This window comes from Burkholderia sp. SRS-25, assembly GCF_004343765.1.
Taxonomy (GTDB): domain Bacteria; phylum Pseudomonadota; class Gammaproteobacteria; order Burkholderiales; family Burkholderiaceae; genus Burkholderia; species Burkholderia contaminans.
Genome location: NZ_PTXM01000009.1, coordinates 114,337 through 339,884 on the forward strand (window position 1 = coordinate 114,337; position 225,548 = coordinate 339,884).

Annotated in this window: 207 protein-coding genes (1 of these 207 running past the window's edge); 125 read left to right on the top strand and 82 right to left on the bottom strand. The window is 67.9% G+C overall.

Annotation, left to right across the window (positions count from 1 at the left end; translation table 11 throughout):
* Positions 1–193 carry the 5' end (the start) of a PIG-L family deacetylase gene (locus C5O79_RS14055; RefSeq protein WP_122478536.1) on the bottom strand. Its footprint begins 518 nt before the window's first position, so the window shows 193 of its 711 coding nt (coding positions 1–193); the start codon lies at positions 191–193; its stop codon lies beyond the left edge, outside the window.
* Between the two features lie 113 nt (positions 194–306).
* Here C5O79_RS14055 and C5O79_RS14060 point away from each other — a divergent pair, with 113 nt between their 5' ends.
* Positions 307–2,622 carry a PAS domain-containing protein gene (locus C5O79_RS14060; protein WP_122478538.1) on the top strand — a complete coding sequence of 772 codons (2,316 nt, stop codon included), beginning with the start codon at positions 307–309 and terminating at the stop codon, positions 2,620–2,622.
* 31 nt (positions 2,623–2,653) lie between these two features.
* Here the strand turns inward: C5O79_RS14060 and C5O79_RS14065 are convergent, their stop codons facing one another.
* Together C5O79_RS14065 and C5O79_RS14070 are read right to left on the bottom strand one after the other, a co-directional pair.
* Positions 2,654–3,700: a UDP-glucuronic acid decarboxylase family protein gene (locus C5O79_RS14065; protein ID WP_122479070.1), complete on the bottom strand. Its 1,047-nt coding sequence runs from the start codon at positions 3,698–3,700 to the stop codon at positions 2,654–2,656.
* Positions 3,700–5,019 carry a glycosyltransferase family 1 protein gene (locus tag C5O79_RS14070; RefSeq protein WP_046546449.1) on the bottom strand — a complete coding sequence of 440 codons (1,320 nt, stop codon included), beginning with the start codon at positions 5,017–5,019 and terminating at the stop codon, positions 3,700–3,702. The genes C5O79_RS14065 and C5O79_RS14070 overlap by 1 nt, the downstream gene beginning before the upstream one ends.
* 242 nt (positions 5,020–5,261) lie before the next feature.
* Here C5O79_RS14070 and C5O79_RS14075 point away from each other — a divergent pair, with 242 nt between their 5' ends.
* The 7 genes from C5O79_RS14075 (at position 5,262) to C5O79_RS14105 (ending at position 9,951) form a co-directional block, all read left to right on the top strand.
* Positions 5,262–5,663 (top strand): BON domain-containing protein, encoded by a 402-nt coding sequence (locus tag C5O79_RS14075; RefSeq protein ID WP_122478541.1) that lies wholly within the window; start codon positions 5,262–5,264, stop codon positions 5,661–5,663.
* 30 nt (positions 5,664–5,693) lie between these two features.
* The gene (locus C5O79_RS14080) at positions 5,694–6,722 is read left to right on the top strand and encodes an SDR family oxidoreductase (RefSeq protein ID WP_046546450.1); all 1,029 of its coding nucleotides are present in this window, start codon (positions 5,694–5,696) and stop codon (positions 6,720–6,722) included.
* A 26-nt stretch (positions 6,723–6,748) separates the two neighbouring features.
* Positions 6,749–7,048, top strand: a complete 300-nt coding sequence (locus C5O79_RS14085) for a DUF2795 domain-containing protein (RefSeq protein WP_046546451.1) — start codon at positions 6,749–6,751, stop codon at positions 7,046–7,048.
* A gap of 64 nt (positions 7,049–7,112) precedes the next feature.
* The gene (locus C5O79_RS14090) at positions 7,113–7,682 is read left to right on the top strand and encodes a hypothetical protein (protein WP_122478542.1); all 570 of its coding nucleotides are present in this window, start codon (positions 7,113–7,115) and stop codon (positions 7,680–7,682) included.
* 105 nt (positions 7,683–7,787) lie between these two features.
* Positions 7,788–8,645, top strand: coding sequence for an SDR family oxidoreductase (locus C5O79_RS14095; RefSeq protein WP_046546453.1), 858 nt, complete (start codon positions 7,788–7,790; stop codon positions 8,643–8,645).
* A 34-nt stretch (positions 8,646–8,679) separates the two neighbouring features.
* Entirely contained in the window at positions 8,680–9,285 is a 606-nt protein-coding gene (locus C5O79_RS14100; protein ID WP_046546454.1) for a DUF4142 domain-containing protein, read from the top strand.
* A 57-nt stretch (positions 9,286–9,342) separates the two neighbouring features.
* Positions 9,343–9,951, top strand: a complete 609-nt coding sequence (locus C5O79_RS14105; protein ID WP_046546455.1) for a DUF892 family protein — start codon at positions 9,343–9,345, stop codon at positions 9,949–9,951.
* A gap of 71 nt (positions 9,952–10,022) precedes the next feature.
* Here C5O79_RS14105 and C5O79_RS14110 read toward each other — a convergent pair whose 3' ends face one another.
* A complete protein-coding gene (locus C5O79_RS14110; protein WP_122478544.1) occupies positions 10,023–11,303 on the bottom strand; it encodes a divalent metal cation transporter in 1,281 nt (426 codons plus the stop codon).
* Positions 11,300–11,953: a UdgX family uracil-DNA binding protein gene (locus C5O79_RS14115; RefSeq protein ID WP_122478546.1), complete on the bottom strand. Its 654-nt coding sequence runs from the start codon at positions 11,951–11,953 to the stop codon at positions 11,300–11,302. The genes C5O79_RS14110 and C5O79_RS14115 overlap by 4 nt, the downstream gene beginning before the upstream one ends.
* 194 nt (positions 11,954–12,147) lie before the next feature.
* Here C5O79_RS14115 and C5O79_RS14120 point away from each other — a divergent pair, with 194 nt between their 5' ends.
* Positions 12,148–12,624, top strand: a complete 477-nt coding sequence (locus C5O79_RS14120; RefSeq protein ID WP_122478548.1) for a response regulator — start codon at positions 12,148–12,150, stop codon at positions 12,622–12,624.
* A 142-nt stretch (positions 12,625–12,766) separates the two neighbouring features.
* On the opposite strand, the gene C5O79_RS14125 is transcribed toward C5O79_RS14120, so the two are convergent.
* The 3 genes from C5O79_RS14125 to C5O79_RS14135 all read right to left on the bottom strand — a co-directional run bounded on the left by C5O79_RS14125 (position 12,767) and on the right by C5O79_RS14135 (position 14,106).
* Positions 12,767–13,249, bottom strand: coding sequence for a PRC-barrel domain-containing protein (locus C5O79_RS14125; RefSeq protein WP_046546459.1), 483 nt, complete (start codon positions 13,247–13,249; stop codon positions 12,767–12,769).
* A gap of 91 nt (positions 13,250–13,340) precedes the next feature.
* On the bottom strand, positions 13,341–13,772 hold the full coding sequence (locus C5O79_RS14130) for a CBS domain-containing protein (protein ID WP_039371315.1): 432 nt from the start codon (positions 13,770–13,772) through the stop codon (positions 13,341–13,343).
* A 79-nt stretch (positions 13,773–13,851) separates the two neighbouring features.
* Complete coding sequence (locus C5O79_RS14135; protein WP_039371313.1) at positions 13,852–14,106, bottom strand: hypothetical protein; 255 nt, start codon at positions 14,104–14,106, stop codon at positions 13,852–13,854.
* Positions 14,107–14,274: 168 nt separating this feature from the next.
* Between C5O79_RS14135 and C5O79_RS14140 the strand changes: the two genes are divergently transcribed.
* The 15 genes from C5O79_RS14140 to C5O79_RS14210 all read left to right on the top strand — a co-directional run bounded on the left by C5O79_RS14140 (position 14,275) and on the right by C5O79_RS14210 (position 25,454).
* Positions 14,275–14,580 carry a hypothetical protein gene (locus tag C5O79_RS14140; protein ID WP_122478550.1) on the top strand — a complete coding sequence of 102 codons (306 nt, stop codon included), beginning with the start codon at positions 14,275–14,277 and terminating at the stop codon, positions 14,578–14,580.
* A gap of 184 nt (positions 14,581–14,764) precedes the next feature.
* Entirely contained in the window at positions 14,765–14,992 is a 228-nt protein-coding gene (locus C5O79_RS14145; protein ID WP_122478552.1) for a hypothetical protein, read from the top strand.
* Positions 14,989–15,300 carry a hypothetical protein gene (locus tag C5O79_RS14150; RefSeq protein WP_039371305.1) on the top strand — a complete coding sequence of 104 codons (312 nt, stop codon included), beginning with the start codon at positions 14,989–14,991 and terminating at the stop codon, positions 15,298–15,300. Before C5O79_RS14145 ends, C5O79_RS14150 begins: the two co-directional genes overlap by 4 nt.
* 25 nt (positions 15,301–15,325) lie before the next feature.
* Entirely contained in the window at positions 15,326–15,631 is a 306-nt protein-coding gene (locus tag C5O79_RS14155) for a hypothetical protein (RefSeq protein WP_122478554.1), read from the top strand.
* 132 nt (positions 15,632–15,763) lie between these two features.
* A complete protein-coding gene (locus tag C5O79_RS14160; RefSeq protein WP_276321117.1) occupies positions 15,764–15,934 on the top strand; it encodes a DUF892 family protein in 171 nt (56 codons plus the stop codon).
* 397 nt (positions 15,935–16,331) lie between these two features.
* Complete coding sequence (locus C5O79_RS14165) at positions 16,332–16,520, top strand: DUF3008 family protein (protein WP_039371381.1); 189 nt, start codon at positions 16,332–16,334, stop codon at positions 16,518–16,520.
* A gap of 46 nt (positions 16,521–16,566) precedes the next feature.
* The gene (locus tag C5O79_RS14170; RefSeq protein ID WP_006767422.1) at positions 16,567–16,728 is read left to right on the top strand and encodes a DUF1328 family protein; all 162 of its coding nucleotides are present in this window, start codon (positions 16,567–16,569) and stop codon (positions 16,726–16,728) included.
* Entirely contained in the window at positions 16,725–17,111 is a 387-nt protein-coding gene (locus tag C5O79_RS14175) for a DUF3022 domain-containing protein (RefSeq protein ID WP_122478556.1), read from the top strand. Before C5O79_RS14170 ends, C5O79_RS14175 begins: the two co-directional genes overlap by 4 nt.
* Positions 17,112–17,241: 130 nt before the next feature.
* Positions 17,242–19,347, top strand: coding sequence for a catalase HPII (gene katE / locus C5O79_RS14180; protein WP_131931412.1), 2,106 nt, complete (start codon positions 17,242–17,244; stop codon positions 19,345–19,347).
* Between the two features lie 12 nt (positions 19,348–19,359).
* Positions 19,360–19,863 (top strand): YetF domain-containing protein, encoded by a 504-nt coding sequence (locus tag C5O79_RS14185; RefSeq protein WP_046546463.1) that lies wholly within the window; start codon positions 19,360–19,362, stop codon positions 19,861–19,863.
* A gap of 39 nt (positions 19,864–19,902) precedes the next feature.
* A complete protein-coding gene (locus C5O79_RS14190; RefSeq protein ID WP_122478560.1) occupies positions 19,903–20,907 on the top strand; it encodes a Ku protein in 1,005 nt (334 codons plus the stop codon).
* Between the two features lie 24 nt (positions 20,908–20,931).
* Positions 20,932–23,679 (top strand): DNA ligase D, encoded by a 2,748-nt coding sequence (gene ligD / locus C5O79_RS14195; RefSeq protein ID WP_122478562.1) that lies wholly within the window; start codon positions 20,932–20,934, stop codon positions 23,677–23,679.
* Positions 23,680–23,842: 163 nt separating this feature from the next.
* The gene (locus tag C5O79_RS14200) at positions 23,843–24,259 is read left to right on the top strand and encodes a hypothetical protein (RefSeq protein ID WP_122479072.1); all 417 of its coding nucleotides are present in this window, start codon (positions 23,843–23,845) and stop codon (positions 24,257–24,259) included.
* A 70-nt stretch (positions 24,260–24,329) separates the two neighbouring features.
* Entirely contained in the window at positions 24,330–24,704 is a 375-nt protein-coding gene (locus tag C5O79_RS14205; protein WP_122479075.1) for a DUF3022 domain-containing protein, read from the top strand.
* 201 nt (positions 24,705–24,905) lie between these two features.
* Positions 24,906–25,454: a type 1 glutamine amidotransferase domain-containing protein gene (locus C5O79_RS14210; RefSeq protein WP_122479077.1), complete on the top strand. Its 549-nt coding sequence runs from the start codon at positions 24,906–24,908 to the stop codon at positions 25,452–25,454.
* A 135-nt stretch (positions 25,455–25,589) separates the two neighbouring features.
* Here C5O79_RS14210 and C5O79_RS14215 read toward each other — a convergent pair whose 3' ends face one another.
* A complete protein-coding gene (locus tag C5O79_RS14215) occupies positions 25,590–26,840 on the bottom strand; it encodes a phosphatidylserine decarboxylase family protein (RefSeq protein ID WP_122478564.1) in 1,251 nt (416 codons plus the stop codon).
* A gap of 375 nt (positions 26,841–27,215) precedes the next feature.
* Between C5O79_RS14215 and C5O79_RS14220 the strand changes: the two genes are divergently transcribed.
* Positions 27,216–27,791, top strand: coding sequence for a YbhB/YbcL family Raf kinase inhibitor-like protein (locus C5O79_RS14220; RefSeq protein WP_122478566.1), 576 nt, complete (start codon positions 27,216–27,218; stop codon positions 27,789–27,791).
* A gap of 278 nt (positions 27,792–28,069) precedes the next feature.
* On the opposite strand, the gene C5O79_RS14225 is transcribed toward C5O79_RS14220, so the two are convergent.
* Complete coding sequence (locus C5O79_RS14225; RefSeq protein WP_131931414.1) at positions 28,070–28,837, bottom strand: hypothetical protein; 768 nt, start codon at positions 28,835–28,837, stop codon at positions 28,070–28,072.
* A gap of 577 nt (positions 28,838–29,414) precedes the next feature.
* Here C5O79_RS14225 and C5O79_RS14230 point away from each other — a divergent pair.
* The 3 genes from C5O79_RS14230 to C5O79_RS14240 all read left to right on the top strand — a co-directional run bounded on the left by C5O79_RS14230 (position 29,415) and on the right by C5O79_RS14240 (position 31,557).
* Positions 29,415–29,786 carry a hypothetical protein gene (locus C5O79_RS14230; protein WP_131931416.1) on the top strand — a complete coding sequence of 124 codons (372 nt, stop codon included), beginning with the start codon at positions 29,415–29,417 and terminating at the stop codon, positions 29,784–29,786.
* Positions 29,786–30,733, top strand: coding sequence for a hypothetical protein (locus tag C5O79_RS14235; protein ID WP_236862400.1), 948 nt, complete (start codon positions 29,786–29,788; stop codon positions 30,731–30,733). Before C5O79_RS14230 ends, C5O79_RS14235 begins: the two co-directional genes overlap by 1 nt.
* Before the next feature lie 221 nt (positions 30,734–30,954).
* A complete protein-coding gene (locus C5O79_RS14240) occupies positions 30,955–31,557 on the top strand; it encodes a TetR/AcrR family transcriptional regulator (RefSeq protein ID WP_046546469.1) in 603 nt (200 codons plus the stop codon).
* 202 nt (positions 31,558–31,759) lie between these two features.
* On the opposite strand, the gene C5O79_RS14245 is transcribed toward C5O79_RS14240, so the two are convergent.
* On the bottom strand, positions 31,760–32,362 hold the full coding sequence (locus C5O79_RS14245) for a LysE family transporter (RefSeq protein ID WP_047852957.1): 603 nt from the start codon (positions 32,360–32,362) through the stop codon (positions 31,760–31,762).
* A 594-nt stretch (positions 32,363–32,956) separates the two neighbouring features.
* On the opposite strand from C5O79_RS14245, the gene C5O79_RS14250 reads away from it, so the two are divergent.
* The 4 genes from C5O79_RS14250 to C5O79_RS14265 all read left to right on the top strand — a co-directional run bounded on the left by C5O79_RS14250 (position 32,957) and on the right by C5O79_RS14265 (position 38,566).
* A complete protein-coding gene (locus tag C5O79_RS14250; protein WP_046546471.1) occupies positions 32,957–34,570 on the top strand; it encodes a tryptophan halogenase family protein in 1,614 nt (537 codons plus the stop codon).
* A complete protein-coding gene (locus C5O79_RS14255; RefSeq protein ID WP_047852956.1) occupies positions 34,570–35,655 on the top strand; it encodes a monodechloroaminopyrrolnitrin synthase PrnB family protein in 1,086 nt (361 codons plus the stop codon). Before C5O79_RS14250 ends, C5O79_RS14255 begins: the two co-directional genes overlap by 1 nt.
* A 65-nt stretch (positions 35,656–35,720) precedes the next feature.
* Positions 35,721–37,421 carry a tryptophan 7-halogenase gene (locus tag C5O79_RS14260; protein ID WP_046546473.1) on the top strand — a complete coding sequence of 567 codons (1,701 nt, stop codon included), beginning with the start codon at positions 35,721–35,723 and terminating at the stop codon, positions 37,419–37,421.
* Between the two features lie 23 nt (positions 37,422–37,444).
* Positions 37,445–38,566, top strand: a complete 1,122-nt coding sequence (locus C5O79_RS14265; RefSeq protein ID WP_047852955.1) for a Rieske 2Fe-2S domain-containing protein — start codon at positions 37,445–37,447, stop codon at positions 38,564–38,566.
* Positions 38,567–38,607: 41 nt separating this feature from the next.
* On the opposite strand, the gene C5O79_RS14270 is transcribed toward C5O79_RS14265, so the two are convergent.
* The 3 genes from C5O79_RS14270 to C5O79_RS14280 form a co-directional block, all read right to left on the bottom strand.
* Positions 38,608–40,623, bottom strand: a complete 2,016-nt coding sequence (locus C5O79_RS14270; RefSeq protein WP_122478572.1) for a glycoside hydrolase family 3 N-terminal domain-containing protein — start codon at positions 40,621–40,623, stop codon at positions 38,608–38,610.
* 212 nt (positions 40,624–40,835) lie between these two features.
* Positions 40,836–41,924: an aldose epimerase family protein gene (locus C5O79_RS14275; protein ID WP_122478574.1), complete on the bottom strand. Its 1,089-nt coding sequence runs from the start codon at positions 41,922–41,924 to the stop codon at positions 40,836–40,838.
* Between the two features lie 27 nt (positions 41,925–41,951).
* Entirely contained in the window at positions 41,952–43,145 is a 1,194-nt protein-coding gene (locus C5O79_RS14280) for a DNA-binding transcriptional regulator (protein WP_039371235.1), read from the bottom strand.
* Positions 43,146–43,411: 266 nt separating this feature from the next.
* On the opposite strand from C5O79_RS14280, the gene xylA reads away from it, so the two are divergent.
* The 7 genes from xylA to C5O79_RS14320 all read left to right on the top strand — a co-directional run bounded on the left by xylA (position 43,412) and on the right by C5O79_RS14320 (position 51,615).
* Positions 43,412–44,734, top strand: coding sequence for a xylose isomerase (gene xylA / locus C5O79_RS14290; RefSeq protein WP_047852953.1), 1,323 nt, complete (start codon positions 43,412–43,414; stop codon positions 44,732–44,734).
* A gap of 4 nt (positions 44,735–44,738) precedes the next feature.
* Complete coding sequence (xylB, locus tag C5O79_RS14295) at positions 44,739–46,217, top strand: xylulokinase (protein ID WP_122478576.1); 1,479 nt, start codon at positions 44,739–44,741, stop codon at positions 46,215–46,217.
* Between the two features lie 88 nt (positions 46,218–46,305).
* On the top strand, positions 46,306–47,334 hold the full coding sequence (gene xylF, locus C5O79_RS14300; protein ID WP_046546478.1) for a D-xylose ABC transporter substrate-binding protein: 1,029 nt from the start codon (positions 46,306–46,308) through the stop codon (positions 47,332–47,334).
* A gap of 66 nt (positions 47,335–47,400) precedes the next feature.
* Positions 47,401–48,960 (top strand): D-xylose ABC transporter ATP-binding protein, encoded by a 1,560-nt coding sequence (gene xylG / locus C5O79_RS14305; protein WP_122478578.1) that lies wholly within the window; start codon positions 47,401–47,403, stop codon positions 48,958–48,960.
* The gene (locus tag C5O79_RS14310; protein WP_122478580.1) at positions 48,957–50,168 is read left to right on the top strand and encodes a sugar ABC transporter permease; all 1,212 of its coding nucleotides are present in this window, start codon (positions 48,957–48,959) and stop codon (positions 50,166–50,168) included. The genes xylG and C5O79_RS14310 overlap by 4 nt, the downstream gene beginning before the upstream one ends.
* 47 nt (positions 50,169–50,215) lie before the next feature.
* Complete coding sequence (locus C5O79_RS14315) at positions 50,216–50,533, top strand: hypothetical protein (protein ID WP_122479081.1); 318 nt, start codon at positions 50,216–50,218, stop codon at positions 50,531–50,533.
* Positions 50,534–50,586: 53 nt separating this feature from the next.
* Positions 50,587–51,615 (top strand): porin, encoded by a 1,029-nt coding sequence (locus C5O79_RS14320; RefSeq protein WP_122478582.1) that lies wholly within the window; start codon positions 50,587–50,589, stop codon positions 51,613–51,615.
* 16 nt (positions 51,616–51,631) lie between these two features.
* Here the strand turns inward: C5O79_RS14320 and C5O79_RS14325 are convergent, their stop codons facing one another.
* Entirely contained in the window at positions 51,632–52,588 is a 957-nt protein-coding gene (locus C5O79_RS14325; protein WP_131931418.1) for a mannuronate-specific alginate lyase, read from the bottom strand.
* Between the two features lie 195 nt (positions 52,589–52,783).
* Here C5O79_RS14325 and C5O79_RS14330 point away from each other — a divergent pair, with 195 nt between their 5' ends.
* The 6 genes from C5O79_RS14330 (at position 52,784) to C5O79_RS14355 (ending at position 59,743) form a co-directional block, all read left to right on the top strand.
* Positions 52,784–54,274 carry a HAMP domain-containing sensor histidine kinase gene (locus C5O79_RS14330; RefSeq protein ID WP_122478586.1) on the top strand — a complete coding sequence of 497 codons (1,491 nt, stop codon included), beginning with the start codon at positions 52,784–52,786 and terminating at the stop codon, positions 54,272–54,274.
* The gene (locus C5O79_RS14335; protein WP_122478589.1) at positions 54,256–55,632 is read left to right on the top strand and encodes a sigma-54 dependent transcriptional regulator; all 1,377 of its coding nucleotides are present in this window, start codon (positions 54,256–54,258) and stop codon (positions 55,630–55,632) included. The genes C5O79_RS14330 and C5O79_RS14335 overlap by 19 nt, the downstream gene beginning before the upstream one ends.
* A 408-nt stretch (positions 55,633–56,040) precedes the next feature.
* Positions 56,041–56,580 carry a hypothetical protein gene (locus tag C5O79_RS14340; RefSeq protein ID WP_226148357.1) on the top strand — a complete coding sequence of 180 codons (540 nt, stop codon included), beginning with the start codon at positions 56,041–56,043 and terminating at the stop codon, positions 56,578–56,580.
* 42 nt (positions 56,581–56,622) lie between these two features.
* Positions 56,623–57,171 carry a hypothetical protein gene (locus tag C5O79_RS14345; protein WP_122478593.1) on the top strand — a complete coding sequence of 183 codons (549 nt, stop codon included), beginning with the start codon at positions 56,623–56,625 and terminating at the stop codon, positions 57,169–57,171.
* Positions 57,172–57,192: 21 nt separating this feature from the next.
* Entirely contained in the window at positions 57,193–58,452 is a 1,260-nt protein-coding gene (locus C5O79_RS14350; RefSeq protein ID WP_122478595.1) for an MFS transporter, read from the top strand.
* Between the two features lie 37 nt (positions 58,453–58,489).
* Positions 58,490–59,743: an arsenic transporter gene (locus C5O79_RS14355; RefSeq protein ID WP_122478597.1), complete on the top strand. Its 1,254-nt coding sequence runs from the start codon at positions 58,490–58,492 to the stop codon at positions 59,741–59,743.
* A gap of 36 nt (positions 59,744–59,779) precedes the next feature.
* Here C5O79_RS14355 and C5O79_RS14360 read toward each other — a convergent pair whose 3' ends face one another.
* Positions 59,780–61,885 (bottom strand): TonB-dependent receptor, encoded by a 2,106-nt coding sequence (locus tag C5O79_RS14360; protein ID WP_122479083.1) that lies wholly within the window; start codon positions 61,883–61,885, stop codon positions 59,780–59,782.
* Positions 61,886–62,277: 392 nt separating this feature from the next.
* On the opposite strand from C5O79_RS14360, the gene C5O79_RS14365 reads away from it, so the two are divergent.
* The 9 genes from C5O79_RS14365 (at position 62,278) to C5O79_RS14405 (ending at position 71,381) form a co-directional block, all read left to right on the top strand.
* Positions 62,278–63,858, top strand: coding sequence for an acetolactate synthase large subunit (locus C5O79_RS14365; RefSeq protein WP_039356014.1), 1,581 nt, complete (start codon positions 62,278–62,280; stop codon positions 63,856–63,858).
* 49 nt (positions 63,859–63,907) lie between these two features.
* Positions 63,908–64,720 (top strand): SDR family oxidoreductase, encoded by an 813-nt coding sequence (locus C5O79_RS14370; protein WP_039356016.1) that lies wholly within the window; start codon positions 63,908–63,910, stop codon positions 64,718–64,720.
* A gap of 15 nt (positions 64,721–64,735) precedes the next feature.
* A complete protein-coding gene (locus tag C5O79_RS14375; RefSeq protein ID WP_122478599.1) occupies positions 64,736–65,773 on the top strand; it encodes a sialidase family protein in 1,038 nt (345 codons plus the stop codon).
* Positions 65,774–65,785: 12 nt separating this feature from the next.
* On the top strand, positions 65,786–66,301 hold the full coding sequence (locus C5O79_RS14380; protein WP_039356023.1) for a VOC family protein: 516 nt from the start codon (positions 65,786–65,788) through the stop codon (positions 66,299–66,301).
* Between the two features lie 48 nt (positions 66,302–66,349).
* Positions 66,350–66,955, top strand: coding sequence for an amino acid synthesis family protein (locus C5O79_RS14385; protein WP_039356026.1), 606 nt, complete (start codon positions 66,350–66,352; stop codon positions 66,953–66,955).
* 27 nt (positions 66,956–66,982) lie between these two features.
* Positions 66,983–67,894, top strand: coding sequence for an alpha/beta hydrolase (locus C5O79_RS14390; RefSeq protein ID WP_174242179.1), 912 nt, complete (start codon positions 66,983–66,985; stop codon positions 67,892–67,894).
* Complete coding sequence (locus C5O79_RS14395) at positions 67,891–69,522, top strand: bifunctional 3-(3-hydroxy-phenyl)propionate/3-hydroxycinnamic acid hydroxylase (RefSeq protein WP_122478603.1); 1,632 nt, start codon at positions 67,891–67,893, stop codon at positions 69,520–69,522. The genes C5O79_RS14390 and C5O79_RS14395 overlap by 4 nt, the downstream gene beginning before the upstream one ends.
* Positions 69,512–69,844, top strand: coding sequence for an NIPSNAP family protein (locus C5O79_RS14400; RefSeq protein WP_122478605.1), 333 nt, complete (start codon positions 69,512–69,514; stop codon positions 69,842–69,844). Before C5O79_RS14395 ends, C5O79_RS14400 begins: the two co-directional genes overlap by 11 nt.
* A 79-nt stretch (positions 69,845–69,923) precedes the next feature.
* The gene (locus C5O79_RS14405) at positions 69,924–71,381 is read left to right on the top strand and encodes an NAD-dependent succinate-semialdehyde dehydrogenase (RefSeq protein WP_174242181.1); all 1,458 of its coding nucleotides are present in this window, start codon (positions 69,924–69,926) and stop codon (positions 71,379–71,381) included.
* 42 nt (positions 71,382–71,423) lie between these two features.
* Here C5O79_RS14405 and C5O79_RS14410 read toward each other — a convergent pair whose 3' ends face one another.
* Positions 71,424–72,152 carry an IclR family transcriptional regulator gene (locus tag C5O79_RS14410; RefSeq protein ID WP_039356037.1) on the bottom strand — a complete coding sequence of 243 codons (729 nt, stop codon included), beginning with the start codon at positions 72,150–72,152 and terminating at the stop codon, positions 71,424–71,426.
* A 313-nt stretch (positions 72,153–72,465) separates the two neighbouring features.
* On the opposite strand from C5O79_RS14410, the gene C5O79_RS14415 reads away from it, so the two are divergent.
* Complete coding sequence (locus tag C5O79_RS14415; RefSeq protein ID WP_122479085.1) at positions 72,466–73,521, top strand: porin; 1,056 nt, start codon at positions 72,466–72,468, stop codon at positions 73,519–73,521.
* Positions 73,522–73,584: 63 nt separating this feature from the next.
* Here C5O79_RS14415 and C5O79_RS14420 read toward each other — a convergent pair whose 3' ends face one another.
* The 6 genes from C5O79_RS14420 to C5O79_RS14445 form a co-directional block, all read right to left on the bottom strand.
* Entirely contained in the window at positions 73,585–74,733 is a 1,149-nt protein-coding gene (locus C5O79_RS14420) for a porin (protein ID WP_122478611.1), read from the bottom strand.
* Positions 74,734–74,928: 195 nt separating this feature from the next.
* Positions 74,929–75,492, bottom strand: coding sequence for a cytochrome b/b6 domain-containing protein (locus C5O79_RS14425; RefSeq protein ID WP_039356042.1), 564 nt, complete (start codon positions 75,490–75,492; stop codon positions 74,929–74,931).
* A 151-nt stretch (positions 75,493–75,643) separates the two neighbouring features.
* Positions 75,644–77,008, bottom strand: coding sequence for an aspartate aminotransferase family protein (locus C5O79_RS14430; RefSeq protein ID WP_122478613.1), 1,365 nt, complete (start codon positions 77,006–77,008; stop codon positions 75,644–75,646).
* Positions 77,009–77,070: 62 nt separating this feature from the next.
* On the bottom strand, positions 77,071–78,516 hold the full coding sequence (locus C5O79_RS14435; protein ID WP_039356047.1) for an aldehyde dehydrogenase family protein: 1,446 nt from the start codon (positions 78,514–78,516) through the stop codon (positions 77,071–77,073).
* 267 nt (positions 78,517–78,783) lie between these two features.
* A complete protein-coding gene (locus C5O79_RS14440; protein ID WP_039356050.1) occupies positions 78,784–80,223 on the bottom strand; it encodes an APC family permease in 1,440 nt (479 codons plus the stop codon).
* A 290-nt stretch (positions 80,224–80,513) separates the two neighbouring features.
* Positions 80,514–81,458, bottom strand: a complete 945-nt coding sequence (locus C5O79_RS14445; protein WP_122479087.1) for a helix-turn-helix domain-containing protein — start codon at positions 81,456–81,458, stop codon at positions 80,514–80,516.
* 579 nt (positions 81,459–82,037) lie between these two features.
* Between C5O79_RS14445 and C5O79_RS14450 the strand changes: the two genes are divergently transcribed.
* Positions 82,038–83,366 (top strand): MFS transporter, encoded by a 1,329-nt coding sequence (locus C5O79_RS14450; protein WP_122478616.1) that lies wholly within the window; start codon positions 82,038–82,040, stop codon positions 83,364–83,366.
* A gap of 24 nt (positions 83,367–83,390) precedes the next feature.
* Here the strand turns inward: C5O79_RS14450 and C5O79_RS14455 are convergent, their stop codons facing one another.
* Positions 83,391–84,092, bottom strand: coding sequence for a FadR/GntR family transcriptional regulator (locus C5O79_RS14455; RefSeq protein WP_034209092.1), 702 nt, complete (start codon positions 84,090–84,092; stop codon positions 83,391–83,393).
* A gap of 233 nt (positions 84,093–84,325) precedes the next feature.
* Between C5O79_RS14455 and C5O79_RS14460 the strand changes: the two genes are divergently transcribed.
* From C5O79_RS14460 to C5O79_RS14500, 9 genes are all read left to right on the top strand, one after another.
* A complete protein-coding gene (locus C5O79_RS14460) occupies positions 84,326–85,870 on the top strand; it encodes a sugar ABC transporter ATP-binding protein (RefSeq protein WP_122478619.1) in 1,545 nt (514 codons plus the stop codon).
* Positions 85,863–86,894: an ABC transporter permease gene (locus C5O79_RS14465; protein ID WP_046546495.1), complete on the top strand. Its 1,032-nt coding sequence runs from the start codon at positions 85,863–85,865 to the stop codon at positions 86,892–86,894. The genes C5O79_RS14460 and C5O79_RS14465 overlap by 8 nt, the downstream gene beginning before the upstream one ends.
* Positions 86,895–86,936: 42 nt before the next feature.
* Positions 86,937–87,884 carry an ABC transporter substrate-binding protein gene (locus tag C5O79_RS14470; protein ID WP_122478622.1) on the top strand — a complete coding sequence of 316 codons (948 nt, stop codon included), beginning with the start codon at positions 86,937–86,939 and terminating at the stop codon, positions 87,882–87,884.
* Between the two features lie 36 nt (positions 87,885–87,920).
* The gene (locus C5O79_RS14475) at positions 87,921–88,937 is read left to right on the top strand and encodes an aldo/keto reductase (protein ID WP_122478624.1); all 1,017 of its coding nucleotides are present in this window, start codon (positions 87,921–87,923) and stop codon (positions 88,935–88,937) included.
* Positions 88,934–89,809: an amidohydrolase family protein gene (locus C5O79_RS14480; protein WP_122478627.1), complete on the top strand. Its 876-nt coding sequence runs from the start codon at positions 88,934–88,936 to the stop codon at positions 89,807–89,809. The genes C5O79_RS14475 and C5O79_RS14480 overlap by 4 nt, the downstream gene beginning before the upstream one ends.
* Before the next feature lie 22 nt (positions 89,810–89,831).
* The gene (locus C5O79_RS14485) at positions 89,832–90,842 is read left to right on the top strand and encodes a zinc-binding alcohol dehydrogenase family protein (RefSeq protein ID WP_122478629.1); all 1,011 of its coding nucleotides are present in this window, start codon (positions 89,832–89,834) and stop codon (positions 90,840–90,842) included.
* Between the two features lie 31 nt (positions 90,843–90,873).
* On the top strand, positions 90,874–92,055 hold the full coding sequence (locus C5O79_RS14490; RefSeq protein WP_122478632.1) for a mannitol dehydrogenase family protein: 1,182 nt from the start codon (positions 90,874–90,876) through the stop codon (positions 92,053–92,055).
* On the top strand, positions 92,052–93,575 hold the full coding sequence (locus C5O79_RS14495; protein WP_122478635.1) for an altronate dehydratase family protein: 1,524 nt from the start codon (positions 92,052–92,054) through the stop codon (positions 93,573–93,575). The genes C5O79_RS14490 and C5O79_RS14495 overlap by 4 nt, the downstream gene beginning before the upstream one ends.
* A 67-nt stretch (positions 93,576–93,642) precedes the next feature.
* Positions 93,643–93,909, top strand: a complete 267-nt coding sequence (locus C5O79_RS14500; protein ID WP_240687910.1) for a hypothetical protein — start codon at positions 93,643–93,645, stop codon at positions 93,907–93,909.
* A gap of 56 nt (positions 93,910–93,965) precedes the next feature.
* Here C5O79_RS14500 and C5O79_RS14505 read toward each other — a convergent pair whose 3' ends face one another.
* The 3 genes from C5O79_RS14505 to C5O79_RS14515 form a co-directional block, all read right to left on the bottom strand.
* The gene (locus C5O79_RS14505) at positions 93,966–95,927 is read right to left on the bottom strand and encodes a phosphatase PAP2 family protein (RefSeq protein ID WP_124472593.1); all 1,962 of its coding nucleotides are present in this window, start codon (positions 95,925–95,927) and stop codon (positions 93,966–93,968) included.
* A 191-nt stretch (positions 95,928–96,118) separates the two neighbouring features.
* Positions 96,119–97,705 (bottom strand): methyl-accepting chemotaxis protein, encoded by a 1,587-nt coding sequence (locus tag C5O79_RS14510; RefSeq protein WP_046546502.1) that lies wholly within the window; start codon positions 97,703–97,705, stop codon positions 96,119–96,121.
* A 138-nt stretch (positions 97,706–97,843) separates the two neighbouring features.
* A complete protein-coding gene (locus tag C5O79_RS14515) occupies positions 97,844–99,364 on the bottom strand; it encodes a sensor domain-containing diguanylate cyclase (protein ID WP_131931420.1) in 1,521 nt (506 codons plus the stop codon).
* A 359-nt stretch (positions 99,365–99,723) separates the two neighbouring features.
* Between C5O79_RS14515 and C5O79_RS14520 the strand changes: the two genes are divergently transcribed.
* Together C5O79_RS14520 and C5O79_RS14525 are read left to right on the top strand one after the other, a co-directional pair.
* Positions 99,724–101,019: an MFS transporter gene (locus C5O79_RS14520; RefSeq protein ID WP_039356098.1), complete on the top strand. Its 1,296-nt coding sequence runs from the start codon at positions 99,724–99,726 to the stop codon at positions 101,017–101,019.
* Positions 101,020–101,080: 61 nt separating this feature from the next.
* Complete coding sequence (locus tag C5O79_RS14525; protein ID WP_039356100.1) at positions 101,081–101,863, top strand: substrate-binding domain-containing protein; 783 nt, start codon at positions 101,081–101,083, stop codon at positions 101,861–101,863.
* A 24-nt stretch (positions 101,864–101,887) separates the two neighbouring features.
* On the opposite strand, the gene dctA is transcribed toward C5O79_RS14525, so the two are convergent.
* The 5 genes from dctA to C5O79_RS14550 all read right to left on the bottom strand — a co-directional run bounded on the left by dctA (position 101,888) and on the right by C5O79_RS14550 (position 108,590).
* Complete coding sequence (gene dctA / locus C5O79_RS14530) at positions 101,888–103,228, bottom strand: C4-dicarboxylate transporter DctA (protein WP_046546504.1); 1,341 nt, start codon at positions 103,226–103,228, stop codon at positions 101,888–101,890.
* Positions 103,229–103,262: 34 nt separating this feature from the next.
* On the bottom strand, positions 103,263–104,186 hold the full coding sequence (locus C5O79_RS14535; RefSeq protein WP_046547301.1) for a LysR family transcriptional regulator: 924 nt from the start codon (positions 104,184–104,186) through the stop codon (positions 103,263–103,265).
* A 172-nt stretch (positions 104,187–104,358) separates the two neighbouring features.
* Positions 104,359–105,540: a fumarylacetoacetate hydrolase family protein gene (locus C5O79_RS14540; protein ID WP_122478647.1), complete on the bottom strand. Its 1,182-nt coding sequence runs from the start codon at positions 105,538–105,540 to the stop codon at positions 104,359–104,361.
* Positions 105,541–105,573: 33 nt separating this feature from the next.
* Positions 105,574–107,355, bottom strand: a complete 1,782-nt coding sequence (locus C5O79_RS14545; RefSeq protein WP_046546506.1) for an IlvD/Edd family dehydratase — start codon at positions 107,353–107,355, stop codon at positions 105,574–105,576.
* A 197-nt stretch (positions 107,356–107,552) separates the two neighbouring features.
* Positions 107,553–108,590, bottom strand: coding sequence for a LacI family DNA-binding transcriptional regulator (locus C5O79_RS14550; protein ID WP_174242182.1), 1,038 nt, complete (start codon positions 108,588–108,590; stop codon positions 107,553–107,555).
* A 298-nt stretch (positions 108,591–108,888) separates the two neighbouring features.
* On the opposite strand from C5O79_RS14550, the gene C5O79_RS14555 reads away from it, so the two are divergent.
* Positions 108,889–110,235: an MFS transporter gene (locus tag C5O79_RS14555; protein WP_122478652.1), complete on the top strand. Its 1,347-nt coding sequence runs from the start codon at positions 108,889–108,891 to the stop codon at positions 110,233–110,235.
* Between the two features lie 204 nt (positions 110,236–110,439).
* Here the strand turns inward: C5O79_RS14555 and C5O79_RS14560 are convergent, their stop codons facing one another.
* Complete coding sequence (locus tag C5O79_RS14560) at positions 110,440–111,606, bottom strand: pyridoxal phosphate-dependent aminotransferase (protein WP_122478655.1); 1,167 nt, start codon at positions 111,604–111,606, stop codon at positions 110,440–110,442.
* A gap of 53 nt (positions 111,607–111,659) precedes the next feature.
* Here C5O79_RS14560 and C5O79_RS14565 point away from each other — a divergent pair, with 53 nt between their 5' ends.
* Both C5O79_RS14565 and C5O79_RS14570 read left to right on the top strand, forming a co-directional pair.
* Positions 111,660–112,310, top strand: a complete 651-nt coding sequence (locus tag C5O79_RS14565; RefSeq protein ID WP_226148369.1) for a GntR family transcriptional regulator — start codon at positions 111,660–111,662, stop codon at positions 112,308–112,310.
* Positions 112,311–112,516: 206 nt separating this feature from the next.
* Positions 112,517–112,858, top strand: coding sequence for a hypothetical protein (locus C5O79_RS14570; protein WP_124615767.1), 342 nt, complete (start codon positions 112,517–112,519; stop codon positions 112,856–112,858).
* 138 nt (positions 112,859–112,996) lie between these two features.
* Here C5O79_RS14570 and C5O79_RS14575 read toward each other — a convergent pair whose 3' ends face one another.
* Positions 112,997–114,616, bottom strand: coding sequence for a methyl-accepting chemotaxis protein (locus C5O79_RS14575; protein ID WP_122479089.1), 1,620 nt, complete (start codon positions 114,614–114,616; stop codon positions 112,997–112,999).
* A 588-nt stretch (positions 114,617–115,204) separates the two neighbouring features.
* Here C5O79_RS14575 and C5O79_RS14580 point away from each other — a divergent pair.
* The 3 genes from C5O79_RS14580 (at position 115,205) to C5O79_RS14590 (ending at position 118,481) form a co-directional block, all read left to right on the top strand.
* The gene (locus C5O79_RS14580) at positions 115,205–116,203 is read left to right on the top strand and encodes a LysR family transcriptional regulator (RefSeq protein ID WP_046546513.1); all 999 of its coding nucleotides are present in this window, start codon (positions 115,205–115,207) and stop codon (positions 116,201–116,203) included.
* Positions 116,204–116,350: 147 nt separating this feature from the next.
* Positions 116,351–117,154, top strand: coding sequence for a hypothetical protein (locus C5O79_RS14585; protein WP_122478659.1), 804 nt, complete (start codon positions 116,351–116,353; stop codon positions 117,152–117,154).
* Positions 117,155–118,130: 976 nt separating this feature from the next.
* Positions 118,131–118,481 (top strand): VOC family protein, encoded by a 351-nt coding sequence (locus C5O79_RS14590; protein ID WP_122478661.1) that lies wholly within the window; start codon positions 118,131–118,133, stop codon positions 118,479–118,481.
* 264 nt (positions 118,482–118,745) lie between these two features.
* Here the strand turns inward: C5O79_RS14590 and C5O79_RS14595 are convergent, their stop codons facing one another.
* Positions 118,746–119,321 carry a DUF308 domain-containing protein gene (locus C5O79_RS14595; protein WP_122479091.1) on the bottom strand — a complete coding sequence of 192 codons (576 nt, stop codon included), beginning with the start codon at positions 119,319–119,321 and terminating at the stop codon, positions 118,746–118,748.
* A 283-nt stretch (positions 119,322–119,604) separates the two neighbouring features.
* Between C5O79_RS14595 and C5O79_RS14600 the strand changes: the two genes are divergently transcribed.
* Positions 119,605–121,080, top strand: a complete 1,476-nt coding sequence (locus C5O79_RS14600; protein ID WP_124648638.1) for an HD domain-containing phosphohydrolase — start codon at positions 119,605–119,607, stop codon at positions 121,078–121,080.
* 238 nt (positions 121,081–121,318) lie between these two features.
* On the opposite strand, the gene C5O79_RS14605 is transcribed toward C5O79_RS14600, so the two are convergent.
* The 8 genes from C5O79_RS14605 to C5O79_RS14640 form a co-directional block, all read right to left on the bottom strand.
* Positions 121,319–121,627, bottom strand: a complete 309-nt coding sequence (locus C5O79_RS14605; protein ID WP_131931422.1) for an EthD family reductase — start codon at positions 121,625–121,627, stop codon at positions 121,319–121,321.
* Between the two features lie 60 nt (positions 121,628–121,687).
* Positions 121,688–123,169, bottom strand: a complete 1,482-nt coding sequence (locus tag C5O79_RS14610) for an MFS transporter (protein WP_124472586.1) — start codon at positions 123,167–123,169, stop codon at positions 121,688–121,690.
* A gap of 50 nt (positions 123,170–123,219) precedes the next feature.
* Positions 123,220–123,816: a TetR family transcriptional regulator gene (locus C5O79_RS14615; protein WP_124493394.1), complete on the bottom strand. Its 597-nt coding sequence runs from the start codon at positions 123,814–123,816 to the stop codon at positions 123,220–123,222.
* Positions 123,817–123,948: 132 nt separating this feature from the next.
* Complete coding sequence (locus C5O79_RS14620) at positions 123,949–125,421, bottom strand: NAD-dependent succinate-semialdehyde dehydrogenase (RefSeq protein ID WP_046546519.1); 1,473 nt, start codon at positions 125,419–125,421, stop codon at positions 123,949–123,951.
* A gap of 109 nt (positions 125,422–125,530) precedes the next feature.
* Positions 125,531–126,022, bottom strand: coding sequence for a winged helix-turn-helix transcriptional regulator (locus tag C5O79_RS14625; RefSeq protein WP_006749694.1), 492 nt, complete (start codon positions 126,020–126,022; stop codon positions 125,531–125,533).
* Between the two features lie 91 nt (positions 126,023–126,113).
* Positions 126,114–127,514 carry an aspartate aminotransferase family protein gene (locus tag C5O79_RS14630; RefSeq protein WP_122478672.1) on the bottom strand — a complete coding sequence of 467 codons (1,401 nt, stop codon included), beginning with the start codon at positions 127,512–127,514 and terminating at the stop codon, positions 126,114–126,116.
* 160 nt (positions 127,515–127,674) lie between these two features.
* A complete protein-coding gene (locus C5O79_RS14635; protein WP_105815628.1) occupies positions 127,675–128,601 on the bottom strand; it encodes a glyoxylate/hydroxypyruvate reductase A in 927 nt (308 codons plus the stop codon).
* A gap of 11 nt (positions 128,602–128,612) precedes the next feature.
* Positions 128,613–129,473, bottom strand: coding sequence for a GNAT family N-acetyltransferase (locus C5O79_RS14640; protein WP_046546522.1), 861 nt, complete (start codon positions 129,471–129,473; stop codon positions 128,613–128,615).
* A 466-nt stretch (positions 129,474–129,939) separates the two neighbouring features.
* On the opposite strand from C5O79_RS14640, the gene C5O79_RS14645 reads away from it, so the two are divergent.
* The 14 genes from C5O79_RS14645 (at position 129,940) to C5O79_RS14715 (ending at position 147,740) form a co-directional block, all read left to right on the top strand.
* A complete protein-coding gene (locus C5O79_RS14645; protein WP_122478679.1) occupies positions 129,940–130,608 on the top strand; it encodes a haloacid dehalogenase type II in 669 nt (222 codons plus the stop codon).
* Positions 130,609–130,805: 197 nt separating this feature from the next.
* On the top strand, positions 130,806–132,344 hold the full coding sequence (locus tag C5O79_RS14650) for a methyl-accepting chemotaxis protein (RefSeq protein WP_131931424.1): 1,539 nt from the start codon (positions 130,806–130,808) through the stop codon (positions 132,342–132,344).
* 705 nt (positions 132,345–133,049) lie between these two features.
* On the top strand, positions 133,050–134,633 hold the full coding sequence (locus tag C5O79_RS14660) for an ABC transporter substrate-binding protein (RefSeq protein WP_046546525.1): 1,584 nt from the start codon (positions 133,050–133,052) through the stop codon (positions 134,631–134,633).
* Positions 134,634–134,712: 79 nt separating this feature from the next.
* The gene (locus tag C5O79_RS14665; RefSeq protein WP_039356237.1) at positions 134,713–135,666 is read left to right on the top strand and encodes an ABC transporter permease; all 954 of its coding nucleotides are present in this window, start codon (positions 134,713–134,715) and stop codon (positions 135,664–135,666) included.
* Between the two features lie 30 nt (positions 135,667–135,696).
* A complete protein-coding gene (locus C5O79_RS14670; RefSeq protein WP_047852911.1) occupies positions 135,697–136,653 on the top strand; it encodes an ABC transporter permease in 957 nt (318 codons plus the stop codon).
* Positions 136,653–138,518, top strand: a complete 1,866-nt coding sequence (locus tag C5O79_RS14675; protein ID WP_047852910.1) for an ABC transporter ATP-binding protein — start codon at positions 136,653–136,655, stop codon at positions 138,516–138,518. Before C5O79_RS14670 ends, C5O79_RS14675 begins: the two co-directional genes overlap by 1 nt.
* Positions 138,519–138,657: 139 nt before the next feature.
* Positions 138,658–139,992 (top strand): FAD-binding oxidoreductase, encoded by a 1,335-nt coding sequence (locus C5O79_RS14680; RefSeq protein ID WP_122478685.1) that lies wholly within the window; start codon positions 138,658–138,660, stop codon positions 139,990–139,992.
* Between the two features lie 23 nt (positions 139,993–140,015).
* Positions 140,016–140,465 (top strand): AraC family transcriptional regulator, encoded by a 450-nt coding sequence (locus tag C5O79_RS14685; RefSeq protein WP_046546528.1) that lies wholly within the window; start codon positions 140,016–140,018, stop codon positions 140,463–140,465.
* Positions 140,466–140,585: 120 nt separating this feature from the next.
* Positions 140,586–141,320 carry a cupin domain-containing protein gene (locus C5O79_RS14690; RefSeq protein ID WP_047852909.1) on the top strand — a complete coding sequence of 245 codons (735 nt, stop codon included), beginning with the start codon at positions 140,586–140,588 and terminating at the stop codon, positions 141,318–141,320.
* Positions 141,321–141,322: 2 nt separating this feature from the next.
* On the top strand, positions 141,323–142,648 hold the full coding sequence (locus C5O79_RS14695) for an FAD-binding oxidoreductase (RefSeq protein ID WP_046546530.1): 1,326 nt from the start codon (positions 141,323–141,325) through the stop codon (positions 142,646–142,648).
* Between the two features lie 133 nt (positions 142,649–142,781).
* Positions 142,782–144,059 (top strand): FAD-binding oxidoreductase, encoded by a 1,278-nt coding sequence (locus C5O79_RS14700; protein WP_122478687.1) that lies wholly within the window; start codon positions 142,782–142,784, stop codon positions 144,057–144,059.
* Positions 144,056–145,513 carry an aldehyde dehydrogenase family protein gene (locus C5O79_RS14705; protein WP_122478689.1) on the top strand — a complete coding sequence of 486 codons (1,458 nt, stop codon included), beginning with the start codon at positions 144,056–144,058 and terminating at the stop codon, positions 145,511–145,513. The genes C5O79_RS14700 and C5O79_RS14705 overlap by 4 nt, the downstream gene beginning before the upstream one ends.
* A gap of 73 nt (positions 145,514–145,586) precedes the next feature.
* Positions 145,587–146,774 carry a M20 aminoacylase family protein gene (locus C5O79_RS14710; protein ID WP_046547303.1) on the top strand — a complete coding sequence of 396 codons (1,188 nt, stop codon included), beginning with the start codon at positions 145,587–145,589 and terminating at the stop codon, positions 146,772–146,774.
* Between the two features lie 81 nt (positions 146,775–146,855).
* The gene (locus tag C5O79_RS14715) at positions 146,856–147,740 is read left to right on the top strand and encodes a GNAT family N-acetyltransferase (RefSeq protein WP_122478692.1); all 885 of its coding nucleotides are present in this window, start codon (positions 146,856–146,858) and stop codon (positions 147,738–147,740) included.
* 299 nt (positions 147,741–148,039) lie between these two features.
* Here the strand turns inward: C5O79_RS14715 and C5O79_RS14720 are convergent, their stop codons facing one another.
* From C5O79_RS14720 to C5O79_RS14740, 5 genes are all read right to left on the bottom strand, one after another.
* Positions 148,040–148,444: a cupin domain-containing protein gene (locus tag C5O79_RS14720; protein WP_046546534.1), complete on the bottom strand. Its 405-nt coding sequence runs from the start codon at positions 148,442–148,444 to the stop codon at positions 148,040–148,042.
* Between the two features lie 4 nt (positions 148,445–148,448).
* Positions 148,449–148,928 (bottom strand): carboxymuconolactone decarboxylase family protein, encoded by a 480-nt coding sequence (locus C5O79_RS14725; protein WP_122478694.1) that lies wholly within the window; start codon positions 148,926–148,928, stop codon positions 148,449–148,451.
* A gap of 207 nt (positions 148,929–149,135) precedes the next feature.
* On the bottom strand, positions 149,136–150,137 hold the full coding sequence (locus C5O79_RS14730) for a bestrophin family ion channel (protein WP_046546536.1): 1,002 nt from the start codon (positions 150,135–150,137) through the stop codon (positions 149,136–149,138).
* A 76-nt stretch (positions 150,138–150,213) separates the two neighbouring features.
* Positions 150,214–150,714 (bottom strand): Ohr family peroxiredoxin, encoded by a 501-nt coding sequence (locus tag C5O79_RS14735; protein ID WP_046546537.1) that lies wholly within the window; start codon positions 150,712–150,714, stop codon positions 150,214–150,216.
* Positions 150,715–151,014: 300 nt separating this feature from the next.
* Entirely contained in the window at positions 151,015–152,556 is a 1,542-nt protein-coding gene (locus tag C5O79_RS14740; protein ID WP_122478696.1) for a PLP-dependent aminotransferase family protein, read from the bottom strand.
* A gap of 213 nt (positions 152,557–152,769) precedes the next feature.
* Here C5O79_RS14740 and C5O79_RS14745 point away from each other — a divergent pair, with 213 nt between their 5' ends.
* From C5O79_RS14745 to C5O79_RS14765, 5 genes are all read left to right on the top strand, one after another.
* Complete coding sequence (locus C5O79_RS14745) at positions 152,770–153,513, top strand: SDR family oxidoreductase (RefSeq protein ID WP_046546539.1); 744 nt, start codon at positions 152,770–152,772, stop codon at positions 153,511–153,513.
* Between the two features lie 80 nt (positions 153,514–153,593).
* Complete coding sequence (locus tag C5O79_RS14750; RefSeq protein ID WP_046546540.1) at positions 153,594–154,631, top strand: LysR family transcriptional regulator; 1,038 nt, start codon at positions 153,594–153,596, stop codon at positions 154,629–154,631.
* Between the two features lie 478 nt (positions 154,632–155,109).
* Positions 155,110–155,820: a lytic polysaccharide monooxygenase gene (locus tag C5O79_RS14755; RefSeq protein ID WP_226235208.1), complete on the top strand. Its 711-nt coding sequence runs from the start codon at positions 155,110–155,112 to the stop codon at positions 155,818–155,820.
* A gap of 582 nt (positions 155,821–156,402) precedes the next feature.
* On the top strand, positions 156,403–157,470 hold the full coding sequence (locus C5O79_RS14760) for a glycosyl hydrolase (RefSeq protein ID WP_236862402.1): 1,068 nt from the start codon (positions 156,403–156,405) through the stop codon (positions 157,468–157,470).
* A gap of 346 nt (positions 157,471–157,816) precedes the next feature.
* The gene (locus C5O79_RS14765) at positions 157,817–158,698 is read left to right on the top strand and encodes an endo alpha-1,4 polygalactosaminidase (protein WP_163009084.1); all 882 of its coding nucleotides are present in this window, start codon (positions 157,817–157,819) and stop codon (positions 158,696–158,698) included.
* 278 nt (positions 158,699–158,976) lie between these two features.
* On the opposite strand, the gene C5O79_RS38120 is transcribed toward C5O79_RS14765, so the two are convergent.
* Positions 158,977–159,258 (bottom strand): DUF4148 domain-containing protein, encoded by a 282-nt coding sequence (locus C5O79_RS38120; protein WP_163009085.1) that lies wholly within the window; start codon positions 159,256–159,258, stop codon positions 158,977–158,979.
* A gap of 250 nt (positions 159,259–159,508) precedes the next feature.
* On the opposite strand from C5O79_RS38120, the gene ppsA reads away from it, so the two are divergent.
* Positions 159,509–161,920, top strand: coding sequence for a phosphoenolpyruvate synthase (gene ppsA, locus C5O79_RS14775; protein WP_122478709.1), 2,412 nt, complete (start codon positions 159,509–159,511; stop codon positions 161,918–161,920).
* A 79-nt stretch (positions 161,921–161,999) separates the two neighbouring features.
* On the opposite strand, the gene phaZ is transcribed toward ppsA, so the two are convergent.
* The 3 genes from phaZ to C5O79_RS14790 all read right to left on the bottom strand — a co-directional run bounded on the left by phaZ (position 162,000) and on the right by C5O79_RS14790 (position 164,229).
* The gene (phaZ, locus tag C5O79_RS14780; RefSeq protein ID WP_122478712.1) at positions 162,000–163,214 is read right to left on the bottom strand and encodes a polyhydroxyalkanoate depolymerase; all 1,215 of its coding nucleotides are present in this window, start codon (positions 163,212–163,214) and stop codon (positions 162,000–162,002) included.
* 127 nt (positions 163,215–163,341) lie between these two features.
* Positions 163,342–163,770, bottom strand: a complete 429-nt coding sequence (locus C5O79_RS14785) for a hypothetical protein (RefSeq protein WP_047852899.1) — start codon at positions 163,768–163,770, stop codon at positions 163,342–163,344.
* A 243-nt stretch (positions 163,771–164,013) separates the two neighbouring features.
* Positions 164,014–164,229: a hypothetical protein gene (locus C5O79_RS14790; protein WP_046546545.1), complete on the bottom strand. Its 216-nt coding sequence runs from the start codon at positions 164,227–164,229 to the stop codon at positions 164,014–164,016.
* Positions 164,230–164,543: 314 nt separating this feature from the next.
* Here C5O79_RS14790 and C5O79_RS14795 point away from each other — a divergent pair, with 314 nt between their 5' ends.
* The 8 genes from C5O79_RS14795 to C5O79_RS14835 all read left to right on the top strand — a co-directional run bounded on the left by C5O79_RS14795 (position 164,544) and on the right by C5O79_RS14835 (position 172,066).
* Positions 164,544–165,068, top strand: coding sequence for a hypothetical protein (locus C5O79_RS14795; protein ID WP_236862403.1), 525 nt, complete (start codon positions 164,544–164,546; stop codon positions 165,066–165,068).
* Between the two features lie 226 nt (positions 165,069–165,294).
* The gene (locus C5O79_RS14800; protein WP_046546546.1) at positions 165,295–165,744 is read left to right on the top strand and encodes a CBS domain-containing protein; all 450 of its coding nucleotides are present in this window, start codon (positions 165,295–165,297) and stop codon (positions 165,742–165,744) included.
* A gap of 207 nt (positions 165,745–165,951) precedes the next feature.
* Positions 165,952–167,334, top strand: a complete 1,383-nt coding sequence (locus tag C5O79_RS14805) for a nicotinate phosphoribosyltransferase (protein WP_122479094.1) — start codon at positions 165,952–165,954, stop codon at positions 167,332–167,334.
* Between the two features lie 123 nt (positions 167,335–167,457).
* Entirely contained in the window at positions 167,458–169,191 is a 1,734-nt protein-coding gene (locus tag C5O79_RS14810) for an ABC transporter permease subunit (protein WP_122478721.1), read from the top strand.
* A gap of 119 nt (positions 169,192–169,310) precedes the next feature.
* Positions 169,311–170,570 (top strand): nitrate/sulfonate/bicarbonate ABC transporter ATP-binding protein, encoded by a 1,260-nt coding sequence (locus tag C5O79_RS14815; protein ID WP_046547309.1) that lies wholly within the window; start codon positions 169,311–169,313, stop codon positions 170,568–170,570.
* A gap of 150 nt (positions 170,571–170,720) precedes the next feature.
* Entirely contained in the window at positions 170,721–170,954 is a 234-nt protein-coding gene (locus C5O79_RS14820) for a hypothetical protein (RefSeq protein ID WP_122478724.1), read from the top strand.
* Positions 170,955–170,956: 2 nt separating this feature from the next.
* Positions 170,957–171,427, top strand: coding sequence for a hypothetical protein (locus tag C5O79_RS14825; protein ID WP_046546549.1), 471 nt, complete (start codon positions 170,957–170,959; stop codon positions 171,425–171,427).
* 189 nt (positions 171,428–171,616) lie between these two features.
* Positions 171,617–172,066 (top strand): CBS domain-containing protein, encoded by a 450-nt coding sequence (locus C5O79_RS14835; RefSeq protein ID WP_046547310.1) that lies wholly within the window; start codon positions 171,617–171,619, stop codon positions 172,064–172,066.
* 77 nt (positions 172,067–172,143) lie between these two features.
* Here the strand turns inward: C5O79_RS14835 and C5O79_RS14840 are convergent, their stop codons facing one another.
* Both C5O79_RS14840 and C5O79_RS14845 read right to left on the bottom strand, forming a co-directional pair.
* Entirely contained in the window at positions 172,144–173,748 is a 1,605-nt protein-coding gene (locus tag C5O79_RS14840) for a bifunctional aminoglycoside phosphotransferase/ATP-binding protein (RefSeq protein WP_122479096.1), read from the bottom strand.
* A 232-nt stretch (positions 173,749–173,980) separates the two neighbouring features.
* Positions 173,981–174,598 (bottom strand): VTT domain-containing protein, encoded by a 618-nt coding sequence (locus C5O79_RS14845; RefSeq protein ID WP_122478727.1) that lies wholly within the window; start codon positions 174,596–174,598, stop codon positions 173,981–173,983.
* Positions 174,599–174,826: 228 nt separating this feature from the next.
* Between C5O79_RS14845 and C5O79_RS14850 the strand changes: the two genes are divergently transcribed.
* The gene (locus C5O79_RS14850) at positions 174,827–177,118 is read left to right on the top strand and encodes a heavy metal translocating P-type ATPase (protein ID WP_122479099.1); all 2,292 of its coding nucleotides are present in this window, start codon (positions 174,827–174,829) and stop codon (positions 177,116–177,118) included.
* Positions 177,119–177,139: 21 nt separating this feature from the next.
* Here the strand turns inward: C5O79_RS14850 and C5O79_RS14855 are convergent, their stop codons facing one another.
* Positions 177,140–178,090: a universal stress protein gene (locus C5O79_RS14855; protein ID WP_122479102.1), complete on the bottom strand. Its 951-nt coding sequence runs from the start codon at positions 178,088–178,090 to the stop codon at positions 177,140–177,142.
* 349 nt (positions 178,091–178,439) lie between these two features.
* Between C5O79_RS14855 and C5O79_RS14860 the strand changes: the two genes are divergently transcribed.
* The 4 genes from C5O79_RS14860 to C5O79_RS14875 all read left to right on the top strand — a co-directional run bounded on the left by C5O79_RS14860 (position 178,440) and on the right by C5O79_RS14875 (position 180,483).
* On the top strand, positions 178,440–178,913 hold the full coding sequence (locus tag C5O79_RS14860) for a hypothetical protein (RefSeq protein ID WP_046546552.1): 474 nt from the start codon (positions 178,440–178,442) through the stop codon (positions 178,911–178,913).
* A 143-nt stretch (positions 178,914–179,056) separates the two neighbouring features.
* Positions 179,057–179,527 (top strand): universal stress protein, encoded by a 471-nt coding sequence (locus C5O79_RS14865; protein WP_047852893.1) that lies wholly within the window; start codon positions 179,057–179,059, stop codon positions 179,525–179,527.
* 65 nt (positions 179,528–179,592) lie between these two features.
* Complete coding sequence (locus C5O79_RS14870) at positions 179,593–179,868, top strand: DUF1488 domain-containing protein (protein ID WP_046546554.1); 276 nt, start codon at positions 179,593–179,595, stop codon at positions 179,866–179,868.
* Between the two features lie 180 nt (positions 179,869–180,048).
* Entirely contained in the window at positions 180,049–180,483 is a 435-nt protein-coding gene (locus C5O79_RS14875; protein WP_046546555.1) for an Hsp20/alpha crystallin family protein, read from the top strand.
* 105 nt (positions 180,484–180,588) lie between these two features.
* Here the strand turns inward: C5O79_RS14875 and C5O79_RS14880 are convergent, their stop codons facing one another.
* Positions 180,589–181,254, bottom strand: a complete 666-nt coding sequence (locus C5O79_RS14880) for a nitroreductase family protein (RefSeq protein ID WP_046546556.1) — start codon at positions 181,252–181,254, stop codon at positions 180,589–180,591.
* 230 nt (positions 181,255–181,484) lie between these two features.
* On the opposite strand from C5O79_RS14880, the gene C5O79_RS14885 reads away from it, so the two are divergent.
* Together C5O79_RS14885 and C5O79_RS14890 are read left to right on the top strand one after the other, a co-directional pair.
* On the top strand, positions 181,485–182,135 hold the full coding sequence (locus C5O79_RS14885) for a BON domain-containing protein (RefSeq protein ID WP_039353456.1): 651 nt from the start codon (positions 181,485–181,487) through the stop codon (positions 182,133–182,135).
* Positions 182,136–182,185: 50 nt separating this feature from the next.
* A complete protein-coding gene (locus C5O79_RS14890; protein WP_047852891.1) occupies positions 182,186–182,425 on the top strand; it encodes a hypothetical protein in 240 nt (79 codons plus the stop codon).
* A 98-nt stretch (positions 182,426–182,523) separates the two neighbouring features.
* On the opposite strand, the gene C5O79_RS14895 is transcribed toward C5O79_RS14890, so the two are convergent.
* The 5 genes from C5O79_RS14895 to C5O79_RS14915 form a co-directional block, all read right to left on the bottom strand.
* Entirely contained in the window at positions 182,524–184,290 is a 1,767-nt protein-coding gene (locus C5O79_RS14895; RefSeq protein ID WP_122478729.1) for a SulP family inorganic anion transporter, read from the bottom strand.
* Positions 184,291–184,490: 200 nt separating this feature from the next.
* Positions 184,491–184,715, bottom strand: a complete 225-nt coding sequence (locus C5O79_RS14900) for a hypothetical protein (RefSeq protein ID WP_046546559.1) — start codon at positions 184,713–184,715, stop codon at positions 184,491–184,493.
* Between the two features lie 139 nt (positions 184,716–184,854).
* Positions 184,855–185,808: a TIGR00730 family Rossman fold protein gene (locus tag C5O79_RS14905; RefSeq protein WP_174242184.1), complete on the bottom strand. Its 954-nt coding sequence runs from the start codon at positions 185,806–185,808 to the stop codon at positions 184,855–184,857.
* Positions 185,809–185,904: 96 nt separating this feature from the next.
* Entirely contained in the window at positions 185,905–186,240 is a 336-nt protein-coding gene (locus C5O79_RS14910; protein ID WP_122478733.1) for a c-type cytochrome, read from the bottom strand.
* 52 nt (positions 186,241–186,292) lie between these two features.
* Positions 186,293–187,294: a nitroreductase family protein gene (locus C5O79_RS14915; protein WP_104012777.1), complete on the bottom strand. Its 1,002-nt coding sequence runs from the start codon at positions 187,292–187,294 to the stop codon at positions 186,293–186,295.
* 175 nt (positions 187,295–187,469) lie between these two features.
* Between C5O79_RS14915 and C5O79_RS14920 the strand changes: the two genes are divergently transcribed.
* On the top strand, positions 187,470–188,459 hold the full coding sequence (locus C5O79_RS14920) for a zinc-dependent alcohol dehydrogenase family protein (RefSeq protein WP_122478735.1): 990 nt from the start codon (positions 187,470–187,472) through the stop codon (positions 188,457–188,459).
* Between the two features lie 25 nt (positions 188,460–188,484).
* Here C5O79_RS14920 and fnr read toward each other — a convergent pair whose 3' ends face one another.
* From fnr to C5O79_RS14935, 3 genes are all read right to left on the bottom strand, one after another.
* Positions 188,485–189,258: a fumarate/nitrate reduction transcriptional regulator Fnr gene (gene fnr, locus C5O79_RS14925; RefSeq protein ID WP_122478737.1), complete on the bottom strand. Its 774-nt coding sequence runs from the start codon at positions 189,256–189,258 to the stop codon at positions 188,485–188,487.
* 336 nt (positions 189,259–189,594) lie between these two features.
* The gene (locus C5O79_RS14930; protein ID WP_046546564.1) at positions 189,595–190,242 is read right to left on the bottom strand and encodes a response regulator transcription factor; all 648 of its coding nucleotides are present in this window, start codon (positions 190,240–190,242) and stop codon (positions 189,595–189,597) included.
* Positions 190,239–192,233: a PAS domain S-box protein gene (locus C5O79_RS14935; RefSeq protein WP_122478739.1), complete on the bottom strand. Its 1,995-nt coding sequence runs from the start codon at positions 192,231–192,233 to the stop codon at positions 190,239–190,241. Before C5O79_RS14935 ends, C5O79_RS14930 begins: the two co-directional genes overlap by 4 nt.
* 248 nt (positions 192,234–192,481) lie before the next feature.
* Here C5O79_RS14935 and C5O79_RS14940 point away from each other — a divergent pair, with 248 nt between their 5' ends.
* On the top strand, positions 192,482–192,952 hold the full coding sequence (locus tag C5O79_RS14940; RefSeq protein WP_047852883.1) for a universal stress protein: 471 nt from the start codon (positions 192,482–192,484) through the stop codon (positions 192,950–192,952).
* Between the two features lie 48 nt (positions 192,953–193,000).
* Here the strand turns inward: C5O79_RS14940 and C5O79_RS14945 are convergent, their stop codons facing one another.
* The 4 genes from C5O79_RS14945 to C5O79_RS14960 all read right to left on the bottom strand — a co-directional run bounded on the left by C5O79_RS14945 (position 193,001) and on the right by C5O79_RS14960 (position 196,451).
* On the bottom strand, positions 193,001–193,834 hold the full coding sequence (locus tag C5O79_RS14945; RefSeq protein WP_122478741.1) for a universal stress protein: 834 nt from the start codon (positions 193,832–193,834) through the stop codon (positions 193,001–193,003).
* On the bottom strand, positions 193,831–194,334 hold the full coding sequence (locus tag C5O79_RS14950) for a universal stress protein (RefSeq protein ID WP_122478744.1): 504 nt from the start codon (positions 194,332–194,334) through the stop codon (positions 193,831–193,833). The genes C5O79_RS14945 and C5O79_RS14950 overlap by 4 nt, the downstream gene beginning before the upstream one ends.
* A gap of 69 nt (positions 194,335–194,403) precedes the next feature.
* Positions 194,404–195,603 (bottom strand): acetate/propionate family kinase, encoded by a 1,200-nt coding sequence (locus C5O79_RS14955; RefSeq protein ID WP_122478746.1) that lies wholly within the window; start codon positions 195,601–195,603, stop codon positions 194,404–194,406.
* Positions 195,604–195,611: 8 nt separating this feature from the next.
* On the bottom strand, positions 195,612–196,451 hold the full coding sequence (locus tag C5O79_RS14960) for a universal stress protein (protein WP_104012781.1): 840 nt from the start codon (positions 196,449–196,451) through the stop codon (positions 195,612–195,614).
* A gap of 153 nt (positions 196,452–196,604) precedes the next feature.
* On the opposite strand from C5O79_RS14960, the gene C5O79_RS14965 reads away from it, so the two are divergent.
* The 5 genes from C5O79_RS14965 to C5O79_RS14985 are packed head-to-tail and all read left to right on the top strand — an operon-like array spanning position 196,605 to position 201,765.
* Positions 196,605–197,141, top strand: a complete 537-nt coding sequence (locus tag C5O79_RS14965; RefSeq protein WP_122478747.1) for a hypothetical protein — start codon at positions 196,605–196,607, stop codon at positions 197,139–197,141.
* A complete protein-coding gene (locus C5O79_RS14970) occupies positions 197,131–197,877 on the top strand; it encodes a beta-ketoacyl-ACP reductase (protein ID WP_046546572.1) in 747 nt (248 codons plus the stop codon). Before C5O79_RS14965 ends, C5O79_RS14970 begins: the two co-directional genes overlap by 11 nt.
* A complete protein-coding gene (locus C5O79_RS14975) occupies positions 197,874–199,694 on the top strand; it encodes an alpha/beta fold hydrolase (RefSeq protein WP_122478748.1) in 1,821 nt (606 codons plus the stop codon). Before C5O79_RS14970 ends, C5O79_RS14975 begins: the two co-directional genes overlap by 4 nt.
* Positions 199,691–200,683, top strand: a complete 993-nt coding sequence (locus C5O79_RS14980) for a bifunctional enoyl-CoA hydratase/phosphate acetyltransferase (protein ID WP_047852878.1) — start codon at positions 199,691–199,693, stop codon at positions 200,681–200,683. Before C5O79_RS14975 ends, C5O79_RS14980 begins: the two co-directional genes overlap by 4 nt.
* 41 nt (positions 200,684–200,724) lie before the next feature.
* A complete protein-coding gene (locus tag C5O79_RS14985; RefSeq protein WP_046546575.1) occupies positions 200,725–201,765 on the top strand; it encodes a zinc-dependent alcohol dehydrogenase family protein in 1,041 nt (346 codons plus the stop codon).
* Positions 201,766–201,826: 61 nt separating this feature from the next.
* On the opposite strand, the gene C5O79_RS14990 is transcribed toward C5O79_RS14985, so the two are convergent.
* Complete coding sequence (locus C5O79_RS14990; RefSeq protein ID WP_122478749.1) at positions 201,827–203,230, bottom strand: MBL fold metallo-hydrolase; 1,404 nt, start codon at positions 203,228–203,230, stop codon at positions 201,827–201,829.
* 304 nt (positions 203,231–203,534) lie between these two features.
* Between C5O79_RS14990 and C5O79_RS14995 the strand changes: the two genes are divergently transcribed.
* Positions 203,535–203,990, top strand: coding sequence for a hypothetical protein (locus C5O79_RS14995; RefSeq protein ID WP_046546577.1), 456 nt, complete (start codon positions 203,535–203,537; stop codon positions 203,988–203,990).
* Between the two features lie 26 nt (positions 203,991–204,016).
* Here the strand turns inward: C5O79_RS14995 and C5O79_RS15000 are convergent, their stop codons facing one another.
* The 10 genes from C5O79_RS15000 to C5O79_RS15045 all read right to left on the bottom strand — a co-directional run bounded on the left by C5O79_RS15000 (position 204,017) and on the right by C5O79_RS15045 (position 215,702).
* Positions 204,017–205,402, bottom strand: a complete 1,386-nt coding sequence (locus C5O79_RS15000) for an efflux transporter outer membrane subunit (protein WP_236862432.1) — start codon at positions 205,400–205,402, stop codon at positions 204,017–204,019.
* Positions 205,403–205,469: 67 nt separating this feature from the next.
* Complete coding sequence (locus C5O79_RS15005) at positions 205,470–206,555, bottom strand: biotin/lipoyl-binding protein (protein ID WP_047852873.1); 1,086 nt, start codon at positions 206,553–206,555, stop codon at positions 205,470–205,472.
* Complete coding sequence (locus C5O79_RS15010) at positions 206,552–207,256, bottom strand: ABC transporter ATP-binding protein (protein ID WP_174242195.1); 705 nt, start codon at positions 207,254–207,256, stop codon at positions 206,552–206,554. The genes C5O79_RS15005 and C5O79_RS15010 overlap by 4 nt, the downstream gene beginning before the upstream one ends.
* The gene (locus tag C5O79_RS15015; protein WP_046546581.1) at positions 207,253–208,389 is read right to left on the bottom strand and encodes an ABC transporter permease; all 1,137 of its coding nucleotides are present in this window, start codon (positions 208,387–208,389) and stop codon (positions 207,253–207,255) included. Before C5O79_RS15015 ends, C5O79_RS15010 begins: the two co-directional genes overlap by 4 nt.
* A 28-nt stretch (positions 208,390–208,417) precedes the next feature.
* Complete coding sequence (locus tag C5O79_RS15020) at positions 208,418–208,606, bottom strand: DUF2964 family protein (RefSeq protein WP_047852870.1); 189 nt, start codon at positions 208,604–208,606, stop codon at positions 208,418–208,420.
* Positions 208,607–208,770: 164 nt separating this feature from the next.
* Positions 208,771–209,895 carry an ABC transporter permease gene (locus C5O79_RS15025; RefSeq protein WP_122478752.1) on the bottom strand — a complete coding sequence of 375 codons (1,125 nt, stop codon included), beginning with the start codon at positions 209,893–209,895 and terminating at the stop codon, positions 208,771–208,773.
* Between the two features lie 2 nt (positions 209,896–209,897).
* The gene (rbbA, locus tag C5O79_RS15030) at positions 209,898–212,732 is read right to left on the bottom strand and encodes a ribosome-associated ATPase/putative transporter RbbA (protein WP_122478755.1); all 2,835 of its coding nucleotides are present in this window, start codon (positions 212,730–212,732) and stop codon (positions 209,898–209,900) included.
* Positions 212,729–213,802 (bottom strand): HlyD family efflux transporter periplasmic adaptor subunit, encoded by a 1,074-nt coding sequence (locus tag C5O79_RS15035; protein WP_122478757.1) that lies wholly within the window; start codon positions 213,800–213,802, stop codon positions 212,729–212,731. The genes rbbA and C5O79_RS15035 overlap by 4 nt, the downstream gene beginning before the upstream one ends.
* Positions 213,799–215,307, bottom strand: a complete 1,509-nt coding sequence (locus C5O79_RS15040) for an efflux transporter outer membrane subunit (RefSeq protein ID WP_122478759.1) — start codon at positions 215,305–215,307, stop codon at positions 213,799–213,801. Before C5O79_RS15040 ends, C5O79_RS15035 begins: the two co-directional genes overlap by 4 nt.
* Before the next feature lie 206 nt (positions 215,308–215,513).
* Positions 215,514–215,702, bottom strand: coding sequence for a DUF2964 family protein (locus C5O79_RS15045; RefSeq protein ID WP_046547313.1), 189 nt, complete (start codon positions 215,700–215,702; stop codon positions 215,514–215,516).
* A gap of 288 nt (positions 215,703–215,990) precedes the next feature.
* On the opposite strand from C5O79_RS15045, the gene C5O79_RS15050 reads away from it, so the two are divergent.
* The 3 genes from C5O79_RS15050 to ftsH are packed head-to-tail and all read left to right on the top strand — an operon-like array spanning position 215,991 to position 219,133.
* Positions 215,991–216,638, top strand: a complete 648-nt coding sequence (locus C5O79_RS15050; RefSeq protein ID WP_122479104.1) for a BON domain-containing protein — start codon at positions 215,991–215,993, stop codon at positions 216,636–216,638.
* Between the two features lie 38 nt (positions 216,639–216,676).
* Positions 216,677–217,186 (top strand): BCAM0308 family protein, encoded by a 510-nt coding sequence (locus C5O79_RS15055; protein ID WP_122478761.1) that lies wholly within the window; start codon positions 216,677–216,679, stop codon positions 217,184–217,186.
* Between the two features lie 33 nt (positions 217,187–217,219).
* Complete coding sequence (ftsH, locus tag C5O79_RS15060) at positions 217,220–219,133, top strand: ATP-dependent zinc metalloprotease FtsH (protein ID WP_122478763.1); 1,914 nt, start codon at positions 217,220–217,222, stop codon at positions 219,131–219,133.
* Positions 219,134–219,163: 30 nt separating this feature from the next.
* Here ftsH and C5O79_RS15065 read toward each other — a convergent pair whose 3' ends face one another.
* On the bottom strand, positions 219,164–220,957 hold the full coding sequence (locus tag C5O79_RS15065; RefSeq protein ID WP_122478765.1) for an adenosylcobalamin-dependent ribonucleoside-diphosphate reductase: 1,794 nt from the start codon (positions 220,955–220,957) through the stop codon (positions 219,164–219,166).
* Positions 220,958–221,208: 251 nt separating this feature from the next.
* On the opposite strand from C5O79_RS15065, the gene C5O79_RS15070 reads away from it, so the two are divergent.
* From C5O79_RS15070 to C5O79_RS38930, 3 genes are all read left to right on the top strand, one after another.
* On the top strand, positions 221,209–222,171 hold the full coding sequence (locus C5O79_RS15070) for a 1-phosphofructokinase family hexose kinase (RefSeq protein ID WP_131931426.1): 963 nt from the start codon (positions 221,209–221,211) through the stop codon (positions 222,169–222,171).
* Entirely contained in the window at positions 222,168–222,959 is a 792-nt protein-coding gene (locus C5O79_RS15075) for a polysaccharide deacetylase family protein (protein ID WP_047852862.1), read from the top strand. Before C5O79_RS15070 ends, C5O79_RS15075 begins: the two co-directional genes overlap by 4 nt.
* Before the next feature lie 164 nt (positions 222,960–223,123).
* The gene (locus C5O79_RS38930) at positions 223,124–223,324 is read left to right on the top strand and encodes a hypothetical protein (RefSeq protein ID WP_039353373.1); all 201 of its coding nucleotides are present in this window, start codon (positions 223,124–223,126) and stop codon (positions 223,322–223,324) included.
* On the opposite strand, the gene C5O79_RS15085 is transcribed toward C5O79_RS38930, so the two are convergent.
* Both C5O79_RS15085 and C5O79_RS38125 read right to left on the bottom strand, forming a co-directional pair.
* Positions 223,321–223,833, bottom strand: coding sequence for a lecithin retinol acyltransferase family protein (locus tag C5O79_RS15085; protein WP_122478769.1), 513 nt, complete (start codon positions 223,831–223,833; stop codon positions 223,321–223,323). The genes C5O79_RS38930 and C5O79_RS15085 overlap by 4 nt on opposite strands.
* Positions 223,834–224,058: 225 nt before the next feature.
* A complete protein-coding gene (locus C5O79_RS38125) occupies positions 224,059–224,199 on the bottom strand; it encodes a hypothetical protein (RefSeq protein WP_163009086.1) in 141 nt (46 codons plus the stop codon).
* Between the two features lie 84 nt (positions 224,200–224,283).
* Here C5O79_RS38125 and C5O79_RS15090 point away from each other — a divergent pair, with 84 nt between their 5' ends.
* Complete coding sequence (locus C5O79_RS15090; RefSeq protein ID WP_046547314.1) at positions 224,284–224,760, top strand: hypothetical protein; 477 nt, start codon at positions 224,284–224,286, stop codon at positions 224,758–224,760.
* Between the two features lie 228 nt (positions 224,761–224,988).
* A partial coding sequence (locus C5O79_RS15095) for a putative glycoside hydrolase (RefSeq protein WP_276321116.1) occupies positions 224,989–225,548 on the top strand: 560 nt, incomplete at its 3' end.

A 225,548-nucleotide genomic window follows, 5' to 3' on the forward strand; every position in this document is an offset into this window, starting at 1 on the left:
GCATGGCTTCGTCGGCGCGATCGAAGCCCGCGCGCCGATCCCACGGCGGTGCCGGCGTATCGCGCGGGGGAATGCCGGCGAACACGGTGACGACGATCGAACCGGGTGCTGCCGCGAGCAGGCGCCCGCAACTGAAGACGCCGTCGTCCAGATGCGGCGAGATAACGAGCCAGCGTGTCGGCGCATGCGTCATGAGGTGATCTCCGTGGGTGGGTGGCCAGCCGGGCGGCGTCACGGGCGAGCAGGCATCGTGCCCGGCCGTCGTTTGCCGAACGCGCCCGGACGCTCGACGCAGGAGCGTGCCCGATGATTGAAATGGCCCGACCGCGCGCCGGCAATTACGTCATGGCCACGATGCTGGTCGCGATCGCGACCGTGCTGCAGGCGCTCGCGATCCGTTTCGGCGGCGTGAACCTGCCGTTCGTGCTGTTCTACCCGTTGCTCGCGGCCGCGGCCTGGGCGACGTCGTTCCTGTTCGGCATCGTGTCGACCGTGGCCAGCGGCATCCTCGTGTGGACGTTGTTCCTGTCCGATCCGGCGGCCTATACGGCGCCGCTCTCGGGCCGGCTCGTCCAGCTCGGCACGTTCGTGCTGGTCGGCGTGCTGGTGTGCGCGCTCGCGGCGATGCTGCGCCATACGCGGATCACGAACGATCATGCGCGCCGGCGCGAGGCGGCCGCGCGGCAGCGGCTCGAAGCCGTGTTGCAGGCACTGCCGCACGGTGTGATCGCGGCCGACGCGAACGGGCGGCTCACCTACCTCAACGCGGCCGCGGCCGAGCTCGTCGGCTGCCGGCCGGAAGACGCGACGGGGCGGCCCGCGCGCGACGTGCTGCGGATCGTCGACCACGAGGGCCGCCGCGTGCCGACGACCCCGCTCGAACGCGCGCTCGGCGGCGCCCATGCGACGTCCGACCGGCACTGGCTGCAGGCGGGGGAGGGCGGCGATCCGGTACCGGTCGTCGAAGCGGCGTCGCCGCTCGGCGACGTGCACGGCAACATCGACGGCGCGGTGATGATCGTGCGCGACGCCAGCGCGGACCGCGCGCGGGTCGATGCGTCGCGGCTTCAGCAGGCGGTCGTCGACGCATCGCCCGACGCGATCGTCGGCGTCGACGGCGAGGGCCGTATCATCAGCTGGAACCCGGCCGCGCAGCGGATTTTCGGCTACGACGAAGACGACGCACGCGGCCGTTCGCTCGAGACCCTGGTCGCGATGCGCTGGCTGCGGCGCAACCCGTTCGCCGAATCGCTCGATAGCCTGGTCGACGCGGTCGGGCCGTTCGAACTGCTGTGCGTCCGGCGCGACGGCCGGCGGTTTCGCGCGACCGTGTCGGCGCGCCGGTTGCGCGGCGACGTGCGCGCGACGCTGTCGCTGTCCCTGACGCTGCACGAGACCGGTGCGCGGCGCCGGCATGATCTGCGCGCGAAGCGGTCGCTGCAGGGTGCGTGCGATGCGCGCGACCAGGCCGACACGTCGAACCGGTTGAAGGACGAGTTGCTGGCCACGGTGTCGCACGAACTGCGCACGCCGCTGAACGTGATCTACGGTTGGGTCGAGGTGCTGCGCAATTCGGTCGACCACGCGCTGCAGCGTCAGGCGATCGATGCGATCGACCGCAGCGCGCGCTCGCTCACGCGGATGGTCGGCGACATTCTCGACGCGTCGTCGCTCGCGACCGGCAAGCTGCGGCTCGACGCGGCGCCGGTCGACATCGCGCGGCTGTTCTCCGACTCGGTCGGCACGTTCCAGACGGCCGCGTCGTCGGCCGGCGTCATGCTCGAATTCGCTTGCGGGTCCAGCACGTTCGTCGTGTCCGGCGACGCCGAACGGTTGCGGCAGATGCTGTCGAACCTCGTGTCGAACGCGCTCAAGTTCACGCCGGGCGGCGGCAGCGTGCACGTCGGGCTCGCGCGCAACGACACGCACGCGGTGTTGACCGTGGCCGATACGGGGCAGGGGGTCGCGCCCGAGTTCGTGCCGTACGTTTTCGACATGTTCCGTCGCGCGGACGAATCGCCCGCGTCGTCGCGACGCGGGCTCGGCCTGGGGCTGTCGATCGTGCGGCATATCGCGGAGCTGCACGGCGGCACCGTGACGGCCGAAAGCGCGGGCCGCAATCTCGGCTCGACGTTCACGGTGCGGTTGCCGGCCGACTGGCAACCGGCCGGCGCGATGGCGTGGGGGTTCGCGCAGGCAGGCGATCGTCCCGCGTCACTCGGGCTCGCCATGCAGCGGATCCTGATCGTCGACGACGATGCGACGACGCGCGCGAGCCTGACGGCCGCGCTGACGACGTTCGGCGCGGCCGTCACGGTCGCGTCGTCGGGCCGCGAAGCGCTCGCGATGGCCGCCGCCCTGCAGCCTACCGTCGTGCTGTCCGATCTGGCGATGCCGGACGGAGACGGCTTCTGGTTGCTCGATGCGCTCCGGCACGGCGCCGGCGACGGCCACGGCAACGGCGACACGCGGAACCTGCGCGTGCTCGCCGTCACCGCGCACGCGGGGCTGGCGGACGAGCGCCGAGCCCTCGAGGCCGGCTTCGACGGCTATCTCTGCAAGCCGGTCGACGTGCGCGAACTGGCGCACAAGATCATGCACGTGACGAAGCGCGACGACTGACGGACGTCGCGCGCCGAATGCGCCGGCGTCGTCACTGCGCCGGTGCCGGGCGGCGCGGCATATCGACCTGCGCGAGCAGGTGCGACGCGATCTGCGTGCTGCGAACGAGATCGCCGGGCAGATGAAGCGCGGCCTGCCGATGAATGAAGTACCGCACGGTACGCGCGAGCCCGGTGGCGAGCGGCGTGGTCGCGCGCCAGTCGAGGCGCCGCTGCGCGGCATCGAGGTTCGGCCGCCGCTGGCGCGGATCGTCGGACGGCAGCGGCCGGAACTCGATGGCGACCGTCGCGCCGACGATCCGCACGACTTCGCGCGCGATGTCGAGCATCGCGATTTCGGCGTCGCTGCCGAGATTGACCGGCTCGCTCGCGTCGCCCGGCTCGTCCATCAGCCGGATCAGCGCGTCGACCATGTCGTCCACGTAACAGAACGAGCGCGTCTGCCTGCCGTCGCCGTAGACGGTCAACGGCGCGTCGGCAAGTGCCTGCGTGATGAAGTTCGACACGACGCGGCCGTCGGCCGGATGCATGCGCGGGCCGTACGTGTTGAAGATGCGCGCGATCCGCACGTCGACGCCGTACTGGCGGTGATAGTCCATGAACAGCGTTTCCGCGCAGCGCTTGCCTTCGTCGTAGCAGGCGCGCACGCCGACCGGGTTCACGCGGCCGCAGTATTGCTCGTGTTGCGGATGGACGTCGGGGTCGCCGTACACCTCGCTCGTGGACGCCTGCAGGATGCGCGCCTTCACGCGCTTGGCGAGACCGAGCAGGTTGATCGCGCCGTGCACGCTCGTCTTGGTCGTCTGGACCGGGTCGCGCTGGTAGTGGACGGGCGACGCGGGGCACGCGAGGTTGTAGATCTCGTCGACTTCGACGTAGAGCGGAAACGTCACGTCGTGCCGCATCAGCTCGAAGGTCGGCGCGTCGAGCAGGTGCGCGATGTTGTCCTTCGCGCCCGTGTAGAAATTGTCGACGCACAGCACGTCGTGGCCGTCCGACACGAGGCGTTCGCACAGATGCGAGCCGAGGAAGCCGGCGCCGCCGGCGACGAGCACGCGTTTGCGATCATGGCCCTTCATCATGCGTTCTCCTTGCGATGGGCGAGCGCGCCTTGTGTGATCGAGACGGGCGTGCGGTGACCGGTGCCGGCCGACGCGCCGGCGCGTCGTGGGCGGGCGACGTCGCGATAGATGTCGACGAGCCGGTCGGCCACGCCTTTCCATGTGTAGAAACGATGCGCGCGCAGGTAGCCGGCGCGTCCCAGCGCCGCGCAGAGCTCGGGCTGCGCGCGCAGCTGGACGAGCCGCGCGGCCAGCGCGGCGGGATCGCGCGGGGGGACGAGATAGCCGGTCGTGCCATCGTCCACCGTCGTGCGGATGCCGCCGACGTTGCTGCCGATCACCGGCGTCGCGCAGGCCATGGCCTCGACCGGTGTGATGCCGAACGGCTCGTACCACGGGGTCGTGACGAACACGTCGGCCGCGCTGTAGTACAGGTGCAGCGTGTCGCGGTCGCGCCGGCCGACGAAGGTCACGCGATTGGCGATCCCGAGGTCGTGCGCCAGCCCGGCGAGGCGGGCGAGTTCCGGGTCGCGGGCCGGGTCGGGCGTGGCCTGGCTGCCGCCGACGATATAAAGGTGGGTCGGCCGTCGCGGGTCGCGCGGCATGCGGGCCAGCGCGTCGATCACCGTGTCGATGCCTTTGCGCGGCACGAGGCGGCCGAGCTGCAGCACGACGAACGCATCCTGCGGCCAGCCGAGCTGCGCGCGCGCGTCGATGCGCGGCGTCGGCCTGAGTTCCCGCACGTCGAAACCGCACGGCACGATCTCGATGCGCGCGGCGTCGGCGCGATAGTGCGTCGTCAGGTCGAGCGCATCCTGCGGGCATTCGGCGATCACGCGGTCCGAGCGGCGCGCGAGCGTGTCCTCGATCGCGAAGCGCGCATCGGGGAAGCCGTCGGCGTCGCCCTGATGGAGCCGGCGCACGCGGCCGAGTGCATGAAAGGTCGTGACGAGCGGGATGCCGAGCTGCCGCTTCACGCGCAATGCCGCGTCGCCCGACATGAAGAAATTCGCGTGCATCACGTCGACCGGGTCGGCTTCGCGTCGCATGCGCGCGACCATGCCGTCCGCAAACGCGACCATGTACGGCAGCAGCCGCTCCTTGGGCACGTCGGTCGGTGGTCCGGCCGGTACGTGGATCACGCGCATGCGCGTGCCGATCGGCACGACTTCCGGCAGGTGCGGATTGTCGCAGCGCGTATAGACGTCGACGTCGAGGCCGCGCTCGGCCAGTTGCTTCGCGACGTTCGCGACATAGATGTTCTGCCCGCCGGCATCGACGCCGCCGATCACCCCCAGCGGCGATGCATGCTCACTGATCAACGCGATTCTTTGCATGGTGTTGCTCCCGGTATCGGGGCCGCGTGGATGGGCCACCGTTGCCTGTGGATCGGCAAGCGTCATACCCGGTGCGTTGCCCGCGGAACCCCCCGTCGGGATACCGAAAAAATTACAACGGGTTGGATGAAAGGGCGTCTGATCGGGAGAACCCGCGACGGCGCCGCACCGGCGGCGCGGCACGCGACTTGCGCTGTCCCGTTCACCTGCCGGCAATCCCGGCTCGACGAAAGGAGGTCACGATGAAGGCATTTCCACTGCAAGCCCGTTCCCGGAGGTTCCGTCGTCGCAACGCGATGCGCGCCGGCATGGCGATCGCGATCGCCGCCACCACGGCGTGCGCGGTGATCGCGCCGAACGCGTTCGCCGCCGGCGACGACAGTGCCGCGTCGACGTCGTCGTCGTCGCATTCGACGACCGGCACGAAGATCCGCGACGCGACGATCACGACCAAGGCGAAGGCCGAGCTGGTCGGGACGAACGGCCTGTCGTCCGGCGACATCCACGTGAAGACGCGGCGCGGCATCGTGACGCTCACCGGCAGCGTGCCCGAGGAGGCGCAACGCACGCAGGCCGTCAGCGTCGTGAAGCAGGTCGACGGCGTACAGGACGTGCGCGATCAGTTGACGATCCGGGCCAAGTGACCGCGGCCGCGCCGCACAAGGAGTCCAGCCATGAACTGCATGCTCAAACCGGTCGGCGAGCAGACGATCGTGATCACCGGCGCGACGAGCGGAATCGGTCTCGTCACCGCGCGCAAGGCCGCGCGCCGCGGCGCGAAGCTGGTGCTGTTCGCGCGGAATGAAGCCGCGCTCAATACGTTGTGCGAGGAGCTTCGCCAGCATGGCGATCTCGCGGTGGCGGTCGCGGGCGACGTCGGCAATCTCGAGGATCTGCAGCGCGCGGCCGCGAAGGCGGTCGAGACCTACGGCGGTTTCGACACGTGGATCAACAATGCGGGTGTATCGATCTTCGGCCCCGCTTCCGCGGTGCCGCTCGACGACCAGCGCAAGCTGTTCGACACCAACTACTGGGGCGTCGTGCACGGCTCGCTCGTGGCGGCTGACCACTTCCGGCGCAAGAACGACTTTCACGGCGGCGCGATCATCAACATGGGCAGCGAGGCGTCCGACGCGCCGGTGCCGTTGCAGAGCGCGTATGCGGCGTCGAAACATGCGGTGAAGGGCTTTACGGATTCGCTGCGGCTCGAGATGGAGGGTGACCATCTGCCGGTGTCCGTGACGTTGATCAAGCCGGCCGCGATCGACACGATGTTCGTGATGCACGCGAAAAACTACATGAACGTCGAGGCGAAGCTGCCGCCGCCGATCTACGACCCGGAACTGGTGGCCGACGCGATCCTGTTCGCGGCCGCGCATCCGCGCCGCACGCTGTTCGTGGGCGGCGCGGCGAAGTTCACGTCGGCGAGCGCGTATCACGCGCCGCGCCTGTTCGATCGCATCGCGTCGCGGCTGTTCTGGCGCAGCCAGCGCACGGATCGTCCCGCCCGCCCGCGCGACGACAACGCGCTGTACGAGCCGCGCCATGCACTGCACGAGCGCGAAGGCATGGACGGGCCCGTGCTGCGCGGTTGCGCCTACAACACGGTGGTTCAGCGGCCGAAGGTGGCGGGGGCGGTCGCCCTCGGCGCGGCGGCGCTGGTAGTCGCCGCGCTGGCGCGTGCGCGCCGCGCGTCGACGTGATTTCGTTCATCTCCAAGGAGACTTTCATGACATCCCGACAACATACGGGCCACGAGTACAGCCACTCTCGCGCGCACGAAGGCGAGCGCGTGCAGCAGGACCATGACAAGGGTGGCCACCAGGGCGGCCACGGCAAGGCGCCGAGCCCGATCGACGTGCAGAAGGCCCTGAAGGGCATGGACTATCCGGCCAGCAAGTCGGCGGTCATCGAGTGCGCGGAACGCTCGCATGCGGACCCCGGCGTGATCGACATGCTTCGCCGCATTCCCGATCGCGAATACGGCACGCCGGCCTCGGTGTCGAAGGAACTCGGACGGCTGATGTGAGCGCCGCCCCGTCGCGCCGCGTGCGGTTGCACGCGGCGCCACCACCGTCACGAGGAGCACGACCATGGCGATGATCGTCGCAGGCCGCTTCACGACGTTCGACGAAGCGGAAGGTGGGGCGCGTCACCTGTACGAGCGCGCGTTCGGTTCGGACGACGTATCGATCTTCTTCCTGAATCCGGGCGGACAGCATGCGCGCTTTCCGATCGGCGGCGACGTCTATGCCGATACGGCGGCGAAGCCGGGCGGGCGCGGCGCGATGATCGGCGCGATCCGCGGGGTGGTGATCGGCATCGTCGTGGGGCTGCTCGTCTATGCGATCGGCGTGCGCTACTGGTTCGTTCCGGCCGCCGCCGCGCTGGCCGGCGCGTATCTCGGCGCATTCGGCGGCGCGCTGGGCCGCATGCGCGGCGAGCCGGCCGAGGGCAAGGGCACGCTCGCGCGGAGCGAAACCGGCGTGATCCTCGCGGTGCGCGTGGCGCCCGACACCGCGACTACCGCGGAAGACGTGCTGCGCGCGACCGGGGCGTCGTCGATCGAGCGGGTCGAGGGCGACTGGCAGGACGGCGAGTGGCGTGACTTCGATCCGGTACGCCGGCCCGGCGAGCCCGCATCGGGCACCAGTCAACACTGAATTTTTTACGCCCGGTCGCAGCGTTGCACGCGCGATGACGGCGCCGCCGTGCGCGGCACGCCGCTTGCGAGCGATCGATGACACCGTTCAGGGAGGAACGAACCCATGACTACTGCACAGACACCGCCGCCTCAGAAGCAGGACCACCAGCCGGGCACCGAGCGCGACATGCATCCGCAGCCGCGCGACGAGGCGGCCGACTACGTCGGCAGCGGCAAGCTCGCCGGCAAGGTCGCGCTCGTGACGGGCGGCGACAGCGGGATCGGCCGCGCGGTCGCAATCGGCTTCGCGAAGGAAGGGGCGGACGTCGCGATCGTCTACCTGAACGAGTCGGACGACGCCGCGCATACGAAGCAGTTGATCGAGCAGGCCGGCCGGCGTTGCGAGGCGATCAGGTGCGACGTCGGCGATCGCCGGCAGGCGCACGACGCGGTGGCGCGCACGGTCGAGCGGCTCGGGCGGCTCGACGTGCTCGTGAACAACGCGGGCGAACAGCATCCGCGCCCGGGCATCGAGGACGTGACCGAGGAACAGCTCGAACGCACGTTCCGCACGAACGTGTACGGGATGTTCTTCTGCACGCAGGCCGCGCTGCCGCACATGAAGCACGGCGGACGCATCGTCAACACCGCGTCGGTGACCGCGTATCACGGCAATCCGAAACTGCCCGACTACTCGGCGACCAAGGGCGCGATCGTCGCATTCACGCGGTCGCTGTCGGCGGAGCTGGCCGAACGCGACATCCGCGTCAACGCGGTCGCGCCCGGACCGATCTGGACGCCGCTGATTCCGTCGACGTTCACCGCCGAGCAGGTCGCGAAGTTCGGCGCGAACGTGCCGCTCAAGCGGCCGGGGCAGCCGGACGAACTGATCGGCTGCTACGTGCTGCTCGCGTCGGAAGGCGCGAGCTACATGACCGGGCAGACGCTGCACCCGAACGGTGGCTCGATCGTCGGCGGCTGACGGCCGTCTCTCGCCAAATGCAAGGAGGAAGCCCATGAAACGACCCAACTGGACGATCGCGGTGTTCGCCGCGGCCGTGCTCGCCGCCGGCGGGTTCGCCCGCGCGCAGATGCCGAGCGAGCCGCCCGCATCGAATTCGCATGTGCCGGGCGGCGTGATCAACCCGTCGTCGGGCGCGGGCGACGCGATGATCGCGAAAGCGCCGCAAGGCGGCGACGCGGAATTCGTCGACAAGGCCGCCATCGCCGGCAAGGCCGAAGTGCAGGCGAGCCAGCTCGCGCTGAGGCAGGCGCAGTCGCCGGATGTGCGCGCATTCGCGCAGCGCATGGTGGCCGATCACGGCAAGGCGAACGCGCGCTTGAACGAGATCGCCGCGCGCCAGGGCATGAAGCCGCAGGTCGAACAGATCCAGGATCCCGACGTCGACGCGCTGCGCGGCAAGCACGGCCGTGATTTCGACGTCGCGTACGTCGCGGCGGTCGGCCCGGAGGCGCACCGCAAGGCCGTCGCGCTGTTCGAAGGCGAGGCGCGCAACGGGCGGGACCCGCAATTGCGTGAGTTCGCGAGCACCACGCTGCCGACGCTGCGGCATCACCTGAGCATGGCGCAGGCGCTCGAACGCAAGGTGGGCACGCACTGACGCGTGCCCGTTCAACCCCGGGCCGCGCGTGCGGCCCGTCTTTTTGGAGAGTCAGTCATGGCCCATCGGCAACCGAAGCATGAAGGCATCCGCGAATTGCTCTGCCAGGCATACGAAACCGAGCTTGGCGGCGCGAAGATCTACGAAGCCGCGCTGCAATGCGCGACCGACGAGGATCTGCACAAGGAATGGGAGAAGTACCATCGCGAGACGCTGCATCACCAGGAGGTGCTGCGCAAGGTGTTCGAGACGTTCGGCATGGACCCCGACACGCAGACACCCGGCCGCAGCGCGGTGGCGGCCATCGGGAAGGCGCTCGTGCATACGATCGAGCAAGCTCAGAAGCAGGCCGAGCCGGCTGCCGCGCAGGTCGTCGCGGCCGAATGCGTGGTGCTCGCCGAGACCAAGGATCACCTGAACTGGGAGCTGATCGGCTATGCGGCAGACCAGTTGTCGGGCGACGCCGCGAAGACGCTGAAGGACGCGCACGACGAGGTCGAGGCCGACGAGGATCATCACCTGTATCACACCCGCGGCTGGGCGCGCGAGATGTGGATCGCGTCGATGGGCTTCAAGGCCGTGCTGCCGCCGCCGGAAGAAGTGAAGAAGGTCGAATCGGCGGCCGACGCGGCGCGCGCCGAACGTTCGCGCGGCAAGATGATGTGATCGCGGCGGGCCGGGCATGGCCGCGACTCGGTCGGCCCGGCTCCGCGAAAGTCGCACGCGCGATCAGCGGTTCAGGTCAGCAGGTCGACGACCATCGTCACGACCGACGCCGCCATCAGCGCGACCGCCAGCCACCCGAACGCTTTCGACACGATGCCGCTGCCGGGTTGTCCGGCCGCCTCGCGCCGGTGCGACAGCAGCATCACGAGTACGAGCATCGGTACCGCCGCGATACCGTTGAGCACCGCGCTCCAGTACAGCGCCTTGATCGGATCGATGGGGCTCACGCAGATCGCGATGCCGACGATCACGCACAGCGCCAGCACCGCATAGAACGCGGGCGCACGCCGCACCGGCTCGTTCAGCCCTTCGCGGAACCGCCACGCTTCCGCGCAGCCGTATGCGGCGCTGCCCGCGAACGCGGGAATCGCAAGCAGCCCGCAGCCGACGATGCCGAACGCGAACACGAGAAACGCCGCTTCGCCGGCAATCGGCCGCAGCGCTTCCGCAGCTTGCGCGGTGGTGCCGATGTCGTGCCGGCCGTGCGAAAAGAACACGGCGGCGCCAATCACCATGATGCAGAACGACACCGCGTTCGTGACGAGCATGCCGACCCACGTGTCGAACGTGATGCGCCGCTCGGTCTCGCGGCGCGTGTCGTGTTGCGTGGATGCCGTTTCCTCCACTTCGAGCGCGGCCTGCCACACGAACAGGTACGGGCTCAGCGTCGTGCCGAGCACGGCCACCGTGGTCGTCGCATACGCATGCGTGAATTCGATCTGCGGCAGCACGATCGCATGCATCACGCCCCGCCAGTCGATCTGCACGAAGCCGAGTTCGAGCACATAGGCGATCAGGCCGAGCGTCATCCATTTGAGCCAGCGCGCATAGCGCTCGTACGACAGCGTCATCTGCAGCGCGAGCGACGCGAGCCCGTAGAACGGGGCATACCAGTAACTGCGCCCGCCGGCGACGAGCGCGGTCGCGTCGCCCATCGCCGCGAGATCGGCGCCGACGTTGACGACGTTGACGATCGCGACCATCACGATCAGCGTCTTGGCGAGCCGGTCGGAGAAGTGCTCGCGAATGGCGGCGACGAGGCCCGCTCGGTTGCGGCGCCCGATGAACGCCGACGCGAGCTGCACGGCGACCATCATCGGCAGCGTGACGACGATCATCCACAGCATGTTGAAGCCGAACTGGCTGCCGGCCTGCGCGTAGACCGCGATGTTGCTCGGATCGGCATCGGACGCCCCCGCGAGCAGGCCGGGGCCGAGCCGCCGGTACCACGGTGTCGCGGTGCGCGGCGCGCCGCCCGCGGCCGGCTGCGGGTCGTCGCCCGGTACGCTCATCGGTTGTCTTCCCGTGCGCCGTGCCGGCTGTCGCGATCGCGGTCGGGTTCGCCGGCCAGGCGCGCCGCGGTGCGCAACGCGTCGACGAGTGTCCGGTACGCGTGCTCGCGCGAATCGGCGCCGCGCGTGCGCAGCACGTACGACGGGTGATAGGTGGCGACGACGAGCCGGCCTTCCGCCGTGCGAATCGGGGCGCGCGCGGCCTCCAGCGTCGCATCGTTGTCTTGCAGCAGCGCACGCAACGCGGTGCCGCCGAGCGCGACGACGACGCGCGGCCGTACCGCGTCGAGCTCGCGCTCGAGCCAGTAGCGGCACGCGGCCACCTCGCGTTGCGCGGGCGTCTTGTGCAGCCGCCGCTTGCCGCGCGGCTCCCATTTGAAATGCTTGACCGCGTTCGTCAGGTAGCACTGCGCGCGCTCGATCCCGGCTTCATCGAGCGCGCGGTCCAGCATGCGTCCGGCCGCGCCGACGAACGGCAATCCCTTGCGGTCCTCCTGGTCGCCCGGCTGCTCGCCGACCAGCATGATCGTTGCATCGACGGAGCCGGCGCCGGGCACCGGCTGGGTCGCATGCTCCCACAACGCACAGCGGCGGCACGCGTCGAGTGTTGCCGGTGCGTCGTCTGCAGCGGGCGGCGTCCGGCGCGTCATGTGACGACGCCCGTGCGGCCCGGGGAGCCGCGTGTCGCCCACGCAAGCGGGGCGGAACGGAAACGAAAGCGCAGCGTCACGCACATGAATGACTCCGGTACGACGATTCGACCTGTGCAGCAACCGCCGTTCCGCATCGGCCGAGACGGGCGCGTGGTTTGCGTGGAGGCGGGGCCAACGACAGGAGAAACGCGATGCTTCACGATCACGGCGACGATCCGGCCGCGGACGACGTGCTGCTATGGCGCGCACCCGACAGCGTGCCGGTGCGCTCGCATCGCGTGCTGATCGTCGACGACTATCGCGACGCGGCCGATGCGCTGCGGCTGCTGCTCGAGGCGCGCGGCTTCGAATGCCGCATTGCCGTCGATCCGTTCGCCGTCTGCGCGATCGCGCGCGACTGGCAGCCGTTCGCGGTCGTGCTCGATATCGCGATGCCGGGCCTCGACGGGTTGCAGCTTGCGTCGCGGCTGCGCGGTGATCCGCACACCGGCGACATGCTGCTGGTCGCGTGCAGCGGGTTCGCGTCGCGACGCGATTGCGAGGCGGCGAAGCAAGCCGGGTTCGACGCGCACTGCGCGAAGCCGCTGACGCCGCACCGGCTGCTCGGCTATCTGGATGCGGCGAGCGGCCGCGCGCACCCGGACGGGGGGGTTACACGGCGCTTGTAAAAAAGCCGGCGGGGCGCGGGGGCGTACACATCAACCACAGGGGCGCGTGGCGCCGTCGCGACGCCCGGCAAGAAAAACGCCCCGCGCGGGCGGGGCGTTCGACGCGGCTGCGCCGGCGAACCGGCGCCGCGTGGCGGCGCGATCAGTGACGGTCGCGTGCGCGCGGGTCGTTGAGGTCCTCGGTCGGGTCGGTCAGCCCGAGTTCGTCGCCGGCGCTCCAGTACGGCGTGCTGCCGTAGAACTCGTGCAGCGGCGCGGCCCATTGCGGATCGGCCATCGCCGGCCAGTGGTCCTTGTCGAACCCCGGTGCGTTGCGGATCCGCTCGGACGACACCGACAGCAGGAAGCATTTGCGCTCGGTGTCGAGCGTGAGCGCGCTCCACGGGATCGCGTGCAGCTTGTCGCCGATGCCGAGGATGCCGCCGCTCGACAGTACCGCGTAGGCGACGCGGCCGGAGCGCACGTCGAGCATGATGTCCTTGATCTTGCCGACGTCGTCGCCGTCGGTCGTATAGACCTTGTCGCCTTCGAGCGTATCGGCCGCCATCACGTCGGGGCCAGGGCCGGCCGCCGTTGCGGCGCCCTTGCCGATGATGCGGGTCTGACCTTGATCGGAAGTCTGCATGGTTTCCTCCAGGCTGCATGAGGCGCGACGGTGCCCGGGGCGGGCCCTGCGGGTCGCGCGGGGTGGTCGGGACGGGGCGGCGAGCGCTCCGTCACGTCTGCTTGGGTTGCGACACGCCTTCGAGCGTGTTCGCGAGATCGTCCCGCTCGGGGCCGGCCATGCGTGTCGCGATGTCCGCGAGCGACAGCATGCCCACCAGCCGCTTGTCGTGATCGACGACCGGCAGGCGGCGCAGTTGCGCGTCCGCCATGTAGTGCTGGATCTCGTCCAGCGAATCGTCGTCGAAACACCATTCGATCGGGCCCGACGCGACTTCGTGGATGCGCGTCTCCGGCGGCTTGCCGGCTGAAATCGCGCGCACCGCGAGGTCGCGGTCCGTCACCATCCCGATCAGGCGGTTGTTGTCGCACACGGGCAGGGCGCCGACGTCGTAGCGCTCCATCAGTTGCGCGGCATGACGGATCGAGTCGGTCGGTGCGATGTGCACGACGTCCTGCGACATGATTTCGTTGACGCGATGCATGAATTTCTCCTCTCGAGTTCGGTAGTGCAATGGATCGAAACGGGCGGGACGGAACCAGCAAGCCGCATGCCGCAGCCGCTCATGCGTCGCCGCGTTCGCGCTTGTCCTGCCACGGCCCGTCGTCGTGCGTGCCGGGCGGCGTGTCCGGCTCGATGCGCGTGACGCCGCCGGTCGCGGGCGGGTCGCTCGCGGGAAACGTGTCCTCGAGCTGCTTGTCGATATGGCGTTCCGAATGATGCGTACGCGCGCGGTCGCGGTGCTTGAGCGGCGGCGACGGATCGGGTTGCCGTTCGTGTGCCGGCGCGTCGTGGCCGGTCCGGGTCGAATCCTTCATCGCGAGCCTCCGTGTCGATGCCGATGGCGTGTCCCTGCCGCAACGGCCGTGCCCGGTACGCGCCGGGTTCGCGCCGGACTTCGCCGGCACGCGACTTGCCACGAGGACGATGACCGCGGCGCGTGGTACGGAAGGTGCCAGCCCCGCACACTTCGAGCGGGAGGCACGATGACGATTCCGAAACGACGACCTGGCGTGCGCTACGAGGTCAATGTATGCGGCGGCGGATTCGATTCGCTGAAGCACCATTTCAACGAATGGAAGCATGAACCGCTGATCTACCGGCCCGAGCGCCGGATGTTCGAAGGCAAGGCCGACGTGCGGCCGCTCGGCGTCGAGACGTTCGGATCGACCGAGCCGGCGCGGTTCGCGCTGCAGCTTGCGTGCGAGCCGTCCGACCCGTATGCGCTCGCCGCGCAGGTGCGCGATGACGGCCGCGAGCTATGGCTCGTGATGGCCGCTTACGACGCGTAGCCGCGCCGTTGCAAGTTTTGCAGCGAACGGTGTAGCGAAGGCACGGCTGGCCGTTCGCGCCGCCCGTGTGCGCGTCGCGGTGGACCCTCGGACGACGTGAAGGACGGCATGCCGCTTGCGCGCCCTGCGCAGGCGAAGGTCGCGCCCGCCACCGACCCGCGGACCCCGCCATGAAGGAGCGCCGATGACACCTGACCCAGCGCAGTGGTTGCAGCGGCCCGAACCGCCGCTACCCGACATCGGGGCGGATCCGGAACCGCCCGATCCCGACGACGTGCCCCCCGACCTGCCCGAGCCGTACCGGCAACCCGAGGGCGACCCACCGGGGCATGCCCCGCCGGAGCGCGAGCCGCCCGTGCATACGCCGCCGATAGGCGCGGTATCGCGAACGCGCAACGAGGCACTGCCATGAGCATCCGCGTGAAACCCGGCGTGTTGCGCGACATCGCCGAAACGCTCGGCCGCCATTTCGAGGCGCGCGCGATGCCGTTCCATATCGAGGAAGCGCCGGTCGGCGCGTTGCATATCGGCTTTCGCGTCGACGGCCATCCGGCGTCGCTGACCGTGGCGTTCGACGCCGACGCGTTCGCCGCGCTCGAGCAGGCCGGCATCGAATCGCAGCGCCGCGCGCTCACGCGCGTGGCGGTGGAATTCGACGCAATGATGGCGCGTCGCACCCCGACCGCCTACGCGGGCGATTTCCATTTCAACCGGCTATGAGACGCCGGTCACAGGGAGGATTTCGATGAACCCGATCCAGACGATACGCATGGGCATCGTTGCGTGCGCCGCCGCGTGCGCGCTGGGCGCATGCACGCAACCGGCTAACGGCCCCTACGGCGCCCACGAGCCGCCATCCGACAGCCGTGGCGCACAGTCGACCACGACGATGCCCGACGCGCATGCGCGTGACGCCACGCGGCCGTCGCCGGGCGCCATGATGCCGCAGGGCGCGGCCGGCGGCGAAGCGGCCGACGGGCCGTCGACCGGCTCGAACGGTGCGCAGGGCGACCGGCCGCTGCCGGGCACGCCGCCGCTGATGCAGTACTGACCCGGCGCCGGGACGTCACCCACGGCGTGCGCGCGGGATCGCGTGCGCCGTGCGTTGCGGCGTACGGCATGCCGCCCGCGATGCGGCCCGAGGAAAGCGATGGCGAATCCACTCGAACACCTGGAGGACTGACTGCGCAATGCATATGCGATGGAGCGGCAGGCGCAGACGTTGCTCGCCGCGCAACTGAAGCGGCTCGATCAACATCCGCAGTTGCAGGACCGGCTGCGGCACCATCTGCCCGCACTGAAGACCGCCTTCCTCGATCGTTCGGCCGTCGATCGCATCGATGCGAAGCGATGACCGGTCACGATCCGACATGCTCCCAGGCTTACGGAAATGCGTGTCCAAAACTTTCCGCCGCCTTGTAAATAAGCGGCTCCCGCCTGCGGCGACACGCGGGGCACCCCCAGCCGACGCGCTTCGACGAGCTGGCACGCTCGATGCATGACGGATGCAGGCGGTCAACCGTGAATCGAACCGCCTGACGGCTTTCGAGGCCGGGTTCGCCGGGCGCCTCGCAGCCGCGGCATCGTTCTTGCGCGTTGCACCGTGACGAAGGATCGCCGGGCGATGACGATGCCGCCGGCCGGCACCTGCGGTGCCGCGACGTGGCCGGGGGCCGGGCGATTCAACCGCGTTCAACCGCGTGCGCGCCACCGCTTGCCGCGATGCGCGCACCCACGAGAGGAGCACGACCATGCCAGCAAAATCGCAGGCCCAGCAACGCGCCGCCGGGGCCGCCCTGTCGGCCAAGCGCGGCGAGACGAAAATGAAGGACCTCAAACCGCCTTCGAAGTCGATGGCCAAATCGATGAGCGAGAAGGAGCTCGAGAAAATGGCCTCCACGCCGGCCCACGGCAAACCGAAACACAAGCACGACGCCTGATCGACGCCGACGCGCGTCGGCGACCGCTGTCATCCAGGAGGGTTCCATGCTTCGATACGCCATCATCTTCTTCATCATCGCGATCATCGCGGCCGTGTTCGGGTTCGGCGGCATCGCAGCCGGCGCGGCGGAGATCGCGAAGATCCTGTTCTACATCTTCGTGGTGATCTTCCTGGTCACGCTGCTGCTGGGCGTCGTCCGACGATGAGCGTCACGCCCGACCGGTCGCAGCGCATCGCGGAATTCGAGCACGCGCTCGCGAACGGTTTCCCGTCGGAATCGACCGTCGTCGTGCATGCGGACGACGCGTCCGGGCGGCTGACGATCCAGGTGTCCTGGGTGCGTGTGCCGGCCGACGCAAGCGCGCGCGACTGGCGTTGCGCGGTCGACCTGCGGTTCGAGCCGGACGTCGTCACGCGCTATGCATCGCTCGACGCGGCCGACCGGCTGCGCGTGCGCACCCGTCTGTGCGACAGCGCGCGGCGCGCGGTGGACGCGCGCAAGCCGCGCGTCGAGGATGCGGCGATCGAGTGCAACGTGGCGCTCGACGTGACGTGCGCCGAACTCGACGCAGCGTTGCGCGGGCCCTGACGCCACCGCCGGCCGGCGGGTGCGGTCGCGCCCGGCCGCGCTGGTTTTCCTGCTGTCCAGCCCGTGCGCGCCGCGGCAATGCGGCGCGTGCGTGGCGGATACCCCTTCGAATGCCACCAGGACCTGATCGATGACCCATTCCCCCTCATCCGGCAAGACGCCGCCCGCCCAGCCGCAGGACAGCGCGAAATCGCGCCAGCTCGACGAGCACCGTTCGCGGCCCGACCACGAGGCACTGCGCACCAACCAGGGCGTGCGGATCGCCGACAACCAGAACACGTTGCGTGGCGGCACGCGCGGCCCGTCGCTGCTCGAAGACTTCATCATGCGCGAGAAGATCACGCATTTCGATCACGAGCGCATTCCGGAGCGCGTGGTGCACGCGCGCGGCTCGGCCGCGCACGGCGTGTTCCGCGTGTACGAGCCGATGGCCGACTACACGAAGGCCGCGTTCCTGCAGGATCCGGCCGCCGAAACGCCGGTGTACGTGCGCTTCTCGACGGTTCAGGGTCCGCGCGGCTCGTCCGACACCGTGCGCGACGTGCGGGGCTTCGCGGTGAAGTTCTATACCGAAGAGGGCAACTACGACCTCGTCGGCAACAACATGCCGGTGTTCTTCATCCAGGATGCGATCAAGTTTCCCGATTTCGTGCACGCGGTGAAGCCCGAGGCGCCGAACGAGATGCCGACCGGCGCGTCCGCGCACGACACGTTCTGGGATTTCGTGTCGCTGGTGCCGGAAACCACCCACACGGTGCTGTGGCTGATGTCCGACCGCGCGCTGCCCGCGAGCTTCCGTGCGATGGACGGCTTCGGCGTGCACACGTTCCGCTTCGTGAACGCCGCCGGCGCCGTGCGCTTCGTGAAGTTCCACTGGCGGCCCGTGAGCGGCGCGTATTCGCTGCTGTGGGACGAGGCGCAGCGGATTGCCGGCCATGACCCGGACTTCAACCGGCGCGACCTGTGGATGGCGATCGAGCGCGGCGACTATCCGGAGTTCGAACTCGGCGTGCAGATGATCGATCCGGCCGATGCCGGCAAGTTCGACTTCGACCTGCTCGACGCAACCAAGCTGGTGCCGGAAGAACTCGTGCCGGTGCGGCCCATCGGCCGGATGACGTTGAACCGCAATCCCGACAACTTCTTCGCGGAAACCGAGCAGGTCGCGTTTCATCCGGGGCACGTGGTGCCCGGCATCGACTTCACGAACGATCCGCTGCTGCAGGGGCGCCTGTTCTCGTACACCGACACGCAATTGAGCCGGCTCGGCGGCCCGAACTTCCATGAGATCCCGATCAACCGGCCGGTGTGCCCGTTCGCGAACAACCAGCGAGATGCGATGCACCGGCAGACGATCAATGTCGGGCAGGCGTCGTACGAACCGAATTCGACGAGCGGCGGCTGGCCGCGCGAGACGCCGCCCGCGCCGGCCGGCGGCGGCTTCGAGACCGTGCACGAGCCGCTCGAAGGCGACAAGGTGCGCGTGCGCAGCGAATCGTTCGCCGATCATTTCTCGCAGCCCGCGCTGTTCTACCAGAGCATGACGGAGATCGAGCAGCGGCATATCCGCGACGCATACTGCTTCGAGCTCGGCAAGGTGACGCAGCCGCACATTCGCGAGCGGGTGGTCAACGACACGATCGCCCGCTTCGACGCGGGGCTGGCCGCGCAGGTGGCCGAACGGCTCGGGCTGCCCGCGCCGCACGGAGGCGCGACGCCGGCGGTCGCGCAACGTTCGCCCGCGCTGAGCCTGATCGGCCGCTCGAAGCCGGGCATCCGGTCGCGCAAGATCGCGCTGATCGCGACCGCCGGGACGAGCGAGGCGCTCGTCCAGCAGGTGCGCGATGCGCTGCAGGCCGCGCACGCGGTGCCGACGATCGTCGCGCCGACGCTGGCGCCGATCGGCAGCATCGTGCCGCAGGCGACGCTGGCTGGCATGCCGTCGGTGATGTTCGACGCGGTGTTCGTGTGCGGCGGCGACGGCGACGGCCGCGATCTCGCGCACAGCGCCGACGCGCGGCATTTCGTGCGCGAAGCGTTCAAGCACCTGAAGCCGATCGCGGCCGTCGGATCGGGGCGGCAATTGCTGAGCGCCGCGCACCTGCCGGATCCGGCCGAAGGCGTGTGCGTCGGGGAGGCGGTCGATCTCGACGCAGTCCTGAACGACTTGTCCGACCACCTCGGCCGGCATCGCGTCTGGGCGCGCGAGCAGCAGGCCGCCGAGTTGCCGGCCTAGCACCGCGCGACCATGGACGTCGTCGTCGCGCTGTTCGGACAGGGCCGGATGCTCGGCCCCGGGCAGATGGTGCTGCGAGCGATCGTCGTGTTCGTGGTCGCGCTGGTGCTGATCCGCATCGCCGGGCGGCGCGCGTTCGGCCAGCGTTCGCCGTTCGACTACGTGGTCGGCATCCTGCTCGGCGCGATCCTGAGCCGCGCGGTGGTCGGTGCGTCGCCGTTCGTCGCGACGGTGGCCGCGTCGCTCGCCATCGCGCTGCTGCATCGCGTGATCGGCTGGGCCTGCGTGCGTTCGCGCCGCCTCGAGCGGCTGCTGGTCGGCGCGGAGCGCGAGGTGTATCGCAACGGCCGCTTCGACGACGCGCAGATGCGCGCGGCGCTGATCACGCCGACGGACATACGCGAAAGCGTGCGTCAGGCGCTCGGCGCGGACGACCTGTCGGACGTCGACGCGGCGATCCTGGAGCGCAACGGCCACGTCAGCATCGTGCGGCGCAGCCGTTGCCGAAAGCCGTGACGGCTGCGGGCGGCGACGAATGCCGCAAGGAGGACATCGATGACACGCATGATCTGGAAAGGCGCGATCAGCTTCGGGCTCGTTCACGTGCCCGTGCAGCTGTTCCCGGCCACGCGCACCGTGAAGCCGTCGTTCCGGCTGCTCGACAAGCGCTCGATGGACCCGGTCGGCTATCGGCAGATCAACAAGCGCACCGGCAAGGAAGTCACGCGCGAGGACATCGTGCGCGGCTACGAGTACGAGAAGGAGCGCTATGTCGTGCTGACCGACGACGAGATCCGCGCGGCGAACCCCGAGTCGACGCAGACCGTCGACATCGTCACGTTCGTCGACGAGGACGCCGTGTCGTTCCTGTACCTCGACACGCCGTACTACCTCGTGCCGGACCGCAAGGGCGAGAAGGTCTATGCGCTGCTGCGCGACGCGCTGAAAGACAGCGGCAAGATCGGCATCGCGCACGTCGTGATGCGCGACCGCCAGCATCTCGGCGCGCTGATTCCGGTCGGGCCGCTGCTCGCGCTCGATACGCTGCGCTGGCAGGAGGAACTGCGGCCGCTCGACGAACTGTCGGTGCCGGCCGTCGACGCGAAGCGCGCGGGCGTCAGTGCGCGCGAACTCGCGATGGCGAAGAAGCTGATCGACGACATGTCGGGTTCCTGGACACCCGACGAGTATCACGACACGTTTCGCGACGACATCCTCGAGCTGGTCGAGCGCAAGGTGCGCGCGGGCCGCGTCGAGGAAATCGAGGACCGGCCCGCGCAGACGGCGCGCACGGCGACCAACGTGGTCGATCTCACCGAGCTGCTCAAGCGCAGCCTGAAGGGCGGCGGTGCGCGTGCGGCACGCACGGACGACGACGAGGAGGCCCGCGCGCCTTCGCATGCGACGGGCGCGCGGCGCAAGCCGGCGGCGAAGCCATCCGCGAAACGCACGGCGAAGACGCCGGCGAATGTATCGGCGAAGCGCGCGGCCGCGAAGCACGGCGCGACCGGCACGCACGCGGCGAAGAAGGCCGCCGTGCGCCGCAAGCACGCCGCGTGACGGCGCGGCAAGGAGGGTGACGCGATGGCCGGCAAGCTCGAACCCTATCGCCGCAAGCGCCGCTTCGATGCGACGCCGGAACCCGCGGGGGCGCCCGGGCGGCGGCGCGCGCATGCGGATGCCGATGCGAGCGAGCACGACGTGCACAAGGCCCGACCCTCCACGCGCACGGCCCGGCCGCTGCGCTTCGTGATCCAGGAGCATCACGCGCGGCGGCTGCACTACGACTTCCGTCTTGAACTCGACGGCACGCTGAAGTCATGGGCGGTGCCGAAAGGGCCGAGCGTCGATCCGTCGGTGAAACGGCTGGCCGTGCACGTCGAGGATCATCCGATCGAATATGCGTCGTTCGAAGGCGAGATCCCGGCCGGCCATTACGGCGCGGGCTCCGTCACCGTGTGGGACGAGGGCACGTGGACGCCCGACGGCGGCATTGGCCGGGCGCGCGACGGCTACCGCGCGGGCAAGCTGACGTTCCGGCTCGACGGCACGAAGCTGCACGGCGGCTGGGCGCTGGTGCGCAGCGGGCGGCAGCAGGGGCGCCAGGAGCAATGGCTGCTGATCAAGGAACGCGACGACGACGCGCGCGATGCGGCCAGCTTCGATGTCGTCGCACAGCAGCCGGGTAGCGTGCATGACGGCCGGACACACGCGTCGCGCTCGGCGCCTGCCCACCCGCCGCATGACGGCGGGGCGCGCACGACGGCGACCGATCCGTCGCAGGTGGAAGGCGCGGTACGCGCTGCATTTCCCGATCGCGTGACGCCGCAACTCGCAACGCTCGTCGATGCACCGCCCGCTCACGACGATTGGCGCTACGAAGTGAAATTCGATGGTTACCGAATCCTTGCGCGGATTGCAGGTCGCGGTGCGCGGCGGCATGTCACGCTGATGACGCGCGAAGGTCGCGACTGGACGCCGAAACTGCGTGTGCAGCGCGACGCGCTCGCGGCGCTCGACGTCGACAACGCGTGGCTCGACGGCGAGGCCGTCGTCCTGGGCGAGCATGGGCTGCCCGATTTCCAGGCGCTGCAGAACGCGCTCGGCGCGGGCCGTTCGGACGCGGTGACGCTGTTCGTGTTCGACCTGCCGTTTCTCGACGGATACGACCTGCGCGATGCGTCGCTCGCCGCGCGGCGCGCGCTGCTCGAACCGTTGCTTGCCGGCAGCGATCCCGCGCGGCTGCGCTACTCGCCCGATCTCGGCGACGACGTCGCGTCGCTGATCGCGAGCGCGTGCGACACCGGGCTCGAAGGGTTGATCGGCAAGCGCGCGGATTCACGCTACCGCGGCGGCCGCTCGTCCGCGTGGATCAAGCTGAAATGCCGGCGGCGCCAGGAGTTCGTGATCGGCGGCTATACCGAGCCGTCGGGCAGCCGGCACGGCTTCGGCGCGCTGCTGCTCGGCGTGTACGAACCGGCCGCGGACGGCAAGCGGCCCAGGCGGTCTCATGTCGCCGCGCCGTTGCGCTATGTCGGCCGCGTTGGCACCGGGTTCGATACGCGTTTGCTCGACCGGCTCGCGGCGACGCTGCGCCAGCACGAACGCGGCACGGCGCCGTTCGATCCGCCGCCGCACGAACGGTCCCGCACGCGCGTCCACTGGGTCGAGCCGACGCTCGTCGCCGAATGCGAATTCGCGGAATGGACGAGCGACGGCATCGTGCGGCAGGCGGCGTTCATCGCGCTGCGCGAAGACAAGCCGGCGCGGCAGATCGTCCGCGAAGTGCCACGGCCAACCGAAACGGAGGTGACGATGAACGAATCCCGCGCGGCGCACGACGCATCCCCGCCTGCCCCGCATACCGATACGGCGCACGGTCGCACGCGCGGCGCGCGATCGTCCGCGTCTTCCGGCGACACTCCGGGTGCGGCCGCCGCCGATCGTGTCGGCCGCGTGCGCATCACGCATCCCGATCGGGTGCTCGATCCGCAAAGCGGCACGCGCAAGATCGACCTCGCGCACTACTGGCAATGGGTCGCGCCGTGGCTGCTGCCGGACCTGAAGGGCCGGCCCGTGTCGCTCGTGCGCGCACCGGGCGACATCGCCGGCGAACTGTTCTTCCAGAAGCATGCCGAGCGCCGCGAGATCCCGTTCGTCACGCAGCACGAAGGGCTCGATCCCGGCCACGGGCCGCTGCTGTCGATCGACAGCGTCGATGCGCTGCTCGGCGCCGCGCAGATGGGCACGATCGAGCTGCACACGTGGAACGCGCACGCGTCGAACATCGAGCGGCCGGACCGCATCGTGTTCGACCTCGATCCCGATCCGGCGCTGCCGTGGCGCGCGATGATCGACGCCGCGCAGCTCGTGCGCGGGCTGCTCGACGAGCTGGGGCTCGTCTCGTTCTGCAAGACGAGCGGCGGCAAGGGGCTGCACGTCGTCGTGCCGCTCACGCGGCATGCGGGCTGGGACGACGTGAAGAATTTCTCGCGTGCGGTGGCGCAGCACGTCGCGGGCGCGCTGCCCGACCGTTTCACGGCGACGATGGGGCCGCGCCATCGGCGCGGCAAGATCTTCGTCGACTACCTGCGCAACGGCCGCGGCGCGAGCACGATCGCCGCGTATTCGGTGCGCGCGCGGCCCGGCATGGGCGTATCGGTGCCGCTCGACTGGGACGAGGTGCCCGACACGACGAGCGGTGCGCAATGGACGATCGACACGCTGCACGAACGCCTCGATGCGTTGAAACGTGATCCGTGGGAAGGCTATGCGCACGCGCGGCAGCGCATCACCGCGTCGATGCGCGCCCGGCTGGGTGCTGAAACGTGAATGCGTCAGCGCGGAAGCTGCAGACGGCGGCGCCGCGGAAATCCCGCGTGCGATCACGGATGCCGACACGATAGCCGGCACGCATGCCGGTGGCGGCATGGCCCTTGCTGAAAGGAAGGGGCAGGAATTTCCGTCACGTGGTCTCTATCAGGGAGAAAACTTCATGAAATCCGCATCCGAATCGAAGTGTGTCGCGCCGCGCGTGCTGGCGTGCGCGACTGTCGCGATCATCGCGGCCGCGCCTGCCGCCTGGGCGCAGAACTCGCAGCGCCCGGACGAGGGCACCGGCGCGCCGAATCCGTCGATGGACATGTCCACGCCGGGCACCAACGGCAACACGGCCGCGCCGCCGCCGCCCGCGCGCATGCAGCAGCACGGTGCGACACGAGGCACGCGTTCGCACAGCGGATCGGCCGGCCATGTGAAGCCGGGCGGCGGCCCCAACGGCGCGGGCGCTGGCGGCAGCGGCGCCGGCAACGGCAATGGCACCGGCGCCGGCAACGGCAGCTCGCCCGGGTCGACGGGCACGGGTGGCGGCGGCGCCGGCGGGGCGGGCAGCGCGGGTTCCAGCGGTTATTGACGGCGCGATGCCGACGAGGGCGGCGAGGTTTCCCCGGGACGGGCACGCCGCCACGACACAGGAGGACGTCATGCAATCCAATTCCCGGAACAGGCTGGAGAACGACGAGATCGACGAGATCGACGGCGACGCGATCGAGGTGGACGATCTCGATACGACGGTCCATGTCGACGTCGCGACGGGCAGGATCAAGTTCCATTCGACCTGGGCGCTGGCACCCGATGCGCCGCCCGCATACGCGGGGCATGCGGTCGAACTTGCGCTCGACAGCGACACGATGGAGCGCTATGCGGCGCTCGACGACGGCACGCGGATGCGCGTGCATGCGATCTTGCACGACACGGTGCAGGCGATGCTCGACCGTCTGCCCGACACGGATGAGCGCCTCACGCTCACGATCGAAGTGACCGACGCGATGCTGGATGCGGCGAGCCACCTGCAGTAGCCGTGTCGGCAGGGCCGCCTGACGGCTCGCCTGCGGCGCTCGCCGCCCGGACGGCATCGGGCCTTGCATGCAGGAAATCCGCGTGCCCGGCGCGCGAAGCCGTTGCCGGACGGCGGGTGCGCCGCGTGGGCGGAAACGGCACGCCGCTTGCTGCAAGACCGGCGCGGCACGACGTGTGCCGCATCACTGACGGAGGGCTTCATGAGCGGAAGGCTGGTTCATTGCAAGGTGGCGATTCTCGCGGTCGACGGCTTCGAGGAAGCCGAACTCGTCGAACCGCAGCGTGCGCTTGCGGCCGAAGGCGCACAGGTCGACGTGATTTCGCAGAAGCCCGGCGAAATCCAGGGCTTCAGACACGTCGACAAGGGCAAGCGCGTGAAGGTCGACCGCACGTTCGACGATGCGCGCGAAGGCGATTACGACGCGGTCGTGCTGCCAGGCGGCGTCGTGAACGGCGATGCGATCCGGATGGTGCCGGCCGCGCGCGAGTTCGTGACCGCGGCCGTCGGCGCCGGCAAGCCGATCGCGGCGATTTGCCATGGTGGCTGGCTGCTCGTGTCCTCCGGCCTCGTGGAAGGCCGCACGATGACGAGCTGGCCGAGCCTTCAGGACGACATCCGTCATGCGGGCGGCAAGTGGGTCGATCAGGAGGTCGTACGCGACGGCCCGTTCATCACCAGCCGCAAGCCGGAGGACCTGCCCGCCTTCAACGGCGCGCTGATCGATTCGCTGGCGCCACAGCGGGCGTGAGCCACGCCGGGCGACGCCATCCGTCGTGTCGCCCCGACCGGTATTCCACCGACGTTCTGCGGCATTACAAATCGTTGAAAACATTGCACCGACAGCCGGCGTGCGTCGAGCATGCGAGCCCGACGCACGTGCGACTCACCGCGCGATCGCGACCGGTGAATTGACGTTCACGACGGCGGTGTCGTGGTCGAACGGCGGCGCAGGCACGAACCGGTCGATCACGCCGGCTTCGAACAGCAGGCAGCAGGTCGAGCCGCCGAACTGGAAGTAACCGATCTCGTCGCCCTTGTCGACGCGCTGGCCCGGCACGACGTCGATCACGCAGGACGATACGTCGCCCATGCCGACGAACACGGCGGCAACGGTGCCGATGCCGGGATCGTCGCAGGCAATCGCGACCACGGCGCGCGTGGCGACCGCCGTCATGTACCCCTGGGAGTCGTTCAGTCCGGCCGGGTCGGGGCCTTCCGCCTCGACGACGGAGTAGTAGGTGCCGTGCACGCGGTACGCATGCGTGACGACGCCGCGCACCGGTGCGTGCCAGCGATGATAGTTGTATGCGCTCAGATACGCCTGGTACAGGTCGCCGCCGACGAAGCGCTCGGCGAGCGACAGCCGGGCCGGCGTGAAGATGTCGCGCAGCGAATACGGTTGCGCCTTGATCCAGAACCGGTCGCGCAGCTTCACGTTCGATTCGACGTGGTACGGCGCGGCCTCGCACGCGCTGACGATCACGTGCGGATCGTCGGGCGCCGCGACGGGGCGCTCGCCGTCGAGAAAGCGTCGCGTGAAGAAGTCGTTCCACGAAGTGAAGCCGCCGTGCGGCTGGTCGTCGCGATACTGGAACTGCGACAGCCCGATGCGCTTGCGCGCCGCGTCGCAGAACCAGCCGTCGGGCGCCGACGTGTCGAGATGCGTGCGCGAATGCGGGCCGCCAAGGAAGCCGCACCACACGTTCAGCACGTTCTGCAGATGCGCGTTGACGGTGGCGTCGCGAAACAGCGCATGGCCCGACGGCATGCACATCGGCCAGTCGAGAAACGCATTGATCGGGCACACGATCAGGCTCGCGTCGCTGAATGGCGGCGTGTAGGTCATCAGGTGATCCAGGACGGTCATCAGCTCGCCGATCGACGCATAGCCGAGCCGGCGGCCCGATTCGACCGCTTCGTCGATCGCGCGGACCAGGCTCATGCGCAGCACCGCATGGTCGTCGAACAGCCGCGCGAGTTCCTGCACGGCCGGCGTACGCAGCCGGTCGCCGGCCTGTGCGCGGGCCTCCGCCGCGACTTTTTCGCGGAACGCGGCCATGTGCGCTTCTTCGCGGGCCATCCATTCGCCGAGCCGATGGCGCTGGGGCGGCGGCGGGTTGAGGTCGTTCGGCATCGTTGTCTCCGGGGCGATTGTCGTGAATCGATGCAAGGAGCAATCCGCCTGCCCGGTGGGGGCATCGATCTTGCGTATCGAGTGCGGGCCCATGGCGTGCCGCAAGCGTGACGAGCCGAACCGGCAACCGTTCGCGGATTGTTCTGTTTCACGCAACATGCTTATGTTGTCTGCCGACCTACTGCCGAATTCACGATGACCCTAGGATGTGTCGCACAGGCTGTCGCACAGGCATGAGGGTGGGCACATCATTGGTGCGACTCATGTTTGAAGCGCAAACCTGGAATCCGCGTCGACGATCGTTGCATGCACTGCATCTCGAGTGTCAATCTGGTCGTACGAAACATCACTCCGAACCTGGCTTGGGATCGCGCCATGAGATTTGATACTTTTCTGCGATCGGGTATCTGCGCCACGGTACTTTTCGCAATCGTGCCCGCAGTTGCTTTTGCTGATCCGCTTACGGTAACGGTCGACGATCTCGACCATGATGGTCAGTTTTCGAATGCTCAGGTGTACAACGGATTTGGATGCCGCGGCGACAACGTCTCGCCTCGCGTCTCGTGGGCACATGTTCCGCCTGGAACCAGAAGCATCGTCGTCACCATGTACGATCCTGATGCCCCGACCGGGGGGCTCGGCTGGACGCATTGGGAAGTCGTCAATATCCCGCCTTCGGAAACGTCGATCCGGAAAGGTGCATCGGGAGATGCGCGACGCATGCCGGTGGGCGCGCTCGAGACGCTGACCGATTTTGGCGAGTCCAGGTACGGTGGGCCATGCCCGCCGCAAGGGGAGTCTCATCGATATGTCGTGACGGTATCCGCATTGTCCATTGCGCGTGTCGACTTGAAATCAACGTCGAGTCCGGCGGTCGTCGCCTATCAGATGCATGGAAACATCCTTGAGCAGGCACGATATGTCGCGACCTACCACCGATCGTCGAATTGACTGTGTGCGCCGGTGGCGGGTGATGATTGCTAAACCTTCTTGCAGTCGATTGCATGTGCGGAAGCTGCGGTGAAGAGCAGGGCCACACTGGCGACATGCTGGAGCGTGGGTCTCGTGCTCGTTTCCGTACCGGTTCGGTTGTTCGTGGCCTGGGTGAGGCGCGCTTCCAGTCTTGGCGGTCATGGCGATGATCGGGGCATGCGCAACGCATGCCGGGCGAATAGTCCCGACCGGCATGCACGGCTCGTGCGAATGCCCTGACGCCCGCGTGCTCCTGCTCAAGCGGCGGCGCCCTTGCACTTCATGCTCGCGATACGTTGGTCCGGCCGGGTGCGGTAGAACACGAAGTTCGTCGTGCCCGGGCCCTGATTGCCGCCCTCTTCATCGACGTAGGTTTCCGCAAACACCGGCACGGCGGCATTGGCGATGGCGACCTGGAAGAACACGTTGTTTTGCGTGTTCGGCGCGGTGGTGCCGTAGTCGAGCGCGCATCGGCCGGCGATGCGCCTGACCGTGGAGCGGCTGCCGAGCTGGCGCAGCAGAATATCCTGCGTGTCGTCGCTCGGGTAGAACTTCCGCAGTGCGATCGACAGGACGGCGGTCGCATTGCCGTTGAGCACGACGCCGACGTGGCCTTCGTTGTCCGTCTTGACGCCGGCGTCCTCGCCGACCTTGCCGTCCGGCACATCCACGTCGCCGAAGCCTGCGAGCAGCGTGCTGCCGCTACGGGTATGCGTGGCCTCGGGGGAATGGCTGTCCGGATTGCGGAGCGGCTTTGCGTCGCTCCATTGCATGCCGGGCAGGTTGTCGAACGCCGGCCAGGTTGCCGGCTTCGTGCCGCCGAATACGCCCAGCAGCGTTTGCAGCGGCGATGCAGGGGCCGTTTCCGGCACATGGGCAGCCGGCAACGACACCGCGGATGCGGGGTCCGCCATCGGGCTGGCGGGCGGCATGGCGCGCTTGCACGCGCCTAGGCCGATCAGCAGGACGCCGGCGGATAGCGCACACCAGACGGCGGGCGGGGGGCGCATGGGCAGGCGTTGCATGAGGTGCTCCTGGTTGGCGCGGCGGCCTGGGTGAGGCAGCCGACGACGGGCGATCAGCGGCGCTTGGCGTCGTCATCCGTGACGGGATCTCCTTCGACTCGGACGCCACGCGTGGCGCGGATGCATGCGTTTGTGCGGCGGCCGGCATGATGAGTGCAAGGCCAGACACCAGGCCGGCGCCATACAGGCCCTTCGACGCGAACGATGCGGCGAGAAGCGGCAGAAAGGCGGCACGCGGCATGGCAGGAGATCCGGAGAGATCGGTGGAAGCGGGCTTCAAGGTACTGCGCACATGTATCTGCCTGTCGCCGGCATTGCGGGCGCGCATCGACCGCCGAGCAGCACTTTTGTGAAACGTGTTCATTTCCCAAATATCAGGATCGGAAAATATATCGAGAAGTAGAAACACGGCGGCCGTCGTGCGTGCGCCGATTGCATCGGTCTTGCTGATCGCGATTCTAGTCAAAGTAGATCGACTAGTATACATTCATCATATCGTTGTTCTGGCGTCTTCAAGGTGTGGACCGGATGCCGAGCGGTGCAGGGCGCCGAGCAGGGTTTGGGCAGGAATTTCACCATGACGCCGACAGCCGGTATCGACGAGATCGCCCGTAGCCTGGACGGTTTGATTCCGCCCTGGTTGCCCGCCTACGACATGCGGGCCCATGCAACCAAGGTGGATTCGGAATGCGGATATAGCGCCGAAATGATGGTCGCCCTCGAGATCAATACGAGAATGTTCGAGGAAGTCATTGCGTTCGTGCATTTGTGCGGCGCGTTTGCTTCGATGCATCCATCCACTGCGCGGCAGTACGAGTGCGTGCGCAACGACGGGGCCGAAATCGACGATGTGCTTGCACGCAATGCGACCGGCGCATGCCCTACGTACACGGGGTTGCTGACGTCGTTCGTCGATCGGGGCATCCTCGTGCGATGTGTGCCCGGTTGATGTTCAGCCCCAATAGCGGCTTTGTGCCGCTTTCCTTTCGACTGCGAAGCATCGCATTCGCAGTCGCGATCAGCACCCAGCTCAAGATGACCACGCCTTCCGGACGCCCTGCCATGCAGACAAAAGCCATCAAGAAAGCCACTGATTTGTTCGCCTGGGTCAACCGGGCGACTGCCGGCAGGTCACGTCAACGCCCGGCGGCTGTTTGCGCGACAGTCGGGTTATTGCTCGTCGCCAGCGTGTTTTCGGGGTGTGCGCCGCTATCGGCGTCCGCGCCGGCCGATCCTCAACAACAGGCTGTCGTAGAGCAGCGGAATGCGAATGCGTTGTATAGCCGGAAGGTATTGGCATACAAGCCGATGTTCGAGAATCCTGGCGGCTATGGTCGAGCGCAGATACTGGACGCATACGAGGCGGTCCTCCAGCAGTACTCCGTCGCTGCCATCGTGTATGCCCGCATCATCTATCCCGAGGCTCGACAGGCGCTTCCGCCTTCGCTGCAGCCATTGCCGGCGCCGTCGGGGCCGGTCACGGTGGCGGTCGTCAATCGCGACTACGAACACGTGCTCGGAATGAGCGCTGCGTTGTGGGAGATGGATATGGCGGCGAACTTTGGCCGGCCGTCGAAATTGCCGATACCGAAATACACCGGCCCGGTGCTCGTCATGCCGCCTTTGCCGCCGCTTCCGCCGCTGCAGGACGTTCGCGATCCCAAGTTCGCCCGGCTCGTGACCATGACGAAGAAAGTGGACGATGCGCAGAAGGCGGATCTGGCACGAGAGCACGCCGCGATCGAGCAACAGTATGCCGAGCAGGCCGCGTGGAGGGCTCGACACCCGTCGGGGCAGTATGACCACATCGATCCGCGGACCGGGCTGCCGTATGCGCCCCCGCCACAGGAGACGCAGCGATGGTGCATGATGGGCGGCGGCCGGGTGCCTTGCTGAAACCGCTTCGCGCGGCGGTCATTGCGGCATCCGTTCCCCACGTGGGGCCATCTGCTTCAAAACCCGTACTCGCCTGCCCGCGTGACGCTGTTCGCCGACGGCGATCGGTTGCGCATCCTGGTCAACCGGTATCCGGCAGGGGGCAAACGTGCCCGACAGGCTGAAAGGAGCGGTGCTGGCGGCGGTGCTAAGATGCCGCCCTGTAGTCAGGAGATGCATGAATGCGCGCGAGCAAACGCCAGCAGGTGGTCGACAAGGCAGGTGAGTTGTTTTCCCTCCATGGTTTTCATCCGGTCGGCATCGACCGGATCATCGCCGAAGCGGACGTTGCCCGCATGACGCTCTACCATCACTTCGCGAGCAAGGACGACCTGATCAAGGCCGTGCTGGAACAGCGCTACACCTTCATCATGGAGAGCATCGCCGCGAAGCTCGGCCCCATGCCTCACGCCGCTGCGCGCCTGAAGGGAATTTTCGACTGGTATGGCACCTGGTTCAGCAGCCCGGAGTTCGCGGGCTGCCTGTTCGAGCGTGCGCTGGCCGAGTTCGGCGCGACCTGCCCCAAGGTGACCGACGTGGCGGTGCGCTATCGGGATGACTTGCTGGCCCTCATGGAGCAGTTGCTCGCCGAGATCGTTCCGCGTCGCCGGGCGAGTCAGCTGGCAGGCGTGTACGTGATGTTGCTGAGCGGGGCGACCGCGGATGCACGCGCGATCGGGGATCCGCGCGCTGCCGCAAGGGCGTGGCAGGCGGCGGAGATGCTGCTGAACGAGTCCAAGGTCGCAGCGGAAAGCATGCGCAAAGCCCGTAGCCGTCGTGCCTGATCCGTTGTGGGCCTCCGTTTAGCCTTGGCGCAACGCCGGCCGTAGCGAGGACGAACGCGGGGCAACGCTGTCAGGCATTCGACGAACGCGCTGCAAGGTGATCCCGGCATCCATGCCGATGGGTGCCACGAGAACGCACCGCGATTTTTGCCGTTCGTTTTGACGAAGGCAATGCAACGCGGAAAGGCGCACCGCGACCGCCTCATCGATTGAGCACGGAACTGGCCAGCGTTGCTGCGAACGTCAGCAACACGAGCGAGGAGCACCGCAACACGATGGAGGCCAGTCGGCCCTCCGTACGATTCATGACCAGCAACCGCCCCGACCGGGACCACAGCAGTCCGATCGGTATCAGGGTGATCAGAAATACCCCTGTCGACGTCAGGAAAATCTCGAGCGACCTGAACGCTGCCTCCGGGAAAATTGCGCTTGAAAACAGCAAGGCCTTGGGATTCATCAAGGTCGCGAGGAAAAGCCCTCGGAACCCCAGCGGCGGCGCGTCGGTAGTGTCAAAGTCGGCGCCTTTGAACCACATCTTCACCGCGAGGTAGAAGATGAACGTGGCGCTGATCAACTTGACGACACTGACGATCCACGGATATTGCGTCGCCAGCGACCAGAGAAAAAATCCCCATACGGTGATGGCGATCACATAGCCTGATGCCTCCGCCGCAACCAGCCTGCACGCACCACGCAGATTCAGCTTGAGCCCGGCGGACAGCAGCAGCGTGTTTGTCGGCCCGGGTACCAGCAGCACGATTGCGGCGTAGAACGACATTTTCAGCATGGGGCTCAATGTCAACATGGGTGAACCTCGTTTTTCCAACGATTGGTTTGGTGCGGATCATCATAAGTCGCGGAAAGTGCCACTGACAACTCTTGTTCTTCGCGTTTGAGATAGTGAAAATCGCGCGAGCGATTGCTTCATCCGCTTATCACGATATTCGAGTCTTTGGCATGAATTATCCGGTTCCAAATTAAAATCCGGGAATCTGAAATTGTCATTGCAATTGATCCGGAAATTTCAAGGTTCCAGGTCGAAGTTGCCGAAATGAATTTATTGGTATTTTAACGGGGTAATTTTTGCGGGGTCGTATTCGGTAATGTGACGTCGGCCACAGGTGCGTCTGGCGGGGCGCCGAAAAACAGGGATAATTCAATGGTCATGCATTAACCATCAAATTGCTGACAAATATTGTTTTCAATATGAAATGATTTCTTGTCGACGCACATCGTATTCAGTATCTGAACCGCAAGATGAAATCCCGGGTAAAACAAATAAAAATCCTGTCAAACATGCCAGTTTGATTTAATTAATCGACGGCATATTCTAAACGCGGATCAATTGAGCACCCTCGCAGAAGTCCATTCGGGTTTCAAATCCTATGGGAAGCGCGTCATGAGCCATCCGATCAAGAATATCGTCATCGTGGGCGGCGGCACCGCGGGCTGGATGTCCGCCTCGTACCTCGTCCGGGCACTCCAGCAGCAGGCAAACATCACGCTCATCGAGTCCGAGGCGATCCCGCGGATCGGCGTGGGCGAGGCGACCATCCCGAATTTGCAGAAGGTGTTCTTCGATTTCCTCGGGATACCGGAGCGGGAGTGGATGCCCCAGGTGAACGGCGCGTTCAAGTCCGCCATCAAGTTCGTGAACTGGAGGAAGTCGCCCGACCGCTCGCGCGACGACCACTTCTACCATCTGTTCGGCAGCGTGCCGAACTGCGACGGCGTGCCGCTGACCCATTACTGGCTGCGCAAGCGCGAGCAGGGCTTCCAGCAGCCGATGGAGTACGCGTGCTACCCGCAGCCCGAGGCGCTCGACGCCAGGCTGGCACCGTGCCTGCTCGACGGCACCCGCCAGATGCCCCACGCATGGCACTTCGACGCGCACCTGGTGGCCGATTTCCTGAAGCGCTGGGCCGTCGGGCGCGGGGTGACACGCGTGGTCGACGAGGTCGTGGAGGTTCACCTGAACGAGCGCGGCGACATCGCCAGCCTGTCCACCAAGGAAGGGCGGACGCTCGAGGCGGACCTGTTCATCGACTGCTCCGGCATGCGGGGGCTCTTGATCAACCAGGCCCTGAAAGAGCCCTTCATCGACATGTCCGACTACCTGCTGTGCGACAGCGCGGTCGCCAGCGCGGTGCCCAACGACGACGCGCGCGTGGGGATCGAGCCGTATACCTCCGCGATCGCGATGAACTCGGGGTGGACCTGGAAGATTCCGATGCTGGGCCGGTTCGGCAGCGGCTACGTGTTCTCGAGCAAGTTCACGTCGCGCGACCAGGCCACCGCCGACTTCCTCAACCTCTGGGGCCTGTCGGACAAGCAGCCGCTCAACCAGATCAAGTTCCGGGTCGGGCGCAACGGCCGGGCGTGGGTCAACAACTGCGTCGCGATCGGGTTGTCGTCGTGCTTTCTGGAGCCGCTGGAATCGACGGGGATCTACTTCATCTACGCGGCGCTTTACCAGCTCGTGAAGCACTTCCCCGACACCGGGTTCGATCCGCGGTTGAGAGACGCGTTCAATGCCGAGATCGTCTACATGTTCGACGACTGCCGGGATTTCGTCCAGGCGCACTATTTCACCGCGTCGCGCGACGACACACCGTTCTGGCTCGCGAACCGGCACGACCTGCGGCTCTCTGACGCCATCAAGGACAAGGTCGAACGCTACAAGGCGGGGCTGCCGTTGACCACCACGTCGTTCGACGACGCCACGTACTACGAAACGTTCGACTACGAATTCAAGAACTTCTGGTTGAACGGCAACTACTACTGCATCTTTGCCGGCCTGGGGCTGCTGCCCGACCGGTCGCTGCCGCTCCTGCGGCACCGGCCGGCGTCGGTCGACAAGGCCGAGGCGATGTTCGCCCGCATCCGGCGCGAGGCCGAGCGTCTGCGCGCGAGCCTGCCGACGAACTATGACTACCTGCGGTCGCTGCGTGACGGCGAGGCAGGGCGGGCTCGCAGCCGGCCCGGGCCGGTCGCGGCGCCGGAGACGCTGTAGTGGAGCGCGCCCTGGGCCGGGCACGTGCATTCGCGGCCACGCACGCCGCGGTGGCGGCCTGCGATCCGCTGCGCGCGCGGGCGCTCGTGCTGCAGCTGCCGGCCCTGAATCGCAAGAACGACGTGCCCGGCATCGTCGGCCTGCTGCGCGAGTTTCTCCCGACGCGCGGCGTGCCGTCCGGCTGGGGCTTCGTCGAAGCCGCCGCCGCGATGCGGGACATCGGGTTCTTCCTCGGGTCGCTGAAGCGGCATGGACACGAGCCCGTGGACGCAGTGCCCGGGCTCGAGCCGGTGCTGCTCGACCTCGCGCGTGTGACCGACCTGCCGCCGCGCGAGACGCTCCTGCATGTGACGGTCTGGAACCCCGCGACGGCCGACGCGCAGCGGAGCTACACCGGGCTCGGCGACGAAGCGCACCTGCTCGAGAGCGTGCGCATCTCGATGGCGTCCCTCGAGGCGGCCATCGCGCTGACCGTCGAGCTATACGACGTGCCGCTGCGCTCGCGCGCGTTCGAGGAAGGGTGCGTCGAGCTGGCGGCCCATCTGCAGAAAATGGTCGAATCGATCGTCTACGCGTACCGCTTCATCTCGCCGCAAGTCTTCTACGACGAGCTTCGCCCGTTCTACGAACCGATTCGGGTCGGCGGCCGGAGCTACCTCGGCCCCGGCGCCGTGGAAATGCCCCTCTTCGTGCTGGAGCACGTGTTGTGGGGTTCGCAATCGGACCACCCGGCTTATCTGGAATTCAAGGAGACGTACCTGCCCTATGTGCTTCCCGCGTTCAGGGCGATCTACGCCCGGTTCGCCGGAAGGCAGGCGCTCGTCGACCGCGTGCTCGGCGAGGCGCAAGCGGCCCGCGAGCGGGGCGAGCCCGTCGGAGCGGGGCTGGCGGCCCTCGAGCGGATCTTCGAGATCCTGCTGCACTTCCGAGCGCCTCACCTCAAATTGGCGGAGCGCACGTACGCAGCCGGGCAAACCGGCCCCACGATCGGCAGCGGCGGGTACGCGCCCAGCATGCTCGGCGATCTGCTCACGCTCACGCGCGACGCACGGTCCCGCCTCCACGCCGCGCTCGCCGAGACCTGATACCTGACGCCTGACGCCTGACGCGCTTGGCCATGTGTTCCATCTCACCAGGAGAGCTTGCCCCCATGACTCAGAAGAGCACTGCAAACGAGCGCGATAACCACCACTTCGACGTGATCATCCTCGGCTCGGGCATGTCCGGCACCCAGATGGGGGCCATCCTGGCCAAACAAAAGTTTCGTGTCCTGATCATCGAGGAGTCGTCGCACCCACGGTTCACGATCGGCGAATCGTCGATCCCCGAGACGTCCCTGATGAACCGCATCATCGCCGATCGCTACGGCATTCCGGAGCTGGACCACATCACGTCGTTCTATGCGACGCAGCGTTACGTCGCGTCGAGCACGGGCATCAAGCGCAACTTCGGCTTCGTGTTCCACAAGCCGGGCGAGGAGCACGACCCGAAGGAGTTCACGCAGTGCGTCATTCCGGAGCTGCCGTGGGGGCCCGAGAGCCATTATTACCGGCAGGACGTCGATGCCTACCTGCTGCAGGCGGCCATCAAATACGGCTGTACGGTGCGCCAGAGGACGAGCGTGACCGACTATCACGCTGACAAGGACGGTGTCGCGGTGGCCACCGCCCAGGGCGAACGGTTCACGGGCCGGTACATGATCGACTGCGGGGGGCCCCGCGCGCCGCTCGCGACCAAGTTCAACCTCCGCGAAGAACCGTGCCGCTTCAAGACGCACTCGCGCAGCCTCTACACGCACATGCTCGGGGTCAAGCCGTTCGACGACATCTTCAAGGTCAAGGGGCAGCGCTGGCGCTGGCACGAAGGGACCTTGCACCACATGTTCGAGGGCGGCTGGCTCTGGGTGATTCCGTTCAACAACCACGCGCGGTCGACCAACAACCTGGTGAGCGTCGGCCTGCAGCTCGACCCGCGTGTCTACCCGAAAACGGATATCCCCGCGCAGCAGGAGTTCGACGAATTCCTCGCGCGGTTCCCGAGCATCGGCGCGCAGTTTCGCGATGCCGTGCCGGTGCGCGACTGGGTCAAGACCGATCGCCTGCAGTTCTCGTCGCGCGCGTGCGTCGGCGACCGCTACTGCCTGATGCTGCACGCGAACGGGTTCATCGACCCGCTCTTCTCCCGCGGGCTCGAGAACACCGCGGTGACCATTCACGCGCTCGCGGCGCGTCTCATCAAGGCGCTGCGCGACGACGATTTTTCTCCCGAGCGCTTCGAGTACATCGAGCGTCTGCAGCAGAAGCTGCTGGATCACAACGACGACTTCGTCAGCTGCTGTTACACGGCGTTCTCGGACTTCCGGCTGTGGGACGCGTTCCACCGGTTGTGGGCGGTCGGCACGATCCTCGGGCAGTTCCGGCTCGTGCAGGCCCACGCGAGGTTCCGCGCCTCGCGCAACGAGCGTGACCTCGATCACCTCGACGACAACGCGCCGTATCTCGGCTTCCTGTGCGCGGACATGGAGGGGTACTACCAGTTGTTCAACGACGCCAAGGCCGAGGTCGAAGCCGTGAGCGCCGGGCGAAAGACGGCCGGCGAGGCCGCCGCGCGGATTCATGTCCTCATCAACGAGCGGGAGTTCGCGAAGCCGATGTTCGGCTTCGGGTACTGCATCACCGGGGCCAAACCGCAGCTCAACAACTCGAAGTACAGCCTGCTGCCGGCGATGAAGCTGCTGCACTGGACGCAGACCAGCGCGCCGGCAGAGGTGAAGAAGTACTTCGACTACAACCCGATGTTCGCGCTGCTCAGGGCGTACGTCACCACCCGCATCGGCCTGGCGCTGAAGTAGTCGGCCGACACTGCCACGAGAACATGGACGACGTTCAATTTCAATTGCAACAAGCGGATGCCCGGGAGCAACCGTCGGGGGCGTACGACGCGACCACGCGCGTGGCCGCGAGCTGGTACGTCGCGATGCGCTCGGACGACCTCAAGGACAAGCCGCTGGAACTGACGCTCTTCGGGCGGCCGTGCGTGGCGTGGCGCGGCGCGATGGGGCGGGCCGTGGTGATGGACCGCCACTGCTCGCACCTCGGCGCGAACCTGGCCGACGGGCAGGTCAAGGACGGGTGCATCCAGTGCCCGTTTCACCACTGGCGGTACGACGAGCAGGGCCAGTGCGTACACATTCCCGGCCACAGCGAGGCGGTGCACCGGCTGGAGCCCGTGCCGCGCGGCGCGCGCCAGCCGACGCTGGTCACCACCGAGCGGTACGGCTACGTGTGGGTCTGGTACGGCTCGCCGCAGCCGCTGCACCCGTTGCCCGACATCGCCGCGGCCGACGTCGACAACGGCGACTTCATGCACCTGCACTTCGCGTTCGAGACGACGACGGCGGTCTTGCGGATCGTCGAGAACTTCTACGACGCGCAGCACGCGCACCCGGTCCACGCGCTGCCGATCTCGGCGTTCGAGCTCAAGCTCTGCGACGACTGGCGCCCGTGGCCGGAGGTCGAGCCGCTGGCCCGGGCGGGCGCGTGGTTCGGTGCCGGGATCGACTTCACCGTGAACCGGTACTTCGGGCCACTCGGCATGCTGTCGCGCGCGCTCGGCCTGAGCATGTCGCAGATGAACCTGCACTTCGACGGCTACCCCGGCGGGTGCGTGATGACCGTCGCGCTGGACGGAGACGCCAAATACAAGCTGCTCCAGTGTGTGACGCCGGTGAGCGACGGCAGGAACGTCATGCACATGCTCATCTCGATCAGGAAGGCGGGCGGCCCCGTGCGCCGCGCGATCGACTACGTGCTGTTCGGACTGCAGACCAGGCAGGCGGCGGGATACGACGTCAAGATCTGGAACGGGATGAAGCCGGACGGCGGCGGCGCGTACAGCAAGTACGACAAGCTCGTGCTCAAGTACCGCGCGTTCTACCGGGGCTGGGTCGACCGCGTCGCGTCGAGCGAGCGGCAAGGCGTGAGCCGGAGGTCCTAGCCGACGCCGGCCCCGGTCAGCGGGCCGGCATCGGCAACGCATCAATACGAGAGACCGAATCCGAACGGATACAACGGATGCGCGGTATCGTGCGGCACGTCTTCCCGCTGCGCCGCGACCTCCGCCATCGACGACGGCAGCTCGAACGGCAGCTTCCCTTGCGGTTGGCCTTTCCCGGTCAGCAAGTCGAACAGCGCGGCATCGGTCACGCCGAAATTCGCGAGGATCGCGGTGGCCTTGTCCTGCACGTTGGTCAGGATCGCGGGACGATCCATGTACACCGAGACGATCGACTTCGGCGCAAGCGCGGCCTGCTTGATGGCCTCGTAGTCGGCACTGCCGTCGACGAACGCGAGACTGCCCTCATGCTGCATCGAGCCGAACATGTAGTTCGGGTGCAGCGTCTGATAGGGCGTGCTCACGCGGAGAATCGCCACGTCCGCGGCTTGCGGGGTATCGACGACCTGATAACCGTATTGCCGCGCGACGGCGGGATCGATGCCGTACAGCCAGACCTTCTTGCCCGACGCCGTCATCGGCAGCAGCTTGCCGTTGTTCTGCAGCAGCACCATCGAGCGGCGCTGCGCATCGAGTGCCTGGGCCTGGAAGTCGGCGTTTCCGACGATCTTGCCGGCCGCGTCCGCATCGACATACGGATGGTCGAACAGGCCTTGCTGGAATTTCTGCAGCAGCACGCGATAGGCCGACTCCGACAGGCGCGCTTCCGACAACTGCCCGCGATTGACGGCGTCGATGAGGTCGCCCGGATCGTCGTCGCCGCCGAACTGGTCGATGCCGGCGTTGACCGCACGCGTGAAGCGCTGCACGCGGGTCGCGCCCTCCATCCCCCAGGGCATGCCCAGTCCGGCGAACGACGGCGCGCCCGACGACACACCGTTGATGCAGTTCGCGTCGCAGTCGTCGGCGATCAGCCAGTCGGACACGATCACGCCCTTGAAGCCGTATTTTCCGCGCAGCAGGTCGGTCAGCAACGCCTTGTCGTAAGCGCCGCCGACCGGCTCCAGCGTGATGCCGTCGACCGTCACCGTCATGTCCGGTTCGGAATAGGTCGGCATGACCGAGCCGACGTTGGCGGCGAAGGCGCCTTCGAACGGCTTCAGGTGATAGGCGAAATTGTTGCCCGGATAGGTCGCATAGCGGCCGTAGTAATTGTGGCTGTCGAACCCGAGTTTCTGCGCGCCATATCCGGCCCAGTGCTTGACGACCGCGATGACGCTATTGGCCTGGATGCCGTTGCTGCCGCCCTGGAAGCCTTCGATATAGGCCTGGACCTGCGTGCGGGCGAGATCGGCGTCTTCGCCGAAGGTGCCGTTGATGCGTGCCCAGCGCGGCTCGGTCGCCAGATCGGCTTGCGGTGAAAGTGCTACGGTGATGCCGACGGCGCGATACTCCTGGCGCGCGATGTCGCCGAATTTTCGCGTGAGCGCCGCATCGCCGATCGCGGCGAAGCCCAGCGTTTCCGGCCACTGCGAGAAACCGCTGCTGCCTGCGCTTGCGCCAAGCGTGTACTGGAAATGATTGCGCGGGTCGGAGCTGATCGACACCGGGATGCCGAGCCGCGACTGCTCCGCCAGCGTCTGAATCTGGTTGGCCTGGTCGGCCATGGTGCGCGCATCGGCACTCATGCGCGTGATATAGGTGTTGACGCCCCGCTGATTGATGAGCGTCTTGAGCGCCGCCAGGTCGTACGCGGAGCCGGTGCCCGCACCGGTCGTGTCGTTCAGCACGGGTGCGGTGCCGTGCATCATCAGGCCGGCTTTTTCGGCCAGCGTGAGGCGGCCGACCAGGTCCCGCGCACGCACGTCGGCACTCAGCCGCCAGTCTTCGTACGGTTCGAGCTGACCGCTCTTGTCCATGTCCTTGAACTTCAGGCCGTCCCGGGTGATCACGTTCAACGTGGTGTAGCCGAAGTCCTGCTGCGTGACGGGCGGGGCAGAGGAGTCGACGCCGCCGCAGGCAAACAGCCCCAGCGTGAGCGCGGTGCCGGATGCGGCCCGTGCCGATCGGCGAATGGCTGATCTCGTGATGCGTTGCATTGCTTGTCTCCTGAATCGGATTTTTTGGCGCGGCCGTGATGCATGACGCAGGGCCGCCGGCCACTTTACCGAGCTGTTTCAGGGGACGTTTTGCCGCCGGGTGCAGTTTTTGCCCCGATGGGGCGCGATGTGCCGGGCCATGCGGTCGGGCGGATTTTCAACGCGATCTATCGGCTTCGCGAGCCGGCTTGCCGCTCATCCGCCCGCGCACGCTATGCATGAACGGCCACCCGATACCGGGTGGTCTGTCGATAGACGGCGTCCGGATGAAGGATCACGTCGCCGCTCAGGCCGGGCATGTTGACCTGGTCCGGAAAGCCGCCCGCCTCCAGGCACAGCGCCGCGTGTTGCGTGCAACGTGTGCCGCCGCTCACGCGCAGGCCATCGAGATAGTTGCCCGTATAGAGTTGCAGGCCCCGCTGATCGGTCGACACGATCAACTCGCGGCCGCTTTCCGGATCGTAGACGCGTGCGACGGGCCGGGCCTCGTGCGTGCCGTCGCCCAGGACGAAGCAATGATCGAAGCCGCGCGCGCGGGCCAGTTGCGCGTGCGGCCAGTCGAGGCGCGCGCCGATCGGCGCGCTGTGCCGGAAATCGAACGCGGTACCCGTGACGTCGGCCGTGCCGGTCGGGATCAGCGCATCGTCCACTTCGAGGAACGCGTCGGCGTCGATCTGCAGCAGATGGCCGCGCACATCGCTGCCCGCGCGCCCGTTCAGGTTGAAGTAGCTGTGATTCGTCAGGTTCAACGGCGTCGGTGCATCGGTCCACCCGGAATAATCGATCGTCAGCGTGCCGTCGTCGTCGAGCGTGTAGCGAACCTGCACGGTCACGTTGCCCGGAAAGCCCCCGTCGCCTTCCGGCGAAGCGAGTCGAAGCGTCAGCCCGCCGCAGTCGTCGATCACGTCCCAGCGCGCGCGATGAAAGCCGTTCGCCCCGCCGTGCAGCAGGTTGCCGTTCTCGTTGCGGTCGAGCGGGTACCCGATGCCGTCGAGTTCGAAGCGCGCGCCGGCGATCCGGTTCGCCCAGCGGCCGATCGTCGCGCCGAGATAAGCACCGGATTCGAGATACTCGGCCGGCGTGTCGTGTGCGAGCACGATATCGGCAAAGCGCCCCGTGCGGTCGGGCGCGAGCCACGACACGACGGTCGCGCCGAGGTCGCTGACGACGACGCGCATCCCGTGCGCGTTGCGCAGGGTATAGCGCCGCACGGGCTCGCCGTCGGGCAACGCGCCCCATGGCTCGGCAAGCACGCGTGCCACGCCGGGTATCGGATGGGAGGAATCGGTATCGATGTGCATGAGTGGATGTCGAATGGGCGGCGGGCGTCAGTTCGTGGCGGCCGCACGTTCCTGGTATTCACGCGGCGTGCAGCCGAGTTCGCGCCGGAACACCGCGTACATGTATTGAAGCGACGTGAACCCGCAACGGATCGCGACTTCGGCGCTCGACGCCTGTCGGCCGGCGAGCAGCGCCTGCGCGGCTTCGAGTTTGTGACGCAGGATCTCCTGGTGGACGGTGCGCTGCAGTTCGCGCCGGAAGTGCTCCTCGAGCAGCGAACGCGACACGCCGACGTAGTCGGCAACCTGTTCGGTCTTGATCCCCTGGCACGCGTACTGGCGAATGAAATGCCGCGCACGCATCACATGCGGGCTCGCCAGCGGCTGGTGGCGCGTCGATTCGAGCACGTTGATGCCGACCGGCGGCACGAGAATGCGCTGCCCGGGAAAGCGCGCGCCGCGCAGCATCCGGTGCAGCAGGTGCGCGGCGGTACGGCCCATTTCCTCGGTGCCCTGGATTACCGACGACAACGGAATGCGCGTCAGCGTGCGCGTGAGCGGATCGTTGTCGATGCCGATGATCGCCACCTGTTCGGGCACCGCGATGCCGGCGATCAGGCACGCTTGCAGCAGGTGCCGCGCACGCGCATCGGTCACGGCAATCACGCCGACGGGCTTCGGCAGCGCATGCAGCCAGTCGATCAGCTGTTCGATCGCGTGATTCCAGCCCGATGCACTCGTCGACAGCCCGCGGTAGATCGGCGCATCGAGCCCGTCCGCGCGCGCGAGCCGGTCGAACGCGAGCTCGCGCTGCTGCGCCCACCGGTTCTCCTGCGCGATCGGCAGGCTGTACATCGCGAAATGCGCGAGTCCCGCACCGATCAGGTGTGTGTACGCGAGCGACACCAGCTTCGGGTTGTCCGTCGCAATATATGGGACATCGTCGGGATACTGGGCCGGATCCTCGTACGACGAGCCGACCGCGACGATCGGCAGCGGCGACCCGGCGAGCGCGTCGGCGACGGCCGGATCGTCGAAGTCCGCGATGATGCCGTCGCCGTCGAAACGCTCGATCCCGGTGAGCCGGCAGCGGAAATCGTCTTCGAGGAACAGGTCCCACACGACGCGCGTCGTGTGCAGATACTGGCCGATGCCGCTGATGATCTCGCGGTCGTAGACCTTGTTCGCGTTGAACAGCAGCGCGATGCGATGCGGTGTCTGGGCGGAAGGAACGCGTGTCATCTCGATCTCGGGGCACGCGCGTCGGGCGGCGCCGTGCCGTTGTCTCCGGGGCGCGCCCGGGTCGGCGGCGCGCGATGTCTGGTGTTCGGCGATTGTAGGGCGGAACGTGCGCCGCGCGCAGCGGCTGGCAAGAAACATTAAGCGTGCTGCGCAATTTCGCAATTGCCGCCCGGCAGGGGCGCGGGCACGATCCAGCCTACCGAATTCGGCCGCGTGCGCCACCACGACGCGCGTTGCGCTGCAACAAGAACCTGCACGGAGACGCCATGTCGTATTTCGAACACATTCCCGCGATTCGCTACGAAGGCCCGCAGTCGGACAACCCGCTTGCGTATCACCATTACGACCCCGAGAAGCGCGTGCTCGGCAAGACGCTTGCCGAGCATCTGCGGATCGCCGTCTGCTATTGGCACACGTTCGTCTGGCCGGGCCACGACATCTTCGGGCAGGCCGCATTCCAGCGGCCGTGGCAGCAGCCGGGCGACGCGCTCGAACGCGCGCGGATGAAGGCCGATGCCGCATTCGAGTTCTTCACGAAGCTCGGCACGCCGTTCTATACGTTTCATGACACCGACGTCGCGCCGGAAGGCGACAGCCTGCGCGAATACGCGGCCAATTTCGCGCGGATGGTCGACTATCTCGGCGAGCGTCAGCAGGCGAGCGGCGTGCGGCTCCTGTGGGGCACCGCGAACCTGTTCTCGCACCCGCGCTTCGCGGCCGGCGCCGCGACGAACCCGAACCCCGACGTGTTCGCGTGGGCCGCGACCCAGGTGTGTCATGCGCTCGACGCGACCCACCGGCTCGGCGGCGAGAACTACGTGCTGTGGGGCGGCCGCGAAGGCTACGAGACGCTGCTCAATACCGACCTGAAGCGCGAGCGCGACCAGTTCGCCCGCTTCCTGTCGATGGTCGTCGAGCACAAGCACCGGATCGGCTTCAAGGGCGCGCTGCTGATCGAGCCGAAGCCGCAGGAGCCGACCAAGCATCAGTACGACTACGACGTCGCGACCGTGCATGGCTTTCTCGTGCAGTACGGATTGCAGAACGAGATTCGCGTGAACATCGAGGCGAATCACGCGACGCTCGCCGGGCACTCGTTCCATCACGAGATCGCGAATGCGTTCGCGCTCGGCGTGTTCGGCAGCGTCGACGCGAACCGCGGCGATCCGCAGAACGGCTGGGACACCGACCAGTTCCCGAACAGCGTCGAGGAGCTGACGCTCGCGTTCTACGAAATCCTGCGCCACGGCGGCTTCACGACCGGCGGGATGAACTTCGACGCGAAGGTGCGCCGCCAGAGCATCGATCCGGAAGACCTGTTCTACGGTCACGTCGGCGCGATCGACGTGCTCGCGCTCGCGCTCGAACGCGCGGCGGTGCTGGTCGAGAACGACCGGCTCGACGCGCTGCGTCGTCAACGCTATGCGCAGTGGGACGACGCGTTCGGCCGCAAGATCCTGTCGGGCGGCTATACGCTGGAGTCGCTCGCGGCCGATGCGCTCGCGCGCGGCGTGAACCCGCAGCACGTGAGCGGCGCGCAGGAGCGGTGCGAGAACATCGTGAACCAGGCGATCTACGGGCTGCGCTGACGCCATGTACATCGGACTCGATCTCGGCACGTCGGGCGTGAAGGCGGTGCTGCTCGACCGCGAGGGTGCTGTGCGCGCGAGCGCGAGCCGCCCGCTCACGGTGAGCCGGCCGCAGCCGCGCTGGTCCGAGCAGGCGCCGCACGACTGGTGGGATGCCGCCTGCGGCGCGCTCGCCGCCCTCGTGTCGGATGCGCGCTCGGCCGGCATCGATCCGCGCGACATCGACGCACTCGGGTTGACCGGCCAGATGCACGGCGCGACGCTGCTCGATGTGCATGGCGACGTGCTGCGCCCCGCGATTCTGTGGAACGACGGCCGGGCCGACGCCGAGTGCGACGAACTCGAACGGCTCGCGCCCGCGCTGCGCACGGTGGCCGGCAACATCGCGATGCCGGGTTTCACCGCACCGAAGCTGCTGTGGGTGCGTCGTCACGAGCCCGACGTGTTCGCGCGCATCGCCTCCGTGCTGCTGCCGAAGGACTATCTGCGCTACCGGCTGACCGGCGCGTTCGCGACCGATCCGTCGGATGCCGCGGGCACGCTGTGGCTCGACGTCGCGAAGCGCGATTACGACGACACGCTGCTCGCCGCGTGCGGCCTGTCGCGCGCGCAGATGCCGGCCGTGTTCGAAGGCAACCGCATCACCGGCACGCTGCTGCCGGCCGTCGCACGGGCGCTCGGCCTGCGCGAGATCCCGGTGGTGGCCGGCGGCGGCGACAACGCGGCCGGCGCGGTGGGCGTCGGGATCGTGCGGCCCGGCGATGCGTTGCTGTCGCTGGGCACGTCGGGCGTGTATTTCGCGGTGTCGGACGGGTTTCGTGCGAATCCCGAATTGGCGGTGCACAGCTTCTGTCATGCGCTGCCGGATACGTGGCACCTGATGTCGGTGATGCTGAACGCGGCCGGCTGCGTCGACTTCACTGCGCAACTGGCCGGCTACGACGGCGTCGCGGCGCTGCTCGACGATGCGCAGACGAACGCACGCGCGAGCCGCCCGTGGTTCCTGCCGTACCTGAGCGGCGAGCGCACGCCGCACAACGACGTGAACGCGAAGGGCGTGTTCTACGGGCTCACGCCCGACACGCAGCGCGCCGATCTCGCGAACGCGACGCTCGAAGGCGTCGGCTTCGCGCTGCTCGACGGCATCGACGCGCTGCATGCGGCCGGGCTCGCACCCGACAGCATCACGGTGATCGGCGGCGGCTCGCGCAGCGCGTACTGGACGCAGATGCTCGCCGACCTGAGCGGCCGAGCGCTGACGCTGCGCGCGGGCGGCGAAGTGGGGCCGGCGCTCGGCGCCGCGCGCCTCGCGCATATGGCGGTCGAACCGCATGCGCGGCTCGGCGACGTGTGCCCGCAGCCGCCCGTCGTCGCGGTGCGCGAGCCCGATCCCGAGCGCCACGCGTGGTATCGCGACGTGCGCCGGCCGACGTTTCGCGCGCTGTACCGCGCGCTCGAACCGGTGTTCGCGACGGGCGCTTGACGAGCAGGGCAGTGACTCGATGCGGGCGGTGCATTTCGGCGGCCGCCCGCGGTTCGTGAGGTGGTTCCATAACAAGGAGTCTGGAGACATGAAAACCGTGACGCGTCGTACCGTATTGAGTTCGCTTGCCGGCGCCGCTGCGCTGGCGATCCTCGCGCTGGGCGCACCGCTCGCGCATGCGAGCAAGGACAAACCCGAAATCGGCTTCTGCATCGACGACCTGCGCGTCGAGCGCTGGTCGCGCGATCGCGACTATTTCGTCGCGGCCGCGACGAAGCTCGGCGCGAAGGTGTCGGTGCAGTCGGCCGACGCGAGCGAGGAGCGGCAGATTTCCCAGATCGAGAACCTGATTTCGCGCGGCGTCGACGTGATCGTGATCGTGCCGTTCAATTCGAAGACGCTCGGCAACGTCGTCGCCGAAGCGAAGAAGGCCGGCATCAAGGTCGTGTCGTACGACCGGCTGATCCTCGACGCGGATGTCGACGCCTATATCTCGTTCGACAACGAGAAGGTCGGCGAGCTGCAGGCGCAGGGCGTGTTCGATGCGAAGCCGAAGGGCAACTACTTCCTGCTCGGCGGCGCGCCGACCGACAACAACGCGAAGATGCTGCGCGAAGGACAACTGAAGGTGCTGAAGCCCGCGATCGATCGCGGCGACATCAAGGTCGTCGGCCAGCAGTGGGTGCCCGAATGGAGCGCGTCGACCGCGCTGCGGATCGTCGAGGATGCGCTGACCGCGAACAACAACAAGATCGATGCGATCGTCGCGTCGAACGACGGCACGGCCGGCGGCGCGATCCAGGCGCTCGCCGCGCAACATCTGGCCGGCAAGGTGCCGGTATCCGGGCAGGACGCGGATCTCGCGGCGGTCAAGCGCGTGATCGCCGGCACGCAGACGATGACCGTCTACAAGCCGCTGAAGCTGATCGCGAGCGAAGCCGCGAAGCTTGCCGTCGATCTCGCGAAGGGCACGAAGCCCGCGTTCAACGCGCAGTATGACAACGGCCGGAAGAAGGTCGACACGGTGCTGCTGCAGCCGACGCTGCTGACCAAGCGTAACGTCGACGTCGTCGTGAAGGACGGCTTCTATACCCAGGCGCAGCTGGCAAGCCAGTAAGCGTACGACGGACGCGACGCGCGGCCGCCGCGGCGGCGGCCGCGCTTACTGCGAGGCAATGAACGAATGACGGAACCCTTGCTGACGATGCGCGGCATCGTCAAGGCATTCGACGGCGTGAAGGCGCTCGACGGTATCGACCTCACCGTGCGGCCCGGCGAATGCGTCGGGCTGTGCGGCGAGAACGGCGCGGGCAAATCGACGCTGATGAAGGTGCTGTCGGGTGTCTATCCGCATGGCACGTGGGACGGTGAAATCCGCTGGGAAGGCACGCCGCTCGCGGCATCCGGCGTGCGCGACACGGAGCGGGCGGGCATCGTGATCATCCACCAGGAGCTGATGCTCGTGCCCGAACTGTCGGTTGCCGAGAACATCTTCCTCGGCAACGAGATCACGCTGCCGGGCGGGCGCATGAACTTCTCGGCGATGGTCCGGCGCGCCGAGGAGCTGCTGCGCGAGTTGCGGATCGACTCGATCAACGTCGCGCAGCCGGTCATGAACTACGGCGGCGGCCACCAGCAGTTGATCGAGATCGCGAAGGCGCTGAACAAGGACGCGAAGCTGCTGATTCTCGACGAGCCGTCGTCATCGCTGAGCGCCGCCGAAACGCGCATCCTGCTCGACATCGTGCGCGACCTGAAGCGGCGCGGCGTGGCGTGCGTGTACATCTCGCACAAGCTCGACGAGGTCGCGGCCGTCTGCGACACGGTCACCGTGATCCGCGACGGCCGTCATGTCGCGACCGAGCCGATGGCTGCGCTGACCACCGACCGGATCATCGCGATGATGGTCGGCCGCGAGATCCGCGACCTGTATCCGCGCGAGCCGCACGAGATCGGCGAGGTCGTGCTGGAAGCGCGCAACGTGACCTGTCGCGACGTGACGAACGCGCGCCGCAAGCGGGTCGACGACGTGTCGTTCAGCGTGCGGCGCGGCGAGATCCTCGGCGTCGCCGGGCTCGTCGGCGCGGGCCGCACCGAGCTGATGCAGGCGATCTTCGGCGCGTATCCCGGCGCGTGCACGGCGAGCGTGACGATGAACGGCCGCCCGCTGTCGATCCGCTCGCCGGCCGACGCGATCCGCGCCGGCATCGCGATGGTGCCGGAGGACCGCAAGCGCCACGGCATCGTGCCGCAGCTCGGCGTGGGCCACAACATCACGCTGGCGGTGCTGCGGCGCTTCGCGGCACGCGGGCGGATCGACGCGGCCGCCGAGCTCGATGCGATCCGCACCGAGATGCAGCGGCTGTCGGTGCGCGCCGCGCATCCGTTCCTGTCGATCGCGAGCCTGTCGGGCGGCAATCAGCAGAAGGCGGTGCTCGCGAAGATGCTGCTGACCGAGCCGCAGGTGCTGATCCTCGACGAACCGACACGCGGCGTCGACGTGGGTGCGAAGGTGGAGATCTACCGGCTGATCTTCGCGCTTGCGAAGCGCGGCGTCGCGCTGATCGTCGTGTCGTCGGAACTGCCGGAGGTGCTCGGCCTCGCCGATCGTGTGCTCGTGATCGGCGAAGGCGAGCTGCGCGGCGATTTCGTCAACCAGGGCCTCACGCAGGAACAGATTCTCGGCGCCGCGCTGAAGCCCGCGCGGCTGCCTGCCGAACCCACCGCAGCGAGTGCATCATGAATTCCGAACTTTCTTCCTCGACCCCGGCGACGCCGGATACCGATGCGCGTCGTCCCGACGGGCGCGCGCCGCGGCTGCCGTTGCGCCACGTCTTCACGCGCTACAAGCTGCTTGCGCTGCTGTTCGCGGTCGTCGCGATCTGGGCGTTCTTCTCGGTGCTGACGGACGGCGCGTTCGTCACGCCGCGCAACGTATCGAACCTGCTGCGGCAGATGTCGATCACCGGCATGCTCGCGTGCGGGATGGTGTTCGTCATCATCGCGGGCGAGATCGACCTGTCGGTCGGCTCGCTGCTCGGGCTGCTCGGCGGCGTCGCCGCGATCCTCGACGTCAACCGGCACTGGCCGGTCGCGGCCACGGTGCCGGTCGTGCTCGCGCTCGGCGTGCTGATCGGGCTCTTCAACGGCTGGTGGTCGACCTATCGGCGCGTGCCGTCGTTCATCGTCGGGCTCGGCGGGATGCTCGCGTTTCGCGGGATCCTGCTCGGCGTGACGGGCGGCTCGACGATCGCGCCCGTGTCGGACGGCTTCGTGTTCATCGGGCAGGGCTATCTGCCGCGCATTGCCGGCGATGGCCTCGCCGTGCTGCTGTTCGTGGTCGCGACGCTGCTGGTGGTGCGGCAGCGCGGCACGCGGCGGCGCTACCGGCTCACGGTCGCCCCGCTGTGGCAGGACGTCGCGAAGATCGTCGGCGCGGGCGCCGTGCTGTTCGCGTTCGTTGCGACGCTCGACCGTTACGGCGGCATTCCGGTGCCCGTGCTGCTGCTGCTCGTGCTGCTCGGCGTGTTCTCGTGGATCGCGACGCAGACGGTATTCGGCCGGCGCATCTATGCGGTGGGGTCGAACCTGGAGGCGACGCGGCTGTCGGGTGTCGATACTGATCGCGTGAAGCTCGTGATCTTCGCACTGATGGGGCTGATGTGCGCGTTTGCCGGCCTCGTCAACACGGCGCGGCTCGCGGCCGGGTCGCCGTCCGCCGGCACGATGGGCGAGCTCGATGCGATCGCCGCGTGCTTCATCGGCGGCACGTCGATGCGCGGCGGGTCGGGCACCGTCTATGGTGCGCTGATCGGCGCGCTCGTGATGGCGAGCCTCGACAACGGGATGTCGATGCTGGACGTCGACGCGTACTGGCAGATGATCGTCAAGGGCGCCGTGCTGGTGCTGGCGGTGTGGATCGACGTGGTGTCGCGGTCGAACCGGCGGTGACGCGCCGGTCGGCGCCGGTCGGTCGCGAGTCGACGAAGAGGAAGACCATGGAACGAAACACGATGCGCGTGCCGGACGTTGCCGTGCGGGCGGCCGGGCCGTTCGCGATACCGGATGCCGGTTCCGTGCTGGGCCTGGATGACCCGCGCGACCGGCAGGTGATCGCGGATGCGCTGCGCGCGCTGCTGCGCGAGCGTTCCGAAGCGCTCGCGTTCGCGATGCGCATGGCCGACCAGTGCGGCCGGCCCCGGCCCGATGCGGCCGATTTCGCGCTGACCGACATTATTCGGCTCGCTCGTATCGTCGAGCGGATCGAGCGGGACGGCGTGTCGCAGCGCGCCGCCGTGCCCGCGGACGCGCGCTGACAGGCGCGGCGGCCGCCGCGCGGGCCGCAGGCTAAAAATGCGCCACGCATGCCGTGTGCTCAACGCGGCGCACGCACAACACCGGCGGCGCAAGCAACCAGGTCAAGCTGCAGTCGGGGCAGATGTCCGTCAGCCAGTGGGGGCTGAAAGGCACCGAGGATCTCGGCGGCGGCCTGAGCGCGCTGTTCAACCTGCAGAACGGCTTCAACGTGAACAGCGGCAAGATGAGCGGCGGCCTGCTGTTTGGACGCAAGGCGTTCGTCGGGCTGGCGGGCGGATTCGGTACGGTGACGGCCGGCCGTCAGCAGGATACGTTGCAGGATCTGGTGTTGCCGGTGCAGGGCAACAATTTCCTCGAGTACTTCACGGCACCCGGCGACGTCGACAATGCCGACGGCTCGGTTCGCAACAGCAATGCGGTCAAATGGGTGAGCCCGTCGTGGGGCGGCCTTCAGGTGGCCGCGATGTACGGGTTCGGCGGCGTGGCCGGCTCGGTCGGCTCGGGGCAGGCGTACAACGCGGCGATGTCGTACACGGCCGGGCCGTTGACCGTCGCGGCCGGTTACGCGCATCTGGACAACGGGAACGCGGTGCTGTCGACGCGCGGCGCAAGCAGTGCCGATACGATTTTCCTGTCGCCGGTCAACAACGCGTACGCGACGGCCAGCGCGGTGAATATCGCGCGCGCCGGCGTGAGCTACGTGCTCGGCGCATTCACCGTGGGCGGACACTACAGTTATGCCGAATACCTGCGCGACGGGAATTCGACGTTCGGGACGGCCGAACGCTACAACAACGGCTCGGTGTTCGTCGCGTGGCAGGCTTCGTCCGCGCTGCTGTTCGAAACGGGTTACAACTACCTGAAATCGCACGGCGATTCGTCGGCCACGTACCAGCAGGTCACGCTCGCGGCCGACTACGCGCTCAGCAAGCGCACCGATCTCTACGCGACGATGAGCTACGGGCACGCGTCGGGCAGCAACGGCGCGGGCCCCGCGCAGGCGGTGATCGCGGACGCCTACGTCGACGGCGGCAAGGCGACCCAGGAGCTTGCGATCGTCGGCATTCGCCACCGCTTCTGATCGAATGCGCCGCGCATCATGGCAGCGGCGCGCCCCATGCCGCCGTGACGTCGCCGCCGAGCCGCCATTCGCTGAACGGGCGGCGCGGCGCGATGATCGCCGGCAGGCGGCGATCGTGAAAGCGCGCGTAGTACGGCTCGACCCAGCTCAGCTCGTCGCGGAACGTCCACGGAAACAGGTCCTGCTTGATCGGCGTGATCTTCCTGAAACTCGCGGGATCTTCCACCGCGTCGATCACGAGGTTCGCGAGGCGGCCGATCGCACCGTCGTTTTCTCGGTAGAGATCGATGTTGCGCCGCTGAACGAGTTCGGCCGCGAACACGAGCGGCAGCAGCGCAAAGGTGTGATAGTGGAGCGCGCGGTCGCCGCGCTTGACCTCGCGCTCGAGCGAACCGTCCGGGCGGATGTCGCGAATGCCTTCGCGCACCCGCAGCAAGCCGGAATCGATCAGGCTTGCATTGTCGGTGACGGTGCCGATCGCGATCAGATTGAGCCCTGCCCAGTACACGAGATTGTTGTGCAGGTGGTTGATCGCTTCCGCATTGCGGGTCGCGATCGCGATGCGTTCGAGCCATGGGTCGATCGCGTTGAATTTCCCGCGGTTCGCGTCGCGCAACCCGCGCGGCATGCGCAGGATCACCATCGCGAAATCGGTGCCGGCCCACGAGCGCTCGTAGTACCCCTGATAACCGGAGATGGTACCCATCAACGCATCCGATTGCGCCCAGCTGTCGAGCAGCGTCAATGCGCACGACCAGTCGCCGTGATCGGCCGCCGTGTTCAGCTTGGTGACGAAGTCGCGCATCGGCTTCACGTCGCGCGCATAACCGGTGGGGTCGTCGTAGTAGCCGGGCGGGTCGATCGTCCGCACGGGGGAAGGCACTTCGCATGCGTGGCTAGCGGAGGCCGTGCCGACGAGTGTACCGGCGGCGAACAGGACGGCGAACAAGGTTCGAACGGAACGGGCGCGCATGGGGGGCTCGACGGTGATAGTTTCGGCTGGACGCTGGACCGAAGGCAGTCTAGCGCCCGAGGCTTTCGCCCGCCTTTCCGGGGTGCGCCGGTGCCGCCGGCCCGGCAGGACACCCGTGCGACGCATGGCGATCGTGTCGGCTTCGCATGACATGCAATACGCTATTCTGTCGTCCTCAACCGCCAGCACGATCTAATGAAGCGTCCGTCGTTTTCCACCCAACTCGTCATGCTCTGGGCACTCGTCGCCGCGCTGTGCGCGACTCTGGTCGCGGTCGTCTGGGTCACGGCGAGTTCCGCCGAGAGTCAGCAGGTAGCAAGCGCGAAGGCCGCCGGCGCATCGGCATGCGAGGCGGTCGCGTCGCGTTACAGCGCGTCTTCCGCGTCGCCAGGCGCCGGGCCCGCCCCGGAGCTGATGCACGCGATCCTCGACATCGTGCTCTCCCGCGCGCCCGACATGGAGGGCGGGTTCTGGATGCCCGGCGCCGCCCCGGCGGCAAGCGGCTTTCTCGCGTATTCCTTTCCCACCTACCAGGGCAGCGGCGTCAAACACGACGTTCCGGAAGCGGAAACGCCGCTGATCCTCCGCACGCTGCGCGCCGCGGCCGCGACGCATGCCGCGACGGCGAACGTCGTCGAAGGCGCGCAGGATGCCGTGGTCGCGGCGGCCTGTCCGGTACGCGGCGGCTCGGGGCTGTACGTGTGGATGCTGACGCGTGCGCGCCCGCCGCTGGGCCGGCACGGCGAGCTGCTGGCCACGGGCCTCGCGGCCGTGCTCGCCGTGATTCTGGCGATCGCGGCGGCGCTGGCCGTGGCGCTGCGCCGATGGAAGCGCAATCTCGCACGGATCGAGAGCGGGCTGGGGCCCGACGGTCGCGAGCATCACCTGCCGTACGTCGGCGAGCCCGATCTGGATCGCGTCATCGATGCGTTCAACGAGCGGGCGCGGCGCGCGGACCTGCTGCAACAGCAGGCCGACGAACTGCGCACGCGCCTCGCGCAGGCCGAACGCTTCGGCATGCTCGGGAAGCTTGCCGCGCAGGTTGCGCACGAGATTCGCAATCCGATGGGCGCGATGCGGCTGAAGGCGGAAAACGCGCTGGCCGGCGATGGCCGGCGGCAGCAGGACGCGCTGCGCGTGATCCTCGCGCAGATCGAGCGCATCGATGCGCAATTGTCGAGCCTGCTCGCGTTGACGCAGCCGGTGCGCCCGCATGCGACACGGGTCGACGTCGACGCGTGGCTCGCGCAGGTCGTCGACGCGCACCGCGAGCTGGCGCAGCGGCAAGCGATCGACCTGACGCTGTCGCTCGCGGGGCAGGGCGAACGGCTTGCGTGGCCGTCGGATTTTCCCGCGTTCGATCCCGACCAGATGCGGCGGGCGCTCGACAATCTGCTGCTCAACGCGCTGCACCACGCGGGCGACGGCGGCGCGGTCACGCTCGCCGCCGAGCGGCGCGCGTTCGCCGGGCGCGACTGGCTGTGCGTCACCGTGTCGGACAGCGGCCCCGGCGTGCCGCCCGCGCAGCGCGAGCGTATTTTCGAGCCGTTCGTGACGGGCCGCGCGGACGGCACGGGCCTCGGCCTTGCCGTCGTCCGCGAAGTGGCGGCGGCGCACGGCGGGCACGCGCGCCTCGAAGGGGGCGCCGCATTCGTGATTGAAATTCCATGGCAAACATCCTCATAGTCGACGACGACGCGGCCTTTCGCGACAGCCTCGCCGAAACGCTCGCCGATCTCGGTCATCGGGCCGTCGAGGCTGCAACCGGCCGGGCCGCGCTCAGCACGCTGCGCGACGGCGGTGGCGTCGAATGCATCTTTCTGGATTTCCGCCTGCCGGATCTGGACGGGCTGGCCGTGCTCGCGCAACTGCGCGACGATCCCGCGCTGGCCGCGATTCCGGTCGTCATGCTGACGGCCCATGCGACCAGCGACAACACGATCGAAGCGATGCGGCTCGGCGCATTCGATCACCTGACGAAGCCGATCGGGCGTCGCGACATCGCGCAACTGCTCGAACGCATCGTGTCGGCGAATCAGCCGCCCGCGCTCGCGCCGCGCGACAGCGATTTCGCGGGCGAACCGTCAGCGGACCGACCGCGACTGCTGGGCGTGAGCGCCGCGATGCGCGACGTGCAAAAGCAGGTCGGCCGCGCCGCGATGAGCGACGCGACCGTGCTCCTGACCGGCGAGACGGGCACGGGCAAGGAGGTGGCCGCCCGCGTGCTGCATGCGGCATCGGCCCGGCATGCGGGGCCGTTCGTCGCCGTGAACTGCGCGGCCATCCCGGCCGACCTGCTCGAAAGCGAGTTGTTCGGGCATCGTCGCGGTGCGTTCACGGGCGCGCATGCCGATCGCGCGGGGCGTCTCGTCGAGGCCGACGGCGGCACGCTCTTTCTCGACGAGATCGGCGACATGCCCGCCGCGATGCAGGCGAAGCTGCTGCGCGCGCTGCAGGAGCGCCAGGTGATGCCGCTCGGCGCGGATCGCGCCACGGCAATCGACATTCGCGTCGTGGCCGCGACGCACCGCGACCTCGTCGCGGCCGTCGCGAACGGCACGTTCCGCGAAGACCTCTTCTATCGGCTGAACGTCATTCCGCTGCACCTGCCGCCGCTCGCGGAGCGTGTGGCCGACATCCTTCCGCTCGCCGCGCATTTCCTGCTCAACGCGGCCGGCATGCGCGCGCTGCATCTGACGAACGACGCCCAGCGCGCGCTGCTCGATCACCGCTGGCCGGGCAACGTGCGGGAACTGCGCAACGTGATGGAGCGGGCGGCCGCGCTCGCCCCCGGGCCGGCCGTCAGCGCGGCCGATCTCGGCCTGGCCGCCGTGCCGGCGCGCGAATCGGTCTCCGATGCGGTGCCGGCGCACCTGCTCGACATGCCGCTGCCCGATGCGCTGGCGACGGTCGAGCGCGCGGCGATCCTGCGCGCGCTCGAGCGCGCGAACGGCAACCGCGCGGAAGCCGCGAGGCAGCTCGGCATCGGCCGCCAGTCGCTCTATGCGCGCATGGCGAATCTCGGAATCGAGCGCGACGACTAGGCGAGCCGTTTCGACTGTCGGGAATGCCGACATCGGGTGAAGCGACGTGTCGGGAAATCCGACAGGTTTCGCGCGCGTCGTCGTTCGGCGCATGGCCACGCGGGGCGTTGCGGGTTGGCACGGGTATTGCGGATATCGAGGCATCGCAACCCGTCGCCGGAGCCCGTCATGAAGTCGTACCTGCCTGTCGTTCGATCGCGGCCGCCGTGCCGTGCCGCCGTGCGCCGCTCGTATCGCATGCTCTGCGCTGCCGCACTCGTTGCCGTCGCAACGGTCAGCCTGGCGCAGGTGCCGCCGGCGCCGCGCGCGGACGACCCGGCCGGCGCCATGCCGCCGCCTCCTGCTCCTCCTCGGTCTCGCGCGCCTGTGCCCGCCGTACCCGGAAACGACACCGCCTCGGATGCGCTGATGTCCGGCACGCTGTCGCGCCTGACGATCAATCCGGAAGGCACCGTCGACGGCTTCGTGCTCACCGACGGCACGCTCGTCCGCCTGCCGCCGCATCTCGGCTCGCAACTGACTGCGCTCGTGAAAACGGGCGACCGCGTGACGGTAGCCGGCGAACGACGCGTCGACGATGAAATCCGTGCCCGCGTAGTCCGCAACGACGGCACCGGCGCGTCGCTGTCCGATCAGCCGCCCGCGCCCGTCGCGCCCGTGCCGCCCATGCTGCGCGGCGTCAACCTTGCCCGCCTGAACGTGTCCGGTGTCGTGCGCCGCGTGACGCGCGCGCCGCGCGGCGAGCCGGACGGTGTGATGCTCGACAGCGGGGCGATCGTCAAGCTGACCGTTCCGGCGGCCCAGCAATTCGGCGCGCTGCTCGTCCCCGGCGAGCGCGTGGCCGCGGTCGGCTACGGCACGCGCAACGCGTACGGCGAAGCGCTGCAGGCGACGGCGTTCGGCGCGCCGGGCCATGTCGTGAATCTCTATGACGATGTCGCGCGCTAATCGCGCGGCGCTTTTCCCCAATCCATCGAAAGGAGTCCTGCCATGCATTGGATCGATCCCGCCTGCCTGCCCGAAACGCGCGGCCGCGTCACGCAGTTCCTGCTCAATCCGCACGGAGACATCGACGGCCTGATCCTGAACGGCGACCTGCAGGTTCACGTGCCGCCGCATCTGGGCCGCGAACTGGCGCGCCGTGTCGCGGTTGGCGACCGCATCCGCGTGCGGGGCGTCAAGCCGCGTCGCGCGGCGATGATCGCGGCCGTGCAACTGACCGGCCGCGACGGCGTCGACATCGTCGACGACGGGCCCGCGCACGCTGCACCGCCGAAGCCGACGCACGCCGCTCGACAACCGATGGAATCGAGCGGCGAAGTCGCGTTCGCGCTGCACGGCCCGAAAGGCGAGGTGAACGGCGCGTTGCTGACGAGCGGCGTCGCGTTGCGGGTGCCGCCGCATGCGGCTGAAGCGCTGCACGATTATCTGCGTCCCGGTGTCCATGTGCAGGCGTGGGGGCACGGCGTCGTCACGCCGCACGGCACGACGCTCGACGTGAGCGAGATCGCCGAGCTCGTCGATGCGGATGTCGAATGAGCGTGCGACGGTGACACGACCATGAGACCGGCGCGCGCGCTCGAAGCGCTCAACTTCTTCCTGGCCGACGTGCAGGCCGGCATCGGCCCGTTCATCGGCGTCATCCTGCTGTCGCGCGGCTGGGGCGCCGATGCGATCGGCTCGGTCATGACGCTGGCCGGGCTCGCCGCGATGGCCGCGACGCCGTTGGCCGGCGCGCTCGTCGATGCGGTGCGCGCGAAGCGGGCGCTGATCGTCGCGGCGACCGCGGTGACGGCGCTTGCGTCGCTGGCGATGATGTTCGTCCACGGCTATCCGGCGGTGGCGGCGTCGCAGATCGTGGCGGCGGTCAGCGGCGCGGTGCTCGCGCCGGCCGCTGCGGGCGTGACGCTCGGCATCGTGCGCCGGCAGGGTTTCGACCGGCAGTTCGGGCGCAACCAGATGGCGAACCACGCCGGCAACGTCGCCGGTGCGGCGCTCGCCGGGTGGCTCGGCTGGCATGTCGGATTCGACGCGGTGTTCGCGCTGGTCGGTGCGTTTACGGTCCTCGCCATCGTGAGCACGCTGGCGATTCCCGGGCACGCGATCGATCATGCGTCCGCACGGGGTCTCGATCCTGCCGGTGCCGCACCGGGAACGGTTGCTGCGCATCCGCATGCGTCGGACGCGGCGTCGCGCGTCGGCGGCCTGCGCACGCTCGCCGAGAACCGGCCGCTGGTGCTGCTCGGCGCGTCGCTCGCGCTGTTTCATCTCGGCAACGCCGCGATGCTGCCGCTCTACGGGATGGGCGTCGTCGTCACGCATCGCAGCAACGCGAGCGCATTCACCGCACAGACGATCGTCATCGCGCAGTGCGTGATGATTGCGGCGGCGTGGCTCGCGCCACGGCTGATTCGCTCGCACGGTTACTGGCGCGTGCTGCTGTTCTCGTACCTCGTGCTGCCGGTGCGCGGGCTGGTCGCCGCGGCGTGGATGAGCGAAGCGGGCGTGTGGCCGGTGCAGGTGCTCGACGGCGTCGGCGCCGGGCTGCAAAGCGTGGTCGTGCCCGCACTCGTCGTTCACCTGCTGCATGGTTCCGGCCGCGTGAATGCCGGGCAGGGCGCCGTCGCGACCGCGCAGGGCATCGGCGCGGCGCTCAGTCCCGTGCTGGGCGGCGTGCTCGCGCAGCACTTCGGCTATCCGTCCGCGTTCGTCGTGCTGGGCGCCGTGTCGACGGGCTCGCTCGCGCTGTGGCTCGGTCATGCACGCTCGCTGAGCAGCGTGTGCGGCAAGCCCGCCGATCTATCGGCGACATCGTCGTGAAGGCGATGTCGATTCCCATCCCTCCGTCCACTTGCCCATGAATCCTGTTTCGCTTGCCTGGCTGATTTCCGCGCTCGCCACCGCGGGCGTCATCACGCGTCCGTTCGGTTGGCCCGAAGCAACGTGGGCCGTGAGCGGCGCGCTGCTGCTGGTCGTGTTGAACCTGTTGCCTGCTGCCCAGGCGCTGGACGCCGTCGCGAAAGGCGGCGACGTGTACCTCTTCCTGACGGGCATGATGCTGCTGTCGGAGGCGGCCCGTCGCGAGGGGCTGTTCGACTGGGTCGCGACGCACGTCGTGAATCTCGCGCAGGGCTCGCCGCGGCGGTTGTTCGCGCTGATCTACGGCGTCGGCGTCGTCACCACGGTGTTCCTGTCGAACGACGCGACCGCCGTCGTGCTGACGCCCGCGGTCCTGGCCGCCGCGCGCCGCGCGAAGGCCAACCCGATGCCGCTGCTGTACAGCTGCGCGCTCGTCGCCAATGCCGCGAGTTTCGTGCTGCCGATTTCGAATCCGGCGAACCTGGTGCTGTACGGCGCGCACATGCCGGCGCTCGGCGTCTGGCTCGCGCACTTCGCGGCGCCGTCCGTCGCGTCGATCGTCTGCACGTTCGTGATGCTGCGGATCGTGCAGCGACGTGCGCTGTCCGGCCATTGCGAGTCCGCGCTGCCGGTGCGGCCGCTGACGCGCGGCGGACGCATCGCGCTGGCGGGCATCGCCGCAACGGCCGTCGCGCTGATGGCGGTGTCGGTCGCCGATCGTCCGCTCGGGTTGCCGACCGCGCTGGCGGGCGTCGTCACGGTCGCGTGCGTGGCGATGCGGGATCGCGCGGCGTGCGTGCCGATCGTTCGCGAGATTTCGTGGAGCGTGTTGCCGCTCGTCGCGGGGCTGTTCGTCGTCGTCGAGACGCTCGACCGGACCGGCGCGGTGCGCGCGCTGGCGGGCCTGCTGCACATGCTGATGCAAAGCGGCGAGCACGTCGCCGCGGCCGTGGCCGGCGTCGCGGTCGCGCTGCTGTCGAACGGGGTCAACAACCTGCCCGCCGGGCTGATCGCGAGTTCGACGATCCACGCGGCGCACAGCCCGCAAACGGTGGTCGACGCGATTCTGATCGGCGTGGATCTTGGCCCGAACCTGTCGATCACCGGATCGCTCGCGACGATTCTGTGGCTGGCGGCGATCCGGCGCGAAGGGCTGCAGGTCGGTTTCCGCGAATTTCTCGCGGTCGGCGCGTGCGTGATGCCGCCTGCGTTGCTGCTCGCGCTGGGCGCGCGGTTCGTGGTCGGCGGCTGACGCGCGAGGCGCGTCGCGTCAGCCGTCCCGGCCGGCCTAGAACGAGTAGGCGAGCGACGCGAACAGGCTGCGCGGCGCGCCCGGCGTGACCCACAGGCTGTTGTACGAGCTGACGTAGGTGGTGCGATTGAACAGGTTGTTCAGGACTACGGATGCACGCAGGTGCTTGTTGACCTGAAGATAGCCGTTGAGCTGGACGGTCGCGTAGGCCGGCAGTTCGAAGCCGTCCTGCGTGTTGGCCGTGTTGCCGGCGCGGCGCCCGACATAGATCACGCCGGCGCCGGCGCCGGCCTTGTCCGCGAACGGCAGGGTGGTCTCGTACATCAGCAGCGCGCTGCCGCTCAGACGCGGTACGTCGACGAGGCGCGAGCCGGGCGCGAGCACGGTATCGCGCGTGACCTCGGCGTCGACGTACGCGAAGTTCGCGATGCCGCGCAGGCCGTGCCCGAGGTCGCCGCTCCATTCGAATTCGACGCCGCGGCTGCGCACTTCGCCGGCCGCGCGCGAGAAGCCGGCATTCGCCGGATCGGCGGTGAGCACGTTGCGCTTGGTCACGTAGAACGCCGAGACGGTCGTGAGCGAGCGCGCGCCCGCCCATTTCGCGCCGGCTTCGTAGCCGTGGCCTTTCTCGGGATCGAACGCGTTGCCGCCGACGTCGGCGCCGTTGTTCGGCCGGAACGAATACGCGGTGTTCGCATAGAACGACCACGCGGGGCTCATTTCATACACGACGCCGATACGCGGGCTCACCGCGGTCTGCAACTGGCTCGTCGTCACGCCCTTCAGGCGGTTGTCGATCGACTGGTGGAAGCGATCCCAGCGCAGCCCGGCCAGGATCTTCCAGTGCGGCCCGAACGCGAGCGTGTCCTGCGCGTAGACGCCTTGACCGTCATCGCGTTCGAGCAGGTTGGTCGCGGTGCGCGGTGTCGGCGCGGGCTGGCCGTAGACCGGATCGAAGATGTCGATCGCATACGGCGCCGCGGCGCTCGGCGTGGAGCGTGTGACGAACTGGTCGTAGTTGAAGCGGTACGCATCGACGCCCATCACGAGCGTATGGCCGATGCCGCCCGTGCGGAACGAGCCGGCGGTTTCGACGCGGCCTTGCAGGTCGTTCGAGTGAAACGCGACTTGCCGGTAGCGGCGCCACAACGTGCGGCCGTCCGGCTGCAATGCGAATGCCTCGGACGAGCGCCCCGACAGGTCGGTGTTGCGTTGCGCGACGCCGGCATTGATCGACCAGCTGGAATCGAGGCGATGCTCGAGCGTGAACTGGTGGCCCGTGTTGCGCACGTCGTAGTCGCCGTCGCGCGGCTCGCCGAGGAAGCGCGACGCGGGGATCACGCCGAGCTGGCCGTTGACCGCCAGCACGCCGCGATCGAGCGGCGCACGCTGACGCGCGCTCTCGAATTCGTAGTGGAGCGTCGTGTCCGCGCCGATGTCCCACGTGAACGATGGTGAGAACAGGTAGCGTTTGCTCGACACCGTGTCGCGGAAGCTGCCGTTGTTCTCGTTCATCGCGACGAAGCGGTACGCGAGCGATTTCGTGACGGGGCCGGTCGAATCGAGGGTCTGGCGCAATGCGCCGTAGCTGCCGGCCGACACGCCGATGGTGTTCGCGCGAGTGAACTGCGGCTGCTTCGTCGTATAGCTGATGATCCCGCCCGGATCGCCGCGGCCATACAGCGCGGAGGCCGGCCCCTTGAGCACCTCCATGCGCTCGAGGTTGACGGTGTCGCGCGGCACGCTCATCCCGCGATTCCACGAAAAGCCGTTGACCAGGTAGTCGGTGCCGGACGTGTTGCCGTCGCCGGCGAAGCCGCGCACCGCGTAGTTGTCCCACAGGCCGCCGAAGTTGTTCTGGCGCGAGACGCCCGCGACCCAGTCGTAAAGATCGTCGCCGCGCGTGGCGGCCACGGTCTGGATCAGCTTCGCGTCGACGCTGCTGACCGCGAACGGAATCTCCATCACGTCCGCCTCGCTGCGCGTCGCGCTCGTCGATTCGCGCGTGCGGAACGGCGCCGTCGCGCGTTGGGCGGAGATTTCGATGGTGGGCAGTGAGGTCTCCTGCGCGTCGGCGGCGCCCATGCCGGTCGTGCCGACGACGATGGCCATCGGTGCGGCCGCCCAATTTCTCCTGCTCATGCTTGTCCTTTTCATGTCGTTCGCGTTCGGGCACGGCGGGCGGCCTCGCGCCGACATCTGTGTTCCAAACAGTACATTTGCGCGGCAATTTAATGCAAATGAGAGGCATTTGCAATCGTAATTTTGAGCGTGGAGGCGCGGGGTGAAACGGTGCACGGCGCGGGCGCGGTCAATGTGGCGGGGCAATTTATTCAAATTCCGAATGGTGGGAAACAAATCGCGTCGCGAGGGCGATCGGATAACGTCGTCACCTCGTTGTCGCGCGAAATTGTCGCGAAATTTCGGGTAAACGAGATCCTTCGTGGATCGCGAAAGTGAAATGGACAGTTTGACAAATCCCGTAATTCGGGATTACAGTAAAAACACCTCAGCCAAACCCGTCGAGCAGCCGCATGAACATCCCACAGTTGGACAGCGATACCGAAGCAAGAAGCGGGGCGAGCGTCGTGCTCACCACCGCGCGAGACGCGGGCGTCGACGTCTGTTTCGCCAATCCCGGCACGACCGAGATGCCGTTCGTCGGTGCGCTCGATACCGTGGCCGGCGTGCGGTCGATCCTCGGGCTGTTCGAGGGCGTGTGCACGGGCGCGGCCGACGGCTATGGCCGCATGACCGGCAAGCCCGCGATGACGCTGCTGCACCTCGGGCCCGGCCACGCGAACGGCATTGCCAATCTGCACAACGCGCGCCGCGCCCGCACGCCGATCCTGAACATCGTCGGCGATCACACGCGCGAGCATCTGAAGTACGACGCCCCGCTGACGTCGGACATCGAATCGCTCGCCCGTCCGGTGTCGGTGTGGTATCGCAGCGTGGCGCGCGACACCGATCTCGCGACCGATACGGCCGACGCGATTTCGGCCGCGATGGGCGCGCAACGCGGCGTCGCGACCCTCGTGCTGCCGGTCGATCTTCAGTCGGCCAGCGTGCGCGGCGCGGCGTGGCCCGCCGTCGTGCGCCCGGCCGCGGTGTCGTTCGATGCCGCTCGGGTCGAACAGGTCGCCGATCTGCTGCTCAGCGGTCATCGCGCCGTCCTGCTGATGGGCGCCCGCGCGCTGTCGGCGCGCGGGCAGCGGGCGGCGGCGCGCATCGCGGCGGCCACCGGCGCGACCTGCTTCAGCGAGACTTTTCCGGCACGGGCGGAGCGCGGCGGCGGCCTGCCGGACATCGACCGCCTGCCTTACTTCCCCGAGCCGGCGCTCGCGGCGCTGGCCGGCCGGCGCGTGGTGCTGGCCGGCGCGCTCGCGCCCGTTACCTACTTCGGCTACGAGGGCATTCCGGGCGAACTCGCGCGGCCCGAGGACATCGTGACGCTCGCAACGCCCGGCGACGCGGCGGACGACGCGCTGGAGGCGCTGGCCGATCGCATCGGCGCGGCGGGGAACGACGTGGGTGTGCACGTCGAGCGCTGGCGCGTGGAGGACGGCCCGCTCACGCCGCAGGCCGTCGGCCGCGTGCTCGCGAATGCGCTGCCCGACGATGCGATCGTGTCGATCGAAGGCGGCACCTGCGGCTACCCGTTCGTGACCGCATCGGCGCGCGCGCGTCGTCACACCATTTTGACGAACACGGGCGGTGCCATCGGCCAGGGCCTGCCGGTGGCGCTCGGCGCCGCCGTCGCGTGCCCGGAGCGCCGCGTGTTCGCGCTGCAGTCCGACGGCAGCGCGCAGTACACGATCCAGTCGCTTTGGACGATGGCGCGCGAGCGTTTGCCGATCGTGATGCTGATCGCATCGAACCGGCGCTACGGGATCCTGCAGACCGAACTCGCGCGCAGCGGCCTGCCGGCCGACACGCCGCACGCGAGCCGCCTGACGCAACTGGACGATCCGCCGATCGACTGGCTCGCGTTGTCGCGCGGCTACGGCGTGCCGGCCCAGCGCGTGAGCGACGTGCATGTGCTGGCGCAAGCGCTCGACGACGCACTCGCGCATACCGACGGGCCGACGCTCATCGAAATGCAGTTGTCCTGATCGCGCCACCGGCTCCTTTCTTCAATCCCGACTCTCACCTTTCATCGACATGGATCTGCAACTGCACGGAAAAGCCGCGTTCATCACCGGCGGCAGCATGGGCATCGGCAAGGCGGTCGCGCTCGAACTGGCGCGCGAAGGCGTCAACGTCGCGATCGCCGCGCGGCGCATCGAACATCTGGAAGCGGCGGCCGCCGAGATTCGCACGGCGCTCGCGCCGCTCGGCGACGCAGCCGGCACGATCCTGCCCGTCACGGTGGATACGACCGACATGGCATCGATCGAAGCGGCGATGGCCGCGGGCGTCGAGCGCTTCGGCCGGCTCGACATCCTGCTGAACGGCGCCGCGCATCCGGGCGGCCTCGTGCGCGCCGAACTCGAACACGCGGATCCGCAGGGACTGCTGCAGGACATCGACATCAAGGTGGTCGGCTACCTGCGTTGCGCGAAGGCGGCCGCACCGTACATGCGGGCCAACGGCTTCGGCCGGATCGTTAACATCGGCGGCCTGACGGGCCGCGGCAGCAAGCAGCTGTCCGGCATGCGCAACGTGGCGATCGTGCACCTGACCAAGACGCTGTCCGACCAGCTCGGCCCGTTCGGCATCACGGTCAACACGATTCATCCGGGCGTCGTCGAAACGCCGCACATCCACGAGCTCTACGAGAAGGAAGCGCAGAAGCAGGGGCTCACCGCCGCGGAAGTCGAGGCCAACTACGTGAAGGTCACACCGATCCGCCGCGTGCTGCAGCCGGAAGAAATGGGGTGGATCGTCGCGTTTCTCGCGTCGCCGAAGTCCGGCTCGATCACCGGCGAATCGATCGGCTGCGACGGCGGGCTCACGCGCGGCATTTTTCTCTGACACAAGGAGCACTTCATGACCGCAACCGTACTGGTCGCCACCGCCGGGCAAGGCATCCTGCGCTCGAACGACGACGGCAAGACCTGGCATCGTCTCGGCCTCGCCGAACCGATCGAGTTCGACGGCATCGTGCGCGCGCTCGCGGTGGATCCCGCGACGCCGTCGCGCGTCTATGCCGGCGCCGATTCGGGGCTGTGCATCAGCGACGATGGCGGCGCGCACTGGTTCCTGCCCGAGAACCTGCTGAACGGGCAGACGGTCTGGTCGATCGCGATCGATCCGGCCAACCCGGCAGTGCTCTATGCGGGCACCGGCGCGCCGTCGCGCGCCGCGCTTTACAAGTCGAGCGACGCGGGCGCGACCTGGGAACGAACGGCGCCCGAGTTTCCGGAGTTTTGCTCGGGCGTCAATCGTCCGCGGCTGCTGACGATCTGCGTGGACCCGGACGACAGCCGCAACGTCTGGTACGGCGTGGAGGAGGGCGGCGCGTGGCGCAGCCGCGACGCCGGCGCGAGCTGGACGCGCGTGGACGGCCCCGGCTCCGCGATCCGCAACAGCGACATTCACGCGATCGCAATTCTGCCTGCCAAGCAAGGCCGGCCGGAGACCACGGTGCTGCTGACGGTCAACGCGGTGTACGTGAGCGAGGACGACGGCCTGACCTGGGACGGCAAGCTGTCGCGCGACCGCTTCGACGGGCTGTACTACACGCGCACCGTCGTGCAACTGCCGGAGCCGGAAGGCGACCTGCTGATGGCGATCGGCGACGGCACGCCGGGCAGCCGCAGCCGCATCTACCGCTCGACCGATCGCGGTTACGCGTGGCACGAGACGGATCTGCACACGCCGCCGAACTCCACGTTCTGGGCGTTCGGCGTGCACGCGGCCCAACCGGCGCTCGTGTATGCGGGCACCAAGTACGGGCACCTGTTCCGCTCGCGCGACGGCGGCCGGAACTGGACCAAGGAATGGCGCGATTTCAGCGAGATCACGGCGGTGGCGTGGACGCCGTTCGAGGCGCCGCTGGCCGCCCACGCGCAGTCGACCCACTGAGCGGAGCGAACGATGACACCGTCCGATATCCGGCAACACGCCGAGCGTGCGAACGCGAGCGGCCTGCCGCTGCCGACGCCGCGCGTGCAGCGCACTCACCTATCGCTGTTCGTGCGCGATCCCGTTCGCTCGAGCATCTGGTACGCCGACGTGCTCGGCATGACGGAAACCGCACGCGACGCGCAGTGGGTGTTCATGTCGTTCGGCCAGAAGCACCACGACATCGCGCTGATTCGCGCGGCATCCGATGCGGAGCTCGGCACGATCGGCCTGCAGCACTACGGCCTCGAAATCGCCGGCGGGCTGACCGAATTGCGCCGCCTGTACGGGATGCTGATTCGCCGCGACGTGCCGATCGTCAAGATCACCGATCACAAGGTCGGGATTGGCGTGTATTTCACGGACCCGGACGGCAACCGGCTCGAATTCTTCTGCGAGACCGTCATGGACGACGAAGAGGGCAAGCGCGTGCTGCATCGATACAACGCGCCGAGCGACCCCGTCCAGCTCGAACCGCTGTTCGACTGAGGCGCCGCCTTTCCATCCGCATCATCGACGTTTTATATAGGAATGCAAATGAGCAAGACCGCCAATTTCGAAGGTTTTCATATCCGCAAGTGGTACACGCAGATCGAGGATTCGCTCGCGAACGAAACCGGTCAGCTCGCGGACGGCGAGCCGTTGCGCAAGATCGTGATCGCCGCGGCAGTTCACAACCCGTACGCAGGGCGATTCAGCGAAAACCTCGACGATCTCGTGCGTCCGTCGCCCGCGCTCGGCAAGGAGTTTGCGCGACGCATCGCGTCGCTCGCCGACGGCCGCGCGATCGAGAGCTACGGCAAGGCGTGCCTGGTCGGTTCAGCCGGCGAATACGAACACGGCAACGCGTTCCTCACGTCGATCTTCGCGGAGCCGATCCGCGCGGCGCTGGGCGGCGGCAAATCATGGGTGCCGTCGAGCGGCAAGCGCGGCCCGATCAACACAGTGATCGACGTGCCGCTCGCGCACAAGGATGCACTCTACGTGCGCTCGCACTACGACACGGTGACGTGCCTGTTTCCCGATGCGCCGAACGACGACGAAGTGCTGGTGATCTTCGCATTCGCGACGCGCGGCCGGCTGCATGCACGGCTCGGCGGCCTGAAGGCGAGCGAGATCGTCGGTCGCGACGGTCTGGTCTGAGCGCGCATGTCGGGCGAGGAGCAGATGATGAACACGGCGTCCGTCAACGAGGGATGGATCGACAACGATGGATTGCGGCTGCACTACGTGAGCTGGGGGCGCGACGATGCGCCGACCGTGGTGATGCTGCACGGCTTGCGCAGTTACGCGCATACCTGGGCGCCCGTCGCCGCTGCGCTGGTCGACCGCTACCGGGTCGTCGCGCTCGATCAGCGCGGGCGCGGGCTGAGCGACTGGGATCCGCGACGGGACTACTACGCGGCCGCCTACGTGCGCGATCTCGACGCATTGGTGCGCGCGCTCGACCTGCGACGATTCGTGCTGGTCGGGCACTCGATGGGTGGCGCCAATGCATTCGTCTACGCGGCGGCGCAACTGGAACGGTACGCCGAAAGGCACGCCGTACGGCTCGCGGGCCTCGTGATCGAGGACATGGGCCCCGGCGCGTCGGCCGGCTCGCCGGGTTCGGAGCGCATCAAGCGCGAGCTGAAGGAAACGCCCGATGCGTTCGTGTCGTGGGACGACGCACGCACGTTCTGGCGACGCCAGCGGCCGAACATCGCGGAATCCGCGCTCGATTCGCGCATCGCGCATTCGCTGAAAGAAGACGAGCAGGGGAGGATCGTCTGGCGGCACGACGCGCAAGGGATTGCGGCCGCACGGCTCGCCGCGACACCGGAGCAGCTCGTCCATTTGTGGCCGCTGATCCTCAACTTGCACGTGCCGACGTTGCTGCTGCGCGGCGGCGACTCGGATTTCCTGTCCGCGGACGTGGCGGCCGAAATGGCGGCCGCCAATGCGGAAATCGAGCGGATCGACATTCCCGGCGCAACGCATTACGTGCATGACGATCAACCCGATGCATTCAATCGCGCATTGCGGTCGTGGCTCGATCGTCTCGATGATCCTGCATGGCGCAGCGGAGGCGCGGGCGAATGAAAGCGAACAACCTGAACCGGACGTCGGTCGCGATCGTCGGCGCGGGCCCGAACGGCGTCGCGATGGCAAACCTGCTCGGCCTTTACGGTGTCGCGACGGTGATCATCGAGAAGGCAGCGGACGTCGTCGATTTTCCGCGCGCGGTCGGCATCGACGACGAAGCATTGCGGATGTTTCAGACCGCGGGGCTCGCTGACGAACTGAGCCGCGACATCATCCAGAACGTGCCGTTGCGCATGTTCAAGGCGAATGGCGAATGCTTTGCCGATATCCGCCCGTCAAACCGCGAATTCGGCTGGTGGCGGCGCAACATCTTCATGCAGCAACTGGCCGAACACACGCTGCGCGCGGGGCTGGCGCGCTATCCGCACGTATCGCTGCGGAGCGGCGAGGAAGTGGTCGGCGTCGAACAGGACGATCGCTGCGTCACGTTGCGGGTGCGCGGTGCCGACGGCCGGCAATATGCGCTCGATGCCGACTACGTGGTGGCGGCCGACGGCGGGCGCAGCCCGATGCGCGACTGGCTCGGCATCAAGCTGGCCGGCACGACGCACCCGATCAAATGGGTCGTGGTCGACGTGAAGAACGCCGGGCTCGACCAGCCGTGCACGGCGCTGAACTGCGACCCGCGCCGCCCGAACGTGTGCATCTATCTGCCGTTCAATTTCCGGCGCTGGGAGTTTCTCGTATTCCCGCATGAAGACGCGGAGGCGATTGCCCGGCCCGAATCGATCCGCGCGCTGATCGCGCCGTACGTCGACGACGTCGAGCGCATCGAGATCGTGCGCGCACGGACCTATACGCACCATTCTCGCGTGGCCGAGCGCTTCGTGGCGGGCCGCGTGGCGCTCGTCGGCGACGCCGCCCACCTGAGCCCGCCGTGGATCGGCCAGGGCCTGAATGCGGGCTTGCGCGACGTCGGCAATCTCGCGTGGAAACTGGCAGGCGTCGTGAACGGCACGCTCGATCCCGGCGTGATCCACACCTACGAATCGGAACGCCGCGACCACGCGAAGGCGATGATCGATCTCGCGGACACGTTCGGCGCGATGCTGATGCCGACCAACCGGCTCGTCGCGTTTCTGCGCGACCGGTTCCTCGGGCTCGCGCGATATGCGCCCGGCCTGAAGGACTACGTGCTGCAGATGCGCTTCAAGCCGATGCCGAGCTATACGCGGGGCGTCGTGCTGCCGGGCGCGCCGGGCGACGCGGCGGGCAGGATGATCGCGCAGCCCGACGTCGAAACGGCCGACGGCGTGCGCCGCAAGCTCGACGACGTGCTCGGCCCGTGGTTCTCGATCGTCGGCTGGCAATGCGATCCGCAGGCATGCCTGAGCGACGACGATCGCGCGTACTGGACGGCGCTGGGTGCGACCTTCGTTCAGGTCAATCGCTCGCGTAGCGGGACGGGCCGCGCACGGCGCGTGACGAGCGCCCACGACAGCGTGTGCATCGAGGATGTCGACAACGCGCTGGCGGCATGGTTCGACCGGCATCGCGGGCCGCTCGTGGTCGTGCGCCCCGATCGCTACGTGGCCGCGCAGACGGACGCCGCCGGAATGGCCGGCGTGACCGCGGCGTTCCAGGCCTTTGCACCGCGACAACGGGAGACCGCGGATGTTTGTTGAACAACGCACCTACACGCTCGTGCCGGGCGGCGTCGCCGAGTATCTGCGGCTCTATGCGGAGTGCGGCCGCGCGCCGCAGGAGCATGCGCTCGGCACGATGGTCGGCTGTTTCGCGATGGAAATCGGACCGCTGAACCAGCTCGTCTATCTGTGGGCGTTCGATTCGCTCGACGATCGGGCCCGGCGTCGTGCCGTGCTGATGGCCGATCCCGAGTTCAGGACGTTTCGCGGCAAGGTTCGGCATCTGCTCGTCCGGCAGGAAAACCAGATTCTCCGACAGGAAATCGGCGGCCTGTTGCGTGCACCGCCGCCAGCCGCATGACGCGTTCGCCACGTCGGCCCATCGTGCAGTCTCTACCGAGGTATCCGTCTTGATTCCGTTTACGCCGCTGACTTCCCGCATGACACCTGATGCGCAACGCGATTACGCGTCGCTCCATCTGTATATCGACGGCCGGTTCCTTCAGGCCGACGGCCGCCGCACGCAGCCCGTGCTCGATCCGGGAACCGGCAGCGTGCTCGGCGACCTGCCGCATGCGACGCCGGCCGATATCGACGCCGCCGTGCGCGCCGCGCATTGTGCGTTCGCGACGTGGCGACGCGAGTCGCCGCTCGCGCGCTCGGACATCCTGCGTCGCGCGGCTGCGCTGGTGCGCGAGCGTGCGCCGGCGATCGGCCGCCACATCACGATGGACCAGGGCAAGCCGCTTCGCGAGGCGATCGCCGAGGTCGTGTCGTCCGCCGAGCAGCTCGAATGGCATGCGGAGGAGGGGCGTCGCACCTACGGCCGCGTCGTGCCGTCGCGTTCGCCGGACGTCGCGCAGACAGTGTTGCGCGAACCGATCGGCGTGTGCGCGGCGTTCTCTCCGTGGAATTTTCCGTTCAGCCAGGCGATGCACAAGATCGCGGCCGCGCTTGCGTCTGGGTGCACGCTGGTGCTGAAAGGACCCGAGGAATCGCCGAGCGCGATCGTCGCGCTCGCGCGCATCTTTCACGATGCCGGCTTGCCCGCGGGCTGCCTGAACGTCGTCTGGGGCGTGCCGGCCGACGTGTCCACGCAGCTGATCGAGTCGCCGCTCGTGCGCAAGATCTCGTTCACGGGTTCGGTGCCGGTCGGCAAGCAACTGGCGGCGCTCGCCGCGTCGCACATGAAGCGCATGACCATGGAGCTGGGCGGGCATGCGCCGGTGCTGGTCTGCGCGGACGCAGAAATCGAGCGTGCCGCGACGATGCTGGCTGCGTACAAGTTTCGCAATGCCGGGCAGGTTTGCGTGTCGCCGACGCGTTTCTTCGTGCAGCGCCCGGTGTTCGACCGGTTCGTCGGCGCGTATATCGACGCGGTCGGCAAGATTCGTGTCGGCCATGGGTTGGACGAGACGACCACGATGGGGCCGCTTGCACACGCGCGGCGCGTATCCGAGATCGACGCGTTTGTCGCCGATGCGAAGGCTAAAGGGGCGGAGATTGCCGCAGGCGGGACACGCTTGTCGGCGGCCGGGCCAGGGCACTATTTCGCACCGACGGTCGTGCTGGGCCCGGCGCGCGACACGCGGCTGATGAACGAGGAGCCGTTCGGCCCGATCGTCGGGATCGTGCCGTTCGACGCGCTCGACGATGCGCTGGACGAAGCGAACCGCTTGCCGTTCGGCCTCGCGTCGTACGCGTTCACGACGTCGGCGCGCGATGCGCACCGAATCGGCCGGGCGCTCGAAGCCGGCATGGTCAACATCAATCACTTCGGGATGGGGCCGGCGGAGATCCCGTTCGGCGGCGTGAAGGACAGCGGCTTCGGCAGCGAGGGCGGTACGGAGACGTTCGACGGCTATCTGGTCACCAAATTCATCACACAGATGAACTGAGCGAATGTCGGTCGACCATCGCGCGTGACGACGGCCGCATGCTCAGGTCGCGTCGCCGATCTGAGCGGTCGCGTCGATCAGCAGCTTGCCGAGCACGTGCTCGTCGAACAGCGCGAAGTGTTCGGCGCGAAAGACCAGCGACAGGCTGCTGTTGACCTCGCCGCTGCTGGCCGTGCGAATCGGTGCGGCGATGCCGACGAACCCTTCATCGAGTTCGCCGCGCGAAATCCAGTATCCCGCGTCGACGATCTGCTGGCAGGCGCGCCAGAACTGCGTCCAGTCGCTCGCGAACTCGCCCAGCTCGGCGTTGTGGCGTTCGTGCAGGCGCTTCAGCCGCGCGCGCGACATCGCGGCGACGATCACTTTCGACGACGCGCCCTGAAACAGCGGCATGATGCGGCCGCGGCCGAAGCCCAGTTGCAGGTTCTCGGCGCCGGTTTCGTGCATCACGTTGATGATCTGCTCGTCGAACAGCGTCGACACGAGCGCGTCGCCGCCGGTGACCTGAACCAGCTTCTGGATCACGGGCTTCGCGGCGGTGAGCGTCGGGTCCGACTGCCGCATGTTGTAGTCGAGATGGATGATGCGCGGGCCCAGCGTATAGCGGCCGTTGGTGCCGACGAGCAGGCCGACGGAGGCCAGTTCCTTCACGTAGCGATAGCACGTGGTGCGCGAAAAGCCCATGTGTTCGGCGATTTCCTCGGCCGTCATCGACGTCGCGGACGAAGAGAAGACGTCGAGGATGGACAGCATTTTGGTGAGGCTCGACATGACGTAATCCGGGATCAGACGGCTTGCGGCTAGGGAACGTGAACGACGAAGGCGGTTTCGGGTTGCCGCGCTGCGGCACGGCATGCGGCGCCGCGGGCGACAGGCCGTAGTCTAACTTAAGTCGTGCCGGCGGCAACCGGAAGCGCGTCGACGCATGCGCGGGAAGCGTGCCAGCCGTGTCGAGGTGGTTCGTTTCGATATCTATTGATATGGATTCCTATTTTAGAAAATGAAATCGCACTGGATCGATGTTGCTGCCGCGCCGGTCGGTTCACGCGCACATCGGCCGAGAAATTTCGATGAGGAGAAGCAGATGAAAGGGTGGTTCCGGATGGTGGCATGGTGCGGCTGCGGTGCCGTCGCACCGGCGTTCGCGCAATCGAGCGTGACGCTCTACGGTTCGCTGGACACGGGCGTGACCTATACGAGCGACGTGGCGTCCGCCCCGCGTGGCGGGCGCCAGCTCGCGTTGCAGGCCGGCGTGTCGCGCAACGACGTGTGGGGCCTGACGGGCAGGGAGGATCTCGGCGGCGCCAACTATGCGGTCTTTCGGCTCGAAAGCCAGTTCCAGACCTCCGACGGCGCGCTGACCGTGCCCGGCTCCGCATTCAGTTCGCAAGCCTACGTCGGGCTCGGCGGCGACTGGGGGACCGTGACGCTCGGGCGCCAGTTCGATTTCGTCGGCGATCTGATGCCGGCTTTCGCGATCGGCGCGAACACGCCGGCCGGCCTGCTCGCGTGGGGCTTGCCGGCGAATGCGTCGGCGGGCGGTGCGCTCGACAACCGCGTGTGGGGCGTCCAGGTGAACAATGCGGTGAAGTACGTGAGCCCGACGTTCGGCGGATTGTCGTTCGGCGGCCTGTGGGGCTTCGGCAACGTGCCCGGCACGGTCGCGCGCAGCAGCGTGCAAAGCGCGATGCTGTCCTACACGCAAGGCGCGTTCAGCGCCGCGCTCGCTTATTTCGGCCAGCACGATGTAACTGCCGGTGGCAATCTGCGCAATTTCTCGGGCGGTGCAGGCTACAACGTCGGGCCGTTCCGCGTCTTCGGCATGGTGTCGGACGTGCGGATCAGCGCCGCCGCGCCGCTGCGGGCCACGACCTATGACGGCGGCTTGACCTATGCGGTCACGCCGGCGTTGCAGCTCGGCGGCGGCTTCCAGTACCAGCAGCGCGGCGGCGACATCGGCTCGGCCAACCAGGTCACGTTGAGCGCCGACTATTCGCTGTCGAAGCGTACCGGCCTTTACGTGGTATTCGCACGCGGGCACGACAGTGCGTATGGCGCGCAGGTCGAGGCGGCGCTCGGCGGGGCGGCGTCCGGCTCGACGCAGACCGCGGTCCGGCTCGGGCTGCGGCATCAGTTCTGACGATGCGCGAGAAACACGGGCTGCCGCGTACGCCGCGCGCGAGCCCGTGTTTTTCCGCCGGATTCAGAACCGATGCATCATCCCGACGCGCAACGCCAGCTGGTTGCGGCCCGACGACTGCCCGGCCGTGCCGAGCACGTGCGCGTAGTCGAAATCGGTGCCGGTATGGCCGGTTGCATGCTGGTACGCGCCCTGGATGTACGTCGAGGTTCGCTTGCTCAGATCGTAGTCGAGCATCATCGACACCTGGTGCCAGTTCGGCGACGCATCGCTCGCCGCCGTCGCGACATGCGCATGCGTGTAGGTATAGGCGGCGCCGAGCCAGAGGTCCGGCCGGAAGAAATACTGGCCGTTGACCTCGAAGTTGTCGAATTTCCACGCGTTCTGCGAGCCTGCCGCCGGCTGGTTCGCGAAGTACAGATTCGACTCGGGGTTGGTCACGTCGACGTGCGAATACGCGGCGGACAGCGTCAGCTTGTCGCTGAACTTGTACGATGCGCCCGCATCGATGTTCTGCTGCGCGCGGCCGCTGACGACCGTATCGTCGCTCGACAACGCACCGCCCGCGGTCGCGCCGCCGTTGTTGGCCTTCAGGTACGCGACGGCGGCGGAGAACGCGCCCGCCTGGTACTGCACGGCGGCGCTATAGACGCGGTTCCGCGCGAAGCCCCCCGCCTGGTTCGCGAGCCCGTAGAGCACTTCGCCCTTGAAGCCGGCGTAGGAGGGCGACACGTACTTGACGCTGTTCTGGATGCGGTAGTCCCAATCGGCGTTGTCGTTGTCGTACGGGTGCGCGCCGAAGTCGCCGAGCCAGTTGCCGGTGGCCGTGAAGGTACTCCACATGTCGAGCGTGGGGTCGTACTGGCGGCCGAACGTGAGCGTGCCGAACCGGTCGGAATCGAGGCCGACGTAGGCTTGCCTGCCGAACATCCGCGACGTCACGCCGAGCGCGCCGGTGCTCGCGTTGAAGCCGTTCTCGAGCTGGAACAGCGCTCTGATCCCGCCGCCGAGATCCTCGGTGCCTTTCAGCCCCCAGTTGCTGCCGACGGTATCGCCGCTGACCATCTGGTAAGCCTTGCTGCCGCCCGCGTTGCTCGTGAAATTGACGCCTTCGTCGATCAGGCCGTACAGCGTCACGGTGCTTTGCGCATGGGCCGTCAGGCCGAATCCCATGGCGCTCGCGGCCGATACGGCCGCCATCATCTTCTTCATCGTCGATCTCCAGGTGTGGGCAGCCCACGCGGCGCGGTGCGGTTTCCGACGGCATACGTCAGCACCGGACGCGTGCAGCGAGTCCGTTTGTCGTTAGTAAAACGAAATATGAATTACGAAGAAAAGAGGCCCGCCGCGATCGGGCGGACCGGATGACGAACCGCGCCGGGCGCGCGGTTCCGCGTGGCGGCGGCGTTACAGCATCCGTCGCAGCACGTCGTTTTCCGGGTTGCGGTCGAAGAACCGGTGTTTCAGCGCGCCAAGCACATGCAGCACGATGAGCGCGAGCAACGTATAGGCGAGCGTTTTGTGCAGCCACTGAAACGCCTCGAACCAATGGTCGTTCTTCGGCAGCAGCTCGGGTACGCGGAAAAAGAAGAACGGCACGCCGTCGCTCTGCGTATACGTGCTGGACATCGAATAGCCCATCAGCGGCACGATGATCGCGAGCGCATACAGCAGGTAATGGCCGATCTTCGCGAGCGTGCGATCGAGCGTCGGCAGCGTGGAGGGTAGCGGCGGCAACGGCTTCATCGCGCGAATCGCCAGTTGCGTGACGACCACCAGCAGCGTGAGCACGCCGAACTCCTTGTGCGTCGGGTAGTACCAGTCGAACTTGGCCGGCAGGTTGTCGTCGAGCCGGACCATCGTCCAGCCGGTCCACAGCTGCGCGCCGATCAGGATCGCCCTGACCCAGTGCAGCAACCGAAGCGCGAGCGGGTATTTCTCCGCGGGGAATGCAATGGCCTGGTTGTCCATTTGACTTGTCTTCCTTTGAAACGACATTGCGACAGGCGGGATGCCGATCGTCGACTTCGGCGTCCCGCGGCGATCTACGTCGAACCGAGGCCGGATCGCGATACGCACGGACCTTCGACGAAAAGCCCGTGCGTCGGGCTGTTTCGCGCGGTCAGGCGATCGCGCGCGAATCCGCGCAGCACTCCTGCAACGCCTCGCGCAGTGTCACGGCCATGAAGTCGGCTTCGCCAGGCTGCAGCGTGAGCGGCGGCGACATCACCACCTTGTTCGCGATCGCCCGCACCAGCACGCCGCGCCGACGCGCCGCATCGGCCACGCGGGCGGCGAACCCCTGGCCCGGATCGAGCGGCGTGCGGCTGGCCTTGTCGGTCACCAGATCGAGCGCCAGCATCAGCCCCTTGCCGCGGACGTCGCCGACCGTCTCGAAGTCGGCCTTCAGCGGCAGCAATTGCTCGAGCAGGCGCTGCCCGACCCGCGCCGCGTTGCCCGGCAGATCCTCGGCCTCGACGATGTCGAGCACCGCGAGCGACGCGGCGCACGCGAGCGGATGGCCGCTGTACGTATAGCCGTGCATGACCACGTGCGAGAAGCCCGCGCCATGTTCGATCGCGTCGGCGATCCGCCCGTTGTACAGCGTCGCGCCGAGCGGCACGTAGCCGGCGGAGATGCCCTTGGCGACGCACAGGATGTCGGCGGCGACGCCCCAGCCGCGGCTGCCGAGCAGGCTGCCGGTGCGGCCGAAGCCGGTGACCACCTCGTCGGCGATCAGCAGGATGCCGTTGCGGTCGCACACGGCCCGCACGCGCGCCCAGTAATCGGCCGGCGGGACGATCAGGCCGCCGGCGCCCTGCACCGGTTCGGCGACGAATGCGGCAATGGTCTGCGGGCCGTGGAACGCGATCGTTTCCTCGAGCTGCCGGATGCAGTGCTCGACGAGCTGGTGCGGATCGTCGCAATTCCACGGATTGCGATAGAGCCACGGCGTGTCGAGCAGCACGCAGCCGGGCAGCAGCGGGCCATGATTGTAATGGTAGACGCCGTTGCCGCCGATCGACGTGCCGCCCATGTGCACGCCGTGATAGCCGTTGCGCAGCGACAGGAATTTCGTGCGCGACGGCTCGCCCGCGGCGACCCAGTACTGGCGCGCCATCTTGAGCGCGGTCTCGATCGCGTCGGAGCCGCCGCTGCCGAACATCACCCGCTGCATGTCTTCCTGCGCGAACATCGCGCACAGGCGGTCGGCCAGATCGTAGACGCGCGGATGGGCGACGCCGTCGAAGGTCTGGTAGTACGACAGCTCGTCCATCTGCCGCGCGATCGCGCTTTTCACTTCCGGCCGGTTGTGGCCGACGTTGACGTTCCACAGTCCGCCGACGCCGTCGAGCATGCGGTGGCCGTCGACGTCGTACACGTAGTTGCCGTCGCCGCGCTCGATGATCACGGTGGGAGTCGTATGCCCGGCGGCCGCCGAGCTCATCGGGTGCCAGAATCGTTTTTGACGCTTTTGATAGTCCATGGTGTCTCTCGTCTCTCTTACGAAGTGCTTGAACAGGGGGCGGCGCGGTGTGCGCCGCCGGATCACAGGGCTGCGGTGATGATCTTTTCCTCGAGGTACGAATCGAGCGCGGCCTTCGACAGGTCGCGCCCGATCCCGCTTTGCTTGGTGCCGCCCCACGGCAGGCGCGCGTCGATCGGGCTCCACGCATTGATCGCGACCGCGCCGATGTCGAGCCGCTCGGCGACGCGGTGCGCGGTGCCGACGTCCTGCGTCCACACCGACGCCGACAGGCCGAACGGCGTGTCGTTGGCGACGCGAACGGCGTCGTCCTCGGTCTCGAACGGCATCACCATGCCGACCGGGCCGAACACCTCGTCGCGGGCGATCCGCATGCCCGGATGGACCCCGCCCAGAATCGTCGGGCGCATGAAGCAGCCGCGCGGCGGCACCTGTTCGTCGCCGGCTAGCATCACCGCGCCTTCGGCGAGCGCGCCGTCGACGAGCGCGCGGACGCGCGCGAGGTGGCGCGGGTTGATCAGCGCGCCCATCTGCACGCCGGGCTCCGACGGCGGACCGACGCGCATCGCCCGGGCCGCGTCGGCAAGCCGTTCTTCGAGCGCGTGCGCGATCGAGCGGTGCGCGAGCACGCGCGAGCCGGCCGCGCACGTCTGCCCCTGGTTCGCGAACATGCCGGCCATCAACGACGGAATCGCCCGGTCGAGATCGGTATCCGCGAACACGATCTGCGCGGCCTTGCCGCCGAGTTCGAGCGTGACGCGCTTGAAGGTCTTCGCTGCCACGCCCGCGATCGCGCGGCCGACTTCGGTGCTGCCGGTGAAGCTGATCTTGTTCACGAGCGGGTGCGCGACCAGCGCGGCGCCGACTTCAGCGCCCACGCCGTGGACGATGTTGACGACCCCGGCGGGCAGGCCGGCTTCGCAGACGAGCTCGCCGAGCCGGGCGACGGCCAGCGGCGCGTCCTCCGACGGCTTGATGACCACCGGGCAGCCGGCCGCGAGCGCCGGCGCGAGCTTCCACACGGCGATCATCAACGGCGCGTTCCACGGGATGATCTGACCGGCGACGCCCACCGGCGCACGCCGCGTGTAGCTGAGGGTCGGGCGGCCCATGAAGCCGTCGGTCGGAATCGTGCGGCCCTCGAGCTTGTCGGCCCAGCCGGCGAAGTAGCGCAGCGTGTCGATGCACATTGGCAGGTCCATCATCCGCATCTCGGCAAGCGGGCGCCCTTGTTCGACGGCCAGGCATTCCGCCAGCGCGTCACGGTCGCGCTCTACCAGGTCCGCCAGCCGAAGCAGCCAGCGGGCGCGGGCCGGGCCGCCAGCTCGGGCCCACGCGTCGCCGTGCAGCGCGGCGTGCGCGGCACGCACCGCGCGATCGACGTCTTCGGCGGTCGATGCGGGCACGGCGGCCACGTAGTCGCCGGTCGCCGGCGCCAGTTTTTCGAAGGTACGGCCGGCCGCTGCGTCGCAATGCCTGCCGTCGATCAGATTCTGAATTTTCATCATGGTGTTCCGTGTTTCCCAGGGGCGAATCGTCGGGCCGAACGGGTGAGGGCGATGGCAACTACCCCTGCCACCGTCAGGCTTCGACGTCGCATTCACTGTATGTCGATGAAAACGCGCGCCTTGTCCGCTATCGGCAATCGTTGCGGCGCGATCGGGATAGGGAATACCCGTGCCGGCGCGACGCATGGCGCGTCGCGTCGGCAGCGGGAAATGCGCGGGGAGTGAACAACGAGACGACGGTGCGGCGCGGCACCGTCCGGGCAGCGACTACTGGGCGGCGCGCCCGAGTTCGCGATACAGGTCGGGGTCGCTGCGCTTCAAGCGCAGCGCGGCGCGGATGCCGAGCGCGCCGACGGCGACGAGGAAATACGGAAACATCGCGACGAAGGTCGAATCCGATCCGCTCAGCACGGACAGGTTGCGCACGACCAGCACGAGGCACGCGCCGAGCGCAATCACGCTGACGAGCGGCGCGATCAGCCGATGCACGACGCCGGCGTCGCGGTGATCGCGCGCGAAGAACGCGATCACCGACGCCGCCACAAGGATCTGCACCCCGATGATGCCGATCGTGGCCAGTGCGCTCATCCACGAGAACACGACCGCGAACGGATCGAGGCGGAACGCGGCCGACCCGACGATAGCCGCGAGCGCGATCAGCGTCTGCACCTTGCCCGCGACGTCCGGGCAACGATGCACGGGGCATGTATGGCCGAGCTTGCGCCACAGCACGCGTTCGCGGCCCATCGCGTAGAAATAGCGCGTGATCGTGTTGTGGAACGACAGGATGGCCGCGAACAGGCTCGTGACGAGCAGCACGTTCATCGCGTCCGTCGCGATGCCGCCGAGCAGCCGGCCGCTGACGGCAAACCAGAGATTGGCCGGATCGCGCGCGGCCTGCGCGGCGATCGCGCGCTCGCCCCATGCCTCGACGATCGCCCACGACGACAGCGCGTAAAACGCCATGATGAGAATTACGGCCAGGTAGGTCGCGCGCGGAATCGTGCGCTTCGGGTCGCGCGCCTCCTCGGAGAAGATCGCCGTCGCCTCGAAGCCCATGTACGAGCCGAGCACGAACACGAGCGCGGTGCCGAGCCCGGGCGCGAACACCATCGCGGGGCTGAACGGTTTCGCGCTGAAGCCGCCGGCGCTCGCGCCGTGCACGACGATCGCGAGATCGAGCAGCATCACGATCGCGATTTCGCCGATCATCAGCATGCCGAGCAGCCGGCCGCTGAACTCGATGCGCCGCGCGCCGCAGAAGTGGACCGCGACGACGCATGCGAGCGCGAACGCCCACCACGGCACGTCGACGCCGTAGTGCCGCTGGATGCTGTCGTTCAGGAAGAAGCCGAACATGCAGTAGATCGCGATCTGCACCGCGTTGTACGCGACGATCGCGACGAACGCGCCGCCCACGCCGGCGGGGCGTCCCAGTCCGTTCGCGATGTACGCGTAGAACGCGCCCGCATTGGAGATGTGCCGGCTCATCGCCGCATAGCCGATGCTGAAGATCAGGTACATGACGCCCGCCAGCACGAATACGCCGGGCACGCCGGAGCCGTTGCCGAGCGAGAATGCCGCGGGCGTCGCGCCGACCATCGCGGTGAGCGGCGCGGCCGCGGCGACGACGAAGAAGACGATGTGGGAGAGTCCGACGGCGTTCTTGCTGAGCCCCGCTTCGGACCGGGGTGACGATTCGTTCATGAGTGGTCCCGCTGGCCGGCTCGTCCGTCAGGAGTCGACACCGGCATGCCTGATCGATATCCCCGTGCCGCGGCCGATCCTGACGAGCCGGCAATCGATGCCGACCTTCGTCGACGACACGGGTATGCGCTTGGACGGCCGCTCGATGCGGTGCAGCGCGCATGCGAGCAGGGCCGACGACAAAATTTACGGTGCCGAAAAAGCGGGCGTTGTCCGGAATCGGCAATCCGCATGCGCGGGGGCGGCAGGGGATTACCCGGATGCGACGCCGCGATGCGTGGGTCGCGCGCTCAGCTCAGGCGCGGCGTGTGCGATGGCAGCTCGTGGAAATGCTGCTGGTAGTACGCGGAGAAGCGTCCGAAGTGGCAAAAGCCGAATTGCGCCGCCGCATCGCCGATCCGCATCGTGTCGGGCGTCGTCATCAGGAAGCGGCGCACGGCGTTCAGCCGGATCGAGCGGAGGTAGGCGGTCGGCGTGGTGCCGACCACGTTCTGGAAGCTGTATTGCAGCGTGCGGCGGCTGATCCGCAAGTGGTGACAGAGATCGATCACCGTCGGCACGTCGTCGGATTCCAGCGCGATTTCCTGGCTGCGGCGCACGATGTAGCTTTGCGTCGAGGCCGACGGCAGCGCACCGGCATCCGGGTCGTCGGGCTGCACGAGGTCGAGCAGGATGCCGACCAGACTGTGCGCGAGCACGCGTTCGTCGAATGCGTCGCGGGCGGTGAGCGAACCGCTGTCGAGCGCCTGGCCCAGCACGCGTTCGAGGCCGTCCAGCGCGTTGCGGTAGCGCGCGGGCGAGATCGGCAGCACCGGCTGCTTCAGGAAACGTGCGGGCAGGTTCGCGAGTTCATCCACCTCGCGATCGGCCGCGAGCGAGCGGTCGATCGTGAACGCGAGCACCTCGGTGTCGCACGGCAGATGGGCGACGAACTCCTCGCCGCCGCGCAGTGTCAGCAGGCTCGGGCGCTCGACGATGCGCCCCTGGACCACGGGCGCGACCGCATTGGCGATCGGCAGGGCGAAGCAGAGCCGGTCGCGCGGCGCGAGGCCGTGCTGCATCACGCGCTGGTTGATGCGTTCGCGAAAGACGTGAAAACGCTGGCCGGCGACCTGGCGCAGCGTGGTCGTCGCGGTGCCGGGACTGATCTGGTCGTAGTGCTGCGACCAGTTCACGATCGCCTGGGAATGGAGGAACACATCCGAGAAGCACAGTGTTTCAGCGCGCAGGTTCATGGCGTGGCGAATGCATCCCGTTTCAAATTCGATGCCGGCCGAAGCCGGCTCATGCTGCGGCGCGGGCAGCGCGATCGCGCCATGCGCGCGCCGCCCGGATGACTTCCGAACGCGCGGTGCGACGCACTCAGTCCTGCCGACGATCATATCCAGAAAAAAACACCGCGTGACGCGATCGAAACGCCCGGTGGCGCTTGTCGAGCGAGCACCCTGCGGAAGGCGATGCAGCGTAACCGAACCGAAAGAAATTCGGGGTGCCGGGCGATATCGACAAGCGAATGTCGTTGACAATCGTATTTTTTATGAATCTCATTATAAGGGATTTGGTTTATTTTTGAGGTGGGGTTTACACATGGTGTCGCGCACGACCTGGTAACGTGGACTTCATGGTTAAGACGATCGAGTAGCATAGAGATTTTCTTACAAATCTGACGAATGCAGATCGGCAGCCTGACGCAGGCGGCGTGCGACGTCTTCTCTCGTGTTAACTACCAATAAATCCCGAAATACGGGATTTGTATAATTGCCTCGCAACGCCTCGCCTGTTCGTGACGCATGTCCACATACCGGGAGCGGTCCATGTCCGAGTCACCCCCTGCCTTGTTGTATCGTCGGATCGCGCTGCGCGTGATCCCGTTTCTGTTCGTCTGCTACGTGATCAACTTCATCGATCGCGTCAACATCGGCTTCGCCAAGCTGCAGTTCCTGCAGGATCTCGGCTTGAGTGAAGCCGTATTCGGCTCCGCGACGGCCATCTTCTTCATCAGTTACGCCGCCTTCGAGGTGCCGAGCAACCTGGTGCTGGCGCGCATCGGCGCGAGCCGCACGCTGATGCGGATCATGGTGCTGTGGGGCCTGTGCACGGTCGCGCAGATGTTCGTGACCGGCCGCGTGTCGCTGTACGTGGTGCGCTTTCTGCTCGGCGCCGCCGAGGCCGGCTTCTTTCCGGGCCTGATCCTGTACCTGTCGTACTGGTTTCCGGATGCGGTGCGCGCCCGCGTCAACAGCGTGCTGCTGCTCGCCGTTCCGGTCGCCGGGATGATCGGCGGGCCGTTGTCCGGCTGGATCATGGCCCAACTGCAGGACACGATGGGGTTGCGCGGATGGCAGTGGCTGTTCCTGATCGAGGGATTGCCGGCCATCGCGCTCGGGCTGGTTGCGCCGCTGATGCTGAGCGACCGGCCGGAGCGGGCGGCATGGCTGTCGCCTGCGGACCGGCAGGCGCTCTTGCGGGATCTGGACGCGGAGCGCGCGTCGGCCGTGGTCGGCCATGACCGGGCGGGCGTGTTCGACATCGTTCGCAACGCGCGTGTGCTGGGGCTGGCGGCGATCTATTTCTGCGTCTACGTCGGGATGGGGACGGTGACGTTCTGGTCGCCGACGGTGCTGAAGGCGGCCGGGGTGGCGAGCGTCACCGGAATCGGTTGGTTGTCCGGACTGATTTCCGTGTTCACGATGATCGGCAACGTGGCGATCGCATGGAGTTCCGACCGATACGGCGAGCGCCGCTGGCATACGGTGGCCTGCATGCTCGTCACCGCGTGCAGTCTGCTGCTCCTGCGCTTCTCGGTCGGCCATGTAGCGATCACCGTTGCCTTGCTTGCGATCGCGCAGCTGTGCGCGTTCACCGTGCCGATTGTGTTCTGGACGATTCCGGCTGCCCAGTTGACCGGCCGGGCGGCGGCAGCGGGCATCGCGGTGATCAGCATGCTGGGTTCGCTCGGCGGCGCGTTCAGTTCGTGGCTGGTCGGTGTTCTGTTCGCACGTACCGGCGCGCCGTATGCCGGGTTCGCGGTGGTCGCGGGGCTGCTGGTGGTCGGCGCGGTGCTGATGACGAGCCTGGTGCCGCGCACGCTGCCGTCGCGCCGCACGGCGCGCGAACGGGCCGCGTTGCAGGGCGCTGAATAGCGCGTTGTCAGCGCCCGCGCACGCTCAATCCGGATCGGCTTTCAGTCCACCCTCGATCCACCGCGCTTCCGACGCGCGCAGATGCGCACGAATGGCCGTCTGCGCCGCAATCGGATCGCCGGCCTGCAGCGCGAGCAGCACGTCCTCGTGCTCGCGCACGGCGGCGGTCCACGTCTGCGGATTCTCCGCGTGGCCGCGCATCGCGGTCGCGATCGGGTCGTGGCGGCTGTCGAACAGCTCGCCGACGAAGCGGGTGAGCACCGAGTTGCCGGCGGCTTCCGCGATCAGCATGTGGAACTGCCGGTCGGCTTCGACCGGGGATTTGCCGGCCTCCGCGAGCCGCTTCATACGCTGCACCGTGCGGCGCAGTCGTTCGAGCATCGCAGCCGTCATCCGCGCGGCGGCCAGTGCGGCGACGCTGCCTTCGACGGCCGCGCGAGCCTGCATCAATTCCGACGGACTGTCGCCGAGCGTGGCCATCGGGCCGACGGCGTCGGCCGCGGTGTCGCGCACATACACGCCGGAGCCCATCCGGATCTCGATCTGGCCGCCGATTTCCAGCGCGATCAGCGCCTCGCGAAGCGACGGGCGCGATACGCCGAGCGTCAGCGCCAGCTCGCGCTCCGGCGGCAGCCGCTCGCCGATCGCGAATTCGCCCTGACGAATCAACGCGACGATCTGGGCCGCGACCGATTGGTAAAGCCGCTTGGGTTCTGTCGATTTCATCCGATTGATTGGGATCAATGCGCTTTGGGCGCAAGCGCGTGTCGCGGAGTCTATCACGCCTGCCGCATCACCCCGTGCGGCGGGGCATTCATCCCGATGTCCGGGTTTTCACCATTGGTAAGATCAGATGTGAATAGTTAAATTGGCTTGACCAAAAGTGGTTTGATTGCTGTAATTCATCCAAATTGGACTGACCGGATAGCGCCGAGGTCGATCCACCCCAAGGAGACGCAATGGCTATGCCTCGCAATCTGCCCGGTCAGGCCGCGCACGACGAATCGGACCGGGAGATCCTGCGCCTGGACGGGATTCGCAAGCGCTTCCCGGGCGTCCTCGCGCTCGACGGAATTCGCCTCGACCTGCGCCGCGGCGAGGTGCATGCGGTGTGCGGCGAGAACGGCGCGGGCAAATCGACGCTGATGAAGATCATCAGCGGCCAGTACCTGCCCGACGACGGCGTCGTTCACTATCGCGGCGCGCCGGTGCGCTTTCGTTCGGCGTCCGAAGCACAGGCGGCGGGCATCTCGATCATTCACCAGGAACTCAATCTCGTCCCGCACCTGAGCGTGGCGGAGAACCTGTTCCTCGCGCGCGAGCCGCGGCGCGGGCCTTTCGTCGATACGAAACGCATGAACGCGGATGCGGCGCGCTGCATCGCGCGCATCGGGCTGAACGTGGCTCCGACGACGAAGGTCGGCGTGCTGTCCATCGCGCAGCAGCAGATGGTCGAGATCGCGAAGGCGCTGTCGCACGACGCGCGCGTGCTGATCATGGACGAGCCCACGTCGTCGCTGACGGAAGCGGAAACGGTGCAGCTCTTTCGCATCATCGAGGAGCTGCGCGCCGGCGGCGTGGCGATTCTGTACATCTCGCACCGGCTCGACGAAATGGCGCAGATCGTCGATCGCGTGACGGTGCTGCGTGACGGGCGCCACATTTCGACGGACGATTTCGCCGACGTGAGCATCGACGACATCGTCGCGCGCATGGTCGGACGCACGCTCGACGACGCCTATCCGTCCCGGCAATCGGTGCCGACCGACGAGGTGCTGCTCGACGTGCGGGATCTGCGCCGCGACGGGGTGTTCGGGCCGGTGTCGTTCGCGCTGCGCCGCGGCGAGATCCTCGGTTTCGCGGGATTGATGGGCGCCGGTCGCACCGAGATCGCCCGCGCGATCTTCGGCGCCGATCGTTCCGACGGCGGCACGATCGCGCTGCACGGCCGGCCCGTGACGATCCGCTCGCCGCGCGAGGCAATCCGGCACGGGATCGCGTATCTGTCGGAGGACCGCAAGACGGAGGGGCTCGCGCTGCCGATGCCCGTCGCGGCGAACCTCACGCTCGCGAACGTGCGCGGCATCACGTCACGCTTCGGGTTCCTGCGCTTCGACGACGAACTCGACGTCGCGCGCCGCTACGTGCAGGACCTCGCGATTCGCACGCCGTCCGTGCACCAGCGCGTGCGCAACCTGTCCGGCGGCAACCAGCAGAAGGTCGTCATCGGCAAATGGCTGTACCGCGGCTCGAAGATCCTGTTCTTCGACGAGCCGACCCGCGGCATCGACGTCGGCGCGAAATTCGCGATCTACGGGCTGATGGACCGGCTCGCCGCCGACGGCGTCGGCGTGGTGCTGATCAGTTCGGAGTTGCCCGAACTGCTCGGCATGACCGACCGGATCGCCGTTTTTCACGAAGGTCGATTGACCGCATTTCTCGACACGAAACACACCAGTCAGGAGGAGATCATGCACTACGCGTCGGGGCGTTCCCATGCTTGAAATGACATCCGATCGAAGCCAGGCCGACGAACGGGCGGCGCGACAGCGGCGGCGCGACCTGATCCAGAAGTTCGCGGCGCTGGGCAGTCTCGTCGTGCTCGTGTTCGCGTTCTCGATAACGAGCGCGGCGTTCTTCTCGGTCGACAACCTGATGACGGTCGGCCTGCAGGTCACCTCCATCGCCTATCTGGGCGTGGCCGCCACCTGCGTGATCATCACGGGCGGCATCGACCTGTCGGTCGGCTCGGTGCTCGCGCTGGCCGGCGTCTGCGCGGCGCTGCTGGTCAAGGCCGGCGTGCCGGTGCCCGCCGCGATGGCGGCCGGCATCCTGGTCGGCGCGCTGTGCGGGCTCGTCAACGGCATCTGCGTGACGCAGATGGGCCTGCCGCCGTTCATCGCGACGCTCGGCATGATGCTCGTCGCACGCGGCATCGCGCTTCAGATCACGGGCGCGCGGCCGGTATCGGATCTCGGCGACGCGTTCGGCGCGCTCGGCAACGGCGCGCTGCTGCGGATCTCGCGCATCGGCGCGGACGGGTTCCCCGACACGACCTTTCCCGGCATTCCGTATCCGGTCGTGATCATGGTCGTGCTGTTCGTCGTGGTGTCGGTGCTGCTGTCGAGAACGTCACTGGGCCGCCATATCTACGCGGTCGGGTCGAACGCGGAAGCGGCCCGGCTGTCGGGCGTGAACGTGCAGGGCGTGAAGCTGTTCACCTACGTGCTGTCCGGCGCGCTCGCGGGCGTGACCGGCTGCGTGCTGATGTCTCGGCTCGTCACCGGGCAGCCGAACGAAGGCGTGATGTACGAGCTCGACGCGATCGCCAGTTCGGTCATCGGCGGCACGTCGCTGATGGGCGGCGTCGGCACGATCTCGGGCACGGCGATCGGCGCGTTCGTGATCGGCGTGCTGCGCAACGGCCTGAACATGAACGGCGTATCGAGCTTCATCCAGCAGATCATCATCGGCGTCGTGATCCTCGGCACGGTGTGGATCGACCAGTTGCGCAATCGCCGGCCCTGACCGGCAGCAAGCAGTCCCTACCAACGAGAAGCGGAGCGAGACATGAACAAATCCATCCTGCTGGCGGCATCGGCGTGCGTGTTCGCGGTATGCAGCAGCGGCGCTTATGCGGCGGGCGGAGAGATCGCGGTGATCGTCAAGACGGTCAACTCGAACTACTGGCAGAACGTGCAGAAAGGCGCGAAGGCGGCGCTCGACGGCGCGAAGGGCTACACGATGACGTTCCAGGGCCCGGCGGCTGAGTCCGACATCAGCGGGCAGGTCAACATGGTCGACAACGCGGTCACGCGTCATGTGGCGGGCATCGTGCTCGCGCCGTCCGATCCCGATGCGCTGGTGCCCGCGATCAAGAAGGCATGGGAAGCGCACATTCCCGTCGTGCTGATCGACTCGGCGATCGCGGACGCCGGCAAGCCGTACTACCAGGCATTCCTGTCGACCGACAACGAGAAGGCGGGCGCACTGTGCGCGAAGGCGCTGATCGACCGCGTCGGGCAGTCGGGCAAGATCGCGATCATGTCGTACGTGCCGGGCGCGGGGTCCGAGGTCAGCCGCGTCGGCGGGTTCCGCAAGTACATCGAGAGCCATTCGAAGCTGCAGGTCGTCGGCCCGTACTACTCGCAATCGCAAATGGCGACCGCGCTGAACCAGACGACCGACGTGCTGTCGGCGAACCCGGACCTGAAGGGCATCTTCGGCGCGAACGAGCCGACCGCGGTCGGGATGGGCCGTGCGCTGAAGCAGTCGGGCAAGGCGGGCAAGGTGGTGGCGATCGGGTTCGACGGCAACGAGGACCTGCAGGGCTTCGTGCGCGACGGCACCGTGCAGGCGATCGCCGTGCAGGGCTCGTGGCAGATGGGGAACCAGGGCGTGCGCACGGCGCTCGACGTGATCGAGCGCAAGCCCGCGTCGAAGCTGATCGATACCGGCGTCGTGATGGTCGACAAGCAGAACCTCGATTCGCAGGCGGCGAAGAATGTCCTGTACTGATCGCCCGTGCCGCTCTCACGCATCGAGTCACCACGCATGAACGCAAACGATACGCGCACCTTGCCGCGCAGCGGGCTGACGGTGTCCGCACTCGGCCTCGGCTGCTCGCAGCTCGGCGGCCTTTATCGGCCGATGTCGGCCGCCGATGCCGCCGCGCTCGTCGACGCCGCGTGGGCGGCCGGCCTGCGCTATTTCGACACCGCGCCGTATTACGGCTACACGCTGTCCGAGCGGCGCGTGGGGGCGGGGCTCGCCCCGCGCGAGCGTCGCGCCTTCACGCTCAGCACGAAGGTCGGGCGGCTGATGCGGGCCGACGCGAGCGTGCGGCCGGGCGACGACGGCTGGGCGGAGCCGCTGCCGTTCCGGCCGGTGTACGACTACAGCTACGACGGCATCATGCGCTCGCACGACGACAGCCGGCAACGGCTCGGTCTCGCGCGAGTCGACATGCTGTACGTGCACGACATCGGCGCGATGACGCACGGCGATCGTCACGCGCACTACTGGGACCAGTTGACCCGCGGCGGCGGGTTTCGCGCGCTGGATGCGCTGCGCTCGGGCGGCGAGATCGGCGGGTTCGGCCTCGGCGTGAACGAATGGGAAGTCGCGGCCGACGCGCTGAACGAAGCGGCGCTCGATGCGGTGCTGCTGGCCGGCCGCTATACGCTGCTCGAACAGACGGCGCTCGAACCGCTGCTCGACGCGTGTGCCCGTGAAGGGACGGCGATCGTGATCGGCGGCGTGTTCAATTCCGGTTTGCTCGCCGGCAACGGCAAGTTCAACTATGCGGACGCGAGCGCCGACGTGATCGACAAGGCGACGCGGCTCGGCGCGCTGTGCAACCGCTTCGACGTGCCGCTTCCGGCCGCGGCCTTGCAGTTTCCGTTCGGCCATCCGGCCGTCGTGTCGTGCGTGGTCGGCGCGCGCAGCGTGGCTCAGCTGAAGCAGAACATCGCATGGTTCGAGCGCCCCGCGCCGGCCGAACTGTGGGATGCGCTGCGCGACGAAGGGCTGATCGCGGCGCACGCGCCGGTGCCGGGAGCACGCGCATGACCCCGCGCATCGACGCCCATCAGCATTACTGGCGCATCGGCGCGCGGGCCGGCTGCTGGCCGCCGGCCGAGTTCGATGCGATTCACCGGGATTTCGGCCCGGCAGATCTGGCGCCGCTGCTCGACGCCGCGCGCATCGATATCACCGTCGTCGTGCAGTCGCTGCCGAGCGAAGCCGACACGCGCTTTCTGCTCGATCTCGCGGCTGAAACGCCGAGCGTCGGCGCCGTGGTCGGCTGGGTCGACCTGAAGGCCGGCGACGCACCCGCGCGGATCGCGGCGTTTGCATCCGCGCCGAAGGCGCGCGGCTTGCGACCGATGCTGCAGGATCTGCCCGACGACGCTTGGATCGACGATCCGCGGCTGGATCGCGCGGTTGCCGCGATGCTCGAGCACGGGCTGCGTTTCGATGCGCTGGTGATGCCGCGCCATCTCGATGCGCTGCACGCATTCGCGCGGCGCCATCCGGATCTGCCGATCGTGATCGATCATGGCGCGAAGCCGTTCATCGAGCGCGGCGAGACGCAGCCGTGGCTAACGTCGATGCGCAGGCTCGCGAGCCTGCCGAACCTGCATTGCAAGCTGTCCGGCCTCTGGACGGAGGCCGGGCCGTCGGCCGGCCCGGATGCCGTGCGCGCACGCACGCGGCCGTATGTCCACGCGCTGACCGATCTGTTCGGGCCGGCGCGCTTGATGTGGGGCAGCGACTGGCCGGTGCTGCGGCTGGCGTCGGCGTGCGGCGGCTACGGCGAATGGCTGGCCGCGTGCGAGGACGATTGCACGCAGTCGCTCGGCGCCGCGGCGCTCGACGGCCTTTTCGGCGGCAACGCGCGCCGCTTCTACCGGATCGACACCGCACGCCACGACGAATGAACCAGAACGAAAGGAAACCGACATGCTCAGCGTGATTTGCGAATCTCCCGGCGTGCTGCGCGTGCAGCATCGCGAGCTGCCCGTGCGCGGCAGCGGCGAAGTGCTGTTGCGCGTGCAACGGGTCGGCATCTGCGGCACCGATCTGCACATCTTCACCGGCAACCAGCCGTACCTCGACTATCCGCGCGTGATGGGCCACGAGCTGTCGGCGGTCGTCGTCGAGGCGGAAGCCGAGTCGGGGCTCGGCGCCGGCGACGCGGTGTACGTGATGCCGTATCTGTCGTGCGGGCACTGCGTCGCCTGCCGTCACGGCAACACGAACTGCTGCGTGAACATCAAGGTGCTCGGCGTGCATCGCGACGGCGCGTTGGCCGAATACCTGAGCGTGCCCGCGCAGTTCGTTCACAAGGCCGACGGCATTTCGCTCGACCAGGCGGCGATGCTCGAATTTCTCGCGATCGGCGCGCATGCGGTGCGGCGCGCGGACATCCGCGCCGGGCAGCGCGCGCTGGTCGTCGGCGCGGGGCCGATCGGCATGGCCGCGATGATCTTCGCGAAGCTGCGCGGCGCCGACGTCACGTGCCTCGACACGCGGGCGGATCGATTGGCGTTCTGCCGCCAGCATCTGGCGGTCGATGCGGCGGTGGAGGTGGGGGAAGGCGACACGGAGCGTCTCGCGTCGTTGACGAACGGCGAGTATTTCGACGCGGTGTTCGACGCGACCGGCAACCTCGATGCGATGAATCGCGGTTTCGAATTCGTCGCGCACGGCGGCAAATACACGTTGATCTCGATCGTGCGCGGGCATGTCGCGTTTTCGGATCCCGAGTTCCACAAGCGGGAAACCACGCTGCTCGCGAGCCGCAACGCGACGGCCGAGGATTTCGCGACGGTGCTCGACGCGATGCGCGCGGGGCGCATCCCGGACCGCGCGCTGAACACGCACCGGATGCGGCTCGATGAGGTGCCGGACGCGCTGCCGCGTTTGCTGGATGCGGGGCAGACCGTCGTGAAGGCGCTCGTCGAATGCTGATCCGTCGAATCCGGTACGCGGAGCGCACGCGATGACGCCGCCGATCCTGCAGTTCGGTACGAGCCGCTTCCTGCTGGCGCACGTCGACCTGTTCGTCTCCCAGGCGCTGGACGAAGGCAACGCGATCGGCGGCATCGGCATCGTGCAGACGACCGGCAATCCGGCCAGCCGCGCGCGCATCGACGCGCTGCGCGCCACCGGCCGCTATCCGGTGCGGATTCGCGGGCGCGAGCGCGGCGGCGTGGTCGACGAAGTCGTCGAGTGCCACGCCGTGCAGCGCGCGTGGGACGCCCAGCGCGACTGGGCGGAAATACGCGGCGCCGCGATCGAGACGGTGCGCGTGATCGTGTCGAACACCGGCGACGCAGGCTATCGCGCCGATCCGCGCGACGCCGCGGACCTGCTGGCCGAGCCCGAGCACGCACCGCATGGTTTTCCGGCGAAGCTGCTCGCGCTGCTGCATGCGCGCTGGCAGGCGCGGCCCGATGACGGCGTTTCCATCCTGCCTTGCGAACTGGTGACGAACAACGGCGACACGCTGCGCGACATCGTGCTGGGCCTCGCGCGCCAGTGGCGGCTGCCCGACGCGTTCGCCGACTATCTGGGCAACTGCTGCATATGGGTCAACTCGCTCGTCGACCGCATCGTGTCCGAGCCGCTTCGTCCGGTCGGCGCGATCGCGGAGCCTTACGCGCTATGGGCGATCGAACGGCGTACCGGCATCGCGCTGCCGTGCCGGCATGCGCAGATCGTCGTCACCGACGATTTGCGCAGCCACGAGCGCCTGAAGCTGTTCTTCCTCAATCTCGGGCACAGCTGGCTCGCGGAGCAGTGGCTCGCGACCGGGCGCGACGCATCGGAAACGGTGCTGGACGCGATGAACGATGCGCGGCTGCGCGACGGTCTCGAGGCCGTGTGGCGCGATGAAGTCGCGCCGGTATTCGTGGCGCTGGGCTTGCGCGAAACGGCCGAACGCTATGTCGACAGCGTGCGCGAGCGCTTGCTCAATCCGTTTCTCGCGCATCGCATCGCCGATATCGCGGTCAACCATCGCGAGAAGGTGGCGCGGCGGATCGAGCCGCTGCTCGCGCTCGCGGATTCGCTGGCGCTGCCGGCCGAACAACCGCGGTTGCGGCAACTCGTCGCCCGCCATGAACCGGCGGCCGGCGCTGCGGCGGCCGGGATCGCAACGACAGGGAGAGAGGCATCGTGAAGCAACCGGCAATCGTGATCCTTCACGGCAACGACAACGTCGCCGTCGCACTCGACGCGCTGGCGCCCGACGTGCCGATCGACGTTCACGGCGCGCCGCTGCGGCCGGCGGACGCGATACCGGCCGGCCACAAGGTCGCCACCGCGCCGATCGCGCGCGGCGACGCGATCGTCAAATGCGGGCAGCCGATCGGCGTCGCGCTGCGCGACATCGCCGCGGGCGAGCACGTGCACGTGCACAACGTCGGGATGCCCGACCGGCATGCGCACGACGACGGGCTGGCCGGCGACGCGCATGAGGTCGAGACGGACCGCCGCGATACCTTCGACGGCTTCGTGCGGCCCGACGGCAGCGTGGGGACCCGCAACTTCGTCGGCGTGATCGCGAGCGTCAACTGTTCGGCGAGCGTCTGTCATGCGATCGCCGATGCATACCGGCACGGCGCGCTCGATGCGTTCGGTCACGTCGACGGCGTCGTCGCGATCACCCATCAGAGCGGCTGCGGCATGTCGGCGACCGGGGACGGCATCGAACTGCTGCGGCGCACGCTCGTCGGCTATGCGCGGAACCCGAATTTCGCCGGCGTGCTGCTCGTCGGTCTCGGCTGCGAGGTCAACCAGGTCGGCGCGCTCGCGCAACGGCTCGACGCGGCAGCGCCCAGCACCGTGCGCACGCTGGTGATCCAGGACGAGGGCGGCGTGCGCGACACCGTGGCCAGAGGCGTGTCGATCGTGCGCGAATTGGTGGAGGCGGCCGACGGCGCGCGTCGCAGCGCCGTGCCGGCGTCGCGGCTGACGGTCGGCCTGCAATGCGGCGGGTCGGACGGCTACTCGGGCATCACCGCGAACCCGGCGCTCGGCGCGGCCGTCGATCTGCTGGTCCGCAACGGCGGCACCGCGATTCTGTCCGAGACGCCCGAGATCTACGGCGCCGAGCATCTGCTGATCGCGCGGGCGGCGTCGCGCGACGTGGCCGAGCGCTTGCTCGGCCGGTTGCAGTGGTGGGAGCGCTACGTCGCTGACAACGGCGGCGAAATGAACAACAACCCGTCGCCCGGCAACCTCGCCGGCGGCATCACGACGATTCTCGAGAAGTCGCTCGGTGCGGTGTCGAAGGGCGGCCGCTCGCCGCTGCGCGCGGTCTACGACTATGCGGAGCCGGTGCGGCAAGCCGGGCTCGTGTTCATGGATACGCCGGGTTACGACCCGGTGTCGGCCACCGGGCAGATCGCCGGCGGCGCGAATCTCGTGTGCTTCACGACGGGCCGCGGTTCGGTGTTCGGCTCGAAGCCGGTGCCGACGATCAAGATCGCGACGACGACCGGTCTGTTCGAGCGGATGCAATCGGACATGGATTTCGACAGCGGCGGGATCGTCGCCGGTTCGCTCTCGGTCGGCGAAGCGGGCGAGCGGCTGTTCCGGCTGATGCTCGACGTCGCCTCCGGGCGACGGTCCCGCAGCGAGGACAACGGCATCGGCGAACGCGAGTTCGTGCCGTGGCTGCGCGGCGCGGTCATGTGACGGGAAAGGCGGTGTGCGTCCGCGTGCGTAATCGGACAGCGAAGGAGAACCCGCGATGGAAACCAGCATGAGCGAGCCGATGATCGGCGAAACCGGCCACGACGGCTCGCTGTCGGAACTCGAGAAGGGCTTGCTGGGCGAGGCGCTGCGCTTGCTCGCCGAGACGCGCGCGCGTGCGCTGGAACTCTGTGTCGAGGTCAGCCGGCGGCAGGGGGGCGCCGCGCCGGACGTCCACGATTTCAACCTGCCGACGATCATCGAACTGCAACGGCGCTTCGGTACGCGGTCTTGCCCGGACGGCGCCGACATGGCAGCCTCCGGTCGCTTCGCGTAGCCGGAGCCGAAGCCGCCCGCGGGCGGCGCCGTTGCAGGAACGCTCGTCGCTGCCGGTTACGCCGCCGACAGCGTGATCGACACGCCCGTCGCGGTATAAACGGGCGTTGCCTTGAACCCGTCGACCGTCACCGTCGAGAACTTCGCGGCAGCCGCCGCGCCGTCGATCAGCGCGATGGTGTCGCCGGCCTTCGGCGTGTAGCCGTTCACGAATTTCACATGCAGCGTGCCGCCCGTGACGGTGAACGGGCCGCCCACGCGCATACGTCCGCCGCCGTTGCCGTCGATGTCGAGTTCGAGCGTCGTGTTGTCGAGCTGCGTATAGCGGGTCGCGATCGTCACCGGCGCATTGGCCGCGATCTGCACGCCGCCGCCCGAGCCGACGTACACGTCGCCCTTGCCGAACGCCGTCGCCGACGCGGCCGCGAGCGTGCCGCCGCTCACCTGCGTGCCGCCCGTGTAGCTGTTGTTGCCCGCCAGCGTCAGCGTGCCGCTGCCTTGCAGCGTCAGCTTGCCGGCGCCCGCGACGTCGTTGCGCCACAGGTCGGCCGCATTGAGCCCGCCCTGCGACGCATCCATCGACACGATCACGTTGCCGTTGAACGCGCCGTAGCCATCGGCTGCCGCGAACAGGTTCAGGCGGCCCCAGCCTTCCGCATCGTCCATGACCGGATAGCCGGACGGCAGTTCGGTCGTTTTCAGCACGACGCGCCGCTGGTCGGCGCTCAGGTACGGGAAGCGCGTCTGCAGCAGGATCTCCGCGCCCTTCGGCACGACCGGCGGTGCGTTCGTCGATTCGATCGCGCCGAAGCCGAACGTCATGCGGCGCAGGAACGCGGCCTGGTTCGTCGAGTAGTCGGCGAACCGGTCGGTGGCCGTCGTGCCGGAGTGGGCGAATGCGGAGAAGGTCGCGGCGCTCGTCCCCGTCAGTTGTTGCAGCGTCTGATGGGCTTGCGTGTACGCGGCCTGCGCGTCGCCCGCATACGCGGTCAGGTTCGCCGCGCTGACGGCCAGCGCGAGCATGCGCCCGCCGATCACGTCGAGCGGCGAATGCATGCCGGCGAGGATCCGGTTCTCCCCCAGTTCGAGGCCGCGGCTGATCATTTCCTGGAAGCGCTCCGGCACGAGCCACGCCATCGTCGTCGCATCGCGCACGGCCTCGGCCGTGTGGCCGCTGATGAAGCCGCCGTCGGTCGCGGGCGTCGTGCTTTCCGCCGGCACGAGCGTCGGCGCGACCACCACGCTCGTGCTCCAGCGGTACGGGCGCGCATATTTGAAGAAGCGCTTCGACGGCTCGGTCGACGCGTTGTTGCCCATTTCGTTGAGCAGGTCGACGACCTTCCCGAAGCTGGCGTTGCCGCTGCTGCTGCCGACGCCGACGTTGTTGCCGGAATCGTTGTACAGCACGGTGGTCGCATCGGCGGGCACGCTGGTGATGCTGGTCGTCTGCTGGGCCGCGGTGCGCCATGCGGCGGTGAGCGGGCCCATGCCGTCGGTCACGCTGTAACCCTTGCCGCGCCGGTCGTCGTAGTACGCGGCATCGGCCTGCTGCGGCGTGCGGGCGGTCGTCGCGTTGATCACGTACTGCACGTTGGCCGACAGCACCGCATCGTTCAGGATCGTGCCGCACGGCACGCCGCTGTTCGGCAGCCCGGAGCAGGTCGACGGCGAGATGGCCGGGAACGCGCCGTTCGCCGGCGCGCTCACGCCCGCGTCGACCAGCATCGTCGCCGGCTGCCAGAGATCGAGGAAGCGGCTCAGCACGCGCACCGCTGCGTTGGTCGACAGCGTCGCATAGCGCGCGTCGCCGCGCTGGTTGGTCGCGACGTTGTCGACGAAAGCGGGCGCGCTCGGAATCGGCGCGCTGTCGACGAAGCCGGGGTCGGCGGGCGGCGCGGGAACGGCCGCGGCGATCGTGCCGGTCGACACGACATCATCGCCGCCGCCGCACGCAGCCAGCACGATCGCACTCGACAAGGCTGCAACGTGCAGCGGGAAACGGCTTCGTGACGCAAACATGCAAGACTCCATCCTGATGGTCGAAGACGGAGGATTGTGGTGAGCGATCGTTACGCGGTCGTTACGGAATTGTTTCGTTTCGCACGCAGTGGGCGAAAATTCCCACTATTTGGTTAATTTCGAGTGCTGACCATGACGGACGCCGGAATTCATGCGTCGTCCGTCACCGAGACAGGGCGTCGGGCACCGGCCTATGCGCCGGCCGCCCGCGTGTCGAGCCGGAACAGCGATACCGCCTCGGCAAGCCGGCCTCCCTGTTCCTCGAGCGACTTCGATGCGGCGGCTGCCTGTTCGACGAGCGCCGCGTTCTGCTGGGTGACTTCATCCATTTGCGTAATGGCCAGATTCACCTGCTCGATGCCGCGGCTCTGCTCGTTCGACGCGGCAGCGATCTCGCCCATGATGTCGGTCACGCGCGCAATCGCATGCGTGACCTGGTTCATCGTCTCGCCCGCGTTGTTCGCGATATGCGAGCCGTCCTGGACTTTCCGGACCGATTGCGAGATCAGCTCGCGAATTTCCTTCGCGGCGCTCGACGAGCGCTGCGCGAGACTCCGGACTTCGCTGGCCACCACGGCAAAGCCGCGGCCCTGCTCGCCGGCGCGGGCGGCCTCCACGGCCGCGTTGAGCGCGAGGATGTTGGTCTGGAAGGCAATCCCTTCGATGATCGCGGTGATCTCGGCGATTTTGGCGGAGCTGGCGCTGATGTCCGTCATCGTGTCGACCATCAGGCCGACTGCCGTGCTGCCGCGCTGGGCGACTTCCGATGCGTTGTTGGCCAGCCCGCTCGCCTGCTGCGCGTTATCGGCGTTCAGGCGCACGGTGGAGGTCAGTTGCTCCATGCTCGACGCGGTTTCCTGCAACGAGGCGGCCTGCTGTTCCGTGCGGGACGACAGGTCCTGGTTGCCGGACGCGATTTCGCCGGCGCCTGTCGCGACGTTGCTCGATGCGGTACGGACCTCCGAGATCAGGCGGATCAGGTTCGCCTGCATGTCGCGCATCGAAGCGAGGACGCTGCCGGCCGGCGCGGCGCCGGTCGTGGATTCGGCGCCGAGGTTGCCGGCGGCGATATGGCCGGCGATCTCGCTGAGCACGGCAGGCTCCGTGCCCAACGCGCGCAGCAGGCCGCGGGTGATGAAGAGGCCCGAGATCGCGGCCGCGGCGGCGGCGGCGATGCTGATCGCGATCAGCATCAGTCGTCGCGACGTATAACGGTCGTCCGAGTCCTTCACCAGTTGGGCGGCCAACGTACGCGAGAACGTCGCATACGCATCGGTGGCCGCGACGAGCTGGGCCAGCAGCGGTCGGCACTGTTCGTTGATCATCGTGATCGCCTGATCGCGACGGTTGTTTGCCGCCGCTTCGACGATGGCGCGCGCCACGGGGCCGTACTGCGCCTCGACCGCCCCGATTTGCCGCACCAGTTCGCGGGCCTTGTCGGTCGCGCTGCTGCCCTCGCGGACTGCATTCGTCAGTTCGCCCAGCAGCGCGCCGACTTCGCGATCCGCCCGCAGCGCCGCTTCCTTCTCGATGTCCGCATCGCGCGTCCCGTTCGCCAGGACCTGGTTGCGGGCGGCGATCGCACGCCGGTCGACCGCCGCGAGAATCTTGTCCGCCAGGGTCGCGCGGGCGTTGATGCCGTTGACATAGTTCTCGAATGCCGCGTTCGCATTGCCGAGCGATACGACGCCGAGAATGGAGACGAGCAGAACCATGCACGTCAGGAGACTGAAAGCCAGCGTCAGCTTCGTGCGAACCGTTAATCGTTGATCATTCATGTGAGGAGTCCAGTTTCGTTGACATCGAGTAGTTTTCCTTATTATCTGAATGGTACATGAACAATTTTGGACAGTTTTCGAAGCAATCGTTTGCGTATGCTCCGCCGCCGAAAAATTGCAGGCCCGCTGCGTGGCCGGTCAAGCCCGGTGAGCGATTTGCTCCGTTTCCGCGCAACACACCCGATTCCTGCCTTCGCGCTTCGCACGATAAAGCGCCATGTCCGCCTGATGCGACAGCGCATGCACGGACGGCGGGCGCGCGCGATGGCCGGTCGCGCAGCCGATGCTGACGGTGAAGGCCGGAACGGTTTCCGCAAACCCGTCGAGCCGGTTGCGTTCGACTTCGCGGCGAATCGCCTCCGCCACCTGCGCGGCGCCGCTTTCGTCCGTATCCGGCAGCACCGCGACGAACTCCTCGCCGCCGTAGCGCGCGGCGAGATCGCCGCGCCGCCGCGTGTGCGCGCGGATGCATTCGGCGAGAAAGCGCAGTGCCGTGTCGCCCACCGCATGACCGTGCCGGTCGTTGTACTGCTTGAAGTGGTCGGCATCGATGAACAGGATCGACAGGCTGCCGTTGTTGCCCCGCTGCAGCCGTTCCCATTCGTCGCCCAGCGCGATATCGAGTGCGCGGCGGTTGCACAGGCCCGTCAGCGGATCGGTCCGGGTGAGGTCCGTGAGCAGCGTCTGCTTGCGCAGGTTGTCGCGCAGCGCAAACGCGAGCAGCCAGACCACCGCGCAGAAGAGCGCGCTGATCACGGTGGCGGACACGCCTACCGTCCACGACAGGCGCGTGATGCTCGCCAGCACGTCGCGCTCGGCCGGCGCGACGACGGCGATCAGCGGCGTGCCCGGCACCCGTTGGTACGTATACAGCCGCACGGTGCCGTCGATGACCGAACGAGCGGGGTAGAAGCCCGATTCGCTGTGCACCATCCGGTCGAAGGCTTTCGAGCGGCGCAGGTGGTTCATCTGGTTGTCGTTCAACGACGGATTTCTCGCGAGGATCGTGCCGTCCGCGCGCAGGATCGCGCTGACCCCGTTCGGCCCGACATCGAGACCGGCCAGGAGCTGCTCGAAATAGGCGATGTCGAGGGCGACCACCGCGATGCCGTTGAACGTATGATCCGGCCGGTCGATGCGCCGCGACAGCGCGATCGATTCCTTGCCGCCGCGCGAGCGTGCGCGATAGGCCTCGGACACGTAGAGGCCGACGTTGTCGGCATCGCGATGGACCTTGAAGTAGTCGCGATCGCTGAAATCCCAACGATGGGTCGTGCCGCAGCATCCGTCGATCAACCGGCCGTGCCGGTCGGTCACGCCCATGCCGGTCACGTATTGCGCGGCGGTGCGCTCGAACAGCAGATCGTGCCGCAGCCCGGCATCCATGCGTCGCACCGCGGGGTTGCCGAGATCGGACGCGAGCGCGACCAGCGCGTCGTTCGACGTTTCGACGGTGCGCGCGATCTGGCTCACCAGTACGGCGGCGACGTTGCGCGACGTCTCGTGCGCGTGGTCGATCACTTCGCTGCGCCCGACCCACAGTGTCGCCGCGCTGATCCCGAGCGCCGCCAGCGACATCAACGTGCCCAGTGCCCCGACGACAAGATGGTTGCGTCCTGCCCAGTCGGCGATTTTCTCGATCGAGGTGGTTGCGGCCATGCTCGTGCTCGTATGGGATGCCGGCGGCAGTGGGGCCGGCGCGGGTCAAACCTGGGTTAACGGCACGGTTAACAGAAAATCGAGGCCCGCAGGGCCGCCCGCGGGCGCGAGCGATCGCGCACGGGGGCGCAAACGTGTGCGAGCCCGCCTGGCCGGTCCTGCAAAGCCCTGCATCGGGCGTTCGCCGTGCGCGGAACGATGTGCGGCGACACGCGCCGATACCCCGTCGATTGATAACCCATCGACATCAATCCTTCCAAAAATTGCACTTATCGTTTGCCTGGCGACGAGCGAACATGCCGGAAAACGACAATCGATCCACCCTCCCGCGTATTTCCGGATTTTCAGGAGACACCCCGATGCACCCCTCGTCCAGCCTTCCGAACGAGCGTTCGAAGGCCGCTGCAGTTTTCCGCGTCACCGCCGGGAATTTTCTCGAGCAGTTCGACTTCTTCCTGTTCGGCTTCTACGCCACGCAAATCGCCAACGTTTTCTTTCCCGCGCAAAGCGAGTTTGCATCGCTGATGATGACCTTCGCCGTGTTCGGCGCCGGCTTCCTGATGCGGCCGCTGGGCGCCATCGTGCTGGGCGCGTATATCGACGACGTCGGCCGCCGCAAGGGCCTGATCGTCACGCTGTCCATCATGGCGAGCGGCACCATCCTGATCGCGTTCGTGCCGGGCTACGCGACGATCGGCCTGCTGGCGCCCGCGCTCGTGCTGCTCGGTCGGCTGCTGCAGGGCTTCTCCGCCGGCGCGGAACTGGGCGGCGTATCGGTCTATCTCGCCGAGCTGGCCACGCCCGGCCGCAAGGGCTTCTTCACGAGCTGGCAGTCCGCCAGCCAGCAGGTCGCGATCGTCGTTGCCGCGGGCCTCGGCTTTGCGCTCAACCAATGGCTGAGCGCGTCGGCCATCGCCGCATGGGGATGGCGCGTGCCGTTCTTCGTCGGCTGCATGATCGTGCCGTTCATCTTCATGCTGCGCCGTAACCTGGAGGAAACCCAGGAGTTCAAGGCGCGCAAGCATCGCCCGGGCATGAAGGAAGTGTTCGGTACGCTGGTGCAGAACTGGGGCGTCGTGGTGGCCGGCATGATGCTGGTCGCGATGACCACCACGAGCTTCTATCTGATCACGGTCTACGCGCCGACTTTCGGCAAGACGGTGCTGCACCTGAGCACCGCCGACAGCCTGCTCGTGACGCTCTGCGTCGGCGTGTCGAACTTCGTGTGGCTGCCGATCGGCGGCGCGCTGTCCGACCGGATCGGCCGCCGGCCGCTGCTGGTCGGCATGACGGTGCTCACCGTCGTGACGGCCTACCCGGCGCTGTCGTTGCTTGCTCACGCGCCGTCGTTCGTCAACATGCTGCTCGTCCTCCTGTGGCTCTCGTTCATGTACGGGATCTACAACGGGGCGATGGTCGTGGCGCTCACGGAGGTGATGCCGGTGCAGGTGCGCGTCGCAGGCTTCTCGCTCGCGTACAGCCTCGCGACCGCCGTGTTTGGAGGTTTCACGCCCGCGATCTCGACCGCGCTCATTCACGCGACGGGCGACAAGGCCGCACCGGGCTACTGGATGAGCTTTGCCGCCGTGTGCGCGCTGCTCGCGACGTTCGCACTCTATCGTCGCCGCACGGCGACGCTGACGCCCGCGCATTGAAGCCCGGTCCATCCGGAATGCTTGCCAACACCTACGAATCCGCACGACCACGACCACGATCATGAGAAACCTGCTCCCGAAATTTTGCGCGGCCGCGCTCGTTCTTGCCACGGCAGTGGCTGCCAACGTGCAGGCCGCCGAACTGCACGTGATGAGCTCGGGCGGCTTCACCGCCGCCTACAAGCTGCTCGGCCCCCGGTTCGCGTCCAACACGGGTAACACGCTCGCTACCGCGCTCGGCCCGTCGATGGGCAAGTCGCCCGAAGCGATTCCGAACCGGCTCGCGCGCGGCGAGCCCGCCGACGCCGTCATCATGGTCGGCTATGCGCTGGACGACCTGATCAAGCAGGGCAAGGTCATCCCCGGATCGCGCGTCGAGCTGGCCGACTCGCGCATCGGCGTGGTCGTGCGCGACGGCTCGGCGAAACCCGACGTCGGTTCCCCCGAAGGGCTCAAGCAGGCGCTGCTGCACGCGAAGTCGATCGCCTACTCGGACAGCGCGAGCGGCGTGTATATCGAACGCGAGCTGTTCAGGAAGCTCGGCATCGAGGACCAGGTGAAGTCGAAGGCGAAGATGATTCCGCGGATTCCGGTGGCATCGGTCGTCGCGAACGGCGACTACGAAATCGGCTTCCAGCAGGTGAGCGAGCTGCTGCCGGTCAAGGGCGCGACCTTCGTCGGCAAGATTCCGGAATCGCTGCAGTCGGTCACGCGCTTCGCGGCCGGCATCCCTGTCGGCGCGCAGCATCCGGCGGAAGCGAAGGCGCTGCTCGACTATCTCGCGTCGCCCGACGTGCAGGCCGACGTGAAATCGACCGGGCTGGATTCCGTCCCCGCTCACTGAGCCTGATCGACGGGAAGGTTTGCGTCATACCGCCTTCCCGTCACCGCCACCGTCGCCGCCGGCATCCGCGGCGGCACGGTCCGCATCGACCCCGTCCGGGGATCCCGGCCCTCCTGCAGCGAGCCGCTGCGCAAGACGCGCGCGATCGCATGCGCCTTCCCACATCGACACGAAGATCACCGCGCACGCGTTGCTGATCACGCTCGTCAGTGCGCGCGCCTCGGACATGAAACGATCGATGCCGACCAATAGTGCGACACCGGCGACGGGCAGGTCGGGCATGACGACGAGCGTGGCGACCAGCGCAACCAGCCCGCTCCCGGAAACGCCGGCCGCGCCCTTGGACGTGAGCAGCATGATGGCGAGCATCACGGCGATCTGCGACGCGGAAAGCGGCACGTCGCACGCCTGCGCGATGAACAAGGCAGCGAGCGTCAGATAGATCGCGGTGCCGTCCAGGTTGAACGAATAACCCGCCGGCAGCACGAGCCCCACGACGCCCTTGTCGCAACCGAGCGATTCCAGCTTGACGATCAGGCGTGGCAGAACGGGCTCCGAAGAGGACGTCGCGAGGACGATGAGCAACTCTTCGCGCAGGTAGCGCAAGAGTCGCCACAGTGCGAAGCCGTGCAGCCGCGCGAGCGGGGCGAGCACCAGTGCGACGAACAGCCCGCAGGCCACGTAGAAGGACAGCATCAGCTTCGCGAGCGAGCCGATCGAGCCGATTCCGAAGCGGCCCACCGTGAAGGCCATCGCGCCGAATGCGCCGAGCGGCGCGAGCCGCATGATCATTGCGAGCACGCGAAAGACGACCTGGGCGACACCGTCGATCAGTGCAAGAACGGGCCGCCCGGCCCGCGGGTGTGCGTTCAGCGAAAAGCCGAACAGCAGCGACAGCAGCAGCACCGGCAACACCTCGCCTTTCTCGAACGCGCCGAGCATCGTATCGGGGATCACGCTCAGCCCGAACGCGACGAGCCCGTGCGGTTGCGCGTCCTTCACGTACGGCGCGAGGATGCGCGAATCGAGATGGTGGACGTCGATGTGCATGCCGGCGCCCGGTTGCAACACGAACGCGGTGATGAGCCCGATGGCGAGCGCGACGGCGGTGAGCAGATAGAAGAGCGCGAGCGCCCGCACGATCGTGCGGCCGATTGCCTGCCCGTTCGCCAGCGACGTGATGCCCGAGACGATCGTGCAGAACACGATCGGCGCGATGGTCATCCTCACGAGGCCGACGAACGCGTCGCTGAGCGGTTTGAACATCGCGCCTGCGTCCGGCCATACGTGACCGACGGTCACGCCGAGCAGCATCGCGAGCAGGACCTGCACGTAGAGCGATTTGAGCAGCCTGGCCAACCTCACGGAACGGTCTTCCTTCGTGTCTCTTGTGTCGTTGTCACACCGATGCATCGCCGTTCGCGATGCCATCACGCTTCGCGTCGACGATCATCCGGTGAAATGCTTCGGCGGCCGGCGTGAGCGGCCGTCCGCGCCGCTTGACGATGCCCACGCGGCGTTTGACGACCGGCTCGACGAGCGGCACGCTCGTGAGAATCGGATGGTCGTGCCCGGGCATCGCCATCGAGGGCACCGCGGCGACGCCGAGCCCCGCCTCGATCAAGCCGAGCAGGGTCGTCACGTGGCGCGCTTCGCACACGCTGGGCCCCCGCGGCGCCACGGCGGCCAGCGCCTGGTCGAGCAACAGACGGTTCCCGGAAGTCTTGTCCACCGACACGTAATCGTGCTCGTACAGTTCGTTCCAGGTGACGCGCTTCTTGCGCGCGAGCGGATGGTCGCGGCGACAGGCTGCGACGAACCGCTCCTGGAGCAACATCTTGAACTCGATGTCGGATTCCTGGCTGCCCATGAAGCTCACGCCGAAATCGGCTTCACCGCTGATGACCGCGCCCAGCACCTCGTTCGCGCTCGCGTCCAGCAGCTTGACCCGGATGCGCGGAAAGCGCTGATGATAGCGCGCGATGATGGCCGGCAGAAAGTAGTAGGCAACCGAGGGCACGCACGCGATGGTCACATGGCCGAGGCGGCTCGACGACACGTCGCGAATGCCGAGCAGCGCCGCATCGAGATCGTCGAGCAGCTGTTCCGCGCTCTGGGCGAACACGCGGCCGACCGTGGTGAGCGCGACGCGACGCGTGGTGCGCTCGAACAGGCGCACGCCGAGCGCTTCCTCGAGCTTGTCGATCCGGCGGCTCAACGCGGGCTGGGAAATGCTGACCGATTCCGCGGCCTTTCGGAAACTGCCCGTTTCCACGACCGCGCGAAACGCCTGCAAGTCGTTCAAGTCGAAGTTGATCCCCACGGGCGCGTCTCCCCATCTCAGATGGGGCGTATTTTGCATGATTTCGCCGGGCGGCCGCATCGGCGCGGCACGTATCCGCGCAACCCTCGATCGCAGCCGCGTGCGTGAGCGTGCGGCCTGGCCGTCGATCTGCTGCGCGTCGATGCCGATGGGGGCGTCGAGGCCGCGGGCGTTACGGCGCAAGCAGGCCGCGTGCGGCCAGATTGGCATACAGCGCGCGCACGCCGAAGGTCCACGGCGCGATCTCGGTGCACAGCCGCACGGTGTTGACGAGTGCGCCGAGCGCGGGCGTGGAGATCGTGACGCGGTCGCCCAGGTGATGCGTGAATCCGCCGCCGGGCGCGTCGCGATCCTGGATCGGCGAAAACATCGTGCCGAGGAACAGCATGAAGCCGTCCGGATACTGGTGATGCGCGCCGCAGGTTTGCGCGACGAGGTCGGCCGGGTCGCGGCTGATCTCGCGCATGTGGCTGATGCCGTCGAGGACGAAGCCGTCGTCCGCGCCTTCGACGTGCAGCGACACGCTGGCCTGCCGTACATCGTCCAGCGTGAAGCCGCCATCGAACAGCCGCACGAACGGGCCGATCGCGCACGAGCCGTTGTTGTCCTTGCACTTGCCGAGCAGCAGCGCCGAGCGGCCTTCGATGTCGCGCAGGTTCACGTCGTTGCCGAGCGTCGCGCCCACCGGCCTGGCGTCGCTGGAAACCGCGAGCACGATCTCCGGTTCGGGGTTGTTCCATACCGATACCGGCAGCAGCCCCACGTCCGCGCCGAAGCCCACCGCCGACATCGGCTGCGCCTTCGAGAACACCTCGGCATCGGGGCCGATGCCGACTTCCATGTATTGCGACCACGCGCCGCGGCGCTCGAGTTCCGCCTTCAGCCGCATCGCGGCGTCCGAGCCCGGCACGATCTTCGACAGATCGGTGCCGATGGTGGCCGCGATGGTCGCGCGCACGTCCGCTGCCTTCACGGGATCGCCGCCGGCCTGTTCCTCGATCACGCGCTCGATCAGGCTGACGGCGAAGGTGACGCCGCATGCCTTGACGGCCTGCACGTCGCACGGCGCGAGCAGGCGGGTCGCGCCGCGCGTGCCGTCGAGCGCCGCCTGCAGCAGCGGCTCGACGCGGCCGAGCGATTCGCCGGGCGCCGTGCGGGCGATGGCGGCCGCGTCGGGGCGGTCGAACAGGTCCGCGGTGGTCGGTACGGTGCGCGTGATGTCGATCACTTCGCCGTCGCGCACGGCAACGACGCTCGGGCCCGCATGGGCGCCGTCGTGCCGCCACACACGGCCGATCAGCAGCGCTTGCGCCAGGTCGTGCGGCAGGCAGTCGGAAACGGAAAGAGTACGCATGGTCAGCTCGGCAAGGGTCGTGGACAGGGAGGGTCAGTGCGAATGGCGCGGGTTGCCGCGTTGTTCGATCACCTTCAGGTACAGCGTGGCGGGCTCGAGGCAGCCGCCGGTGGACAGCTGGCCGACGAACTGGCGATAGAGTGCCTGCCACGGCGTTTGCGCCTGCGGCACCGTGAAGCTCGCCGTCTCGCGACGGCGCGCGAGTTCATCCTCGTCCACGAGCACGTCGACGCTGCGGCGGTTCAGATCCACGCGAATGCGGTCGTTCGTGCGCAGCAGCGCCAGGCCGCCGCCGACCGCCGCCTCGGGCGACACGTTCAGGATCGACGGGCTGGCCGACGTACCGCTCTGGCGCCCGTCGCCCATGCAGGGCAGCGAGGTCACGCCGCGCTTCACGAGTTCGGCCGGCGGCGCCATGTTGACGACTTCCGCGCTGCCCGGGTAGCCGACCGTGCCGCAGCCGCGAATCACGAGGATGCAGCGCTCGTCGATGTGCAGCGCGGGATCGTTGATGCGCGCGTGGTAGTCCTCGGGGCCTTCGAACACGATCGCGCGGGCCTCGAACGTGTTCTCCGCGCCCGGCTCGGCCAGATAGGTCCGGCGGAACGCTTCACCGACCACCGACATCTTCATGATCGCGCTGTCGAAGAAGTTGCCCGACAGCACCATGAAGCCCGCGCCATGCTTGAGCGGTGCGTCGGGCGTGCGGATCACGTCGCGGTCGGCGTCGGGCGCGGTGTCGGCGATTTCGCCGATCGCGCGCCCGGAAACGGTCGCGCAGTCGCGCCGCAGCAGGCCGGCCGCATCGAGCTGGCGCAGTACCGCCGGCACGCCGCCGGCGCGGTGGAAGCTCTCGCCGAGGTACTCGCCGGCCGGCATGCAGTTGACGAGCAGCGGCACGGCCTCGCCGAGGCGCTGCCAGTCGTCCAGGCCCAGTTCGACGCCCATGTGGCGCGCGATCGCGATCAGGTGCGGCGGGCAGTTGGTCGATGCGCCGAGCGCGGACGCGACGACGATCGCATTCTCGAACGCCGCGCGCGTCATGATCGCCGACGGGCGCACGTCTTCGCGCACGAGCTCGACCGCGCGCTTGCCGGTCGCGTACGCCATCTGGCCGCGCTCGCGGTACGCGGCGGGGATGCTCGCGCAGCCCGGCAACGACATGCCGAGCGCCTCGGCCAGGCTGTTCATCGACAGCGCGGTGCCCATGGTGTTGCAATGGCCGATCGACGGCGACGAAGCCGTGGTCAGCTGCATGAAGCCTTCATAGTCGATCTCGCCGGCGGCGAGCAGGTTGCGCGCATGCCAGATCACCGTGCCCGAGCCGACGCGCTTGCCGTCGTGCCAGCCGTCGAGCATCGGCCCGCCCGACAGCACGATCGCCGGCATGTCGACGGTCGCGGCCGCCATCAGGCAGGCGGGCGTGGTCTTGTCGCAGCCGGTCGTCAGCACCACGCCGTCCAGCGGAAAGCCGTGCAGCACTTCCACCAGCCCGAGGTACGCGAGGTTGCGGTCGAGCGCGGCGGTCGGCCGGCGGCTTTGCTCGGCCAGCGGATGCACGGGGAATTCCATCGGAATGCCGCCCGCATCGCGGATGCCCGCCTTCGTGCGCTCGGCCAGTTCGATGTGGTGGCGGTTGCACGGCGCGAGGTCGCTGCCCGTCTGCGCAATGCCGATCACGGGGCGGCCCGACTGCAACTCCTCGCGCGTCAACCCGTAGTTCATGAAGCGCTCGACATAGAGCGCGGTCATGTCGGCATGCGCGGGATCGTCGAACCATTCCTGGCTGCGCAGGCGGCGAGGGGTGTGTGACATGGCGGGCTGTCTCCGAAGGGGCTTTTCGTTCTGGCGCACCGGATAGTTACCGGTAACATCGGATGGATGTTAGCACGGGTTTTTTGTACGGAGGAAGGGAGTGTCGTGCGCGACGGGTGGCGCGAGGGCAGGGAGCGGGGCGTCGTTGCGTGCATCGCGACCCGCCGACGCGCCGCCCCGCCCCGATCGTCAGCGCATCACGCGCTTTCGCGCGCGACGATCGTATAGTCGATGCGGATGCTTTGCGGCTCGATGCGCTCGCCGCCGTCGCGCGCCTGCAGCGCGGCCAGCAACGCTTCGCCCGTGCGTCGCCCGATGCCGTACGCGTCGACCGACACGGTCGTGATGGCCGGGTGGCAGCATGAGGCCACTTCGAAATTCCCGAATCCGGCCACGGCCATGTCCGCGGGCACGGACAGCCCGCGCCGGTGGCATTCCATGATCGCGCCGAACGCGGACATGTCGCTCACGCACATCACCGCATCGGTATCCGGCCATTGTTCGAGCAGGGCGGCCATCGCGGGCCCGCCATGGCCCATCGTGATCGGCGATTCGCCCAGCCGCACGATGCGCGGCTCACCGAGTTTCAGCGCCTTGATCTCCGCCTGGTATCCCTTGAGCCGGTCGAGGCCGCGCCGATCCAGCTCGCTCGCGCCGCCCAGGAAACCGATGCGCCGGTAGCCGCGCTCGGCCAGGTGGCGCACCATCGCCCGGGCGGCGCGTACGTTCGAGAAGCCGACGGCGGTGTCGATCGGATGCGTGGGCAGGTCCCACATCTCGACCACGGGAATAGCCGAGCGTTCGAGCACCTTGCGTGTCGCATCGGTGTGCTGCGCCCCCGTCAGCGCGATGCAGCGCGGCTGGTGCCGCAACATCGAGCGCACGAGCCGTTCCTCGCGTTCGAGATCGTAGTCGGTGTCGCCGAGCAGCAGCTGGAGACCTTCGGGTTCGAGCGCGTCGGTCAGGCCGCGCACGGTGTCGGAGAAGTTGGAGCTCGACAGCGACGGCACCAGCACCGCGACGAATTCCGACCGTCCCGACGACAGCGCGCCCGCGGCCGCGTCCGCCACGTAGCCAAGCTGATCGATCGCCGCGCAGACCCGCGCGCGCGTCTCGGCGGCCACGCTGTGGCCGGCGAGCACGCGCGACACCGTCATCTTCGATACGCCGGCGAGGCGGGCTACGTCGGACATGCGGGGCGGCCCGGCAGGCCGGACGGCGGTGGGACTGGGCATCGGAATCGCGATCGGACGAAAGCTGGAAAGGCTACATCATACCGGTGCCGCATCCGCGTTCATGCGTGCCGCGCCGCTCCGTCGCGGCGATGCGCGCACTAGGGAAACCACGCGTTCGCCGGCCCTTGTACGCGCCGGTTGACGCGTGCTACCTTCCGGTTCGTTACCGGTATCACTGCGTCGATTGCTCCCCGCTGCCTCGTCGGCGTTTTTTTTGCCACGAAATGTTATCGGTAACATCGATGTGTCGAAGAACCCGCCGGTACGAAGAAGACCTACACAATCAGGAGACAGACCGATGCCATCCATTACGCAGGCCGCTGCCGCCCCGGCCGCGGCCGATTCATCCGACGACGCCCTGTATCGCAAGGTGATGCGGCGCATCCTGCCGTTGCTGCTGCTCTGTTACGTCGTGGCCTACCTGGATCGCGTGAACGTGGGCTTTGCGAAGCTGCAGATGCTCGACGACCTGAGCTTGAGCGACGGCGTCTATGCGCTCGGCGCCAGCATTTTCTTCTGGGGCTATTTCCTGTTCGAGATGCCCAGCAACCTGTTGCTGCACCGCTACGGCGCGCGCTTCTGGATCGCGCGGATCATGGTCACGTGGGGCATCGTGTCGTCGTCGATGGCGTTCATCGTGCCGCTCGCGCAGTTCTTCCACGTGCAGACGTCCACGATGTTCTACGCGCTGCGCTTCCTGCTGGGCCTGTGCGAAGCCGGCTTCTTTCCGGGCGTGATCCTGTACATGAACTACTGGTTCCCGGCGCGCCGCCAGAGCGTGGCCATGTCGGGCTTCCTGGTCGCGATCCCGCTGAGCCTGACGCTCGGCAGCGTGGTGTCAGGCTGGCTGATGGAGCACACGCACGGCCTGTCGGGCATGAGCGGCTGGCAATGGATGCTGCTGCTCGAAGGGCTGCCGTCGATCGTGGTGGCGTTCATCGTGCTCGCGTGCCTCGGCGACGGCCCGCAATCGGCGAAGTGGCTGTCCGGCGACGAAAAGGCGCGGCTGGCGCGCAACCTCGAAACCGAAGCCGCGCACAAATCGCACAGCATCGGCGCCGCGCTGCGCAGCCCGCGCGTCTGGCTGCTCACCTTCATCCTGCTCACGTTCAATACCGGCTTCTACGGGCTGGCGTTCTGGCTGCCGTCGATCATTCGCGCGTCGGGCGTGCAGAGCCCGCTGCATATCGGTGTCCTGACCGCCATTCCGTACCTGACGGCGATCTTCGCGATGGTGTGGAACGCGTCGCACTCGCGCAAGACCGGCGAGCGCCGCCTGCACGCGGCGATTCCCGCGCTGATCGGCGGGGTCGGCCTGATCGCGAGCGCGGCGTTGGCGCACAACGTTGCGATGTCGATCGTATTCCTGACTATTGCGACTTGCGGCATCCTCGCGCTGATGCCGATCTACTGGACCTTTCCGGGGCAGATCCTCTCCGGCACGGCCGCGGCGGCCGGCATTGCGCTGATCAACTCGGTGGGCAACCTGTCCGGGTTCACGGGCTCGATGATCACCGGCGTCGCCAAGCAGATGACCGGCGACATCAACAACGGCACCTATGCACTGGGCGCGTGCCTGCTGGTCAGCTGCGTGCTGATCGCGGCGATTCCGCGCGACATCCTGCAGCCGCCGGCAGGGCGGTAGGGCGTTCGGCCGATGTGACGGTCGGCCGGGGCCGGGCATCGCGTTGCCCGGCGTCGGATGTCTCACGGCACGTGGATCGTCACAAGCGAGACTTTCGGCAGAAACAGGATCTCTCGTGAGTTCGCTCGACCATCACACGCGGCATGACGGGTACCTCGAGCCACGGACGCTTGGCGCAATACCCGGCTGTCTCGTCGACGGCCGTCATGCGTCCTCCAGTGCGCGGCGCACCTTGTTTCCGAGCGTGCGCAACCGGTCGACAGGTTCGTTCGAGAACACGAAACGGACATACTGCTCGCCGTGTGCGACGCCCCATCCGGTCATCGCCGTCGCACATACGCCGCGGCTCAGCAACCGCTCCGACATCTGCGATCCGGTCAGGCCGAAGTCGGAGACACGCAGCAGCATCGACCAGCCGCCCGCCGGCATGCCGAACGGGAGCCCCGACAGTTCGGCGGCGATCGTGTCCCGCCGCTTTTCGAGTTCGCTCACGTAGCCGGGCAGATCGGACGCCGAATGTTCGAGCGCAACCGCCGCAGCCTCCTGGGCAATGCCGACCGGTACCACGACATTGGCGAGCGACACGGCCACCAGATCGGGAATCAGCCATTCCGGCGCGACGATCCAGCCTACCCGCCAGCCAATCATGCGGAGCTCTTTCGACGCCGCGCCGACGGTCACCGTCCGCTCGGCCATGCCGGGCAGGCCGGCGGGATGGATGACCGTGCGTCCATCGAACAGCAGCCGCTCCATCGCACTGTCGAGGATCAGCAGCAGATCGTTCCGTACACACAGGCTCGCGATCAGTTGCCAGTCGGACGCGTCGAAGACACCGCCCGAAGGCATCGACGGAGACATCAGCAGCATGACCCGCGTTTTCGGACCGATTGCCGCCCGCAGCGCGGCCTGGTCCAGCTTCCATTCGCCGCCCGGCGTGAAGGCGAACGGGACTTGCCGCGGCACGCCGCCCGCCAGGCGGACGCGGTTCAGCAGGCCCGCGTAGGTCGGATCGGTGACGATCACTTCGTCGCCGGTCTCGACGGTGGCAAGCAGCGTGTTCAGAATGCCGGAGAGCCCGCCCGCCGACACCACCACCTGGTCGGCCGTAAAGCGCTGCCCCGAAAGCGCTGACACGTGGGCGGCGGCGCTTGCACGCAGCCGATCCTGACCGACGAATGGCAAATAGGAGTTGGCCGAGTCTCGCTCGATTGCCTCTCGGGTGAAGGCGAGCGCCTCTGCAGTGGGCGGGATGTCGGTATCGAGATTTTCGAGTCGCAACAGGTCGACGTCGGCATGATCGGCGATCGAACCCATGCGATCGACCCCGATGCCGGCAATGTGCTGCAGACGCGCAGGACGGTGGTGGCGCATCGAGCCTCCGGTTTTGTTACAATTTAATAGATAATATATGCATGGTGGTCGGAATGGATTTCGGAGTCAAGGAAGATCGCTCGCTGGCTGATCGGATCGCTGGCGCATTGGCGGATCGAATCATCTCGGGCGTCATCGCGCCGGGGGAGTGGCTGCGTCAGGACCACATCGCCGCCGAATTCGGCGCGAGCCATGTGCCGGTACGCGAGGCGTTCAGACGGCTGGAAGCGCAAGGGCTGGCCGTGGTGGAGCCGCGAAGGGGCGTGCGGGCGGCGCCGCTCGAGCCGGCGGACGTGCTTGAGATGGCAAAGATGCGCGCTGCTTTCGAGGCGCTGGCGCTGCGCGAGGCGATTCCCGCTCTCGACTCACGTGCGCTGGAGGAGCTCGACGCGATCCTCGATCAGGAGTCGGCGGCGCGTGGCATCGCCGTGCTCGCGACGCTGAACCTCAGGTTTCATCGCGCATTGACCGCGCGGTGCGGGATGCCGCGGCTCATCGACGCAATCGGCGACATGCATCGGGCCAGCTCACGGCATCTGTACGCGACGTGGCAGCAACTCGACTGGCAGCATCGCTCGAACGACGAGCATCGGAACATCGTTCGGGCGATACGCGACGGCGATGTGGATGCAGCGTGTGCGGCGCTGTCCGCGCATATTCTGGCTGCGGGCGACGCGCTGGCTCAGGCGTTGCGTAGCCGGTAGGCGCGCGGGGGCAAGCTGGCGTCGTCAAGGGGGCCAAAAGGCTCGGTTTTGGAATGGCTGGTGTTTTCTTCGGGGTGGGGGCAGTCGAATGCGTCGGGTGGCATTCGGCCAAGAAGGGACCTTCGACATCGGCGCATAGATCGTCGACAATTCGCCGGAGAACCTCGGAACTCGCCTGCATAATCTAACTCGTACAAGGACCGGTAATGAGTTTTGACATCATCGCCATTAAACCAACGAATCTCGATGCGGAAAGTCTGAACGCCGTTCGCGAAGTAAGCCCTTTGGGCGATGCCGAGTCCGTCCGGAGAATCTTTGAAGCCAAGTTCCCGGGAGCTACAACCGGCCTGTTCGTGAATCGCGAGGAATATAGTCTGGAAGTCACCCTGGCGAATGACCCGGTGGGTTCCGCGCATCTCGCTCTGCGCTCTGGTCAGGCATGGTCAACATCATCTCGCGACCAGTTTATTGAGCGTCTCGGTGAACTTTGTCGTCACCTCCAGTGTGTGGCTTTCGCCGTGTCAGATAATTCTCGGCTGGCTCCTTGAATCCACCGAAATTGCAAAATGAACGACCGGATTGGAGAAGGGTGAAGGGCAGTTCGGGGTCGCAAGGTGGCAGTCCAAGAAACCGCACGGACGTGCCATGGACCGCGAGATTCGCCGCGCGATTGCGGCGCCCGGTCCTTACGCAAACACTGCGCGGTGCTGCGCCGAAGCCGGCGCGAGCAGTGCACCGCCGTTAGCGTCGACGTCGTTTACCTGAAACGCCGCAGCCGAGCGTTGCAGGTTCATCGCCTGCTCCTTCAGCGATTGCGCCGCTACTGCCGCCTGCTCGACGAGCGCCGCGTTCTGCTGCGTCATGCTGTCCATCTGCGTGACCGTGAGATTCACCTGATCGATGCCGGCGCTCTGTTCCGCAGCGGCCGCCGCGATCTCCTGCAGGACACCTGTCACACGCATGATCGCGTCGCGCGCTTCGTCGATCGTCGAGCCGGTATTTTCGACGAGCGTCGCACCACTGCCGACGCTGCCCACCGCATGGCCGATCAACTCGCGAATTTCCTTCGCCGCGGTCGCGCTACGCTGAGCGAGGCTGCGCACCTCGCTCGCGACGACAGCGAAGCCGCGGCCCTGCTCGCCCGCGCGTGCCGCTTCGACCGCCGCATTCAGCGCGAGGATGTTGGTCTGAAACGCGATACCCTCGATCGTCGCGATGATCTCGACCATGCGGCCCGATTCATTCGAGATACCCTTCATCGCCGCGATGGCCTGCGTGATCATGTCGCCGCCGCGGTTCGCGATTTTCGTGGCGCCGGCCGCAAGCTCGCTGGCGGTGCGCGCGTTGTCCGCAGTCTGACGGACCATCGCCGTCATCTGCTCCATACTCGACGCAGTTTCCTGCAATGACGCCGCCTGGCTCTCGGTGCGCGACGACAGGTCCGCATTGCCGTTCGCGATCTCGTTCGCGCTGCACGCGACGTTGTCGGAAGCATGCTTGATCTGACAGATAGTGCTGGTCAGCGCGTCACGCATTCGCCGCATCACGTGCAGCAGGCTCGACGTGTCGCCGTCGCGCGTATGGATCGTCACGGTCAGGTCGCCCAATGCGATCGCTTCCGCCACATTCGCCGCATAGGCCGGATCGCCGCCGACCGTACGTGCGATACTGCGGTTCGTCACCGCGACGAGCGCCACGAGTACTGCTGACACTGCCAGGAAGATCCCGCCGATCAGCCACAGCGACGCCATGAACGCAGCGTCGATGTCATCGACATAGGCGCCGGTTGCAATGATCCAGTCCCACGGCGCATAGCGCACCACGTAGCCGATCTTGCCGACCGCCTGCGCCGGCACCGCGCCCGGATGCGGGAACACGTAGTCGACGAAGCCGCCGTCCGGCGCCTGTGCAGCCGACGCGAACGCCGCGTAGTGGTGACGACCGTCGGCATCCGCGCTGCCTGAAAGATCCTTGCCTTCGAGCGCCGGCTTGATCGGATGCATCACCATCTGCGGCTTCGAGTTGATCACGAGGAAATAGCCGTCTTCGCCGTAGCGGACGCCGCGCAGCCGTTCGAGTGCCTGCTTGCGGGCATCGGCCTCCGGCAGCGCGCCGCTTTGGGCCAGCGCCGCATACTCCGTCACGATGCCGAGCCCGACGTGCGCGATGTTCGTGAGGTCGTGCTTACGTTCCTCGATCCGCGTCTCGCGCGACTGCCACGCCGCTGATACGGACACGGCGAGCAACGCGACGAGGCTGATGATCAGCGGCAACCACAGCTTCTGCTTAAAACTGAGCTTGTGCATCCCGAGTCCTTGAGCAAACGAGTGGAAACCGCGCAGGCCCATGCGAAGTGGCAGGTGAATGGGCGCATCGAATGGGGCCTGCTGGCTGTCCGGCGACCGTCCAGGTGGTTCCTCCTCGCGTTATCGGCTGATGCGAGTGAAAGTTTTGTCCTGTGAAACCCTCGGTTACCACCTTGCCAACGCATATCGGAGGGCTCTTGTGCGCCGGTTCCCGCCAAGCGTCATCGGGCACTAGCCGGCCATCGACAGCCGTAGTCAATCACTCTCAAGCAGCCATTCGAACATCGGCTGTACCTTGCCAAGGGACACACGCGTGCCAATCGTATCCGTCGCGGCACGCCATGAGCAGACAAACGGCAGCGTGTACCTTAGACTCTTGCCGCAATGACCATTGAGTGGCTGGAGGCTTCGTCGACGAGAGCATCCGGGAGACGCATCCGGTTCAGGGACGACATCGCCTTTGTCCATCTGATCAGCATCCGAGCGAGTCCCGAAAGGTTGGGCAACCGTATGGAAGTGTTGCTGCGGCAAAGCCGCTCGGCCGACGCGGTGAAGCCTGTGAACGTTAGGAATATCTAAGGATGCTGTATGGCGACCAAGCTGTCATTTGAAGTTCTCGAAGTTTTGGATGCAATTGACCGGACCGGTACATTCGCCGATGCGGCCGAGTTGTTGCATAGAGTTCCGTCGACACTCACTTACCTCGTGCAAAAGCTGGAAAGCGACATGGATGTCGAGCTGTTCGATCGCAGCGGCAGACGGGCGAGACTCACGGAAGCGGGTCGTGCTGTTGTGGAAGACGGGCGTCGACTTTTAGACGCGGCTCGACGCCTGGAGGTCAAAGCAAAAGGTATTCGAGACAGTTGGGAATCGGAGCTTCGACTGTGCGTCGATGCAATCTTGCCGATCCAGTCCTTATGGCCGTATGTCCATGCCTTCTACGACCTGGAGATGAATACCCAGCTAAGTCTTTCCACCGAGGTGCTTGGGGGCGTGTGGGATGCCCTGGTTACGCGGCGTGCCGATCTCGCGATAGGGGCGTTCGGCGAGCCGCCGCATGCCGCCAATATTGCGGCCCGGCCAATCGGAACCCTCCGGCACGTTTTTGTCGTGGCGCCGGACCATCCACTCGCCCGCATGCCCGAGCCGTTGGAGAGCGAAACGATCGCAAGATATCGGGGTGTCGTCATCAGTGACACTTCTCGCGAACTGCAACCGCAATCTGTGGCCACCCGTGACGGACAGCCTCTGATCATCGTGCCGACGCTCGCAGCTAAACTGCAAGCACTGTGCGAAGGTATCGCTGTCGGGATGCTGCCCGATCTCGTAGCGAAAGAACCGATACACGAAGGCAGGCTGGTCGCGCGTCGCATCGTGGGGGTGCGCGAGTTCACGAATGGCTACCTCGCTTGGCGCGAGGACAAGGTAGGGAACGCTTTGAACTGGTGGATTGCGCAACTGGACAGCGCCGATCTGCTTGAACGGCTCCTGACGCCGCGTCAAGAGAGTAAAGGGCAGCCTGGGGCTCCCGCTTGCGCAGTCCGTTACCAAAGCGCGGAGTTACAGCCCATCAGTGCTACTGTCTGATGACCTTCGCCGGTGCATGCAGTTGGACATTCGAAGGTCAGCTTGGCACTGAACCTTGCTCCAACGGCGGTAGTGGATCGATTGATCGCATGTCCTCCACGAAACAATCGACAGCTTGGAACTATACTGGGCAACCTGGAGGCTTCAATGACCGATCACGACAGACTGCATCCACTACGTCCGCTCCTGAAAAATTGGGTTTGGGAGCATGGTCGAATCGGGACTCGCTATCTCGACTGCGTAGATGGCGAAATCAGGTTTGACGAGGGCAAGAAGTCGCATTTCGCGGCCGAGAAATATATCTATGTGCCCCTTGGAAAGGGCGCTGAAGACGATGCATCTGCGGAGGGGCCTGCGATCCATGAGGCTGGACTTGCCCGGTTTTTGCGGGCCGCGCAGTTGGGTACGCCGGAGGAAGCCGGTTCCGTAGCGGATGTCCAGCGCGCCGTGCAGGACTGCGTGGAGATTGGCCTGTTCAGCGCATATCAATGGGAGGCTCGCAAGGCGTTTGCCCGATACGCGCAGGAACCCATGTTCGATGACGAGATACGCGCGGCGGTTGTCGATGACATCCGGCGTATTTACGCCGGCATGCGGGAGCAACTGGCGCTGTACGATTTCAGTGTGCTTCACGGCTTGCCCATGCCGCTGCTTATCGGCGACACGCCCTTCATCGACTGGCGCGTGCGTGCCAGTCCGGCACTTCCGTTTGTATCGCTCCCGCTGGGACCTTACTGCCTGCTGGTGGGCGCGCCGTCAGGCAGGAAAAGCCGAATCGCCCCGGTCGTCTGGAAGGCCGCTGCCGCGATGGGCCCGTTGAAGGACCACAACCGCCAAATCGAGGAGCAGGCACGTCTGTGGCTGGTAGCGACCACGGATGACCAACTCGTCGCTGCGCAAAGCCGCATTGCCGCGGCCAGCGGCTCCAGGCAAGGGAATGAGAAACCCTGACCGAAGTTGACCTTGAGCAGATCGTCGGCGGTGGCTGAGTGATGAGCGGTGGTCCGTTGCCTCGTTGGGCGGTTACTGTCTGCAAATGTCGTCGGATTACCGGGTTTTCCTGTTTTTCCGTACGTTGCAATGCGGTAATGGCGTCATGCGGCCACGAACGGTCGTTGGACTGCTGCCCGTAGATTGGCGATAATCCGGACTACCAAAACGATAGGTATTTCGAAATGGCTGCTTCCCTCACGGCGTTGGCGTCGCATGGTATTCGACTCGAACTGAACACCTATGGGTCAGCGGGCGGCGAAGCCGATGTTCGGCAATGAAGCGGATAGACCACCTCGAGGAGATCATTCGAGACTCATTCGGTCTTTGGATCACAGGCCTCTTCGACTCAATCAGACACTGGAATCCAACCTTTTCATTTGACGAATACAAGGCCGCGTTTTTTGACGTAGTCAGGCAATTGTTAGATGACGGTAAGATCATGTTCATCGCTCCAGGAGCAGACTGCTATATATCTCCTGCGAATCCACGTCCCCGATATACCATCTACGATCGAGATGCCCAGTGGCACGAGACGCCCGAAGAAATTATTCGCCAGCTCCGGGTTCAATGGCCGAGTCACGTGTGTGATGCAAACGATGTAGAGCTGACTGTCTATTTCTACACGATCCCAGGCGTAATCTGGGTCGGCGAGGGCGGAAAACTATACGCCTCATAGAGAGCCAATAGACTGTTGAATGACCGCTCCCAGAAAACACGAGGGCCTGTTCCGGATCGCAATGAAGACGGGTCATCCGTCCCAGTGCGGCCAGGAAGCGACGTTTCGACGTAGCAATCGTACGCCCACGTATGGACGGTCATGCCTGTTGCATCATGCCCAAGCAGTCAAGCACTGCATGAGTCTGGCCGCCGCTGCTGTAAGCCAATTATTTTGGCGTCTGATACATTCAGTTGGAATCCGTTTCGGGGATACGTCATGAAGCTTCGTACCGTGTATTTGAAGGTGAGTGATATGAGGAAGTCCACTTCTTTCTGGGAGCGACTTCTCGGATATGAACCGCTTAAGCAGTCCGACAAGTGGGCTGAATTCATGATCGGCACAATCAGACTGGGCCTTTTGTTAAACGATTTTGGAGATGAGATAAAAGGTAGCAGCTCCGTGCCTGTATTTGAGTTCGAAGAGAATGCGCTTCACGAATTCGTGAAGCGGGCAACAGAAAACGGAGCCTCCGTCGTGATGGACGGATTGAAGATCGAGTCCATGAAAAGCATCGTATTGAGCAGCCCGGACGGACACGAGTTCGAGCTTTGCATGTGCCGCAACTAACCAACAGCTTTGCAGTTCGTCGGATGCCGTACGAACGACCGCTTGCCGGCGACGAAGGGCCGTTGAAAGTGCCGCGACGAATGTCGCTCCGGGCCGTTCATACCCGTTCGCGTCGCCCAACACCTGCCATTCGCGCCCGCGAAATCCCCCGGTTTTTACCGCTGCGATCATCTGCATGAACTCATGCGTTGCACGACGTCTGCCCTTGACCGCAACCACGGCGACGGCGCCCCGTGGCGTGACATCTTCATCTCGATCGACGGCTCACGACGCGCTGCGTCGCGTCCGCCGCAGCTGCAGCCACAGTGCCGATATCAGGAAATAGGCGGCGCCTACCGCCGCGTAGCCCGCGATCTTCACGATGGCGGGCGGCATGGACGCATGACTTTGGGCGATGAACAGCACGCCCGCGAGCGCGGATTGCGCGCCGCTCAGGATCATCGCCCACTGCGCGCCGACCTGTTTCCAGCGGCGCAGCGCCGTGCCGAGCTGCAGTCCGCCGGAAAGAATCGCCCAGATGCCGAACACCGTGAGCACCGCGTGCATGCCGGCATTCAAAGCCGGAAAAACCGCCAGCGTCGTGGCGGCGCTGATCGCGACGTTGACCGCCTGGGTGCGGTTCGTCGCCGCTCCGCCGCTGCGGGCGAGGTCGACGAAATTGGCGAGCGCATCCCAGGCCGGATAAACGATCAGCAGGATCGCCGCGCCGGCCGCGCTCTGCCGGCCGACGGAGAATGCCAGCGCGACCCAGAGCAGCGAGAATATCGCCCGGGAAAAGTAATACCGTTTCAGCCATTGTGCGTCGGCAGGGGCACGGAATTCGGTGGAGTGGTCAGCCATTTGCATTCCTTCGTATATCGGATCGTCGTTCCGGCCGGCGTGCAGCGTGTCCGTCGTGCCGACCGGATTTCCGGTGCACCGAGTATCGCGATCGTCGCGGTCGCCCGCCATCGGTCAGATGTCCGATGGCGAAGGCGCGCCCGCGCGCGCCCCGGGCAGCGGCCGACATCGCTTCGGGCCGGGTGCGGCACGCGGCCGATCCGCACGCGCACGCGCATGCACGGCGCGACGTCGTCGCGTATGATCGTTTTCCCGTTCTCGTGAATGCCCGCCCCCCCATCCGATGCCCGACGCCGAAGCCCGTCACGCCCCGCTGCGCATATTCGACGCCGTACGCGCGCTGGCCTTCATCGGCGATCTCAGCATGGGGCAGCCGACCGATCATTCGTTGCGCACCGGCTGGCTGGCGGCACAGCTCGCGCACGCGGCGGGATTCGACGCGTCGGTGTGCGACACGGCTCGCGAAGTGGCGCTGTTGCGCTGGTCGGGCTGTACCGCGAACGCCGCGGGTTTCGCTCAGGCGTTCGGCGACGATGTCGCGATCCGTGCCGCCATGCTCGAGAACCGGCCCGGTCTCGCCGAAGCGGTCGGCCGCGTCGGCGCCGCGATGATCCCGCTCGCGCAAATCCATTGCGAAGTGTCGGGCGAAGTGGCGCGAATACTAGGCCTCTCCAACGCCACGGAAACCGCGCTGCGGCACATTTTCGAAAGCTGGGACGGCAACGGGCTGCCCGCACGGCTCGCGCGGGAACAGGTGCCGGCCGCCGTGTCGATCGTCACGCTCGCGGGCGATCTCGACGTATTCAGCCGCACGTACGGCATCGAGCAGGCCATCGAATGGATCGGGCAACGCGCGGGCGCACGCTATCCGAGCGCGCTCGTCGAGGCGGCCGCGCACGACGCCGCGCGCTGGCTCGCAGCGCTCGATCACCTGTCGCCCGACGGTCTCGATGCCGCATTGGCCACGCCCGATATGCAAGGCGCGACCTCCGCCGAATTGATCGCGGACGTCATCGATCTGAAACTGCCGTGGATGACGGGGTTCTCGCGTTCGGTCGCCGTCACGGCGGCCGCGTGTTACGAGCGCCTGTCGCCGGATGCAGCCGTGCGCGAACGCGTCTACCGCGCCGGGCTGATTCATGGCATCGGCAGGGCCGCGGTGCCGAACGATGTGTGGAACCTGCCGACGCAACTGCCTGCAAGCGCATGGGAAAAGGTGCGGCTCGTGCCGTACTGGACGGAGCGCGCCGGCAGGCAGACCGGCGCGCTCGGTGAAGCCGCGGTGCTGGCGTCGTATGCGTACGAGCGGCAGGACGGTTCCGGTTATTTTCGCGGCGTGCGCGATGCGGCGCTGACGCTGGAAGCGCGCGTACTCGCGGCATCGCTGGCGTGGGTCGCGTTGCGCTCGGCGCGCCCGTGGCGGGCGGCGCTCAGCGATGCGGCCGCCGCCGGCCAATTGCAGGAAGAAGCGGCGCGCGGCCGGCTATGCGGCGACGTGGTCGCGGCGCTCGTCACGGGTGGCGCGCCAGCGGCCCGGCGCATGGCCGCTCGCGGGTCGCACGACGGCCCGCGCCTGTCGCCACGGGAAATCGACGTACTGCGGGCCATCTCCCGAGGGGCGAGCAACAAGCAGGTCGCGCAGGCGCTCTCGATGAGTCCGAGCACGGTGCGCACCCATGTCGAGAAGGCGTTTCGCAAGCTCGAATGCTCGACACGCGCCGCGGCGACGCTCAAGGCATCGGCGATGGGGTTGCTCTGACGCGAGGCGCGACGCACGATGCGCGATGCACGATGCATGACGCACGGCGCGCGATGCACATACGCTTCCGTGCGTGCGTGCGTGCGTGCGTGCGTGCGTACATACGTACGTCGACGCACGCCCCGGCCGACATGAGGTTCGAGGTTCGCCGGTCCTGCCGTGTACGTCGTGAATCAAAAATCGCGTTACGCCGTTCAGGCCCCCCAGTCGTTCGTCGGTCCCCCGCAACCGGCAGCATTCATTCGACGCCCGAGAACACATCCGTGATGTAGCGATCGGGCGCGATATCGGTGAACGCGTCGATATCGGCCATGACGTCGGCCGTCCCCGCGGACGCGAACGCGGCGTTGAGCGCTGCCCGATCCGTGAAGCGGCACATGGCCACGACGGCCACCTCGCTGTCCTGCCGTGCGGGGAAGAACGCGTCGACGGATTCGAGCCCGTACGGTTTCCACGACTTTTCCACCAGAGGAATGTGCTGCTCGACGTAGTAGCGGGCATCGAATCGCGCACCCGTCGCGCGGCGATAGGAAACGACGAAAACCATGAGAAACCTCCGGGTTGGACGGATGCAACGTTGAATGTCGATACGGGCGATCTCGGGCGATCACGGTCGTTTGCGCGCGGGGCCGAATGCCGGCTGGCCGGCGGAGCGCACCGACGACGGCGCGGCCGGTGCACGCGCGAGGGAGATGCCCAGCGCGGCGCCGACGGCGAGGAACACCGAGATAGACAGGAGTGCGACGATAAACGCGTGTGCAATGGCCGCCGGATCCTGGCGCGCGCCCAGAACCGTATAGAAAATCCCGCCGATGATCGCGACGCTGAGCGACGTGCTGACCTGCAGCGTCGAGCTGGCGATACCGGCGATCATCCCCGACACCGCGGGTGCGACGCGCCCCGTCACCATGCGCATCAGCGTCGGCAGCGCGAGACCTTGTCCGAACCCGATCACGAAGAGCGCGGCGGCGAGCGGCACGGACGCGAGCGGCATCCCGGTCGGCGTCGTGTCGATCAGGCAGGCGAGTCCGACGAGCCCCACGATCTCGAGGCCGATGCCGAGCGGATTCACATAAGCGCCGATCGCACGCGTGCACAACGGCGTCGACAGCGGGCCGAGCAGAAACCCGACGCCGAACGGCAAGAACACGAGGCCCGCGCTCAACGCGTCGACGTGCAACGCATTCTGCAGATACACCGAGAACAGCAGGAAGAACGCGCCGATCGAGTACAGCAACAGCGCGATCAGCAACGCGCGGCCGAGCCCCGGTGCGCGCAGTGCGGCCGGATCGAGCAGCGGTGCGCCGCCGTGGCGGCCCAGCCGACTCTCGTAACGCCAGAAGCCCCACGCGAGTGCCGGCGCGGCGATCAGCGAGGCCCGGGCCCACACGGGCCAGCCCGCCTCGCGCCCTTCGATCAGTGGCACGATCAACGCGCCGAGCGTCAGCATCGACAGCGCGGTGCCGCCGAGGTCGAGCTTGCGCGCATGCTGCGCACGCGTTTCCTTCAACAGCGGAATGCCGAACACGACGACCAGCATCGCCAGCGGCAGGTTGACGAGGAAGATCGTCCGCCAGCCCAGGTTCAACAGGTTCAGCGAGATCAGGATCCCGCCCAGCGCCTGCCCGATCACGGCCGCGAGGCCGAAGACCGCGCCATACAGGCTGAGCGCGAGCGGCTTTTCCGATTCGGGGAAGATCGCCTGGATCGACGCGAGCGCCTGCGGCGCCATGATCGCGGCCGTCACACCCTGCAACGCTCGCCCGGCGACGAGCATCCCCGGCGAACCTGCGAGGCCGCACAGCGTCGAGGCGATGGCAAAGCCGATCAACCCGAGGAAAAACACGCGGCCGCGACCGTACAGGTCGCCCAGCCGCCCGCCGGTGATCAGCGTGACCGCGTACAGGCCGGCATACGACGAAATCACCAGTTGCTCGGCGGACGACGACGCGCCCAGCTCCGCGCGAATCGACGGGAGCGCGACATTGACGATGAAGAAATCCAGCGGTGGCAGGAACGCGCCGACGAGCAGCACCGCAAACATGGCCCACCGACGCGGGTCGGGCGATACAGGATCATTCCGTGACATGAACGGCTCTCCATACGGAACCAATCAGTTCCAAATTGGGTAAAAAAATTTCAATCGAGAAAACGCATCGTGCGGTCGACCAGCGCGAGCATGTCGGCTTCGGACACGCCGGTCTTGCCCAGCACGCGCATCCCCTCGACCTGGCAGACGAGCAAGCGCGCCAGCACCTGCTCGTCCTGCTCGGCGATCTCGCCGCTTGCCTGGCCGCGCACGATCGCGCCGGCATAGAGCTGCTGCAAGCGGCGGAACATGCGCCCGGTACGCTCTGCGACATCGGGGTCGCGGGCGGCGAGTTCCGTGGTCATCGCGACCGCGAGACAGCCGCGCCGGCCCGCCTCGCCGACGGACAGGCGGGCATAGCGCAGCAGCGAGTCGCGAATGGCCTCTTTCACGGTGCCGGGTTGCGACAGGATGTCCGCGGTTGCCTTGAGCCCGTCGGCCATATACAGGTCGAGCGCCGCCAGCAGCAGCGCCTTCTTGTCGCCGAAGGCCTTGTACAGGCTGCCGCGCGACAAGCCGGTGCCGGCCATCAGGTCGGGCAGGGACGCGCCTTCGTACCCGTGATCCCAGAAGACGGCCATCGCGTCGCGCGCGGCATCTTCAAGTTCGAATTCGCGCGGGCGGCCCACGCCAGCGGGATTTGCCATTGATCGGTTTCGCAAACGATGCGGTGTCCAGGAATGGATCGCATTATATGGACCGATCGGTTCCTATGTCAATGCACGTTTTCGGGCCGGGCAGCGCGATGCCGCCCTCGCGGACGGCGCGCGCCCGCCCGGTCAATCCAGCCCGCCCTGGCACAGATACTTGATCGACAGGTAATCGTCGAGCCCGTAGCGCGAGCCTTCGCGGCCGTAGCCCGATTCCTTCACGCCGCCGAACGGCGCGGCCTCGCTCGCGAGCGCGCCTTCGTTGATCCCGACGATGCCGGTTTCGAGCCGCGCCGACACGCGCGCGATGCGCCGCAGGTCCTGCGTGTAGAAATACGCGGCGAGGCCGAACGGCGTGTCGTTCGCGGCGTCGACGGCGTCGTCCTCGGTGTCGAACCGGAACAGCGGCGCCACCGGGCCGAACGTTTCCTCGCACGTGAGCTGCATGTCGGCGCTCGCGTCGGCGAGCACCGTCGGCGCGTAGAAGTTCGGGCCCAGCTCGGTGAGGCGCTTGCCGCCCGTCAGCACGCGCGCGCCGCGCTCGACGGCATCGCCGACGTGCCGCGCGATCTTGTCGACCGCCCGCGCGTTGATCATCGGGCCGATCTGCGCGGCCGGGTCGGTCGCCGGCGCGACCTTCAGCGCGGCGACGCGCGCCGCGAGCTTCGCGGCGAACGCGTCGTACACGCCGGCCTGCACGTAGATGCGGTTCGGCGATACGCACGTCTGCCCGCCATTGCGGAATTTCGCGGCCATCAGCCCGTCGACCGCGGCATCGAGCTCGGCATCGTCGAACACGATGAACGGCGCATTGCCGCCCAATTCGAGCGAAAGCTTCTTCAGCGTCGCGGCCGAATCGCGCGCGAGCAGCTTGCCGACGGCCGTCGAGCCGGTGAACGTGATCTTGCGCACGCGGCTGTCGGCAAGCCAGTCGGCGGCCGCGTCGATGCCGCGCTCGCGCGACGCCGTGATCAGGTTCAGCACGCCCGCCGGCACGCCGGCTTCCTGCGCGAGGAACGCGAGCGCGAGCGCGGTGAGCGGCGTGTCCTCCGCGGGCTTCGCGACGACCGTGCAGCCGGCCGCGAGCGCCGGCGCGATCTTGCGCGCGATCATCGCGAGCGGGAAGTTCCACGGCGTGATCGCCGCGACGACACCGATCGGCTCCTTCACCGCACTCAGCCGCTTGCCGCGCTGCTGCTGCGGAATGATGTCGCCGTACGTGCGCGTCGCTTCCTCGGCGAACCACAGCACGTACGACGCGCCGTACGCGACTTCGCCGCGCGCTTCCGCAAGCGGCTTGCCCTGTTCGCGCGACATCAGCTTCGCGAGATCGTCGGTATTCGCGACGATTGCCGCGTGCCATGCTCGCAGGATCGCCGCGCGGTCGCGAGCGGGCGTCGCGCGCCAGGCGGGCAGTGCGCGTACCGCCGCATCGGTCGCCGCGCGCGCGTCGGCGGCGCCGCTGTCGGGTGCATGGGCAACGGTGTCGAGCCGTGCCGGATCGGTCACGGCGAAACGGCTGCCGTCGAGCGCGTCGCGCCACGTGCCGTCGATCAGGTTGGCGGAGCGCAGGAGTTCGGTGCGGGTCAGCGAAAGCGGCATGGCAAGTCCTTGGATGAAGCGGTTCGGCGACGACGGCGGTGCGGCAGGCGCGCGACTCCCCCTTACGGACAGCGAAGCTGCCGTATTCGCGGGTGCCGCGCGCGGTGCGTCAGTGACGTTCGCCGAACAGCGATTCGAGCGGGTAGTGCCGTTTGACGAACGGCGACTTGATGATCACGTAACTGAAATACTTCTCGATGCCGATGTTCTGCTCGAGCAGCCCTTCGACGATCGTCTGGTAATGGCTCACGCTGCGCGTGATGAACTTCAGCAGATAGTCGTAGCCGCCGCTCGCGAGGTGGCATTCGACGATCTCGTCGACGTTGCGGATCGCCGCGACGAAGCGGTCGAAATCCTCGCGTCGATGGTCGGCCAGCGTGACTTCGGTGAACACGACCTGCACGTCGCCGAGTTTCTCGAGCTGGATGTGCGCGCCGTAGCCGCCGATGTAGCCGGCCTTCTCGAGCCGCTTCACGCGGATCAGGCATGGACTCGGCGACAGCCCGACCGCGTCGGCCAGTTCGACGTTGGTCATGCGGCCGCGCTTCTGCAACTGGGAGAGGATGCGCAGGTCGATGCGATCCAGCTTGCTGTCCGTCATGTTCACGTGAGTCGGGAGTCGGAAAAATGGAATGTCCGGTTACTTTAGAGTCGAAAGATATCCGCCACAAGTCCGGCTTTCCCTCGGCCCGTCAGGCCGGCTGCGCGTGCGCGGCATCGAGCGCGCGCTGCACGCCCGCGTCGGCCAGCACGTCGTCGAGCGTCTTGCGCACGCGTTCGAACAGCAGGTCGAACTCGCCCGCGGTGAAGCTCAGCGCCGGCGCGAAGCCGAGCACGCCGTCGCCGAACGCGCGGAAGATGATGCCGTTCGCATAGGCGGCCACCGCGATCTTGTCGGGCACGTTCAGCGCCGGATCGAAGCGCGTCTTGTGCGCCTTGTCGGTGACCAGTTCGAGCGCGCCGAGCAGGCCGACCGAGCGTGCGTCGCCGACGAGCGGATGCGCGCGCAGCGCGTCGAGGCCGGCGGCAAAGCGGGGCGCCATCGCCTGGCCGTTCGCGAGCAGCCCGCCTTCGTGATAGAGCTTCAGCACCTCGAGGCCGATCGCCGCGCTCACCGGATGCGCGGAATACGTATGCCCGTGGCCGACCGCGGCCGACTCGGTGCGGCTGCCCGCGATCCCTTCGTAGATCTCGTCGGACATCAGCACCGCGCCCATCGGCGCATAGCCGGCGGTCAGCCCCTTCGCGACGGTCATCAGGTCCGGATCGACCTGTTCGGCTTCGCAGGCGAACAGCGGCCCCGTGCGGCCGAAGCCGGTGATCACCTCGTCGGCGACGAACAGGATGCCGAGGCGCCGGCACGCGTCGCGCATCGCCTTCAGCCAGCCGGCCGGCGGCACGATCACGCCGCCGGAGCCCTGCACGGGTTCGCAGAAGAACGCGGCGACGTTGTCCGCGCCGAGTTCGGCGACCTTCGCTTCGAGCGCGGCGACCGACGCGGCGATCAGCGCCTGCGGATCGTCGCCGAGCGGGTTGCGGTACGGGTACGGCGACGGAATATGGTGCTGGTCCGCACGCGGCAGGTCGAAATGGCGATGGAACGCCGGCAGCGCGGTGAGGCCGGCGCCGATCGACGACGAGCCGTGATAGCCGCGTTCCAGCGCGATCATGTGCTTTTTCGACGGGCGGCCGGTTGCGTTGAAATAGTGCGTGATGAAGCGCACCGCGGAGTCGACCGCGTCCGAGCCGCCGAGCGTGAAGTACACGCGATTCAGCGACGGCGGCGCAAGCGCGGCGAGCCGCTCGGCGAGCTCGATCGCGGGCTGCGAACCGAAATGGAAATAGCCGGTTGCGTACGGCAGCCTGGCCATCTGGTCGGCGGCGGCTTTCACGATGCTGTCGCGGCCGTAGCCGACGTTCACGCACCACAGGCCCGAGAACGCGTCGAGCAGCGTATGGCCGGCGGCATCGCGCAGGAATACGCCTTCCGCGGATTCGAGCACGGTGACGCCGCGCGCCTCGTGCGTACGGTAGTTGACGACGGGGTGGATCAGGTGTTGACGATCAGCTTCGATCAGCGCGGCTTGGTTCATGGCAGGCGGGACTCTCGTCAGGTGTCAGCGGTGAGGTCATGCTACCGGGCGACCCGTGCGCATGCGTTTTCAATTTGCGGCCCGAAACGTACGCACGCGGCGTTTGCACGGGGCGCTTCGGCATTTTCTGCTGCGCGCCCCGTGCGGCCGGACATGGACGTCAGTAGCCGCGCGCGCGATCGACGACGCCGATCATCGGCTGTCCCGCGCGATGGCGGGCGAGGTTCGCGAGCACCGCATCGACCGCGGTGTCGGGGCGCGTCGCGCTCGCGATGTGCGGCGTGATGCGAATGCGCGGATGGGCCCAGAACGGATGGCCGGCCGGCAACGGTTCGGGGTCCGTGACGTCGAGGATCGCGCTGTCGACGCGGCCGCTCGCGAGTGCCGCGAGTAGCGCGGCTGCATCCAGTTGCGGCCCGCGCCCCACTTGCACGAGCGACGCGCCGGCCGGCAACGCGTCGAACACGCGCGCGCCGAGCAGGCCGCGCGTGTCGTCGGTGAGCGGCAGCAGGCAGATCAGGATGTCGGTGCGCGCCAGGAATGCGTCGAGCGCCGCATCGCCCGCGTAGCAGTCGATGCCGTCGAGCGTGCGCGGCGTGCGGCTCCAGCCGGCGCACGGGAAACCGAAACGCCGCAGCGTGTCGAGCACGGCCTGGCCGAGCGTGCCGAGGCCGAGCACGCCGATGCGCCGCGACGCGGCCGCGCGCACCGGTTTCTCGTGCCACACCTGCTCGCGCTGCTGCGCCGCATAGTCGAACAGGTCGCGATGGATCGTCAGCACGGCCTGCGTCACGTATTCGACCATCCCTTCGACGATGCCCGGCTCGATCATCCGCACGACCGGGATGTGCGCGGGCACGCGCGACAGGTCGAACTGGTCGATGCCGGCGCCGACGGAGAACACGACTTCGAGATTCGGCAGCAGCGCGGCCGGGTCGTCCGGCGGCTGCCAGGCGGCGAGGTAGCGGACGGCCGCGGCATCGCCGATGTCCGGCCAGATCCGGAACGGCAGATCGGGCGCGCGTTGCGCGAAGCGCGCAGCCCACTGCGCGCCGCGCACGGGGTCGGCCTTGTACAGGAAGCTCATCGTCGTGCCCCTCAGCCGAGCGCCTGGCTCACGATCGCGAACGCGCGCAGCGCCGGATCACCCACCGGCACGGCGCCGCGCGCCATCGCGACGACGGTATCGACGCGCGGCAGCCCGAGGCCCTCCAGCCAGTCGGACAGCCCGCTGTCGCTGGGCAAGTCGAGCCGCACGAACATCCCTTCGTTCAGCGCGAGCCAGTGGCTGATCAGCGCCTGCGCGCGCCGCGCATCCGGCGCGATCACCGGGCCGATCACATGGCCGCGGCCGAAGCGGCGGAACAGCGCGAAGCCGAGCAGCTCGCCGTCGCGATCGAGCGCGATGCCGTTCGCGACGTCGAGCAGCGCGTCGGTCACCGCGCCGCGTTCGTAGCCGGCCGCACGCGTGGCGAGCGCGGCGAGGCGCGGCCCGTCGTTGGTGCCGAGCGGGCGCAGGCGCTCGCCGGGCGGCAGCGAGATCAGCGGCGGCCGGAACGCCGCGCCCTGGTGCTGGTCGATCGTATCGATCGGCTCGAATCCGAACGCCGCGTACAGCGGCTCGCGTTCCGGCATCGCATGCAGAAAGACGGTGCGCGTGCCGAAGCTGTCGAGCGCACGGGCGAGCAGTTCGCGATCGATCCCGCCGTCCGCGCGCTCGGGCGACACGATCAGCATGCCGAGCGCCGCGTGCGCTTCGCCGAGACGCCAGCCGAGCGCGGTACCCACGACGCCGGTCTCGTCTTCGGCCACGAAGCCGCCGCCGAGCTGGAGCACGAAACGCCAGTCCTCGAGCCGGTGCGGCCACTTGACCGCCTCCGACAGTCGATGGGCGGCGGGCAGGTCGCTTTCGGCGAACGGGCGATAGGTGAGCGTGCGGGAAGGGTTGAGGTCGGACACGCCGGACTCCGGATGGGTGGAAATGACGCATTCACTCTGCCAGCGCGGTTGCGGCGCGGATAGGACGATTCGCCTGTTTTCGGGCGCCGACGGGCGCGCCCGCGAGATCGACGCAAACCCATTCGTTCGACGCGGACGAACGCGCCGATCGTGCCGGCGCGGCCGATCAATTCCACCACGCCTGCTGTGGGAACGCCTCTACGATCAATGCACGGCGGCGCTGCCGCCCGCCGGAGGGCCGCACCGGCAGGCGAGCGCGCCGCGGTAGCGTGGCGCCACCGGCCGGCCTCGCCGCGCCGCGCCCGATCGCACCGCAGATCGTGCTGCATGCGCCGGGCAACTTGCGGCGGTTGTGCGTTTTGAGCGGCGCCGAACGATGCGCGAACGGTTTTTTGCCCTGATTCAATTTCGTTAAACCCAGCCCATCCCCGGCCCTGCCGGGGCTTCACACCGACAGGACGTCACCATGATCCAGTTTGAACCGAAGTACATCACCTTCGACTGCTACGGCACGCTGACCCATTTCCGGATGGCCGAGACGGCGCGCGAAATCTATGCGGACCGGCTGTCGCCGGCGACGATGGAAGCCTTCGTGCGCGCGTTCGCCGCCTACCGGCTCGACGAGGTGCTGGGCGCATGGAAGCCGTATCGCGACGTCGTCGTCAACGCGGTTCGCCGCACCTGCGCGCGGGTCGGTGTGCCGTTCGACGAAGCCGAGGCCGAGCTTTTCTATCACGCGGTGCCGACGTGGGGCCCGCACCCGGACGTGCCGGCCGGGCTGTCGCGGCTGGCGTCGAAGTACAAGCTGGTGATCCTGTCGAACGCGATGGACGAGCAGATCATGAGCAACGTCGACAAGCTCGGCGCGCCGTTCCATGCGGTGTTCACCGCGCAGCAGGCGCAATCGTACAAGCCGCGGATGCAGGGCTTCGAGTACATGTTCGACAAGCTCGGCTGCAAGCCGGAGGACGTGCTGCACGTGTCGTCGAGCCTGCGCTACGACCTGATGACGGCCGAGGATCTCGGGATCAAACACAAGGCGTTCGTGAACCGCGGCCACGAGCCGGGCACGCCGTTCTACAACTATTACGAAGTGTCGGACATCGGCCAGCTCGCGACGCAACTCGGGCTGTAAGCCGCCTGCGCCGGCGGATTGCCGATCGCCGCGACGGGACGGGAAGGGACGCGGCCGCGATGCCGCCAGCGGGCATCGCGACCCGTCGCGCGTTCGATCAGCGCACGAAACAAGGGTAATTACCGATATTGAGCGGTTCAAGGGGCGGCGTTGCGGGCCGATATATGTACCGAACGGTTAATCTTTCGAGGCCCCGCATGAAGTTGTCCACCAAACTGCTGATGCTCGTCGCCGCGGCGCTGCTCGGCGTCGTCCTGCTCGCCGCGTTGTCGCTGCACACGCTGCGCGACGCGCTGATCGACAGCCGGCGCGACGAGATCGTCATTCTGCTGACCAAGGCCGAGCATCTGGTCGATTCGTATCGCGCGATGCAGACCAGCGGCACGCTCACGCAGGAGCAGGCGCAGCAGCAGGCCAAGGCCGCGCTGGCGGCGCTCAATGCGAATTCGAAGAGCTACTTCTGGGTCACGACGTCGGACGGCGTCAACCTGGTCCACCCGAACGCGAAATTCATCGGCACGCGCGCGAAAGGCAACCGCACGACCAGCGGCCTGACCGACAGCGAGGCGTACCGCGCGGGCATGGCGCAGTCGCATTTCGCGCTCGTCGACGTGCTGATCAAGCGCAGCCCCGACGCGGACCTGGAGCCGAAGCTGCAGGGCGTGGTCGCGATTCCGGACTGGAACTGGTGGATCGGCACGGGATTTTTCTACGACGACATCAACGCGGCGTTTGCGCGGCTCGCGACGGTGCTGGGCGCGATTACGCTCGTCATCGCCGCGGCGCTCGCGGCCATCGCATGGGGCGTGCTGCGCAGCGTCAGGCGCACGCTGGGCGGCGAGCCCGCGCATGCGACGCAGATCGCCGCCCGCATCGCCGCCGGCGAACTGGACGTGCAGTTCGATACGGCGCATGCTGCGCCCGGCAGCCTGCTCGTCGCGCTCGGCGACATGAAGGCGCGGCTGACCGACACCATCGCCGAAATCCAGACCACGACCCATTCGATCGCCACCGGCACCGGCGAGATCGCCCAAGGCAACCTGGATCTGTCGCAGCGCACGGAGCAGCAGGCCGCGTCGCTGCAGGAAACGGCCGCGAGCATGGAGCAGATGACGTCCACGGTCAAACAGAACGCGGACAACGCGCGGCAGGCGAATGCGCTCGTGGCCCAGGCGAAGGATGCGACCGAGCTCGGCGGCGCCGCCGTGCAGGCGGTCGTCGAAACGATGCGGCAGATTTCGGACGGGTCGGTGCGGATCGCCGACATTACCGTCGTCATCGAAAGCATCGCGTTCCAGACCAACATTCTCGCGCTCAATGCCGCGGTGGAAGCCGCGCGGGCCGGCGAGGAGGGGCGCGGGTTCGCCGTCGTCGCATCGGAAGTCCGCTCGCTCGCGCAACGCAGCGCCGCGGCCGCGAAGGACATCAAGGGATTGATCGACGCGTCGGTCGAGCGGGCGGGCAGCGGCAGCCGGCTCGTCGAGACGGCCGGCGAGCGCATGACGGAGATCGTCCGGTCGATCGACCGGGTGGCCGACATCATGGGCGAGATTTCGGCGGCATCGGCCGAGCAAAGCACCGGCATCGAACAGATCGGGCTGGCGGTTGCGCAGATGGACGAAGTCACCCAGCAGAACGCCGCGCTCGTCGAGCAGGCGGCCGCGGCCGCGTCGTCGCTGGACGAGCAGGCGGCGCGCCTGCGGGCCGCCGTATCGGTATTCCGGCTCGCTGCGTGACGGCTTCGCGCCGCTCACTGCCCGCCAGCGCATCACCCCCGCCGCCGTCACGCCACGCCGGCACACGCCCGGCGTGCGCGCCGACATGCCGGTGATGTGCCGGTGATGGACGCGTCGCCGCCTGGCGGCGCGGTTCCTGACGGCTGCACGGGCCCGGTTTCCGGGCAGACCCGTCATCCGCCCGTCTTCCCCCAAAGCCGTTCCGATCGAGCGGCATTCTTCTGACCTTTCCCGCGCGGCGTACCGTCGCGATCCCCACCGCCGACGCGCGTGCGGGCGGCGATCTGCCGCGATGCACCGCTCGTTTCGGCCGTCGTCGGCAGGCGCGCACGCATTCGACACAAACGTGCGGTTTGCGCGAGCCAAACGCGCGCCGGATGCCGAACGGGCAATTTTGTCGGCGCAATCTGCGGCGGCTGCGGCCTTACGATTTCCTGCATCGACACGGGTTCGGCAGCCGCCGCGACGCGCCGCCGGGCACACGGCGACACGTGCGCGCACGCAGCTAATCATGCTGCGCAGGGCACCCAAAACGGTCGATTCGTATCGTGCGGGGCGCCCGAATCGCGACAAACCGCATTTTGGCGATGCTTAAATGAATTGCATGTGTACGACGTCGCGCCCGCCACCAGCAAGCGGGCGCAGCGGGACTGAACAACCACGCTGGACCCTTGGACCTACTTCCCACAGTCAGGAGCAGTTCGGATGAGCGACGATATCGACAATGGCGGCAAGGGCGGCATCACGCGCCGCGACATGATGAAGGTCATGGCGGCGGGCGGCATGATGGCCGCCGGCGCCGGCGGACTGCTGATGACCCCCGGCGCTGCATTCGCCGCGCCCGCGCCGAAGCGCGGCGGCAAGATCCGGGTCGCGAACGAAGCCGGCTCGACGGCCGATACGCTCGACCCGGCCAAGGGCTCGACGGGCGCCGACTACACGCGCTTCTTCATGTTCTACAGCGGCCTCACGCAGCTCGATGCGAGCCTGACGCCGCAGATGAACCTCGCCGAATCGCTGCAGACGACCGATGCGAAGACGTGGATCATCAAGCTGCGCAAGGGCGTCACGTTCCACGACGGCAAGCCGGTCGGCCCGGCCGACGTGGTGTTCTCGCTGATGCGCCACAAGAACGCGGCCACCGCGTCGAAGGTCAAGACGCTTGCCGAACAGTTCGCGGACGCGAAGGCGAGCGGCCCGGACGAAGTCACGCTCACGCTCACCAGCGCGAACGCGGACCTGCCGGTGATCCTCGCGACGCCGCAGCTCGTGATCGTCAAGGACGGCACGACCGACTTCTCGACCGGCATCGGCTGCGGCCCGTACAAGCTGAAGACGTTCAAGCCGGGCGTGTCGACCGTCGGCGTGCGCAACGACAGCTACTTCAAGCCGGGCAAGCCGTATCTCGACGAGATCGAGCTGATCGGCATCAGCGACAGCGCCGCGCGCCTGAACGCGCTGCTGTCGGGCGACGTGCACCTGATCAACGCGATCGACCCGCGCTCGACGCAGCGGGTCTCGTCGACGCCGGGCTACGCGCTGAAGGAAACCAAGTCGGGCCTCTATACCGACCTGATCATGCGCAGCGACAACCCGATCGTCTCGAGTCCCGATTTCGTCGAAGGGATGAAGTACCTGTTCGATCGCGAGCAGCTGCGCACGTCGGTGTTCCGCGGCTACTCGGTGATCGGCAACGACCAGCCGATTCCGCCGGGGCATCGCTACTTCAACGCGTCGCTGCCGCAGCGGGCGCACGATCCGGACAAGGCGAAGTTCCTGCTCCAGAAGGCGGGCGCGCTCGGCGCCACGCTGCCGCCGATCTATGCGACGTCCGACGCGAACGGGTCGATCGAGATGGCCGTGCTGCTGCAGCAGGCCGGCCAGAAGATCGGGCTGAACCTGCAGGTCAACCGCGCGTCGCCCGACGGCTACTGGTCGAACCACTGGATGAAGCACCCGCTCACCTTCGGCAACATCAACCCGCGCTCGAGCGCCGACGTGCTGTTCACGCAGTTCTTCAAGTCGGATGCGCCGTGGAACGAGTCGGGCTGGAAGAACGCGAAGTTCGACCAGTTGCTGCTCGCCGCGCGTTCGGAAACCGACGACGCGAAGCGCAAGCAGATGTACGGCGACATGCAGGTGATCGTCGCGCAGCAGGGCCGGGTCGGCATTCCCGCGTTCATCAGCTTCCTCGACGGCTACGACAAGCGGCTCGCAGGCCTCGGTTCGATCCCGACCGGGCCGATGATGGGCTTCACGTTCGCCGAGAACGTGTGGTGGAACGCATGACGTTGTGGCTGGCCGCCGTCGCGCGGCCGGTGCGGATCACCGCGCCGGCCACGCGCGGTTTTTTCGGGAGTGCCGCTCAATGAACCGAATTCTCATCGGCCTGATCGGCCGGCGCATCGCGGTCACCGCGCTGACGCTGCTGATCGTGTCCGCGATCATCTTCACGATCACGAACCTGCTGCCGGGCGACGCCGCGCAGGCCGCGCTCGGCCAGTCGGCGACGCCGGAGACGGTCGCCGCGCTGCGCCAGCAGTTCGGCCTCGACATGCCGGCGCACGTGCGTTACCTGCACTGGCTCACCGGGCTGCTGCACGGCGATTTCGGCCGCTCGTTTTCCGGCGACATGCCGGTGTCGGAGCTGATCGGCACACGCCTGCCGAAATCGCTCGCGCTCGCGGCCATCACGACCGCCGTGTCGGTGCCGATCGCGCTGCTGCTCGGCATCCTCGCGGCCGTCAAGCGCGAGTCGGCGGTCGATCGCGTGATCAGCCTCGGCACGCTGTCGCTCGTCGCGACGCCGGAATTCCTGATCGCGACGGTCGCCGTGCTCGTGTTCGCGGTGAAGCTGCGCTGGCTGTCCGCGCTGTCGTACGGCGGCCCGATCGAAAGCCTGCACGACTTCCTGCGCGCGTACGCGATGCCGGTGCTGACGCTGTGCGCGGTCGTGATCGCGCAGATGGCGCGCATGACGCGCGCCGCGGTGATCGAGCAGTTGAGCGCGTCGTACGTCGAGATGGCTGTGTTGAAGGGCGCGAGCCCCGCACGCGTCGTACTGCGCCATGCGTTGCCGAACGCGATCGGCCCGATCGCCAATGCGATCGCGTTGAGCCTGTCGTATCTGCTCGGCGGCGTGATCGTCGTCGAGACGATCTTCAACTATCCGGGCCTGGCGAGCCTGATGGTCGACGCCGTCAGCAACCGCGATTTCCCGCTGGTCCAGGCGTGCACGCTGATCTTCTGCGTCGCGTACCTGACGCTCGTGCTGTTCGCCGACCTGTGCTCGATCGTGTCGAACCCGCGACTGCGCACCTGAGTGTTTCGCCTTCCTTCCGAGATGCCGCCCATGCAACCGATCGAACCCGTTCAACGCAGCAGCGCGCTGCCGCCATCCGGCGACCCGCCCCTGGGGCGGGGCAGCGTGCCGCCTGCCGCGCCCGCCCCCGACCAGCCGCGCAAGCGCCGCGCCGTGCGTATCGCCTTGACGACCGGCGGCCGCGTCGGCCTGTCGATGGTCGGCCTGATGCTGTTCGTCGCGGTGTTCGCGCCGCTGCTCGCGCCGCACGAAGTCGGCACGATCGTCACGCCGGACGTGTTCGCGCCGTTCAGCGCGAAGCTGCCGTTCGGCTCGGACTTCCTCGGCCGCGACATGTTGAGCCGCATCCTGTACGGCACGCGCCTCACCGTGCTGCTCGCGCTCGCCGCGGTGCTGCTCGCCGCGGCGACCGGCACGACGCTCGGGCTGCTCGCGACGGTCTCCGGCCGCGCGGTGGACGAGACGATGAGCCGGCTGCTCGACGCGCTCACGTCGATTCCGTCGAAGATGTTCGCGCTGATGTTCGTCGCCGCGTTCGGCTCGTCGCTGCCGCTGCTGGTGCTCACCGCCGCGGTCAGCTACATGCCGGGCTCGTACCGGATCGCGCGTGCGCTGGCCGTCAACATCAGCACGCTCGAATTCGTGCAGGTGGCGAAGGCGCGTGGTGAAAGCGCGCTGTACATCGCATGCGTCGAGATGCTGCCGAACATGATCCATCCGATGCTGGCGGACACCGGGCTGCGCTTCACGTTCGTCGTGCTGCTGCTGAGCGGCCTGAGCTTTCTCGGGCTCGGCGTGCAGCCGCCGTATGCGGATCTCGGTTCGCTCGTGCGCGAGAACATCGCGAGCCTCGGCGACGGTTCGGCCGTCGCGATCATGCCCGCGGTCGCGATCGCGATCCTGACGGTGGGCGTCAACCTGTTGATCGACGGCCTGCCGCATCGCGGCCGCCGCAAGGGCGCGGCTGCCGCCGCGGGAGAACACTGATGCGAGATGAATCGACTCCGCTCGTCGAGGTGCGCGGGCTGCGCGTGGTCGGCGGCCGCCCGGGCGGCGCGGAAACGACGATCGTCCACGACGTCGACTTCGACATCGGGCGCGGCGAGGTGCTCGCGCTGATCGGCGAATCGGGCTCCGGCAAGACGACGATCGCGCTGTCGCTGATGGGCCACGCACGCACCGGCTGCCGGATCGCCGGCGGCTCGGTGAAGCTCGGCGGCACGGACGTGTGCACGCTGTCCGCGCAGGAACTGACCGCGCTGCGCGGCCGCAAGGTCGCGTATATCGCGCAGAGCGCGGCCGCCGCATTCAACCCGTCGCGCACGATTCTCGACCAGGTGATCGAGAGTGCGCTGATCCACAAGACGATGACGAAGCGCGATGCGCAGGCGAAGGCGGTCGAGCTGTTCCGCGCACTCGCGCTGCCGGAGCCGGAGACGATCGGCAAGCGCTATCCGCACCAGGTGTCGGGCGGGCAGTTGCAGCGGCTGATGGCCGCGATGGCGCTGATCACCGATCCGGAGCTCGTGATCCTCGACGAGCCGACCACCGCGCTCGACGTGACCACGCAGATCGACGTGCTGCAGGCGTTCAAGAGCGTGATCCGGCGCTGCGGGATGAGTGCGGTGTACGTGTCGCACGATCTGGCCGTGGTCGCGCAGATGGCCGATCGCATCGTCGTACTGAGCGACGGCGTGATCCGCGAGACGGGCGGCACCGAGCAGATCCTGCATGCGCCCGCGCATCCGTACACGCAGAGCCTGATCGCGGCGGTGACGCCGACCGACGCCGAACGCGATGCGAAAGCGGCGCCCGCCGCGCCGGCGCCGCTGCTCGACGTGCGCGGCGCGGTCGCCGGCTACGGCGGCCGGACCGCGAAGGGCTGGCCCGCGAAGCTGATCCTGCACGAAGTCGACCTGCGCATCGGGCGCGGGCAGACGGTCGGCGTGATCGGCGAATCGGGCTCCGGCAAGACGACGCTCGCGAAGGTGATCGCGGGCCTCGTGCCGGCGACGGCCGGGCAGATCCTGCTCGACGGCGAGCCGCTCGCACTCGATATCGGGAAGCGCTCGAAGGAGCAGCACCGCCGCGTGCAGATCGTGTTCCAGAACGCCGATACCGCGCTCAACCCCGTGCATACCGTCGAGCGCACGCTGGCGCGGCCGCTCGCGTTCTATCACGGGATTCGCGGTGCGCGGGCGCGGCAGCGCGTCGCGGAGCTGCTCGAACTCGTGCGGCTGCCGCAGGCGGTGGCCGGGCGGCGCACCGGAGAATTGTCCGGCGGGCAGAAGCAGCGCGTGAACCTCGCGCGTGCACTCGCGGCCGAGCCCGACCTGATCCTGTGCGACGAAGTCACGTCGGCACTCGACACCGTGGTGGGCGCCGCGATCATGGACCTGCTGCGCGACCTGCAGGCGAAGCTCGGCGTGTCGTACGTGTTCATCACGCACGACATCGCGAAGGTGCGCGCGATCAGCGACGACATCGTCGTGCTGTACGCGGGCCGTCGCGTCGAAACCGGCAGCCGCGACGCGCTGTGCGCGCCGCCTTATCACCCGTATTCGCATTTGCTGGTGTCGTCCGCGCCGGAGTTGCGCGCGGGCTGGCTCGACGATGCGGCCGAGCGCTGCCACCGGCCGCTGGTGCCGATCGGCGAGCGCGAGAACGAGGCCGAGCTGTGTCCGTTCCTGTCGCGCTGCGCGATGCGCGTGGACGGTGTGTGCAACCGTACGGCCCCGTCGCTGCGCACGCTCGGGAACGGCGCGCAGGTGCTGTGCCATCGCAGCGAAGAAGATCTCGCGCGGTTCCAGGCGGAGCCGGTGCCGGCAGGCGGAGTGACGGTGCAGCTGTAGTGCGTGGCGCGCGAATGTTTCATCGCGCGGTGCGGTGAACAGGCCGCCGCATAGTCTGCTGCGGCGGTCGCGCAAAACGGCAATTTGTATGCGTGCCGCGCGCGAATACGCGGCAACTGCGGTTTTTGACGGTGATTAAATGATTCTCATTGAACGGTCGCCGATCGTCGTTGCCGGCATGCACAAGAAGGACCCAATGAAACTGGAATCGTACTGGCTGGATACCCGTCCCGCGTTTCGCGCCGGCAGCGAAGGGCCGGTCGAAGGGCGCGCGGACGTGGTCGTGATCGGCGGCGGCTTCACCGGCTTGTCGGCGGCGCTCGCGCTCGCGCAGCGCGGTGTCTCGGTGGTCGTGCTCGAAGCCGCGCAGATCGCCGGCGAAGCATCGGGCCGCAACGGCGGCCAGTGCAATACGGGCGTCGCGCAGGACTACGCGTCGCTGGCCGCGCGCATCGGTGCCGCGCAGGCGAAGCAGTTCTATCGCGCGTACGAAAGCGCGGTGAAGAGCGTCGAGACGATCGTGACCGAACAGGCGATCGACTGCGATTTCCGGCGCGCGGGCAAGCTGAAGCTGGCCGCGAAGCCGCAGCATTTCGCCGGGCTCGAAAAGACTTTCGACGCATTGCGGCGCGACGTCGATCCGGACATCGAACTGATCGAGCCGTCGCGCATCCGCGATGAAATCGCGTCCGACGGCTTTTACGGCGGCCTCCTGCAGCGCAACGGCGCGCAGATGCACATGGGCAAGTTCGGCGTCGGGCTCGCGCAGGCGGCCGTGCGAGCCGGCGCCCGTATCTACGAGCACGCGGCCGTCACGCAGCTCGACCGGCTCGACGGCGAGCGCCACCGGATCGCTTGCGCCCGCGGCACGATCGTCGCCGATCGCGTGCTGGTCGCGACGGGCGCATCGCAGCACGGGCCGTTCGCGTGGTTCCGGCGGCGCATCGCGCCGGTCGGCAGCTTCATCGTCGTGACCGAGCCGCTGCCGGAGGCGCAGTTGAACCGGCTGTTTCCGCATCGCCGCGCTTACGTCACGTCGCGCCAGATCGGCAACTACTTCCGCGTGACGCCCGACAACCGGCTGCTGTTCGGCGGCCGCGCGCGCTTCGCGATGTCGAGCCCGCGCTCGGATGCGAAGAGCGGCGACATCCTGCGTGCGGGCATGGCCGGCTATTTCCCGGAACTGGCGAACGTGCGGCTCGACTACTGCTGGGGCGGGCTGGTCGACATCACCGCCGACCGGCTGCCGCGCGCAGGCCAGCACGACGGGCTCTATTACTCGATGGGCTACAGCGGCCACGGTGTGCAGATGTCGGTGCACATGGGCCGCGTGATGGCCGACGTGCTGTATGGCGCGGCCGCGTCGAACCCGTGGCGCGAGCTCGAATGGCCGGCGATACCCGGCCATTTCGGGCACGCGTGGTTCCTGCCGCTCGTCGGCGCGTATTACCGGATGCAGGATTTCCTGCATTGAAGCGAGCGCCGGGAGATTTCGATATGACAGTGCAATTCGTTGGCTCGGTTGGCTCCGCTGGCTCGCTGCGTGTCGCGCAACCCGTGTCGCCGGCGATCGGCGACGTGCTGCGCACGATCGACGCGTCGTTCGCGCAGCCGCTTAACCTGGACACGCTCGCGGCGGTGGCCGGGTTGAGCGTGTCGCGTTTCACCGCGCGCTTTCGCAGCGAAACCGGGCTGTCGCCGCACCGCTATCTGTGTCTCGTGCGCGTGCGGCGTGCGCAGGACCTGTTGCGCGCCGGTCTCGCGCCGTCGGTCGTCGCGACCGACGTCGGCTTCTTCGACCAGAGCCATCTGTGCCGGCATTTCCGGCGCGCGCTCGGGATCACGCCGCGCGATTACGTGGTCGCCCGCACGGGCGGCGCGCCGATGCGAGCGCCATCGGCGCGCCTGCGCAGCGAACGCCGCGATGCGTCGTGTCACGCGGCGTAAGCACGGGCAGGGACGACATGCCCCGCTGAGGATGTCCGGCAGAAGCGCCGGCGAACGACGATTTCCGATATCGCGTGACCGCTTTCGAACGAATCCGTCACGCACTGCACAGGAGCAGAAATGACCGCAGTTTTCGTGTTGCACCGGGCCGACGGCGCACCGTCTTCCACCGCGTTCCGCAAGCAGGCGTTCGGCGCGAGCGATCCGTTCGCGTCGCATCGCGAGATCGCGTGGGAGGGCCCCGACGCGATGGCCGCGGGGCGCATCGGCTTTGCCGGCGAACTGGACGTGGCGAGCTTTCCGCACATCGAAACCCTCGTCGTCGTCCAGGGCGAGCTGACGCTCGAAGCGGCCGGGGCCGCACCGCTGGTGGTCGGCCCGGGGCAGGGTGCCGTCATCGGCGGCGGCACGGCGCTGCGCATCGCCGCGCAATCGACGGTGCTGCTGATGTTCTGCGCGGCCGCGTGCGCGCAACCGACGAAACGCGGCGTCTTCGCGCTGCACGCCGACGCGGACTTCAAACCGTCCGCCACACTGCCGGCCGAGGTGCTGCTCGGCCCCCCGCCGCAATGCCGCAGCGACAACGTATTCACCGACGACGGCGCCGGGTACTGCGCGGGCACATGGGATTCGACGCCGTATCACCGGATCGTCCGGCCGCATCGCGCGAACGAGTTCATGTTCCTGCTGGACGGCGGCGTCCGGTTCGCGGCGCCCGACGGCAGCGTGCAGTCGCTCGGCACCGGCGACGCGCTGTTCGTGCCGCGCGGCGCGTCGATCGGGTGGGAAAGCAGCGAACGCGTGGCGAAGTTCTACGTGATGCAGAACGTCAAACCCTCTACCGAACGAGAGTGAGCATGTCCCCTCCGCTGCGCCATATCGAAACCTTGTCCACGCCGCCGGCCGCGGCCGACGTCGTCGTGATCGGCGGCGGCATCATCGGTGTCTTCACCGCCTACTACCTGGCCCGCCGCGGCATATCGGTCGCGCTCGTCGAGAAGGGGCGCATCGGCGCCGAACAGTCGAGCCGCAACTGGGGCTGGTGCCGCCAGCAGAATCGCGACGAACGCGAGTTGCCGATGGCCAGCAAGAGCATCGATCTGTGGGAACGATTCGCGGCCGAATCCGGAGAAGACACCGGCTTTCATCGCTGCGGGCTGCTGTATCTCAGCAATGACGAAGCCGAATTGTCCCGCTGGGCGAGCTGGGGCGAATTCGCGAAGACGGCAGGCGTGACCACGTACATGCTCGACAGCAAGCAGGCCGCCGAGCGCGGTCGGGCGACCGGGCGGCAGTGGAAGGGCGGCGTATTCTCGCCGACCGACGGCACGGCCGATCCGGGCAAGGCCGCGCCGGCCGTGGCCGCCGCGCTGATGAAGCTGGGCGGCAGTGTCCACCAGCACTGCGCGGCGCGCGGCATCGAACTCGAAGGCGGCCGCGTCGCGGGCGTCGTCACCGAGGCCGGCGTCATCAAGACCCGAACGGTCGTGATGGCCGGCGGCGCTTGGGCGTCGTCGTTCTGCCGCCAGCTCGGCATCCGGTTTCCGCAGGCGTCGATCCGTCAGTCGATCCTGAGCGTGTCGCCCGTCGAAACGCCGCTGCCCGATGCGATGTACACGTCCGGCGTGTCCATCACGCGCCGCAGCGACGGACGCTACGCATTGGCGATCAGTGGCCGCGCGCGCGTGGACCTGACGCCGCAGTTCCTGCGCTTCGCGCCGCAATTCGTGCCGATGTTCGCGAAACGCTGGCGCAACCTGGCGCCGGGCGGCCTCGAAGGCGTGCGCGGCGGCCACGAAACGTTGAAGCACTGGCGCCTCGACGCGCCGACGCCGATGGAAGCCGTGCGCATTCTCGATCCGAAGCCCGACATGTCGACGGTTTCGGAAACGTACCGCCGCGCGGCCGAACTGTTGCCCGAACTGCGCGAAGCGAAGATCACGCACGCGTGGGCCGGGTTCGTCGACAGCACGCCGGACGGCGTGCCGGGCATCGGCGAAGTGCCGGGCGTGCCGGGCCTGATCCTCGCGGCGGGTTTTTCGGGTCACGGCTTCGGGATCGGCCCGGGCGCCGGGCACCTGATCGCCGATCTGGCGTCCGGTGCGCAACCTTTCGTGGACCCGACGCCGTACCGGCCCGGCCGGTTCAGCGAATCCGCGTGGGGCAAGGTCGCCGATTTCTGATGCAGCGCCGTTGCATGGATGAGAGGCCGCCTGTATCCGACGCGCATCGAGCCGGGCCGCCCGCGAGCGGCCGGATCGGTGCGGTGGACGTTCGCCGGCCCGGCAGTGCGATGCGACAGCTTGGGAGTGCCTGATGCGTTTCAGTTCGTACTGGCTCGATACGTCGGAGCCATTCGTGAGCCACTCGCCGGAGTTGCCCGACGGCAACTGCGACGTGCTGGTGGTGGGCGGCGGGATCACCGGTTCGGCCGCCGCGCTGGCGCTGGCCAAGAAGGGCGCGCGCGTGATCGTCTGCGAGGCGGGCACCGTCGGCCAGGCGGCGTCGGGCCGCAACGGCGGCATGTGCAACAACGGCTTCGCGCAGGATTATGCGTCGCTGTCGCAGCGCCTCGGCACGGAGCTGGCCAACCGCCTCTATCTCGCGTTCGACGCGGGCGTCGACACGGTCGAGCGGCTCGTGAGGGAAGAGTCGATCGATTGCAATTTCGCCCGTACCGGCAAGCTGAAGCTCGCGGCGAAACCCGAGCACTACGACAAGCTCGCGCGCAGCCACGCATTGCTCGCGGCGAGCGTGGACCCCGACACGCGCCTCGTGACGAAGGCCGAGCTGCGCGACGAGATCGGCTCGGATCGTTATCACGGCGGGCTGCTGTTCGGCAAGAGCGCGGGGATGCATGTCGGCCGATATGTGCGCGGCCTGGCGCGCGCGGCCCAGGCGCGCGGCGCGCACATCGTCGAGCAGGCGCCGGTGCTGGGGCTGAAGCGGCAAACGGGCGGCGCGTATGCGGTCCGCACGCCGCGCGGCGAGATTCGTGCGCGCCAGGTGCTGCTCGCGAGCGGCATTTCGCACGTCGGGCCGTTCGGCTGGATTCGCCGCAGGGTCGTGCCCGTGGGCGCATTCATCATCGTCACCGAGCCGTTGCCGCGCGAGCTGCTCGATCGCCTGCTGCCGACGCGCCGGATGGCCACCGACACGAAGAACTTCGTCAACTTCTTCCGTACGACGCCCGACGGCCGTCTGCTGTTCGGCGGGCGCGCGCGGTTCGCGACGTCGAACCCGCGTTCGGACGAAAAGAGCGGCGCGATCCTGCGGCGTCAACTGGCCGCCGTGTTTCCCGAGCTGGCCAGCGTGCGCATCGACTATTGCTGGGGCGGGATGGTCGACATGACGGCCAACCGGCTGCCGCGCGCGGGCGACCGGGACGGCGTTTACTACTCGATGGGCTATAGCGGCCACGGTACGCACATGGCCACGCTGATGGGCACGCTGATGGCCGAAATCATGGACGGGCGCGCGGAGCTCAACCCGTGGCGGGGCTTCGACTGGCCGGCCATTCCCGGGCATTTCGGCAAACCGTGGTTCCTGCCGTTCGTCGGCGCCTGGTATCGACTCAAGGACTCCCTCCAATGAATTCCCCTGTTGTTCACCTGATGCAAGCCGGCAGGCTCGATCGTTTCTTCATCGACGGCGACTGGGTGTTGCCCGACGGCAGTGACCGATTCGCGGTCGTCAGCCCGTCCACCGAAGACACGCTGGGCGAGATCCCGCTCGGCAGCGCGCGCGACGCCGACCGCGCGGTGCAGGCCGCGCGCCGCGCGTTCGAGCGCTGGTCCGCGACTTCACCGCAGGAACGCGCCGCGTTGCTCGACCGTGTGCATGCGCTGATGCTCGAGCGCGCCGAGTTGTTCGCCACGGCGCTCGCGATGGAAATGGGCGCGCCGATCGGCTATGCCCGAGGCGCGCACGTCCCGCTCGCGGCCGAACATATCCGCGTCGCACGCGACAACCTCGCGAACTACGCGTTCGTCAGGCAACGCGGCACGACCGCGGTCGTGCGCGAGCCGATCGGCGTATGCGCGCTGATCACGCCGTGGAACTGGCCGATCTACCAGATCACCGCGAAGGTCGGGCCGGCGCTCGCGGCCGGCTGTACGGTCGTGCTGAAGCCGAGCGAGCTGTCGCCGCTCAGCGCGCTGCTGTTCGCGGAAGTGATCGCCGATGCGGGCGTGCCCGCCGGCGTATTCAACCTCGTGAGCGGCAGCGGCGACACGGTGGGCGCCGCGCTGTCGTCGCACCCGGAGGTCGACATGGTGTCGATCACCGGATCGACGCGTGCCGGCGTGCTGGTCGCGCAGGCGGCGGCGCCGACCGTCAAGCGTGTCGCGCAGGAGCTGGGCGGCAAGTCGCCGAACCTCGTGTTGCCGGATGCGGATCTGTCGCGCGCGATCGCGCCGGGCGTGGCCGCCGCGTTCCGCAACATGGGGCAGTCGTGCAGTGCGCCCACCCGCATGATCGTGCCGCGCAACGTGCTCGGCGCGGTCGAGGAGTTGGCTGCTGCGGCGGCGCGCACGCTCGTCGTTGGCGATCCGTTCGCCGAGGCCACGACGCACGGGCCGCTTGCCAACCGCGCACAGTTCGGGCGGGTTGCGCAGATGATCGATGCGGGCCTCGACGAACGCGCGAAGCTGATCGCCGGCGGCCCTGGCCGGCCCGCGGGGCTCGCGCGCGGCTTTTACGCGCAGCCGACGATTTTCTCCGACGTGCGCACCGACATGACGATCGCGCAGCAGGAGATCTTCGGCCCGGTGCTCGCGATCCTTCCGTACGACACCGTCGATGAAGCGGTCGCGATCGCGAACGACACGGTCTACGGGCTGGGCGCGCACGTGCAGGGCACCGACAAGGCACAGGCCCGCGCGGTGGCCGCGCGTATCCGGGCGGGGCAAGTACATCTGAACTACCCGGCATGGGATCCGCAGGCGCCGTTCGGCGGCTACAAGCAGTCGGGCAACGGCCGCGAGTACGGGATCGAAGGGATGGAGGAGTATATGGAGATCAAGTCGATCGTCGGCTTTTACGACTGACACGCCCGCCGCGCGCGATCGCGCCGGCAGTACGGCTGAACGCTTTTACTTTCCGCAGGTGCCGAAATTGGAACTGGATAACCCCATCATTCCCGACCCTTCGCTGCAAGCGCATCACGCGCACTGGGCGAAGCTGCGCCGCGACCTGCATGCGCATCCCGAGCTGCGATTCGAAGAACACCGGACGGCCGATGTCGTCGCGAGCGAGCTCGAAGCGCTCGGCTATGCGGTGTCGCGCGGGCTGGGCGGCACGGGCGTCGTCGCGAGCCTGCCCGGCGCCGATCCGGCGCGCGGAATCGTGCTGCGCGCCGACCTGGACGCATTGCCGATCCAGGAGGCCAACGATTTTGCGCATGCGTCCTGTACGCACGGGATCATGCACGCGTGCGGCCATGACGGTCACACGGTGATGCTGCTCGGCGCCGCGCGCGTGCTGAAGGCGCTGCCGCAGTTGCCCGGCAGCGTTCACCTGGTGTTCCAGCCGGGCGAAGAGGGCGGCGCGGGCGCGCGCCGGATGATCGACGACGGGCTGTTCGACCAGTTCCCGACGGAGGCGGTATTCGGCATGCACAACTGGCCCGGGCTGCCGGCCGGCCATTTCGGGTTGCGCACCGGGCCGATCATGGCGGCCGGCTCGCGCTTCAGGATCACGGTGACGGGCAAGGGCGCGCACGCGGCGCAGCCGCACCTGGGCATCGATCCCGTGCCGCTCGCGTGCTCGATGGTGCTGCAGTGCCAGACGATCGCCGCGCGGCACAAGGATCCGGTCGATCCCGCGGTGATTTCCGTGTGCATGTTTCATGCGGGCACCACGGACAACGTGATTCCCGACACCGCCGAGCTGCGCGGCACGATCCGCACGCTGTCGTCGGCGTTGCAGCAGCAATTGCAGCGCGACGTCCGGCTCACGTGCGAGGCGCTGGCGAGTGCCTACGGCGCGCAGGTCGACGTGGAATTTTTCCAGTATTACCCGGCGACGGTCAACACGCCGGCCGAGACCGCGCTGTGCGAGACGGTGATTCGCGACACGTTCGGCGACGCACGCATGGCTCGCGACGTGCCGCCGAACATGACGTCCGAAGACTTCGGCTTCATGCTGGAAGAGCGGCCGGGCGCCTACGTGCTGATCGGCAACGCGCGCGCCGACGCGGACGCGCCGGCGCTGCATCACCCGAAATACGATTTCAACGACGACATCATTCCGGCCGGCGTGCGGTACTGGGTTGCGCTGGCCCAGCATTACTTCGCGCGATCGCGATGATGCGCGCAGCCGGCATTGAAGTCGGGCCGTGGTGCACGACGACACTTTTGTAACGATTGCTTGAAGAGACAGGACAACGAAATGAACGATTCCGACACGATGCCGGCGCTTCGCTACCGGCGCTTCACCGCCGCGGACGTCCCCGCGGCCCATGCCCTTACCGTCGCGCTTCGCTGGCCGTTCAGGGCGGAAGACTGGCAGTTTTCCGCGGACACGTCGACCGCGTTCGCGGCCGAGGAAAACGGCGTGGTGATCGGCACGGCGATGTGCTGGAAGTACGGTGCCGATCGTGCCTCGATCGGGCATGTGATCGTGTCCGACGCGCATCAGGGGCGAGGCATCGGCCGCAAGCTGATGGAGATGCTCATCGACGAGCTCGGGCCGCGCATCACGTTTCTGCATGCGACGCCGGCCGGCCGGCCGCTCTATGAAAAGCTCGGCTTCACCGTGTGCGGATCGCTGGGCCAGTATCAGGGGAACGTGGTGCGGCCGGCCGACGTGGTCCTGCCCGAAGGCGTGCGGCTGCGTGCCGGATCGCCGGCCGACTGGCCGCGCCTCGTCGAACTGGACGCGCGCGCGTCCGGCCTCCAGCGCGATGAGTTGATGGCCGCGCTGTTCCGGCGCGGCGAAAGCGTCGTGCTCGAACGCGATGGCGAGGTGGTCGGATTTTCGGTGCTGCGGCGCTTCGGTCGCGGCGACGTGATCGGCCCGGTGGCCGCACCGCGCGCAAGCGACGATGCGTATGCGAAGGCGCTCGTCAGTCATTGGCTGACGCAACGGGAAGGCGAATTCGTCCGCATCGACGTGCCGGACGGCACCAGTTTGCCGGACTGGCTGGCCGAACAGGGTTTGGCGCGGGTCGATACGTGTTCGAAGATGGTGCGCAACGCGCCGGCCGCGGCGCACGAGGGGGCGGCCGACCCGGTCTGCGGACTGTACGGACTCGTCAGCCAGGCGATGTTGTAGCCCGCGGCGACGCCCGCGGGATGGTGCCGCATGATCGTCGGGGCGATACCGGCGCGCGGCCCCGCAGCATGGCGGGACGATGTCGCATTCCGTCAACTTGCGGCGTCGTTTGGCGCAGGATGGACGCCGTTAGAGCGGGGCCGTCGGGTGCTTGCACGCGCTCGATGGCCTCGGCGCGCAATCCCGATCGCGCTTTGCCTGGCGGCGTCCCATGCTCGCCACGCGGCCACGCGGCCACGCGTGCCACCGGGATGCCTGCGCGCCCGGCCCGGCGTTGCCGGGCCCAGGCGGCGATCGCGCTACTTCACCGGGGTAAGGACCGGCGCGCCCTTGTTCTTGAGCAGCATCACGACGAATTTCGCCGGCTTCGTGCTGCTGGCGTTTCGTCCGACCGTGTGCACGTCGTCCGGTCCTTCATGGTATGTGTCGCCGGCATGGAGCGTGACCGTTTTCCCGCCGTTCAGGCCCATCACGATGCTGCCGTCGAGCACGTAGACGAATGCGTGAGCGTCGTGGCGATGCACGGGGTCGACGGCCCCGGGCGGATAGTCCACGACGATCATTTCCACTTCCTTGCCCGGATAGTCGGGCAACGGCTCCGTGGTCAGCTGCGTCACCGTGGCATGCGGGGCGGCGGCGGCCGGCTGAACGGGGGCCAGGAGCGACAGCGCGAGCGGTGCAAGCGCGAGCATGAGGCGTTTCATGTCGTTACTCCAGGTTGGCCTTGTCGAGCCCGAACATCTTGTCGAACGAGCCGGGCACGACGCGGAAGGCGACGTTCAGCCGGTTCCAGCAGTTGATGGCGCCCAAGAGGAAGGTGAGATCCGACAGTTCCTTCTCGGAATAGTGGCCCCGCACGCGTTCGTAGAGCTCGTCGGGCACGCCGTGCGACGGGATCTGCGTCAGGGCTTCGGTCCATGCGAGCGCGGCGCGCTCGCGCGGCGAGAACAGCGTCGACTCGCGCCAGATCGCGACGTGATGCAGGCGCAGTTCGCGCTCGCCGTGGATCTTTGCCATCTTGGTGTGCATGTCGACGCAGAACGCGCAGCCGTTGAGCTGCGACGCGCGAATCTCGACGAGCTCGCGGATCGGCGTCTCGATCGTCGTCTTCTGAAACAGCCCGTCGAGTTCGACGAGCTTCTTGGTCAGCTCCGGCGATTGCTGGAAGTAGTTGATACGTTGCGTCATGTTCCGTTCTCCTGAGATGTGGAATCGCTACTGCCGGCCGTGCATGTGGCGCTCCCACGCACGGCCTGCCCGACAACCATCGTAATCGCGGGCCCCGCGGGCCAGTAGTGCCCGGCAGGTGCGCATTCTGTTGCCGCTTCGGCACCAATCCATGTCGGGGGCGTGGGCGCGGCCGGTCTCGAGCGCAGCGGGACGGCGCATGGTTCGCTACAGCGCGATGATCGTGTCGCCGCACGGCGCGCCCGCGTGTTCCCCGAGCATCGCCCTGAGATCGCGTTCGATCGTGCCGCACAGCGTCGAGATGGGCACGTCGTTCGCGCCGCCCTCGAACGGGTTCTCGGTGCTTTCGCCGACCTGGTCGAGCGATGTGTACATCCACGACACCGCGACACTGCACGGCACCACCAGCCAGACCATGTAGCCGTGCATGAAACCGCTCACGCCGTCGTTCAGCCGGTTGAACTCGTTCAGCAGACCGAACGGCAGGGACAGGCAGAAGAATCGGACGAACAGCGAGCTGACGGTCGCGTACTGGCGCGGATACGGGAAATTCTTGAAACGCTCTGCGCGCGACTGGAGGTCGGTGAAATCCCCGATCGTCTTGTGCAGGTCCATGTAGAAGCTCGTATCGAGGCGGCCGGCCGTGTGCAGCGTCGTGAGCGTGCGGCGTTGCAGGCCCAGCACGAACGTCGCGATCGAGGCGGCCGCGCACGCCTGTGCCGCTTCAGCCGGCGACAGGTACGCAGGGAGCAGCTCGCGGATGTCCTTTTCCCACTCCGGAACGCGATAGAACCGGCGGTATTCCGCGTTGTAGCGCTTGTTCGTGCTTTCCCATACGCGCGGGCGGCGCAAGTCGTACCGCAGCGCGGTGAGCCAGGCCAGATGGCGATGGACCAGCGTTCGCGCGATCTCTTCGTCGCCGACGAAGTCCTGCACGACCTGGCCCCAGCGACGGCTCCTGCTCAGGATGCCGGTCCAGATGTCCAGCGCGTCCGCGGCGCGGTTGTACGTCTGGACATTCTTGAAGCCGACGATGAACGACGTCGCGGTGCCGAGGAGCGCCACGATCGTCAGCGGGATCGACAACCATCTGACCGAAAAGAACGTGTACAGAACGACCGGGACGGTCCCGAAAACGAGGAGCTCGTAAACTTTCCAGCGCGTCCAGATCAGGAATTCCGCCAGCTTGTAGGATTTTCCGAGATGCATGTCCTTGGCCTCATCGAGGACTCAGCGTGTCGCGGCACGCGCAGCGGGCGGCGGCGCCGCACGACGCGCGGCCGGGTCAGTCGACGACGGTCACGAGATTGACGGCGCCTTGCCTGGCCATCTTGGCGTACGGACACAGGCGCTCCGCGGCGCGCACCCGCTCTTCGGCGATGCTTCGCTCGACGCCGCGCATCCGGACGCGAACCTCGAAGATCAACGCATGACCGCCGTCCATCGGATCACGGCCGAACGCAACCCGAACTTCCACGGCGGTCTCGGCCGGCGCGGTGCAGGCGCGTTGCTCGAGCAGGTTCAGCGCGCCGTGAAAGCACGCGGCGTAGCCGGCGGCGAGAAGCTGTTCGGGATTGGTGCCGCCGCCTGGGCCGCCGAGTTCGGCGGGCAGGCGCAGATCGAGGGCAAGACAGCCGTCGTCGGATCGAACGACGCCCGACGCGCGGCCGTGTCCGGTCTCGCCGCCGGTCACGGTGACGCTCGTCGTATAGAGCGGCTGAAACGCGTGGCCCCGATACCGGTCGAGGAGGGAAAGCGGAGGGGCCTGGAGCTTCTTGTCGTCCATGATGCGTGCTCGAGTTCAGCGCCGCTTCGATTCCCGGTCAGTCGTGTGTCGAAGCGTGTGGCGAACGGGGCTGCGCGGCCCCGGGCAGATATCGTCTCCAAAGACGCGTGGAGCGAACGATCGCACGCGCCCTGCGGCGATCTTCCGGTGCGGCACGATCCCTGGCGGGTCTACGGGAAAAGACGGCTCCATGCTAGATGAGCACGATCGGCGGCGGTATGGCCGCTCCGGGCGAATCAATGTTTCCCTTCGGGCACCAATCGGGAGCGTGACGCGACGCCCGCCGTTGCGCGCCGCGCGTCAGCGGTCCAGGCAGGCGCGCAGCGTTCGCGCGTGACGCTGCGCTTCGTTCGCGTCGACGATGTTCGCGAACCCGATGACGAGGCCGCGCGGCGTTTGCCGCGTGTGGCTGTTCATATACCAGATCGACAGCGGCACGACGGCGAGGCCGGCGTCGCGCGCGCGGGCAGCGACGGCGACGTCGTCGACCGGTCCGTCGGGCCCGTCGGTGAACTGCACCGCGAACTGGATGCCGCCCACCGGCAATTCGACGATCAGCCGCTCGCCGAACGCCTGCCGCAGCGCGTGCACGATCAGCATGCGGCGCTCGACGTACAGCGCGCGCATCCGCTTCAGGTGCCGCGCAAAGTGACCCTGTTCGATGAAATCGGCGAGAGCAGCCTGCAGCAGGGGCGGCGAACCGGCATTCATGCTGCATGCCACGCGCTCGACCCGCTCCACCGCGCGCTCGGGCACGACCGCGTAGGCGAGCCGCAAGCCGGGATACATCGCCTTGCTGAAGGTGCTGCAATAGATCACGTGATCGCGTCGGTCAAGGCTCTTCAGCGCCGGCAGCGGCCGGCCGAGATAACGAAACTCGCTGTCGTAGTCGTCCTCGACGATCCACCCCGACGTCGTGGCCGCCCAGTCGAGCAGCGCGATGCGGCGGGACAGCGACAGCGTATGCCCGAGCGGGCTCTGATGCGACGGCGTGACCAGCGCGAAGCGGGCTTGCGGATCCAGTTCCATGCCGCGCGCGACGTCGATCCCTTCGTCGTCCACCGGGACGGGGACGAGTTGCACGCCGGTCTCGGACAGGAAGCCGCGGGCGAGCAGATAGCCGGGATCCTCGAACCACACGCGGTCGTTCGCCCGGGCGAGGCTGCGCAGCACGAGTTCCAGCGTGGCGCGGTAGCCGCCGGTGACGAAGACCTGGTCCGGCACGCAGGTGACGCCGCGCGACAGCGTCAGATAGGTGGCGATGTGTTCGCGCAGCGGCCGGTAGCCGGCCGGATTCGGATAGCCGAGCAGCGCGCGTTCGCCGCTGCGCGCGCGCAGCGACACGAGCCGGTGCCAGACCTTGCGCGGAAACGCATCGAGCGCCGGGAGCCCGGGTTGCAGCGGGCTCGGCTCGCCACTCAGCGCGACGGCGATCGGCTGCGTGCGCCGCGGCGGCAGGCTGTCGGCGGCCGGGATCGACGAGGCCGCAGGGGCCGCCGCCCGCTGCAGGCCCGCCTGTTCGCCGGGCCGGTTCGTCGGTGCGCCGGTGCGCGGAGGCGACGCCCGGGTGAGCGAGACCGGCAGGGACGGCGAGACGAACGTGCCTGCCGCGCCGCGCATTTGCAGATAGCCCTCGTCGACCAAGATCGTGTAGGCCTGTTCGACGGTGCCGCGCGCCGTGTTCAGTTGCGTCGCCAGGCCGCGCAGCGCGGGTACGCGGTCGCCGGGGCGCAGGTGGCCGGCGGCGATCGCGGCCCTGAACCGCTCGCAAATCTGCAGGTAGAGCGGCAACTGGTGCTGCCGGTCGATTTCGATGGTCAGCGGAAGGGTGGGCGTGGACATCACGGCCTCTCTGGTAATGAGCGCAGCAACGGGATCGCAGGATCGGATTCGGCTTGGACTAGTCCGATCGCCGATTCTTGGCACTGATGGATAGGACATGATTCTTCCACAATTGGGTCACGCGATGCGACGGACATGGCCGCCTTCTCCGGATCCGGCACCCGTCATGCCCGGTCGCGTTCAAGTCAAATTCAATCGTCAGGAGATTGTGCGATGAAAATCGTTGTCATCGGTGGTTCGGGCCTGATCGGCTCACGTGTCGTCACGCTGCTCGAAGAAGCCGGTCATCAGGCGCTGGCCGCCTCGCCGAGCACCGGCGTCAATACCGTCACGGGAGAGGGCCTGGCCGATGCGTTGACGGACGCGGATGTGGTCGTGGACGTGGCGAACGCGCCGTCGTGGGAGCCGCAGGCGGTACTGGATTTCTTCCGCACGGCGGCACGCAATCTCGGCAAGGCCGAAGTGGCCGCGGGCGTGCGCCATCACGTCGCGCTGTCGATCGTCGGCTGCGACCGGATGCCGGAGAACGGCTATTTCCTCGCCAAGGTCGCGCAGGAACAGGCGATCGAAGCGGCGGGCGTGCCGTACACGATCGTGCGCGCGACGCAATTCATGGAATTCATCGGCGGCATTGCGGACTTCAGCACGCAAGACGGCACAGTCCGCATCGGCGACGGCCTGTTTCAGCCGATCGCCGCGGAAGACGTGTCGGCGCTCGTCGCGCAAACCGCGCTCGCCGGGCCGCAGAACGGCACGGTCGAGATCGCTGGCCCGGATCGCGCGCCGTTCGCGGAGATCGTCGCGCGCTACCTGAAGTCGGTCGGCGATCCGCGCGCGGTGGTGACCGACCGCGAGGCCCGCTACTACGGCGGCCGCGTCGAGGAAACCTCGCTGGTGCCGCTCGGGAATGCGCGACTCGGCCGCATCGGTCTCGACACCTGGCTTGCGCGAGGCTGATTCGCGTTCGCACGTGCGACGGTTCGCGGGCACCCGCGGATAGCGGGCAATCGGGATGATCGGCATGGGGGCAGCGGGAAATGAATCATTCGGAACCATCGGAGTACGGCGTGCGGCGCGACCTGGCCGGTCGTGCCGATGCACTCTCGGCGAGCTTCGGTGCGAGCTACGCGGGCATCCTGGCGTTCGTTGCCGTGGCGAGCGAGGGAAGCTTCACGAAGGCCGCCGAACGGCTCGGCGTCGGGCGGCCGGCCGTGAGCCGGAACGTCCAGAAGCTGGAGGCGCAGCTGAGCACGCGGCTGTTCCAGCGGACCACGCGCACGACCGAACTGACCTGCGAGGGCCGGCGATTCTTCGAGAACTGCCATCAGGGCGTGGCGCAGATCGTGGAAGCGATGAACGACATGCTCGAGTTGCGGCAGGGGCCGCCGCGCGGCCTCATTCGCATCAGCTCGGCCGTGGGATTCGGCAGGAAGGTCGTGGCGCCGCTGCTGGCAAAATTCGCGGACGCGTACCCGGACATCGACATCGACCTGGTGCTCGATGACCGGCCGATCGACCTGGTGTCAGAGCGGATCGACGTGTCGTTCCGCAACGGGCGTATCGAGGATTCCAGCATCATCGCCCGTCAATTGATTCCGATGCAGATGGCGCTCTGCGCGGCGCCGTCGTACGTGGCGACGCATGGTCTCCCGAAGAGCCTGGAAGACCTCGATCGGCACGCGTGCGTCAATTTCAGGTTCGCGAGCGGACGCCTGTTCGAATGGGAGTTCAACGTCGACGGCCGCCTGCAGAAGTACCTGCCGGCCTCGCGCCTCACGTTCAACGACGCGGATCTGGTATTGCGCGCGGTGCTGGACGGAGCGGGGATCGCGCAGATGGCCGGCTACCAGATTCGCGACCATCTCGCGTCGAACGAACTCGTCGTCGCGCTGGCGAAGCATGTGCCGGAAGATCGCGGCCACTACATCTGCTATCTGAGCCGGCAACACTTGCCGACGCGCATCCGGATCTTCGTCGATTTCATGACCGAGCAGATTCGCGCGCTCGACCTGAACTGCATGACGCAGTTCAACCGGAATCTCACGGTTGCTTCAGCGACGGGATTGGCTGCGTGAAGAATGAAGGGCTCTGGCAAAGCTGGCGGCCCGCCGGCTGCCATGGAAATCTTCCACTGGCCACGACTGTTTCATCGGTCGAAGCGACGACGTGCGACGAAGGGCCAGTGCGGCGCGCAAAGCCGCCTGCCGAACGATCGGTGCCGGTGTTTTAATGAATTGGCGGTTTATTCAATGTCGTGTAATTGAAGTCGAAATAAAACCGGTTGAAATTAATAACGAATCAGGCTTTTGATCAAAATTAAAAAACTATCGATGCGGAGCGTTTATTTTTCCGGTTTTTGCGGATAAGGTTCGGTTCGGTGAAAGTGATTTGTCAGAAAGCGCGGCGATTGATCATCGCGTGCCGCGGTTTCATCGGGTTGCCGCTTTTGCCGATCAGTGTGCGCGACGACGTGTCGACAGGAACCCCTGCCGGGGATCTTGCGGCAGGCCCGATATGCGCATATCCGTTCCGACATCAATGTCATGAGGGCGCATGAACAAGATCATCCGCAAATACGTTGCTTCCGTGATGCCATGCACATTGACCGGCGTGGCATTGCTGGTCGCGGCGGCCGGTGCTCACGCGCACGGCCGCTTGACCGAACCGCCTTCGCGTATCGTGCTGTGCACGCAAGGGCAGAATCCGAACTGCCCCGTCGACGCCTGGCACGCGAACGCGATGGAGAACGGCAAGTTCTTCCCCGCGACGCAAAGCGGCCTGTCCGATCCGTTCGCGCCGGCCGACGCGAAGAATGCCGCACCGCCGCCGGACGGCGAAATCGCCGGCGCCAGCACGAACGGCCCGCTGCCCGTGCTGAACGAGCAGTCGCCGAGCCGCTGGCAGAAGATCCCGCTGCGGCCGGGCGCGTTGCAGAATTTCAAATGGGAATTCAGCGCCGTGCACAAGACGCGTCGCTGGAACTACTTCATTACACGCGCCGACTGGAACCCGTCGGAAAAGCTCACGCGCGCGCAGTTCGAGCCCACGCCGTTCTGCACGATCCAGAATCCCGGCCAGCCATACTGGGACCCGAACGCGAACCTGGTGCCACAGCAGCCGACCATTCACCAGTGCCGGTTGCCGATGCGTAGCGGTTACCACGTCATCCTGGCGGTCTGGGAAGTCGCGGATACGGCGATGGCGTTCTATCAGGTCGTCGACGCGACGTTCACGAACGGCGATACGACTCGCAGCCCGTTCTGATATTGCCGCGACATGACGCGCCCGGCGATGGCCGGGGCGTCATGAAGGGAAGAACACCGCTCAAGAGCGCGGATGCGCTCGCCGACCGACCGGGCAGTGTCCAGCTCGGCTTGCCGAAGCAGCACCATCATTGCCTCTTCGCCCACCCGCGCGACGCCGTCGTACGGCCGGATCGCATCGCCTGAATTTCGTCGATTTGAACAATCAGTCGGATGGCTGCGAGCTATCCGTTTGAATTATCGAATCGCGACAATTGCAATATGGCGATGCGATCGCGTGAATATTTCGGGTTTCGATATTGATGGAAAGAATCGATTCCAAGGTTGATGCCTGATGATTATGTAGTATAACAAATCGAAGTGCCGGCGCTGGATTGAAGGATCACTACATCGGTCGTCGAATTGTTTTCCGTCATTGAGATAAAGACGGAATCAATATCGGAATTTGTCTTCAAGCGGCAATTTGTCAGGTTGATTTCTTTTGAATTCGACCTGGGCGGAGCGTTGTCAATCGAAAGGGGAAATCATGAGCCAGACCGGAATCGAGGGCATGAAAATGAAGCGCAACCCAGACACTGGAATCATGAAGCGATCGACCGTGAGGGGCGCGCTGGCGCTTCTGCTGGCATGGTCGTCTTTCGGCACCGGCGCTGCCGCGGCGGGCGGGGCGGGTACCGGCACGGCGCCGGCATTCGTTTATAGCCCGTACAAGGACGCGACGATTTCGATGAACTGGAACACGAACGTCATCTCGACGAACGTCACCGGTCAGATGAGCCCGGTGCTGTCGGTGCTGCCACCCGGCGTACGCACGCTGACGCTCGCGTTCGCGACCGGTGAATGCGGCAGCGAGAACTGGGCGGGCGTCGACGGCGGCGCGATGGCGGCTGCCAATGTGCCGCTTTTCACTGCGGCCAACGTGAATTACGTGATTTCCACCGGCGGCGCGGCCGGCATGTTCACGTGCGGGACGGATGCGGGCATGGCGGCCTTCATCGATCGTTATGCATCGAGCAACCTGATCGGGATCGACTTCGATATCGAGGGCGGGCAGACGCAACAGGTGATCAACGATCTCGTGCGGCGTGTGGCATTCGCCCAGCAGAAATATCCCGGCCTGCGCTTCAGCTTTACGTTGGCGACACTGGCCCCTTCCCAGCAGGGCGCGACCACGGCCAGCTCCTGGGGCGCCAGCGCCCCCGACAGCTTCAACGTGTATGGCGACTGGGTCATGCAGGCGATCCAGGCGGTCGGCCTGAAGAACTACACCATCGACCTGATGACGATGGACTACGGGTCGGCCGGGGCGGGGAACTGCGTGGTTGCGAACGGCACCTGCCAGATGGGCCAGTCGGCGATCCAGGCGGCGATGAACCTGCACGATCACTGGGGCGTACCGTACAGCCAGATCGAGCTGACGCCGATGATCGGCGGCAACGATGTGGTCGGCGAAACCTTTACGCCGGCGGATGCGGACACCGTCGCGCAGTTCGTGAAACAGAATGGTCTCGCGGGTGTCCACTTCTGGTCGTTCGACCGTGACGTCGATTGTCCTCCCGGCGCCGCATCGTCGACGTGCAATTCGATCGGCGGTGTCGGGACGCTCGGTTATACGAACCGGTTTGCCAACGGCCTCGCGCCTGGCAAGTGAACGCAGCCGGGCTGGAAGGAGATCATGCGAGCGCCCGTGTCATGGCGACGAAGTTTCGCATGGTCTCCGACATTCACGATTGGCAACCGGAGGCATCGCCGAGTGCATGCGTTGAACGGCAGTTGCCGCCCGAATGCACGCGGATCCGCAGGATCGCGGCCGCCGGGACGACAAAATTCGACAAATCGGAACAGATGGGCGGGGTGTTCCCGCCTACCATCCGCACGTACCTCGCGCATTCCCATACCGATGCAGCATCGGTTGCGACATCGCCCGCATCCCGCTGCACGCGTCTTCCTCGCACCTTCGCATCCTGACAAGCCGCCAACAGCGCAAAGGATTCGCCATGTCCGCAAGATCGTTCGCTTCATTCGTGCTGATGCTGCTGCTCGCGGCGTGCGGCGGCGATTCCGATTCGTCCGTGTCCGGCAGCGCGTTCGCGGCCGCCCCGGCGCGTGCGTCGCAGGCCGCCACGTGGAAACCGCTCGTGCCCGGCACGAGCTGGCAATGGCAGATCGACGGCAACCGGATCAACGAGACGGTGCTGGACGGCGTGAACAACCCGCGCAAGATGTTCGACGTCGACATGGAGCTGACCGATGCCGGCACGATCCGGCGCCTGAAGGCGAAGGGCATCTATGTCGTCTGCTACATGGAGGTGGGCGGGCGGGAGGACACGCGTGGCGACGCCGGCAAGTTTCCGGACAGCGTGCTCGGCAACCCCGTCGAAGGATACGAGGATCACGAGCGCTGGCTGGACATTCGCCAGACCGCGATCCTGATGCCCCTGATGCTGGCGCGGCTCGACCAGGCGAAGCAGAAGGGCTGCGACGGCATCGAGCCGGACCTCGACGACAGCTATCGCCAGGAAACGGGCTTTCCGCTGACGCGCGACGACCAGCTGCGGTACAACACGGCGCTGATCGCCGCCGCGCACGATCGCGGGATGTCGATGGGCCTGAAGAACGGCTCGGGTATCGCCGCCGCGATGGCGAAAGTGGCCGACTGGGCGCTCAACGAGCAATGCAACAGATTCCACGAGTGCGGCGACTACGCGAGCTTCGTCGCGCTGAACAAGGCCGTGTTCAATGTCGAGTACACGCGCCCGGACGGCATGACGCTCGCGGATTTCTGCCCGGCGGACAACCAGGCCAATTTCGACGGCATTCTGAAACTGTCGAGCGACACGCTCTCGGCGCTGCCGCGCGCGGCTTGCCGGTTCGAGTGAGCGACGGGGGCGGATGGCGGGCGGCTTCGCGGTAGGGTCCGATCGCATGGCCGTGAACCGGGATCGCGCCCAGCACCGGCTCGCCGAGCCGCGCGAGCCATCCGGCGCGTGCGGTCGCAGGCGTCGCCGCGGCGCGCGCCGTAACTTCGTCGATCGCGCGCTGGACGCGGGCGACATACGCTGATCGCGACCACGCGTGCGATTCCCCGGATTGACCTGTATCGGCGATCGTCCCTTTCGAAAAGCGCAGCGCACGGCATGGGCCGGCGCAATGGCAATCAGCTGCCGCTGCCGAAGAACCGGTCGATGCGTTTCATTTCGCCCACCCGTTCGGCCTGCTCCAGCTCTCGCCGGACCTGCGCGCGTGTCTTGCCGTCGCCGCGGTTGCGCGGGATCGATACGGGAGCGGGAGATTCGCTTTCCGATGGCACTTCGACGGCCCGGGACGGTGCGGCAGCGGCCGGCGATTCCGGTTCCTGCGCATGAATCGGTCCGACGAAACAGGTCCAGGCAATGACGGCTGCCACGGCGGACGATCGGGTGAAACGCATGCAATCCATGTCCGGGCTCCTGTCGTCGGCGTGGCGCGATCGATATGCCATTGATCCGAGCGTAAGAGACGAACGGCGTGAGCCGTTGACCCGTGTCAAACGCTGTCGATCCGCGCGTTGGCGACCGTTCTTGATGCAGGTCACGGGAGCCGGCGCGGCACGGCGCCAGGATGAGCGTGTCCGGCGCGCCCGCGCCGGGAAATGCCGGCTTCCTGCGCCTGCCGTGCGCGGCCCGGCTGCGATGACCGGAGGACGCGTCATGGATCACGGGATAGCATCGATTGTCTGGTTCGGCGACCTGCGTCGCGGCGACGTGGCGCGCGTCGGCGGAAAGAACGCATCACTCGGCGAACTGATCGGCAACCTGTCTGCACAGGGCGTGAGCGTACCGCCCGGCTTCGCGTCGACCGCGGATGCGTACTGGCGGTTCATCGATGCGAACGGATTGCGCCAGGTCATTGGCAGCACGCTCGACGCATTCGCCGCCCGGAAGCTGGCGCTCGCCGATGCCGGCGCGGCGATCCGGCGGGCGATCCTCCATGGCGACTGGCCCGACGACATCGCCGGCGCGATCCGGGACGCGTATCGGCAGCTGTGCAGCCAGTCCGGCCGCGCCGACGTCGATGTCGCCGTGCGTTCCAGCGCAACCGCCGAGGATCTGCCCGACGCGAGCTTCGCGGGGCAGCAGGAAACCTACCTGAACGTGCGCGGCGAGCGCGCGTTGCTCGCTGCGTGCCGGCGGTGCTACGCGTCCCTGTTCACCGACCGCGCGATTGCGTACCGGGAAGAAAAGGGCTTCGATCATCTGCGTGTCGCGCTGTCGATCGGCGTGCAGCGGATGGTACGTTCCGATGTCGGCGCGGCCGGCGTGATGTTCTCGCTCGACACGGAAACCGGCTTCGACAAGGTGGTGCTGATCAGCGCCGCGTGGGGGCTGGGCGAGAACGTGGTGCAGGGCACCGTCGATCCCGACGAATATGAAGTGTTCAAGCCCTTGCTCGGCGACGCCGCATGCAGCCCCGTCATCGGCAAGACGCTCGGCGGCAAGGCGCACAAGCTGATCTATGCACGCGACGAGGATGCGCCGACCCGCAACGTGCCGACGTCGAAAGCCGAGCGCGCCGCGTTCGTACTGGCGGATCGCGACATCCTGGCGCTCGCGCACTGGGCCTGTGCGATCGAGGCGCATTACGGCCAGCCGATGGACATCGAGTGGGCGAAGGATGGCGTGAGCGGCGAACTGTTCGTCGTGCAGGCGCGCCCGGAAACGGTGCAGTCCCGGCGTGAAGCCGGCGCCGTGAAGACCTACCGGCTCGGCGAGACGGGCCGGAAGCTGCTGACCGGCGTCAGCGTCGGGGAGGCCGTCGCGGCCGGCAGCGTGTGCGTGATCGACAGCCCGCGCGACATGGCGCGCTTCGTCGATGGCGCGGTGCTCGTGACGCACACGACGGATCCGGACTGGCTGCCGGTCATGCGTCGCGCTGCGGCGATCATCACCGATCACGGCGGCCGCACGTCGCATGCCGCGATCGTGAGCCGCGAGCTGGGATTGCCGGCGATCGTCGGCACCGGCAACGCGACGCACCTGCTGCACGACCAGCAGGAAGTCACCGTGTCGTGCGCGGAGGGCGGGGCCGGCTTCGTCTACGAAGGCATCGCGCAATACGATGTGGAGGCGATCGACCTGGCCGACCTGCCGGCCACCCGCACGCAGGTCATGCTGAACCTCGCGAATCCTGCCGCCGCCTTCAGGTGGTGGCGCTTGCCGGCGGACGGCATCGGGCTCGCGCGCATGGAGTTCGTGATCGGCAACCACATCAAGGTGCACCCGATGGCGTTGGCCCGCTACGATGCATTGCAGGACGAGCGGGTGAAGCACACCATCGCGGCGCTGACGTCGGGTTACGACGATCCGGCGGAATATTTCGTCGACCGGCTCGCGCGCGGCCTTGCACGGATCGCGGCGGTCTGCCATCCCGCGCCGGTCATCGTCCGCATGAGCGACTTCAAGACGAACGAATATGCGCATCTCGTCGGCGGCGCCCAGTTCGAGCCGCAGGAAGAGAATCCGATGCTCGGATTTCGCGGCGCGTCGCGCTACTACTCGCCGCGCTATCGCGACGGGTTTGCACTCGAGTGCCGGGCGATCGCACGGCTGCGCAACGACATGGGCTTCAGGAACGTGATCGTGATGATCCCGTTCTGCCGCACGACCGACGAAGCGGACCGCGTGCTCGAGGTGCTGGCCGCGAACGGCCTGAAGCGCGGCGATAACGGCCTGCAGATCTACGTGATGTGCGAGATCCCGTCGAACGTCATTCTGGCGAGCGCGTTCGCGCAGCGCTTCGACGGGTTTTCGATCGGCAGCAACGACCTGACCCAGCTCACGCTCGGGGTCGACCGCGACTCGGCCGAGCTGGCCGGCCTGTTCGACGAACGGAACGACGCGGTGAAGTGGATGATTGCCCGCGTGATTGCCTCCGCGCACGACGTGGGCGCCAAGGTGGGCCTCTGCGGCCAGGCGCCGAGCGATCATCCGGAATTCGCCGCTTTCCTCGTCGCCTGCGGCATCGACTCGGTGTCGGTCAGCCCCGACAGCTTCATTGCGGTCAAGCGTCGCGTGGCGGCCGCGGAACAGGCGGCGCGCGACGCGGGCCCGCCGAAGGCATGAGCGGGTTGGCCGCGGCGGCGCGCCTGGCCGCCGGAGCGCCGGACCGTGTGATCGTGTCCGCATCGACCGGATGCCGGCGTCACGCCGCGCACGTGTGCCGCCGGCCGCTTTCGGCCCGGGCAAATGCGGCCTGCAGGGCGGGATGAACGTCGGTGCGCCAGTGCTCGCCCGTGAACAGCCCGTAGTGATCGCAATCGTCGATGTCGACGCGCTGCCGCGCATCCGCCGCGAGGCCGCTGCACATGGCCAGTGCGGCATGGGTCTGTCCGGCACCGGTGACCGCATCGCGCCGGCCTTCGACGGTCGTGAGCACGACGGCGCGCAGCGCGGCGGGATCGACACGCCGGCCGCAAACGTCCCAGGTGCCGGTTGCGAGGCAGGCGCGCTGGAACACGATGTCGACCGTGTCGAGGAAGTACTCGGCGGGCATGTCGAGGAGCGTCAGGTATTCGCGCAGGGCCCGGCGTGCTTGCGCGAGTGTGCCGGCATCGCCGCACGTCACCGCGCGTCGGTAGCGATCGAGCAGCGTCATGTAGCGTTGCGGGTACGCGATCGAGATCTCGGCGCGCTGCAGATAGGCCGGAAAAACCTGCCGCCCGTGTCCGGGATAGCCGGGCGGCACCGTGTCGATCAACGTGGAGCGGCACCATGCGAGCGAATGCGAGCTGGCTGCGATCCCGAGCGCGCTCGGATTGATCCGGGCATCGAGCGGACCGCCGATCAGCGTCAGGCTCGCCGGCAGGGCGGCCCCGCGTTGCGCGCGCAGCGCGAATGCGCCGAGCGACGGGACCGTCGCCTGACAGACGGCGACGACGTGCACGGGCCGAGCGTCGGCCAGCAGCGCATCGATGAAGCCGTCGAACATCGCCACGTATTCGTCGAGGCCGAATCGACCCGCGTCAGGCGGCACGTCACGCGCATCGATCCAGTCGGTGACGTACACGTCACCATCGGCCAGCAGCGTCTCGACCGTTTCGCGCATCATCACGGCCGCATGGCCGGCCAGCGGCACGCAAAGCAGGATCACGCGCGGCGCACGGGGGCGCGTGAAACGGCGCAACGAGCAAAAAGGGGTATGGGCGGCGATCGTTTCGTCGACGTCGAGTGGTCGTCCGTCCGGGGCGATCGCGTCGATCGCAAACCGTGGCGCGCCGGCATGCAGGTCGAGCAAGGGCTCCAGCAGATCGGCATAGCTTGCCGCCGCCGCACCAGGCCAGAAACCGCGCGCGAATCGTGCCGCCGCGTCCCATGTCCGCAACCATTGCCGTTGCCGTTCGATCAAGTCATACCACATGGCGCGTCGGCGAGAAGCCGCCGGGAATTCGGACAGGTCTACTGTCGCCTGATTGCGCGGCGGCGGGTTGACCTGAATCAGCGTCGGGAAGCTGATCTTCGGATCCTGGGCGCAAGCACGGAGCAGGTCATGGACGCCGCTCGACGCAGGCTCGTCGTTTTTCACTCGCGCCGGATGCGGGTGACGGCGCGAGGCCCTGGCCGAACCATGGGATCGCGGCGCCGAGCGATGCGACGTAGCGCGCCCAGCCACCCGGGTTGCCCGCGAACAGCCACGCGCACACGGGTTCGGCGAGTGCGTCGCGGTCGAGCGGGCTGTCGAGCAGGCGCTGCGGCCACAAGCAGTAGGCGTGGAGGACCGCGTGCGTGAATTCGCGCACGGTCATGTGCGCGAACACGTGATTCAGCAGCGGCACGTCGGCGAGCATTGGCTGGGCCGCCAGCAGCGAGTCGATCGTCCTGTCATCCGGCTCGTATTCGAGCACGCAACTGAGCGTTCGCAAGATGCTGCCGAGATGCATGAGCAAGGCGTGGCGGGCTTCGGTTTCGTTCGGCATGATCGGCTTCCGGTTTCGCGGAGCGAATCGTCCCGCGTGCTTCCCTGCAATCTATGAGCGATGTCGCGATGAAACGTTGATGGAGGTCAAGCACGGTTGCGCGGGCCGATCCGCGTGCGACCGAGCGCGCCGACCGGGAGGGCTTCGACGGATGGATCGAGGCGCGCCACCCGTTCCGGATTCATGTCGCCCGAATCGTCCGATCGTTGCGCAGCGCGCATGCAAACGGGCGGCGAGAACACATCAGAATCGTTCGAGGAGCGCCAGGATCTCGTCGGCTCGGCGCAACAGCGTCCTGTCCTGCTCGGCCGTCGCCCTGACGGCGTGCAGTCTTGCGCGCCAGTACGCGGGATCGTTGATCGACGTCTTAGTCTGGAAGTAGTCTCGTGTCTGTTCGAGCAGGCGAATGGATCCTTCGATATGGGCGAGTTCGCGTTCGACGTCGTAATACCAGTTCATGTGCGGACCTCTCCAGGATGGTGATGCATGGTGGATTCCCGTTGTCCGTTTCGCATTGATTTCACGCAAGCTCACGCAGCCGGACACGACGTCCGTTTCATCCGAGAAAATCCAGTGATTCGGAGTACTTCGTTGATGTAACGAGAGCGGGAGCGAACACCCGAAAAAGCCGGCGCGAGGATGCGTACGGTATCGCGGTGTTTCGATCGGGCGACGAAAGGCTGAATGGTCAACTGACGGGCACGGGAACCGGGGCGCCGGAGAGCATTGCGTCAGACGAATCGCGAGTGGTCGCGGGGGCGTGCGTGCGCTTGATGACCTGCATCAAGACCGCTCGCGCGGCAAGCGCGATGATGGAGGTTCGCGCGTGCCGGTCACGATCGAGGGCCGACACGCACCGTGCCGTCTGCGTCTTCATGTTCACGATACGGGCCTCCATCATGCCTTCCCTGTTCGCGCACGCGTCGAGTCTTCAGATCATCATGTTGCCCGGCGAGCCGACGCCGAACGTACCGCCCGCTGCACCGCACCGGAATCGTCCGGTCGACACCGACGGCGACCACCTGTTGAGTCCCCACGAAATCGCGATCCTGATGGTGCTCGCCAGCGAGCCGCGACGCCAGCAGGGCGACCCTGCCGATCTTCATTGTCTTGCGGACCGGGGCCTCGTCCGGCTGGATGCCGCGCCGCTCGCGGAGGCGCACGTGCGCCTGTCGGACCGGGGGCGCCAGATGGTGTCGCGTCTCGCGGAGCGCGACCGGCCGCGACTCGGTCGCCATGCCGATTTCACGATGGCGGGCCGGACCTCGAGCGAGACGCCTCGGCGTGCGCCACGCTGACCTGTATCAAGCGCCGGTGCTGCTGCCGGATCTACGGTTGTCGTCATGGGATGGGGCAGCAGTCCATGACCATGAAAAAGGGTGGCGAACTGAAGAGGGACGTCGAGCCGACGCTCGGGCGGGATCGATCGATGCCATGCACGATGGGGGCGATCGAATGCGCGTTGCGTGAATCTTCGGGCGGCGTCGACCGACGATCCGCGTCGCCCGGGCAGGGAGAGGGAACATGAATGCCGAGATGCTTTGCACCCGCGATGTCGCCATGTGTTCCGCGCAGACGAGCGTCGTCGAGGCGGCCGCGATGATGCGCGATGCCCACGCCGGCGACCTGGTCGTCGTGCGTGAACGGGAAGGGCGATGCGAGCCGGTCGGCATGCTGACCGACCGGGACATCGTGCTCGCCGTGGTGAGCCCCGATGCACCGGCCGGGTCGCTGTTCGTCGGCGACGTCATGTCGGCGCCCGTCGCGGTCGCGAACGTCGACGACGATCTCTGGCTGCTCGCGAAACGGATGCGCCAGCATGGCGTGCGCCGGCTGCCGGTGGTCGGCGATGACGGCGAGCTGGTCGGCATCGTGTCGCTCGACGATCTGCTGCGCGCGGCCGCTGCGCTGCTCGACGAATTGCGCCTCGTGGCGGCGCGTCAGCCGTATTTCGAGGAGAAGCAGCGTGGATGATGCGGCGCGACCGGATCACTTGCGCTGCCGGTCGTGCCGCGGACATGCCGTTGATGCGGTCAACGCCGCGCCGGTGCGAACGGGCTCCGGCGATCGTGCCGCAGCCCCTTGATCTCGCGCAATTCGGGCGCCGGGCGGCAATCCATGCTGGGTTGTGCCGACCGGGCCGCCGGCGTCGACGCGGCGTGCCGCGCGGGAGAACGCATGATGGACGGATTCTTGCAGGATGCGAACGCGAACGACGTGTTGCTCACGGATTGGTATGAGCTGACGATGCTGCAGGCCGCCTTCGATGCCGGCATGAACGACACGGCCAGCTTCGAATTCTTCGTACGGGCGCTGCCGGAGCCGCGCGCGTTCCTGATGGCGGCGGGACTCGCGCCCGTGCTCGATTACCTGGAGCGGCTGCGCATGCCGGCCGCCGTGCTCGAACGGCTGGCCGGAACCAGGCGCCTTCGCGCGGACTTCCTCGCATCGCTCGCCGACCTCCGTTTCACGGGCACGGTCGACGCGATGCCGGAGGGCACGGTGTTCTTTGCCGACGAGCCGATCCTGCGGATCACGGCGCCGCTTCGCGAGGCGCAGTTCGTCGAGAGCCGCGTGATGAACCTGCTCCACTATGCAACGCTCGTCGCAAGCAAGGCTGCACGCGTCACGCTGGCTGCGCACGGCAGGCTGCTGGTCGACTTCGGCCTGCGGCGCGCGCACGGCGCGGAGGCAGCGATGCTGTCGGCGCGCGCCAGCTATCTGGCGGGATTCTCCGGGACGGCGACCCTGCTTGCCGGCTTGCGCTACGACATTCCCGCGTACGGCACGATGGCGCATTCATACGTTCAGGCGCACGACGACGAAACGCTCGCGTTCGAGCACTTCGCGCGATCGCAGCCGGACAACGCGATGCTGCTGATCGATACGTACGACACGGAGCGCGCGGCGTACAAGGTGGTCGAACTGGCGCGACGGCTCGCACGCGAGCAGATCCGCATCAAGGGCGTGCGGATCGACAGCGGCGATCTTGCGGCGCATGCGCGCAACGTTCGCGTGATCCTCGACCGGGGCGGCCTCGCCGACGTCACGATCTTCGCGAGCGGCAATCTCGACGAACACCGGCTGCAGGCGCTGGTCCGCGAGCACGCACCGATCGACGGCTTCGGGATCGGCACGCAGATGAGCACGTCGGCGGATGCGCCTTGCCTCGATTGCGCGTACAAGCTGGTCGAGTATGCCGGCCGGGCGCGCTGCAAGCGCTCGGAAGGCAAGGCGACGCTGCCGGGGCGCAAGCAGGTGTTCCGGCAATACGGCCCGGATGGGCGGATTGCCGCCGACTGCATCGGTCTCGATGGCGAGCGCGTCGACGGCAGGCCGCTGTTGCAGCCGGTCATGGTCTCGGGTGCGCGGCTCCCGGCCCCGACGCTCGACGAAAGCCGCATGCATGCGCTGCGCGAATTGTCCACGCTGCCGGATCTCGTGCGCGCGCTGGCGCCCGTGATGCCGCTACAGGCGTCGATTTCTCCGGCGCTGGCGGCCTGCGTCGCGCAGTGCGGCGGCGGGCCGGACGTACACGCGCATGCGAGGCAGCAAGCAGCATGAGCGAGGCCCGCGGCGCGATCGGCGCGACGCGTGCCGGCCGCCGCAGGACGATTGACTCAGGTCAACCGGGCCGGCCTGTCTGCCCCGGAAGATGAACCGCGATCATCGGCGGGGAGAGGCACCGTGGAGCACCATGCGGAGGTATTGAGAGGCGGGCGCTGGACGCTGCCCGTGCCGGGCTGGCGGGATCTCGCGGCGATGCTGATCGTCACCGGTCTCCTGCTGCTGGCCGGTATTTCGGCGCACCAGATGGCCGGCCCGCTCGCGGTTGCGCATCCCCCGGCCATCTCGCTGTCTCCGGCGGTGCTGCCGGGCTATACGCTGCGTACGGTCTCGCGCATGTTCGCGGCCTTGCTCGCGTCGATCGTCTTCACGTTCGTCTACGCGACCGTGGCGGCCAGAAGCCGGTCGGCCGAGCGGGTGCTGATTCCGTTACTCGACGTGCTGCAGTCGGTGCCGATCCTCGGCTACCTGTCTTTCACGGTGCTGTTCTTCCTGTCGTTGTTTCCGGGGCGCATCCTCGGCGCCGAGTGCGCGGCGATCTTCGCGATCTTCACGAGCCAGGCGTGGAACATGACGTTCAGCTTCTACCAGGCGCTGCGCACGGTGCCGCTCGATCTCGACGAGGCCAGCCGCAGCTTCCGGCTTTCAGCATGGCAGCGCTTCTGGCGCCTCGAGGTGCCGTTCGCGATGCCCGGCCTCGTCTGGAACGCGATGATGTCGATGTCGGGCGGCTGGTTCTTCGTGGTCGCGTCCGAGGCGATCGCGGTCGGCAACCTGCACGTCGACCTGCCCGGCGTGGGCGCCTACGTCGCGCAGGCGATCGCGAACCGCGACCTGGCCGCGGTCGGCTGGGCGATCGTGGCGATGAGCATCGCGATCGTCCTGTACGACCAGTTGCTGTTCCGGCCGCTGGTCGCGTGGTCGGAACGATTCCGCTACGGCGATGCCGCGCCCGCTGTCGCGCCGCACAGCTGGATGCTCGACCTGTTCCATCGATCGCGATGGATGGCGCGCGCGGTCGCCCCGGTCGGCATGCTGTTGCGCCGTGCGGCGCGTGCGCGGCTGCATGGGGCAGCCTGGCCGTGGTGCGGCCGGATCGCATTGCCGCGCCATGCGGGCGATGTGCTCTGGCTCGCGCTGTGTGCCGCGGGAGGCGCGTATGCGGCGCACGTGCTGTTCCGGCTCGGTCGCGCGACGCTGACCTGGACGGACTTGCGTGCCGTGGCCGGCGCGGGGGCGCTCACGTTCGTTCGCGTGACGGTGCTGGTCGTGATCGCCTCGGCGATCTGGGTGCCGATCGGTATCGCGATCGGTCTTCGGCCGCGCGTCGCCGCACGCGTTCAGCCGGTTACGCAATTCCTCGCCGCGTTTCCGGCCAACCTGCTGTTTCCGGTCGCCGTGTTCGCGATCGTGCGCTTCCGTCTCGAGCCCGATATCTGGCTGTGCCTGCTGATGATCCTGGGCGCGCAATGGTATGTGCTGTTCAACGTGATCGCCGGGGCGAGCGCGTTCCCGGCCGACCTGTGCGAAGCCGCCGCATGCTTCCGGGTCCGGCCGGCGACCTGGTGGCGTCGCGTCATGTTGCCGGGCGTCCTGCCGTACTTCGTGACGGGCGCGATCACCGCGTCCGGCGGCGCATGGAACGCGAGCATCGTCGCCGAGGCCGTGAGCTGGGGCAGTACGCGCCTGAACGCCGGCGGACTGGGCGCGTACGTCGCGCGGATGACCGACGCCGGCGACTATCCGCGCATCGCACTCGGCGTCGCCGTCATGTCGTTGCTCGTGATCGCGACCAATCGGCTCGTGTGGCGCCCCATGTATGCGTTCGCGGAACGCAGAACGAGGCTCGATTGAGCCGGAACCCGATCCCTTACCCGCAGGAGACTGGCGTGGCGAACCTCGGTGAATGCAAGGAAGCGCACGTTGCGAATGCCGCCACGCCGTCGTCCGGCCAGACACCGGCCGTGCTCGAGATGCGCGCCGTCTGCAAATCGTTTACGAAGCCGTCCGGCGAGCCGCTGCACGTGCTGGCCGATATCGATCTCACGCTACGCGAGGGCGAAATACTGGGGCTCCTCGGCCGCTCCGGCTCGGGCAAGTCCACGCTGCTGCGGATCGCGGGCGGGCTCGTCAAGCCCTCGTCCGGCGCGGTCGCGTATCGCGGGGCGCCGCTGGCCGGCCCGACCGGCGGCATCGCGGTGGTGTTCCAGACGTTCGCGCTGTACCCGTGGCTGACGGTCGTCGAAAACGTCGAGCTGGGACTCGATGCGCTGAGCCTCCCGCCACGCGAGGTGCGCGAACGGGCCGCCGCCGCGATCGAGATGATCGGGCTCGACGGTTTCGAATCGGCTTATCCGCGCGAACTGTCGGGCGGCATGCGCCAGCGGGTGGGGTTCGCCCGCGCGCTCGTCAGCCAACCCGTCATGCTGTTGATGGACGAACCGTTCTCGGCGCTCGACGTGCTCACTGCGGAAACGTTGCGTACCGATTTTCTCGACCTGTGGGATGCGCGCCAGTTGTCGACCCGGTCGGTGATGATGGTGACCCACAACATCGAGGAAGCCGTGCTCATGTGCGATCGCATCCTCGTGCTCGGCGCCGCCCCGGCGCGCATCGACGCCGCGCTGAACGTGCCGCTGCCGCGTCCGCGCAGCCGGCATGACCCGGCCTTCCAGGCGATCGTCGGCAAGATCTACGCGACGCTGACCGCCCGCATCGCCGATGCGGCGGAGGCCCGCGACGCGGCCGGCGGCGCGCTGGCCATGACGCTGCCCGACGTGACGAGCCATCATCTCGCCGGGTTCGTCGAGACCCTCGCGGCCCCGCCGTACGACGGCCATGCTGAACTCGGCACGATTGCGTCGGCGCTCGCGCTGCGGGCCGACGCGCTCCATTCGACCGCCGCTGCGCTCCATCTGCTCGCCTTTGCCGAGTGGCACGATCGCACGATCAGGCTGAGCGCGGCGGGCCACTTGTTCGCGCACAGCGACGACGAGGCCCGGCGGCGCCTGTTTCGGGAGCATGTCGTCAAATTCGTGCCGCTTGGCGCGCATATCGACGAAGTCCTGGACGAGCGCGCCGGGCATCGCGCGCCGCGCGAGCGTTTCGAACTGGAACTCGAGGATCATCTCGATCCGCGCAGCGCGGATCAGGCGCTGCGCGTCGTGACCGACTGGGGCCGCTACGCCGGGCTGTTCGATTACGACGACCATACGCGCACGTTCGGCCGTTGACCGTGCGCGCGCTCGTCAAATGCGACGTGGCGTGGCGTGACGTGACGAGTCGACGCCGATCGCACCGCGCGGTGCGGATTGACTTCCGTCAACGCACGCCGCGCGGCGCGATCGAGAATGAATGCATCGTCGACGGCAAGACGAGGCGGCATGAGCAATGCCGCCGGCAGGCAGCTTGCCGATCCGGCACCGGAACACACCGGGCGTTCGCTGACGACGTCGTTCAGGCATCCGATCGATGCGTGGCGACGCGAGGTCGATCGTCCAGGCATCGAGCGTGGCGCAGCGGGGCATGCGACGCTGGATGGGCCGTCGGCGCAAGCGTGCCGAACCGGCTGGACTGCCCCGCGCTTGCACACCGACGACCGTCCGCGGGAGGACTGACCATGAACTGGCTTTCCGAATATTTCGCACAGCACACGAGCCCGTTGTTGCTGTCGCTCTGGGCGCATCCGCCGCTCGTGGTCGGGCCGGACGGCCCGGCTTGCCGCGAGCCTTATCGCCTGCCTTATCCGGGTGTGGAGCTGGTGTACACGCCGGCCGAAACCGTGGAGCGCGGCGGCAGGGTCTATGCGTTGCCGGCGCGCTACGACTCGAGAGGGGCATTCGCGCACGGCGCGGTGCACCACGACGGCACGCCGTTCTTCCGCGAGGTGACGATTTTTGCGCCGTCGCCGTTCAACCGCGATTTCGTCATGACGGTCAACGGCGAATTCTCGTTCGTGCCGTCGTTCTGGCCGGACGGCTCACCCGGCTTCTCGGGAATCTGCGCGCCTGCCGCGGGCGTCTGCATGTCGGGTGTGTCCGGCGACCGACCCGGCCCGCCGTGGCTGTTCCAGGGGTATCTCAGCATCTAGGAGCCCGGTTCCCGCCGAGGGCGGGAACCGGGCTACGCGTGCACGTCCCCGCGCTTTCTCCAGAGGGCGAGACAAACGAGCGCGCCGAGCATGCCGCCCGGGCGGGCGAAGTGCGCGGCGCCGCTCGTGTCGCCGCCGTCGGGCGATACGCGTGCGTGCTTCCATCGAAAGCGCAACAGGAGCCTCATCATGCACATCGGAAGAATCAGTACCCGGCCGGTCGAATCCTGCACCGTGGAATGCAGTGCGCTCGAACTGGCCGATCGCATGCGGCACGCGCATGTCGGCGATATCGTCGTCATCGAGTATCGCGAGGGCGATGCCATCCCGATCGGCGTCGTCACCGACCGCGACCTGGTGATCGAGGTGATGGCCCGCGGCGACGATCCCGGCGGCGTGACGGCCGGCCAGATCATGTCGCGGGGCCTGGTCGTCGTGTCCGACACCGACGAGATCGGCGTCGCGCTCGAGGAGATGCGCCGGTCGGGCATCCGGCGCTTGCCGGTGGTCGACGATGAGGGCCGTCTCTCCGGCATCGTGACGCTCGACGATATCGTCGAGCATCTGGCGGGGCTGCTCGGCGGTATCGCGGAAGTCGGCAAGCTGCAGCAGATCGAGGAGCAGCGTTTCCGCGCGTAACGACGTGTCGCCGGCCCTGCGCCCGTCGTGGGCGCCGGCGCCGGCGCCGTTTTCCGGGGGTGCCACCCACCGCGCGGCTATGTGCGTAGCACGGCGAACAACGGCGCCCAGAATGCGCGGTCACCGTACGCCGCGACATCGCAGTCGGTCTCGAACCGGATCGCGATCGCGGCCTCGGAGCCGTCCAGCGGCTCGGCATGCGCGATCTGCGTGGCCAGTACGGCAGTGTCGGCGTCGGACGCATCGTGCCCGAGCGCGGCCCGGGCCGCGACACGCGCGGCGAGCGTCGCCCGGCTCGCGGTGAAGTCGAGAATGGCGACGCGCGCGCCGAGCTGCGCGGCGAGCGAGATGAAGGCCGTCCGGTTGTGCCGGCGCAGGAACGTCGCGTCGACGATCGCCGTGTAGCCGCCGGCGAGGACCACGCCGGCCTGTTCGCGGAGCCTGTCGTAGGTCGCGTCGATTGCCGTATCCGAGTACGCGGCGGCGGGCAGCCGGGTGTGCTCCGGCGCGCAGGCGTCGCGCTTGCGCTCGACATCGCTGGACAGCCGGATCGCGCCGATCTGTTCCGCCAGCGCGCGGCTGGCCACCGACTTGCCCGAGCCGGACAAGCCGCGGCACAGAAGCAGCACGGGTTGCGCATCGCGCCGCGTCTGCGCCATATCCGACGCGACGCGCAGATAGCGGCCGCGCGCCGCTTCGTCGCCGCGCAGCCGCGCGGTCATTGCCCGCACCAGCGCGCGATAGACGAAGTAGCACGGCAGCACGCCCAGCGCCGCATGGTCGCCCGTGCGGGCGAGCCATCCGGACAGGAGACAGTGGGCGCAGTCGGTTCGCCCGCGGGCGGAATAATCCATCAGCGCAAACGCGAGATCGCTCGCCACGTCGATCCAGCGCAGCGAGTCGTCGAATTCGATGCAGTCGAACATCAGGATGCGGTTGCGCCAGCGGACGACGTTGTCGAGATGCAGGTCGCCGTGGCACGCGCGCACGAAGCCGTGCGCATGCCGCTCGGCGAGCAGCGGTGCGATGCGGGCCAGCTCGGCCTCGTACCAGCGGCGCAGCGCGGCTTCCCCGGGCACGGTGACGTCGAGCGTGTCGCGCAACGGCCGGCATTGCGCCGCGACGCTGGCCGCGCTGCCCGGGTGGCCGCGCGGCGCACGGCGGGGCGCGTGAAGGTGATGGCGAGCCAGCGTCACCGCGAGTGCATCCGCATCGGTCAGGCCCACGTCGTGCGATGCGCTGCGTGCCGACAGCATTGCATCCGCATCGAACCGGCGCATGCGCACCACATGCTCGCCCGGCACCGCGGCGTGTCGGTGCCGGCGCGCGGCGGTCGCCACGGGCGGGCCGAATGCACTGCGCCGGCCCTGCGCGACGAGCGGCCAGACGCCCAGGTACAGCGGGCCGGCGAACGGCCGGTTGAGCGTGCATTCGGCGAGCGCGCAGCGGCGCCGCTGCGCGGGGCGCACGAGGTCGACGAACGCGAAGCGGACGGGCTTGATGCGCTTGTATGCATAACGCCCTGCCAGATACACGACGGACAGGTGCGTTTCGATCCGTTCGATCCGGCCGGCGGGATGGGGATAGTTGGCGGGCCGGCGCAATGCGCGATCGAATTGCAGGGTTTCGCGTCGTGCGGCTCCGCGACTCGACTTGAACGGCAGGCGTGGTGCTCGGGGCATGGTGAACGGATCGATGCCGTGCGCGTGCATGCTGCGGCGCCGGCGGGTTGCGGTCGAACGGAAACGGCACGTTCCCGTTTGCTCGATGTCGCGGGATCGGGCCGGCCGGCCCGGGGGCTCGCGTGCGACGAATCTTATTGCAGCCGACTGCCGCCCCTTTCGGCTTGATGCGCGTCAAGCGCACCGACGGTGCGTACGCGGACGGCTACCCGTGGCCCGGCGCCTGCCGACGTCATCCGGAGCTGCGCGGGCCACGACCGCGCTGGAACGTCAACCGGTGTTCATTGAAGAGCGCGCGCCAATCGAGCTTCATCAACGCGAAGACGACGCCGAGCAACACCAGTTGCGTGACGATGAAGTATCCGCCCAGGTAGGTGCCTTCGAGTTGCGATTCCAGGTCCAGTCGGGTCGACGCAAAGCGGCCGAGTTGCGCCCAGACCGCATAGGTCGTTGCGCGGCCGATGAAGAACGCCGCCGCGATGATTCTGAGCGGCAGCCCGGAAAGTCCGTATGCGATGAAGAGGTAGTTCGACGGTAGCGGGCTCAATGCATAGAAGAAGAACGCGCCGACGGTCAGCGTTCGGTGCTTTTTCAGCCATTGTGCGGCGACGTCTATATTCTCGCGGTCGGATTCCCGCATCCAGCGTGAGCGGACAAGCGACCTTGCGAAAGTGGCGAGGATGACGCGGCCGGTCGTGGCCGCGCCTGCCGCTGCGACGGCAAAGATCAGTGGATTGCCGTCAGGCAGATTGAACCCGACCCACGACATCGCCATCCAGGTAGGGGGAGCGAACGCGGGCACGAGATTCAGCAGAAGAATCAGCAGGAACAGAAGCGCCAGCGTCTGCACGGTATCGGCTCCACGCTATCCAGTGTCACGTTTCGATTTTGCCGAGAAAAGGGACAGGCGGCTTGACTCACATCAAGCCGGGTGTCATGCCGGCGCTTCGCGGCAGGCGCGCCATCCTGACCCAAGTCAACGGACTTGCCACCACGTTTCCTAGACTGGGGCCACGCTGTCTGCAACCGGAATCGAGCGGTGCAAACCAGTCCATGCCCAGTGATCGGAAAAAGCGTCATGTCTCGAATCCCTTGGTCGATCGACCTCTTGCTGCTGATCGTCGCGGCCGTCACGCTCGCCTCGGGAGGCGTGTGCATGGCGTTCGGACTGCCGTCGCTCGCGCGAATCGCCTGGCTGGCGGGTACGTTGCCGATCCTGCTCGCGTTGACGGTATCGCTAGCAAAAGCCGTGGCGAGGCGCCAGGCCGGCATCGACGTGCTCGCGTGGCTGGCGATCGGGCTCGCGATCGTGCTGGACGAGACCCTGACAGCGGCAGTGATCGCGTTGATGCTGGCTAGCGGCCGCGCGCTGGAACAGTATGCGCAGCACCGCGCGCAACGCGAGATGACCGCGCTGCTCGGCCGCGCCCCTCGACGGGCAACCCGGTTCGAGAACGGCGAATGGCGCTCCGTTGCGCTGGAAACCATCGTCCCCGGTGACCGCCTCCTCGTGCGAAGCGGCGAGTTCGTGCCGGTCGACGGCACGTTGAGCGATGACGCGGAACTCGACGAATCCATGCTGACGGGCGAGTCGTCCACCCAGTCGCGACGTGCCGGAGAAAGCGCGTGCAGCGGCGTGGTCAACGTCGGCGCGCCGTTCGAAATGGTCGCTCGCACGACGGCAGGCGACAGTACGTTTGCCGGTATCGTCCGCATGGTCGAACGCGCGCAACGCGAGCGCAGTCCGTCCGTGCGTCTCGCGGATCGCTACGCCGCGCTTTTCGTACTGGCCTCGCTTTTCGTCGCGGGGCTCTCCTGGCTGATGACCGGCGATGTCGCTCGTGCGCTCGCCGTGCTCGTCGTGGCCACGCCTTGTCCGTTGATTCTTGCGGTTCCGGTCGCAATTGTGTCGGGCATGTCGCGTTGTTCGAGACGCGGCGTGCTGGTCAAGGGCGGCGGTGCGCTGGAACGCCTGGCTCAAGCGTCGATTCTGTTCTTCGACAAGACAGGGACGTTGACCGGAGGGCAGGCGCGTATCGTTTCGATCGAATGCGGCGGGGGCATCGCAACGGACGATGTGCTGCGTTGGGCGGCGTCGTTGGCCCAGGCGTCAGGTCACGTCATTTCGGATGCGCTGACGATCGCCGCACGCGAACGTGGCATCGATCTGTCGCCGCCGTCGGGCGTCGTGGAAACGGCGGGTGAGGGCGTGACGGGCCGGGTCGACGATCGGACGGTCGCGATCGGCAAGTTCGAGTACGTTTCCGCCAGATCGACGGTTGAACCATGGAGCGACGCGTTCCTGAGGCGGATCGCGGCCGAGGGCGGGGCTGCCGTATTCGTCGGCGTGGATGGCGTGATGACCGGCGCGATTCAGATGGCCGACCAGCTGCGACTGGAAACGCCAAGGGCATTGCGGTTACTGAAACGCGAGGGCGTCGAGCGCCTCGTCATGCTGACGGGCGACCGGTGTGACATTGCACAGGCCGTGGGCGAGCTGCTGGGTGTCACCGACGTGCGCGCCGAGCAGACGCCCACGGACAAGCTTGCCGCCATCGAGGCTGCCCGCAAGGACGGCGTGACGATCATGGTCGGCGACGGTGTGAACGATGCACCGGCACTCGCGGCGGCCGACGTCGGTATCGCGATGGGCGCGCGGGGGGCCGCGGCGTCTTCCGAAGCGGCCGACGTGGTACTGCTGGTGGATCGGCTGGACCGACTCGTCGATGCGATCCGTATCGCACGACGGTCACGCCGTATCGCGCTCGAAAGCGTGGTGGCGGGTATGTCGCTGTCGTTTGCTGCAATGACGATTGCCGCCGCCGGATTCCTGCAACCGATCGCAGGTGCGGTCGTTCAGGAAGTCATCGACGTCGTCGTCATCGTCAATGCGTTGCGCGTGTTGCTGGTGCCCGCGAGGCGGACGAGCGCCCGGCCGGCCGACCTCGACGTCGAGCAGCTCAAGCGCGAGCATGCGGCATTGTCGCCGTTGCTCGATCGGATCAGGGATCTGGCGGATCGCTTGCCGCAACTTTCCGCGGGAGCCATCACCCGGGAGCTGGTGCAAGTCATCGACTCACTCGACGAACGGCTGCTGCCGCACGAACGTGCCGACGATCTCGAAGTTTACGCGCGCCTGGCTCCGCTGCTTGGCGGCGAGGATCCGCTTGCCGCGATGAGCGGCGCCCACCGGGAGATCTTCAAGATGGTCCGGTCGCTCAGGCAGATGGTCGCGGACGTGCCGCGCGACGACGTGAGCAGCATGCAGGTTCAGGCGATACAGCGCTTGCTGTACGGGCTGGAAGCGATCGTACGCCTGCATTGCGCTCAGGAAGAGGAGCTGTTCCATGCCGTGGGAACGGAGGCGTGACGAGGACGCGTCATGCACTCGTCATGCACTCGGCGCGGGCACGAGAAGGAGTGGCGTCTTCGTGATCCGCGCAACGCGTCCGGCCACGCTGCCGACGAGCCAGCCCGTGACGCCTCGCCGTCCATGAGTGCCCATGACGATCATGTCTGCATTCCATTCGATCGCGTCGCGCACGATCAGACGAGAAACGTCCGCGTCGATTCGATCCGTTTGAATCAGTTGCGACTGCGCGTGTCCGGCTGCGCCATCGAGGAGGGCCGTCGCGCCCTGCAGTGCATGGTTGCCTTCGCCGATCAATGCATCTTCCAGTGCCCCGCCAAGGACGAAGTCACCCAGCGCAGGGGGACGATCAACCACATATATCGCACGAAATTCAGTGTCGGGTCGAGAGAATGCCAACCCGGTCCGCAATGCGTCGAGTGCCATTGCGCTTCCGTCGACGGCGAACAGCATTCGCGTCGGCAGGTGCTCGGCAACCGACGCGAAGCCTTCTGGAACGATGAGAAGCGGGCAGGGAACGAGTTTGCCGAGCGGGCCGGAAACCGTTCCTTCGACCCATCTGAGCAAGCCATGATGCTGACGTGCGCCGATGATCAGGAGTTCGGCCTGCCAGGCTTGCACGCTGTCGGTCAGCGCATGCACGATATCCCCGCCGCGGGCGGCCAGGTCGATGACTTCCGTGTCGATGGCGAGGTCGTCGCGATCCATTGCGGCTTTGGCGCGCGACAGCGCATCGGATGCATCCCTGAGCAACTCGACGCGCGCCGATTCGAGGAACGCCATGGCTTTCGAGCCGAGCGGGACAAGCGTTCTCGGATTTTCCGCAACGCTGACGATATGCACGGCTGCATTCGCTGGAACGAGCGCTTTGGCATACGCGAGTGCGTGAGCGGATGCGTTCGAACCGTCGATGGCGATCAGCACCCGTTGGGGAGCCTGGACTGCCTGGACGGGTGAAGTGCCGGTGTTCATGAATGTCTCCCGGTGGCGACCGACGATCGTGTGCATGGCAATTTTTCGCGCTTCCGGTTCTTCCCGGCTTGACCTTCGTCAAGCACGCTTGTCTTCGCGGTGCAACAGGGCAGGATGACCGGTTCCCCGTCTTCGGCATCCTTCCCGCTCGTGCTCTCCGCCCCGCACCGGCGGGCGATTGACGCAGGTCAACCGCATTCCCGATGGCGGTCATACAGTCGATTCGGGCGATGCGGCACATGACCGCGCGCTGATTGCGGGCGGTCAGCCATCGCACGGCCGGATTCGCGCCGAGCATGTTCATGCCGCCCGATTGCGAGCGGAACTCAATGTGTTGCGGGGCGGGGCGATGAAACAACGGGTGTGGGCGGTCGGCGTGCTCCTTGCATTGGCCGCGTGCGCCGGCGCGGAACGGAACGCGGCCTTCCGGTCGACGGAAACGCAGTTGTTCGCGACGCGCCAGGCCGCGGTGCTGCAGTGTTCGACGCCTGCCGAATGCGACCGCGCATGGCACTTCGCACGCCGCTACGTCGAAGCGCATTCGTCGACCCGGATCACGCGCGCCGATACGGACACGATCGAAACGGCGGCGCCGTTTCTGGCCGGAGAAGTGTATCTGTGGGCCTCCCGCACGGCGTCGGGCGGCGCGTCGGTGATCCGGCTCAAGGCGATGTGCAAGGGCATGTACGCCAGCGACGGCGGCCCGGGCTGGCGGTACGACGCGTGCGCGACGAAGATCCTCGACATCGAGCGGGGCTTCCGGTCATACGGGAACCCGGCGCGTTCGTCCGACGCGCCGACGGCGCCCGTCGTGCCGCGATGATCCGGCGTCTCGCGGCCGCTCGCGTGCCGGTTTCCGCGTGATTCCGAACCGTTGACCTCCGTCAACGCCAGCTTCCGGCGAACGCCGATGATGAAAACCATGCCGAACGCCGCCGGCGCGTCGGTTCATCCAGCGAGGTCGGTATGTACACGAACATCATGGTCGCCGTGGACGGCAGTCCTTCATCGCAACGCGCGCTCGACGAGGGCTTGAAGGTGGCGCGATCGTGCGGTGCCCGCCTGTTCGCCGTTTTCGTCGTCGACAAATCGCTGCTGATCACTTACAGCGGGCGCCTGGATCCGGATGCATTGCTCGCCGAGATCCGGCGCGACGGCGCGTCGGTCCTGCGACAAGCGGAACGAACCATCGCGCACGCGGCAGTCAACGGCGAGACGGAACTCGTCGAGACCGAGCTTGGCGAGAGTATCGCCGAACGGCTGCAGCGCTACGTCGCCGAACGGTCGATCGATCTCGCGGTGGTCGGCACTCACGGGCGGCGCGGGGTCCGGCGGCTGTTCCTCGGCAGCGTCGCCGAACGGTTCCTGCGCGGATCGAGCTGTCCGGTCCTGCTCATGCGCGGCACCGACGCCGCACCGGCCGCGGCGGCGGCGTAGGGCCGCCATGCACGCAGCGCCGCCAGCCGGCGCCTGCCCGTGCGCAACCTGCCGAGGTGACCATCATGCAGATCTCGTTTCCTTCCGAACATCCGACGTATTGCGGCCTGGATCCGGCACTGACCTTTCCGGCGCTGGTCGAAGGCCACCGCGTGCGCTGCGCGATTACCGCGGAAGCGCTGGAGGATCACTTCCGCGCGGCGTCGCCGCGCGAGCAGGATCTCGTGGAGGCGTTTGCCCGCCACCGTCCCGCGATCGAGCGCGCCGCACGCTGCCTGCTCGAGGAGATGGGCGGGCGGCCGATCCTGCTTCACAGCGGCTATTTCCGGTTCTGCACGTGAGCGCCCGCAGTCGTTGACGCGCATCAAGCGCGTGCCGATACGGGCAGTTACGCTGGAATCCTGATGATCGTTCGTCCATTGTGCGGCACACGGCGCCGCGCCAATCCGGTCTTCATCATGGCGTCGCGCGGGCGGGACGAACGCGCGGGCCGCTTGTCTATCGTTCAAGGAGTGCGAACCATGAGCAATGTCACGCGTTACGATCCGTTTTCGATCGAACCCGTCGCCGACCTGTTTCAGGGGCTGTTCAGGCCGCTGCGCGGAATGACGCTGACGGACGAGCCCGATCTGGCCTCGATGAAGATCGACGTGACGGAAAGCGACGAGGCGTACAAGGTCAACGCGGAACTGCCGGGCGTCGCCAAGGACGACATCGACGTCCAGGTGACGGGCAGCACCGTATCGATCAACGCGAAGATCGAGCGCAACAAGGAGCAGAAGGAGGGCGAACGCGTGATCCGGCGCGAGCGCTACAGCGGTGCGATCAGCCGTTCGTTCTCGCTGTCGGGCGAGATCGACGACGCGAATGCAACGGCGACTTACCAGGACGGCGTGCTGTCGCTGACGCTCCCGAAGAAGGCACCGGTCGCGCAGAAGAAGCTGGCCATCAGCTGATCGGACGGCAGGCAGCGGGCGATGCGGGCACGCGTCGTCCGAAGAGGGATACCGGCGCGCGGAGCGATCCGCGCGCCGTCTTCATTGAAGCGGTCGCGCGAACGCTCACGCATGCGATCCCGTGCCGCCGGCCCGGTAGCCCACCGTCTGCGCGAGGATCGGGAGCTCGTCCTCGTTCAGCCGCAGCGCATCGGCAAGCGCGCGGTGGTTGATCCAGCCGCGTACGACGGTGCCGAGCCCGGCGGCCGCGCAGTAGAGCGACACGTTCTGCGCGATGGCGCCGGCCGTGATCGCCGAGAACACGTCGCGCTGTTGCGGCGGCATGTCGAGGATCGCCGAGGTCCGCACGACGTAGACGAGATCCAGCGGCGCGCGGCCGACGAAGTCCTGGTAACCCGTGAGGTTGCGGGCATCCACCGCGTGTTTCAGCACGAGCCGGTGCGCGGGCGCGTCATAGCGATAGACGCCGCACGGCAGCGCGACGTACACGTCGATTTCGTTGAACGCATGCGCGGACGGCGCCGTGCGGCCGCCGCCGGCGGGCCGGTTGACGCCGTCCGCGGCCCACAGCATCGCGCCGAGCGTCGCGGGCGGCAGCGGCGTGGCGGCGAATTCGCGGGCGCTCATTCTGGCTGCGAGTGCCGTCATCAAGGGCGGGCCGCTGTCGAGGTCCGGATGCGGCAGGTCGATGAGGGCCGGGGATTCGCCCTGTGGCGATACCGGCCGTGCCGGCGGCGCCGGCGAATAGGCCAACAGTTGCTGTTCCGTCATGTGAGTCTCCTTGGAGCATCGCCGTGCTTGCCTGGGACGTCGCGCATCGGCGATTTCACGATAAGACGGCCGGGCCGCATCGGCTTGACCTCCGTCAAGCGGTGCTCCGGCGGGCTGCGACGCGCGTCGAGCGGCGTCCGTTGACCTGCATCAGCGATCCCCGGCCGGGCGTGTGCGAATCTGGAGATGTGCGGCGGACTGGCGCGCCGCGGCTCACAGGAGTGCAGGCGATGAAGACCGACAAGCAGTTGAAGCAGGACGTTCAGGACGAACTGGAGTCCGACCCGGCGATCGACGCGACACGTATCGGTGTCGAGGTGGTCAACCGGATCGTGACGCTCTCGGGTCATCCGCCGAGCTATGCGGAGAAGCTGGCGATCGAGCGGGCGGCGAACCGCGTGGCCGGCGTCAAGGCGCTCGTCGTCGACATGACCGTGCATCTGCCGGACGACGACGTCCGCACCGACGAGGACATCGCGAACGCGGTGCGTTCGGTGCTGCACTGGACGGTCGGGCTGCACGACGACGCGGTGAAGGTGCAGGTCGAACACGGCTGGATCACGCTGTCCGGCAGGGTCGAATGGGCGTACCAGAGCCACCTGGCCGTGCGGGCGATCTCGCAGATGCGCAGCGTGACCGGCGTGACCGACCATATCGCGGTGCAGGGGACGATCGGTTCGGCCGACATCGGCGGCAACATCAAGCGCGCGATCATGCGCCATGCGGAGCGCGAGGCGAAGCACATCGCGATCGAGGTGCGCGACGGCACGGTGCGGCTGTCCGGCAAGGTCGGCTCGTTCTCCGAGCGCAAGGCCGTGCGCGGGGCGGCATGGTCGGCGCGCGGCGTGCGTGCCGTCGTCGACGACCTGGTCGTCGAGTAACGCCGGCGAGCGGCAACCGGATGCGCGGTCCGCGCGGAAGGAGGAGTCAAATGACACTGTCAGGCGAGGTGCACGACGCGGACTGGTCGGTGGCGATCGAGACGATCGCCGCCGGAACGGGCGGCTATCGTTGCAGGATCCACGTGACGCTGGTGTCGCCGGAGGGCGCGTGCGAGCGTACGTTCGCGCACAGCCGGGCCCACGACACCGAGCGCGAAGCCGCGATCGACGGGCTGCGCGCCGGGATGACGTGGGTCGAGATGATGAAATCGAACACGTTCACGGTTTGAGGTCGCGGCACCCGTGCGCATGTCGCACGGGTGCCGGCGTTTCGTTCGCCACGCGACGCAACCGGCGTCGCATCGCGTGCGCATCGACATCGACGTGCCTAGCCGTCCGACCGATCACGGGTGGCACGCGGCGGCGCGGCACGCGGGACCGGTTCGTCGTCGCGCGCATGCCTGCGTTGCCGCCCGACATGATGCGCGACGGCGTCGGTCACGGTCGGAAAGAAACAGGCGGGGCCGAATGCGTCGTACAGCCCGTAGGCGCGCAGGCGATCCTTCACCGGGCCCTTCATTTCCGCGAAGTCCAGCGCGATCTTCCGTTCCCGGAGTTCCTCGCCCAGCATCACGAGCCGGTCCGCGGCGCTGACGTCGATATCGGTGACGGGCTCGGCCGCGATGACGACGCGCGCAACCGGTGGCGCGGACTTCGCGATCGCCGCGTGCAGATGCTCGCAGAAAATCTCGACGTTCGCGTAGAAGAGCGGCGCATCCCAGCGGAACAGCAGGAGCCCCGGTATCAGCACGGCGTCCGGATGCCGCGCGACGTCGTGATAGCCGCGCACGCCGGCGAGCCGGCCCAGCACCGCATCGTACGGATGCCACGCGCGCCACACGAACGACAGCAGCGACAGCGCGCTCGCGAGCAGGATGCCGGGCACGACGCCCATGCCGATCACGCCGGCGAAGCACAGCACCGAAATCAGGCATTCGCCGCGGCGCATCCGGTACAGCCGCACGACGTTGCGGACGTCCGCGATGCCGAACGCCGCGTAGATCACGACGGCGGCCAACGCCGCGCGCGGCACGAGGGTCAGCAGCGCCGGGGCGGCGGCGAGCAGGAGCGCGATGCAGGCTGCCGCGACCAGATTCGTGACCTGGCTTTGCGCACCGGCGGCGATCGCGACGGGCGTACGCGATGCGCTGCTGCTGACCGCGCACCCTTGCATCACGCCGGCCAGCAGATTGGCGGCGCCCAGTGCGAGCAGTTCCTGGTTGCGGTCCGGCGTATCGCCCGCGCGAGTGGACAGTGCGCGCGACAGCATGCTGATGTCGGCGAACGACACCAGCGCGACCGCGATCGCGCCGGACGCAAGCGCGACCAGGTCGGCGACGGAGACGGCCGGCAGATGCGGTACGGGCGCGCCGGCAGGCAGGGCGCCGATCGTTGCCGCGCCGTGCAACGGCGGCACCTGCGCGACGACGGTTGCCGCCAGCACCGCGATCAACACGCCGGGCGCACGCGGCATCGTGCGTTTCATCAGGAAAATGATGGCGAGCGTACCGACGCCCAGCGCGCTCGCGGCAATGGAGAACCGGTGTCCGGAGAGCGCCTGCACGATGCGCGGCACGCTGGTGAACACGTCGCCGCCCGATACCGGCATGCCCAGCAGTTCCGGCAACCGGCCGATCGCGAGCGCAATGGCGATGCCGTTCAGGTAGCCGTACTGGATCGGACGCGACAGCAGATCGGTGACGAAGCCGAGGCTGAGCGCGCCGAGCAGGATGCAGATCGTGCCGGCCGACAGCGCCAGCGCGCCGGCGAGCGCGATGGCGCGCTGCGGATCGTGACCGGCGAGCGGGGCGATGGCGCCGGCAATCAGCGCGGCCAGCGCCGAATCGGGGCCGAGGACGAGGATCCGGCTCGGGCCGAGCAGCGCATACGCGAGCAACGCGGCGATCGACGCATGGAGCCCCGTGATGGCGGGCAGGCCGGCCGCCTCGGCATAACTCATGCCGACGGGCACCAGCACGGCCGACAGCGCGATGCCCGCGTAGAGATCACGCGGGAGCCATGCGCGACGGTAGTTCGCGAGCAGCGCGACGCCCGGGAACAGGTGGGCGACGCGGGCGGAAAGGGGCCGGTTCATGGCGGCTTCATGCCGGAGCCGTCCGGGCGAGCGGGAGGGCCGGGGCCGCCCGGCGCACGGTCGCCGGGATGCGGCCAGCCCGGGCAGACGTGCGAAACGGCAGGGCGACAGGGGTCATTGCGTCGGGCGGCAAGGCCGCTGCCGCTGCACCGAATGCCGGCGGCACGGCGATGCGCGGCTTCAAGCAGTTTCAAGCGGCCTCAGGCGGCCTTGCGCACCGACAGTTGCAGCGCCTGCGCGAAGCGCGCCAGCGTGGCGATCGATCCCGTCACGCTTTCGTACCGCTCGCGCCCGATCTGGCCGTCGAGGATCACGAGCATGCCGGCGTCGCGTGCGAGGGCGACGAGCGCCTGCGTGTCGAGCGCGGCTGCGTCGGTGCGGCCGGCCTGATCGCCCGGATCGGGAAGATGGGTAGCGTATGACATGACGACTCTCCTGAGGGCCCGGAATCCGGATGCCGCGCAGCCGTGATCCATGAATTCAGTATCGTTGCCGCGCCGGCGCGATTCAATCGGCATGCCCCGAAGCTGCGGTAGGAATCGTTCAGCGGGCGTCGGCAGATTCCTACATGGCACGCGGTTTCGGCTTCGTGCGGCGGCGCACCGGCCGCGCCGTGCGCCGCCGCGCATACCAGCCGCCGATCGCGCGCCAGATGTCGGGGGCGGATTCGCAGTACGTGAACAGGTCGAGATCGCTGCGGTCGATCATCCCTTCGTCGGCGAGGAAGGCCAGGTCCACCGCGCGGCGCCAGTACGCTTCGCCGACCAGGATGACCGGCAGCGGCGGGATCTTGCGCGTTTGCAGCAGCGTCAGGACCTCGAACAGCTCGTCGAACGTGCCGTAGCCGCCCGGGAAAAATACCGCCGCCTTCGCGCGTTCGAGCAGGTGCAGCTTGCGGATCGCGAAATAGTGAAACCGGAAGCAGAGATCGGGCGTGATGTACGGATTCGGCGCCTGTTCGCGCGGCAGCTCGATGTTGAAGCCGATGCTCGGCGCGCCGCGCTCGTACGCGCCGCGATTCGCGGCCTCCATGATGCCGGGGCCGCCGCCGGTGACGATGGCGAGCCGCGCGGTGCGCGTGCACCGGTCGGCGTGGCCGACGATGCGCCCGAATTCGCGCGCGACGCGGTAATACACGCTGTGCTCGACGAGCCGGCTCGCCGCCGCGACGGCACGACGCCGGCCCGCATCGTGCGGACGCGCCGCGAGCAGGCGATTGGCTTCGTTCAGCCGCGCGTTCGCGACGGCAGGAGCAACGATGCGCGTGCTGCCGTAGATCACGACGGCATGGCCGATGCGTTCGTTCTGCAGGCGTTCCTCGGCCTTCCAGTAGTCGAGTTGCAGCCGGATGCCGCGCATGCCCGTGCGCTGCAGGATGGTGGCATCGTCGTCGGCGGGCGTGCAGTTCGCGCGTTGCGCGTGCGGCGGCGCGCGACGCGGGCGGCGCCCGGCGTCGTCGTGGCCCACGATCGCGGCGGGCCGCGTGCGGGTGCGCCGGCCGCGCGTGTCCGCCGGCATCGGGTCGCCTGCAGTACGGCGGCGCGCTTTACCGCGTGCGGTACCGGCAGGAACGCGCTTGACGACGGTCGACATGAGCAGCGGGCGGCGGGCCGGTTACTGGCTGAGCACCCACTGCACGAGCTGGTGCGCGTCGTCGGCGGACAGCGGGCCGCCGCGATCCTCGGCGGACGGCATCGGCGTGTCGCCCCAGTGCACGCGGCCGCCGACGCGCAGCTTGCGTTCCAGTTCCGGCACGGCCGCCGGATCGCCGCGGTAGCGCTGCGCGATGTCGTGGAACGACGGCCCGAGGAACGTCATGTCGGACGTGTGGCAGAACATGCAGTGCTGCGCATTGACGAGATCGGTCGGCTCGGGCACGGCCGTCTGCGCGGTGGCCGGGTGGGCCGCCACGGCGATCACGCAGAAGGCGGCGTTACGCAGGAGGTTCATGTCGTTTTCCTTGTCGGGATCGGCAGGGCCGCATCGCGCCGCAGGGGCGCGCTCACGAGACGACTTCGTCGAGCGGGCGGCGCGGCGAGTGCGGCGTATGCGGGCCGCGCCCGACCCGCAGCAGCAACTGCGGTTCGCCGTGCAGCCCGAGCATGTGGCGCAGGTGGGCGCGCAGCCCGGCCGTCTCGATCGGCTGGTTCAGGTACGACGCGGTATAGCCTGCGCGCGTCGCGACGAGCAGGACGCGCTCCAGCGCCTGTCCGGCGGCGAGCCACGCGTCGCGATCGTCGCGCACGGTCGAGATGCATACGACCAGCGGCGACGCGCCGACGAGCTGGTGATGCAGCGCGGCCAGCCCGTTGCCGAGATCGAAGGTCCGTACCGCCATCGTCACGACGGGCGCCGCGAAATCCAGCAGCGTCGGCACGCCGGCCGCGAACGCCGGCATGCCGTCGGTGTGCCGGCGCGGATCGATCCAGCTCGCCAGTTCGCGCCTGAAGCGCGGGTCCGCGAACTGCTGCTGGTCGGCCTCCGCAACCAGCTCGGCCACCCGTGCGCGATTCGCGATCGAGTCGATGCAGGTGATCTCGGCGCCTTCCGCGACGCCGGCCGCGATCAGCTCGCGCTGAAGGTCGTCCGGCACGGCCGTCGATTCGAACGGCGCACGCGTCGTGACGCGCTCCGGGATCGCATCGAACAGCGCGCCGAGCGACGCGTCGGAATAGCCGTCGTCGCATACCCGGACCATCGCGAGCAGATCGGGATCGATGTCGGACGGAAACGTGCTGATCGTGTGGGCGAGCCCGGCGTGATCGAGCGCGACGCGCAGGTTGAGCAGGGCCGCCCCGCAGCTGATGATCAACTCGCGATCGAACGGATCGATGACGGGCAACGCACGTACACGATCCGCGCAGACCGCGATCGTGGGGCCGTCGACGATGAACCGCCACGGCTGCGAGTTGTGGCTGGACGGGGCCAGCACCGCGTAGGCCAGCAGCGACTTCAGGTATGCCTCGGGGTGGGCGCTCGCGGCTAGTGGGGGAACGGATATCATTCGATCATCTCCTGGTCGCCACACGTCGGGCGTGACGCCACTTCATCGTGTCAGCAACCGTCCGACCGCCGTTGACCCACATCAAGCGCCCGTCACCGGGCCATGCGTTCGCGACGCGGAGCGGCTAGCGTGGAGAGGTGAAGCGTACGCACCGGCGTGCGCAGGGGAGGCGAGCATGCTTGCGATGATGTTTGACGGCACGACACCGCATTTGCGCGAGGCGCGCGTGCCGGAGCCGTTGCCGGCGGCGGGCCAGTTGCTGATCGACGTACACGCATGCGGCGTATGCCGGACGGATCTCCACGTCGTCGACGGCGAGCTCGCGCATCCGAAACTGCCGCTGATCCCCGGGCACGAAATCGTCGGCACGGTGCGCGCGCTCGGCGCGGGCGTGACGGGCTTCGCGATGGGCGACCGCGTCGGTGTGCCGTGGCTCGGTTCGACGTGCGGCCATTGCGCGTATTGCGCGGCGGGCCGTGAGAATCTGTGCGACAGCCCGGGATTCACCGGCTATACGATCGATGGCGGCTATGCGGAGCGCACCGTCGCCGACCACCGCTATTGCGTGCATCTGCCGCGGCGCTACACCGATCTCGAAGCCGCGCCGCTGCTGTGCGCGGGCCTGATCGGTTATCGAACCTTGCGCATGGCGGGCGATGCGCGCCGCATCGGCATCTACGGCTTCGGCGCGGCGGCGCATCTCGTCGCGCAGGTCGCGCATGCCGAGGGGCGAAAGGTGTTTGCGCTGACGAAGCCCGGCGATACCGTCGCGCAGCAGCTGGCACGTTCACTCGGTGCCGCGTGGGCCGGCGGCAGCGACGAAGCGCCGCCCGAGGTGCTCGACGCCGCGCTGATCTTCGCGCCGGTGGGCGCACTGGTGCCGGCCGCGCTGCGCGCCGTCGACAAAGGCGGGATCGTCGTATGCGGCGGCATTCACATGAGCGATATCCCGGGCTTTCCGTACGCGTGGCTGTGGGGCGAGCGCCGCATCGTGTCGGTCGCCAACCTGACGCGTGCGGACGCGGTCGAATTCATGCGGGTCGCCGATGCGGTGCCGCTGCGGGTCGAGGCCGTGCGCTACGCGCTGACCGATGCGAATCGCGCACTCGACGACCTGCGCACCGGGCGTTTGTCCGGGGCGGCGGTACTCGCCATGCGCGGCTGATGCGCTCGCCGCGCGCGCCGCGCGGTCAGATTCGCCCGAGGCCTTCCGGATCGACGATGCGGATCTGCTTGCCTTGCGCGGCGACGAGCCCCTTGTGCTGGAACTTCGACATCATGCGGCTCACCGTTTCGAGCTTCATCCCGAGATATTCGCCGATCTCGTCGCGCGTCATCCGCAGCACGAATTCGGCGGCCGAGTAGCCGCGCGCCTTGAAGCGGGTGGAAAGGTTCAGCAGGAACGCGGCCACGCGCTGTTCGGCGGTCATCGTGCCGAGCAGCAGCATCAGCGCGGATTCGCGGACGATCTCGCCGCTCATCATCTGGTACACGTGATGCTGCATCGGCCGTACTTCGCGGCACATCTGCTCGAGCTGGCCGAACGGAATGATGCAGACCGTGCTGTCCTCGAGCGCGATCGCGTCGCCGTTGTGGTGCCCGGTGTGCACGCCGTCGAGCCCGAGCGATTCGCCGACGATCTGGAAGCCGGTGATCTGCTCGTCGCCGTCGCGATGCATCACGATGGTCTTGAACGATCCGGTTCGGACCGCGTAGATGCTGTTGAACGCATCACCCGCGCGAAACAGCGTTTCGCCGCGCCGGACGTGCCGCGTCGTGCAGATCATCGCGTCGACGCGCGCGAATTCGTCAGGAGAAAGGTCGGCCGGCATGCAGACGGTACGCAACGCGCACGTCGAGCAACGGGACGCGGCGCGCTTCGGTTGCTCCGCCTGTTCGACGGGGTGCAACGGGATGAACGGGCGTAACGGCATGGTCGGCGAAACTTCGGCATGGCTCTGCATGATCGGCTCCAGTATGTTGAGGACAGCGGCGAGCCGCCGTGGGCGGGATCGCGCTGGTGGTAGCGCCCGCGGCCCTGACGGTTGCCGCACTCATGGTGAAGAACCGCGCCGGACGAGCCGGGGGACCTGTCCCGACGGCGATTGCCGCCTTTGCTCCGCGAGGCGCGTGCTTGTTTTTCTTGATCTGGAGTATGGATGTTGCGCGGCGTCAAGGAAATCAGCAGCGATTGAAGATGCAGTAGGTCGCATTGAAGCGATGTAGGCGGTTTCCTACACGGATGCGGCATTTTGTCCGGGCCGACGCAAGGGCGCACCCGTCGTGCGCCGGAGCCGCCATCAGAGCTCGTCCGGGTCGTCGAACAGCTTGTGGCGCATCGCATAGCGCACGAGCGCCGTGTCGTTCGGCATCTGCATCTTCTCGAGAATCCGCGTCTTGTAGGTGCTGACCGTCTTGACGCTCACGCACAGCGCCTGCGCGATTTCGGAGATCGACTCGCCGGTGGTCACTCGCCGGAACACGTCGAATTCGCGGTCGGACAGACGCTGGTGCGGCAGCAGATCGGTCGGCTCGTTCAGGCTCTGCGCGAATTGCTCGGCCATGGTCAGGCTGACGTAGACGCCGCCCGCCGCGATCTTGGTCAGCGCCGCGACCAGCTCGGCGCTCGCGCTCTCCTTGGTCATGTAGCCGGACGCACCGGCGCGGAACGCGCGCACCGCGTATTGCTGCTCGGCATGCATCGTCAGCACGAGGATATGCAAGGCCGGCTTCTCGTCCTTGATCTGCTTGATGAGTTCGACGCCGTTGCGGCCCGGCATCGACAGGTCGAGCACCAGGACGTTCGCGGAGGTATCCCGCACGAGCGCGATCGTGGACCCGCTGTCGCGCGCTTCGCCCGCGACCTCGAAGCCGCTTGCGCTCTGCAGGATGTGCCGCAGGCCGTCCCTGACGAGGGCGTGGTCGTCGGCGATGAGTACCCTGATCATGACAATACGTCTCCTTGCTGGATGGCGTGAAGCGGCAGCGCCACGGTAATCGTGAACCCCGTTCCGGGCCGGTTGTCGATCGTCACCGTGCCGTCGAGCATGTGTGCGCGTTCACGGATGCCGATCAGCCCGAACGACGGACGATCGCGCTCGTCGCGGGCGCTCTCCGGGGCGCCGTGGCCATTGTCCGCGATGCGCAGCACGCAGTAGCCGTCGTCCACTTTCAATGCGAGCGTCACGTGCGTCGCATCGGCGTGGCGCGCGACATTGGTGAGCGCTTCCTGCACGATGCGGAACAGCGTCGTGGCACCGGCGCTGGTGAACGCGGTATCGACGGGGGCGATGTTCCGGTCGACCGTGATCCGGTAGCGATGCGTGAAATCGTTGACCAGCCACTCGATCGCCGGGATGAGGCCCAGGTCGTCGAGCATCACCGGCCGCAGATCGGCCGCGATGCGCCGCACCGACGCAACGGTCGAATCGATCAGGCGGTGCATGCCGCCCAACTGCTCGCGCACGCCGGTGTGAGGCGCGACGATGCCCGCGAGCCCCAGTTCGACGGCGGAGAGATCCATCTTGAGCGCCGTGAGTTGCTGGCCGAGGTCGTCGTGCAGTTCTCGCGCGATCCGCGTTTTCTCTTCCTCGCGCACGTTCTGCAGGTTGGCGGACAGGTCGCGCAGTTCCTCGCGCGACTGCTTGAGCGCATTTTCCGCCCGGACGCGCTCGGTGACGTCGCGCAGCATGACCGTGTACAGCTTGCCCGTGCCGTCGCGAATCTGCGATATCGACGCCTCGATCGGAAACTCCGAGCCGTCGCCGCGCAGGCCGAACAGCACGCGCTGCTGTCCCATCTGTCGCTCCGACACGCCCGTCACGCCGAATTGTTGGACGTGCCGCGTGTGCGCGGCACGGAAGCGCTCGGGGATGAAGCGGGAGAGCGGCGCGCCGATCGCCTCCATCGCGGAGACGCCGAACACGCGTTCCGCCGCCGGATTGAAGATCACGATCGTCTGGCCTTCATCGACGGTAATGATGGCCTCCATCGACGACCGGATGATGCCCATCATCCGGGCCTCGGTCGGCTGGCCGTCGCCGGCGGGGACGGCGCCCGACGTTTTCCTGACGGCGACCTGCCGCACGAGGGCGGCCAGTATCAGCGACAGCGCGATTCCGGCCGCCAGCGCGGCCATCGCGGCGCCGGACGTGTCGGGGGCCGGCGCACTGTAGCGCAGCGACAGCGGTGTGCCGCCGAACGTCAACGCATCCGTTCGCGTGAGCCCGTCGCGGGCGGCGGTGGCGTCGCCGCCGCCGAAGCCGCCGGAATAGACGGGGGCCGCCGGGTTGTCGGCCGTGATTTCCATGTGCAGGCGGTCCAGGACCGATGGATCGACAAGATGCTCCGGATCGAGCGCCGCATAAACGTATCCGGTCGCACGCGCATGCCGCGGCCCGGACGAAGCCCCGTCTTCAGCGTTCGCATAAATCGGCAGATACAGCGTCAGCGTCGTGCGGGCGATCGTCGTGTCCGAGCTGTCCTGGATGGCATTCGCCGCCAGCGCGATCTTGCCGGTTTCTGCCGCGCGCTGCAGCGCAAGCCGGGTTGCCTGATCGTCGCCGTCGGCGCTCGGTTCGATTCTTCCAAGGCTGCGGACGGGCGACTGCAAACCGTCCAGATTGAGACCGGCGAGGTAGCGTCGCCACGCGTCGCCCGACTGAGGCACGGCCAGCGTCGACGCGAAGCCGCGCGCGCCGCGCAACACGGCGGCGGCGCCGAGGAGGCTGCGCCGGAGATCGGCCGTCGCGAGCGTCGCCGATTGCGCGAAGCGTGCCTGGGCGGCTTCCTGCCCCTGGTTCTGCAGATGCCGGGCGCACGCAAATGACGCAGCCAGGCCGAGCGCCAGCGTCAGCAGCGCGGCCAGGGGCGCGTATCGCGCGGGCCGAGACCCGCGCGGAGCCGGCCCGGCCTTGAAGGAGGACGCATTGACTGTCATGGCCGTTCATCCTGACGGATTTCGCCGGCGGCTGGCGGGCGGCGGCCCGGACGCGAGGCACGAAACGCGGGGCGGGCCGAAACTGCGATGTCGCCCGAAATTGTGCGCGTTTTGTCTGGATTCGCCAATCGGGACCGGTGCGTATGCCGGCTGCCGTCCGGGCTTGACCGGCGTCAACCGGATGGCGCGCGTCGGGCCCAGACTGGTTTGGCATTCCAGTCAAAACCCAACGGCACCAGGGAGGCATCATGTACGCACGGATCTTTGCAGCACTCGACGGCAGCCGCAGTTCGCGGCTGGCGCTCGACGAGGCGATCGCGCTTGCTCGCGATTCGGGCGGCCTGATCGTCGCCGTATGCGTGGTATCGGACGCGCCGCGACTGACGGACGTCGACAGCGGCTATATCGACCAGCGCGACCCGGCGGGGCTGGATGCGGACAAGGCCGCGATCGCGGTGGCGGACGCGGAGACCGCGTTTCGGCTGTGCGGCGTGCGCGGCACCGCGCACACGATCGACGCGTGCGGCGAGGATGTGTCGTCCGTGCTGGCGCGAGCGGCCGCGGAATGCGACGCGGACCTGATCGTGATGGGCACGCACGGGCGCCGCGGCGTGCGCCGCGCGGTGCTCGGCAGCGTCGCCGAATCGCTGGTGCGCACCGCCGACCGGCCGGTGCTGGTCGTGCGCGAGGGGCAGGGCGCGTGCGCGGCCGTGCTGTGACCGACGAGGGCAGCCGTTGGAGGCTGCCCCGTCGTCAGGCGTGCGGCGTCAGTGCGACAGCAGTACCGGCACCGTCATCGTCTCGAGGATGGTGCGCGTCGCACCGCCCAGCACGCGTTCGTGCATGCGCGCATGGCTGTACAGGCCCATCACCAGCAGATCCGCATGCAGGTCGGTCACCCGGTTCAGCAGTGTCGCGCCTACGCCGACCGAGCGGTCGCGCGGCGTCGTCGAGAACGACGCGCGCACGCCATGCCGTTCGAGATACGCGGCGACGTCGACGCCCGCCGGCGTCTTGTCCGGATCGGGCTGGCCGCGCACGACCGTCTCGACGTTGACGAAGCGCGCGCGGGCCAGCAGCGGCAGCGCATCGGCCATCACGCGGGCGGCTTCGCGCCCGCCGTCCCAGCCGATCAGCACGTTCTCGCCGATCGTTCGCACGTCGCCCGCGTAGGGCACGACGATCGCCGGACGGCCGCTGCCCATCACGACATCCTCGACGAAATGGCGCGCCACGTAGGTCAGGCGATCGTCCGGGTCTTCCTGGCCGAGGATCAGCAGGTCGGCGTGGCGCGCGTGCAGGATGGCGGCGGCGGTCGCGTCGCCGGCCGGCGCCTGCCATTCGACGCTGCGTCCCGCGCGCTCGGCGGCCATCAGGAATTTCTCCTCGGCCTCCTTGCGCCGCTGGTCGCACAGGCGTTCGTACACGGCCAGTTTCAGCGGTTCGTCGGGCCGCCGCAGCGGCTCGAGGAGATCCTGGCAGACCACGTAGAGGCCGATCAGATGCGCATTCCAGCGCGCCGCGAGTTCGAGTGCGAGGTCGACGCGGGTCGCGCAGCGCTCGCTGTCGTCGAGATGGACGAGCAGGGTCTTGTAGCTCATGACGGCTCCTTTTCGGTGGATGCGGCGGCGGTCTCGGCAGGTTTTCCGGACGGGCAGGCCGCCGGAATCATCAGCACCGGGCACGTGGCCAGGCGCAGCACGCGCTCGGCCACGCTGCCGAGGAAGAGGCGCTGAACGCCGCGCCGGCCGTGCGTGCCCATGACGATCAGGTCGGCCTCGATTTCGTTGGCAAGACTGACGATCCGGTGCGGGATGTCTTCGCCCGCCGGCGCGACGTTGCAGATCTGCGGCGTGCCGGCGACGTCGCGCGCCTTCAGGCGTCGCGCCGCGTCCTCGGTGACGCGCAGCCCTTCTTCACGAAAGGCGTCGATCAGGATCGACGGATCGTAGCCGTACATGTCGTAGGCCGGCACGAGGAAATCGACGACGTAGACGGGAGTCAGCCGCGCACCCGTCTCCGACGCGATGGCCAGCGCGGCGTCGAGTGCACGGGACGACGTGTCGCTGCCGTCGAGTGCAACCAGAATGTTCGAGTACATGGCATTTCCCTTGAACGGATGTGGATGAGATCATCATCGGCGCGCGCGCGCCGGTCGCGCTGATCTGGATCAAGCGTCGCGGTTGGCGCGCAGCACCCCGACCGCGGCGCGCGCGGCGATCCACGCTTCGTTGGCCGGCTCGACGACAACCGTGACCGCGCTCGACGCGGACGACACGACCGGCGCATGGTCCGCGTTCGCGCCCACGTCGATGTCGATGCCGAGCCAGCCGAGCGCCGCGCAGATCCGCTCGCGCAACACGGCCGAGTGCTCGCCGATGCCGGCAGTGAAGACCAGCATGTCGAGGCCGCCGAGCAGCGCGACGAGCGCACCGGCTTCGCGCACGATGCGGTGGACGTAGAGTGTCAGCGCATCGCCGGCGAATGCATCGCCGGCGGCTTCGCACGCCAGCAGCACGCGCGGATCGCCGGAAGCGCCCGACACGCCCTTGAGGCCCGACTCGTGATAGAGCATGTGGCCCAATGCGTCGGTGGACAGCTTGCCGGCCTCGAGCAGGTGCAGCACCACGCCGGGATCGAGGGTTCCGCAGCGCGTGCTCATCATCAGCCCGTCGAGCGCCGAGAAGCCCATCGTCGTCGCGACGCTGCGGCAGTCGCGCATCGCGCACAGGCTGGCGCCGCTGCCGAGATGGGCGGCGATCACGCGGCCGTGCGCACGCGCGCCGAACCGCTCGTCGAGCGCGACGGCCAGGTATTCGTACGACAGACCATGGAACCCGTAGCGGCGCACGCCCTGGTCGAACCATGCATGCGGCAGCGGCAGCAATTGCTCGGCGCGCGGCAGTGTGCGATGAAACGCGGTATCGAACACGGCGACCTGCGGCACGTCGGGAAACGCGTCGCGCAGCGCGTCGATCGCATCGAGGCTGTGCGGTTGATGCAACGGCGCGAGCGGCGTCAGCGTGCGAAGCGCGTCGAGCACCGCGTCGTCGACGACGATCGGGTCGACGTACCGGGCACCGCCATGCACGACACGGTGTGCAATGGCGCCCAGCGCGATATGCGGCAGTTGCACGCGGATCCACATCGCGACCTGCGCGAGCACCGCACGGTATGGATCGCCCGTGCGCAGCGGCAGCGTGCCGCCCGGGGCCGCGTCGAAGCGGATCGACACGCCGTTGCCGGTTTCGATCGCTTCACCCTCGTGCAGCGGCCGCCGCGCGGGATCCCCGTGCGGCGGATATGCGAACACCGCGAACTTCACGCTCGACGAACCGGCATTGACGACGAGCAGCGCGAGCGTACGCATCGATCGATTCAGTGCGACATCAGCACCGGGAGCGTCATCGACGCGAGCACCGTGCGCGTGGCGCCTCCCATGATCAGTTCATGCCAGCGCGGATGCCCGTACGCGCCCATGACCAGCAGGTCGGAACCCGTTTCGTAAGCGCGCGACAGCAGCGTGTCGCCGACCGACGCGCCGGTACCGGTGTCGATATCGAGCACGTTCACGTCGCGCGCATGGCGTGCCAGCATCAGCGCGGCATCGGCGGCCGGAATGCGTGTGGTCGCCGCTTCGGAATCACCGTCGACCACGGCGGCGACCGTCGTGCGCTTCGCATGCTCGAGGAACGGGAGCGCGTCGTGCGCGGCGCGGGCCGCTTCGCGGCTGCCGTCCCAGGCGACGAACACCCGTTCGCCGATCGACGGGAATTCGCCGGTGTAGGGCCAGAACAGCACCGGGCGCCCGGCGGACAACACGAGGTTCTCCGGAAACTGGTCGTCGATGTAGGTTTCGGGATCGTTCGGGTCGCTCTGGCCCGCAATCACGAGGTCGGCAAGACGAGCGGCACGCGGCACGGCCACATTCGCGCGCTCGTCCGCGCGAACCCAGGTGGCCGGCACTTTGGCCCGCGCGGTTTCCGCATGGAACAGGCGCTCCAGTGCGCCGAGCCGCTCGTCGCGTTGTTCGCGGTGCGCGCGGAAATAGTCTGCGGAACCGGCCATCACGTAGAACGAATGCGGCTCCGGCGTGTAGACCGCGTACAGCCCGGTGAGATGCGCACCGAAGCGCCGGGCAAGACGCAACGCCAGCTCGAGACGCGAATGCGCGCGGGTGCTCGTATCGAGGTGCACGACTAGGCTTTTGTAGCTCATCGGAATCGCTCCATCGACGGGTGATCCGCCAGTGCAATCCAGTCTACGAAGCAGGGTTTCCGCGTGCTTGACTCAGATCAACGGGTGCCATGCGCCACGGCCGCACAGTGAAGTGGACGCCCATTCACCGACCGGATCGAAGGAGGGAAGACGATGAGCCCCCAGGCTTTGACCACACCGAACGACGCTTGCCGCGCGGGTTGCGATCTCGCGTTGCGCATGGCCGTGCTGGCTCGCGACTGGCAGCACGAATGGCACGCGCTGGCAGGGCGGCGCATCGAGCGGGACCGCGACGCGGTGCGCGGCCTGCAGCAGGCGCTAACCGCGACGAACGAGTGGACGGCGTTCGGCGAGGCGGCCCGGCATGTGATGCGCGACTACACGATCACGACCGTCGCGATCTGGCAGGACGCCACCGAGCTGTGCATGCGCGGGCAGTTCGAGAGCGCGAGTGCGTGGCGCACGTGGCTGCGCGATTACGGCACCGGCGCGCTGTCGCGCTACCAGACCGACTGGTGGCCCGATCTCGGGCGGCTGGCCGTGGTCAACGAGGCGAGCATGCCGTGGCGCGACTGGATGGCCGCGTTCGAGCTCGGCATCACGGAAACCGTCGATGCGGGCGACGGGGCCGCGGACGTCCGGCGTCTCGATGGCCGTCATGCGGCGCAGGAGCACGATCATGCGCGCTGAACGGGTTGCGTTCGTCACCGGCGGGATGGGCGGCCTCGGTGCCGCGATCAGCCGCCGCCTGCACGAGGCCGGCATGACGGTGGCGGTGTCGCACACCGAACGCAACGACCACGTCGCGACGTGGCTCACGCAGGAACGCGAGGCGGGCCGCACGTTTCATGCGTACGAGGTCGACGTGGCCGACTACGACTCGTGCCAGCACTGCGCGGCGCGCGTGCTGGCGGAGTTCGGGCGCGTCGACGTGCTCGTCAACAACGCGGGCATCACGCACGATGCGACCTTCGTGAAGATGACCAAGAGCATGTGGGATGCGGTGCTGCGCACCAATCTCGACGGCCTGTTCAACATGACGAAGCCGTTCGTGCCCGGGATGATCGATGCCGGCTTCGGCCGGATCGTGAACATCGGGTCCGTGAACGGGGAGCGCGGCGCGTACGGGCAGGCGAACTACGCGGCCGCGAAAGCCGGCATTCACGGTTTCACGAAATCGCTGGCGCTCGAACTCGCGCGGCACGGCATCACGGTCAACACGGTGGCCCCGGGCTACCTGGCCACCGCGATGCTCGAGTCGGTACCGAAGGAAGTGCTCGACACGAAGATCCTGCCGCAGATTCCGGCCGGCCGCCTCGGCGACCCCGACGAAATCGCCGCGCTCGTCGCCTTCCTGTGTTCCGATGCGGGGGCGTTCGCAACCGGTGCGGAATTCGACGTCAACGGCGGCATGTACATGCGATGAAAGCGTCCGTCATCCGTGTGCCGCTCCCGCGCGAATCGAGGCAGCCGCCGGCTCGGGACGAGCAGGAGCCGGACCGGCCCGAATGCACCGCCGCCGAGGGCACCCCCGCCGAACAATGGAACCGCGCCGCGCATGCCAACGTCGCCGCGATGACCTTCGGGCTGTCGCCCGTGTCGTTGGCGCTGGCCATGCTCGACTGGGGCGCTCACCTGGTGGTGTCGCCGGGCAAGTGCTTCGAACTCGCGACGCAGGCGTGGCTCGCGGCCGCGCCCGCGGCGGCGGCGGCGGAGAAAGGCGCGGCGGACGATGCCGACACGGACGGCCTGGCCGTGCATGCGGGGCACGCCGATCCGCGCTTCGCCGCGCCCGCATGGTCGGGCTGGCCGTTTCGCACGTATCGCGACGGCTTCCTGTCGGTCCAGCGCTGGTGGCGCGAAGCGACGCGCGGCGTGCCGGGTGTCGAACGGCACCATGAGGAGCTGGTCGGCTTCGTCGCGCGTCAATGGCTCGACGCGTGCTCGCCCGGCAACTTTCTGGCGACCAATCCCGTCGCGCTCGACGCGACGATGCGCAGCGGCGGCGCGAACCTCGCGGCGGGTGCGCGGCACTGGCTCGACGATGCGAACGCGTGGCTCGATCGCGCCGGCGGCGCGCGTGGCCGAGACCCGCGGGCTTACCTGCCGGGGCGCGACGTGGCGATTACGCCGGGCCGGGTCGTGTGGCGCAACGCATTGTGCGAACTGCTGCAATACGACCCGACGACACCGCGCGTCGCGCGCGAGCCGATCCTGATCGTGCCGTCGTGGATCATGAAGTACTACATCCTCGATCTGCAGCCGCACGATTCGCTGATCCGTTTCCTCGTCGATGCGGGCTACACCGTGTTCGCGGTGTCGTGGCGCAATCCGGACGCGCAAGCGCGCGATCTCGGGCTCGACGATTACCTGCGCGACGGGTGCCTGGCCGCGCTCGACGTCGTCCGGTCGATCTGCGGCGAGGCGGTTCACGCGGCCGGCTATTGCCTCGGCGGCACGCTGCTGGCAATCGCCGCGGTGGCGCTCGCACGCGACGGGCGGCAACACGAAACCCTGCGATCCGTCACGTTGCTCGCGGCCGAGACCGATTTCAGCGAACCCGGCGAACTCGGCCTGTTCATCGACGCGAGCGAGCTGTCCGCGCTCGACGCGCTGATGTGGCGGCAGGGCTACCTGGACGGCGCGCAGATGTCCGCCGCGTTCGAACTGCTGAACGCGCGCGACCTGATCTGGTCGCGGATGATGAGCGAATACCTGCTCGGCAGGCGCACGAAGCCCAACGACCTGATGTCGTGGAATGCGGACACCACGCGCATGCCGTACCGGATGCATTCGGAATACCTGACCCGGCTGTTCCTCGACAACGATCTCGCGGCCGGCCGCTACTGTGTCGACGGGCGGCCGGTCGCGCTGTCGGATCTCGACGTGCCGACGTTCGCGGTCGGCACCGAGCGCGATCACGTGTCGCCGTGGCGCTCGGTCTACAAGCTTCATCTGCTGACGCACCATGCGTTGACCTTCGTGCTGACGGCGGGCGGACACAACGCGGGCATCGTGTCGGAACCCGGTCATCCGGGCCGCCATTACCGCTGCGCGACCCGCGAACCCGGCGCGCCTTACCGCAGCCCGCGCGACTTCATGCGAGACACGCCCGCGGTCGACGGATCGTGGTGGACCTGCTGGCGCGACTGGCTGCATGCGCGCTCGTCGGGTGACGTGCCGGCCCGCACGCCGGCCGCCGGGCTCGCGGCGGCGCCGGGCGCCTACGTGCTCCAGACATGAACGGGCATCGGCATCCGGATCCGTGCGGCGGCGCATGCCTGCCCGGCCTGCTGCCGCGCGCGGACGGCGCATGGCCCGGGCTGATCGCGCGGGCACGCAACGCAGCGCCGCTCGTCGTGGCCGTCGTGCATCCGTGCGATGCAACCAGTCTCGTCGCGCTGGCCGAACTCGCCGAGTCGCCGCTGGCGGCCGCGATCGAGCCGCTGATCGTCGCGCCGCGCGACAAGGTGCTGCGTGTCGCGCACGATGCGGGCGTCGATCTGTCGCCGTGGACGATCGAGGACGTGCCGCACAGCCATGCGGCGGCGGCCCGCGCGGTGGAACTCGCGGCGGCCGGCCGTGCCGGCGCGCTGATGAAGGGCAGCCTGCATACGGACGAGCTGATGGGCGCGGTCGTCGCGGCCGAATCGGGGCTGCGCACCGACAAACGGATGTCCCACTGTTTCCTGATCGAGACACCGGCGTATCCGCGTCCGTTCATCCTGACCGACGCGGCGGTGAACATCGCGCCGGACCTCGCGCAGAAGGCGGCCATCACGCAGAACGCGATCGACGTCGCGCATGCGCTGGGCGTGGCGTGCCCGCGCGTGGCCGTGCTGTGCGCGGTCGAGACCGTCAATCCGGCGATGCGCTCGACGCTCGACGCGGCGGCGCTCGCGAAGATGGCCGAGCGCGGCCAGCTCACGGGCGCGATCGTCGACGGCCCGCTCGCGTTCGACAACGCGATCTCGCTGCGGGCGGCGCACGACAAGGGGATCGATTCGCCGGTCGCCGGCTGCGCCGACATCCTGGTCGTGCCCGATATCGAAGCGGGCAACCTGCTCGCGAAGCAGCTCGAATACCTGGGCGGCGCCGTGAGCGCGGGCATCGTCGTGGGCGCGCGCGTGCCGATCGTGCTGACGAGCCGCGCCGATGGCGCTGCCGTCCGGGTCGCGTCCTGCGCACTCGCGATGGTGCTGGCACAGGCGCGGCATGTGCCGCAGTCCTGATCAACGTACCCGCAACCCTTTCTTTCGATGGAGGAACCCCGATGAAAGCACTCGTCTACCACGGGCCCGGGCGCAAGGCGCTCGAGGAGCGGCCGATGCCGGAACTGCAGTCGCCCACCGACGCGCTCGTGCGCGTTACGCGCACGACGATCTGCGGCACCGATCTGCACATTCTCAAGGGAGACGTACCGACTTGCGAACCCGGCCGCATTCTCGGCCACGAAGGGGTCGGGATCGTCGAGCAGGTCGGCGCCGCCGTCGATGCGCTGAAGCCGGGCGATCATGTGCTGATTTCCTGCATTTCGTCGTGCGGCCGCTGCGAATATTGCCGGCGCGGCCTGTATTCGCATTGCACGACCGGCGGCTGGATCCTCGGCAACCGGATCGACGGCACGCAGGCCGAGTACGTGCGCATCCCGCATGCGCAGACGAGCCTCTACCGGATTCCACCGGGCGCGGACGAGGAGGCGCTCGTGATGCTGTCGGACATCCTGCCGACCGGGTTCGAATGCGGTGTGCTCAACGGCAAGGTGCAGCCGGGCTGCTCGGTGGCGATCGTCGGCGCGGGCCCGATCGGGCTGGCGGCGCTGCTGACCGCGCAGTTCTACTCGCCCGCGCGGATCGTCATGATCGATCCGGACAGCAACCGGCTGGACGTGGCGCAGCGCTTCGGCGCGACCGACTGCATCGACGGCCGCGCCGGCGACCCGGTGGCGGAAGTGATGAAGCTGACCGACGGCGTCGGCGTCGATTGCGCGATCGAGGCGGTCGGGATTCCGGCGACGTTCGAGATGTGCACGTCACTGGTGGCGCCGGGCGGCGTGGTCGCGAACGTCGGCGTGCACGGGGTCAAGGCCGACCTGCACCTCGAGAAGCTGTGGGATCGCAACATCTCGATCACGACCCGGCTGGTCGACACGGTCAGCACGCCGATGCTGCTGAAGACCGTGCGCGCCGGGCGCCTCGATCCGAAACGCCTGATCACGCACCGGTTCTCGCTCGACGACGTCGAGCGCGCGTACGACACGTTCGGCCGCGCGGCGCAAACCCATGCGCTGAAGGTCATCATCGAAGTCGGTTGATGGCCGGGTAGCGCGCGCGGCGGGAACCGGCAGGCGACACCCGGTTCCCGCCACCGCGCCGTCAGGAGGAAAGCGCGGCCGGCGCGTGCGTGTCGCCGGATTCGACCGCATCGAGATCGACGCACTGCGCATACACCGGCACCTCGCACGGCCAGTGCAGGCGCTCCGCGATGCGCCGCCGCATCGCATCGGCCGCGGCCGGCTCGCCATGCGTGACGAAGGTCCGCACGGGCGCGCGCTGCATCGTGCCGAGCCAGCGGAGGATCTCCTCGTAGTCGGCATGCGCGGAGAGCGTCGTGATCGACTCGACCTGCGCGCGCACGCGCACGTACTCACCGTGGATCTTCAGCGTCGGCTCGTGCGCGACCAGCGCCGCGCCGCGCGTGCCGGCCGCCTGGTAGCCGACCAGCGCGATCGTGTTGCGCGCATCGGGCGCGTAGCGGCTCAGGTGGTGCAGCACGCGGCCGCCCGTCGCCATCCCGCTGCCGGCGATGATGACCATCGGGCCATGATGGTCGGCAATCGCCTTCGACTGCTCGACCGAGCGGATCATCGTGGCCGCATGGCCGAGCGCGTTCGCGTCGGAGGGCGTCAGCCGGTGTTCGAGGATGTGGTGACGATAGATCTCGGTCACGTCGGTGGCCATCGGGCTGTCGACGAATACCGGCACGCGCGCCATCCGGCCGGACGCCTTCAGCCGCGCGATGTAGTGCAGGATTTCCTGCGCACGGCCGACCGTGAAGCACGGCATCACGACCACGCCGCCGCGCGCGAAGGTCTTGTCGAACAGCGCGGCGAGTTCGTTCTCGGGGTCCGATTCCGGATGCAGGCGGTCGCCGTACGTCGATTCGACGACCAGGTAGTCCGCATGCGCGGGCGCCAGCGGCGGCTGCATGATCGGGTCGTGATAGCGGCCGAGGTCGCCCGAGAAGGCCAGCACCTTGTGATCCCAGTGCATCACGACGCTCGCCGCGCCGAGAATGTGGCCGGCCGGCAGCAGGCGGAACGCCAGCCCGCCGCCGAGCGCCGTGCATTCGTCGAACGCGACGGGCTTCAGCAGGTGCAGCGCGCGCTGCGCATCGTCCAGCGTGTAGAGCGGTTGTGCCGGATGATGCTTCGAATAGCCGTGACGGTTCGCGAAATCGGCTTCTTCCTCCTGCAGCCGCGCGCTGTCGCGCAGCATGATGTCGCAGAGTTCGGCCGTGGCCGCCGTGCAATACACCGGCCCGCGGAACCCCTCGCGCGCCAGCACCGGAAGATAGCCGGTGTGGTCGATATGCGCGTGCGTGAGCACGACCGCGTCGAGCGTGTCGGGCGCGACCGGCAACGGGCTCCAGTTGCGCAGCCGCAGGTTCTTGGTGCCCTGGAACAGGCCGCAGTCGACCAGCACGCGCCGGTTGCCGTGCTCGACCAGGTATTTCGAGCCGGTCACGGTTTCGGTCGCACCGAGAAAAGTCAGTTTCATGGATCGCCTCACGGGAGTGGACGGAGCAGTGAGTCGATTACAGCGCGGATGCGCGCGAAGCGATTGATGGAAATCAGGGATTGCCGCATCCGTATCTGTATCCATATCCGTGTCACGCTCGGGCGAGGTTCGTTGTCCGGCCGCTGCGGCTTCGGTTTGACGTCAATCAACGCGCGGGCCGGACGGCGGCACGATAGTGGTCGCATGCGCGCGGGCGATGTCGTGATCCCGCCCTCCGCGCAGGCCGCCTACGGCGAGTACACGTTGCGCAACGAGATCACGACGCTTTCGGGACGAACCCATCATGACGCTGATCGCCAACCTGGACGGCGCGCGGACCGGCTACCGGCTGTGCTTCGTGCGCGCACCCTGGGCGTGGTTCACCTGCCTGCCGCTCGATCTGCAATGCGGCCAGAGCTGGGCCGACGTGCCCTACCAGGACATCGCGCAACCGCCTTACAGCGATTCGCGCGCGCAACTGCTGCGCGTGGCGTTCGATGCGCCGCGCCTGCTGCCGCCCGAAGCGGGCCGGCACGGGGGTGACTGGAGCGTCGAGCAGATCAACGGCGGCGCGGTGCCGTGGCTGCGCAGCGAGGCGTTCGTCGACGCGATGAAACTGGCCGTGCCGGCCGGGGCCACGCTCGCCGAATTCGTCGAGACGATCGAGGCTGCCGGCGGCACCGTCTACGGCCCGCTCGGCTGGGCCGAGCTGCCGCCGTGGCAGCGGCCCGACGTCGTGGCGCACACGCAGACGGGCTGAACGCCGGTCGCACGCACCGCCTCGTTTCAGCCCGCGTCGCCCCAGCCGCCGCCGAGCGCGACGTAAAACGCGACCGTGTCCTGCAGCCGCTGCGCGAGCGCCTGCAGCCACGCCAGGCGCGCCTGATGGTATTGCACGTCGGCGACCAGCAACGGCACATAACCCGAAATCCCCGCGTCGTAGCCGGCCTGCGTGAGCGTCAGCGCATCGCGGGCCGCGGCCATCGCACGGGCCTGCGCATCGAGTGCCGTTGCATCGTTTGCGAGCGCGCGCAACGTGTCGGCGACCTGCGAGAACGCCGACAGCACCACTTGCCGGTAGGTCGCGTCGGCCTCTTCGTACGCGTCCTGCGCCGCGCGCCGCTGGTTCAGCAGCGTGCCGCCGTGAAAGAGCGGCGCGGTGAGCCCGGCGCCGACACTCCATGCACGGCCGGCCGGCGCGAACAGCCGGCCGGCGACGATGCTGTCGAAACCGCCCGACGCGGACAGCGTGAGCGTCGGATAAAGCGCGGCCGTCGCGACGCCGACCTGCGCGCTGGCCACGTGCAACTGCGCTTCCGCCTGCAGGATGTCCGGCCGGCGGCGCACCAGTGACGACGGCGCCGTATCCGGCAAGCGCGCCGGCAGCGCGATGCGCTCGAGCGACAGGTCGGGCGTCTGCCAGTCGACGGGGTAGCGGCCCGCCAGCAGCGCGAGCAGGTCGTCGGCCTGCGCGCGTTTCTGATCGAGCGCGGGCAGCGTCGCTTCGAGCGACGCGTGCTGCGATTCCAGCGTGAGCACGGCGACGTAGGCTGCCGCGCCGGCCGTGACCTGCGCGCGCGTCAGGCGGATCTGCTCGTCGAGCAGGCCGATCATTTCTCGCGTGGCCGCGGCTTCGTCGCGATACGCGGCGCGCGCGATCATCGTGTTGACGACGTTGGCCGTCAGCATCAGGTACGCGCCCGCCAGCGCCTGGCGCCGTGCGTCGACATCGGCCGCAAGCGCCTCGATCTGGCGCCGCTCGCCGCCCCACAGGTCGAGCGTGTAGCTGACCGTCGCGGATAGCGTGAACAGGTTGAAGATCGACGCCGGCAGTGCCTGCCCGGTGCGCAGCGGCGTGTCACGCTGGCGCGACGCGCCGGCCTGCGCATCGGCCTGCGGAAAGAAGACGCCTTCGCCGGCCCGCAGCGCATGTTCGCTGCGCCGCAGCGTTGCCTCGGCAAGATCGAGCGTCGGACTGCCGGTCAGTGCCTCGCCGACGGTCGAGTCGATCGCGCGGCTGCCGAAGCGGGTCCACCAGTCGCGCGTGAGCGGCTCGCCTGCCGACAGCGCCTGTGCCTGCCCGCCTGCCGTCCACGCGCCGGCTGCGGCGTCCGCCGCGACGAAACGCGAGACACGCGGAACGGGCGGACGCTTGAAGTCGGGCCCGACCATGCATCCGGCCAGCGACGCGACGGCCGCGAGCACGGTCGCCACGTGCGACATCCGGTGGACGAGGCGATTACTTGCCGGCCACGTACACATCGACGATCTGCCCGGGAAACAACCGGACAGCCTTGTTCGGGACGATACGGAAAATGACCGGCAGCACGCGTACGTCGACACGCTCGGTGCGCTGGTCGGACAGTTCGATTTTCGGCGTCACGTACGGCTGCACGCGGACGAACTGGAGGTCGGCTTCGACCGACGTGCCGCGCACGAACATGTGCGCCTTCAGCGCGTGCAGGTCGGGCAGCTGGTGGATCAGGATTTCGTCGATGTAGCAGCGCACCTGCAGGCGGTCGACCGGCGTGCCGAGCACCGCGACGGGCGCGTTGCCCTGCGTGTAAGTGTCGTACAGCCCCTGCGAAGTCAGGTACGAGCCGACTGCCGCGTTCATCGCGAGCACGGTGCCGTCGGCCGGCGCGCGCAGCGTGTAGCGGGCCAGCAGCGCGGCGGCCGCGTCGGCCGCACGCCGCAGCGCGACGGCCTGCGCTTCCTGGTTGCGCACGTCGTAGCGCCACGCGCCGGCTTTCGTCAGGCGATACTGCCGCATCACGACGTCGAGGTTGGCCGCCGCGACACGTACCGCGTTCGCGGCCGTATCGAGTGCGTCGCGGCTCACGGCCTTCGGGTCGATGTCGTACGCGTGCCGCTGCTTGTCGTACTGATCCTGCGCGAGCTTCAGGCTGGCCTGCGCGGCTGTGGTCTGCGCGCTCGCCACGTCGAGCACCTCGCGGCGCGGCTGCGCCTTCAGCTCGTCGAGCAGCGCGGCGGCCGCGTCGGCCTGCGCCGCAAGCTGCGCGGCGGTGGCGCGCTGCACCGAGTCGTCGATCGTCAGCAGCGCATCGCCGGCCTTCACCGGATCGCCGTCGTGCACGAGGATGCGCGTCACCGCGCCCGTCACGTCCGGGTAGACGTTCACGTTCGCGCCGGCCGGCTGCTCGCTCTCGACGATCCCGTTCGCATAGACGCCGCGCGCGTACGGATTGGCGGCCGGCTTGAACACCGGCGGCTGCGGCGGCTCCTGGCGGCTGTACACCCATGCGGCGACGAGGCTGGCCAGGAAACCGAGCACCGCCGCCACGAACACGAGCCGGTGCTTCATCGCGCACCTCCGCGGTCGATGCCGTTCAGCTTGCCGTCCTCCATCCGCAGGATGCGGTCCGCGTACTCGAAGATCCGCGCATCGTGCGTGACGATCACGATGCAGCGCGTGTCGTTCAGCACCTGGTGCTTGACGAAGTCGATGATCATGCGGCCCGTGTCGCCGTCGAGCGACGCGGTGGGCTCGTCGAGGATCAGCAGGTCGGGCTGGCTGACGATTGCGCGCGCGATCGCCACGCGCTGCTGCTCGCCGCCGGACAGCTTGACGGGCGGCAGTTGCGCACGATTCCCGAGCCCGACGACGTCGAGATAGCCGAGCGCTTCGTGCAGCGCTTCGTCCCACGGCCGGCGCTTCAGGATCAGCGGAATCGCGACGTTCTCGGCCGTCGTCAGCTTCGGAAACAGGTGATAGTCCTGAAAGACGAAGCCGATCCGGTTCAGCCGGAAATCGGCGATCGCGTCGTTCGGCTGCGCCCACAGGTCGACGCCGTCGATCGACACCGAGCCCGATTCCGGCCGCAGGATGCCCGAGATCACGCTGAGCAGCGTCGTCTTGCCGCTGCCGGACGGCCCGACGATCAGCAGCATCTCGCCGAAGTTCGCCTGCATCGACACCTCGCACAATGCCTGCGTGCGCGCGTCGCCTTCGCCGAACCATTTGGTGACGCCGCGCGCGTCGATCGCGACTTTCGCCATCGTCAGCCCCGGAAGATGTCGAACGGCTCGATGCGCAGCACGCGGCGCACGCCGAGATAGCTCGAGATCGTCGCGATCACCACCACCATCCCGAACGCGAGCGCCAGGTTGCCGAACGTGACGAGCGCCGCGTAATCGGGAATCTGCAGCTTCGCGAGACTGATCATCAGCACGCACAGGCCGACGCCGATGCCGTAGCCGGTCAGCGCGGTGAACGTCGCCTGGAACAGGATCATCGCGACCAGCTCGCGGCTTTTCGCGCCGATCGCCTTCAGCGCGCCGAACTTGTCGAGGTTTTCTAGGATGAATGCATAGAACGTCTGGCCGGAGATCGACAGGCCGATGATGAAGCTGATGATCGTCATCAGCATGATGTTGGTGCCGAGCCCCGTCTCGTACTTGTAGAAGCGTGCGATCTGCGCGATGAATTCGTCGCGCGTGTAAGCGCGATAGCCGAGCGACGTCACGACGGCCTTGATGTGCGCGATGTCCGCCTCCGACTTCGGCTCGACGAGGATGTAGGACGTCGTGAAGCGCGGCGACGGGATGTAGCGGATCGCGCGGGCGTAGGTCGTATAGAGCGTGGGCGTGCCGAACAGGCCGCTGGCCGCCACTTTTGCGATGCCGACGATCACGCCGCGATGGTCGTTCAGCTCGAAATCGGTGCCGACAGCCGGATTCTCGAGCTTCGGAAACTCCGGATCCCGGATCGCGATGAAGCCGTTCTCCGCGTAGATGTCCTCGATCCGGCCCTGCAGCATCGTCGGCCGGCCGAGCAGGCTCGCATCGTCCAGGCCGACGATCGTCACCGCCTGATAGGTGCCGGAGCGCAGCTTGACGAGCGCGCCGCCGGAGTAGAGCGGCACCGCATACTTGACGCCATCGATGCTGCGTACCGCGTCGAGCACGTAGCCGGGCATGCCGATGCTGTTCGCGATCGTCTTCACGGCAGGGTCCATCACCCACACCTTCGCGCCGATGTTGATCACGGACGCCGACGACTTGTTCAGGATCCCGGCGAACAGCGACGTCATCTCGATCATCAGCAGCACCGAGAACGTGATGCCGATGGTCAGCGCGGTGAACTTCGCGCTGTCGTTCACGAGCAGCTTGAACGCGAGGCGGAGGATGCCGTTCATGATGGGGCGTGAGCCGGGTACGAGCGCATCATGAACGCTCGCAGGCGGCCGGATCCGGCTGCGCGACGAAGGCGGCGAGGCCCGACACCAGCGCGACGATCGCGTACGGAAGCACATGCACGCCGACCAGCATCGCGTGCACGACGCCCAGCAGCGACGCGAGTGCGATGAACACGCCGAGCGTGGCAAGAAAGATCCGGTTTGGCAGGCGCATCATGACGTTCTCCAGGGAGGCGGCCGCCGGCCGCCCGTGAGCGCGATGCCGCGTGGCCGCGATCGCGGCCGCTACGGATTGCGCAAGTCGTGACGTCATGATCCCGTGCAAGGTTCCGGCACGGTTGATCTGTATCAACGGACGAATCCGGGCGCCCGACGGGCCGCTTACGCCATCTGCGTGATGGTCTTGCGAAAGCGCATCAGCGACAGCAGGAACAGCACGCAACCGATCGCGAACAGCACCACGAACTGGATCCAGACCGCATCGAGGCCGGCGCCCCGGTACAGGATGCGTTGCGCGAGTTCGACGAAATGCGTGGTCGGCGCGGCCAGCATGATGTCCTGCACGGCGAGCGGCATGCTCTCGCGCGGCGTCAGGCCGCCCGACAGCAACTGCAGCGGCAGCAGCACGAGCACCAGCAGCATCCCGAACTGCGGCATGCTGCGCACGAGCGTCGCGAGAAAGATGCCCATCGACGTCGTCGCGAACAGGTGCAGCGCCATGCCGGCCACGAACAGCGGGATGGAGCCCGGAATCGGCACGTGCAGTGCCCCGCCCACGACCAGCGTCAGCGATGCGACGGCCGCCACCGTGACGACGAGCCCCATCGACCACACCTTCGCGAGCATGATCTCGGCCGCCGTCACCGGCATCACGAGCAGATGCTCGATCGTGCCGTGCTCGCGCTCGCGGATCAGCGCGGCCCCGGTGAGGATCATCGACAGCATCGTCACGTTGTTGATCAGCTCCATCAGCGCGCCGAACCACACCTCGTCGAGATTCGGGTTGAAGCGCATCCGCATCGCGAGATCGACGGGCGGCGACGATACGCCGCGATAGCGCCGCACGAATGCATCGATCTCGCCCGACACGATCTGCTGCACGTAGCCGCCGCCGGTAAACGCCTGCGTCATGCGGGTCGCGTCGACGTTGAGCTGGATCGTCGCAGGGCGGCCGGCCAGCACGTCGCGCTGGAAATCCGGCGGAATGTCGAGCGAGAACGTGTAGTCGCCGTTGTCGAGGCCGCGGTCTGCCGCGGCCGCGCCGACGATCGGGGGCGGCGCGAACTGCGGCGGGAAGAACGCCGCGACGATGCGCGCGGACAGCGGCGATGCATCCTCGTCGACGATCGCGATCGGCACCTTGTGCAGCGTTTCCGGGCGCGCGGTGGCCGCGACGTAGATCGACGCGCTGAACGTATAGACGATCAGCACGAGCAGGATCGGATCGCGGGCGAGGCTCCAGAGCTCCTTGACCCCGAGCCGGAAAATGACGAGCAGGCGCGACATGGTCAGCGCTCCTGTTTGCGCAGCAGCACGGCGGTCATGACCAGGATGGCTGGCGCTGCCGCGAGCAGCGGCCAGAACTGCGACGACAGGTCGCCCAGGCCGAGTGCCTTGTTGAACACGCCGCGGCTGATCGCGAGCATGTAGGTGGCCGGGTAGACCGTGCCGATCCACTTGCCGGCGCCCTCCAGCGACGACAATGGCGTGAGCAGCCCCGAGAACTGCACCACGGGAATCAGCGTGCCGACGATCGTCATGAAGATCGCGGCGATCTGGCTGCGCGTGAACGTCGACGCGAACAGCCCGATGCCCGTGGCCACCACGTTGAAGACCAGCACCGCGGCCGCGAGCGTAAAGAAGCTGCCCTTGATCCGCACGCCGAACGCGATGTCGGCCAGCACGACCATCAGCAGGAAGTTCAGCATGGCCAGCATCACGTAGGGCGCCTGCTTGCCGAGCAGGAATTCGGCGCGTGTGACGGGCGTCACGTACAGGTTGACGATCGAGCCGAGCTCCCGTTCGCGGACGACGGCCAGCGCCGTCAGCATCGCGGGGAGCATCAGCAGCAGCATCGGCATGATGGCCGGGATCATCGCCGGCAGGCTCCTGACGTCCGGGTTGTAGCGATAGCGGACGGCGATCTCGACGGCAGGCGCGAGCGACACGCCGAGCCGGCGCTTCGCCTGGTCGCGCAGCCAGTTCTCGTGCATGCCGGCGACGTAGCCGCGGATCGTCTCCGCGCGCATCGGCATCGCGCCGTCGATCCACGCGCCGATCTCGACGTGCCGGCCGTGCGCGACGTCGCGGGCGAAGCCGGGCGGAATCTCGATCGCGAGCGACAACTGGCCGTTGCGCATGCGCCGGTCGATATCGCGATCGTCCACGAGCGGTGCGCGCGGCACGAAGTAGCGGGAGCCGCCGAGGTTCTGCGCATAGTCCTGGCTCAGGATCGACTGGTCGCGGTCGAGCACCGCGAACGTCAGGTTGTCGACGTCGAGGCTGATGCCGATGCTGATCACGCACATCAGCACGAGCGACCCGAACAGCGCGAGCGTCGCCCGCAGCGGGTCGCGGCGCAGCTCCAGCAGTTCGCGCCACAGGTAGCTGCCGGCGCGTGCGGGGCTGAACCACGCGGCCGCGCGGCCGGCGCCGGCACGGGCGCCGGTGGTGTCGGCGGATTCGGCAGTGTCGGCGGTGTCGGACGGCGTGCCGAGCCAGCCCGCGTCGGACGCCTCGTCCGCCGGCGGGCTCTGCGCTTGCTGCGCGTCGGTCAGGTACGCGATGAACGCTTCCTCGAGCGAGCCGGCGCCGCGCGTGCGCACGAGCTCTGCCGGCGCGGCGCTGGCGAGCACGCGGCCCGCGTGCATCAGCGAGATGCGATCGCAGCGTTCGGCTTCGTTCATGAAGTGCGTCGAGATGAAGATCGTCACGCGATCGTGCCGCGCCAGCTCGATCATCAGCCGCCAGAAGTCGTCCCGCGCGACCGGGTCCACCCCGGACGTCGGCTCGTCGAGGATCAGCAGCTCGGGCTTGTGCACCATCGCCACCGCGAGGGACAGCCGCTGCCGCATGCCGAGCGGCAGGCGTTCGGGCAATGCGTCGAGCGAGCCGGCCAGCCCGAAGCGCTCGGCCATTTCGGCGATCCGCCCGGGCACGTCCGCCTCCGGCACGCCGAACAGGCGCGCATGCAGCACGAGGTTCTGCCGCACGGTCAGCTCCCCGTACAGCGAAAACCCTTGCGACATGTAGCCGACCCGCCGGCGCGTGTCGATGTCGTCCGCCGCGACCGGCTGGCCGAACAGCGTCGCCGTGCCTTCGGACGCGGGAAGCAGCCCCGTGAGCATCTTCATCGTCGTCGACTTGCCGCAGCCGTTGGAGCCGAGGAAGCCGAAGATCTCGCCGCGACGGATCTGCAGGCTGACGTGATCGACCGCGACGAAATCGCCGAACCGCATCGTCAGCCCGTCGGCCTCGATCGCGTAGCCGGCGGCGGCATCGGGCTGGAACGGCGCGATCCGGATCGGCTGGTGCCCGCGCCGCTGCGCGTCGGGCAGCAACGCGACGAACGCATCCTCGAGCGTGCCGCAGCCGGTGCGGGCCAGCAGCGCGTCCGGGCTGCCGGTTGCCAGCACGCGCCCGGCGTCCATCGCGATCAGCCGGTCGAACCGCCGGGCCTCGTCCATGTACGCGGTGGCCACCAGCACGCTCATCGCCGGCCGCGCGGCGCGAATGCGCCCGATCAGCTCCCAGAACTGGGCGCGCGACAGCGGATCGACGCCGGTCGTCGGTTCGTCGAGGATCAGCAGGTCCGGATCGTGGATCAGCGCGCAACACAGGCCGAGCTTCTGCTTCATGCCGCCGGACAGTTTGCCGGCGGGCCGGTCCAGGAACGGGTGCAGGCCGGTGCTGTGCGTGAGCGCGTCGATCCGCCGGCGCCGCTCCGCCGCGTCGTGGCCGAACAGCCTGGCGAAGAACTGCAGGTTTTCCTCGACGGACAGCGTCGCGTACAGGTTCCGGCCCAGCCCTTGCGGCATGTAGGCGATGCGCCGGCAGACGCGCGCACGATGACGGCGCGACGACAGGTCGCCGCCGAGGGTCCACACGCGCCCCTGCTGGATCGCACGTGCGCCGGAAATGAGGGCGAGCAGGCTCGACTTGCCGACGCCGTCCGGCCCGATCAGCCCGACCATGCGGCCGGCCGGGATGTCGAGCGTCACGTCGTCGAGCGCGGCCTTGCCGCCGTAGCGCAGCGAGACGCCGGACAGCCGCGCGACGGGCTCGGGAACCGGCGGCCCCTCGGTCGCGCCGGCGGCGGGTTCGGCCGGGAGCGTCGACTTCATTGGGGAACCTTGATCGCGAGGCGCGCGGGCCACGCGGCGAGCGGATCGGTCTTGAGCCACGCCACACCCGGCAGCCCGGTCTTGACGAGCTTCAGATGGCGCTGCAGCAGGTCGCGGTCGATGCGCGCCTTCACGCGGAACATCAGCTTCTGCCGTTCGGTGGCCGTCTCGACCGTCTTCGGCGTGAACTGCGCGGTGCTCGACACGTACGACACGCGGGCCGGAATCACGTACTCCGGCGCCGCGTCGAGCACGATCCGCACGTCGGCGCCGAGCGGCACCCGGCCGACCACCGTCTCGGGCAGGAAGAACGTCATGTAGACATCCGACAGGTCGACCACGTTGAGCACCTTGCCGCCGGCCGGCAGCACTTCGCCCGATTCGGCCACGCGATACTGCACGCGCCCGTCGCGCGGCGATGTCAGGGCGCTGTCCGAGATGTCGGCCTGCACGCGCGCGACCGTTGCCTGCGCGGCCGTCACGGCGGAGCGCGCGGCGACGAGCTGCGCGCGGGTCGCGTCGATCGCGGCCTGCGCGGCCTGTACCTGCGCGCGCGCCGCGTTCACGGTCGCCCGCAGGCTGCCGGCGCGCGCGCGGTCGTCGTCGAGCTCCTGCATCGACGATGCGCCGTCGCGCGACAGCGTCTCGGAACGGGCGAGCCGCCGCGTCGCCGCATCCAGTTCGCTTTCCCGCTGGACGACGACGGCCTCGGCCGCCGCCTTGTCGCTGCGCCGCTGCGCGACCTGCGCGTCGATGCTCGCGGCCGTGTTCACCGCCTGCTGCTCCCGCGCGCGCGCTTCGTCGAGCTGCGCCTGCAGGACGACCACGTCCATGCGCGCGAGCGGCTGGCCGGCGGTCACGAAGTCGCCTTCGTCGACGAGCATCGCGGTGACACGCCCCGGCAGCTTGGTCGCGACGTCGATTTCGGTCGCTTCGATACGGCCGTTGCCGCTCACGAGGCCGGCATCGGCCTGGCCGTCACGCCAGCGCGTCCATCCGTAATACGTGATGGCGATCGCGAGCACGGCGACGCCTGCCCCGATCAGAAGAGGGCGCTTGAGGGTTTTCATCGTGGGGAATCCGGATTCGTCGATGCGTTGTTCGGTGGCGCGGCGGCCGCGTCGCTGTCTTGCGTGGCGCCGCCGAGCGCGCCATAGAGCGCGACGCGGCTCGACAGCAGTGCGCGGCGCGTCATCACCCATTGCTGCTCCGCGTTCATCAGGTCGCGCTGCGCGTCGAGCACCTCGAGGAACCGGGTCGCGCCGCTGTCGTAGCGCAGCTTCGCGAGGCGCGCCCGTTCGGCCTGTGAGTCCAGCGTCGCGCGCTCGATGCGCACCTCGTCGGCCAGCCAGTAGCGCGACGCGAGCGCGTCGGACACGTCGCGAAACGCGCTCTGCATCGTCCGCTCGTACTGCGCGAGCGCTTCGTCGCGCTGCGCGTGCGCCAGCGCGAGATTCGAGCGGTTGCGGCCCCCGTCGATCAGCGGCAGCGTCACGTTTGGGATCACCGACCAGACGCCGGTGCTGGATGTCAGGAGGTCATGCAGCGCGCTGCTGCCCGAGCCGATCGAGCTCGTCAGCGCGATGCGCGGGAAAAAGGCGGCGCGCGCCGCGCCGATGTTCGCGCGGGCCGCCTGCAGCGCGTGCTCGGCCGCGATCACGTCCGGCCGCCGGGCGAGCAGCGACGACGGCAGGCCGGGCGCGAGCGACGGCGCGACGGCGCCGTCGTCGAGCACGAGCGGCGTGCCGGCCAGATCCGGCGGCGCGCCGACCAGCAGGGCCAGCGCATCGGCCGCCGACGCGCGCGCCTGCTGCAACTGGGCGCCGAGGGACTCCGCCTGCTGCAGCAGGATCTCGGCCTGCGTCAGGTCGAGGCGGGAGATCGCGCCGGCCGCCTGGCGAAGCCGGAAAATCCGCAGCGACTCGCGGCGCGTGTCGATCGTCGCGCGGGTCAGCGCGATGCGCTCGTCGTATTCGCACAGTGTCAGATACGCGTTGGCGACCGACGTGATCACGCTCAGCGTCGCGGCACGCCGGGCCGCGTCGCTCGCGAGATAGCGCTGCAGCGCCGCGTCCTTCAGGCTGCGCACGCGGCCCCAGAAATCGAGTTCCCATTGCGTTTCGGCCAGCTGGACCTCGTAGACCTGCCCGACGAACGGGGCGGGCGTGAGGAACCCGCCCGGTGCGCGAAACCGTGCGTAGGCCGCGCCGGCGCCGATCGTCGGCCACTGGTCCGCGCGGCGGATGCCATAGGCGGCGCGGGCTTGTTCGACCCGCGCAACGGCCGCGCGCAGGTCGCGATTGTTGGCCAGCGCCTGCGCGATCAGCGCCCGAAGGCGCGCATCGACGAAGTAATCCTGCCACGCGGGCACCGGCGCAACTGCGTCAGTAGCGCCGGGCGGGGCGCCGGCCGACGGATCCGGAAAGGCGGCCGGGATCGGCGCTGCGGGGCGCTGGTCCGGCGGTGCGAGCGACAGGCATCCGGACAGCAGGCCGATACCCGTTGCGAGCGCAACGAAATACGCGGATCGGGACGCTGCTCTGCGGAACACGACGGGAAGCGCGATGGCGCGCATGGAATGCCTCGGCGAATACGGAAACGCGGGGGGCGCCGCCACGTGGCGGCGCCGCTTCGGGTTCACTTATATCCGACGAATGACGCTCCTACCCTTGATCTGAATCACTTCGACGGGAATGCGTTTCGAGCGGTGCTTCGGTTGACAGGCGGGTGAGAACGGCCCGGGGCCGGCGGATTGCGCGCGGCCCGACGCCGTCGTGCGCGTCACGGCCGGTCGCCCGGAGCGAGGTTCAGCAGGACGACGAACGAGAGAATGCTCAGGATCAGCGTGACGATCGAGTATCTGAAAACCCGCTCGTCGAACAGCATCCCGTGAATGATGCCGGCCAGCGATGCGAGCGCGATGAACACGCTGAGCGTCGCGAGCGCGATGCGGTATTGCCTGCGGGTCATGACGGTCTCCTGCGGGGTGGCTGTCGTGCGGATGCGAACCGCGCGGGTCGGCGCGGGTTTCGCGGTGTCTGGCGTCATGATCGCGTTGCGCTTTGCCGCACGGTTGATCTGTATCAATGGACGAATCCGGCATTCGCGCACCCGGCGGCCGCAGCCGCCGGCACGCCGTTGATTGATCCTCGTCAACCCGCCGGCGCCGGCGTGCGCGATGCTGAATCCGGTGCGGCACGATCGCCGATCGCGAATGTCGCGAATGTCACGACCGGTGCGGCCCAACGGGAGACGGAAATGAAGTCCGATGCAGCACTCAAGCAGGACGTCGAGCAGGCGCTGTTCTGGAATCCGGCGATCGATGCGCGGCGGATCGACGTCGACGTAAGCGACCGGATCGTCACGTTACGCGGCTCGGTCGACAGCTGGGCCCAGAAGCTCGAGGCGCAGAAAACGGCGCTGCACGTCGAGGATGCGCGCGCGCTCGTGCTCGAACTGAACGTCACGCCGCCGGAGAGCGCGTGCGCGGATCAGGAGCTGGCAATCGCCATCACGTTCGCGCTGGGCTGGCAGGAGGCGCTGCGCGATCACAAGATTCGCGTCGAGGTCGACCACGGTTGCGTGACGCTCGACGGCGAAGTCGATCATGCATACCAGAGTCGCGCGGCCGAAAAGATGGTCAGCCGGATGATCGGTGTCGTCGGCGTCGCGAACCGGATCCGGGTGCGCACGGACCACACGGTGCCGGACGTCGGCATGCGGATCGCCGAAGCGCTGGCGCGTCGCGCGCAACGCGAATCCGCGGGCATTGCGATCGACGCGGTCGACGGCGTCATCACGCTGACGGGCAAGGTCGCGTCGCTTGCCGAAAGGCGCGCCGCGTGCGGCGCGGCCGGGTCGGTGAGAGGTGTCCGAGAGGTCGTCGACCGGCTCACCGTCGGCTGACGGCCAGCCCATGCTGTCTACTGCAAGGAGAAGCAGTCATGAACCGTTCGAATTCAGGCCCGGGCCGAACCTCTCTGCGCCGCGACCAGCGGATGCAGCCGCATACGAAGGACAGTTACCGCGATCCGAAGCGGCCGAAGGGCGACCGGATCTGCGAAGGCTGCGGCGCCGTCTGCGACGCGGGCCGCTGGACGTGGTACGCGACACCGCTCGACCGGCGCCAGCTCGAATGCCCGGCCTGCAAGCGCATGCGAGAAAACCTGCCGGCGGGCGAGCTGGTGTTGCACGGCGCGTACCTGCGCGCGCACCGGGCGACGATTCTCGACCTGCTCGAGCGCCAGGCCGACCTGGAGACGAGCGAGCACGCGCTCGAACGCATCATGGAAATCGAGCAATCCGGCGATACGCTCGTCGTCCGCACGACCGGCGTGCACATGGTGCGAAGGCTGGGGGAAGCATTGCTGCATGCGCATCACGGCGATCTCGCGCTCAACTATCGCGATGGCGAGGACATGCTGCGCGCGCAATGGACGCGCGACGATGCATGAACGGCGGTGTGTCCGGCGAGCGGGCCTGATGCGATGAAAAAGTCATTCGATTACTCCGGACTGCTGATCCCGTTCGTATTTGCCGTGCTGGTGGCGTATCAGCTGCTGATGGCCCAGCCGGCCACGACGTCGATCTCGTACAGCGACTTTCACCGGCTGGTCGACGCGCGGCTCGTCGACGATCTGGACATCGGCCCGTCGTCGATTTCGGGCGTGCTGCGCATGCCGGAGGCCGGTGCGAACCTGCCGGCCTCCGACGCGGTCGCCGTGAAAAAGGCGGGGCCGCCGTGGCGCTTCACGACCAACCGGGTCGCTGACGACCGTCTCGTCGCCGAACTCACGGCCGCCGGCATCCGCTATCGCGGCACGCCGGATTCGGGCTGGCTCGAAACGCTTGCCGGATGGATGTTGCCGGTGATCGTCCTCGTGACGTTCTGGAGCTTCATGATGCGCAGGCCGGGCGGGGTCCGTGACCTGAGCGGCATGGGCAAGAGCCAGGCCCGCGTGTACGTGCAGCAGGAAACCGGCATCACGTTCGACGACATCGCCGGCATCGACGAGGCGAAGGCCGAGCTGCAGCAGATCGTCGCGTTCCTGCGCAATCCTGAACGCTACCAGCGGCTCGGCGGCAAGATCCCGAAAGGCGTGCTGATCGTCGGCGCGCCCGGCACCGGCAAGACGCTGCTCGCGCGTGCGGTGGCCGGCGAGGCGGCCGTGCCGTTCTTCACGATCAGCGGCTCGGCGTTCGTCGAGATGTTCGTCGGGGTCGGCGCGGCACGCGTGCGCGACCTGTTCGAGCAGGCGCAGCAGAAGGCGCCGTGCATCGTGTTCATCGACGAACTCGATGCACTCGGCAAGGCGCGCGGCGTCGGCCTGATGTCCGGCAACGACGAGCGCGAGCAGACGCTCAACCAGCTGCTCGTCGAGATGGACGGCTTCCAGGCCAATTCGGGCGTGATCATCATGGCCGCGACGAACCGGCCCGAGATCCTCGATCCCGCGCTGCTGCGGCCCGGGCGCTTCGACCGCCACATCGCGATCGACCGGCCCGACCTGACCGGCCGCAAGCAGATCCTGGCCGTGCACACGAAGCGCGTGAAGCTGGCCCCGGAAGTCGACCTTGCCGAGCTGGCGCAGCGCACGCCGGGCTTCGTCGGCGCGGATCTCGCGAACGTCGTCAACGAGGCCGCGCTGCACGCGGCCGAACTCGGCAAGCAGGCGATCGGCATGGCCGACTTCGACGAAGCGATCGACCGCGCGATGACCGGCATGGAGCGCAAGAGCCGCGTGATGAACGACGAGGAAAAGCGGACCATCGCGTACCACGAGGCGGGGCACGCGCTCGTCGCGCAAAGCCGCGTGCATTGCGATCCGGTGAAGAAGGTGTCGATCATCCCGCGCGGCATCGCGGCGCTCGGCTACACGCAGCAGGTGCCGACCGAGGATCGCTACGTGCTGCGCAAGAGCGAGCTGCTCGACCGGCTCGACGTGCTGCTCGGTGGCCGGGTAGCCGAGGAGATCGCGTTCGGCGACGTGTCGACCGGCGCGCAGAACGATCTGGAACGTGCGACCGCGCTGGCGCGCCACATGGTCATGCAGTACGGGATGAGCGAGAAGCTCGGTCTCGCGACGCTCGACGATGCGACCCCGCAGGGCGGTTCGCCCGGCGTGTGGACGCCGGGCGACGGACGGTGCAGCGAACACACCGCGCAGTTGATCGACGAGGAGGTGCGCGCGCTGCTCGAAGACGCGCACGTGCGGGTCGCGGCGACGCTCGGCGAGCATCGCGACGCGCTCGAACGGATCGCGCGCTGCCTGCTGCAGCACGAATCGGTCGATCACGACACACTGGTGGCGCTCATTACGCCGCCGGACGACGGCATCGGCCCGCCCGAACCGGCGCACGCCGATGCGGAGCCGGCCACGGCCACGGACACGTCGGCCTGACCGACTGGCGGCCACCGTCGATCAGTCCGCTCAACAGCCGATGCAGACCGCGCCGTCGCGTCGTTGCGCCGTATCGTCGGTGACGACCGATGCGAGCCGCGGATCGGGCCGAAACACGGTGATGCCCTTGAGCCGGTCGCGCCACGCCGCGAAGAACAGCGCGTCGACCTGCGCGAGCGAACACTGGCTGTCCATCGTCACGGTCTTCGAGATGCCGGCGTCGACGCAGGGCTGAAGCACCGCAAGCATCGCGACGTGATCGATCGGTGCGATCTCGCCCGCGGTGGCGAAGTAGTCCGGCAGCGCGACGCCGTCGCCATGCAGTGCGCGAAACAGCCGGTACGCATGGTTCTGCACCCGGAACGCGCGCACCTGGCCGTCTGCCGTGCGAACCATCCTGCGCTGGGTCCAGCCGACGGCCGGTTCGATGCCGTTCGAGCAGTTGTCGCAGAACGCGAGACTCACGCTGCCGGCAGGCGCGAACGACAACAGATGGCTGTTGCGCAGCCCGTGCCGTTGGATCGCGTGATGCACCTTCAGCGGCAGCCGCATGCGGTAGGCGGGGCCGGTCAGGTAAGCGGCCGGATCGTAGGCGGGAAACGCACCGCGCTCGGCGGCCAGCGCGGCCGATGCGGCAAACGCATGCTCGCGCATCGTCAGCGCGATGCAGCGCGCACATGCGCGCGCCTCGACGCTGTCGTAGCGCAGCCGCAGCATCGTCAGCGCGTCGCCCAGGCCCGTCACGCCCACACCGATGCGCCGTGTCCGATGCGCTTCACGTGCATGCGCGGCGAGCGGCCACGCGGTGAGGTCGAGCACATCGTCGAGCAGGCGGACCTGGACGTGCACCGCGTCGGCGAGCGCCGCGAAATCGAAGCGCGGCTCGCCGTCGATGCCGAACGGATGGTGCACGAACCGCGACAGGTCGACCGGCCCCAACACGCAGCTGCCGTAGGGCGGCAGCGGCTGCTCGCCGCACGGGTTCGTCGCGTCGATCCGTTCGTGCTCGCGCAGCGGATTCGCGTCGCGGATCGTGTCGAGGAACAGCAGCCCCGGTTCGGCACTGTCGCGTGCGGCGTTGACGATCGCCTGCCACACCTTGCGGGCGGGAACCGTCGCATGAAGGTAGCGCCCGTCCGGCCGCCGGGGCGACGCGATGGCGGCTGCGTGGCGCGGTGCGTGATGGACGAGCGCCCAGGGCAGGTCATGCGCGACTGCTTCCATGAACGCGTCCGTGATGCCGACCGACAGGTTGAAGGTCGGCCAGCGCGCCCGCCCGTGCTTGGCCGTGACGAACGCGAGGAGGTCCGGATGATCGCAGCGCAGCACGCCCATCTGCGCGCCGCGGCGCGGGCCAGTGAACGGCAGCGCGCCGCACATCGCATCGAATCGGTCGATCGCCGCGCATACGCCGCGCTCGGGCGACAGGCGGCGTTCGTACGCGCCGGCGGGCGGCACCGGCGAGAAGTCGTAGCCGATTCCGCCGCCCATCAGCAGCGTGAGCCACGCGTCGTCGAGCGCCTGCGCGAGCGCTGCATCGACGCCTTGCAGCGGCGTGTCCTCCGGAACCGCGAGCGGGTGGACGAAGCAGTTGACCATCGTGCCGCCCGTCGTCGCGCCGGCATTCGCCATGATGCGGCCAGCGCCGATCGCGCCGCGCTGCAGGTTCAGGAAGAACGTGCGCTCGGCCCGGGCGCGCTGCGCGGGCGGCTCGGCGAGCGACAGTGCACGGGCGACACGCTGGAAGACGGCCGCGCGCGACGTTTCGCCGGGCTGCGCATAGCGTTCGACGAACACGGTGGTGCAAAGCGGCTGCTCGTCCATGGCGGGGCTCGGCGACGACGGATGACCTAATGTAAGGGCCTGCCCGCCCGCGTCGTTGATCGAGCGCAATCCGGTGCTGTTGCGGCATCGCTTGACGGTCGTCAATGCCGCGGGAAGGCGCGCACGTAAGGTGGTGCCAGGACCGGCCGGCGCCGGTGGCCGGCATCAGGCATCAGGCGTCAGGCACCCGCCGCGGCCGCACGCGCGCGGCGTGCAAGCCCGCGCTTTGCGCCTTTTACCGACTACGCGCCATGACCGAGATCGTTACCGTCACGTTGAATCCGGCCGTCGATGTCTCGACGTCGGTCGAGCACATCGTCGATACGCACAAGCTGCGCTGCGCGCGGCCACGGCGGGACCCCGGCGGCGGCGGGATCAACGTCGCGCGGACCGTTCACCGGCTCGGCGGCGACTGCGTCGCGCTGTACCTGGCGGGCGGGCCGACCGGCGATGTGCTGACGCTGCTGCTCGACGCCGAACACGTGCCGGCTGTGCGCATGCGGATCGCCGGCGAGACGCGCGAGAACGTCTGCGTGACCGAAACGGCGACGGGGCGCGAGTACCGGTTCCTGATGCCGGGGCCGTCGGTCACGGCGGCCGAGTGGCGCGATTGCGCGGCGCGCATCGCGGCCCTGCAGCCTGCGCCGCGCTATCTGGTGCTGAGCGGCAGCTTGCCGCCGGGCGCACCCGACGACCTGTACGCGACGCTCGCGCGGACGGCCGCCGCCAACGGCACCCGCGTGGTCGTCGATGCAGCGGGCCCGGCGCTGCGCGCGGCCCTCGACGCCGGGGTGCATCTCGTGAAACCCAGCCTCGACGAACTGAGTGCGCTGGCCGGCGAACCGCTCGACGAAGCGTCGGCATGCGACAAGGCGGCCGAACTCGTCGCGCAAGGGCGGGCGGACATCGTTGCATTGACACTCGGTGCGCGCGGCGCGTGGGTCGTCACGCGCGAGCGCGCGCTGCGCCTGCCGGGCAGGCCCGCGACGGTGTGCAGCACGGTGGGTGCCGGCGACAGCTTCGTCGGCGGGATGGTCTGGGCGCTCGCACGCGGCGCGCCGTTCGACGATGCATGCCGCTATGCGCTGGCGGCATCGGCGGCTTCGGTCGAGCATCCCGGCACCGCGCTGTGCACGCGCGCCGACGTCGAGCGGATTCATGCGGAACTGGTTGCGCAGGCAAGCGGCGCGGCCATTGCGCGTGGTACGGCATGAGCGTGCGCGCGATCGCCTGCCTGCTGCTGCTGTCGTGCTGGCCGCAGGCATCGTTCGCCGGCACCGGGGCGGGCGAGCCGGTGCCGCAGCGCGTGCTGATCCTCGTCTATCACCGGTTTGCCGCGCAACGCCTGGATTCGATGACGGTGCGCACCGGGACCTTCCTCGATCAACTGCATGCGATCGAGGCGAACGGCTACCGCATCGTGCCGCTCGCCGACATCGTGCGCTGGCGCGCGGGGCAGGCGAACGCGCTGCCGGCGCGGGCGGTCGCGATCACGGTGGACGATGGTCACCGCTCCGTCTACGACGTGCTGCGCCCGTTGCTGGCCGCGCATCCGGTACCGGTCACGCTGTTCATCTATCCATCGGCGATCTCGAACGCGAGCTACGCGATGACTTGGGATCAGCTGCGCGTGCTCGGGCAATCCGGCGGATACGATATCGAATCGCATACCTACTGGCATCCGAATTTCCGCACCGAGCACGCACGGCGGTCTGAGGAGGACTACCAACGATTCGTGTCGTTCCAGTTGAGCCATTCCCGTGAACGGCTCGAGTCGGAAACCGGTCGGCCGGTCCGGCTGCTGGCCTGGCCGTTCGGCGTCCATGATGCAACGACCGATCGGCTGGCCGTGCGCGAAGGCTATGTCGCGGCGTTCACGATCGACGCACGGCCCGTTCGGCCCGCGGATCCCGCCATGGCGCTGCCGCGCTACCTGATGACGGATGCGTGCGATACGCGCTGCATGAACGGATTGCTGCAAACCGCGCGGGAGCGACCGTGATCGAATGCCGGATCTCGGGTTCGCCACCGTCGTTCGCGGATGCCGTTTCCGTTCGGGTTCACGCCCGGCAGAACGTCATGGGGCCGCACAATGGCTGTGATCCTGCTGTGCGAGCCGCCGACAAGGGTATCGGGATCGGCACGCGGGTACGAGAAGGAGCCACCATGCCGTGGGATGACGAACGCTATCCGCCGTCGATGCGGAACCTGCCGCCGCCGGTGCGCGGCAAGGCGATCGAGATCGCCAACGCGTTGCTGCGACGAGGGCGTGCCGAGGGCAGCGCGATCCGTATCGCGATCGCGCAGGCGAAGCGCTGGGGGCGGGTGCATGCGGCATCCGCCGACGCTGTCGAGCGGCGTCGCTAGGCCCCGCACTGAACCGGGCAGGTGCCGGCGTCCGGCGTGCGTTCGAAGGCTGTCGCATGCAGCCGCGCGGCCAGCACGCAGGCAAGCAGCATGACGCCCACCGCGATGCCGTGAACCGGGTTGCGCAGGCACGACGCAACCTGATCGCTCCTTGCAACGCCGAACAGGCACCACAGGCAGAAGTGCTCGCAGTTGTTGGTGAGCAGCCGGTAGCGGCATTCGCCGAGGCGCGAGGCCGCGCGCCGTGCCACTTCCGTGCCGTCGTACAGGGGCCGCGTGTGCCGGACGATCGCGAGTTCGAAACCGGCGCAGAAGCCGTCGACGGAGACGATTTCAACCGGGCCGCCGCTCAGGCTGTGCGCCAGGCCCGCGTAATGGATCACGTTGCCGTCGCCGATATAGATCCCGTGATGCACGTAACCGTGGCGCCGTGTCACGAGGTGGGCGCCGACCGGAAGGTCGCGATCCGGCATGGCGTCGTCGGCTTGTGCTGCGGTCGGGTGAGTCATGGCCAGCTCCTGGATCTCGCGGCGGCCGGCTGGAAAACCGGCTTGCCGGCCGCGGAACACGTTGCGTCCTGTCACGTCTCCAGTATTGGCGGCGGACCGGGGCCCGACAATCAGCGCGGTCTGAGCTTGCTGTCCGATGTCGGGGCGTCGTGTCGGAAATTTCCGACGCGCCGTGCAATATCGGCTGACAGCCGGAACGGACAACGGCGCCGGCCTGCCGCCGCTTCAGGCCTTGTTGGCCCGCCGTACCGTCCGACCGACGGTCTCGCACCGTCGTGCCGCGCCGCTGGCCTGTCCGGTGTGCTTGACCTGCATCAACGGGAAATCGGCGTTCCGCGCGACGCTGGCTTCGTCAACGATGCGCATGCGTCACGTCGCGGCACGCCGGCCGTGACGCGCCCGAACGAACGAGCCGCATCGCCACCCGCGTGCCTGTACCGGGAGAATGAAATGCGGACTGGAATCGCCGGGTCGCTGCTGCTGTCGGCCTGTTTGCTGGCCGCTGCGTCGAACGCGCCGGCTCAAGCGCTGCCCGAGCCCGTTGAGCAGAACGGCGCCGTGTACATCACGGGCGGCATCGGGGCGGAGGAGGTCGCTGCGTTTCGTGCCGCCGCGCCGCGTTACAACCTGCGGATCATGTTCGCGACGAAGGGCGGGCATTACCTGTCGGATGTCGATGTGACGTTGACGTCCGGCAAGTCGACGGTCCTCGACGCACACACGGCCGGCCCGTTCCTGTTCGCACGCGTGCCGCCGGGGCGTTACACGGTGTCGGCGCGCGACCGGGGCGTCCAGGAAGTCCGGCACGTCGTCGTGCCGGCGCGCGGCGGTATCGATGTGCGGTTCTACTGGCAGAACCCGGAGCGCCGCGGCGTGATCCGGCTTTGCAGCGGTTGTCAGGGAACCGGTACGCGTGCACGGCCCTAGACGCACGCTTCGATCGATGCGGAGCGCGCGGTAGCGCGTGGCGTACCGTTGATCTGCCTCACGTCGCGTTGCGCCGGAGTCGCAACAATGTCCACGGGAATTCGCGTCGCGAGGTGTGCATTGGAGATTCGGGCAAACGTCGGTGGGACGCGCGCCGGGCGGCAGCCGCATGAGTCGTGGCGATGCGGGTGGCAGCCTGCGGCGCGGGTCGGCCGCGGGCTCGCGGGCATGCTGCTGGCACTTGCGTGTGTTGCCGGCCGGGCCGGCACTGTCGCAGTGACGGTCGTCGATGCCGGCAGCGGCCGACCGGTGGCGGGCGCGCTCGGGTATGCGTCGGGCAGCAGCCTGATCGCGTCGGCCGCCGGCACGTTTGCCGCGCCGTCGGGCGACGCGACGCTCAGCGTGACCGCCCCCGGCTATGCACGCGCGGAGGTCGCGCTCGCCGCCGGCGAGTCGGCGCGCACGGTGCGGCTCGTCCCGTTTCGTCCCAAGGCCGTCTACCTGTCGGCTTACGGTGTCGCGGACCGCACGCTGCGCGACGCGGCGCTCGCGCTGCCGGGCCGCACGGCGGTCAACGCGTTCGTGATCGACGTGAAGGGCGATCGCGGCATGACGCCGTATCGCAGCGCCGCGCGCGAAGCGATCGGCGCAGGCGGCGAGCCGGGGCCGCGCGTCGCGGACCTGCCGGCGCTGATCCGCGCATTCCATGCGCGCGGGCTGTACCTGATCGCGCGCCTCGTCGTATTCAAGGACGATCCGCTTGCGGCCGCGCATCCCGACTGGGCGGT

What these genes read in the sequence shown, in the direction of transcription:
- C5O79_RS14060 (WP_122478538.1), top strand. Translation starts at nt 307, where the DNA reads ATGATTGAAATGGCCCGACCGCGCGCCGGCAATTACGTCATGGCCACG.
- C5O79_RS14065 (WP_122479070.1), bottom strand. Translation starts at nt 3,700, where the DNA reads ATGAAGGGCCATGATCGCAAACGCGTGCTCGTCGCCGGCGGCGCCGGC.
- C5O79_RS14070 (WP_046546449.1), bottom strand. Translation starts at nt 5,019, where the DNA reads ATGCAAAGAATCGCGTTGATCAGTGAGCATGCATCGCCGCTGGGGGTG.
- C5O79_RS14075 (WP_122478541.1), top strand. Translation starts at nt 5,262, where the DNA reads ATGAAGGCATTTCCACTGCAAGCCCGTTCCCGGAGGTTCCGTCGTCGC.
- C5O79_RS14080 (WP_046546450.1), top strand. Translation starts at nt 5,694, where the DNA reads ATGAACTGCATGCTCAAACCGGTCGGCGAGCAGACGATCGTGATCACC.
- C5O79_RS14085 (WP_046546451.1), top strand. Translation starts at nt 6,749, where the DNA reads ATGACATCCCGACAACATACGGGCCACGAGTACAGCCACTCTCGCGCG.
- C5O79_RS14090 (WP_122478542.1), top strand. Translation starts at nt 7,113, where the DNA reads ATGGCGATGATCGTCGCAGGCCGCTTCACGACGTTCGACGAAGCGGAA.
- C5O79_RS14095 (WP_046546453.1), top strand. Translation starts at nt 7,788, where the DNA reads ATGACTACTGCACAGACACCGCCGCCTCAGAAGCAGGACCACCAGCCG.
- C5O79_RS14100 (WP_046546454.1), top strand. Translation starts at nt 8,680, where the DNA reads ATGAAACGACCCAACTGGACGATCGCGGTGTTCGCCGCGGCCGTGCTC.
- C5O79_RS14105 (WP_046546455.1), top strand. Translation starts at nt 9,343, where the DNA reads ATGGCCCATCGGCAACCGAAGCATGAAGGCATCCGCGAATTGCTCTGC.
- C5O79_RS14110 (WP_122478544.1), bottom strand. Translation starts at nt 11,303, where the DNA reads ATGAGCGTACCGGGCGACGACCCGCAGCCGGCCGCGGGCGGCGCGCCG.
- C5O79_RS14115 (WP_122478546.1), bottom strand. Translation starts at nt 11,953, where the DNA reads ATGACGCGCCGGACGCCGCCCGCTGCAGACGACGCACCGGCAACACTC.
- C5O79_RS14120 (WP_122478548.1), top strand. Translation starts at nt 12,148, where the DNA reads ATGCTTCACGATCACGGCGACGATCCGGCCGCGGACGACGTGCTGCTA.
- C5O79_RS14125 (WP_046546459.1), bottom strand. Translation starts at nt 13,249, where the DNA reads ATGCAGACTTCCGATCAAGGTCAGACCCGCATCATCGGCAAGGGCGCC.
- C5O79_RS14130 (WP_039371315.1), bottom strand. Translation starts at nt 13,772, where the DNA reads ATGCATCGCGTCAACGAAATCATGTCGCAGGACGTCGTGCACATCGCA.
- C5O79_RS14135 (WP_039371313.1), bottom strand. Translation starts at nt 14,106, where the DNA reads ATGAAGGATTCGACCCGGACCGGCCACGACGCGCCGGCACACGAACGG.
- C5O79_RS14140 (WP_122478550.1), top strand. Translation starts at nt 14,275, where the DNA reads ATGACGATTCCGAAACGACGACCTGGCGTGCGCTACGAGGTCAATGTA.
- C5O79_RS14145 (WP_122478552.1), top strand. Translation starts at nt 14,765, where the DNA reads ATGACACCTGACCCAGCGCAGTGGTTGCAGCGGCCCGAACCGCCGCTA.
- C5O79_RS14150 (WP_039371305.1), top strand. Translation starts at nt 14,989, where the DNA reads ATGAGCATCCGCGTGAAACCCGGCGTGTTGCGCGACATCGCCGAAACG.
- C5O79_RS14155 (WP_122478554.1), top strand. Translation starts at nt 15,326, where the DNA reads ATGAACCCGATCCAGACGATACGCATGGGCATCGTTGCGTGCGCCGCC.
- C5O79_RS14165 (WP_039371381.1), top strand. Translation starts at nt 16,332, where the DNA reads ATGCCAGCAAAATCGCAGGCCCAGCAACGCGCCGCCGGGGCCGCCCTG.
- C5O79_RS14170 (WP_006767422.1), top strand. Translation starts at nt 16,567, where the DNA reads ATGCTTCGATACGCCATCATCTTCTTCATCATCGCGATCATCGCGGCC.
- C5O79_RS14175 (WP_122478556.1), top strand. Translation starts at nt 16,725, where the DNA reads ATGAGCGTCACGCCCGACCGGTCGCAGCGCATCGCGGAATTCGAGCAC.
- katE (WP_131931412.1), top strand. Translation starts at nt 17,242, where the DNA reads ATGACCCATTCCCCCTCATCCGGCAAGACGCCGCCCGCCCAGCCGCAG.
- C5O79_RS14185 (WP_046546463.1), top strand. Translation starts at nt 19,360, where the DNA reads ATGGACGTCGTCGTCGCGCTGTTCGGACAGGGCCGGATGCTCGGCCCC.
- C5O79_RS14190 (WP_122478560.1), top strand. Translation starts at nt 19,903, where the DNA reads ATGACACGCATGATCTGGAAAGGCGCGATCAGCTTCGGGCTCGTTCAC.
- ligD (WP_122478562.1), top strand. Translation starts at nt 20,932, where the DNA reads ATGGCCGGCAAGCTCGAACCCTATCGCCGCAAGCGCCGCTTCGATGCG.
- C5O79_RS14200 (WP_122479072.1), top strand. Translation starts at nt 23,843, where the DNA reads ATGAAATCCGCATCCGAATCGAAGTGTGTCGCGCCGCGCGTGCTGGCG.
- C5O79_RS14205 (WP_122479075.1), top strand. Translation starts at nt 24,330, where the DNA reads ATGCAATCCAATTCCCGGAACAGGCTGGAGAACGACGAGATCGACGAG.
- C5O79_RS14210 (WP_122479077.1), top strand. Translation starts at nt 24,906, where the DNA reads ATGAGCGGAAGGCTGGTTCATTGCAAGGTGGCGATTCTCGCGGTCGAC.
- C5O79_RS14215 (WP_122478564.1), bottom strand. Translation starts at nt 26,840, where the DNA reads ATGCCGAACGACCTCAACCCGCCGCCGCCCCAGCGCCATCGGCTCGGC.
- C5O79_RS14220 (WP_122478566.1), top strand. Translation starts at nt 27,216, where the DNA reads ATGAGATTTGATACTTTTCTGCGATCGGGTATCTGCGCCACGGTACTT.
- C5O79_RS14225 (WP_131931414.1), bottom strand. Translation starts at nt 28,837, where the DNA reads ATGCAACGCCTGCCCATGCGCCCCCCGCCCGCCGTCTGGTGTGCGCTA.
- C5O79_RS14230 (WP_131931416.1), top strand. Translation starts at nt 29,415, where the DNA reads ATGACGCCGACAGCCGGTATCGACGAGATCGCCCGTAGCCTGGACGGT.
- C5O79_RS14235 (WP_236862400.1), top strand. Translation starts at nt 29,786, where the DNA reads ATGTTCAGCCCCAATAGCGGCTTTGTGCCGCTTTCCTTTCGACTGCGA.
- C5O79_RS14240 (WP_046546469.1), top strand. Translation starts at nt 30,955, where the DNA reads ATGCGCGCGAGCAAACGCCAGCAGGTGGTCGACAAGGCAGGTGAGTTG.
- C5O79_RS14245 (WP_047852957.1), bottom strand. Translation starts at nt 32,362, where the DNA reads ATGTTGACATTGAGCCCCATGCTGAAAATGTCGTTCTACGCCGCAATC.
- C5O79_RS14250 (WP_046546471.1), top strand. Translation starts at nt 32,957, where the DNA reads ATGAGCCATCCGATCAAGAATATCGTCATCGTGGGCGGCGGCACCGCG.
- C5O79_RS14260 (WP_046546473.1), top strand. Translation starts at nt 35,721, where the DNA reads ATGACTCAGAAGAGCACTGCAAACGAGCGCGATAACCACCACTTCGAC.
- C5O79_RS14265 (WP_047852955.1), top strand. Translation starts at nt 37,445, where the DNA reads ATGGACGACGTTCAATTTCAATTGCAACAAGCGGATGCCCGGGAGCAA.
- C5O79_RS14270 (WP_122478572.1), bottom strand. Translation starts at nt 40,623, where the DNA reads ATGCAACGCATCACGAGATCAGCCATTCGCCGATCGGCACGGGCCGCA.
- C5O79_RS14275 (WP_122478574.1), bottom strand. Translation starts at nt 41,924, where the DNA reads ATGCACATCGATACCGATTCCTCCCATCCGATACCCGGCGTGGCACGC.
- C5O79_RS14280 (WP_039371235.1), bottom strand. Translation starts at nt 43,145, where the DNA reads ATGACACGCGTTCCTTCCGCCCAGACACCGCATCGCATCGCGCTGCTG.
- xylA (WP_047852953.1), top strand. Translation starts at nt 43,412, where the DNA reads ATGTCGTATTTCGAACACATTCCCGCGATTCGCTACGAAGGCCCGCAG.
- xylB (WP_122478576.1), top strand. Translation starts at nt 44,739, where the DNA reads ATGTACATCGGACTCGATCTCGGCACGTCGGGCGTGAAGGCGGTGCTG.
- xylF (WP_046546478.1), top strand. Translation starts at nt 46,306, where the DNA reads ATGAAAACCGTGACGCGTCGTACCGTATTGAGTTCGCTTGCCGGCGCC.
- xylG (WP_122478578.1), top strand. Translation starts at nt 47,401, where the DNA reads ATGACGGAACCCTTGCTGACGATGCGCGGCATCGTCAAGGCATTCGAC.
- C5O79_RS14310 (WP_122478580.1), top strand. Translation starts at nt 48,957, where the DNA reads ATGAATTCCGAACTTTCTTCCTCGACCCCGGCGACGCCGGATACCGAT.
- C5O79_RS14315 (WP_122479081.1), top strand. Translation starts at nt 50,216, where the DNA reads ATGGAACGAAACACGATGCGCGTGCCGGACGTTGCCGTGCGGGCGGCC.
- C5O79_RS14325 (WP_131931418.1), bottom strand. Translation starts at nt 52,588, where the DNA reads ATGCGCGCCCGTTCCGTTCGAACCTTGTTCGCCGTCCTGTTCGCCGCC.
- C5O79_RS14330 (WP_122478586.1), top strand. Translation starts at nt 52,784, where the DNA reads ATGAAGCGTCCGTCGTTTTCCACCCAACTCGTCATGCTCTGGGCACTC.
- C5O79_RS14335 (WP_122478589.1), top strand. Translation starts at nt 54,256, where the DNA reads ATGGCAAACATCCTCATAGTCGACGACGACGCGGCCTTTCGCGACAGC.
- C5O79_RS14340 (WP_226148357.1), top strand. Translation starts at nt 56,041, where the DNA reads ATGTCCGGCACGCTGTCGCGCCTGACGATCAATCCGGAAGGCACCGTC.
- C5O79_RS14345 (WP_122478593.1), top strand. Translation starts at nt 56,623, where the DNA reads ATGCATTGGATCGATCCCGCCTGCCTGCCCGAAACGCGCGGCCGCGTC.
- C5O79_RS14350 (WP_122478595.1), top strand. Translation starts at nt 57,193, where the DNA reads ATGAGACCGGCGCGCGCGCTCGAAGCGCTCAACTTCTTCCTGGCCGAC.
- C5O79_RS14355 (WP_122478597.1), top strand. Translation starts at nt 58,490, where the DNA reads ATGAATCCTGTTTCGCTTGCCTGGCTGATTTCCGCGCTCGCCACCGCG.
- C5O79_RS14360 (WP_122479083.1), bottom strand. Translation starts at nt 61,885, where the DNA reads ATGAGCAGGAGAAATTGGGCGGCCGCACCGATGGCCATCGTCGTCGGC.
- C5O79_RS14365 (WP_039356014.1), top strand. Translation starts at nt 62,278, where the DNA reads ATGAACATCCCACAGTTGGACAGCGATACCGAAGCAAGAAGCGGGGCG.
- C5O79_RS14370 (WP_039356016.1), top strand. Translation starts at nt 63,908, where the DNA reads ATGGATCTGCAACTGCACGGAAAAGCCGCGTTCATCACCGGCGGCAGC.
- C5O79_RS14375 (WP_122478599.1), top strand. Translation starts at nt 64,736, where the DNA reads ATGACCGCAACCGTACTGGTCGCCACCGCCGGGCAAGGCATCCTGCGC.
- C5O79_RS14380 (WP_039356023.1), top strand. Translation starts at nt 65,786, where the DNA reads ATGACACCGTCCGATATCCGGCAACACGCCGAGCGTGCGAACGCGAGC.
- C5O79_RS14385 (WP_039356026.1), top strand. Translation starts at nt 66,350, where the DNA reads ATGAGCAAGACCGCCAATTTCGAAGGTTTTCATATCCGCAAGTGGTAC.
- C5O79_RS14390 (WP_174242179.1), top strand. Translation starts at nt 66,983, where the DNA reads ATGAACACGGCGTCCGTCAACGAGGGATGGATCGACAACGATGGATTG.
- C5O79_RS14395 (WP_122478603.1), top strand. Translation starts at nt 67,891, where the DNA reads ATGAAAGCGAACAACCTGAACCGGACGTCGGTCGCGATCGTCGGCGCG.
- C5O79_RS14400 (WP_122478605.1), top strand. Translation starts at nt 69,512, where the DNA reads ATGTTTGTTGAACAACGCACCTACACGCTCGTGCCGGGCGGCGTCGCC.
- C5O79_RS14405 (WP_174242181.1), top strand. Translation starts at nt 69,924, where the DNA reads ATGACACCTGATGCGCAACGCGATTACGCGTCGCTCCATCTGTATATC.
- C5O79_RS14410 (WP_039356037.1), bottom strand. Translation starts at nt 72,152, where the DNA reads ATGTCGAGCCTCACCAAAATGCTGTCCATCCTCGACGTCTTCTCTTCG.
- C5O79_RS14415 (WP_122479085.1), top strand. Translation starts at nt 72,466, where the DNA reads ATGAAAGGGTGGTTCCGGATGGTGGCATGGTGCGGCTGCGGTGCCGTC.
- C5O79_RS14420 (WP_122478611.1), bottom strand. Translation starts at nt 74,733, where the DNA reads ATGAAGAAGATGATGGCGGCCGTATCGGCCGCGAGCGCCATGGGATTC.
- C5O79_RS14425 (WP_039356042.1), bottom strand. Translation starts at nt 75,492, where the DNA reads ATGGACAACCAGGCCATTGCATTCCCCGCGGAGAAATACCCGCTCGCG.
- C5O79_RS14430 (WP_122478613.1), bottom strand. Translation starts at nt 77,008, where the DNA reads ATGGACTATCAAAAGCGTCAAAAACGATTCTGGCACCCGATGAGCTCG.
- C5O79_RS14435 (WP_039356047.1), bottom strand. Translation starts at nt 78,516, where the DNA reads ATGATGAAAATTCAGAATCTGATCGACGGCAGGCATTGCGACGCAGCG.
- C5O79_RS14440 (WP_039356050.1), bottom strand. Translation starts at nt 80,223, where the DNA reads ATGAACGAATCGTCACCCCGGTCCGAAGCGGGGCTCAGCAAGAACGCC.
- C5O79_RS14445 (WP_122479087.1), bottom strand. Translation starts at nt 81,458, where the DNA reads ATGAACCTGCGCGCTGAAACACTGTGCTTCTCGGATGTGTTCCTCCAT.
- C5O79_RS14450 (WP_122478616.1), top strand. Translation starts at nt 82,038, where the DNA reads ATGTCCGAGTCACCCCCTGCCTTGTTGTATCGTCGGATCGCGCTGCGC.
- C5O79_RS14455 (WP_034209092.1), bottom strand. Translation starts at nt 84,092, where the DNA reads ATGAAATCGACAGAACCCAAGCGGCTTTACCAATCGGTCGCGGCCCAG.
- C5O79_RS14460 (WP_122478619.1), top strand. Translation starts at nt 84,326, where the DNA reads ATGGCTATGCCTCGCAATCTGCCCGGTCAGGCCGCGCACGACGAATCG.
- C5O79_RS14465 (WP_046546495.1), top strand. Translation starts at nt 85,863, where the DNA reads ATGCTTGAAATGACATCCGATCGAAGCCAGGCCGACGAACGGGCGGCG.
- C5O79_RS14470 (WP_122478622.1), top strand. Translation starts at nt 86,937, where the DNA reads ATGAACAAATCCATCCTGCTGGCGGCATCGGCGTGCGTGTTCGCGGTA.
- C5O79_RS14475 (WP_122478624.1), top strand. Translation starts at nt 87,921, where the DNA reads ATGAACGCAAACGATACGCGCACCTTGCCGCGCAGCGGGCTGACGGTG.
- C5O79_RS14480 (WP_122478627.1), top strand. Translation starts at nt 88,934, where the DNA reads ATGACCCCGCGCATCGACGCCCATCAGCATTACTGGCGCATCGGCGCG.
- C5O79_RS14485 (WP_122478629.1), top strand. Translation starts at nt 89,832, where the DNA reads ATGCTCAGCGTGATTTGCGAATCTCCCGGCGTGCTGCGCGTGCAGCAT.
- C5O79_RS14490 (WP_122478632.1), top strand. Translation starts at nt 90,874, where the DNA reads ATGACGCCGCCGATCCTGCAGTTCGGTACGAGCCGCTTCCTGCTGGCG.
- C5O79_RS14500 (WP_240687910.1), top strand. Translation starts at nt 93,643, where the DNA reads ATGAGCGAGCCGATGATCGGCGAAACCGGCCACGACGGCTCGCTGTCG.
- C5O79_RS14505 (WP_124472593.1), bottom strand. Translation starts at nt 95,927, where the DNA reads ATGTTTGCGTCACGAAGCCGTTTCCCGCTGCACGTTGCAGCCTTGTCG.
- C5O79_RS14510 (WP_046546502.1), bottom strand. Translation starts at nt 97,705, where the DNA reads ATGAATGATCAACGATTAACGGTTCGCACGAAGCTGACGCTGGCTTTC.
- C5O79_RS14515 (WP_131931420.1), bottom strand. Translation starts at nt 99,364, where the DNA reads ATGGCCGCAACCACCTCGATCGAGAAAATCGCCGACTGGGCAGGACGC.
- C5O79_RS14520 (WP_039356098.1), top strand. Translation starts at nt 99,724, where the DNA reads ATGCACCCCTCGTCCAGCCTTCCGAACGAGCGTTCGAAGGCCGCTGCA.
- C5O79_RS14525 (WP_039356100.1), top strand. Translation starts at nt 101,081, where the DNA reads ATGAGAAACCTGCTCCCGAAATTTTGCGCGGCCGCGCTCGTTCTTGCC.
- C5O79_RS14540 (WP_122478647.1), bottom strand. Translation starts at nt 105,540, where the DNA reads ATGCGTACTCTTTCCGTTTCCGACTGCCTGCCGCACGACCTGGCGCAA.
- C5O79_RS14545 (WP_046546506.1), bottom strand. Translation starts at nt 107,355, where the DNA reads ATGTCACACACCCCTCGCCGCCTGCGCAGCCAGGAATGGTTCGACGAT.
- C5O79_RS14550 (WP_174242182.1), bottom strand. Translation starts at nt 108,590, where the DNA reads ATGCCCAGTCCCACCGCCGTCCGGCCTGCCGGGCCGCCCCGCATGTCC.
- C5O79_RS14555 (WP_122478652.1), top strand. Translation starts at nt 108,889, where the DNA reads ATGCCATCCATTACGCAGGCCGCTGCCGCCCCGGCCGCGGCCGATTCA.
- C5O79_RS14560 (WP_122478655.1), bottom strand. Translation starts at nt 111,606, where the DNA reads ATGCGCCACCACCGTCCTGCGCGTCTGCAGCACATTGCCGGCATCGGG.
- C5O79_RS14565 (WP_226148369.1), top strand. Translation starts at nt 111,660, where the DNA reads ATGGATTTCGGAGTCAAGGAAGATCGCTCGCTGGCTGATCGGATCGCT.
- C5O79_RS14570 (WP_124615767.1), top strand. Translation starts at nt 112,517, where the DNA reads ATGAGTTTTGACATCATCGCCATTAAACCAACGAATCTCGATGCGGAA.
- C5O79_RS14575 (WP_122479089.1), bottom strand. Translation starts at nt 114,616, where the DNA reads ATGCACAAGCTCAGTTTTAAGCAGAAGCTGTGGTTGCCGCTGATCATC.
- C5O79_RS14580 (WP_046546513.1), top strand. Translation starts at nt 115,205, where the DNA reads ATGGCGACCAAGCTGTCATTTGAAGTTCTCGAAGTTTTGGATGCAATT.
- C5O79_RS14585 (WP_122478659.1), top strand. Translation starts at nt 116,351, where the DNA reads ATGACCGATCACGACAGACTGCATCCACTACGTCCGCTCCTGAAAAAT.
- C5O79_RS14590 (WP_122478661.1), top strand. Translation starts at nt 118,131, where the DNA reads ATGAAGCTTCGTACCGTGTATTTGAAGGTGAGTGATATGAGGAAGTCC.
- C5O79_RS14595 (WP_122479091.1), bottom strand. Translation starts at nt 119,321, where the DNA reads ATGGCTGACCACTCCACCGAATTCCGTGCCCCTGCCGACGCACAATGG.
- C5O79_RS14600 (WP_124648638.1), top strand. Translation starts at nt 119,605, where the DNA reads ATGCCCGACGCCGAAGCCCGTCACGCCCCGCTGCGCATATTCGACGCC.
- C5O79_RS14605 (WP_131931422.1), bottom strand. Translation starts at nt 121,627, where the DNA reads ATGGTTTTCGTCGTTTCCTATCGCCGCGCGACGGGTGCGCGATTCGAT.
- C5O79_RS14610 (WP_124472586.1), bottom strand. Translation starts at nt 123,169, where the DNA reads ATGTCACGGAATGATCCTGTATCGCCCGACCCGCGTCGGTGGGCCATG.
- C5O79_RS14615 (WP_124493394.1), bottom strand. Translation starts at nt 123,816, where the DNA reads ATGGCAAATCCCGCTGGCGTGGGCCGCCCGCGCGAATTCGAACTTGAA.
- C5O79_RS14620 (WP_046546519.1), bottom strand. Translation starts at nt 125,421, where the DNA reads ATGCCGCTTTCGCTGACCCGCACCGAACTCCTGCGCTCCGCCAACCTG.
- C5O79_RS14625 (WP_006749694.1), bottom strand. Translation starts at nt 126,022, where the DNA reads ATGACGGACAGCAAGCTGGATCGCATCGACCTGCGCATCCTCTCCCAG.
- C5O79_RS14630 (WP_122478672.1), bottom strand. Translation starts at nt 127,514, where the DNA reads ATGAACCAAGCCGCGCTGATCGAAGCTGATCGTCAACACCTGATCCAC.
- C5O79_RS14635 (WP_105815628.1), bottom strand. Translation starts at nt 128,601, where the DNA reads ATGAGCTTCCTGTACAAGGCCGACCCCGTGCGCGGCGCGCAGTGGGCT.
- C5O79_RS14645 (WP_122478679.1), top strand. Translation starts at nt 129,940, where the DNA reads ATGATCCAGTTTGAACCGAAGTACATCACCTTCGACTGCTACGGCACG.
- C5O79_RS14650 (WP_131931424.1), top strand. Translation starts at nt 130,806, where the DNA reads ATGAAGTTGTCCACCAAACTGCTGATGCTCGTCGCCGCGGCGCTGCTC.
- C5O79_RS14660 (WP_046546525.1), top strand. Translation starts at nt 133,050, where the DNA reads ATGAGCGACGATATCGACAATGGCGGCAAGGGCGGCATCACGCGCCGC.
- C5O79_RS14665 (WP_039356237.1), top strand. Translation starts at nt 134,713, where the DNA reads ATGAACCGAATTCTCATCGGCCTGATCGGCCGGCGCATCGCGGTCACC.
- C5O79_RS14670 (WP_047852911.1), top strand. Translation starts at nt 135,697, where the DNA reads ATGCAACCGATCGAACCCGTTCAACGCAGCAGCGCGCTGCCGCCATCC.
- C5O79_RS14675 (WP_047852910.1), top strand. Translation starts at nt 136,653, where the DNA reads ATGCGAGATGAATCGACTCCGCTCGTCGAGGTGCGCGGGCTGCGCGTG.
- C5O79_RS14680 (WP_122478685.1), top strand. Translation starts at nt 138,658, where the DNA reads ATGATTCTCATTGAACGGTCGCCGATCGTCGTTGCCGGCATGCACAAG.
- C5O79_RS14685 (WP_046546528.1), top strand. Translation starts at nt 140,016, where the DNA reads ATGACAGTGCAATTCGTTGGCTCGGTTGGCTCCGCTGGCTCGCTGCGT.
- C5O79_RS14690 (WP_047852909.1), top strand. Translation starts at nt 140,586, where the DNA reads ATGACCGCAGTTTTCGTGTTGCACCGGGCCGACGGCGCACCGTCTTCC.
- C5O79_RS14695 (WP_046546530.1), top strand. Translation starts at nt 141,323, where the DNA reads ATGTCCCCTCCGCTGCGCCATATCGAAACCTTGTCCACGCCGCCGGCC.
- C5O79_RS14700 (WP_122478687.1), top strand. Translation starts at nt 142,782, where the DNA reads ATGCGTTTCAGTTCGTACTGGCTCGATACGTCGGAGCCATTCGTGAGC.
- C5O79_RS14705 (WP_122478689.1), top strand. Translation starts at nt 144,056, where the DNA reads ATGAATTCCCCTGTTGTTCACCTGATGCAAGCCGGCAGGCTCGATCGT.
- C5O79_RS14715 (WP_122478692.1), top strand. Translation starts at nt 146,856, where the DNA reads ATGAACGATTCCGACACGATGCCGGCGCTTCGCTACCGGCGCTTCACC.
- C5O79_RS14720 (WP_046546534.1), bottom strand. Translation starts at nt 148,444, where the DNA reads ATGAAACGCCTCATGCTCGCGCTTGCACCGCTCGCGCTGTCGCTCCTG.
- C5O79_RS14725 (WP_122478694.1), bottom strand. Translation starts at nt 148,928, where the DNA reads ATGACGCAACGTATCAACTACTTCCAGCAATCGCCGGAGCTGACCAAG.
- C5O79_RS14730 (WP_046546536.1), bottom strand. Translation starts at nt 150,137, where the DNA reads ATGCATCTCGGAAAATCCTACAAGCTGGCGGAATTCCTGATCTGGACG.
- C5O79_RS14735 (WP_046546537.1), bottom strand. Translation starts at nt 150,714, where the DNA reads ATGGACGACAAGAAGCTCCAGGCCCCTCCGCTTTCCCTCCTCGACCGG.
- C5O79_RS14740 (WP_122478696.1), bottom strand. Translation starts at nt 152,556, where the DNA reads ATGTCCACGCCCACCCTTCCGCTGACCATCGAAATCGACCGGCAGCAC.
- C5O79_RS14745 (WP_046546539.1), top strand. Translation starts at nt 152,770, where the DNA reads ATGAAAATCGTTGTCATCGGTGGTTCGGGCCTGATCGGCTCACGTGTC.
- C5O79_RS14750 (WP_046546540.1), top strand. Translation starts at nt 153,594, where the DNA reads ATGAATCATTCGGAACCATCGGAGTACGGCGTGCGGCGCGACCTGGCC.
- C5O79_RS14755 (WP_226235208.1), top strand. Translation starts at nt 155,110, where the DNA reads ATGAACAAGATCATCCGCAAATACGTTGCTTCCGTGATGCCATGCACA.
- C5O79_RS14760 (WP_236862402.1), top strand. Translation starts at nt 156,403, where the DNA reads ATGAAGCGATCGACCGTGAGGGGCGCGCTGGCGCTTCTGCTGGCATGG.
- C5O79_RS14765 (WP_163009084.1), top strand. Translation starts at nt 157,817, where the DNA reads ATGTCCGCAAGATCGTTCGCTTCATTCGTGCTGATGCTGCTGCTCGCG.
- C5O79_RS38120 (WP_163009085.1), bottom strand. Translation starts at nt 159,258, where the DNA reads ATGGATTGCATGCGTTTCACCCGATCGTCCGCCGTGGCAGCCGTCATT.
- ppsA (WP_122478709.1), top strand. Translation starts at nt 159,509, where the DNA reads ATGGATCACGGGATAGCATCGATTGTCTGGTTCGGCGACCTGCGTCGC.
- phaZ (WP_122478712.1), bottom strand. Translation starts at nt 163,214, where the DNA reads ATGTGGTATGACTTGATCGAACGGCAACGGCAATGGTTGCGGACATGG.
- C5O79_RS14785 (WP_047852899.1), bottom strand. Translation starts at nt 163,770, where the DNA reads ATGCCGAACGAAACCGAAGCCCGCCACGCCTTGCTCATGCATCTCGGC.
- C5O79_RS14790 (WP_046546545.1), bottom strand. Translation starts at nt 164,229, where the DNA reads ATGAACTGGTATTACGACGTCGAACGCGAACTCGCCCATATCGAAGGA.
- C5O79_RS14795 (WP_236862403.1), top strand. Translation starts at nt 164,544, where the DNA reads ATGACCTGCATCAAGACCGCTCGCGCGGCAAGCGCGATGATGGAGGTT.
- C5O79_RS14800 (WP_046546546.1), top strand. Translation starts at nt 165,295, where the DNA reads ATGAATGCCGAGATGCTTTGCACCCGCGATGTCGCCATGTGTTCCGCG.
- C5O79_RS14805 (WP_122479094.1), top strand. Translation starts at nt 165,952, where the DNA reads ATGGACGGATTCTTGCAGGATGCGAACGCGAACGACGTGTTGCTCACG.
- C5O79_RS14815 (WP_046547309.1), top strand. Translation starts at nt 169,311, where the DNA reads ATGCGCGCCGTCTGCAAATCGTTTACGAAGCCGTCCGGCGAGCCGCTG.
- C5O79_RS14820 (WP_122478724.1), top strand. Translation starts at nt 170,721, where the DNA reads ATGAGCAATGCCGCCGGCAGGCAGCTTGCCGATCCGGCACCGGAACAC.
- C5O79_RS14825 (WP_046546549.1), top strand. Translation starts at nt 170,957, where the DNA reads ATGAACTGGCTTTCCGAATATTTCGCACAGCACACGAGCCCGTTGTTG.
- C5O79_RS14835 (WP_046547310.1), top strand. Translation starts at nt 171,617, where the DNA reads ATGCACATCGGAAGAATCAGTACCCGGCCGGTCGAATCCTGCACCGTG.
- C5O79_RS14840 (WP_122479096.1), bottom strand. Translation starts at nt 173,748, where the DNA reads ATGCCCCGAGCACCACGCCTGCCGTTCAAGTCGAGTCGCGGAGCCGCA.
- C5O79_RS14850 (WP_122479099.1), top strand. Translation starts at nt 174,827, where the DNA reads ATGTCTCGAATCCCTTGGTCGATCGACCTCTTGCTGCTGATCGTCGCG.
- C5O79_RS14855 (WP_122479102.1), bottom strand. Translation starts at nt 178,090, where the DNA reads ATGAACACCGGCACTTCACCCGTCCAGGCAGTCCAGGCTCCCCAACGG.
- C5O79_RS14860 (WP_046546552.1), top strand. Translation starts at nt 178,440, where the DNA reads ATGAAACAACGGGTGTGGGCGGTCGGCGTGCTCCTTGCATTGGCCGCG.
- C5O79_RS14865 (WP_047852893.1), top strand. Translation starts at nt 179,057, where the DNA reads ATGTACACGAACATCATGGTCGCCGTGGACGGCAGTCCTTCATCGCAA.
- C5O79_RS14870 (WP_046546554.1), top strand. Translation starts at nt 179,593, where the DNA reads ATGCAGATCTCGTTTCCTTCCGAACATCCGACGTATTGCGGCCTGGAT.
- C5O79_RS14875 (WP_046546555.1), top strand. Translation starts at nt 180,049, where the DNA reads ATGAGCAATGTCACGCGTTACGATCCGTTTTCGATCGAACCCGTCGCC.
- C5O79_RS14880 (WP_046546556.1), bottom strand. Translation starts at nt 181,254, where the DNA reads ATGACGGAACAGCAACTGTTGGCCTATTCGCCGGCGCCGCCGGCACGG.
- C5O79_RS14885 (WP_039353456.1), top strand. Translation starts at nt 181,485, where the DNA reads ATGAAGACCGACAAGCAGTTGAAGCAGGACGTTCAGGACGAACTGGAG.
- C5O79_RS14890 (WP_047852891.1), top strand. Translation starts at nt 182,186, where the DNA reads ATGACACTGTCAGGCGAGGTGCACGACGCGGACTGGTCGGTGGCGATC.
- C5O79_RS14895 (WP_122478729.1), bottom strand. Translation starts at nt 184,290, where the DNA reads ATGAACCGGCCCCTTTCCGCCCGCGTCGCCCACCTGTTCCCGGGCGTC.
- C5O79_RS14900 (WP_046546559.1), bottom strand. Translation starts at nt 184,715, where the DNA reads ATGTCATACGCTACCCATCTTCCCGATCCGGGCGATCAGGCCGGCCGC.
- C5O79_RS14905 (WP_174242184.1), bottom strand. Translation starts at nt 185,808, where the DNA reads ATGCCGGCGGACACGCGCGGCCGGCGCACCCGCACGCGGCCCGCCGCG.
- C5O79_RS14910 (WP_122478733.1), bottom strand. Translation starts at nt 186,240, where the DNA reads ATGAACCTCCTGCGTAACGCCGCCTTCTGCGTGATCGCCGTGGCGGCC.
- C5O79_RS14915 (WP_104012777.1), bottom strand. Translation starts at nt 187,294, where the DNA reads ATGATATCCGTTCCCCCACTAGCCGCGAGCGCCCACCCCGAGGCATAC.
- C5O79_RS14920 (WP_122478735.1), top strand. Translation starts at nt 187,470, where the DNA reads ATGCTTGCGATGATGTTTGACGGCACGACACCGCATTTGCGCGAGGCG.
- fnr (WP_122478737.1), bottom strand. Translation starts at nt 189,258, where the DNA reads ATGCAGAGCCATGCCGAAGTTTCGCCGACCATGCCGTTACGCCCGTTC.
- C5O79_RS14930 (WP_046546564.1), bottom strand. Translation starts at nt 190,242, where the DNA reads ATGATCAGGGTACTCATCGCCGACGACCACGCCCTCGTCAGGGACGGC.
- C5O79_RS14935 (WP_122478739.1), bottom strand. Translation starts at nt 192,233, where the DNA reads ATGACAGTCAATGCGTCCTCCTTCAAGGCCGGGCCGGCTCCGCGCGGG.
- C5O79_RS14940 (WP_047852883.1), top strand. Translation starts at nt 192,482, where the DNA reads ATGTACGCACGGATCTTTGCAGCACTCGACGGCAGCCGCAGTTCGCGG.
- C5O79_RS14945 (WP_122478741.1), bottom strand. Translation starts at nt 193,834, where the DNA reads ATGAGCTACAAGACCCTGCTCGTCCATCTCGACGACAGCGAGCGCTGC.
- C5O79_RS14950 (WP_122478744.1), bottom strand. Translation starts at nt 194,334, where the DNA reads ATGTACTCGAACATTCTGGTTGCACTCGACGGCAGCGACACGTCGTCC.
- C5O79_RS14955 (WP_122478746.1), bottom strand. Translation starts at nt 195,603, where the DNA reads ATGCGTACGCTCGCGCTGCTCGTCGTCAATGCCGGTTCGTCGAGCGTG.
- C5O79_RS14960 (WP_104012781.1), bottom strand. Translation starts at nt 196,451, where the DNA reads ATGAGCTACAAAAGCCTAGTCGTGCACCTCGATACGAGCACCCGCGCG.
- C5O79_RS14965 (WP_122478747.1), top strand. Translation starts at nt 196,605, where the DNA reads ATGAGCCCCCAGGCTTTGACCACACCGAACGACGCTTGCCGCGCGGGT.
- C5O79_RS14970 (WP_046546572.1), top strand. Translation starts at nt 197,131, where the DNA reads ATGCGCGCTGAACGGGTTGCGTTCGTCACCGGCGGGATGGGCGGCCTC.
- C5O79_RS14975 (WP_122478748.1), top strand. Translation starts at nt 197,874, where the DNA reads ATGAAAGCGTCCGTCATCCGTGTGCCGCTCCCGCGCGAATCGAGGCAG.
- C5O79_RS14980 (WP_047852878.1), top strand. Translation starts at nt 199,691, where the DNA reads ATGAACGGGCATCGGCATCCGGATCCGTGCGGCGGCGCATGCCTGCCC.
- C5O79_RS14985 (WP_046546575.1), top strand. Translation starts at nt 200,725, where the DNA reads ATGAAAGCACTCGTCTACCACGGGCCCGGGCGCAAGGCGCTCGAGGAG.
- C5O79_RS14990 (WP_122478749.1), bottom strand. Translation starts at nt 203,230, where the DNA reads ATGAAACTGACTTTTCTCGGTGCGACCGAAACCGTGACCGGCTCGAAA.
- C5O79_RS14995 (WP_046546577.1), top strand. Translation starts at nt 203,535, where the DNA reads ATGACGCTGATCGCCAACCTGGACGGCGCGCGGACCGGCTACCGGCTG.
- C5O79_RS15000 (WP_236862432.1), bottom strand. Translation starts at nt 205,402, where the DNA reads ATGGTCGGGCCCGACTTCAAGCGTCCGCCCGTTCCGCGTGTCTCGCGT.
- C5O79_RS15005 (WP_047852873.1), bottom strand. Translation starts at nt 206,555, where the DNA reads ATGAAGCACCGGCTCGTGTTCGTGGCGGCGGTGCTCGGTTTCCTGGCC.
- C5O79_RS15015 (WP_046546581.1), bottom strand. Translation starts at nt 208,389, where the DNA reads ATGAACGGCATCCTCCGCCTCGCGTTCAAGCTGCTCGTGAACGACAGC.
- C5O79_RS15020 (WP_047852870.1), bottom strand. Translation starts at nt 208,606, where the DNA reads ATGATGCGCCTGCCAAACCGGATCTTTCTTGCCACGCTCGGCGTGTTC.
- C5O79_RS15025 (WP_122478752.1), bottom strand. Translation starts at nt 209,895, where the DNA reads ATGTCGCGCCTGCTCGTCATTTTCCGGCTCGGGGTCAAGGAGCTCTGG.
- rbbA (WP_122478755.1), bottom strand. Translation starts at nt 212,732, where the DNA reads ATGAAGTCGACGCTCCCGGCCGAACCCGCCGCCGGCGCGACCGAGGGG.
- C5O79_RS15035 (WP_122478757.1), bottom strand. Translation starts at nt 213,802, where the DNA reads ATGAAAACCCTCAAGCGCCCTCTTCTGATCGGGGCAGGCGTCGCCGTG.
- C5O79_RS15040 (WP_122478759.1), bottom strand. Translation starts at nt 215,307, where the DNA reads ATGCGCGCCATCGCGCTTCCCGTCGTGTTCCGCAGAGCAGCGTCCCGA.
- C5O79_RS15045 (WP_046547313.1), bottom strand. Translation starts at nt 215,702, where the DNA reads ATGACCCGCAGGCAATACCGCATCGCGCTCGCGACGCTCAGCGTGTTC.
- C5O79_RS15050 (WP_122479104.1), top strand. Translation starts at nt 215,991, where the DNA reads ATGAAGTCCGATGCAGCACTCAAGCAGGACGTCGAGCAGGCGCTGTTC.
- C5O79_RS15055 (WP_122478761.1), top strand. Translation starts at nt 216,677, where the DNA reads ATGAACCGTTCGAATTCAGGCCCGGGCCGAACCTCTCTGCGCCGCGAC.
- ftsH (WP_122478763.1), top strand. Translation starts at nt 217,220, where the DNA reads ATGAAAAAGTCATTCGATTACTCCGGACTGCTGATCCCGTTCGTATTT.
- C5O79_RS15065 (WP_122478765.1), bottom strand. Translation starts at nt 220,957, where the DNA reads ATGGACGAGCAGCCGCTTTGCACCACCGTGTTCGTCGAACGCTATGCG.
- C5O79_RS15070 (WP_131931426.1), top strand. Translation starts at nt 221,209, where the DNA reads ATGACCGAGATCGTTACCGTCACGTTGAATCCGGCCGTCGATGTCTCG.
- C5O79_RS15075 (WP_047852862.1), top strand. Translation starts at nt 222,168, where the DNA reads ATGAGCGTGCGCGCGATCGCCTGCCTGCTGCTGCTGTCGTGCTGGCCG.
- C5O79_RS38930 (WP_039353373.1), top strand. Translation starts at nt 223,124, where the DNA reads ATGCCGTGGGATGACGAACGCTATCCGCCGTCGATGCGGAACCTGCCG.
- C5O79_RS15085 (WP_122478769.1), bottom strand. Translation starts at nt 223,833, where the DNA reads ATGACTCACCCGACCGCAGCACAAGCCGACGACGCCATGCCGGATCGC.
- C5O79_RS38125 (WP_163009086.1), bottom strand. Translation starts at nt 224,199, where the DNA reads ATGCGCATCGTTGACGAAGCCAGCGTCGCGCGGAACGCCGATTTCCCG.
- C5O79_RS15090 (WP_046547314.1), top strand. Translation starts at nt 224,284, where the DNA reads ATGCGGACTGGAATCGCCGGGTCGCTGCTGCTGTCGGCCTGTTTGCTG.